General features: G+C 71.7%; 197 protein-coding genes, 4 tRNA genes, 1 other RNA gene and 1 pseudogene (1 of these 203 cut by a window edge). 72 read left to right on the top strand and 131 right to left on the bottom strand.

Going from position 1 to position 230,686, the window contains the following annotated elements; translation table 11 throughout:
- Both QRN30_RS14305 and QRN30_RS14300 read right to left on the bottom strand, forming a co-directional pair.
- Positions 1-307, bottom strand: the beginning of a protein-coding gene (locus QRN30_RS14305) for an FKBP-type peptidyl-prolyl cis-trans isomerase (protein ID WP_194590519.1). 665 nt of this gene lie to the left of the window's left edge; 307 of the gene's 972 nt are visible here — the first part of the coding sequence; its start codon is at positions 305-307; its stop codon lies off the left edge, out of view.
- Between the two features lie 6 nt (positions 308-313).
- A complete protein-coding gene (locus QRN30_RS14300) occupies positions 314-823 on the bottom strand; it encodes an OsmC family protein (protein ID WP_017885731.1) in 510 nt (169 codons plus the stop codon).
- A gap of 34 nt (positions 824-857) precedes the next feature.
- Between QRN30_RS14300 and QRN30_RS14295 the strand changes: the two genes are divergently transcribed.
- Positions 858-1,850, top strand: coding sequence for an asparaginase (locus QRN30_RS14295; protein WP_194590518.1), 993 nt, complete (start codon positions 858-860; stop codon positions 1,848-1,850).
- A gap of 48 nt (positions 1,851-1,898) precedes the next feature.
- Here the strand turns inward: QRN30_RS14295 and QRN30_RS14290 are convergent, their stop codons facing one another.
- The 23 genes and pseudogenes from QRN30_RS14290 to QRN30_RS14185 all read right to left on the bottom strand — a co-directional run bounded on the left by QRN30_RS14290 (position 1,899) and on the right by QRN30_RS14185 (position 29,481).
- Entirely contained in the window at positions 1,899-2,654 is a 756-nt protein-coding gene (locus QRN30_RS14290; RefSeq protein ID WP_056068818.1) for a hypothetical protein, read from the bottom strand.
- 65 nt (positions 2,655-2,719) lie between these two features.
- Positions 2,720-4,447 carry an FHA domain-containing protein gene (locus tag QRN30_RS14285; RefSeq protein WP_284761252.1) on the bottom strand — a complete coding sequence of 576 codons (1,728 nt, stop codon included), beginning with the start codon at positions 4,445-4,447 and terminating at the stop codon, positions 2,720-2,722.
- A 123-nt stretch (positions 4,448-4,570) separates the two neighbouring features.
- A pseudogene (locus QRN30_RS17660) lies at positions 4,571-4,639 on the bottom strand (zinc-ribbon domain-containing protein); the annotation flags it as partial.
- Positions 4,636-7,113, bottom strand: coding sequence for a TgpA N-terminal domain-containing protein (locus QRN30_RS14280; protein ID WP_284761251.1), 2,478 nt, complete (start codon positions 7,111-7,113; stop codon positions 4,636-4,638). The gene QRN30_RS14280 and the pseudogene QRN30_RS17660, both read right to left, overlap by 4 nt.
- A complete protein-coding gene (locus QRN30_RS14275; protein WP_040418733.1) occupies positions 7,110-8,423 on the bottom strand; it encodes a DUF58 domain-containing protein in 1,314 nt (437 codons plus the stop codon). Before QRN30_RS14275 ends, QRN30_RS14280 begins: the two co-directional genes overlap by 4 nt.
- Before the next feature lie 98 nt (positions 8,424-8,521).
- Positions 8,522-9,493, bottom strand: a complete 972-nt coding sequence (locus QRN30_RS14270) for an AAA family ATPase (protein WP_284761250.1) — start codon at positions 9,491-9,493, stop codon at positions 8,522-8,524.
- A gap of 61 nt (positions 9,494-9,554) precedes the next feature.
- Complete coding sequence (locus QRN30_RS14265; protein WP_284761249.1) at positions 9,555-15,416, bottom strand: Ig-like domain-containing protein; 5,862 nt, start codon at positions 15,414-15,416, stop codon at positions 9,555-9,557.
- The gene (locus QRN30_RS14260; protein WP_031259111.1) at positions 15,413-16,825 is read right to left on the bottom strand and encodes a serine/threonine-protein kinase; all 1,413 of its coding nucleotides are present in this window, start codon (positions 16,823-16,825) and stop codon (positions 15,413-15,415) included. Before QRN30_RS14260 ends, QRN30_RS14265 begins: the two co-directional genes overlap by 4 nt.
- A 131-nt stretch (positions 16,826-16,956) precedes the next feature.
- Entirely contained in the window at positions 16,957-17,778 is an 822-nt protein-coding gene (locus tag QRN30_RS14255; RefSeq protein ID WP_017885739.1) for a PP2C family protein-serine/threonine phosphatase, read from the bottom strand.
- Positions 17,779-17,781: 3 nt separating this feature from the next.
- Complete coding sequence (locus QRN30_RS14250) at positions 17,782-18,597, bottom strand: FHA domain-containing protein (protein WP_152427141.1); 816 nt, start codon at positions 18,595-18,597, stop codon at positions 17,782-17,784.
- A 25-nt stretch (positions 18,598-18,622) separates the two neighbouring features.
- Positions 18,623-19,180 (bottom strand): hypothetical protein, encoded by a 558-nt coding sequence (locus QRN30_RS14245; protein WP_017885741.1) that lies wholly within the window; start codon positions 19,178-19,180, stop codon positions 18,623-18,625.
- A gap of 108 nt (positions 19,181-19,288) precedes the next feature.
- Complete coding sequence (locus tag QRN30_RS14240) at positions 19,289-20,041, bottom strand: YaaA family protein (RefSeq protein ID WP_284761277.1); 753 nt, start codon at positions 20,039-20,041, stop codon at positions 19,289-19,291.
- A gap of 14 nt (positions 20,042-20,055) precedes the next feature.
- Complete coding sequence (locus tag QRN30_RS14235; protein WP_017885743.1) at positions 20,056-20,319, bottom strand: F0F1 ATP synthase subunit epsilon; 264 nt, start codon at positions 20,317-20,319, stop codon at positions 20,056-20,058.
- A gap of 1 nt (position 20,320) precedes the next feature.
- Positions 20,321-21,775, bottom strand: a complete 1,455-nt coding sequence (gene atpD / locus QRN30_RS14230) for a F0F1 ATP synthase subunit beta (protein WP_017885744.1) — start codon at positions 21,773-21,775, stop codon at positions 20,321-20,323.
- A gap of 47 nt (positions 21,776-21,822) precedes the next feature.
- A complete protein-coding gene (locus tag QRN30_RS14225; protein ID WP_017885745.1) occupies positions 21,823-22,725 on the bottom strand; it encodes a F0F1 ATP synthase subunit gamma in 903 nt (300 codons plus the stop codon).
- Entirely contained in the window at positions 22,726-24,354 is a 1,629-nt protein-coding gene (gene atpA, locus QRN30_RS14220) for a F0F1 ATP synthase subunit alpha (RefSeq protein WP_017885746.1), read from the bottom strand.
- Between the two features lie 108 nt (positions 24,355-24,462).
- Positions 24,463-25,257, bottom strand: coding sequence for a F0F1 ATP synthase subunit delta (locus tag QRN30_RS14215; protein ID WP_031259114.1), 795 nt, complete (start codon positions 25,255-25,257; stop codon positions 24,463-24,465).
- A gap of 2 nt (positions 25,258-25,259) precedes the next feature.
- A complete protein-coding gene (locus QRN30_RS14210; RefSeq protein ID WP_284761248.1) occupies positions 25,260-25,814 on the bottom strand; it encodes a F0F1 ATP synthase subunit B in 555 nt (184 codons plus the stop codon).
- Between the two features lie 9 nt (positions 25,815-25,823).
- Entirely contained in the window at positions 25,824-26,066 is a 243-nt protein-coding gene (atpE, locus tag QRN30_RS14205) for an ATP synthase F0 subunit C (RefSeq protein ID WP_017885749.1), read from the bottom strand.
- Between the two features lie 61 nt (positions 26,067-26,127).
- Complete coding sequence (atpB, locus tag QRN30_RS14200; RefSeq protein ID WP_017885750.1) at positions 26,128-26,988, bottom strand: F0F1 ATP synthase subunit A; 861 nt, start codon at positions 26,986-26,988, stop codon at positions 26,128-26,130.
- 107 nt (positions 26,989-27,095) lie between these two features.
- Positions 27,096-27,587, bottom strand: coding sequence for a Cg1360 family ATP-synthase-associated protein (locus tag QRN30_RS14195; protein ID WP_017885751.1), 492 nt, complete (start codon positions 27,585-27,587; stop codon positions 27,096-27,098).
- Positions 27,584-28,810 (bottom strand): MraY family glycosyltransferase, encoded by a 1,227-nt coding sequence (locus QRN30_RS14190; protein ID WP_017885752.1) that lies wholly within the window; start codon positions 28,808-28,810, stop codon positions 27,584-27,586. The genes QRN30_RS14195 and QRN30_RS14190 overlap by 4 nt, the downstream gene beginning before the upstream one ends.
- Positions 28,807-29,481, bottom strand: a complete 675-nt coding sequence (locus QRN30_RS14185) for an L-threonylcarbamoyladenylate synthase (RefSeq protein ID WP_017885753.1) — start codon at positions 29,479-29,481, stop codon at positions 28,807-28,809. Before QRN30_RS14185 ends, QRN30_RS14190 begins: the two co-directional genes overlap by 4 nt.
- Before the next feature lie 37 nt (positions 29,482-29,518).
- Here QRN30_RS14185 and QRN30_RS14180 point away from each other — a divergent pair, with 37 nt between their 5' ends.
- Positions 29,519-30,169, top strand: coding sequence for an HAD family hydrolase (locus tag QRN30_RS14180; protein WP_159557995.1), 651 nt, complete (start codon positions 29,519-29,521; stop codon positions 30,167-30,169).
- A 154-nt stretch (positions 30,170-30,323) separates the two neighbouring features.
- Here the strand turns inward: QRN30_RS14180 and prmC are convergent, their stop codons facing one another.
- The 9 genes from prmC to argS form a co-directional block, all read right to left on the bottom strand.
- Positions 30,324-31,199 carry a peptide chain release factor N(5)-glutamine methyltransferase gene (prmC, locus tag QRN30_RS14175; RefSeq protein WP_502869540.1) on the bottom strand — a complete coding sequence of 292 codons (876 nt, stop codon included), beginning with the start codon at positions 31,197-31,199 and terminating at the stop codon, positions 30,324-30,326.
- Positions 31,200-31,224: 25 nt separating this feature from the next.
- Entirely contained in the window at positions 31,225-32,307 is a 1,083-nt protein-coding gene (gene prfA, locus QRN30_RS14170; RefSeq protein ID WP_017885756.1) for a peptide chain release factor 1, read from the bottom strand.
- A gap of 3 nt (positions 32,308-32,310) precedes the next feature.
- Complete coding sequence (gene rho / locus QRN30_RS14165; RefSeq protein WP_284761247.1) at positions 32,311-34,644, bottom strand: transcription termination factor Rho; 2,334 nt, start codon at positions 34,642-34,644, stop codon at positions 32,311-32,313.
- Positions 34,645-34,823: 179 nt separating this feature from the next.
- Entirely contained in the window at positions 34,824-35,762 is a 939-nt protein-coding gene (thrB, locus tag QRN30_RS14160; RefSeq protein ID WP_071251731.1) for a homoserine kinase, read from the bottom strand.
- 77 nt (positions 35,763-35,839) lie between these two features.
- Entirely contained in the window at positions 35,840-36,919 is a 1,080-nt protein-coding gene (gene thrC, locus QRN30_RS14155; RefSeq protein ID WP_017885759.1) for a threonine synthase, read from the bottom strand.
- 87 nt (positions 36,920-37,006) lie between these two features.
- A complete protein-coding gene (locus QRN30_RS14150) occupies positions 37,007-38,314 on the bottom strand; it encodes a homoserine dehydrogenase (RefSeq protein WP_017885760.1) in 1,308 nt (435 codons plus the stop codon).
- Positions 38,311-39,801: a diaminopimelate decarboxylase gene (gene lysA / locus QRN30_RS14145; RefSeq protein ID WP_284761246.1), complete on the bottom strand. Its 1,491-nt coding sequence runs from the start codon at positions 39,799-39,801 to the stop codon at positions 38,311-38,313. The genes QRN30_RS14150 and lysA overlap by 4 nt, the downstream gene beginning before the upstream one ends.
- Before the next feature lie 59 nt (positions 39,802-39,860).
- A complete protein-coding gene (locus tag QRN30_RS14140) occupies positions 39,861-40,616 on the bottom strand; it encodes an LmeA family phospholipid-binding protein (protein WP_017885762.1) in 756 nt (251 codons plus the stop codon).
- Positions 40,617-40,788: 172 nt separating this feature from the next.
- Entirely contained in the window at positions 40,789-42,459 is a 1,671-nt protein-coding gene (gene argS, locus QRN30_RS14135; RefSeq protein WP_017885763.1) for an arginine--tRNA ligase, read from the bottom strand.
- A gap of 59 nt (positions 42,460-42,518) precedes the next feature.
- Between argS and QRN30_RS14130 the strand changes: the two genes are divergently transcribed.
- The 5 genes from QRN30_RS14130 (at position 42,519) to QRN30_RS14110 (ending at position 52,119) form a co-directional block, all read left to right on the top strand.
- On the top strand, positions 42,519-43,094 hold the full coding sequence (locus QRN30_RS14130; RefSeq protein ID WP_284761245.1) for a hypothetical protein: 576 nt from the start codon (positions 42,519-42,521) through the stop codon (positions 43,092-43,094).
- A 243-nt stretch (positions 43,095-43,337) separates the two neighbouring features.
- Positions 43,338-43,409: transfer RNA gene (locus QRN30_RS14125), tRNA-Arg, on the top strand.
- A 262-nt stretch (positions 43,410-43,671) separates the two neighbouring features.
- Positions 43,672-47,568, top strand: a complete 3,897-nt coding sequence (locus QRN30_RS14120) for a Pls/PosA family non-ribosomal peptide synthetase (RefSeq protein WP_284761244.1) — start codon at positions 43,672-43,674, stop codon at positions 47,566-47,568.
- A 14-nt stretch (positions 47,569-47,582) separates the two neighbouring features.
- On the top strand, positions 47,583-48,911 hold the full coding sequence (locus QRN30_RS14115; protein WP_284761243.1) for a M1 family metallopeptidase: 1,329 nt from the start codon (positions 47,583-47,585) through the stop codon (positions 48,909-48,911).
- Between the two features lie 91 nt (positions 48,912-49,002).
- Positions 49,003-52,119, top strand: a complete 3,117-nt coding sequence (locus tag QRN30_RS14110; protein ID WP_284761242.1) for a DEAD/DEAH box helicase — start codon at positions 49,003-49,005, stop codon at positions 52,117-52,119.
- A 4-nt stretch (positions 52,120-52,123) separates the two neighbouring features.
- On the opposite strand, the gene QRN30_RS14105 is transcribed toward QRN30_RS14110, so the two are convergent.
- Positions 52,124-52,390, bottom strand: coding sequence for a helix-turn-helix domain-containing protein (locus QRN30_RS14105; protein WP_284761241.1), 267 nt, complete (start codon positions 52,388-52,390; stop codon positions 52,124-52,126).
- A 32-nt stretch (positions 52,391-52,422) separates the two neighbouring features.
- Between QRN30_RS14105 and map (QRN30_RS14100) the strand changes: the two genes are divergently transcribed.
- Complete coding sequence (map, locus tag QRN30_RS14100; protein WP_031259118.1) at positions 52,423-53,190, top strand: type I methionyl aminopeptidase; 768 nt, start codon at positions 52,423-52,425, stop codon at positions 53,188-53,190.
- Here map (QRN30_RS14100) and QRN30_RS14095 read toward each other — a convergent pair.
- A complete protein-coding gene (locus tag QRN30_RS14095) occupies positions 53,174-53,728 on the bottom strand; it encodes a 4'-phosphopantetheinyl transferase superfamily protein (protein ID WP_052481824.1) in 555 nt (184 codons plus the stop codon). The two genes, map (QRN30_RS14100) and QRN30_RS14095, sit on opposite strands and share 17 nt — an antisense overlap.
- A 72-nt stretch (positions 53,729-53,800) precedes the next feature.
- Positions 53,801-54,004 carry a hypothetical protein gene (locus QRN30_RS14090; RefSeq protein WP_017885770.1) on the bottom strand — a complete coding sequence of 68 codons (204 nt, stop codon included), beginning with the start codon at positions 54,002-54,004 and terminating at the stop codon, positions 53,801-53,803.
- A gap of 284 nt (positions 54,005-54,288) precedes the next feature.
- On the opposite strand from QRN30_RS14090, the gene QRN30_RS14085 reads away from it, so the two are divergent.
- The 5 genes from QRN30_RS14085 (at position 54,289) to QRN30_RS14065 (ending at position 59,709) form a co-directional block, all read left to right on the top strand.
- Positions 54,289-56,214 (top strand): TPM domain-containing protein, encoded by a 1,926-nt coding sequence (locus QRN30_RS14085; protein WP_017885771.1) that lies wholly within the window; start codon positions 54,289-54,291, stop codon positions 56,212-56,214.
- 85 nt (positions 56,215-56,299) lie between these two features.
- Entirely contained in the window at positions 56,300-57,025 is a 726-nt protein-coding gene (locus tag QRN30_RS14080) for a PspA/IM30 family protein (RefSeq protein WP_017885772.1), read from the top strand.
- A gap of 44 nt (positions 57,026-57,069) precedes the next feature.
- Positions 57,070-57,891 (top strand): arginase family protein, encoded by an 822-nt coding sequence (locus QRN30_RS14075; RefSeq protein WP_056068846.1) that lies wholly within the window; start codon positions 57,070-57,072, stop codon positions 57,889-57,891.
- A 55-nt stretch (positions 57,892-57,946) separates the two neighbouring features.
- Positions 57,947-59,350: a dihydrolipoyl dehydrogenase family protein gene (locus QRN30_RS14070; RefSeq protein WP_214584995.1), complete on the top strand. Its 1,404-nt coding sequence runs from the start codon at positions 57,947-57,949 to the stop codon at positions 59,348-59,350.
- 2 nt (positions 59,351-59,352) lie between these two features.
- On the top strand, positions 59,353-59,709 hold the full coding sequence (locus tag QRN30_RS14065) for a Fe-S oxidoreductase (RefSeq protein ID WP_214532562.1): 357 nt from the start codon (positions 59,353-59,355) through the stop codon (positions 59,707-59,709).
- A gap of 673 nt (positions 59,710-60,382) precedes the next feature.
- Here the strand turns inward: QRN30_RS14065 and QRN30_RS14060 are convergent.
- Positions 60,383-61,201, bottom strand: a complete 819-nt coding sequence (locus QRN30_RS14060) for an ABC transporter ATP-binding protein (protein ID WP_140448124.1) — start codon at positions 61,199-61,201, stop codon at positions 60,383-60,385.
- Entirely contained in the window at positions 61,201-62,103 is a 903-nt protein-coding gene (locus QRN30_RS14055; protein ID WP_236559576.1) for a siderophore-interacting protein, read from the bottom strand. The genes QRN30_RS14060 and QRN30_RS14055 overlap by 1 nt, the downstream gene beginning before the upstream one ends.
- A 66-nt stretch (positions 62,104-62,169) precedes the next feature.
- Here QRN30_RS14055 and QRN30_RS14050 point away from each other — a divergent pair, with 66 nt between their 5' ends.
- The 6 genes from QRN30_RS14050 (at position 62,170) to QRN30_RS14025 (ending at position 68,243) form a co-directional block, all read left to right on the top strand.
- Positions 62,170-63,117 (top strand): alpha/beta fold hydrolase, encoded by a 948-nt coding sequence (locus QRN30_RS14050; RefSeq protein WP_017885778.1) that lies wholly within the window; start codon positions 62,170-62,172, stop codon positions 63,115-63,117.
- A 58-nt stretch (positions 63,118-63,175) separates the two neighbouring features.
- Positions 63,176-64,720, top strand: a complete 1,545-nt coding sequence (locus tag QRN30_RS14045) for an ABC transporter substrate-binding protein (RefSeq protein WP_284761240.1) — start codon at positions 63,176-63,178, stop codon at positions 64,718-64,720.
- A 70-nt stretch (positions 64,721-64,790) separates the two neighbouring features.
- Entirely contained in the window at positions 64,791-65,744 is a 954-nt protein-coding gene (locus QRN30_RS14040) for an ABC transporter permease (protein ID WP_042539457.1), read from the top strand.
- Positions 65,741-66,625, top strand: a complete 885-nt coding sequence (locus tag QRN30_RS14035; protein ID WP_284761239.1) for an ABC transporter permease — start codon at positions 65,741-65,743, stop codon at positions 66,623-66,625. Before QRN30_RS14040 ends, QRN30_RS14035 begins: the two co-directional genes overlap by 4 nt.
- Positions 66,622-67,461 carry an ABC transporter ATP-binding protein gene (locus QRN30_RS14030; protein ID WP_214520066.1) on the top strand — a complete coding sequence of 280 codons (840 nt, stop codon included), beginning with the start codon at positions 66,622-66,624 and terminating at the stop codon, positions 67,459-67,461. Before QRN30_RS14035 ends, QRN30_RS14030 begins: the two co-directional genes overlap by 4 nt.
- The gene (locus tag QRN30_RS14025) at positions 67,458-68,243 is read left to right on the top strand and encodes an ABC transporter ATP-binding protein (protein ID WP_284761238.1); all 786 of its coding nucleotides are present in this window, start codon (positions 67,458-67,460) and stop codon (positions 68,241-68,243) included. Before QRN30_RS14030 ends, QRN30_RS14025 begins: the two co-directional genes overlap by 4 nt.
- A gap of 612 nt (positions 68,244-68,855) precedes the next feature.
- Here the strand turns inward: QRN30_RS14025 and QRN30_RS14020 are convergent.
- Positions 68,856-70,301 (bottom strand): amidase, encoded by a 1,446-nt coding sequence (locus QRN30_RS14020; RefSeq protein ID WP_284761237.1) that lies wholly within the window; start codon positions 70,299-70,301, stop codon positions 68,856-68,858.
- A 37-nt stretch (positions 70,302-70,338) separates the two neighbouring features.
- On the opposite strand from QRN30_RS14020, the gene QRN30_RS14015 reads away from it, so the two are divergent.
- The 3 genes from QRN30_RS14015 to QRN30_RS14005 are packed head-to-tail and all read left to right on the top strand — an operon-like array spanning position 70,339 to position 73,316.
- Complete coding sequence (locus QRN30_RS14015) at positions 70,339-70,638, top strand: hypothetical protein (RefSeq protein ID WP_284761236.1); 300 nt, start codon at positions 70,339-70,341, stop codon at positions 70,636-70,638.
- Between the two features lie 43 nt (positions 70,639-70,681).
- Positions 70,682-72,355: an ABC-F family ATP-binding cassette domain-containing protein gene (locus QRN30_RS14010; RefSeq protein WP_284761235.1), complete on the top strand. Its 1,674-nt coding sequence runs from the start codon at positions 70,682-70,684 to the stop codon at positions 72,353-72,355.
- Between the two features lie 43 nt (positions 72,356-72,398).
- Positions 72,399-73,316: a L,D-transpeptidase gene (locus QRN30_RS14005; RefSeq protein WP_017888167.1), complete on the top strand. Its 918-nt coding sequence runs from the start codon at positions 72,399-72,401 to the stop codon at positions 73,314-73,316.
- 17 nt (positions 73,317-73,333) lie between these two features.
- Here QRN30_RS14005 and QRN30_RS14000 read toward each other — a convergent pair whose 3' ends face one another.
- Together QRN30_RS14000 and QRN30_RS13995 are read right to left on the bottom strand one after the other, a co-directional pair.
- Positions 73,334-73,906, bottom strand: coding sequence for a gluconokinase (locus tag QRN30_RS14000; RefSeq protein ID WP_284761234.1), 573 nt, complete (start codon positions 73,904-73,906; stop codon positions 73,334-73,336).
- On the bottom strand, positions 73,903-75,471 hold the full coding sequence (locus QRN30_RS13995; protein WP_159557971.1) for a GntP family permease: 1,569 nt from the start codon (positions 75,469-75,471) through the stop codon (positions 73,903-73,905). Before QRN30_RS13995 ends, QRN30_RS14000 begins: the two co-directional genes overlap by 4 nt.
- 206 nt (positions 75,472-75,677) lie before the next feature.
- Here QRN30_RS13995 and QRN30_RS13990 point away from each other — a divergent pair, with 206 nt between their 5' ends.
- Positions 75,678-76,376 (top strand): FadR/GntR family transcriptional regulator, encoded by a 699-nt coding sequence (locus QRN30_RS13990; protein WP_159557969.1) that lies wholly within the window; start codon positions 75,678-75,680, stop codon positions 76,374-76,376.
- A gap of 133 nt (positions 76,377-76,509) precedes the next feature.
- Here QRN30_RS13990 and QRN30_RS13985 read toward each other — a convergent pair whose 3' ends face one another.
- The 5 genes from QRN30_RS13985 to QRN30_RS13965 form a co-directional block, all read right to left on the bottom strand.
- A complete protein-coding gene (locus QRN30_RS13985) occupies positions 76,510-77,115 on the bottom strand; it encodes a GNAT family N-acetyltransferase (RefSeq protein ID WP_042539612.1) in 606 nt (201 codons plus the stop codon).
- A 9-nt stretch (positions 77,116-77,124) separates the two neighbouring features.
- A complete protein-coding gene (locus tag QRN30_RS13980) occupies positions 77,125-77,808 on the bottom strand; it encodes a uracil-DNA glycosylase (RefSeq protein ID WP_284761233.1) in 684 nt (227 codons plus the stop codon).
- 5 nt (positions 77,809-77,813) lie between these two features.
- The gene (locus tag QRN30_RS13975; RefSeq protein ID WP_284761232.1) at positions 77,814-78,533 is read right to left on the bottom strand and encodes a Type 1 glutamine amidotransferase-like domain-containing protein; all 720 of its coding nucleotides are present in this window, start codon (positions 78,531-78,533) and stop codon (positions 77,814-77,816) included.
- Positions 78,530-79,057, bottom strand: a complete 528-nt coding sequence (locus QRN30_RS13970) for a phosphoribosyltransferase (RefSeq protein ID WP_017888175.1) — start codon at positions 79,055-79,057, stop codon at positions 78,530-78,532. Before QRN30_RS13970 ends, QRN30_RS13975 begins: the two co-directional genes overlap by 4 nt.
- Positions 79,058-79,194: 137 nt before the next feature.
- Positions 79,195-79,968, bottom strand: coding sequence for an SDR family oxidoreductase (locus QRN30_RS13965; RefSeq protein ID WP_284761231.1), 774 nt, complete (start codon positions 79,966-79,968; stop codon positions 79,195-79,197).
- Between the two features lie 123 nt (positions 79,969-80,091).
- Here QRN30_RS13965 and QRN30_RS13960 point away from each other — a divergent pair, with 123 nt between their 5' ends.
- The 6 genes from QRN30_RS13960 (at position 80,092) to QRN30_RS13935 (ending at position 87,742) form a co-directional block, all read left to right on the top strand.
- On the top strand, positions 80,092-81,183 hold the full coding sequence (locus tag QRN30_RS13960) for an acyltransferase family protein (protein ID WP_017888177.1): 1,092 nt from the start codon (positions 80,092-80,094) through the stop codon (positions 81,181-81,183).
- Between the two features lie 390 nt (positions 81,184-81,573).
- On the top strand, positions 81,574-82,905 hold the full coding sequence (locus tag QRN30_RS13955; RefSeq protein WP_017888178.1) for a bifunctional o-acetylhomoserine/o-acetylserine sulfhydrylase: 1,332 nt from the start codon (positions 81,574-81,576) through the stop codon (positions 82,903-82,905).
- A 263-nt stretch (positions 82,906-83,168) separates the two neighbouring features.
- A complete protein-coding gene (metX, locus tag QRN30_RS13950) occupies positions 83,169-84,371 on the top strand; it encodes a homoserine O-acetyltransferase MetX (protein WP_017888179.1) in 1,203 nt (400 codons plus the stop codon).
- 135 nt (positions 84,372-84,506) lie between these two features.
- Positions 84,507-85,664: a sensor histidine kinase gene (locus QRN30_RS13945; protein WP_262117659.1), complete on the top strand. Its 1,158-nt coding sequence runs from the start codon at positions 84,507-84,509 to the stop codon at positions 85,662-85,664.
- Positions 85,661-86,983, top strand: a complete 1,323-nt coding sequence (locus tag QRN30_RS13940) for a hypothetical protein (RefSeq protein ID WP_262117660.1) — start codon at positions 85,661-85,663, stop codon at positions 86,981-86,983. The genes QRN30_RS13945 and QRN30_RS13940 overlap by 4 nt, the downstream gene beginning before the upstream one ends.
- Before the next feature lie 87 nt (positions 86,984-87,070).
- On the top strand, positions 87,071-87,742 hold the full coding sequence (locus tag QRN30_RS13935; RefSeq protein WP_017888182.1) for a response regulator transcription factor: 672 nt from the start codon (positions 87,071-87,073) through the stop codon (positions 87,740-87,742).
- A gap of 169 nt (positions 87,743-87,911) precedes the next feature.
- Here QRN30_RS13935 and QRN30_RS13930 read toward each other — a convergent pair whose 3' ends face one another.
- Entirely contained in the window at positions 87,912-89,174 is a 1,263-nt protein-coding gene (locus QRN30_RS13930) for an MFS transporter (protein ID WP_042539615.1), read from the bottom strand.
- A gap of 411 nt (positions 89,175-89,585) precedes the next feature.
- Between QRN30_RS13930 and QRN30_RS13925 the strand changes: the two genes are divergently transcribed.
- Positions 89,586-90,044: a hypothetical protein gene (locus tag QRN30_RS13925; RefSeq protein ID WP_017888184.1), complete on the top strand. Its 459-nt coding sequence runs from the start codon at positions 89,586-89,588 to the stop codon at positions 90,042-90,044.
- Positions 90,045-90,068: 24 nt separating this feature from the next.
- Here QRN30_RS13925 and QRN30_RS13920 read toward each other — a convergent pair whose 3' ends face one another.
- From QRN30_RS13920 to QRN30_RS13910, 3 genes are all read right to left on the bottom strand, one after another.
- Entirely contained in the window at positions 90,069-90,254 is a 186-nt protein-coding gene (locus tag QRN30_RS13920; RefSeq protein WP_159557959.1) for a hypothetical protein, read from the bottom strand.
- Positions 90,255-90,372: 118 nt separating this feature from the next.
- A complete protein-coding gene (locus QRN30_RS13915) occupies positions 90,373-90,681 on the bottom strand; it encodes a thiamine-binding protein (protein ID WP_017888186.1) in 309 nt (102 codons plus the stop codon).
- Positions 90,678-91,994 carry a glycosyltransferase 87 family protein gene (locus QRN30_RS13910; protein ID WP_194590490.1) on the bottom strand — a complete coding sequence of 439 codons (1,317 nt, stop codon included), beginning with the start codon at positions 91,992-91,994 and terminating at the stop codon, positions 90,678-90,680. Before QRN30_RS13910 ends, QRN30_RS13915 begins: the two co-directional genes overlap by 4 nt.
- An 83-nt stretch (positions 91,995-92,077) precedes the next feature.
- On the opposite strand from QRN30_RS13910, the gene QRN30_RS13905 reads away from it, so the two are divergent.
- Entirely contained in the window at positions 92,078-92,788 is a 711-nt protein-coding gene (locus QRN30_RS13905) for a YceI family protein (protein ID WP_194590489.1), read from the top strand.
- Positions 92,789-92,906: 118 nt separating this feature from the next.
- On the opposite strand, the gene QRN30_RS13900 is transcribed toward QRN30_RS13905, so the two are convergent.
- Complete coding sequence (locus tag QRN30_RS13900; protein WP_017888189.1) at positions 92,907-93,767, bottom strand: ADP-dependent NAD(P)H-hydrate dehydratase; 861 nt, start codon at positions 93,765-93,767, stop codon at positions 92,907-92,909.
- Between the two features lie 24 nt (positions 93,768-93,791).
- On the opposite strand from QRN30_RS13900, the gene QRN30_RS13895 reads away from it, so the two are divergent.
- The 4 genes from QRN30_RS13895 to QRN30_RS13880 all read left to right on the top strand — a co-directional run bounded on the left by QRN30_RS13895 (position 93,792) and on the right by QRN30_RS13880 (position 98,109).
- Positions 93,792-94,424, top strand: a complete 633-nt coding sequence (locus QRN30_RS13895) for an HAD family hydrolase (protein ID WP_284761230.1) — start codon at positions 93,792-93,794, stop codon at positions 94,422-94,424.
- 9 nt (positions 94,425-94,433) lie between these two features.
- On the top strand, positions 94,434-95,516 hold the full coding sequence (locus QRN30_RS13890; RefSeq protein WP_284761229.1) for an NADH:flavin oxidoreductase/NADH oxidase: 1,083 nt from the start codon (positions 94,434-94,436) through the stop codon (positions 95,514-95,516).
- Between the two features lie 158 nt (positions 95,517-95,674).
- Positions 95,675-97,075: a hemolysin family protein gene (locus QRN30_RS13885; protein ID WP_017888192.1), complete on the top strand. Its 1,401-nt coding sequence runs from the start codon at positions 95,675-95,677 to the stop codon at positions 97,073-97,075.
- Complete coding sequence (locus QRN30_RS13880; RefSeq protein ID WP_017888193.1) at positions 97,072-98,109, top strand: hemolysin family protein; 1,038 nt, start codon at positions 97,072-97,074, stop codon at positions 98,107-98,109. The genes QRN30_RS13885 and QRN30_RS13880 overlap by 4 nt, the downstream gene beginning before the upstream one ends.
- A 97-nt stretch (positions 98,110-98,206) precedes the next feature.
- Here the strand turns inward: QRN30_RS13880 and guaB1 are convergent, their stop codons facing one another.
- Positions 98,207-99,646 carry a GMP reductase gene (gene guaB1 / locus QRN30_RS13875; protein WP_031260288.1) on the bottom strand — a complete coding sequence of 480 codons (1,440 nt, stop codon included), beginning with the start codon at positions 99,644-99,646 and terminating at the stop codon, positions 98,207-98,209.
- Positions 99,647-99,823: 177 nt separating this feature from the next.
- On the opposite strand from guaB1, the gene QRN30_RS13870 reads away from it, so the two are divergent.
- On the top strand, positions 99,824-103,570 hold the full coding sequence (locus QRN30_RS13870) for a multifunctional oxoglutarate decarboxylase/oxoglutarate dehydrogenase thiamine pyrophosphate-binding subunit/dihydrolipoyllysine-residue succinyltransferase subunit (protein ID WP_214563623.1): 3,747 nt from the start codon (positions 99,824-99,826) through the stop codon (positions 103,568-103,570).
- A gap of 79 nt (positions 103,571-103,649) precedes the next feature.
- Here the strand turns inward: QRN30_RS13870 and QRN30_RS13865 are convergent, their stop codons facing one another.
- Positions 103,650-104,090 carry a GNAT family N-acetyltransferase gene (locus tag QRN30_RS13865; RefSeq protein ID WP_042539621.1) on the bottom strand — a complete coding sequence of 147 codons (441 nt, stop codon included), beginning with the start codon at positions 104,088-104,090 and terminating at the stop codon, positions 103,650-103,652.
- A 115-nt stretch (positions 104,091-104,205) separates the two neighbouring features.
- Between QRN30_RS13865 and QRN30_RS13860 the strand changes: the two genes are divergently transcribed.
- Together QRN30_RS13860 and QRN30_RS13855 are read left to right on the top strand one after the other, a co-directional pair.
- Positions 104,206-104,787, top strand: a complete 582-nt coding sequence (locus QRN30_RS13860) for a hypothetical protein (protein WP_071250929.1) — start codon at positions 104,206-104,208, stop codon at positions 104,785-104,787.
- A gap of 50 nt (positions 104,788-104,837) precedes the next feature.
- On the top strand, positions 104,838-106,289 hold the full coding sequence (locus tag QRN30_RS13855) for a LamG-like jellyroll fold domain-containing protein (protein WP_284761228.1): 1,452 nt from the start codon (positions 104,838-104,840) through the stop codon (positions 106,287-106,289).
- An 81-nt stretch (positions 106,290-106,370) separates the two neighbouring features.
- On the opposite strand, the gene QRN30_RS13850 is transcribed toward QRN30_RS13855, so the two are convergent.
- Both QRN30_RS13850 and QRN30_RS13845 read right to left on the bottom strand, forming a co-directional pair.
- Complete coding sequence (locus QRN30_RS13850) at positions 106,371-106,613, bottom strand: zf-HC2 domain-containing protein (protein WP_017888199.1); 243 nt, start codon at positions 106,611-106,613, stop codon at positions 106,371-106,373.
- Positions 106,610-107,461 carry a sigma-70 family RNA polymerase sigma factor gene (locus tag QRN30_RS13845; RefSeq protein ID WP_194590660.1) on the bottom strand — a complete coding sequence of 284 codons (852 nt, stop codon included), beginning with the start codon at positions 107,459-107,461 and terminating at the stop codon, positions 106,610-106,612. The genes QRN30_RS13850 and QRN30_RS13845 overlap by 4 nt, the downstream gene beginning before the upstream one ends.
- A gap of 81 nt (positions 107,462-107,542) precedes the next feature.
- Between QRN30_RS13845 and aroA the strand changes: the two genes are divergently transcribed.
- From aroA to hisN, 4 genes are all read left to right on the top strand, one after another.
- Positions 107,543-108,928 carry a 3-phosphoshikimate 1-carboxyvinyltransferase gene (gene aroA, locus QRN30_RS13840; protein WP_284761227.1) on the top strand — a complete coding sequence of 462 codons (1,386 nt, stop codon included), beginning with the start codon at positions 107,543-107,545 and terminating at the stop codon, positions 108,926-108,928.
- A 3-nt stretch (positions 108,929-108,931) separates the two neighbouring features.
- Positions 108,932-109,978 carry a ribosome small subunit-dependent GTPase A gene (rsgA, locus tag QRN30_RS13835; protein WP_194590482.1) on the top strand — a complete coding sequence of 349 codons (1,047 nt, stop codon included), beginning with the start codon at positions 108,932-108,934 and terminating at the stop codon, positions 109,976-109,978.
- 382 nt (positions 109,979-110,360) lie between these two features.
- Positions 110,361-111,533, top strand: coding sequence for a hypothetical protein (locus QRN30_RS13830; protein ID WP_262159692.1), 1,173 nt, complete (start codon positions 110,361-110,363; stop codon positions 111,531-111,533).
- A 19-nt stretch (positions 111,534-111,552) separates the two neighbouring features.
- On the top strand, positions 111,553-112,341 hold the full coding sequence (hisN, locus tag QRN30_RS13825; protein WP_082046957.1) for a histidinol-phosphatase: 789 nt from the start codon (positions 111,553-111,555) through the stop codon (positions 112,339-112,341).
- 74 nt (positions 112,342-112,415) lie between these two features.
- On the opposite strand, the gene QRN30_RS13820 is transcribed toward hisN, so the two are convergent.
- The gene (locus QRN30_RS13820) at positions 112,416-113,954 is read right to left on the bottom strand and encodes an MFS transporter (protein WP_056068910.1); all 1,539 of its coding nucleotides are present in this window, start codon (positions 113,952-113,954) and stop codon (positions 112,416-112,418) included.
- A gap of 536 nt (positions 113,955-114,490) precedes the next feature.
- Here QRN30_RS13820 and QRN30_RS13815 point away from each other — a divergent pair.
- The 5 genes from QRN30_RS13815 (at position 114,491) to QRN30_RS13795 (ending at position 123,146) form a co-directional block, all read left to right on the top strand.
- Positions 114,491-117,190, top strand: a complete 2,700-nt coding sequence (locus QRN30_RS13815; RefSeq protein WP_284761226.1) for a helix-turn-helix transcriptional regulator — start codon at positions 114,491-114,493, stop codon at positions 117,188-117,190.
- Positions 117,191-117,676: 486 nt separating this feature from the next.
- Entirely contained in the window at positions 117,677-119,491 is a 1,815-nt protein-coding gene (glmS, locus tag QRN30_RS13810) for a glutamine--fructose-6-phosphate transaminase (isomerizing) (RefSeq protein ID WP_284761225.1), read from the top strand.
- Between the two features lie 163 nt (positions 119,492-119,654).
- A complete protein-coding gene (locus tag QRN30_RS13805; protein ID WP_017888209.1) occupies positions 119,655-120,368 on the top strand; it encodes a M50 family metallopeptidase in 714 nt (237 codons plus the stop codon).
- 90 nt (positions 120,369-120,458) lie between these two features.
- Complete coding sequence (locus QRN30_RS13800; protein ID WP_284761224.1) at positions 120,459-121,841, top strand: O-acetylhomoserine aminocarboxypropyltransferase/cysteine synthase family protein; 1,383 nt, start codon at positions 120,459-120,461, stop codon at positions 121,839-121,841.
- Entirely contained in the window at positions 121,842-123,146 is a 1,305-nt protein-coding gene (locus QRN30_RS13795; protein WP_284761223.1) for an LLM class flavin-dependent oxidoreductase, read from the top strand.
- A gap of 16 nt (positions 123,147-123,162) precedes the next feature.
- Here the strand turns inward: QRN30_RS13795 and QRN30_RS13790 are convergent, their stop codons facing one another.
- From QRN30_RS13790 to QRN30_RS13755, 8 genes are all read right to left on the bottom strand, one after another.
- Positions 123,163-124,083 carry a hypothetical protein gene (locus tag QRN30_RS13790; RefSeq protein ID WP_284761222.1) on the bottom strand — a complete coding sequence of 307 codons (921 nt, stop codon included), beginning with the start codon at positions 124,081-124,083 and terminating at the stop codon, positions 123,163-123,165.
- A 162-nt stretch (positions 124,084-124,245) separates the two neighbouring features.
- Positions 124,246-124,622: a transfer-messenger RNA gene (ssrA, locus tag QRN30_RS13785) on the bottom strand.
- Between the two features lie 95 nt (positions 124,623-124,717).
- Entirely contained in the window at positions 124,718-125,194 is a 477-nt protein-coding gene (gene smpB / locus QRN30_RS13780; RefSeq protein WP_017888213.1) for an SsrA-binding protein SmpB, read from the bottom strand.
- A gap of 127 nt (positions 125,195-125,321) precedes the next feature.
- Positions 125,322-126,236 (bottom strand): permease-like cell division protein FtsX, encoded by a 915-nt coding sequence (gene ftsX, locus QRN30_RS13775; protein WP_017888214.1) that lies wholly within the window; start codon positions 126,234-126,236, stop codon positions 125,322-125,324.
- Entirely contained in the window at positions 126,233-126,988 is a 756-nt protein-coding gene (gene ftsE, locus QRN30_RS13770; protein ID WP_017888215.1) for a cell division ATP-binding protein FtsE, read from the bottom strand. Before ftsE ends, ftsX begins: the two co-directional genes overlap by 4 nt.
- 61 nt (positions 126,989-127,049) lie before the next feature.
- Positions 127,050-128,159, bottom strand: coding sequence for a peptide chain release factor 2 (gene prfB / locus QRN30_RS13765; RefSeq protein ID WP_017888216.1), 1,110 nt, complete (start codon positions 128,157-128,159; stop codon positions 127,050-127,052).
- A gap of 45 nt (positions 128,160-128,204) precedes the next feature.
- Positions 128,205-129,200 (bottom strand): Gfo/Idh/MocA family oxidoreductase, encoded by a 996-nt coding sequence (locus QRN30_RS13760; protein WP_214563653.1) that lies wholly within the window; start codon positions 129,198-129,200, stop codon positions 128,205-128,207.
- Between the two features lie 2 nt (positions 129,201-129,202).
- Positions 129,203-130,090, bottom strand: a complete 888-nt coding sequence (locus tag QRN30_RS13755; protein WP_284761221.1) for a sugar phosphate isomerase/epimerase family protein — start codon at positions 130,088-130,090, stop codon at positions 129,203-129,205.
- Positions 130,091-130,158: 68 nt separating this feature from the next.
- On the opposite strand from QRN30_RS13755, the gene QRN30_RS13750 reads away from it, so the two are divergent.
- The 6 genes from QRN30_RS13750 (at position 130,159) to QRN30_RS13720 (ending at position 137,070) form a co-directional block, all read left to right on the top strand.
- Positions 130,159-131,181 carry a LacI family DNA-binding transcriptional regulator gene (locus QRN30_RS13750; RefSeq protein WP_284761220.1) on the top strand — a complete coding sequence of 341 codons (1,023 nt, stop codon included), beginning with the start codon at positions 130,159-130,161 and terminating at the stop codon, positions 131,179-131,181.
- Between the two features lie 718 nt (positions 131,182-131,899).
- The gene (locus QRN30_RS13740; protein ID WP_284761218.1) at positions 131,900-132,736 is read left to right on the top strand and encodes a hypothetical protein; all 837 of its coding nucleotides are present in this window, start codon (positions 131,900-131,902) and stop codon (positions 132,734-132,736) included.
- Between the two features lie 87 nt (positions 132,737-132,823).
- A complete protein-coding gene (locus QRN30_RS13735; RefSeq protein ID WP_017888222.1) occupies positions 132,824-133,555 on the top strand; it encodes a GntR family transcriptional regulator in 732 nt (243 codons plus the stop codon).
- The gene (locus QRN30_RS13730) at positions 133,552-134,556 is read left to right on the top strand and encodes an ADP-ribosylglycohydrolase family protein (RefSeq protein WP_056068931.1); all 1,005 of its coding nucleotides are present in this window, start codon (positions 133,552-133,554) and stop codon (positions 134,554-134,556) included. The genes QRN30_RS13735 and QRN30_RS13730 overlap by 4 nt, the downstream gene beginning before the upstream one ends.
- Before the next feature lie 97 nt (positions 134,557-134,653).
- Entirely contained in the window at positions 134,654-136,147 is a 1,494-nt protein-coding gene (locus tag QRN30_RS13725; protein WP_056068933.1) for a purine-cytosine permease family protein, read from the top strand.
- The gene (locus tag QRN30_RS13720; RefSeq protein ID WP_071250905.1) at positions 136,147-137,070 is read left to right on the top strand and encodes a PfkB family carbohydrate kinase; all 924 of its coding nucleotides are present in this window, start codon (positions 136,147-136,149) and stop codon (positions 137,068-137,070) included. The genes QRN30_RS13725 and QRN30_RS13720 overlap by 1 nt, the downstream gene beginning before the upstream one ends.
- A gap of 43 nt (positions 137,071-137,113) precedes the next feature.
- On the opposite strand, the gene QRN30_RS13715 is transcribed toward QRN30_RS13720, so the two are convergent.
- Positions 137,114-137,608: a GNAT family N-acetyltransferase gene (locus QRN30_RS13715; protein WP_259552733.1), complete on the bottom strand. Its 495-nt coding sequence runs from the start codon at positions 137,606-137,608 to the stop codon at positions 137,114-137,116.
- 522 nt (positions 137,609-138,130) lie between these two features.
- Positions 138,131-139,312 (bottom strand): cysteine desulfurase family protein, encoded by a 1,182-nt coding sequence (locus QRN30_RS13710; protein WP_259552734.1) that lies wholly within the window; start codon positions 139,310-139,312, stop codon positions 138,131-138,133.
- A 59-nt stretch (positions 139,313-139,371) separates the two neighbouring features.
- On the opposite strand from QRN30_RS13710, the gene QRN30_RS13705 reads away from it, so the two are divergent.
- The 3 genes from QRN30_RS13705 (at position 139,372) to glgB (ending at position 146,225) form a co-directional block, all read left to right on the top strand.
- Complete coding sequence (locus QRN30_RS13705; protein ID WP_284761217.1) at positions 139,372-141,489, top strand: glycogen debranching protein; 2,118 nt, start codon at positions 139,372-139,374, stop codon at positions 141,487-141,489.
- Between the two features lie 174 nt (positions 141,490-141,663).
- The gene (locus QRN30_RS13700; protein ID WP_284761216.1) at positions 141,664-143,664 is read left to right on the top strand and encodes an alpha-1,4-glucan--maltose-1-phosphate maltosyltransferase; all 2,001 of its coding nucleotides are present in this window, start codon (positions 141,664-141,666) and stop codon (positions 143,662-143,664) included.
- Positions 143,661-146,225 carry a 1,4-alpha-glucan branching protein GlgB gene (gene glgB / locus QRN30_RS13695; protein WP_284761215.1) on the top strand — a complete coding sequence of 855 codons (2,565 nt, stop codon included), beginning with the start codon at positions 143,661-143,663 and terminating at the stop codon, positions 146,223-146,225. Before QRN30_RS13700 ends, glgB begins: the two co-directional genes overlap by 4 nt.
- A 252-nt stretch (positions 146,226-146,477) precedes the next feature.
- On the opposite strand, the gene QRN30_RS13690 is transcribed toward glgB, so the two are convergent.
- Entirely contained in the window at positions 146,478-147,488 is a 1,011-nt protein-coding gene (locus QRN30_RS13690) for a tetratricopeptide repeat protein (RefSeq protein WP_284761214.1), read from the bottom strand.
- Positions 147,485-149,227 carry a DUF8094 domain-containing protein gene (locus QRN30_RS13685; protein WP_031260296.1) on the bottom strand — a complete coding sequence of 581 codons (1,743 nt, stop codon included), beginning with the start codon at positions 149,225-149,227 and terminating at the stop codon, positions 147,485-147,487. Before QRN30_RS13685 ends, QRN30_RS13690 begins: the two co-directional genes overlap by 4 nt.
- Positions 149,228-149,411: 184 nt before the next feature.
- Here QRN30_RS13685 and QRN30_RS13680 point away from each other — a divergent pair, with 184 nt between their 5' ends.
- Positions 149,412-151,253 carry a coiled-coil domain-containing protein gene (locus QRN30_RS13680; protein ID WP_284761213.1) on the top strand — a complete coding sequence of 614 codons (1,842 nt, stop codon included), beginning with the start codon at positions 149,412-149,414 and terminating at the stop codon, positions 151,251-151,253.
- An 88-nt stretch (positions 151,254-151,341) separates the two neighbouring features.
- On the opposite strand, the gene QRN30_RS13675 is transcribed toward QRN30_RS13680, so the two are convergent.
- From QRN30_RS13675 to QRN30_RS13630, 10 genes are all read right to left on the bottom strand, one after another.
- On the bottom strand, positions 151,342-152,091 hold the full coding sequence (locus QRN30_RS13675) for an alpha/beta hydrolase (RefSeq protein WP_017888235.1): 750 nt from the start codon (positions 152,089-152,091) through the stop codon (positions 151,342-151,344).
- Positions 152,088-152,390 (bottom strand): Rv1322 family protein, encoded by a 303-nt coding sequence (locus tag QRN30_RS13670; protein WP_031260297.1) that lies wholly within the window; start codon positions 152,388-152,390, stop codon positions 152,088-152,090. Before QRN30_RS13670 ends, QRN30_RS13675 begins: the two co-directional genes overlap by 4 nt.
- A gap of 12 nt (positions 152,391-152,402) precedes the next feature.
- Positions 152,403-153,296, bottom strand: a complete 894-nt coding sequence (locus tag QRN30_RS13665) for an aggregation-promoting factor C-terminal-like domain-containing protein (RefSeq protein ID WP_017888237.1) — start codon at positions 153,294-153,296, stop codon at positions 152,403-152,405.
- Positions 153,297-153,443: 147 nt separating this feature from the next.
- Complete coding sequence (locus tag QRN30_RS13660) at positions 153,444-153,992, bottom strand: DivIVA domain-containing protein (protein WP_017888238.1); 549 nt, start codon at positions 153,990-153,992, stop codon at positions 153,444-153,446.
- Positions 153,993-154,070: 78 nt separating this feature from the next.
- Positions 154,071-155,015, bottom strand: coding sequence for a phosphatidate cytidylyltransferase (locus QRN30_RS13655; protein ID WP_042539655.1), 945 nt, complete (start codon positions 155,013-155,015; stop codon positions 154,071-154,073).
- Positions 155,016-155,080: 65 nt separating this feature from the next.
- Complete coding sequence (gene frr / locus QRN30_RS13650) at positions 155,081-155,635, bottom strand: ribosome recycling factor (protein ID WP_284761212.1); 555 nt, start codon at positions 155,633-155,635, stop codon at positions 155,081-155,083.
- Positions 155,636-155,682: 47 nt separating this feature from the next.
- Positions 155,683-156,402 carry a UMP kinase gene (pyrH, locus tag QRN30_RS13645; protein ID WP_017888241.1) on the bottom strand — a complete coding sequence of 240 codons (720 nt, stop codon included), beginning with the start codon at positions 156,400-156,402 and terminating at the stop codon, positions 155,683-155,685.
- Positions 156,403-156,529: 127 nt separating this feature from the next.
- A complete protein-coding gene (gene tsf, locus QRN30_RS13640; protein WP_027465873.1) occupies positions 156,530-157,357 on the bottom strand; it encodes a translation elongation factor Ts in 828 nt (275 codons plus the stop codon).
- Positions 157,358-157,444: 87 nt separating this feature from the next.
- A complete protein-coding gene (gene rpsB / locus QRN30_RS13635) occupies positions 157,445-158,371 on the bottom strand; it encodes a 30S ribosomal protein S2 (protein WP_017888243.1) in 927 nt (308 codons plus the stop codon).
- A gap of 321 nt (positions 158,372-158,692) precedes the next feature.
- Positions 158,693-160,135, bottom strand: a complete 1,443-nt coding sequence (locus QRN30_RS13630; protein ID WP_259495454.1) for a sugar porter family MFS transporter — start codon at positions 160,133-160,135, stop codon at positions 158,693-158,695.
- A 317-nt stretch (positions 160,136-160,452) separates the two neighbouring features.
- Between QRN30_RS13630 and QRN30_RS13625 the strand changes: the two genes are divergently transcribed.
- Positions 160,453-161,055, top strand: coding sequence for a M23 family metallopeptidase (locus QRN30_RS13625; protein ID WP_083389265.1), 603 nt, complete (start codon positions 160,453-160,455; stop codon positions 161,053-161,055).
- A 39-nt stretch (positions 161,056-161,094) separates the two neighbouring features.
- Here QRN30_RS13625 and QRN30_RS13620 read toward each other — a convergent pair whose 3' ends face one another.
- The 9 genes from QRN30_RS13620 to rplS all read right to left on the bottom strand — a co-directional run bounded on the left by QRN30_RS13620 (position 161,095) and on the right by rplS (position 168,110).
- Positions 161,095-162,027: a tyrosine recombinase XerC gene (locus tag QRN30_RS13620; RefSeq protein WP_017888246.1), complete on the bottom strand. Its 933-nt coding sequence runs from the start codon at positions 162,025-162,027 to the stop codon at positions 161,095-161,097.
- A 25-nt stretch (positions 162,028-162,052) separates the two neighbouring features.
- Positions 162,053-163,288: a DNA-processing protein DprA gene (dprA, locus tag QRN30_RS13615; protein ID WP_071251649.1), complete on the bottom strand. Its 1,236-nt coding sequence runs from the start codon at positions 163,286-163,288 to the stop codon at positions 162,053-162,055.
- Positions 163,288-164,811: a YifB family Mg chelatase-like AAA ATPase gene (locus QRN30_RS13610; protein WP_017888248.1), complete on the bottom strand. Its 1,524-nt coding sequence runs from the start codon at positions 164,809-164,811 to the stop codon at positions 163,288-163,290. Before QRN30_RS13610 ends, dprA begins: the two co-directional genes overlap by 1 nt.
- Positions 164,808-165,197 carry a YraN family protein gene (locus tag QRN30_RS13605; RefSeq protein ID WP_042539661.1) on the bottom strand — a complete coding sequence of 130 codons (390 nt, stop codon included), beginning with the start codon at positions 165,195-165,197 and terminating at the stop codon, positions 164,808-164,810. Before QRN30_RS13605 ends, QRN30_RS13610 begins: the two co-directional genes overlap by 4 nt.
- A 151-nt stretch (positions 165,198-165,348) precedes the next feature.
- Entirely contained in the window at positions 165,349-165,699 is a 351-nt protein-coding gene (locus tag QRN30_RS13600; RefSeq protein WP_056068961.1) for a histone-like nucleoid-structuring protein Lsr2, read from the bottom strand.
- A gap of 114 nt (positions 165,700-165,813) precedes the next feature.
- Positions 165,814-166,137, bottom strand: coding sequence for a DUF2469 family protein (locus tag QRN30_RS13595; RefSeq protein ID WP_017888251.1), 324 nt, complete (start codon positions 166,135-166,137; stop codon positions 165,814-165,816).
- Between the two features lie 12 nt (positions 166,138-166,149).
- Positions 166,150-166,890: a ribonuclease HII gene (gene rnhB, locus QRN30_RS13590; protein WP_284761211.1), complete on the bottom strand. Its 741-nt coding sequence runs from the start codon at positions 166,888-166,890 to the stop codon at positions 166,150-166,152.
- A complete protein-coding gene (gene lepB, locus QRN30_RS13585; RefSeq protein ID WP_017888253.1) occupies positions 166,887-167,630 on the bottom strand; it encodes a signal peptidase I in 744 nt (247 codons plus the stop codon). The genes rnhB and lepB overlap by 4 nt, the downstream gene beginning before the upstream one ends.
- A gap of 123 nt (positions 167,631-167,753) precedes the next feature.
- Complete coding sequence (rplS, locus tag QRN30_RS13580) at positions 167,754-168,110, bottom strand: 50S ribosomal protein L19 (protein WP_017888254.1); 357 nt, start codon at positions 168,108-168,110, stop codon at positions 167,754-167,756.
- Positions 168,111-168,278: 168 nt separating this feature from the next.
- Here rplS and map (QRN30_RS13575) point away from each other — a divergent pair, with 168 nt between their 5' ends.
- Complete coding sequence (gene map / locus QRN30_RS13575; protein WP_017888255.1) at positions 168,279-169,061, top strand: type I methionyl aminopeptidase; 783 nt, start codon at positions 168,279-168,281, stop codon at positions 169,059-169,061.
- Positions 169,062-169,231: 170 nt separating this feature from the next.
- Here the strand turns inward: map (QRN30_RS13575) and trmD are convergent, their stop codons facing one another.
- From trmD to QRN30_RS13550, 5 genes are all read right to left on the bottom strand, one after another.
- Positions 169,232-169,924, bottom strand: a complete 693-nt coding sequence (trmD, locus tag QRN30_RS13570) for a tRNA (guanosine(37)-N1)-methyltransferase TrmD (RefSeq protein ID WP_017888256.1) — start codon at positions 169,922-169,924, stop codon at positions 169,232-169,234.
- A 5-nt stretch (positions 169,925-169,929) separates the two neighbouring features.
- On the bottom strand, positions 169,930-170,475 hold the full coding sequence (gene rimM / locus QRN30_RS13565; RefSeq protein ID WP_200942672.1) for a ribosome maturation factor RimM: 546 nt from the start codon (positions 170,473-170,475) through the stop codon (positions 169,930-169,932).
- 19 nt (positions 170,476-170,494) lie between these two features.
- The gene (locus QRN30_RS13560; RefSeq protein ID WP_017888258.1) at positions 170,495-170,731 is read right to left on the bottom strand and encodes an RNA-binding protein; all 237 of its coding nucleotides are present in this window, start codon (positions 170,729-170,731) and stop codon (positions 170,495-170,497) included.
- Positions 170,732-170,734: 3 nt separating this feature from the next.
- Positions 170,735-171,148: a 30S ribosomal protein S16 gene (rpsP, locus tag QRN30_RS13555; protein WP_017888259.1), complete on the bottom strand. Its 414-nt coding sequence runs from the start codon at positions 171,146-171,148 to the stop codon at positions 170,735-170,737.
- A 164-nt stretch (positions 171,149-171,312) separates the two neighbouring features.
- The gene (locus tag QRN30_RS13550) at positions 171,313-173,448 is read right to left on the bottom strand and encodes an oxidoreductase (protein ID WP_284761210.1); all 2,136 of its coding nucleotides are present in this window, start codon (positions 173,446-173,448) and stop codon (positions 171,313-171,315) included.
- A gap of 71 nt (positions 173,449-173,519) precedes the next feature.
- Here QRN30_RS13550 and QRN30_RS13545 point away from each other — a divergent pair, with 71 nt between their 5' ends.
- Positions 173,520-174,659, top strand: coding sequence for a glutamate--cysteine ligase (locus QRN30_RS13545; protein ID WP_175470751.1), 1,140 nt, complete (start codon positions 173,520-173,522; stop codon positions 174,657-174,659).
- Positions 174,660-174,873: 214 nt separating this feature from the next.
- Here the strand turns inward: QRN30_RS13545 and ffh are convergent, their stop codons facing one another.
- A complete protein-coding gene (ffh, locus tag QRN30_RS13540) occupies positions 174,874-176,424 on the bottom strand; it encodes a signal recognition particle protein (protein WP_017888263.1) in 1,551 nt (516 codons plus the stop codon).
- A gap of 44 nt (positions 176,425-176,468) precedes the next feature.
- Entirely contained in the window at positions 176,469-177,119 is a 651-nt protein-coding gene (locus QRN30_RS13535; protein WP_159557903.1) for a VOC family protein, read from the bottom strand.
- Positions 177,120-177,203: 84 nt separating this feature from the next.
- On the opposite strand from QRN30_RS13535, the gene lipB reads away from it, so the two are divergent.
- On the top strand, positions 177,204-177,935 hold the full coding sequence (lipB, locus tag QRN30_RS13530; protein WP_140448183.1) for a lipoyl(octanoyl) transferase LipB: 732 nt from the start codon (positions 177,204-177,206) through the stop codon (positions 177,933-177,935).
- Positions 177,932-178,915 carry a lipoyl synthase gene (gene lipA / locus QRN30_RS13525; RefSeq protein ID WP_017888266.1) on the top strand — a complete coding sequence of 328 codons (984 nt, stop codon included), beginning with the start codon at positions 177,932-177,934 and terminating at the stop codon, positions 178,913-178,915. The genes lipB and lipA overlap by 4 nt, the downstream gene beginning before the upstream one ends.
- Before the next feature lie 79 nt (positions 178,916-178,994).
- Here lipA and QRN30_RS13520 read toward each other — a convergent pair whose 3' ends face one another.
- Complete coding sequence (locus tag QRN30_RS13520) at positions 178,995-180,020, bottom strand: TerC family protein (RefSeq protein ID WP_017888267.1); 1,026 nt, start codon at positions 180,018-180,020, stop codon at positions 178,995-178,997.
- 217 nt (positions 180,021-180,237) lie between these two features.
- On the opposite strand from QRN30_RS13520, the gene ftsY reads away from it, so the two are divergent.
- Entirely contained in the window at positions 180,238-181,107 is an 870-nt protein-coding gene (gene ftsY, locus QRN30_RS13515; protein WP_017888268.1) for a signal recognition particle-docking protein FtsY, read from the top strand.
- Positions 181,108-181,214: 107 nt separating this feature from the next.
- Positions 181,215-181,373: a hypothetical protein gene (locus tag QRN30_RS13510; RefSeq protein ID WP_017888269.1), complete on the top strand. Its 159-nt coding sequence runs from the start codon at positions 181,215-181,217 to the stop codon at positions 181,371-181,373.
- Positions 181,374-181,471: 98 nt separating this feature from the next.
- On the opposite strand, the gene QRN30_RS13505 is transcribed toward QRN30_RS13510, so the two are convergent.
- The 7 genes from QRN30_RS13505 to QRN30_RS13475 all read right to left on the bottom strand — a co-directional run bounded on the left by QRN30_RS13505 (position 181,472) and on the right by QRN30_RS13475 (position 190,684).
- Positions 181,472-185,248, bottom strand: coding sequence for an AAA family ATPase (locus QRN30_RS13505; RefSeq protein WP_284761209.1), 3,777 nt, complete (start codon positions 185,246-185,248; stop codon positions 181,472-181,474).
- A 31-nt stretch (positions 185,249-185,279) separates the two neighbouring features.
- Positions 185,280-186,251 carry a bifunctional DNA-formamidopyrimidine glycosylase/DNA-(apurinic or apyrimidinic site) lyase gene (gene mutM, locus QRN30_RS13500; RefSeq protein WP_017888271.1) on the bottom strand — a complete coding sequence of 324 codons (972 nt, stop codon included), beginning with the start codon at positions 186,249-186,251 and terminating at the stop codon, positions 185,280-185,282.
- A 4-nt stretch (positions 186,252-186,255) separates the two neighbouring features.
- Positions 186,256-186,981 (bottom strand): ribonuclease III, encoded by a 726-nt coding sequence (gene rnc, locus QRN30_RS13495; RefSeq protein ID WP_017888272.1) that lies wholly within the window; start codon positions 186,979-186,981, stop codon positions 186,256-186,258.
- Positions 186,982-186,994: 13 nt separating this feature from the next.
- The gene (rpmF, locus tag QRN30_RS13490; protein WP_017888273.1) at positions 186,995-187,198 is read right to left on the bottom strand and encodes a 50S ribosomal protein L32; all 204 of its coding nucleotides are present in this window, start codon (positions 187,196-187,198) and stop codon (positions 186,995-186,997) included.
- Between the two features lie 55 nt (positions 187,199-187,253).
- Complete coding sequence (locus QRN30_RS13485) at positions 187,254-187,838, bottom strand: YceD family protein (RefSeq protein ID WP_017888274.1); 585 nt, start codon at positions 187,836-187,838, stop codon at positions 187,254-187,256.
- A gap of 93 nt (positions 187,839-187,931) precedes the next feature.
- Positions 187,932-188,417: a pantetheine-phosphate adenylyltransferase gene (gene coaD / locus QRN30_RS13480; protein ID WP_017888275.1), complete on the bottom strand. Its 486-nt coding sequence runs from the start codon at positions 188,415-188,417 to the stop codon at positions 187,932-187,934.
- Positions 188,418-188,455: 38 nt separating this feature from the next.
- Complete coding sequence (locus tag QRN30_RS13475; RefSeq protein ID WP_071251635.1) at positions 188,456-190,684, bottom strand: ATP-dependent DNA helicase RecG; 2,229 nt, start codon at positions 190,682-190,684, stop codon at positions 188,456-188,458.
- A gap of 98 nt (positions 190,685-190,782) precedes the next feature.
- On the opposite strand from QRN30_RS13475, the gene QRN30_RS13470 reads away from it, so the two are divergent.
- Positions 190,783-191,343, top strand: coding sequence for an RsmD family RNA methyltransferase (locus tag QRN30_RS13470; protein ID WP_017887148.1), 561 nt, complete (start codon positions 190,783-190,785; stop codon positions 191,341-191,343).
- 102 nt (positions 191,344-191,445) lie between these two features.
- On the opposite strand, the gene thiL is transcribed toward QRN30_RS13470, so the two are convergent.
- Positions 191,446-192,441 (bottom strand): thiamine-phosphate kinase, encoded by a 996-nt coding sequence (gene thiL, locus QRN30_RS13465; RefSeq protein WP_017887147.1) that lies wholly within the window; start codon positions 192,439-192,441, stop codon positions 191,446-191,448.
- A 24-nt stretch (positions 192,442-192,465) separates the two neighbouring features.
- On the opposite strand from thiL, the gene QRN30_RS13460 reads away from it, so the two are divergent.
- Positions 192,466-192,948 carry a DUF3515 family protein gene (locus QRN30_RS13460; RefSeq protein WP_017887146.1) on the top strand — a complete coding sequence of 161 codons (483 nt, stop codon included), beginning with the start codon at positions 192,466-192,468 and terminating at the stop codon, positions 192,946-192,948.
- Between the two features lie 9 nt (positions 192,949-192,957).
- Here the strand turns inward: QRN30_RS13460 and QRN30_RS13455 are convergent, their stop codons facing one another.
- The 6 genes from QRN30_RS13455 to leuC form a co-directional block, all read right to left on the bottom strand.
- A complete protein-coding gene (locus tag QRN30_RS13455; RefSeq protein ID WP_042539679.1) occupies positions 192,958-194,040 on the bottom strand; it encodes a D-alanine--D-alanine ligase family protein in 1,083 nt (360 codons plus the stop codon).
- A gap of 59 nt (positions 194,041-194,099) precedes the next feature.
- Positions 194,100-195,113 carry an NAD(P)H-dependent glycerol-3-phosphate dehydrogenase gene (locus QRN30_RS13450; protein WP_031259730.1) on the bottom strand — a complete coding sequence of 338 codons (1,014 nt, stop codon included), beginning with the start codon at positions 195,111-195,113 and terminating at the stop codon, positions 194,100-194,102.
- A gap of 79 nt (positions 195,114-195,192) precedes the next feature.
- Positions 195,193-196,017, bottom strand: a complete 825-nt coding sequence (locus QRN30_RS13445) for a lysophospholipid acyltransferase family protein (RefSeq protein WP_284761208.1) — start codon at positions 196,015-196,017, stop codon at positions 195,193-195,195.
- A gap of 5 nt (positions 196,018-196,022) precedes the next feature.
- Positions 196,023-197,390 carry a UDP-N-acetylglucosamine 1-carboxyvinyltransferase gene (gene murA, locus QRN30_RS13440; protein WP_031259726.1) on the bottom strand — a complete coding sequence of 456 codons (1,368 nt, stop codon included), beginning with the start codon at positions 197,388-197,390 and terminating at the stop codon, positions 196,023-196,025.
- Positions 197,390-197,986, bottom strand: a complete 597-nt coding sequence (gene leuD, locus QRN30_RS13435; RefSeq protein ID WP_017887141.1) for a 3-isopropylmalate dehydratase small subunit — start codon at positions 197,984-197,986, stop codon at positions 197,390-197,392. Before leuD ends, murA begins: the two co-directional genes overlap by 1 nt.
- Positions 197,986-199,443: a 3-isopropylmalate dehydratase large subunit gene (leuC, locus tag QRN30_RS13430; protein ID WP_017887140.1), complete on the bottom strand. Its 1,458-nt coding sequence runs from the start codon at positions 199,441-199,443 to the stop codon at positions 197,986-197,988. Before leuC ends, leuD begins: the two co-directional genes overlap by 1 nt.
- A gap of 225 nt (positions 199,444-199,668) precedes the next feature.
- Here leuC and QRN30_RS13425 point away from each other — a divergent pair, with 225 nt between their 5' ends.
- Entirely contained in the window at positions 199,669-200,736 is a 1,068-nt protein-coding gene (locus QRN30_RS13425) for an FUSC family protein (protein WP_042539685.1), read from the top strand.
- A gap of 288 nt (positions 200,737-201,024) precedes the next feature.
- Here the strand turns inward: QRN30_RS13425 and QRN30_RS13420 are convergent, their stop codons facing one another.
- The 11 genes from QRN30_RS13420 to QRN30_RS13370 form a co-directional block, all read right to left on the bottom strand.
- Positions 201,025-201,630: a histidine phosphatase family protein gene (locus tag QRN30_RS13420; RefSeq protein ID WP_017887138.1), complete on the bottom strand. Its 606-nt coding sequence runs from the start codon at positions 201,628-201,630 to the stop codon at positions 201,025-201,027.
- Positions 201,627-202,016 carry a fluoride efflux transporter CrcB gene (crcB, locus tag QRN30_RS13415; protein ID WP_042539687.1) on the bottom strand — a complete coding sequence of 130 codons (390 nt, stop codon included), beginning with the start codon at positions 202,014-202,016 and terminating at the stop codon, positions 201,627-201,629. The genes QRN30_RS13420 and crcB overlap by 4 nt, the downstream gene beginning before the upstream one ends.
- Entirely contained in the window at positions 202,013-202,459 is a 447-nt protein-coding gene (locus QRN30_RS13410; RefSeq protein WP_194590454.1) for a fluoride efflux transporter FluC, read from the bottom strand. Before QRN30_RS13410 ends, crcB begins: the two co-directional genes overlap by 4 nt.
- Positions 202,460-202,730: 271 nt before the next feature.
- Positions 202,731-202,806 (bottom strand) — tRNA-Glu (locus QRN30_RS13405).
- Between the two features lie 33 nt (positions 202,807-202,839).
- Positions 202,840-202,915 (bottom strand) — tRNA-Glu (locus QRN30_RS13400).
- Between the two features lie 325 nt (positions 202,916-203,240).
- The gene (locus QRN30_RS13395) at positions 203,241-203,876 is read right to left on the bottom strand and encodes an MBL fold metallo-hydrolase (protein ID WP_042539691.1); all 636 of its coding nucleotides are present in this window, start codon (positions 203,874-203,876) and stop codon (positions 203,241-203,243) included.
- A 147-nt stretch (positions 203,877-204,023) separates the two neighbouring features.
- Positions 204,024-205,031 (bottom strand): LacI family DNA-binding transcriptional regulator, encoded by a 1,008-nt coding sequence (locus QRN30_RS13390; RefSeq protein ID WP_284761207.1) that lies wholly within the window; start codon positions 205,029-205,031, stop codon positions 204,024-204,026.
- A 21-nt stretch (positions 205,032-205,052) separates the two neighbouring features.
- Entirely contained in the window at positions 205,053-205,511 is a 459-nt protein-coding gene (locus QRN30_RS13385) for a hypothetical protein (RefSeq protein WP_017887133.1), read from the bottom strand.
- Between the two features lie 5 nt (positions 205,512-205,516).
- Entirely contained in the window at positions 205,517-206,359 is an 843-nt protein-coding gene (locus QRN30_RS13380; RefSeq protein ID WP_051067388.1) for a carbohydrate ABC transporter permease, read from the bottom strand.
- Positions 206,360-206,424: 65 nt separating this feature from the next.
- A complete protein-coding gene (locus QRN30_RS13375) occupies positions 206,425-207,450 on the bottom strand; it encodes a carbohydrate ABC transporter permease (protein WP_017887131.1) in 1,026 nt (341 codons plus the stop codon).
- A 116-nt stretch (positions 207,451-207,566) separates the two neighbouring features.
- The gene (locus QRN30_RS13370) at positions 207,567-208,850 is read right to left on the bottom strand and encodes an ABC transporter substrate-binding protein (RefSeq protein WP_040419670.1); all 1,284 of its coding nucleotides are present in this window, start codon (positions 208,848-208,850) and stop codon (positions 207,567-207,569) included.
- A 291-nt stretch (positions 208,851-209,141) separates the two neighbouring features.
- On the opposite strand from QRN30_RS13370, the gene QRN30_RS13365 reads away from it, so the two are divergent.
- Positions 209,142-210,461 carry a glycosyltransferase gene (locus QRN30_RS13365; RefSeq protein WP_284761206.1) on the top strand — a complete coding sequence of 440 codons (1,320 nt, stop codon included), beginning with the start codon at positions 209,142-209,144 and terminating at the stop codon, positions 210,459-210,461.
- A 142-nt stretch (positions 210,462-210,603) separates the two neighbouring features.
- Here the strand turns inward: QRN30_RS13365 and QRN30_RS13360 are convergent, their stop codons facing one another.
- Positions 210,604-211,905 (bottom strand): glycosyltransferase, encoded by a 1,302-nt coding sequence (locus QRN30_RS13360; protein ID WP_284761205.1) that lies wholly within the window; start codon positions 211,903-211,905, stop codon positions 210,604-210,606.
- Between the two features lie 182 nt (positions 211,906-212,087).
- On the opposite strand from QRN30_RS13360, the gene QRN30_RS13355 reads away from it, so the two are divergent.
- The 4 genes from QRN30_RS13355 to QRN30_RS13340 all read left to right on the top strand — a co-directional run bounded on the left by QRN30_RS13355 (position 212,088) and on the right by QRN30_RS13340 (position 216,032).
- The gene (locus QRN30_RS13355) at positions 212,088-212,315 is read left to right on the top strand and encodes a hypothetical protein (protein WP_156155357.1); all 228 of its coding nucleotides are present in this window, start codon (positions 212,088-212,090) and stop codon (positions 212,313-212,315) included.
- Positions 212,316-212,428: 113 nt separating this feature from the next.
- On the top strand, positions 212,429-213,349 hold the full coding sequence (locus QRN30_RS13350; protein WP_017887126.1) for a beta-1,6-N-acetylglucosaminyltransferase: 921 nt from the start codon (positions 212,429-212,431) through the stop codon (positions 213,347-213,349).
- A complete protein-coding gene (locus QRN30_RS13345; RefSeq protein ID WP_284761204.1) occupies positions 213,346-214,851 on the top strand; it encodes a lipopolysaccharide biosynthesis protein in 1,506 nt (501 codons plus the stop codon). Before QRN30_RS13350 ends, QRN30_RS13345 begins: the two co-directional genes overlap by 4 nt.
- Positions 214,848-216,032: a glycosyltransferase family 4 protein gene (locus tag QRN30_RS13340; protein WP_071251625.1), complete on the top strand. Its 1,185-nt coding sequence runs from the start codon at positions 214,848-214,850 to the stop codon at positions 216,030-216,032. The genes QRN30_RS13345 and QRN30_RS13340 overlap by 4 nt, the downstream gene beginning before the upstream one ends.
- A gap of 42 nt (positions 216,033-216,074) precedes the next feature.
- Here the strand turns inward: QRN30_RS13340 and QRN30_RS13335 are convergent, their stop codons facing one another.
- From QRN30_RS13335 to gltX, 9 genes are all read right to left on the bottom strand, one after another.
- Positions 216,075-217,067: a glycoside hydrolase family 16 protein gene (locus tag QRN30_RS13335; RefSeq protein WP_214563664.1), complete on the bottom strand. Its 993-nt coding sequence runs from the start codon at positions 217,065-217,067 to the stop codon at positions 216,075-216,077.
- The gene (locus QRN30_RS13330; protein WP_284761203.1) at positions 217,064-218,947 is read right to left on the bottom strand and encodes a DUF7402 domain-containing protein; all 1,884 of its coding nucleotides are present in this window, start codon (positions 218,945-218,947) and stop codon (positions 217,064-217,066) included. The genes QRN30_RS13335 and QRN30_RS13330 overlap by 4 nt, the downstream gene beginning before the upstream one ends.
- Positions 218,934-222,485 (bottom strand): glycosyltransferase, encoded by a 3,552-nt coding sequence (locus tag QRN30_RS13325; protein ID WP_284761202.1) that lies wholly within the window; start codon positions 222,483-222,485, stop codon positions 218,934-218,936. The genes QRN30_RS13330 and QRN30_RS13325 overlap by 14 nt, the downstream gene beginning before the upstream one ends.
- Positions 222,482-223,447: a glycosyltransferase family 2 protein gene (locus tag QRN30_RS13320; protein WP_214519229.1), complete on the bottom strand. Its 966-nt coding sequence runs from the start codon at positions 223,445-223,447 to the stop codon at positions 222,482-222,484. Before QRN30_RS13320 ends, QRN30_RS13325 begins: the two co-directional genes overlap by 4 nt.
- A complete protein-coding gene (locus QRN30_RS13315) occupies positions 223,444-224,361 on the bottom strand; it encodes a glycosyltransferase family 2 protein (protein ID WP_274007225.1) in 918 nt (305 codons plus the stop codon). Before QRN30_RS13315 ends, QRN30_RS13320 begins: the two co-directional genes overlap by 4 nt.
- A gap of 392 nt (positions 224,362-224,753) precedes the next feature.
- Positions 224,754-227,588 carry an alpha/beta fold hydrolase gene (locus tag QRN30_RS13310; protein ID WP_284761201.1) on the bottom strand — a complete coding sequence of 945 codons (2,835 nt, stop codon included), beginning with the start codon at positions 227,586-227,588 and terminating at the stop codon, positions 224,754-224,756.
- 298 nt (positions 227,589-227,886) lie between these two features.
- A tRNA-Gln gene (locus tag QRN30_RS13305) sits at positions 227,887-227,958 on the bottom strand.
- A gap of 45 nt (positions 227,959-228,003) precedes the next feature.
- Entirely contained in the window at positions 228,004-229,068 is a 1,065-nt protein-coding gene (locus QRN30_RS13300) for an NAD(P)/FAD-dependent oxidoreductase (RefSeq protein WP_284761200.1), read from the bottom strand.
- A gap of 6 nt (positions 229,069-229,074) precedes the next feature.
- Positions 229,075-230,562: a glutamate--tRNA ligase gene (gene gltX / locus QRN30_RS13295; protein WP_284761199.1), complete on the bottom strand. Its 1,488-nt coding sequence runs from the start codon at positions 230,560-230,562 to the stop codon at positions 229,075-229,077.
- Positions 230,563-230,686: the final 124 nt, after the last annotated feature.

The following is a 230,686-nucleotide window of genomic DNA, read 5'->3' as shown; positions in this document are numbered from 1 at the left end:
GCGCGTAGTCGCCCTCGTCGAGGGACGCGCCCTTGCCCTGCACGAGCCGGGTGGCCTGCGGGGTCTTGGCGGACAGACCGGACGCGAACTTCACGGTCGGCGCCTGCGCTCCCCCGAACGCCCCGGTCGCCTTGATCGAGTCGGACGACTTGCCGGGGTCGGGGCACGAGGTGATCGCCGAGGCCGTGGCACTGGCCGACGGGGTCGGCGAGGCCGAGGGCCCGCTCGAACCGGAGCCGGAGCAGGCGGCGAGTCCCAGCACGACGGCGGGGACGATGGCGATCGGGAGCAGGCGGAGACGCTTCACGGGAACCTAGTCTGCCCCACCAGCCGAAGAGTCCCCTGCCAATGACGCAGGTCGGACGACCAGCTGCGGCTCGTGGTGCACCGGGAACGCCACCGACCGCGCGATGAAGCAGAGCTCGTTGGCCGTGGTGTGCGCGGCCTCGGCGTCCGCCACCCGGTCGGCCTCGAGGATCGTGACCACCGGGTGCAGGGTCGCCTCGGTCAGCTCGCCCGACCCGTCGCGGTTCAGGCGGAGCGACGCGGTCGCGGTGTCCCGGTAGTCGACGACGGTGAAGCCCTTCGTGACCGCGACGTGCAGGTAGCTGAGCATGTGGCACTGGGCCAGTGCCGCGACCACCATCTCCTCGGGGTTCCAACGGTCACGGTCCCCGCGGAACGTCGGGTCGGCGGAGCCGGGGACGTCGGGCTTGCCGGTGGCCGAGACCACGTGTTCGCGGCCGTAGTCGCGGTACCCGGAGGTGCCGGTCCCGCGGTCGCCGGTCCAGCTGACGGAGACCTCGTAGGAGTGGTCGTGCACGGGTGCGCCCCTTCGCCTTGGCTAGCATGGCGGCATGACGGTGAGCCCCGAAGTCCGCAGTGATCGCCATCCTCTCACCGCCGACGGTTCCGTCGAGTTGGCGGTGCTCGAACGCTCAGGGTTCGACGAGAGCCGACACGTCGGAGCCGGCGTCGTCGTCGACGCGACCGGCACGGTGATCGACTCCGTCGGCGACGTGACCGCGAGCATCTACCCGCGTTCCACCATGAAGCCGTTCCAGGCGCTGGCGGTCCGACGAGCCGGTGCGCTGTTCTCCGACGAGGAGCTCGTCCTCACCACCGCGAGCCACGCCGGCACCGCCGCGCACCAGGCGCTCGCCCTGCACATGCTCGAGTCCTTCGACCACGTCGAGGCCGACCTCGGTTGCCCGCCGGACATGCCCTTCGACCGCAGGACCGCCCGCACGATGGACGGCCCCCGCCGACTGGCCATGAACTGCTCCGGCAAGCACGCCGGCATGCTCGCCGCCTGCCGGGTGAACGGGTGGGACGAAGCCACGTACCTGGACACGGAGCACCCGTTGCAGCAGCGGGTGCGTTCCGTGGTCGAGGAGTACACGCACGAGACCGTCGACCTGGTCGGCACGGACGGCTGCGGCGCTCCCGTGTTCCCGCTGAGCCTGACCGGGCTCGCGCGCGGGTTCGCCGGGGTCGTGGCACGGGCCGACGACGACTCCGCCGCCCTGACCGACGCGGTCCTGGCCCACCCGTGGGCGATCGACGGCGTCGGACGTGCGAACACGGTGACCATCGAGCGGCTGCAGGTGCTGGCGAAGTTCGGTGCCGAGGGCGTCATGGTCATGGGGTTGCCCGGCGGTGCGGCGGTCGCGGTGAAGGTGCTCGACGGCTCGCAACGGGCCGGCACCCTGGCAGCCCTGGCCCTGCTCGAGCGCAACGGGCTCGTCGCGGCCGACGGGGTGGCCGACGTGCTCGAGGCGACCGGTGAGCGGGTCCTCGGTGGCGGCGTGCCCGTCGGGACGGTGCGCGCGGGCGCCGGGCTGCGCTGATGCTCGGTCGTCGCCGATCGATCGGCGGCCCTCGTGCGGCGCGCTTCCTCAGCCGGTGCCGACGGGGTCGAGGTCGAGCAGCGGGAGCGCCGGGGCGACCCGGACGACGTCGTGGTCGTCGGATCGGCGGACGGAACAGCCGTACCGCGTGACCTCGACCGTGACGTCCCGGTGTCGGGGCACCGATCCGAGTCCGGCCACGAGCACCACGGTGCCGAGCGGTCGGCCGCCCTCGTCCATCCACACCGCGACCGAGGTGCCCCGCGGCAGGGTGCGCAGCGAGGGCTCGTCGCTGGTCGGTCCCCCGGCGTCCAGGAGTCCGGGCGCGACGGCCCACCGCAGGTCGTCCCCGTCGTGGACGGCAGCGGCACGGAGCTGCTCGGCGAGCCCGCGGAACACCGCGAGGGCCAGTGCCCCGGTCCCGACGACCGCGACGTGTGACGCCGCATCGACCCGGACCACGTGATCGCCGGGACCGTGTCCGAGGACGAGTGTGGGTGACCCACCATCGGCGTCGGGGACGAGGGCCGCCGGCGGTTGCAGCACGTGGAGGCGTTCCGACGTGTCAGGAGGTGTGCCCGGAGCACCGACCCGGTCGGGGATCGACGGCGCGACCACCACGACCGGACGGTCCGCCGGGAGCGCCGACGCGGAACGGTGGAGCACCACGTCGACCAGGGCGCAGCACGCGCCTGCGCCGAGCAGGACACCGTGCCCGACGCCGCTGAGCGGCGCGAGGACGCCGACCACGACGAGCGCGACCGCGGCCCCCACGACCACGCAGCGAGCGGTGAACCGGGACATGTCCCCATCGCACCAGGAACCGGGTGCCCGACGTTGGCCCGGGAGCGGATCTGTGGAGAAGTGCCCTACTGCACCAGGAAGAACTGCTCACCGATGTCGACGCGCGCGCCCCGCTCGACGCGGTACCGGCGACCGGGCTCGCAGCGGCGGATGGATCCGTCGATGTGCCGGACGACCGTGCCGTTGCCGGAGAACCGGTCCGAGACCCACAGGTCATCGCCGTCCCGGCCGAGCTCGAGGTGGGTCTTCGACACGGACTTGCCCGGATCGTGCACGGTCAGCAGGTCGTCGTAGCGCTCCCCCGGCTGCGGTCGGGGCAGTCGACCGAGGAGCCCGGTGCCGTGCACGCCGAGCCGCTCACCCGTGCTGAAGTGCAGCACGAACGGAGCCCGGGTCGGGGTCTTCGCGACGATGCGGGTCTCGTCGACGTCCTCGTCGAGGTCGTCGACTCCGGCGTTCGAGTCCGGCCGGTCAGCAGGTTGCAGGGGCAGCGCCGGTCCGGTCACGCCCGGGATCGGGGGCAGGGGCGCAGCGAGCGGTGCGCCCGTGGTCGTGGTGGACGGCGCCGAGGACGGCGCGGCGACGGAACCCGGCACGGGTGGGATCGGCGAATCCGCGACGAAAGGCGCCCCGCGCGGTGTCTCCGATTCGGTCTCCGGTGTAGCGTGCGCCCCGCGGGGGCGTCCGCCCGGACTCGACTGCTCCACGTCGGCGGGGACGGACTCGTCGTCCGCCTGGATCTCGTCATCCGGCTCGTCGAGTGCGGCGACGTCGGCGGACCCGTCTGGGTCCGCGGGCTCGTCCGCACTGCTGTCGTGCCCGTCGTCCTGGTTCGTGGCGGTGCTCGCCTCGGACGTCTCGGTGCCGGCGGTGTCGTCCGCTGCCCAGTCGGGCCGGGTCATCGGCAACGGCATGACCGGGCCGGTGAAGGCCGCGGTCACGGCGGGCCGGACCGCCCCGCACTCACCGCAGAAGATGTCGTCCGGCTCGAGCCGGTTGCCGCAGACGTGGCAGATGGTCGTCTCGTGCATGCCCGGTGTGACGAGCGGGGCCGGACGCGGCGGACGGCGGTCGATCAGCGGTTCGACCACGGCGGTGTCCCCGGGCTGCGGGGGCGACACGACGGGCGACTGGTCGTCGTCGGCAGCGGTCTCCGAGGCAGCGACGGTCAGGTGGTCTGGCTCCGGCGCGGAAACGACCGGCGCGTCGGACGCACGCGCGGAAGCCGGAGCGTCCTGCTCGGCGACCGGTTCGGACGGTGCTCCTGGCATGGGCGGGACGACCGGCTCGGCGGGTGACTCGGCGGCGGCAGGTGCGCCCCGGCCCACCCACCAGGACGGACCGGCGGGTGCTGCCGGCGGTGCGGAGTCGGCTGGCGGTGCCCAGACGGGCAGCGAGGGCTCGGGCGCGACAGGCGCGACGGGAGCGACGGGAGCGGCTGGCGGAGACGGCACCGGCTGTTGCACGGTGGGCGCATCGGCGTCGTTCGCCGGCGCCGCGGGTGTCGCGGGTCGACCGGGTGCCGGGGCGATCCGGGTCCGCTCGGGGTCGTCGGCGTCGAGCGGGTCGGACGCGTAGGCGTCGGGGTCCAGGACCGGCTCGGCCGCTGACCGGTCCGCCGCACCCGACCAGTCGTCGAGCCCCGACCCGGCACCGTGCACGTGCGAGGGCGCCTGTCGTGGGGCGAGGTCATCGGGACGCTGCACCGGCACGGGGGCCGGCGGTTCCTCGCCGCGGCGGTCGGCACCGGTGAGCCAGGCACGGGTCGCGGGGTCGAGCGTGGATTCGGGCAACCAGGCGTCGGAGGCGGGGTCGGATCGTCGGCCGTGCGTGTCGGGCTGCTGCAACGGCGGCGGCGGTGCCTGCTCGACGGGGGTCGGCGCGACCGGGCGACGGCTCGCCGCAGCGGTTACCGCGCGGCCGCACTCACCGCAGAAGATCGCCCCGTCCGGGAGCATCGATCCGCAGTGTTCGCATCTGATCACGTGGTGCCTCTGTCCTCACTCGGCCGACCACGACGCTCGTCCGGCCTCTGGACATCGTAGTCGCCGCGCCCCGGTGCACCCTGGCCGCCGGTCCCCCGACGAGCCCGCGCCGTCGGACGCCGCAGCGTTCCCCGCAGGGACCGGAGCGAGACCGCCGTGCGGAACCGCTCCCGGCGGGTGCGGTCGCGGCGCAACGAGCCGATCGCGTCGTCGGTCGCGGACCACATGCGGTCGGCGGTGGTCTGGTCGGGGTCGCTCGGTCCGAACACCGCGCGGTCGGCCAGCGCAGCGAGTCCGGTACCGCCCTCGCCGGGTGCGCCGACGACGGCTTCACGACGAGTGGCGGAACGCCGCACGTCGTGCCCACGGTCGAGCAGCTGGTCACGGTACTCGTCCCAGGCACCGACGATGCGGCCCCGCGGCGAGGCGGCGTTCCGCCGTCGGCGCCGTCGCAGTCGCTTCAGCAGCACGATCACGGCGAACGGCAGGAGCACGAGTGCGACCACGCCGAGGGTCCCGAGTGCCCAGGGCAGCACCGCGAGCAGGATCTGGAGCCAGAGCGGCTGCACCGGCGGCGTGTTCCGGTCGCTCTCCGGAGGCGCCTGCTGGTCCTGGTCCTGCTGGTCCACCGGAGGCGGCGGCACGACGGTCTCCGGCCGGGTCACCGGCTGCGGGGTCTGCTGCTGCTCGTTCGGGATGTCGCGCACCTCGGGGTTCGGGTTGAGCATCACCCATCCCCACTGCGCGGTGTCCACCTCGATGCGGGCCGTCACGTCGGACCCGCGGAAGGTCGTCGTCCCCCCGCGCTGTGCGGTGCCGTTCCGGCCAGAGTCTCCCCCGGCGGTGAAGCCCATCACGACCCGTGCGGGGAACCCGATATCGTCCGCCATGAGTGCGGCCGCCGCGGCGTACTGCTCCTGGTCGCCGATCATCAGGGGTGCGGTCAGGAGTTCCTGGACCCGGTCGGCGCCGTGGCCCGACCGGCTCTTCCGGTCGTCACCGACACCGTGGCTGACGTACCCGTTCCGCTGCAGCGCCTGCAGCGCGGCGAGGAGCTTCGCCCCGGGCGCCGACACGTCCTTCGTGGTCGACTCGACGGTGTCGCGGACGGCGTCGGGGACGTCCCGCGCGGTGGGCACGGCAGCGCTCCCCGGCCGGGCGGTGGCGAGCTGCCGTTCGGTCGGCTGGTCGGGCAGCACCGCGGTGAGGTCGTAGGAGGTGCCGTCGCCGACGCCGCCCACCACCGCGCCGGTGCTGGTCGACCCGTTGTAGAAGAACGCGCCGCGCTCGTCGTCGGCGTCCTTCCCGGTGAACTGCACACGTTCCAGGTCGCCGACGGTGGGCAACCAGACACCGCGGTAGCCGTCGACGGTCACCCCGACGTCGACCGTGGTGCCCCGGACACCCCGGACGTCGACCGCGGTCGGCACCCGTTCGAAGGTGCCCGAGCCGGCCGAACCGTCGGACCCGCCGACGCGGTAGACCACGCCGTCGTACGAGTCGAGCGTCGCGATGCGGACGAACCCGTCCTTCGGCAGTCCGGTCACCCGGAGCTGGGTGGCGTCCGATGCCGTCGACTCCTCGTAGGCACGGAACCCGCTGAGCGGACTGACGTAGTCGCGGGGGTCGAACGGCTTCACGACGTCGGTGCGCGCGACCGTGCGGTCCCCGGACGGCGGAGCGACCAGGCCGAGACCGGTCGCCACGACCGCCGCGGCCACGATGGTCCCCGTGCCGACGAGCGCCGGACGGACGATCGACCGCGCGACCGGCACACGGGAACCGATGGTGGTGGCCACCGCGACCGCGCGACGCGCGTGCCGCACCGTCAGCGCCCAGACGAGCGCGATGCCGACCAGGACGACGGCCGTCACGATCGACGTGTCGAGCCGGCTCGGCCCGACGACCACGCCCACCGCGAAGAGCACGAGTGCCGGGATGCTCGCGAGTTCCTGCCTGGAGGCGCGGGTCGCCACGCTCACGGCGGTCACCGTGGCGACGAGCAGCGTCACGAAGTACGGCACGAGCAACGCTTCGTACGACCCCACGGGCAGGCTGATGGTCACCAGCTGCTTCCAGCCGAGGGCGACGCCCGCGAAGAGGTCGAGGAATCCGCGCCCGGTGGGCAGCAGGCCGTTGGCCTGACTCGGCACGGCGGCGGGGACACCGCTCACCGTGAAGGCGGCGACCGTCGCGATCGCCACGACGGCCGTCGGCAGCCGGAACAGGGTGCCGAGGAGCGCGACGACCGTCCCGATGACGATCGCGGTGACCGCCGCGGTGAGCATCGCTGGGTCGCGGTACACCGGCCACCACGACGTGCTCGCGACGGCCAGCAGCAGCCAGACCGCCAGGGTGCCGCCGGCGAGCCGGAACGGGACGAGCCGTCGGGCATCGCGACGGTCCGACCGTCGCGTGGAACGCCTCGCCCGGTCCGCCGAGGGTGCCGGGGTGGTCACGGGTGCGGCGCTCACGCTGCCGACGCCGATCGGTGCAGGGCGTGCCGGAGGTCGTCCAGGTAGCCGATGGTCATCACGGTCAAGCCGGCGACCCGCAGGAACCGGGGCTGGGCCTCGGGCTCGCAGATCACCGCGACGACCTCCACCCCGACGGGGAACCGGGTTGCGGCGAGCCGCAGGGCGGGCAGGCCGACGGTGGACCCCACCACGAGGAACGCGACGGAGATGCCCTCGGTGTCGCTGCCGACGATCCGCGAGACCTCGGCGATGGGCAGGCAGGCGTCGGCGAGGCCGACCGAGGCGAAGTCGTCGAGCAGGCGCGTGGGCGTCACGGTCGGGAGCGTCCGCACGGCGTAGACGGCGCGCTTGGCGAACTCCGGGGTGCGCTGCGACACCACGACCGAGACCTCACGGCCGTCACGGATCGCCCGGGCACCGAGCGACGCCGCGGCGCTCACCGCGAGCTCGAACTCCTCGTCGTCGGCGAACTCGCCGCGGGCGATGCCGAGCGCGACCACGAGGTGCGAGCGTCGGGTGTCCTCGAACTGCCGGACCATGAGCGCGCCGGACTTGGCGGTCGACTTCCAGTGGATGGTGCGGGGGTCGTCACCGGGCATGTACTCGCGGATCGCGTGGAAGGCGATGTCCGACGGCGACAGGTCGGTCGTCGCCTGCCCCTCGAGGTCGCGCACCAGGCCCGTGCTCGTCGACGGGATCGCGATCGTGCGCGGGTGCACGATGACCTGCTCGCGGGCGGTCCAGACGACCTCGCGGCGGACGAGCCCGACCGGGTCGGCGCGGACCCCGGTCACGGGACCGACGTCGAGCACCCCGCGGCGGAGCGTGGGGACGGGAACCTGCCGCTCGAACGTGCCCTGCGGCCCGATGGCGGGGATCGCCACGTCCACGAGGCCCGATCCGACCGGCACCTCGACGGTCGTCGGCACCGACGGCAACCGTGTGGGGTTCTCGGCCGTGACGATCACACCGGCCTCGTCGCCGACCGCGACGCGGTGCTGCGGCAACCGCATCCGGATCGCGAGCCGCGACCGGCCGATCAGCGCCACCGCGGCGACGACCGCGAGCACCGCACCGGCGAACCCGACGACGACGATCTCACGCAGGCCGAACCGGTAGCCGGCCACGAACGCGACGAGCGTCAGCGCGGCGACCGTCCACCCGAGCCCGGTGACGACGGACGAGACCTCGCCCCAGAGACGCAGGACGAACCTCCAGGCCGTTGCCCAGATCCGGACGATCCCGATCACCGCATCCGCTGCGACGCCGTCGCGGTCACCGACGATGCGCGTCCGGACGTTGGTCATGCCGGTGACGGTCCCCGTGCGCTCGTACGCCGTCGTGCCACGACGCGACCGCGTCGAGGACGGACGGCGCGAGCGCGTGGAGACGGACCGGCGGTCCGTCACGTCGTGACTCGGTCGGCGGGCGGCGGGGTCTCCACCAGCAGCTGTGCGATGACGCTCGGTGCGCTGACGCCGTCGAACTCGGCCTCGGCGTCGAGCACCAGGCGGTGTGCGAGGACGGGGACCGCAAGCGCCTTCACGTCGTCCGGGGTGACGTAGTGCCGACCGCTCAGCGCCGCGAGGACGCGGGACGCACGGATCAGGCCCATCGCACCGCGGACGCTGACGCCGAGTCGGACCTCGCTCGCCGAGCGGGTCGCGTCGACCAGGCGGGCGACGTAGTCGGCGATCACGGCGTCGACGTGCACGGTGCGCGCCAGGGCCGCCATCTCGGTGATGGTCGCGGCGGGCACGACGCTCGCCAGCGGGACCGACGCCGAGGGAGCCGACGAGGTCTCCAGGATCCTCACCGTCGCGGCGTGGTCCGGGTAGCCGATCGACGTCTTCATCAGGAAGCGGTCGAGCTGCGCCTCGGGCAGGCGGTACGTGCCGGCCTGCTCGATCGGGTTCTGGGTCGCGATGACCATGAACGGCGCAGCGAGACGGTGGTTGACGCCGTCCACCGTGATCGCGGACTCCTCCATCGCCTCGAGCAGCGCGGACTGGGTCTTCGGGCTGGCACGGTTGATCTCGTCGGCGAGCACGATGTTCGCGAAGACCGGCCCGCGGTGGAAGTCGAACTCCTGCGTCCGCTGGTCGTAGACGCTGATGCCGGTGATGTCACCCGGCAGCAGGTCGGGGGTGAACTGGATGCGGTTCGTGGTGCCCTGCACGCTCTGCGCCATCGCCCGGGCCAGGCTCGTCTTGCCCGTGCCGGGGACGTCCTCGAGGAGCAGGTGTCCCTCGCTCAGCATCGCCGTGACCGCGAGGCGGATCACGAACGTCTTCCCGAGGAGCACCTGCTCGACGTTGGTCACGATGCGGCCTGCGACGTCGGCGAACCAGGTGGCCTGCTCCGGGGTCATGCTCATGCGGGATGGTCCTTCGGTCGTGGCGGGAGGTGCGGCAGAGGGCTGGTCGGGGCGGCGGGGGTCAGCCGCCGGGGGCGGGTTCCGGGGCCGGTTGCTCTGGCGGAGGTTCCGGGGCGGCTGCGACCGGGAACGGTTCGGTCGCTTCGCCGGCCTGGGTCGAACCGGATCCGTCCGTCGCGCTGACGTACGCGCGGACCTTGACGGACTTGGCGAAGAACGGTGGTTCGGGAGGAGTTTGCCCAGCGTCCCAGCTCGATGTCGTGGGGAATCCGTCACCGTCGTCGCTCGCGTACCAGTACGCGGTGTACCGCACCGTGATCCCACTGCCGCTGGGGCCCGTCACGGCGATCGCCTGTCCTTGCTGTGCGGTCGTGACCGTCAGGTTCGCATCGAACGCGGTGGCGTTCCCCGTCCAGGAGTCAGCATCAGACGTGCAGAAGCTGCTCCCTGGGCCGCCGCATGCGCGGAGGGTCAGGAGTGCTGAGACGTTGCGGGCGCCGGACCCGGGCACGCCCGTCCACGTCTGGCCAGGCTGGAGCGTGATCGGCTGTCCGCCGGTCTCGAGCTGGTAGTGATGTGCAGGCCGCGACGGGGCGGTGACGCTCACGTTCCAGAGGTTGGTGCCAGCCGGCACGACGTCAACCGAGGGTCTGCCGGTTCCCGACGGGCGTTCGTAGGTCACGGCGTCGACGTACTCGACGTTGCAGAAGTAGCCGTTGGTCACGGTCACCGCGTACCGGGTCGACCCACCGCCGACACCCGAGTCCCGCGTCGGACTCGAGCTGCCGAGTGAGTTCGAGGACGGCGCAGCGCAGTTCACGTTGCCGGAACGGAACACGGCGTAGCGGAGCCCCGAGCCGCCCGCGGCATCACCGGCGCTCCAGGTCACGGTGACGGTCGACCGACCAGAGGAGTCTGCCTGGTCTCCGGCGACCGCCTGCAGGTTCGTCGGCTTGCCGGGCGTCCCGACGGCGCTGCCGGTCGCGGACGCGGAGTTCCACTGCACGACGGTGTCGTTGCGGTCGGCGTCGTTGCGGGCCGACACGGTGACCTTGTACTGAGCAGCACTCTGGGCACCGGTGAACGAGGTGTTCGTGGCGGTCCCGGTGTGGCGAGTGGTCGACAGGCCCGGGCCCTCGATCGAGACGATGTAGTCGTCGACCGCGCTGCCGTTGTTCGGCGCGGACACCTTGCCCCACTTGACGTCGAGCTGGTTCGGCGTCGACTTGCTCGGCGTGACGGTGATGCCCTTCGGCGGTGCCGGCACGAAGTCCGCGCTCACCGGGGCCGAGCGGGCCGAGGGCTTCGAGTCGCCGATCGCGTTGGTCGCCACGACCTGGAACCGGTAGGACGCCTTCGGGTCGAGTCCCGTGAGCGTGCACACCGTCGCGGTGCCGCAGTTCTTCAAGACACCGTTGGTCCCGACGACGCGGTAGCCGGTGATGGGCGAGTTGTTGCCCTGCGGCGTCGACCAGGTGAGGGTGGCCTGGCCACCGTCGTAGGAGCCGGTCCGGCTGGGCGCACCGGGGGCATCGGGAACGTCCTGCACCGAGATCGTGACGTCGCCCCAGACGTAGCGGTCGGGATCGTTCGTCGCGTCCGCCACCTGGTACTGCAGGTGGGCGTCGCCGGGCTTCGCGGTGGCTGCGACCGAGACCTGCAGGCGGGTGCGGTCACCGCTCGGGGTGACGGTGACACCGCTCGGCAGCCCGCCGGACAGTCCGCGGATGTTCACCACGCGCAGACGCTCACCCGGGAACGGGTTGGTCGGCTGGTCGTTCGTGAGCACGTCGATGGTGGTGGTCGCCCCGCGTTTGGTCACCGAGCGGTCGGCACCGGGCTGCACCACCGGTCGTGTGGAGGCGACGACACCGACGGTGACCGTCCCGGCACGCCCGGCGTTGGCGTCGTCGGCGACACCGATCCCGACGGACGCCGTCGTGTTCTTCTTCGCGGTGTCGGCGACCGAGATCGTGAGCTGCTGCTTCGCGATCGACGCGGTCGTCCCCGCTGCGGGCCGCCCGACGATCGAGTACCGGAGTTCCGGCAGGTCCTTCGGGTACGGGTAGTCGGTCAGCTTCGTGAGGTCGATCTTGCGGGTCTCCCCCGGCTGCATCTCGACCGAGGAGCCCGTGAACGCCGGCGGCTGGTTCGACCGGGGCGTCACCGTGATCGGCAGCACGAGTGTGGCGACGCGTCCCTTGCCGCCGTTCGCCGACGACCCGTCGGTCACCTCGAACGAGATCGACGCCCTGCCGTAGTAGAGCTTCGCCGACGTGAACTGCAGCGTCGACGAGTCCACCACGAGACTCTGCCCGTTGGCGTGGGTGGCCTTGACCGTGCCGCGGTCGGTGATCTTCGCGGTCTTGCCGTTCGCGGTGACGACGAAGTCCTGCAGCGGGATGCGCACGGTCGCCTCGCTCTTCACCGTGACCGCGCCCGCGCTGCGGTTGATCTGGGGCAGGGCATCGTCGAAGCCCGGCACGTTGATGAAACCGTAGGACACGATGTCCGGATGGTCGATCCGAGCGACCGAGAACGGGATCACCTGCGAGTCGTCGGTCAACCGCACGGTGATGCGGCCGTCGTCGGTGGGCTTCGCCGTGTCGCCGTAGCCGGGGACGACGCCGACCCGCAGGTCGGCCGCGGTGCCCTCGGCGAAGAAGACGTTGTCGAGCACGTCGACGGTCACGCTCTGCCGGTGCAGGATGTCCTGCAGGTCGAGCGTGGTGTCGTCGACCTCGGGCCGGAGCGGCTGGGCGTCCGGGTCGACGGTCACCGTGAGGAAGGCCGTGCTCGATCCCCCGCTGGTGTTCGCGACGGTGTACAGGACCGCGAAGTCACCGCTCTTCGCCGACTTCGGGGGCGTGACGCGGATCTGCTGCTTGCGGAGGATCTTCGCGGTGACGTCCTCTGCCGTGGGCTCCGCCTGTGCGACGGTGAGCTGCCCACCCTCGGGGTCGGAGTCGTTCTGCAGGACGCGCACCGTGACCGAGCCGCCCGGCCGGATGGTGACGTGGTCGGCCTCGGCCACGGGGTTCGACGCCTGCTCGGCGCGCGGCGCGATGCCGACGCGCACGGTGCCGCTCGCACGGGCGCCGAGAGCGTCCACCACGGTGTAGGTGAACTCGTCGGTGCCGGCTGAGTAGTCGCCGGCCTCGTAGGTCAGGGCGTCCGCGGCCACGTCGGTGACCGATCCCTTGTCGGGGTTGGAACCCACGCCGACGAGCTGGACGGAGTCGCCGTCCGGGTCGATCCCGTTCAGGGGCACGCTGACCCGCACCGACGAACCGGCGACGACGCGCGCGGTGACGGTCTGCGGGACCGGCGGGTTGTTCGTGGCGGCGTCGCGCTCGCGCACCGAGATCGACACGGCGGCGTCGGCGTACTGGCCGTCGGGCCCGGCGACCCGGTAGACGGCGGTGTAGTTGCCCGGCGTCTTCGGGGCGAGGTACCGCAGGTGGTCACCGGAGACGAACAGCAGCCCGCCGTCGCCCGGCACGTTCTGCACCAGCTCGGGCTGCAGCGTCAGCGGCTCGCCTTCTGGCTGGGTGTCGTTGTCGAGCACGTCGATGTTCGCGACGTCGCCGACACGCACCGTGGAGCTGTCCGGTTGGGCGACCGGTGGCTGGATGCGGTCGGGCTTCGGGATCTCGACGACGGTGATCGTGCCAGGGGACGACGCCAGGCCGTTGGTCTCGGTGTACCCGAACGAGACCGGTCCGTCGAGCGGTGCCGTGAGGGTGACCCGGACCGTGTGCTGGTCGAGGATGCTCGCCTGCACGCCGCTGCCGCGTCCGGGGCCGTCGAGCGCCGTCACGAGCAGCACGCCGCCCGCCGGGTCGATGTCGGTCGCGGTGACGTCGGTGTCCTTCGAGGACAGGGTGTTGACGAACACCGTCTTCGGCGTGGTGATCGGCGCCGTCGACGCGTCCGGTGGCGCGAGGACGGTCACACGGACGATGCCGCTCGACGTCTTCACGCCGTCGGTCACCGTGTACTCGAGCTGGTGGTCGCCCGCCCGTTCACCCTGCACGCGGAACGTGCCGGCGTCGTAGCTCGGGGTGACGGTGAGGCCGGACGCCGAGGACACACTCGTCAGCGTCACGGTGCCGTTGCCGCCCCGCACGTGGTCGAGCGGCTCGACCGTGAACGCCTTGCCCGCGTAGCCGGACACGGGGAACGGATCGGCACGCAGCGGGACGGTGCCCTGCTTGGCCACCCGGACCGTCACGGCGCCCCGGCCGTCCGCGCGGCCGTCGCTCACGACCAGCTGCACGGACCGTTCGCCGGTCCGACCGCTGTCGTTCCGGAAGTCGAGCAGACCGTCGGGCGTGGTGGACACCCGGTCGCCGTTCGACGCCGTGGCCGACTCCAGGTACACCGGGTCGCCGTCCGGGTCGACCCAGTCGCCGAGGACGTTCGTCACGACGTGCCCGTTCTGGACGACGTCGGCAGAGGTGTCGCGCACCTGCCGCGGTGCTTCGTTCTGGCTGTCGGGACGGACGGTGACCCGGACGGTCGCGGTGTCGGAGCCGCCGTTGCCGTCGGTGATCGTGTACGGGAACGTCACGGTTCCGGTGGCGCGCGACGACAGCGTCACCTGCAGGCGTTGGCCGTCGCCGACGATCGCGACGCGGCCGGCGGACTTCGAGATGGTGCCGACCTTGCTCACGATGATCGGGTCACCGTTCGGGTCGTAGTCGTTGAGCAGGACCGGGAGGCTCGTGGTGCGTCCCGGACGAGCGCCCAGTTCGTCGTCGACCGCGACCGGCGGCTTCTGGTCCTTGTCGACCTCGGGGTCGTCGTCGGAGACCTGCTCCCGTTGCTGCTGGTCGTCCCGCTTGATCAGGTCGGCCCAGTTGTCGATGAGCTGACCGCTCCGGTCGATGGCCCAGGAACGGCCGCTCGTCGGGTCGTTGGCGACGACGGTGTCGCCGTTGTGCAGGATCTGCAGTTCGCTCGTGCCGCCGGTGCTCGCCAGCCGCTGCAGCGCGTTGCCGTCGCAGGTGTCGATCGCCTCTCCGCCCGCCCATGCCGCGTAGGTGCACGATCCGTCGACGTAGGGCCGGGCGGCGCGTCCGGAGACCTGGAGCGCGGTGGCGTCCACGGCACCGGAGGCGCTGACCCGGACCAGGCCCGCTGTGCCGGCGACGGTCACCTGGGCCGTCGTGTCCGACGAACGCTGCAGCGCCGGCGACGAGCCCACCCGGTCACCGAGCTCGACGGTGCGGCCGTCGACCGACAGGGCACCGCTCGTGCGGTCGAGCACGGCGAGGTGCCCGTCGAAGGTCGCGACCTGGAAGTCGTCGCCGCGGTCCATCTTGACCTTCCACCGTTGGTCGACGGTGAGCGTCGTGCCGACGTCGACGAGCGATGCGGTCCCGGTCTTCGCGGAGTAGACCGCGACGTGCCCGTCGGAGGCGTCGAAGACGGTGTCGGCGCCGAGGGTCAGGTCGGCCTTGGCCGACGCGTCGAACTCGGCGAGGTCGCTCGCGGGTGTGGCCCAGAGCTCGCCCGTGTCGGCGTTGCCGATGACCGCGGTGTCACCGGCGAAGAAGACATGTGGCGTCCCCGCCGGCAGGGTGATGGCGTCGCCGACGGTGGCGTCGGCGACGTTGACCTGTGCGACGGTGCCCTTCGTCTCGTCGACGCTGTAGACGGTGGATCCACGCTGCAGCACCGAGAGGTCGTCGCTGGCCGTCTCGACCGCGGTGTTGAGCTGCAGGATGCCGGTGTTCGCCCGTCCGACGGCGCCGTACTCGGCAGAGGGCACCCACACGGTGCCGTCCCCGAGGTCGACGCGCTGCGTGTGGTACCCGGTGGACACGATGGCGGTGGTCGCGACGACGGCGGCGACGAGCACCGAGACGCCCGTCGTCACCGCGGCGGAGCGGTGCTTCGCGAGGAGGGCGCGGATCACCCGGCGCTCCCGATCGTCGCGCACTTCTGCGCACTCGCAGCGCCCGTCTTGCCGTCCCGGTTCACCGCGACGGCGATGCACTCCTCGTCGCCCCGGTCACCGGAGACGACGAAGGTCGTGCCGGTCTGCTGGCTCGAGGAGCCGTTCGACGAGATGACGTAGGTGTCGCCGCTGCGCAGGCCCGGGTCGGTCCAGCTGAACGACACCGACTGCGGGGACGTCTCGGCGCGGAGTTCGGCGACGACGGGGATCGCCCCGGCGCCGAGTCGTCCGACGACGACGACCGTGGCGACGGCGAGGGCGGCGACCACGACGACGGTGAGGGAGGTCGCCCAGACCAGGGTCGAACGGCTCCGGCGGCGGCTCCGCGTCACGGAACCGGTGCGGTGCACCGTGCCGACGCTGTGGCCGCCGCCGGCCACGACACCGCCCTGCACGGCGCGTCGGGTCCGGCGGCGGCCACCGACACGGGTCGGCGGCTGCAGCTCACGGATCATCGTGCGGTCGCCGTGTGGGGTCGGTGTGGAGATCGCCCAGGCCTCGACCGCGACGTCGGCGGACGTCTGCGGGATGCCGAGCTCGGCCTCGACCTGCTGGAACCCGCGCACGAGCTCGATCACCGACGCCGGGCGCCCCTGCGGCTTGCGCGAGAGTGCCGAGGCGAGCAGGCGCTCGAGCGAGGGCGGCACGTCGGTGCGTCCGGTGGGCTTCACCCCGCCCTTGTCGATCCGGTGCATCAGGTCGTTCGCGCCGTTCTTGCCGCCACGGACCTCGAACGGGCTGCGCCCCGCCAGGAGCGAGTAGACGGTGGCAGCGAGCGAGTACACCTCGGACTGGATCGTGCCGCGCGACTCGTCGATCAGGACCTCGGGGGCCGACCACGGGATCGACATGCCGATCGGCTCGTCCGGGTCTGTGCCGCCGATGGTCGCGGCGATGCCGAAGTCGGAGAGCACGGGGTTGCCGTAGGCGGTCAGCAGGATGTTCGACGGCTTGATGTCGCGGTGCAGCACGCCCTCGCGGTGTGCGGTCTCGAGGGCGGATCCGATGCGGATGCCGATCGACAGCACCTCGGAGACCGGGATCGGTTCGCGACGGTACCGCTCGCTGAGCGACGACGAGCAGAGCTCCATCACGAGGTACGGGCGACCGTCCGCCGCGACGCTCGCCTGCAGGACGGTGAGGATCGACGGGTGCGTGCTCAGCCGGGCCATCAGGTTGGCCTCGGCCTGGAACATCTGCCGGACACGGTCGTCGACGACCTCGTCCAGCAGCACCTTGACCGCGACCTGGCGCCGGGGCATGTCCTGCTCGTAGAGGAAGACGTCGGCGAAGCCACCGGACCCGAGGACGTGCACGGGACTGAAACCGCCGATCACGGGCGGGTTGGACGGCAGGCGTCTCGCCATGGTCCTCTCCTCCCCCCGGCCGAGCGGCCAGCTCTCTCGACGTGGCCATGTCATTGTACGAAGCGTGGGTGACCGACATTCCGCACGTCGGTCCCCCACCGGTCGACGTGTTCCCCCAGTTCGGGGGCCAGCTAGTGCCGCGGCAGCGTGTCCTCGAGGTCACCGTCGTCCGGTGCGGCGTCGACCTGCAGCACCACCACGGTGACGTTGTCACGGCCCCCGGCCACGACGGCGTCGCCGACCAGGCGCTCCGCCAGGTCCTGCGCGCCCGGCTCGCGTGCGGCGATCCGGGCGATGCCGGCGTCGCCGAGCTCCTTGGTCAGCCCGTCCGAGCAGACGATGTAGCGGTCACCGGCCCGCAGGGGCAGGGTCCACCAGTCCGGCGCCGGCGGCTCACCGAAGCCGACGGCTCGCGTGATGACGTTGCTGTCGGGGTGCTGTTCGGCGTCCTCGGCCCGCAACAGGCCGGCGTCCACCATCTCCTGCACCACCGAGTGGTCGACGGTGACGCGACGGAGCACGCCGTCCTCGATGCGGTAGGTACGCGAGTCGCCGACGTTGAACACGAGCGCCGCGGGCTGCCCGAGCGACGCCACGAGTGCGATCCCGGTGACCGTGGTACCTGCGCCGATGGCGTTGCCGCCGGCTGCACGCTCGATGTCGGCCGTCGCCAGGAGCAGGGCACGCTGGATGCCCTGCCGCGTGGTGAACGGTTCCGCGGTGACCTGTTCGAGCCGACGCACGACCGCGTCGCTGGCGCGGTCGCCTGCCAGGTGCCCGCCCATGCCGTCGGCGACGACGAAGAACGGCGCACCGACGATGTAGCTGTCCTCGTTGTGGTCACGCCGTCGACCGACGTCGGTCGCGGCTCCCCACGAGAGCGTCAGGGTGGCGCCGTCGGCACCGGGGACGTCGATGGCGTGCGCAGTGGCTGCTCGGCCGAGTTCGGTCACGTGTCAGGATCGCTCTCTGGTGGGTCGGGGCGTGCCGTGTGCTGTCTGATCGGAGGGCAACGGGAGAACCGGAGGCGCCCCATCTGCCGTCGGTGCGACCCGGAGGTACGGCGAGAGGACCTCGATGGCGTTGCCGTCACCGATCTCGACTACCGTACCCGTCAGCGCGACGATCGACGCACCCGACGCCATGCGGTAGGCGGGTGCACCGGCCGGGCGGACGACCGTCCCGTTGGTGGACCGGAGGTCCTGCACGACGACGGCCTCGCCCTCGGCGTGCATCCGCACGTGCGATGAGGACACCTGTCCGTACACCGACCGCACGGTCACGAGTTCGGGCTGCGGACCGCGGGTGACCCGCGGCAGCGACGGCCGTCGGCCGATGACCACCGGGTGGTCGAGCCGGAAGGTGCGGTCGCCGATGCGGATGGACGGCACGCGTGCCGTCGGCGCTGCGGGGACCGACGGCACGGTCGGGAGGCCCGGGGCAGCACCCACGGACGGGCCCGGCCCGGCGCCCGGTCGCGCTGGCAGCCGGACGACGGTGTCCTCCGGATCGGCGTCGTCAGCCGGCGCCGGCACCCGGACGGCGCCGTCGTGTCCGGGCCGGATGACGGTGTCGCCGAGGACCCCGTCGTCGGACTCGGACGCCGGGTCCGCTCCGGTGCCGGAACCGCCCGGTGCTGCGCCACGGATGACCGTGTCGCCGATGGCGTCGGCCGTCCGGTCACCGCCCGGCGATCGTCGGGGTCGCCGGATGACGGTGTCCTCGATGTCGTCGTCGCGCAACCGGAGCCCTCCCAGTGTGGTCTCCCCCACCGTAGACGATCCTGTCGACCCCAGGTCATCGCCGCTCCCACGACGGCCCACTGCCGGCGATGACCGAGCGCAGGACCAGCCCCGCGAGCGGGTCGTCCGCGCGGGTCTCGAGGGCGTAGCGTGCCCGGGTCTCCGCCCGTGCCCACGATCCGAGCGCCCAGGCGCACCACGCCCCGAGCGACAGGGCACCCGCAGCGCCCGACGAGCCGTCGAACGGGCCGTCCTGTGCCCGCCACAGCCGCCAGGCATCAGCACACCGATCCCCTGCGAGCCGGACCCTGGCACGGTCGGGCGCTGGGCCGAACCCGTGGAGCGCCGGCGGCGTCGGATCGGCGAAGGGGTCGAACACGCGGATCGACCGGGGATCCGGTGCGCCCTGTGCCGCGATGAAGGGGACCAGGGCCATCCGGGGCGCGAGCGCGCCGCACGCTGTCACCACGGCCGTCGCAGCGGCCGTCGACAGGTCGGCACGACCGGGCGCGACCAGCGCGGCCGCCGCGGCGGGGAGGGTGACCGCAGCGGCGATCTCGCGAGGGTAACGGACTGCGGAACCGGGGTCGGACTGTGCCGTGAGAGGGATCATGCACGTCATCGAAACGTGCTGCGGGCCTCCAGGCAGGGGCGCCCCGGCCATCTGTGGACCGGAGCGCCGCTGACGACGCGTGTGGAGGACGGACCGGGCGGGTCCGGCTCAGGCCGTGACGGGCTCCAGGCTCTCGGCGACCAGATCCCAGCCGCCCTCGTTCGGTTCGACGACGACACCGTGCGCAGCAGCCCACTCGACCAGGTCGCCCATGCTGCCGATGCTCGCACCGGTGCGGGCGAGCAGCGCCACCAGGCGACCCTTCGCCGTCTTGTTCCAGTGGTTCAGGGCTCGACGACGGCCGGAGCCGTCGACGCTCACCACCCGTGGTGCCACCGCTCCGGGCACGGGGCCGAGCTGCCGGTACCCCTCGGACCGCAGGTCGAGCACCAGGCCGTCCGCACGGGTCAGCAGGGAACGGGTCGACACCGCCGGCCAGTGCGCGGCCAACCGGATCGAACCGAGCCGCGAGTCGTGCGACAGCCGGTACGCCGGGATCGGGTCCCCCGCACCGATCGGCCCGAACATCGCGGACTGCACGATCACGTGCTCCGCCCACCACTCCCGGGTCGCAGCGTCCGCGTCCTGGGCGCCCAACGGGTCGTACAGGACCCCCGTGTACCGCTCGATCGCAGGCATGGTGCCCGAGGTCTCGAGCTCGAGGTTCCGGAGACGCTCGGCGATCGACTTCGGACCGAGCTTGAGTGCCGTCCTGGCCGAGGACTCCTCGGAACTGACGAAGCGGGCCGCGGTGATCACCGCGGCCCGCTCATCGGCCAGTTCCGGGAACGAGAGCGCACGCAGATCGAGCGTGCGACTCGTGTCCCCGCCCTCCCGCTTCGTCTCCGAAGGCGGGAGCAGGACGGTCAGTCCGGTCAGGACGCCAGCGCGGCCTGCCGCGCGACGATCGTCACCGTGTCGTGCTCGACCGACAGGAAGCCGTCCTCGGCGTCGACCGCGACGGTCGACCCATCGGCCCGCGTGATGCGGACCTGACCCTGCGCCAGGATCGCGAGCATCGGCTCGTGTCCGGCGAGGATGCCGATCTGGCCCTCTGTCGTCCGTGCGACGACCATGGTGGTGTCGCCCGACCAGACCTCACGGTCAGCCGAGACGACGCTCACGTTGAGACCCGCCATGTCAGCGGTTCTCCTTCTGGATCTGCGCCCACTTCTCTTCCACGTCGTTGATGCCACCGACGTTGAAGAACGCCTGGGTCGCAACGTGGTCGAACTCGCCGTCGGCGATGGCACGGAAGGACTCGATGGTGTCCTTGAGGGGCACCGTGGAGCCCTCGACACCCGTGAACTTCTTCGCCATGTAGGTGTTCTGCGAGAGGAACTGCTGGATACGACGAGCGCGCTCGACGGTGATCTTGTCCTCTTCGGAGAGCTCGTCGACACCGAGGATGGCGATGATCTCCTGCAGTTCCTTGTTCTTCTGGAGGATCTGCTTGACGCGCGTGGCCGTCTCGTAGTGGTCGGCACCCAGGTAACGCGGGTCCATGATGCGCGACGTCGACGCCAGCGGGTCGATCGCGGGGTACAGACCCTGCGACGCGATCTCACGGGAGAGCTCGGTCGTCGCGTCGAGGTGCGCGAACGTGGTGGCCGGAGCCGGGTCGGTGTAGTCGTCAGCCGGCACGTAGATCGCCTGCAGCGAGGTGATCGAGTGACCACGCGTCGAGGTGATGCGCTCCTGGAGCACACCCATCTCGTCGGCGAGGTTGGGCTGGTAGCCCACGGCGGACGGCATGCGACCGAGCAGCGTCGAGACCTCGGAGCCGGCCTGCGTGAAGCGGAAGATGTTGTCGATGAAGAGGAGCACGTCCTGCTTCTGGACATCGCGGAAGTACTCCGCCATCGTCAGCGCCGACAGGGCCACGCGGAGACGCGTTCCCGGCGGCTCGTCCATCTGGCCGAACACGAGGGCCGTCTTGTCGAAGACACCCGCCTCTTCCATCTCACCGATGAGGTCGTTGCCCTCACGGGTGCGCTCACCGACACCGGCGAACACCGACACACCGCCGTGGTCCTGCGCGACGCGCTGGATCATCTCCTGGATGAGGACGGTCTTGCCGACGCCCGCACCACCGAAGAGGCCGATCTTGCCACCCTGCACGTACGGGGTGAGGAGGTCGATGGACTTGATGCCGGTCTCGAACATCGAGGTCTTCGACTCGAGCTGGTCGAAGGCCGGGGCCTTGCGGTGGATCGGCCAGCGCTCGGTGATCTCGAGCTTCTCGTCCGTGTTGAGCACGTTGCCGAGGACGTCGAAGACCTTGCCCTTGGTGACGTCGCCGACGGGGACCGAGATCGGAGCGCCCGAGTCACGGACCTCCTGGCCACGGACCAGGCCGTCGGTCGGCTTCAGGGAGATGGCACGAACGAGGTCGTCGCCGAGGTGCTGCGCGACCTCGAGGCCGATCTCCTGCGACGAGTCACCGATGGTGATGGTCGTGAACAGGAGGTTGTACATCTCCGGGATTGCGTCGTGGGGGAACTCGATGTCGACGACGGGGCCCGTGACGCGGGCGATCCGGCCGACACCGGGCGCCGACGACGTCTCGACCGCGGTGGTTGCGGTGTCGGTCATGGCTGGTGCCTTCCTGAGGGTGGGTATCTGTCCGCGAACGACGCGGACTACTTCTTCTTCGACGAGAGGGCGTCGGCGCCGCCGACGATCTCGGAGATCTGCTGGGTGATCTCCGCCTGACGCGCGTTGTTCGCGAGTCGGGTGAAGTCACGGATCAGCGAGTCGGCGTTGTCGCTGGCCGCCTTCATCGCCTTCTGCCGTGCGGCGTGCTCGGAAGCAGCCGACTGCAGCATGGCGTTGAAGATGCGGCTCTCGATGTAGACCGGGAGCAGCGAGTCGAGCACCGCGTCGGCGTCCGGCTCGAACTCGTAGAGCGGCAGGGGCTCGTTGCCCTCGGGCTCATCGATGCCCTCGACGACCTCGAGGGGCAGCAGGCGAACGACCTGGGGCTCCTGGGTCGCCAGGCTGATGAACCGGTTGAACACGATGTGGATCTCGTCCACGCCGCCCGCAGCGGTGTCCTGGAGGAACTTCGCCACGACGGCGTCGCCGATCTCCTTGGCCGTCGAGAACTCCGGCTGGTCGGTGTTGCCGACCCACTGCTGCTCGGACGGACGCTCACGGAACGCGAAGTACCCGACGGACTTGCGACCGACCAGGTAGTAGACGACGTCCTTGCCCTCGCTGCGGAGCAGGGAGGCGAGCTCCTCGCCCTGCTTGAGGACGTTCGTGCTGAACGCACCGTTCAGGCCGCGGTCCGAGGTGAAGAGCACGACGGCTGCACGGGTCGACGACTCCGGCTCGGTGGTCAGCACGTGGTCGACGTTCGAGAACGTCGCCACGGCCGACACCGCACGCGTGACGGCCCGCGAGTACGGACCGGACGCAGCCATACGGGCCTGCGCCTTCTGGATCCGCGACGCCGAGATCAGCTCCATCGCGCGGGTGACCTTCTTCGTGGTCTTCGCCGACTTGATCCGCTGGCGGTAGACCCGGACCTGCGCTGCCATCTAGCGACGACCCTTGACGATCTGCTCCTGGTCGACGTCCTCGGCCTCGGCCGCGTCGAACTGCTCGGAGCCGAGGGTCTTGCCGTCGCTCGTCTGGAAGCTCTTCGTGAACTCGTCGATCTGCTTGTCCATCTCGGCGACGGTGTCGTCGCTGAGCTGGTTCGTCTCGCGCAGGGTCGTGAGCACGTCGGAGTTGCGACGCAGGTGGTCGAGCAGCTCGGACTCGAAGCGGAGCACGTCCGGCACCGGGACGGTGTCGAGCTTGCCGTTCGTGCCGGCCCAGATCGAGACGACCTGCTCCTCGACCGGGTACGGCGAGTACTGCGGCTGCTTGAGGAGCTCGGTCAGACGTGCACCGCGCTCCAGCTGACGACGCGACGCCTGGTCGAGGTCGGACGCGAACATCGCGAACGCCTCGAGCGAGCGGTACTGCGCCAGCTCGAGCTTCAGCGTGCCGGAGACCTTCTTGATCGACTTCACCTGGGCGTCACCACCGACGCGGGACACCGAGATGCCCACGTCGACGGCCGGACGCTGGTTCGCGTTGAAGAGGTCCGACTGCAGGAAGATCTGGCCGTCGGTGATGGAGATGACGTTGGTCGGGATGTACGCCGAGACGTCGTTCGCCTTGGTCTCGATGATCGGGAGACCCGTCATCGAGCCCGCGCCGAGCTCGTCGGACAGCTTCGCGCAACGCTCCAGCAGACGGGAGTGCAGGTAGAAGACGTCACCCGGGTAGGCCTCGCGGCCCGGCGGACGACGCAGCAGGAGCGACACCGCACGGTAGGCCTCGGCCTGCTTCGACAGGTCATCGAAGATGATGAGGACGTGCTTGCCCTGGTACATCCAGTGCTGGCCGATGGCCGAACCGGTGTACGGGGCGAGGTACTTGAAGCCGGCCGGGTCGGAGGCCGGGGCGGCGACGATGGTGGTGTACTCCATCGCACCGGCGTCCTCGAGCGCACCCTTGACGGAGGCGATCGTGGAGCCCTTCTGGCCGATGGCGACGTAGATGCAGCGGACCTGCTTGTCCTCGTCGCCGGACTCCCAGTTGGCCTTCTGGTTGATGATCGTGTCGATCGCGATGGCCGTCTTGCCGGTCTGGCGGTCGCCGATGATCAGCTGACGCTGACCACGGCCGACGGGGATCATCGCGTCGATGGCCTTGATGCCGGTCTGCAGCGGCTGGTGGACCGACTTGCGGGCCATGACGCCGGGGGCCTGCAGCTCGAGGGCACGACGGCCTTCGGCTGCGATCTCGCCGAGACCGTCGATCGGGGCGCCGAGCGGGTCGACGACGCGACCGAGGAAGGCGTCGCCGACGGGGGCGGAGAGGACCTCACCCGTGCGGGTGACCTCCATGCCCTCTTCGATGCCGCCGAACTCGCCGAGCACGATGGCGCCGATCGAGTCCTCATCGAGGTTCTGCGCCAGGCCGAGCGTGCCGTCCGCGAAGCGGATGAGCTCGTTCGCCATGACGCCGGGGAGACCCTCGACGTGGGCGATGCCGTCACCGGCGTCGGTGACGTGCCCGACCTCGGCCGTGGAGGCCTTCGTCGGCTCGTAGTTCGAGACGAAGTCCTTCAGGGCATCACGGATCTCATCGGGGCTGATGGTGATGTCTGCCATGGGATTTTCCTTGTGGTTTTCCGGGGCCCTTCGGCTCCGAGAGGGTGACGCTGCCGAACTCGGCAGTTCCCGTTGTGGACTTGGGGAGGAGCGGCTTCGACCGTACGCCTAGCCGGCGAGCTGGAGCCGGAGCTCCGAGAGTCGCGTGGACACGGTGCCGTCGATGACGTCGCCGCCGATCTGCACCCGGACCCCGCCGACGACCGTGGGGTCGACGACCTGGTTGATGCTGATGTCCTTGCCGTACCGCTCGGACAGACCGCGCGTGACGCGGGCCGACTGGGCGGGGGTCAGGTGCGTCGCCGTGACGACCGTCGCGACGAGCTTGCCGGCCTGCTCGGCCACGATGCGCGATGCGTCGCGGACGATCTCACCGATGCGACGACCACGGGGCTGCTGCACCAGGGACGACACGATGATGACCGTCTGCTCCGACGCCTTGGCACCGAGGAGCCGCTCGACGAGCGCGCCCTTCTGCTCGGGGCTGCCGAGCTTGGTGCCGAGCGCCAGCTCGAGTCCGGCGTCCGAACGGACGGCGGTCTCGAAGGCGAACAACTCCGACTCGATCGACGAGTCCGGACCCGCGGTGGCGGCGACGGCGCGGATGCCCGCGTCCTCGATGCCGGCGAGCAGGTCCTGCTGCGAGGACCAGCGCGAGCCGGCCACCGCGGTCAGGACCGCACGCGTCGCGTCCGACTGTCCGGCGAAGACACGGTCGATGAGGACCTTCTTGCCGGCCGCGTCGGCCGTGGGGTCGGACAGCAGCCCGAGCAGCTGCGGCGCACCGGCGATCGCACGCCCGGAGGCGAGGATCTCGGCACCCGCGACCAGGCCGGCGCTCGGACCGAGGTCCGAGAGCACCGCCCTGGTGGACGCGAGTGCTTCTCTGGTAGCGCTGCGCATGCTCAGTGCTCCCCCGTCTTCGTGGCCTGCGAGGCCTCGAGGTCGGCGAGGAAGCGGTCGACCAATGCGGTGGACTTGGCGTCGTCCTTGAGGGACTCACCGATAACGCCGGACGCGAGGTCCAGCGCGAGGGTGCCCACTTCGGACCGGAGTGCCTGGACGGCGCTCTGGCGCTCGGCCTCGATCTGCGCCTGTGCGTTGGCCGTGATGCGTGCTGCATCGGCGGTCGCCTGCTCGCGGACCTCGTTGCCGATCGCCGTGGCGTCGGCGCGGGCCTGCTCACGGATGCGCGATGCCTCGGCACGTGCATCAGCGAGCTGCTTGTTGTACTCCTCGAGCGCAGCAGCGGCCTGCTCCTGAGCGGCCTCGGCCTTCTTGATGCCGCCCTCGATGGCCTCGGTGCGCTCATCGAGCATCTTCGTGATGCGCGGCGTGACGACAAGCCACATCACCAGGAAGATGATGACGAAGGCAAGCGCCGACCAGACGACGTCGTACAACGGCGGGATCAGCGGGTTGTGCGTCTCCTCCGCCGCGATGATGAGTGCGTTGTGCATCGAGGAGCCTTAGTTGGTGCCGGTGAAGATGAAGTACGTGGCGATGCCGATGAAGGCCAGGGCCTCGGTGAAGGCGATACCGATGTACATGAGGGTCGTCAGGCGGCCCTGGAGCTCGGGCTGGCGAGCGACGGACTCGATCGTCTTACCGACGACGATGCCGACGCCGATGGCCGGGCCGATCGCTGCGAGGCCGTAGCCAACCGTCGCGATGTTGCCGTTGATCTCCGCGAGAACGGTCGTTGCGTCCACGTGTTTTCCTTTCGAGGTGCGGGTCCGACGGTCGTCGGTCCCGTAGGGGGTCAGTGAGGAATCAGTGCTCGTCAGCCAGCGCCAGCTGGATGTAGACGGCGGTGAGGAGCATGAAGACGTAGGCCTGCAGCAGCGCGACGAGGACCTCGAAGAAGCTGAACGCGATGCCGAACGCGATGGTCCCGACGCCGAAGGCCTTGAAGCCGAGCGAAGCGTCGAAGAAGAAGAACTGCGTGGCCGAGAAGAACAGCACGAGGAGCAGGTGCCCCACGACCATGTTCATCAGGAGTCGCAGCGTCAGGGTGACGGGACGGAGCACGAAGGTCGAGACCAGCTCGATCGGCGTCACGATGATGTAGAGGAACCACGGCACACCGGGCGGGAAGAGCGAGTTCCGGAGGAACGTGCCCGGGTGCTTGCGGAGACCGGCGTAGATGAACGCGACGTACGCGACGATCGCCAGGATCATCGGCATCGCGATGCGACTGGTCCCGCCGAGGTTCATGAACGGCACCAGACCGGTCAGGTTCATGAACAGCACGCCGAAGAAGATCGTCGCCAGGAGCGGCAGGAAGCGCTTGCCGTCCTTCTCGCCGAGGTTGTCGAAGGTGTTGCGGCGGACGACGTCGAACGCGTACTCGATGAACGCCTGACCGCGGTTCGGCACGAGCTTCAGTGCACGGGTACCCACGAACGCGAACACCAGGAGCACGGCGACGGCGAAGAATCGGATGAGGACGAGCCGATCGATCTCGAACGGCGTCCCTGCCCACAGAAGAGCATCGGGGAAGAACTCGTTGATCGACGGACCATGGAACTCGGCGGCCTTGCTGCTCCCCGCCGCGACGGTGTCAACCGCAGCGGAGAGGGACAGGGGAAGAGCGTGGGATAGCAGCGCTGTCTCCTGTGTCGGCGCGCGCACATCATGGCACGCGATGGTGGACGTTGTGGAGGCTCGCCCGCCCCGAGCGAAAGGCTCCGGTAGCGGACTTCGAGAAGCCTATCAGGTGCGAGAGGCTTCCCGGCTTCTCAGACGCGGGGGGTCGGGTTCCCAGCGTCCGCGGAGTCGTCGAGACCGTCGCCCGGCAGCCGGACGTCGATCGGGGTGCGGGCCTTCGCGACCGCGACGACGTCGATCACCAGGGAGCCGACGACCCCCGCGATGATCACGATCGCCAGCACCGGGAAGTCGACCCAGTCGCGGTCCCTGAGCAGGACCAGCAGCACGATGAAGACGATGAACTTCAGCAGCCAGGTGCCCATCACGATCCCGAAGAACGCACCAGAGATCATCTGGCCCTTCGACACCCGCAGCGCGACGAGGACACTGACCGCGGTGAGGCCGAGGAACACGACGCTCAGCACCGCGCCGAGCAGTCCCCCGACCAGCCCGGGGCCGTCCGCGACGAGGAACCCGATGAGTCCGCCGACGACCGCCAGGGCGACGGCGAGGACCGCTCCCCAGGTGATGATGCGGCGGAACACCGGCCGGACGTGGTCGAGCGCGTTCGGTGCGGTCACGTGATGTCTCCAGGGATCGTGCGGTCGTTGGCGGCCCGGTCGAGCGGGTCGAGGCTGGCGTCCACCACGGCGGCGGAGCGGTTGGCGGTCTGCGCGGCGATCTCGGCGCGCTTCCGGCCGAGCGGCGCGAACGTCGCGACGGCGCAGACGGTGAAGCCGACGGACACGAAGACGACGACCCAGTACCAGTCCACGAAGAGGAACAGCAGGCACCCGAAGGCGACGGTCGCGGTCCAGGCGTAGAAGATCAGCACCGCGTGGAAGTGCGAGTGCCCCATGTCGAGCAGGCGGTGGTGCAGGTGCTTCCGGTCGGCCGAGAACGGCGACTTCCCCGCGCTGAGCCGTCGGGTGACCGCGAGCCCGAAGTCCAGGATCGGGACGATCAGGATCGCGAACGGCAGCAGGATCGGGATGAACGCCGGCAGCAGCGCCTGGCGTGTCTGGACCGCCGCCGGGTCGATGTTGCCCGTGACCGAGACCGCGCTCGTGGCCATCAGGAACCCGACGAGCAGCGCGCCGGCATCCCCCATGAAGAGCTTCGCGGGGTGCCAGTTCAGGATGAGGAAGCCGAAGCAGGCCCCGACGAGGACCGCGGTGAGCAGCGACGGCAGGTTGAAGAAGAACTCGGTCTGCACGACCACGCGGTTGATGAAGAACGTGTAGAGGAAGAACACGCCGCCGGCGATGATCGCGACACCGGCCACCAGCCCGTCGAGCCCGTCGATGAAGTTCACCGCGTTCATCACGAGCACCACCGCCAGCACGGTGAAGATCAGGCTCATGTACGACGAGCCGACGCCCAGCGTGTTGCCGATCGGCAGCGACACGATCGCGACGCCCTGCCAGGCGAGGATGCCCGCCGCGATGATCTGCCCGGCGAGCTTCGTCATCCAGTCGAGGTCCCAGATGTCGTCCGCGACGCCGAGGACCACGATGATCGTCGCTCCCCCGAGCACCGCGAGCACACGGCCCGGCTCGGAGAACACCAACCGGAAGTAGTCGGTCCCCGCGATCGACGGGAACAGGAACCAGGCCGCCAGCAGCGAGACGATGACGCCGATGTACATCGCGATGCCGCCGAGCCGCGGCGTCGGGGTGCGGTGCACGTCCCGCTCGCGGACCTGCGGGTACCACTTGTACTTCAGCCCGAGCTTCCAGACGATCAGGCTCATCACGAAGCTCACGACCGCCGCGATGGCCCCCGCGAGCAGGTAGTACTTCATGTGACGAGGTCGGCTCCGACGACCCGGATGATCTCCTCGTCGGGGATCACCCCGTGCCGGACGATGCGGAGCTTCCCGCCGTCCGACAGCCCGGTGGCGTCGACGATGGTCGACCCCGTGCTGGCCTCGAAGCCGTCGTGCACCTCGATCGGCCCGCCGTCCAGGTAGATCGCGACGCTGTCACCGAGCATGCGTTCGGCGGCGTCGACGTCCATCGCGGCCGGGTCGCCCGTGGAGTTCGCGGACGAGACCGCCAGGGGCCCGACCTCCTGCAACAGCTCGAGGGCGATCCGTGAGTCCGGCATCCGCAGGGCCACCGTGCCCCGCGTCTCGCCGAGGTCCCAGTCGAGCGACGGCTGGGCGTGCAGGATGACGGTCAGCCCGCCGGGCCAGAACTCGGCCACCAGGTCGCGCACCGGCTGCGGGACGTCGCTGGCGAGTGCGTCGAGCGTGGGCGGACCGGGGATGAGCACGGGCGGCGGGGACTGCCGTGTGCGGCCCTTCGCGTCGAGCAGCCGCTGCACGGCGGTCGCGCTGAAGGCGTCCGCGGCGAGGCCGTAGACGGTGTCGGTGGGGACCACGACGAGCTCTCCGCGTCCGAGGGCGGCGCGTGCGAGCCGCATCCCGGTCAGGAGCCCGTCGGAGTCGGTGCAGTCGTATCGGGATGCCATGACTCGACGATGATAGTGCGACACAATGGTGGACATCGTGAACGAGACGCCTGCACCCCCGCTCCTGTTCCTCTTCGACATGGACGACGTCCTGGTCCGGTACGACTGGAAGGTGCGCATGGCCGCACTCTCCGAGTTCACCGGACACGCGTTCCAGGAGCTCCGACGCCGCTGGTGGGACTGCGGTCACGAGATGCGCGCCGAGGCCGGTGGGTTCGCGGACGGCGACGAGTACCTCGCTGCGTTCGAGCGCGCGATGGAGTGCGACGTCCCCGAGGCCGACTGGGCCCGGATCCGCGGCGCCGCGATGACCGAGCTGCCGGAACGCATCGAGGCGGTCCGGATCGCGAGTGAGCACGGGCGTGTCGGGCTGCTCACCAACAACGGTCCGCTCGCCGGCCGGTGGATCCACGAGTGGGCACCGTCCCTGCCCGAGGTCTTCGGCGAGCACCTCGACACGACGAGCAACTTCGGCGCCCGCAAACCCGAGCCCGAGGTCTTCCAGCGCGCGATCGCCCACCACGGGGTCCCCGCGGAGCGCACCTTCTTCGCCGACGACATGCCCGAGAACATCGCCGGTGCGCGGAGCGTCGGCATCCACGCGGTGCTGGTCGAGCACGACACCGACCTTCGCGAGCACGTCCGCGCCTTCGTCGCGGCGCAGCGCGAGACCTCCCCCGTCGCCTGACGAGCGCTCACACCCGCCGACACGCCGTCGTCTTGTCAGGACGCCGCCAGACACCGCGGCGTCTCGCGCACATCGCGGCGTCTCACCGACACGACGGCGTCTCACCGCAGCCGACGGCGGGCGAGGACGGCCTGGAGGCGCGGCTCACCCCCGCCTAGCGCGTCGCGGTGGTCTTGCGGTCGCGACCCGTCAGGTCGACGTGCGTCTCCGGGGTGCGGAACCCCCGGCCCGCCAGGACCTGCCGGACGCCGGCGCCCTGCGGCTCGGCGTGCTCGATGACCAGTGCTCCCCCGGGCACCAGCAACCGCCAGGCCGTCTCGGCGAGGGCGCGCACGGCGTCGAGGCCGTCCGGCCCACCGTAGAGCGCCATCGCCGGGTCGTGGTCGCGGACCTCGGGGTCGACCGGGATCGCGTCGTCCGGCACGTACGGCGGGTTCGACACGACGACGGAGACGGTGCCGTCGAGTTCCGGCAGCGCGTCGGCGAGGTCGCCCTCGACGAGCCGCACGGTCCCGCCGTGGGCGTCGACGTTGCGCCGGGTCCAGGGCAGCGCCTCGGGCGACCGCTCGACGGCGTAGACCACGGCGTTCGGCACCTCGGTGTCCATCGCGATCGCGATCGCACCGCTTCCGGAGCCCAGGTCGACGGCGATCGGCTCGGGCACGGCGGTCGCGCGGAGGGCGTCGATGCCGAACTGCACGACGCCCTCGGTCTCCGGACGGGGCACGAACACGCCCGGTCCGACCGCCAGGGTGAGCGCACGGAAGTACGCCTGCCCGGTGATGTGCTGCAGCGGCTCACGGGTGGCGCGGCGGGCTACGGCGTGCCGGAAGCGCTCGACGTGCTCCGGGGCGATGCCGCCGCCGATCAGCGCCCGGGCCTGGACAGCACCGCGCGAGGTGTCGGTCGCCCACGCGAGCAGCAGCTCGGCGTCGACCCGGGGCGTGCGGACGCCGACGGCGACGAGCGCCGCGGTCGCCTGCTCGAGCAGGCGATCCGCGGCGTACGTGAGGGGCGTGTCGGCGGTGATACGGGCCTCCAGGCTGGGTGTGCGGTTACGCGTCCTGGTCGCCGATGGCGGCCAGCCGCGCCTCTTCGTCCGCCTGGATGGCGGACTGGATGACGGGCTCGAGGGCACCGTTCATCACGCGGTCGAGGTCGTACGCCTTGTAGCCGGTGCGGTGGTCCGCGATCCGGTTCTCCGGGAAGTTGTACGTGCGGATGCGCTCCGAACGGTCCATCCCGCGGATCTGCGACTTGCGCGCGTCCGAGGCGATCGCGTCGAGCTCCTCCTGCTGGCGCGCGAGGATGCGTGCACGGAGCACGCGCATGCCGGCCTCACGGTTCTGCAGCTGCGACTTCTCGTTCTGCATCGCCACCGTGATGCCCGTGGGCAGGTGGGTGATGCGGACCGCGGAGTCCGTCGTGTTGACCGACTGGCCGCCCGGACCGGAGGACCGGTAGACGTCGATCTTCAGGTCGTTCTGGTTGATCTGGACCTCTTCGGGCTCGTCCACCTCGGGGAACACCAGCACGCCGGTGGTCGAGGTGTGGATGCGCCCCTGCGACTCGGTCTGCGGCACACGCTGGACGCGGTGCACACCGCCCTCGTACTTCAGGTGTGCCCAGACGCCCTGGGACGGGTCGGTCGTGTTCGACTTGATCGCGACCTGGACGTCCTTGTAGCCACCCAGGTCGGACTCGGTGCGCTCGAGGAGCTCGACCTTCCAACCCTTGGTCTCGGCGTAGTGCGAGTACATGCGCAGGAGGTCGGCCGCGAACAGCGCCGATTCCTCGCCGCCCTCGCCGCCCTTGATCTCCATGATGACGTCGCGGCCATCGTCCGGGTCGCGCGGGATGAGCAGCCGCCGGAGACGCTCCTGGCGCTCCGACAGCTGCTCCTCGAGCCCGGGGACCTCGTCCGCGAACGCCGCGTCCTCACGCGCGAGTTCCTGGGCGGCGGCGAGGTCGTCCCCCGCCGCCTGCCAGGCCTCGTACGCGGACTTGATCTGGTTGAGCTCGGCGTACCGCCGGTTCACCTTCTTCGCCCGGGCCGCATCGGCGTGGAGCGCGGGGTCCGACAGCTGCTGCGTCAGGTCCTCGTGTTCCGCCAGCAGCCCCGCTACCGACTCGAACACGCGTTACTCCTGGTGGCCGTTGTGGTGGGCGCCGGTCGAGGGGACCGACTTCTGCACCTGCACCAGGAACTCGACGTTCGACTGCGTCTCCTTGAGGTTCCGCAGCACGATCTCGAGGGCCTGCTGCGGGTCGAGCCCGGCGAGGGCCCGGCGCAGACGCCAGGTGATCTTGACCTCGTCCGCGGAGAGCAGCTGCTCCTCGCGACGGGTACCCGAGGCGTTCACGTCGACCGCGGGGAAGATCCGCTTGTCGGCGAGGTGACGGTTCAGGCGGAGCTCCATGTTTCCGGTGCCCTTGAACTCCTCGAAGATGACCTCGTCCATCTTGGAGCCGGTCTCGACGAGCGCGGTCGCGAGGATGGTCAGCGAGCCGCCGTCCTCGATGTTGCGCGCGGCGCCGAAGAACCGCTTCGGCGGGTAGAGCGCCGCCGAGTCGACGCCACCGGAGAGCACGCGGCCCGACGGCGGGGTCGACAGGTTGTACGCACGGCCCAGGCGGGTGATCGAGTCGAGCAGCAGCACGACGTCGTGGCCCAGCTCCACCAGGCGCTTCGCACGCTCGATGGCGAGCTCGGCGACGGTGGTGTGGTCCTCGGCGGGACGGTCGAAGGTCGAGGCGATGACCTCGCCCTTCACCGTGCGCTGCATGTCGGTGACCTCTTCGGGCCGCTCGTCGACGAGGACGACCATCAGGTGCGCCTCGGGGTTGTTCTTGGCGACGGCGTTCGCGATGGCCTGCAGCACGACGGTCTTGCCGGCCTTCGGCGGGGACACGATGAGACCGCGCTGGCCCTTGCCGATCGGCGACACGAGGTCGATGATGCGGGTCGACAGCTTGCCCGGCTCCGTCTCGAGGCGCAGGCGCTCGTTCGGGTACAGCGGGGTGAGGTCGTTGAAGTCGACACGGGCCGCGGCCTCGTCGGCGGACTGGCCGTTGATCGACTCGACCGCCACGAGCGCGTTGTACTTCTGACGGCTCTGCTGCTCGCCGTCACGCGGCTGCTTGATCGAACCGACGACGGCGTCGCCCTTGCGCAGGTGGTACTTCTTCACCTGGCCGAGGGAGACGTAGACGTCGCTCGGGCCCGGCAGGTAGCCGGTGGTGCGGACGAACGCGTAGTTGTCGAGGACGTCGAGGATGCCCGCGATCGGGATCAGGACGTCGTCCTCGGTGACCTCGGGCTCGAAGTCGTCGTTCTGGCCGCCACGGCCGCGCTTGCGGTCACGCTGGCGACGGCTGCGGCCGCTCTCGGCCTCGTCGGCGTGCTGTTGCTGCTGCTGCTTCTGCTGGCCGCTGGTCTGCTGCTTCTGCTGACCGGCGTTCTGCTGCTTCTGGTCGGACTTGTCGTCCTGCTTGGCGTCGGGCTGCTTCGGCTGGTCGTTCTGCTTGCCGTTCTGCTGCTCGCCGCCGTTCTGCTTCTGCTGGTTCTGCTGGCCGCCGTTCTGCTGGCCGCCGTTCTGCTGGCCGTTCTGGTCGGCGCCGTTCTGCTTCTGCTGGCCGCCGTTCTGGCCACCGTTCTGCTGGTCGGCGCCGTTCTGCTGCTCGCCGTTCTCGGCGTTCTGCCCACGGCCACGACCGCGACCACGGCTGCGACGACCGCGGCGCGAGCCGCCCTCGCCCTGCTCGGAGTTCTGGTCGCCCTGGTCGTTCTGGTCGCCGGACTCGTTCTGGTCCTGGTCGGCCTGCACGGCGGACGTCGGGGCCTGCTGGCCCTGCTGGCCCTGCTGCTGGGCAGCCTGGTTCGGCTGCTCGGCCTCGGCCGGTGCCGACGCCTGCTGGCCCTGCTCGGCGCCACGCTGCTCGGTGCGCTGCTCGGCGTTCCGCTGGCCACGGCCGCGGCGCTGCGAGCCGGACTGCGCGGCTTCCTGCGCGTCCTTCTCGGCGCGGACCTGGTCGAGCCCGGCGAGGAGGTCCTCGGTGCCGGTCTGACCGTGGTTGGTGTGCTCGGCGGCCGAGGTCGGTGCGGCGTTCACGGTGCCACCGGACGACGCACGGCGCGAACGACGGGCACGGCTCGGGGCTGCCGACTCGGCGGGTGCCTCGGAGTCGGCGACGGGGGCCTCGGCAGCGGGCTGCGCGGGCGTCTCGGCGGGTTCCGGCAGGGTCGGCTGCTCGGTGGCAGTCGGCTCGGCGGGGGTCTCGGGGACGACGGCGGCCGGGGCGGCCGGCGTCTCGTCGACGGGGCGCTTGTCCTCGATGGAGGCGATCAGGTCGCCCTTGCGGAGCTTGGAGAGCCCGGTGATGCCGAGCGAGGAGGCGATGCGCTGGAGCTCCGGGAGACGGAGGGCACGCAGGTCGCTGGGGATCTCCACCTGGGCGGAGTTGTTGTCGGTCAAGGTCGGTGTTTCCTTTCGAACCGCAGAACGCGGAGAGTTTCCACCGTCCCGGATGCAGTGAGCATCGACCGCCGTTCAGACGACGGATCGGGATTCGGTGATCAGAAAGAGATGCACACTCGCGCACCGGACCCTGCGACGTCGTAGGAGCTGTCCTGGAGGACGAGCGATCCGTACGGTTACGCGGGTTCGGCTTCGAGCGCCGAGTGCGCTGCCACTGTAGCACCACCGAGATCGACGGCCAGCATGAGCGGCCGCCAGTCGGATTCGGCGTGTCGCTGGACCAGGTCGGCGGCGGTCAGCCGCTGTGCCGGGTCGCTGCCGAGGACGAGCAGGCTCGGCCCCGCACCGGAGACCACCGCGGCCAGGCCGTGCTGCCGGAGCAGCCGGATCAGGGCGTCGGTCTCGGGCATGGCGCTGGCGCGGTACGCCTGGTGCAGACGGTCCTCGGTCGCGGCGAGCAACAGCTCGGGGCTCTGGATGAGCGCCGCGACGAGCAGCGCCGAGCGGGAGACGTTGAACGCGGCGTCGGCGTGCGGGACCTGCTCGGGCTGCAGGGAGCGCGCGAGCTTGGTGGAGAGCGTCGAGGTCGGCACGAACACCACCGGGGCGACACCGCGGTGCACCAGGAGCCGTTTGTACGCCGGGCCCTCGGCGGTCATCCACGCGATCGTCAGGCCGCCGAAGAGCGCCGGCGCGACGTTGTCCGGGTGGCCCTCCATCTCGGTGGCCAGGGTCAGGAGCGTCGAGGCGTCGAGGTCGACGATGCCCTCGAGCAGGCCGCGGGCCGCCATCAGCCCCGCGACGATCGCCGCGGCGGACGAGCCGAGACCGCGCCCGTGCGGGATCGCGTTCGTCGCGTGCAGCTCGAGGCCGGGCTGGTCGACACCGGCGTGTTCGAACCCTCGGCGGACGGCACGGACGACCAGGTTCGAGTCGTCGGTGGCGACCTCACCGGCGCCGACGCCCTCGACCGTGACGGTCGCGCCGGGTTCGGGGCGCACGCGCACCACGACCTCGTCGTAGAGCGAGAGCGCGAGGCCGAGCGAGTCGAAGCCGGGGCCGAGGTTCGCCGACGTGGCCGGCACCCGGACGCGGACCGTCGATCCGGCCGGCAGTGTCCGGACCGCCCGTCCGGCCGGTACAGCGCTGCGGGCGGTGACGCCCTCCCCCGGTCCGGACGAGCGGTCGGAGATCACTGCTCGCTGACCAGACCGAGCACGTCGGCGATCGACTTCGTGTCGACCGGCACGCTCGTCGGGGTGACCTCGCCGCCGTCCGGCGTGCGGAGGGCCCACTGCGGGTCCTTCAGGCCGTGACCCGTGACCGTGATGACGACCTTCGCGCCCTTCGGCACGACACCGGCGTCGGCGCGCTCGAGCAGCCCGGCGACACCGATCGCCGACGCGGGCTCGACGAAGACGCCGACCTCGGCCGACAGGATGCGGTGCGCGGCGAGGATGGCCTCGTCGCTGATCGCACCGAAGTAGCCGTCGGTCTCCTGCTGCGCCTCGAGCGCGAACTGCCACGAGGCCGGGTTGCCGATGCGGATGGCCGACGCGATGGTGTCCGGGTGCCGGACGACCTCGCCGTGCACGATCGGGGCGGAACCGGCGGCCTGGAACCCGAACATGCGGGGCAGCTTGGTGCTCCGACCGGCGGCGACGTCCTCGCGGTAGCCGCGCGAGTACGCGGTGTAGTTGCCCGCGTTGCCGACGGGCAGGAAGTGGAAGTCCGGTGCGTCACCGAGGACGTCGACGACCTCGAACGCGGCGGTCTTCTGCCCCTCGATGCGGTCGTTGTTGACGGAGTTGACGAGGTGCACCGGGTAGTTCGCCGCCAGGTCGCGGGCGATGTCGAGGCAGTCGTCGAAGTTACCCTGCACCTGCAGCAGCTGGGCGTCGTGGGCGACGGCCTGGCTGAGCTTGCCCATGGCGATCTTGCCCTCGGGCACGAGCACCGCGGCGGTGATGCCGGCGTGCGTCGCGTACGCGGCGGCCGAGGCGCTGGTGTTGCCGGTCGAGGCGCAGATGACGGCCTTCGCGCCGTGCTCGACGGCCTTCGAGATCGCCATCGTCATGCCGCGGTCCTTGAACGAGCCCGTCGGGTTCATGCCCTCGAACTTCACGTAGACCTCGGCGCCGGTGCGCTCGGAGAGCCGACGAGCCGGGATGAGCGGCGTGCCGCCCTCACCGAGGGTGACGATGGGCGTCGCCTCGGTCACGTCGAGTCGGTCGGCGTACTCGCGCAGGACTCCCTGCCACTGGTGGGCCATCAGGCTTCTCTCTCTGTCCGGTGGGGTGGATCTGGTGGTGGTTCGGCTCGGCGAGCCTGCTGGTCGGCCTGGAGGCCCGTGGTCGCGTCAGCGACCGACGACGCGCAGGACGCTGGTGACGTCCAGGACGACGTCCTCGCCGCGGAGGGCGACGACGGTGTCCGCGAGGTCGGCCTCGCGCGCCAGGTGGGTGCCGATGACGAGCGTCGCGGTCCCCTCGGCTGCGCCGGTGGTGGTCTGCTCGACCGTCTCGACGCTGACGCCGTGCTTGGCGAGCACGCCTGCGACGGTCGACAGCACGCCGGGTGCGTCCGTGACGTGCAGGGTGATCTGGTAGCTCGTGCGGACGGTGCCGATCGGGAACACCGGCAGCTCGGACTGCGTCGACTCGGCGACGCCCGGGCCACCGATGACGTGCCGACGAGCCGCGGAGACCAGGTCGCCGAGGACCGCCGAGGCCGTCTCGACGCCACCGGCACCCGCGCCGTAGAACATCAGGTCACCGGCGGCTTCAGCCTCGACGAACACGGCGTTCTTCGCTCCGTGCACGCTCGCGAGCGGGTGCGACTCGGGCACGAGGGCTGGGTAGACGCGGGCGCTGACGCCCTCGCGGCCGTCCTCGTCCGTCAGCCGCTCCGCGGTCGCCAGGATCTTCACGACGTAGCCGGCCTTGCGGGCGGCGCGGACCTGCTCGATCGTGACGTGGGTGATGCCCTCGCGGTGCACGGCGGCGAGCGGCACCGAGGTGTGGAACGCGAGCGAGGCCAGGATCGCGGCCTTCTGCGCGGCGTCGTAGCCCTCGATGTCGGCGGTCGGGTCGGCCTCGGCGTACCCGAGCTCCGTCGCGGTGGCCAGGGCGTCCTCGAACGTGGAACCCTTGCGGTCCATCAGGTCGAGGATGAAGTTGGTCGTGCCGTTGACGATGCCCATGATCCGGACGATGCGGTCACCGGCGAGCGAGTCGTGCAGCGGACGGATGATCGGGATCGCACCGGCCACGGCGGCCTCGTAGTAGAGCTGTGCACCGACCTGCTCGGCCGCGGCGAAGAGCTCCGGGCCGTGGGTGGCGAGCAGCGCTTTGTTGCCGGTGACGACGTCGGCGCCGGACTGCAGCGCCTGGAGCACGAGGGTGCGCGCCGGCTCGATGCCGCCGATGAGCTCGACGACGATGTCCGCGCCGAGGATGAGCGACGCAGCGTCCGTGGTGAAGAGCTCCGCCGGCAGGTCGACGTCGCGCTCCGCGTCCACGTCGCGCACGGCGATCCCGACGAGCTCCAGCCCGGCTCCGGCGCGCGAGGCCAGCTCGTCGCCGTGCTCGAGGAGCAGTCGCGCGACCTGGGAACCGACCGAGCCGGCCCCGAGCAGCGCGACACGGACGTTGCGGTATTCGATCATCTGGTAGCGGTTCCTGTCGATGGGGGCACGCCCTGCGGGGTGGGCGGACCCGGTCGGGTCGGGGGCCAGCGGCCGGTGCCCTCGGCGGGCACGGCGGCGACCCCGGTGTCACGGGCGAGCAGGTCGTCGATCGTCTCGCCCCGCACGAGGATACGGGCTGTGCCGTCCGCGACGGCGACGACCGGCGGGCGGCCCACGTGGTTGTAGTTGCTCGACAGCGCCCAGCAGTAGGCACCGGTGGCCGCCACGGCCAGCAGGTCGCCGCGCTGCACGTCGCCGGGCAGGTACTCGTCGTTCACCACGACGTCGCCGCTCTCGCAGTGCTTGCCGACGACGCGGCTCAGCACCGCTGGTGCGTCGGAGGTGCGGGCGAGCCGGGCCGTGTAGTCGGCGCCGTACAGGGCCGGACGGATGTTGTCGCTCATCCCGCCGTCGACCGAGACGTACGTGCGGGTCGCGCTGCCGCCGTCGTCGGTCTCGAGCGTGACGGGCTTGATCGTGCCGACGCGGTACAGCGTCACCCCGGGCGGGCCGATGACGTACCGGCCCGGCTCGACGGCGATGTCCGGCACCGGGATGCCGCGTTCGGCGCAGGCCTCGCCGATGATCGCGGCCAGTGCATCGGCGACGTCCTCGGGGGCGAACGCCGAGTCGGCCTCGGTGTAGTCGATGCCCCAGCCGCCGCCGAGGTTCAGCTCGGGCACCGGGCCGGTGGCGACGAGCGTCGCGTGCACGTCCATCAGCCGACGTGCGGCCTCGCGGAAGCCGGCGTCGTCGAAGATCTGCGAACCGATGTGCGAGTGCAGGCCGACGAAGGCGAGCGAGGGCTCGGCACGGACGGCTGCCGCGGCGTCGACGGCCTCGGACAGCGGGATGCCGAACTTCTGGTCCTCGCGAGCGGTCGCCAGGTACTCGTGGGTGGACGCGTGCACGCCGGTGTTGATCCGGATGCGCACACGCTGCACGACCCCGGCGTCGGCGGCGGCGCGGGCGACGCGCTGCACCTCTTCGTGGCTGTCGAGCACGATCGTGCCGACGCCGACCTCGAGGGCACGGGCGATCTCGGCGTCGGACTTGTCGTTGCCGTGGAAGCCGAGCCGACCGGGGTCGATGCCACCGGCCAGGGCGACCGCGAGCTCACCGGCGGTGCAGACGTCGACGCGCAGGTCCGCCTCGGCCATCCACGCGACCACCTGCGTCGTCAGGAACGCCTTGCCGGCGTAGTAGACGTGCGCGTGACTGCCGATGCGTTCGAAGGCCTCGGTGAAGGCGTTCCGCACCCGCACCGCACGGGACTGCACGTCACGCTCGTCGACGACGTACAGCGGCGTGCCGAACAGGGCGACCAGGTCGGTCGCGCTGATGCCACCGATCGCCAGGGTGCCGTCGTCGGTCCGCGTCGCGGACGCGGGCCAGATGCGGTCCACCAGTTCGGAGGCGTCCGTCGGGAACCGCAGCCGCGGCGGTGCAAGGGGGTTCTCGCTCACGGGACCCGATCCTACCGACGCGAGCCACGCCTCCCGGGCCGCGTTACGCACCCGTCCGCTCAGCGGCAGCTGCCGACGGTCCGCAGGCCGTCCTCGGTGAGCGGCAGCGCGTCCGCGGTGATGCGGACCGTCGCGTCCGACTTCGACACGTCGAGTGAGCGCACCCGCAGCGCCTCGGGCAGGAACTGCGCGGTGCAGACCTGCACCGGGACGCCGGTGACGCCCGGGATCGAGTCGACCTTCAGACCGAGGTCGGAGTTCGTGATCCGGACGCTCTCCGGGGTGATCGAGATACCGCGGCCGTCGTCCTGCGCGACGACGGCACCCTTGGCGGCGTAGGTGATGTCGTAGCCGAGCACCGACGACGACCCGGTCAGCTCGACCCCACCGTCGGCCAGGCTGAGGCGGTCGAAGAGCGGGCTGTACTTCGCCAGGTCCTTGACGCTCGACGACGCCAGGGTGACCGTGCCGTCGACGTCGCGGACGTCACCCTTGCCGTCCACCGGGACGTCCTGCGCAGTGACGTCGGCGGCGAGCGGGATGCCGTCGACCGTGAGCTTCTCCGAGGAGATCTCGACGCGATCGAGCGTGCCGCTGATGAGCTGCGGGATGACGATGCCCTCGGCGTGCGCGTCGACCTGGCCGGTCGTGCCGTCGGGCAGCGACTGCTCGACCTGCTGGGCGATGATCCGGTCGACGACGCCGCGCAGCACGAACTCGGCGACGACGACGAGGCCGGCGAGCACCACGACGAGCACGAGCAGGACGACGGGCCAGCGGCGGCGCTTGGTGGGGCGTTCGGTGGCTGCAGGCATGCGTCCTAGCCTGCCAGCCCGGTCTGCGGCGCAGCTGCGGCCGGGCGCGGCCAGGCGCGGCCGGGCTGCGGCCGGGCGCGGCCAGGACGCAAAACACCGGTGTTCACGCTCGACACCCCGGAATGCGGGTGTTCGGTGCGCGAACACCGGTGTCTTTCGGAAGGGGCGACCGCTACATGCGGGACGGAGCCGACACGCCGAGCAGGCCGAGGCCGTTCCGGACGACCTGGCCGGTGGCGTCGTTCAGCCACAGGCGCGTGCGGTGCAGGTCGGTCACGGGCTCGTCGCCGAGGGGCGTGACGCGGCAGGAGTCGTACCAGCGGTGGTACAGGCCGGCCAGCTGCTCGATGTAGCGCGCGATGCGGTGCGGCTCGCGCAGCTCGGCGGCGTGCCGGACGACCCGCGGGTACTCGGCGAGGGCTCCGAGGAGCGCGCTCTCCGACTCGTGGGTCAGCAGCGAGGCGTCGAACACCGACCGGTCGACCCCGGCGGCCGCGGCGTTCCGGGCCACCGACTGGGTGCGGGCGTGGGCGTACTGCACGTAGAAGACGGGGTTGTCGTTCGTGCGCTTCGTGAGCAGGTCGAGGTCGATGTCGATCGCGGTGTCGCTGGCGAAGCGGACCAGGGCGTAGCGGCCGGCGTCGACACCGACGGCGTCGACGAGGTCCTCCATCGTGACGATGGTGCCGTTGCGCTTCGACATGCGCATCGGTTCGCCGTCCTTGAGCAGGTTGACCATCTGCCCGATCAGGATCTCGAGGTTCTTGCCCGGCTCGTCCCCGAACGCGGCACACATCGCCATCAGCCGGCCGACGTAGCCGTGGTGGTCGGCGCCGAGCATGATCAGGTTCCGCTCGAACCCGCGCTCGCGCTTGTCGAGGTAGTACGCCAGGTCGCCGGCGATGTACGCGGGCTCGCCGTCCGACTTGATGACGACGCGGTCGCGGTCGTCGCCGAAGTCGGTCGTGCGGAGCCACTCGGCGCCCTCGGCCTCGTACATCACGCCGGCCGACCGCAGCCGGGCGATCGCACGCTCGACGGCCTTCGACTCGTGCAGGGCGTTCTCGTGGAAGTAGACGTCGAAGTCGACGCCGAAGTCGTGCAGCGACGACTTGATGTCCGCGAACATGAAGTCGACGCCCTCGCGGCGGAAGAGCTCCTGCGCCTCGTCGCGCGGCAGGTCGCGGACGTCGGTGCCCGGCTCGAGGGTCGCGATGACCCGTGCCGCGATCTCGGCGATGTAGGCGCCGCCGTAGCCGTCCTCGGGCGTCGGCTCACCGAGTGCGCTGGCGACGAGGGAGCGGGCGAAGCGGTCGATCTGCGCGCCGTGGTCGTTGAAGTAGTACTCGCGGGTGACGAGCCCACCCTGCGCCTGGAACACGCGGGCCAGGCTGTCGCCGACCGCTGCCCAGCGCACGCCGCCCATGTGGATCGGACCGGTGGGGTTGGCGGAGACGAACTCCAGGTTGATCCGGACGCCGTCGTACAGGTCCCCGGTGCCGAAGGACTCGCCGCCGTCGACGATGGTGCGCGCGATCTCACCCGCGGCGGCGGCTTCGAGCGTGATGTTGATGAAGCCCGGGCCGGCGACGTCGACCGAGTCCACGCCGTCGAGCTCGGTCAGCTCACCGGCGATCTCGGTCGCGAGCTCGCGCGGGTTCGTGCCGAGCCGCTTCGCGAGCTGCATGGCCGCGTTCGAGGCCCAGTCACCGTGGGCGCGGTTCTTCGGACGCTCGAGCACCACGTGGGACTCCTCGATCGTCACGGTGTCGGACGCGCCTCGGCGCTCGACGATCCCGGTCAGGATCGACAGGTACGCGGCGGAGAGTTCGGCTGGAGTCACGAGGACCGATCCTACCGGGACGCCCAGGTCCGCACCGGTCGATGCAGCATCATGTCGGGATGACCCCCCGCAGCCGTGCCCGGGCGCTCACCGTCGCCACCCTCACCACCGCAGCAGCCGTCGTGCTCGCCGGGTGCTCGGGCGGCGGGGCCAGCGCCCCGTCGGCCAGTGCGACCCCCGCGGGCAAGCCGGTGTCGCAGACCTGCGGTGAACTCCTGCCGATGAGCGCCCTGTCCGTGTACGGGCAGACCTTCGAGCTCGACGACTCGTTCACACCGGCGAAGGGTTCCCCCGCCGCGACCATCGCGAAGCAGCAGGGCCGCGTCTGCCGGTTCGTGAGTACCGACGCGGACGCCACGGCGATCACGTTCGCGGTCGCCGACCTGCCTGAGAAGTCGCTCACCAACCTGAAGGACGCCCTGTACGAGCGGGGCGGATCGGTCCCCACCTACCGCGTCGAGGGGTACTTCGCCCTGAACGGTGCCGTCGGCCGGGCGGATGCCTTCGCCGACCCGTACTGGATCACCGCGCAGTCGACGCTGTTCACCGAGCCGGGTGGGGCGCAGCCCGTCGTCGACGCGGTGCGGGCCGCGCTGCAGCCGTCCGCGACGGGGTCGGCGACGCCTGCGGGCTGACGCGCTCGGGCCGGCACGGTGCGCGATCCGCCACCTGGTGCGCGGTTGCGTGCCCGGTGCGCGCTTCCAGCGCCGCACGGAACGCAGAACCCCGCACCGGAACGCAACCCGCGCACCGTGCGGACGGGAGGCCTGTGGCCGGCCCGCACCGCGCCTCCAGACCGGCCGCCCCCCGCGTCCACTGCGCGACACGCGCTGTCCAGGACCACCCACCGGACCTGCTACGGTTGTTCACACCCCTTGGCCCCCATAGCTCAGGGGATAGAGCACTGCCCTCCGGAGGCAGGGGCGGAGGTTCGAATCCTCCTGGGGGCACTGGACACACCCGCGCAAGCAGACGTCTTCGCTGCGCTCTGTAGGCTGCGCACGATGTCGCCTGCGGCGACCTTCCCCCGTTGGGGCTCCTCGTCGAGTGAGCAGAACGCGACGGGTCGAGGCGGGTGACCCGACGTCTTCTGCTCACTCGGCGCGCGACGCCCCGCCCCGCCCCTGCGCTACCCCGTGTTTCCGAGCGGGACACCTCGGTCCCCTAGGATCACGGGCCGGTCGTCCCGCACGCGACCGGGAAGAGGCCTCGATGACCACCGGCACCGGGAACGCGCAGCTCGAACTCGCCCGCGGCGGCGACGCACCCGCCCCACGGACCCTGTTCGACGTCTTTTCGGCGACCGCGGCGACCCATCCGGACGCCACCGCGCTCGAGGACCCCGCCGGCAGCGTCGACTACGCCGCCCTGCTCGACCTGGTGCACGCGCAGGCCGACGACCTCGCACGCCGGGGCGTCCGGCGCGGGGACCGGGTCGGGGTGCGGATCCCCTCCGGCGGGCGCGACCTGTACCTGTCGATCCTCGCCGTGCTGGCCGCCGGAGCCGCCTACGTGCCCGTCGATGCCGACGACCCCGAGGAACGCGCCACCCTGGTGTTCGGCGAAGCCGGTGTCGTCGGGGTGATCGGTGCCGGCGGCGTCCTGCGCGACCGCGACGGCGCCGAACTGCCGGTGACCGACCCTGCGGCGAGCGCCGAGCTCCCCCGCGAGACCGACGACGCGTGGATCATCTTCACGTCCGGGTCGACGGGGGTGCCGAAGGGCGTGGCGGTCACCCACCGCAGTGCTGCGGCGTTCGTGGACGCCGAGGCGCGGATGTTCCTGCAGGCGGCGCCGATCGGTCCGGGTGACCGGGTGCTGGCGGGGCTGAGTGTGGCCTTCGACGCGTCGTGCGAGGAGATGTGGTTGGCGTGGGGGCACGGTGCCGCGTTGGTGCCGGCGCCCCGGTCGCTGGTGCGGACGGGGGTGGACCTGGGGCCGTGGCTCATCGCGCACACGATCACGGTGGTGTCGACGGTGCCGACGCTCGCGGCGTTGTGGCCGGACGATGCGCTGGAGCAGGTGCGGCTGGTGATCTTCGGTGGTGAGGCGTGCCCGCCGGAGCTGGCGGCGCGCATCGCGAGTCGTGACCGTGAGGTGTGGAACACGTACGGGCCGACCGAGGCGACGGTGGTGGCGTGCGGGTCCCTGCTCGACGGGAGCCAGCCGATCCGGATCGGGTTGCCGCTGGACGGGTGGGACCTGGCCGTGGTGGACGGTGCCGGGCAGCGGGTGGAGCCGGGCGATGTCGGTGAGCTGGTGATCGGTGGGGTCGGGCTGGGGCGGTACCTGGACCCGGCGAAGGACGCGGAGAAGTACGCGCCGTTCCCGGAGCTCGGGTGGGAGCGGGCGTACCGGAGCGGGGACCTGGTGCGGTACGAGCCCGAGGGGCTGGTGTTCCAGGGGCGTGCGGACGACCAGGTGAAGCTCGGCGGTCGGCGGATCGAGCTCGGTGAGATCGATGCGGCGCTGCAGGCCCTGGACGACGTGGCGGGTGGTGCTGCGGTGGTGCAGCGGACCCCGGCGGGGAACCAGGTGCTCGTCGGGTACGTGGCGCCGGTGGCGGGGGCGACGGTGGACGTGGCGGCGGCGAACGCACGGTTGCGCCAGGAGTTGCCGGCGGCGCTGGTGCCGTTGGTGGCGGTGGTGGAGTCGCTGCCGACGCGGACGTCGGGCAAGGTCGACCGTGCGGCGCTGCCGTGGCCGTTGCCGGGGGCGACGGACGCGGCGATGCTGCCGGACACGGTGGCGTGGATCGCCGAGCGGTGGTCGGCGATCCTCGGGGTGCCGGTGGCGAGCGTCGACGACGACTTCTTCGCGCACGGCGGTGGGTCGTTGACGGCGGCGCAGCTGGTGTCGGCCATCCGTGAGCGGTTCCCGACGACGACGGTGGCGGACGTGTACGACCACCCGCGGATCGGGGCGTTGGCGGCGGCGCTGGACGAGTCCGGGCCGGTCGAGGCATCGTCGCGCGACGTGGCGCCGGTCCCCCCGGCGACGGGGCTGCTGATGACGCTGCTCGGGCTGCCGGTGCAGGTGCTCCGCGGGCTGCGGGTGCTGACGTGGACGGCCCTGGTGGCTGCGGTGCTGCACGCGACGACGTTGCCGTTCCTGCCGGTGCTGCCCTGGCCGGTGCTGGTGCTGATGCTCCTGGTGTTCGTGACGCCGATCGGCAAGATGGCGCTGACGGTGGTGCTGGCGCGGCTGCTGCTCGCCGGGGTCGGTCCGGGCTCGTACCCCCGTGGGGGTTCGGTGCACCTGCGGGTGTGGTTGGCCGAGCGCATCGCCGAGGCGGTGGACGGCCCGTCGACCGCGGGTGCCCCGTGGATCAGCTACTACGCACGGGCGCTCGGTGCGCGGATCGGGCGGGACGTCGACCTGCACACGCTGCCGCCGGTGACCGGGATGCTGACGATCGGCAAGCGCGCGTCGATCGAACCCGAGGTCGACCTTGCCGGGCACTGGCTCGACGGCGACGTGTTCCACCTGGGGCACGTCCGCATCGACGACGACGCCGTGGTGCGGAGCCGGACGACGCTGCTGCCGGGGGCGCACGTCGGCGCGGGTGCCGAGGTGACGGCGGGTTCCGCCGTCGGCGGTCCGGTGCCGGCGGGCGAACGCTGGGCGGGGGCGCCGGCGGAACGCGTCGGGTCGGCTCGCGGCGACCGGGAGGCCCGCCCTGCGGTCCGTCGCCGCTGGCTGCTCGCGTACGGGGCCGGGTCCCTGGCGGTGGCCGGGTTGCCGGTGGTCGGTGTCGCGGTCGGACTGCTGGTCGCCCTGGCCCTGGTGGGGCGGGCGTCGGCCCTGGGCGACGCGGTGCTCCGCGCGCTGGTGACGGTCCCCCTGGCGACGGTCGTCGCCGGTGCGGTGTACGCGCTGCTGGTGGTGGTCGCGGTGCGGTTGCTCGGCATCGGCCTGCACGAGGGGCGGCACCCGGTGCGCTCCCGGATCGGCTGGCAGGTGTGGTCGACCGAGCGGGTGCTCGACGCGGCGCGGACCCTGCTGTTCCCGCTGTACGCCTCGCTCGTGACGCCGGTGTGGTTGCGCCTGCTCGGCGCCCGGGTCGGTCGGGACACCGAGATCTCCACGGTGCTGCTCATCCCGGCGCTGACGCAGATCGCGTCGGGGGCGTTCCTGGCCGACGACACCATGGTGGCCACCTACGAGCTCGGCGGCGGTCGGGTGCGGATCGGTCGGTCGAAGGTCGGCCGTCGGGCGTTCCTCGGCAACAGCGGGATGACGGGCGCCGGACGCTCGGTGCCGCGCGAGGCCCTGGTGGCGGTGCTGTCCGCCGTGCCGAAGAAGGCCAAGCGCGGGTCGTCGTGGCTCGGGTCGCCCCCGGTGCGGCTGCGGCGTGCGGCGACGGAGTTCGACGAGGCGCGAACGTTCCGTCCGTCCCGTCGGCTGAAGGTCGCCCGCGGCTGCTGGGAACTGCTGCGCCTGGTCGCCCCGATGGTGTCCGCCGCGATCGCGCTCGGCGTGGCCGGCACACTGCTGGCGCTGTGGTCGGCCGTCGGGATCGGGTGGACGGTGCTGCTCGCCGGTCCGGTGCTCATCGCCGCCGGAGCCGTCGCCGCCGTGGTGTCGACGATCGCGAAGTGGGCGTTCGTCGGCCGGATCACCGCCCGGGAGCACCCGCTGTGGTCGTCGTTCGTGTGGCGCAACGAGGTCCAGGACACCTTCGTCGAGACCGTCGCCCGCCCGTGGTTCGCCGAGCAGGCCACCGGCACCCCTGCTCTGGCCGTCTGGTTGCGGAGCCTCGGTGCGACGATCGGGCGCGGGACCTGGCTCGAGACGTACTGGCTGCCCGAGGCCGACCTGGTCACGATCGGGTCCGGGGCGTCGGTGGCGCGGGGCACGGTCGTGCAGACGCACCTGTTCCACGACCGCGTGATGCAGCTCGACATCGTCCGGCTCGACGCTGGCGCCACGCTCGGGCCGCACAGCGTGGTCCTGCCGGCGGCCGGCATCGGTGCCGGGGCGACCGTCGGACCGTCCTCGCTCGTGATGCGCGGTGAGCAGGTGCCGCCGGGGTCCCGCTGGGCCGGCAACCCGATCGCTCCGTGGACAGCGGCACCGCCCTCGGTGACAGCCCCACCGGCACCATGAGGTTGACTGTCCCCGTGCCCACCGATCCCGCTGCAGACCCCTACACCCCGCACAGCGGCGACCGACGGTGGAGTGCGGAGCACTACGAGCTCCGGCTCGACTACCGCGTCGCCACCAACCGCCTGGACGGCACCGCGACGATCACCGCGCGCGCCCTCGAACCGCTCGACAAGGTCGTCATCGACCTGCACGGGCTCACGGTCGACCGCGTCGACGTCGACGGCCGACGCGCCAAGAAGGTGTCGACCGCCACGCACAAGGTGACCGTCACCCCGGCCGAACCGATCGCCGCCGACACCGTGTTCAGCGTGCACCTGCGGTACCGGGGCACCCCGCACCCCGTGCGCAGCGCATGGGGGCAGCTCGGGTGGGAGGAACTCTCCGACGGCGTGATCGTCGCCGCGCAGCCCACCGGGGCGCCGTCGTGGTTCCCGTGCAACGACCGCCCCGACGACAAGGCCACCTACCGCATCGAGATCGCTGCCGAGGCGGCGTACGACGTCCTGGCGAACGGCGAGCTGCTCGCCAAGGAACGTGACCGCGTCGGCACCCGCTGGACCTACGCCACCACCGAGCCGATGGCGACGTACCTGGCGACCGTGCAGATCGGCCGCTACCGCACCACGAAGCTGCGCACGAGCGGCGTCCCCGTGACACTGCACCACCCCGCCGACCTCGCCGCCGCCGCGAAGACCGACTTCGGCCAGGTGCCGGAGATGCTCGCGCTGTTCGGTGACCGGTTCGGCCCCTACCCGTTCGCGGCGTACGCCGTCGTGGTGACCGACGACGACCTCGAGATCCCGCTCGAGGCCCACGGCCTGGCGGTGTTCGGCCGGAACCACGTCGACGGCGAGCACGGCACCGACCGTCTCATCGCCCACGAGCTCGCCCACCAGTGGTTCGGCAACTCCGTGACCGTCACCCGCTGGCAGGACATCTGGCTGCACGAGGGGTTCGCCTGCTACGCCGAGTGGCTGTGGTCCGAGGACCGCGGCGACGACACCGCCGACGTGTTGGCCGAGCGGTACCGGCACGGACTGCTCGAGCAGCCGGAGGACCTGGTGGTCGGTGACCCGGGCGCGAAGGACATGTTCGACGACCGCGTCTACAAGCGCGGCGCCCTCGCCCTGCACGCCGTCCGCCGCACGTTCGGCGACGACGCCTTCTTCACCGGGCTGCGGAGCATCACCGAGCGGCACCGGCACGGATCCGTCACCGTGCAGGACGTGCTCAGCGCCTTCGCGGACGCCGCCGGTCGCTCCGTCGCGGACGTCGGTGCGGTGACCGGGCCCTGGGTCGACGAGGTGTCCGTGCCGGCGCTGCCGGCGCCGCGCGGCGACTAGCGGGCTCCGCCGCGCACGACGACCAGCTCGCCGTGCAATATCGTCGAACGGGGCGGCCGTTGGTGAGCGCCCGGTGAAGGGGGACATGCTCGTGAGGCAGACCAAGGCGGGACGGGCTGACAGCGTCGTCGAGTTCTGGCGGATGTTGGAGCTGTTCAGCCCGCAACCGATACCGAAACGCCGTGACCCGGGTGTCTCGGAGTGGACTCCAGGCAAGCGTCTCCCGTGGGAGTCCCGCCCTGAAGATGATCGGGACCTGGTCCAGCACCACGTCGTCTACCTCGGTCCCTACCCACTCGCAGGCATCTACGACTGGCTGCATCAGGCGTTCTCCGACGCTCAGGATGCCTTCGATTCACGGCCACCCGGGGAGAGCGCTTGCGCCGCACTCGTGGTCGACGAACACGGATCACTGGTACCAGGCTCGCCGACACTGTCGTCAGCGCTCTGGGCCGTCGGACGTATCAGGGCCGGGGATGATCAGCCATCGGAGTGGGTCGAGGCGTTCTCGCCGGCCGCGGAGCAGTTCACGGATCGCGTGACGGATCTCGTCGGCGAGGATGAGGACGACGGAACCACGCCGATCATCGGCGCCACTGCGATGCGCGAACTCCTCGAGGCCGCACACGCGAGTGCCGGCGTCACCGGACTCCCACGGCTCGCAGGGCAGGACGTCCGTATCCGAAGTGTGCCGGTGAGGCGGGCAGCGCCGGACCAAACGGTCGACTCCGACTTCCTCAACAGTTTCTTCCTCGGAGACCTCACCGTCGTCCGGAGTGCGATGGACGCTGGTGACGTCGGGGTAGCGCTCAGGTCGTACCTGACACCAGACGGCGCAGTGGACGAGGAGTCGCGACACGACGTAGCGGCCGATGTCCAGGCCGAGAACGACCTGCTGGGTCCCTCGAAGATCCCACTCGGTCGGTGGCCGGCGTCGGCGACACACCACCTTGCGCGCAGTCAACAGTTCGCGGTCAACCATCTGTTCGACGCTCTCGGGGACACAGGCGGAACCCGCGGTGTGAACGGCCCGCCGGGCACCGGGAAGACCACGATGCTCAGGGACGTCCTGGCGGGCAACGTCGTCGAGCGGGCCCGCGCGCTCTCCCGCTTGCCAGACCCGGGTGCTGCTTTCTCACCGACCACGCACAGGTGGACGGCAGACCAGTACACCATGAGCGTTCCCGCCCTGATCCCGAGTCTCACCGGGTACGAGATGGTCGTGACTTCCGCGAACAACGCCGCCGTCGAGAACGTCTCCGAAGAACTCCCGTCGAGCAATGCCCTCGGCGAAGAGTTCGGAGACGCTGAGTACTTCGCGGACATCGCCACTTCCCTGCTGGAAAAGCGGGAGGCGCCCGACAAAGACCCGCAGGCGTGGGGGCTCGTCGCCGCGAAACTCGGGAACAAGAAGAACCGGGGGCGATTCCACTCTGCATTCTGGTTCGGCGCCCGTGACGGCTCACGTCCCGGGCTCCAGGACATCCTGAAAGCGGTCAAGAACGGTGAGCGTGAACCGGCCGACTGGGCTCAGGCTCGCGAGGAGTTCAGAGCCGCTGAAGGCCTCGTCCAACGGCTCCTCGAGGAACGAGCCGCGGCAGCCCGACGGATCGCCGAGTTCGAGTCCACGACTGCTTCCCTCCGCAGCCTCCGCGACCAGGAAGAGCGATCGCTGCACGAGCTCCGGCGCGCGCGGACAGCCGTTGCGGAACGGCAAGCCGATCTCGAAGCTGCGCAACGACGTCAGTCCGAAGTACAGCAGCGTCTGTATTCGATCATCGCGTTGCGTCCCGGTTGGGTGGAGGCACTCCTGACTTTCGGAAGGGCACCACGCGAGTGGCGAATTCAGGTCACTCCCGTGATGGCGGAGCAGACGTACTGTCGACGGGAAGTGGGGTTCGCCGACGTTGAGTACGCGAATGCACAGCACACCGCCACGGTCTCTGACGAGCAACTCGGGGCAGTCCGCACCGCCATGGCGGATGCGCAGAGGACTGCCGACTCCCTCGCCTCCCTCTGTTCCGAAGATCGCACCCGGTTCGGAGACGCATACCCGCTCGACGACACCTCCGTGGACCGCTTCCACACGCGAGCACCGTGGCTCGACCCTGAGCTCGACCGTGCACGGTCGATGCTCTTCCTCCAGGCTCTGCGGCTGCATCGGGCCTGGTTGGAGAACACGGTCGACAAGACGCTGCCAGGGTTGCGCGCCGCCGTGTCGGTCGTCGCCGGAAGCGCGCCAGCGGGGCTTCCACCAGAAGCCGCGCAGGCTGCCTGGCAGCTCTTCTTCATGGTGGTCCCGATGGTGTCGACCACGTTCGCGTCGATCAGTCGGATGTTCGGTGCACTCGGATCGGAAGCCCTCGGCTGGCTGCTCATCGACGAAGCGGGACAGGCCTGTCCTCAGTACGCGGTCGGGGCCATCTGGCGTGCACGGCGAGTACTCGCAGTGGGTGATCCGTTGCAGCTCACGCCCGTGGTCACGATGCCGGCCAAGGCACAGCGTGACATCGCCACCGCGTTCGGCCTGACCTCCCTGTGGATCCCACCCGCAGCCTCGGTGCAGACGCTCGCAGATCGGGTCTCTCCGTTCGGCACCACCTTGGCCGTCGGCGACGACGACAAATGGGTCGCGGCGCCCCTCCGCGTGCACCGGCGGTGTGACGACCCGATGTTCTCGTTGTGCAATCGGATCGCGTACGGCGGCCTCATGGTGAGTGCGGTCCACCGTTCGCTCAAGGGTCCTAGCGGTCCCGATCGTTTCGACGGCACGGCCGGCCCGATCATCGTGAGCAGCTACTGGGCGGACACGCCCGCAGAGACTCCCGGTTCGCATCTGCAGGAGCGGGAGTTCGAGCGCCTCGGGCTTGCCATGGCGTACCTGCAGACGCACGGCGTCGACGCACACGAAGTCATCGCGGTCTCACCCTTCCGCGCCGTCGCGAATCGTCTCGAGCGCTTTTCGAGGGACTACCCCGGTATGCGCGGTGGGACCGTGCACACCGCCCAGGGCCGCGAAGCTGAGGTCGTGTTCCTCGTGCTCGGAGGCGATCCTGATGCACCCGGCGCGAAGGCGTGGGCATCGGAATCGGTGAACCTCGTGAACGTCGCCGTCAGCAGGGCAAAGCGGCGGCTGTACGTCATCGGTGATCGCACGGAGTGGTCCGAGTTCCCGTTCTTCCGCGACCTCGCCGCCTCGCTCGGCTAGCCCGTCAGGCGATGTCCGCGGAGTCCGCCGCGCAGCTGACCTCGGACCACACCGCGTCGAGCGACAGCCCGACCACACCGGCGACCGACGCGATCGTCGAGAACGCCGGCGTCGCGATGCGCCCGGTCTCGATCTTCCGGAGCGTCTCCGGCGAGATCCCCGCAGCCAGGGCGGTGTCCACGATCGACCGCGGACCCCGGGCACGACGGAGCAGCGCACCGAGGCGACGACCGCGCGCGACCTCGTCCGGGCGGAGTGGGAGACGGACCATGACCACATAGTAATACCGGTATGATCATCCGCGTGATCGAGATCCTGACCCCCGCCGAGGTCGACAAGGGCCGCGCCACCGGAGCCCTCGTCGGCACGATCCTGCAGACCCTGCGCGAACGCACCCGCGTCGGCACGAACCTGCTCGAGATCGATCGGTGGGCGAAGGAGATGATCGAGGCCGCCGGCGCCGACTCCTGCTACGTCGACTACGCCCCCTCGTTCGGCCGCGGCCCCTTCGGCCACCACATCTGCACCGCCGTGAACGACGCCGTCCTGCACGGACTGCCCCACGATCAGGCGCTGCGTGACGGCGACCTGCTGACCCTCGACCTCGCGGTCTCCCTCGACGGCATCGCCGCCGACGCCGCGATCAGCTTCGTCGTCGGCACCGCGCGCCCCGAGGACACCGCACTCATCGACGCCACCGAGCGAGCGCTGGCCGCGGGCATCGCCGCCGCCGGACCCGGGGCACGCATCGGCGACCTGTCGCACGCGATCGGCACCGTGCTCGAAGCCGCGGGCTACCCGGTGAACGTCGAGTTCGGCGGACACGGCATCGGCTCCACCATGCACCAGGACCCGCACGTGTCGAACACCGGCCGCCCGGGCCGCGGCTACACGCTCCGACCGGGGCTCCTGCTCGCGCTCGAACCGTGGGTGATGGCGGACACCGACGTCCTGGTCACCGACCCGGACGGCTGGACCCTGCGGAGCGCCACCGGAGCGCGGACCGCCCACACGGAACACACCATCGCGATCACCGAGGACGGCGCCGAGGTGCTCACGCTCCCCCGCTGACCGTCCCGACCACGTCGACGGGCAGGCCACCCGCTGCGACGACGAGCACCACGTCCGGCGCGGGGAACAGCACGGTGAGCGGTTGTCCGACACCCTCGAAGCGGGCCGTGCCGCCGACCACGTCGACGTCCACCGCGAGCGGGTCGACGCGCAGCCCACGTCCGTCGCGTTTCAGCACGGCCTCCTTGGCCGCCCACGCGGCAGCGAGGAGCGCCGGGTCCCCGTCGGCCCGGAACAGTTCCCCCGGCGTGAAGGCGTCGAGCGGCGCGGCGGCGACCCGGGACACCCGTTCGACGTCGACACCGAGTGCCGCCGGTCCGACCGCGAGGGCGACGACGCCCGGTGCGCGCGACAGGCTCACGCCGACCGGGACGCCCGCGGCACTCGCCCACGGACGGCCGTGGTCGGCCTCCGCGCAGTGCGGGCACACGCGCCCCGCGCGCACCGCGACCGGCTCGGCACCCGTCGCCGACGCGACGGCGGCGACCAGTGCCTCCCGGTCGTCCGCGCGCGCAGCGCCCGGTGTCCGGATGGTCACCGTGACGGCCTGGAGGCGCGGCTCACCGACCCGGGCAGCGCCCGTCGGTCGTGTGGCCCGGCCCAGAGCGGATCAGGCGTGCGTCAGCGCGATGAGCGCGACGTTCATGGTGCTGTACTGACCCTCGGAGCGGGTCGCCTGGCGGACTCGTCCGCGCAGGACCTCGTAGCGGCCGTCGTGCTCGCGCACGAAACCGATCACGCCCGTCGCCGGAGTCGACACCCGGTGGTAGCCGTCCTCGAGCGGGACGACCTCGGTGCTCGTGGTGCGTTCCATCGTTCTTCCCCTTCCGTTCATCCTCGAACAGTGGCGCCAGCATACCCCGGTACGGGGGACAAGACGTCCACAGGAAGCACCCTCCGGAGCGTTCCCCCAGAGTCTGGCGGTGCCCCTGCGTGGCCTGGATAGACTCCGGGCGACAGCGCCCTCGTGGCGCGGTCCGGGGCGGTGCCACGGGGTACCGACCGGCGACGGACGGAGGACGGATGCGAGCGGTCCAGCACGGATCGGACACGGACGGATCGAGCGGGCACAGGGGGACAACGCGGCTGTGGAGCCGTGTGACGGCTGCCCTCGTCGCGATGCTGATCGTCCTGGCTCCGGCAGCGACCGCCCACGCCACGGCGCCCGTCGACCTGGGCGGGACGTACGTCCTCGACGAGGCCGACGCGCTGACCGCACCACAGCAGGCGCGGGTCGAACAGGCCGTGCAAGACCTGTACGCCGAGACGCAGACGCAGCTGTACGTCGTGTTCGTGCCCTCCTTCTCCGATCCAACCGACCACACCGAGTGGGGTCGGGCGGTGCTCGAGAAGAACCAGATCGACAGCGACGGCATCCTGCTCTCGGTCGCGGTCACCGAGCGCAACTACGACGTGCAGCAGACGAACGAGACCGCGATCTCAGAGTCCGACGTGCAGAACGCCGTCGACGATTCGCTGCTGCCCCGGCTCAAGCAGGATGACTGGTCCGGCGCCGCCGTGGCCTTCGCCGACGGGCTGACCCAGTCGCAGGCCCCGGTCGACCTCACCTGGCTGTGGATCCTGCTGCTCGTCGTGGTCGTCGGACTCGTCGTCGTGGTCCTGGTCGTCCGGACCCGCAACAAGCGCCGCACCGCCGCAGCCACCGAGGCACAGGAAGCCTCGCTCGCCGACCTCGAACGCAGCGCCGGCGGCGCCCTGGTCACGATCGACGACGAACTCCGCACCGCCGAGCAAGAGGTCGGGTTCGCGAGCGCGCAGTTCGGCCCCGACGCCGCCAAGCCCTTCGCCGACGCCGTGCAGGCCGCCCAGCGCGAGGTCCGCAAGGCCTTCACGATCCGGCAGCAGCTCGACGACGAGATCCCCGACACCCCCCAGCAGCGCGCCGAGTGGGCGAACCAGATCATCGTCATCTGCGAACGGGCGCACGCCGCGATCGAGGAACAGACCGAGGCGTTCGACCAGCTCCGCTCGCTCGAGGACGGCGTCGAGGACGCCGCCGCGTCGCTCGCCCAGGCCGTGGCCGCCGCACCGGCCTCGGTGGGGTCGGCAGCCGCCGCACTCGACCGCGTCCGCGCCCGCTACACCGGCCGCACCCTCGCAACCGTGGCGAACAACGTCGACCAGGCCCACCAGGTGCTCGCCTTCGCGACCGAACGCTCCAACGCGGCCACCGCCTCGATCGCCGCCGGCGACAAGGGCGAGGCGGTCGTCGCCGTGCGCGACGCCCAGCACGCCCTCGCCCAGGTGCAGCAGCTCACCGACGGCGCACTCGCCGCCGAGCAGTCCTTCGACGAGGCCACCGCCCGCGCCGCGGCGATGCGCATCGACATCCAGGGCGACGTCGCCGCCGCCCGCAGCCTGCGCTCCGGCGGTCCGGACCTCGCCGCAGCGGTCACCCGCGCCGAAGCCGTGCTCCGCCAGGGGCTCGACCCGAAGGACCCGGTCGCCGCCGTCGACGCGCTGACCCGGGCGAACACCGAGATCGACCAGGCCATCGCCGCGGCACGGGGTGCCGAGGAACAGCGCCAGCGCGCCACCCAGGCACTCGACGCCGCCCTGCGCGACGCCCGGAACCGGATCAGCCAGGCCCGCGACTACGTCTCCCTGCACCGCGGCGGCATCGGCCCGACCGCCCGGACGCGACTGTCCGAGGCCCAGCGTGCCTACGACGACGCCGTCGAACTCGCCCCGAGCAACCCCGGCCAGGCGCTGAACGCCGCCCGCGCGGCCGAGCAGTACGCCGCAGCCGCGATGGACGCCGCGAACGACGACCTGGGCGGCTGGGGCGGCGGTCAGGGCGGAGGCGGTGGCGGCGCCCAGCTCGGCGGACTCGTCACCGGACTCGTCCTCGGCGGCCTGCTCGGCGGTCGCGGTGGCAGCTACGGCGGCGGTTCCTTCGGGGGCGGCGGCTTCGGCGGCGGCGGGGGCTTCAGCGGCGGTGGCGGCTTCGGCGGAGGTGGCGGCGGCGGGGGCGGCGGCTTCTCCGGCGGTGGCCGCTTCTGACCCGACGGACTCCCCCGGCACCCAGAACCAGACACGACCCGACCCGACAACACCGTCCACAGGACTTCCACGAAAGGGAACAGCAATGGCCAAGCAGACCATCTTCGGACGCATCTCCACCCTCGTGCGCGCGAACATCAACCAGATCATCGACGACGCCGAGGACCCGCAGAAGATGCTGGACCAGCTCGTCCGCGACTACACGAACAACATCGCCGACGCGAAGACCGCGATCGCGCAGACCATCGGCAACGTCCGCCTGCTCGAGCAGGACCACGAGGAGGACAAGAAGGCCGCGGTCGAGTGGGGCCAGAAGGCCGCCAACGCCTCCACCGCAGCCGACAAGTACCGCTCCGAGGGCAAGTCGGCCGAGGCCGACAAGTTCGACAACCTCGCCAAGATCGCGATCGGCAAGCAGATCGCTGCCGAGCAGGAGGTCAAGGACGCCGAGCCGAACCTGGCGTCGCAGAACGAGGCCGTCGAGAAGCTCAAGACCGGTCTCGCCGGCATGGAGCAGAAGCTCGAGCAGCTCCGCGCGAAGCGGGACAACCTCGTCGCCCGCTCGAAGACCGCCGAGGCCCAGTCCCGCGTCAACGACGCCCTCGGCAACATCGACGTGCTCGACCCGACGAGCGACCTCGGCCGCTTCGAGGAGAAGGTCCGCCGCGAAGAGGCGAAGGTGCTCGGCCAGCAGGAGCTGCAGTCGTCGAGCCTCGACGCCCAGTTCGAGAGCCTCGAGGACGTCGGCAAGGACGCCGAGGTCGAGGCACGGCTCGCCGCGCTGAAGTCCGGCGGATCCTCGAGCATCTGACGAACACCCTGACGACGCCGGACCCCAGCTGACAGACTGAGACGATGCACTTCCTCGTGGTCGGTCAGTGGCAGGGTTCGGCGTCGTCGCGCGCGATGCGCCTGGGGGACGGCGCGTCGGCGATCGCCGCCGACCTCCCCCGGGCGTCCACCACCGTGGTCGACGTCCCCGCCGGCGCCGGAGACCGCCTCGAGACCGCGGTCGCCCGCTACACCTCGGTGCTCGCCGTCGCCGAACGCGTCGCGGAGGAGACCGCCGTCGCCACCGAACCGGTGCTCGTCGTCGGCGGTGACGGAGCCAGTGTCCTCGGCGCGACCGCCGCCCTTCTGCCGGACACCGCGTTCGTCCGGATCTCCGGCTCCAGCGGGTACCGCGCGCTCAACCGTGCCCAGCCCGTCGCCGCCGAGACCGCCGCCCTGCGTCTGCTGGTCGACCGCCCCGACGACCTGTTCCCCGGCCTGCCGGCGGTGCCGGCGTCCTCGGTCGTCGTCGCCGGGGTCCGCGGGGTCGAGGACGCCGAGCGCGCCGCCCTCGACAAGGCCGGGATCGTGCACCTCGACGTCGACGCCGCCACCCCGGACGCCCTCGCCGCAGCGGTCGAGCGCACCGGTGCGTCGTCCGTCTTCGTGCACGTCGACCTCGACGTCCTCGACCCGTCCGAGGTCGACGGACTGCTCGAACCCGTGCCGTTCGGCCTCGACGGCGCAGCGCTCGTCGAGCGCATCCAGGCCGCGACGCGCGGCCGGCGCCTCGTCGGCGCCGCACTCACCGGGTTCGCGCCCGTCGACCCGGGCCGTGCAGTGGACGACCTCGGCGTGATCCTGCGCGTCGTCGGCGCGGTGACCAGCGCCTCCCGGGTGGGTTGACCACGCACCCCGCGCGCCCGGCGCACCCCATGCCGGTCCGCGTACGCTCGGCCGCATGACGGACTACGACCTCATCGTGATCGGCGCCGGCGCAGTCGGCGAGAACGTGGCGGACTACGCCAGGAAGCGCGACCTGTCGGTCGCCATCGTGGAGGCCGAGCTCGTCGGCGGCGAATGCTCGTACTGGGCGTGCATGCCCTCGAAGGCACTCCTGCGCAGCGGACACGCCCTCGCCGCGGCCAAGCGGCTCGACGGTGCGAAGCAGGCCGTGACCGGCACGCTCGACGCCGCCCACGTGCTGGCCCGCCGCAACTCGTTCACCTCGGACTGGAAGGACGACAGCCAGGTCTCGTGGCTCGAGTCCGCCGGCATCGACCTGATCCGCGGGCACGCCCGCATCACCGGACCGAAGACCATCGACGTCGACGGCGAGACGCACACCGCCCGTGCTGCCGTCGCGGTCGTCACCGGCTCCCTGCACACGCTGCCCCCGGTGCCCGGTCTCGCCGACGCGAAGCCGTGGGGCACCCGCGAGGGCACCAGCGCCCAGCAGGTCCCCGAGAGCCTGCTCGTCGTCGGCGGCGGCGTCTCCGGCTCCGAACTCGCCACCGCGTGGGCCTCGCTCGGTGCGAAGGTCACCCTCGTCGCCCGGCACGGCCTGCTCGGCGGCATGGAGCCCTTCGCCGGGGAACTCGTCGCCGACTCCCTGCGCGAACTCGGGGTCGACGTCCGCACCGGCGTCAACCCGGTCCGCGTCGACCGTGACGAGCACGGCCTCGTCACGACGGAACTCGACGACGGCACCACGGTCATCACGAGCGAGGTGCTCGCCGCCACCGGCCGCGCCGCCCACACACGCGACCTCGGGCTCGAGACGGTCGGCCTGACCGCCGGAGACTGGCTCGACGTCGACGACACGATGCTCGTGCACGGCACCGACTGGCTGTACGCCGTCGGCGACGTCAACCACCGCGTCCTGCTCACCCACCAGGGCAAGTACCAGGCCCGTGCCGCCGGCGAGGCGATCGCCGCCCGGTACCAGGGCACGCCGCTGCACACCGAGCCGTGGGGTGCGCACGTCGCCACCGCCGACCACGCCGCCGCGCCGCAGGTCACCTTCACCGACCCCGAGGTCGCGAGCGTCGGCCTGACCGAGGCGAAGGCCCGTGAGCAGGGGCTGAACGTCCGCGCCGTCGAGTACGACCTCGGTGCGATCGCCGGGTCCTCGCTGCAGGCCGACGGTTACACGGGCCGCGCGAAGATGGTCGTCGACGAGGACCGCCGGGTCGTCGTGGGCGTCACGTTCGTCGGCCAGGACGTCGCCGAGATGCTGCACGGCGCCACCGTCGCCGTCGTGGGCGAGGTCCCGATCGACCGCCTGTGGCACGCGGTGCCCGCCTACCCCACCATGAACGAGGTCTGGCTGCGCCTGCTCGAGACCTACGGCCGCCCGGCCTGAGCGTGCGCAACCCGCTGCTCGACTCCCCCGTGTCCCGGGCGGGGTGGGTGTTCGCGACGGCCGTCGGGCTCGCCGTGGGCGTCCCGCTGTCGACCGGCCGGATCCGGGTGGAGGGCGGGCTCGTGGTCTGCACGGGGCTGCCACGCTGGGTGTTCCGTCGAGGCGGCACCTGCGTCGGCTCGGTGTACCTGACCCGCGACAACGACGGCCCGCGGGTGCTCCGGCACGAGCGGGTGCACGTCGAGCAGTGGCGGCGGTACGGCATGCTCATGCCGCTGCTCTACGCCGTCGCCGGCCGGGATCCACTGCGGAACCGCTTCGAGGTCGAGGCCGGCCTGGAGGACGGCGGGTACCGCTGACGGGTGCGGGTGCGCGAACTGTCGTCCCGACGCCGGTCGGGCGGCAGTTCGTGCGGCCTCGCTGAGCCGGTCGGCCGGGGCCCGGTCGGTCACAACACCCCGCAGGGCGCGCGGCGAGCGGTCGCAGACCGTCGCCTGCGGCGCCGCCAGCCGACGGCTCCTGACCACACGACGTGCAGCCCACGACGAGTCGTGACCACTCGGCGGCAGGCGGGCCCCAGGCGACGAAACGCGACCAGCCGAAGGCCTGGAGGCGCGTGGCGGCGCCGCCACGCGCCTCCCGGCCACCGCGCCCCACCCCACTGCACCCGCGCACCGGTCGCAACACCCCGCCAGGCCCGCGCCGAGCGGTCGCAGACCGTCGCCTCCGGCGCCGCCAGCCGACGGTTCCTGACCACTCGCGCGCTGGCCCACGACGTGTCGTGACCACTCGGCGGCGGGCCGGCCAGGCGACGAAACGCGACCAGCCGACGGCCTGGAGGCGCGTGCCGGCGCCGGGACAGGGCCACGGCCGGTCACAACACCCCGCCGGGCCCGCGCCGCGCGGTCGCAGACCGTCGCCTACGGCCCCGCCAGCCGACGGTTCGTGACCACTCGGCGCCCGGCCCACGACGAGTCGTGACCAGCCCCACCCGGCCGCCGGCCCGCCGGCCCGGCCGCCGGCCCAGCCGCGTCAGGCCGCGGGCCGCCGCGGCACCACGAGCGGCGTGCCGGTCTCGGGATCGGGGACGACGACGCACGGCAGGCCGAAGACGTCCTCGACGAGGTCCGCGGTGAGCACCGACGACGGCTCCCCCGAGGCGACGATCGCACCGTCGCGCATCGCGATGACGTGGGTGGCGTAGCGGGCGGCCTGGTTCAGGTCGTGCAGCACCGCGACGACCGTGCGGCCGGCGGCGTGCAGCGTCGAGGCGAGTTCGAGCACGTCGTACTGGTGCGCGATGTCGAGGAACGTCGTCGGCTCGTCGAGCAGCACGATGTCGGTCTGCTGCGCGAGCACCATCGCGATCCACACCCGCTGCCGCTGGCCGCCGGAGAGTTCGTCGACACTGCGGTCGGCGAGTTCCACCGTCGACGTCTGCTCCAGTGCGGCCTGCACGGCCTGCCGGTCGGACCCGGACGACGGGTGCAGCAGGTCCTGGTGCGGGAACCGGCCCCGGGACACGAGGTCGCGCACGGTGATGCCGTCGGGGGCGATCGGGGTCTGCGGGAGCATCCCGACCCGGCGGGCGACGGCCTTCGGGCGGTACGAGTCGATCGGCGCACCGTCGAGGAACACCGTGCCGGCACGGGGCTTCAGGGTACGGGCGAAGGACTTCAGCAGCGTCGACTTGCCGCAGGCGTTCGGGCCGACGATGACCGTCAGCTCACCGTCGGGGATGTCGACGTCGAGCGTGTCCACCACGACCCGGTCGTCGTACGCCAGGGTCAACCCGCGGGCGCCCAGCGCGGTGGTCGGGACCGGGCCGTGCGCGGTGCCCGCGGTCGGCATCAGTGCTCGGCCTTGCCGTGCCGCCAGTAGCCCATGAACGCGACCTGCTTGCGGTCGATGCCGACGCCGCGCACCAGGTGGCGGCGGAGTTCCTTCACGCAGCCGGCCTCGCCCGCGATCCACGCGTACACGGGACGCTCGTCGACCGCGGCGGGGACGTCCCACAGCACCTGCTCGTCGACGTCGACGTCGGTGAGCTCGGCGGCCGGCTCGCACGCGGCGGCACCGGCTGGTGCGACGGTTGAGGCCCAGGCGTGCACCTGGTCGGTCATCCGGACGCCGTGCGTGGCGCCGTTGCGGGCGATCCAGCGGACCTCGACCCCGGCGGGCGCGCTGACGGGCAGCCGGTCGGCGTCGGTGGGCACCTCGATGAAGACGTGGCCGACGGTCGAGACGTCGAGGGCTTCGAGGATGGCGCAGATCGCGGGTGCGGCGGTCTCGTCCCCGGCGAGCAGGATCCGGTTCGCGTGCCCGGGAGCGAACTCGGCGGCACCGGTCGGCAGGTCCTCCGGCGACTCGGGCACGCGCGGCCCGACGATGCGCAGCTCGTCACCGACGCGGCACGCCGAAACCCAGCGCGACGCCGGACCGGTGTCGCCGTGCGCGACGAAGTCGATGTCGAGCTCGCGGGCGTCCGGCCGGAACGAACGGACCGTGTACGTGCGGAGCGGGTTCCGGGTCTCGTCCGGCAGCGCGCGCCAGGCGGCGTACCAGTCCTCGTCCTCGGGCAGTTCGGAGAAGCCGATGCCGGGCAGGGGCAGCACGATCTTGATCCGCTGGTCGAGACCGACCGAGGAGAAGTCGGCGAGCGCGTCGCCCGTCAGCGTCACCCGGACGAAGTTCGGGGTGAGCGACGTCACGGCGGCCACACGGACGGAGAAGACGCGATACCGGGTTGCCACGGAACCGAGTATGGCATGCCTTACCTAACGTCTCCAGGCCCCCGGAACGGTGCGAGGATCGTCCCCGTGTCCGAAGCCCCCGACGACGAATTCGCCGACCTGCCCGCCCTCGCCAGCGCGAGCGGCGTGACCACGCCGCTCCGCGCCTCCAGGCAGGTGGTCCGCACCGCGGACGGTCAGGAGATCTCCGCGATCCGGTGGGGCGACGTCGGCCAGGAGGCCCGGATCACCTACCTGCACGGGCTCGGCATCGACGCCCACAGCTTCGACACCACGGCACTCGCCGTGGGCGAGCCGGCGGTCGCCCTCGACCTGCCCGGCCACGGTCGGTCGTCGTGGCGGGAGGACGCGGACTACGCGGCCGCCGCGACCGCGCCGAGCGTGCTCGCCGCGCTCGACGCACTGGCGGTGCCGCCGGGGGTCGTCGTCGGGCACTCGCTCGGCGCCATCCTGTCGGCTCGGCTCGCGGCCACCGCGCCGGAGCGGGTCACCGGACTCGTGCTCGTCGACATGTCGCCGGACTTCGCGCAGCGTGCGGTCGACCGGATCGCCCGTGCGCTCGAGGCCGAGGAGCCGTTCGAGTCCCTCGAGCAGGTCGTCGACCGGGCGATCGAGGCTCGGGTCGGTGACGACCGGCAGGTACTGCTGCGCGAGGCCCGGCACACGACGGCCCTCGGTGCGGACGGACGGCTCGTGCGCCGGCACCACTTCCCGCACCTGCCCGCCGGCCGGACGTCGTCGGTGGGGCGCTTCGCCGACGCGTGGCCGGACCTCGAGGCCCTGCGCGTGCCGATCCTGCTCGTCCGGGGCGACCGCGGGTACGTCTCCCCGAAGCTGCACGCCGGGTTCGCCGAGCGTCTGCCGGACGCCGAGATCGTGACGGTGACCTCGCGGCACGCGGTGCAGAACCAGGCGCCCCTCGAACTGGCGTCGGCGATCCGGGCATGGGCGGGGCGGCACGGATTGTTGCACCCGATCGAAGAACCGTCGCCGGACGGCCCCGGCCGCCGGTAGCCTCGTGCGAGCGCGAGGCCCGATCCCGCCCTCGCGCCCGGAAGGAACCCACCACCCCATGAGTCCGCTCCTGCTCCGTCGTCCTGAACGCTCCTCGCGCACCGGGCGCGCTGTCGTCGCCGCCACCGCGGTCGCCGTCGTCGCAGCCCTCGCGCTGACCGGCTGCTCCGGCTCGTCCGACACCACCGGCGGCAAGGACGCCACGGTCCGTGTCGGGCTCGTGCTCGAGCCGACGAGTCTCGACATCCGCACCCAGTCCGGGGCGGCGCTCGACCAGGTGCTCATCGACAACGTGTACCAGGGGCTCGTCGGCCGGACCGCCCAGGGCGACGTCCGCGACGTGCTGGCCTCGTCGCACCAGGTGTCCGACGACGGCCTGACGTACACGTTCACGCTGCGGGACGGCACGACGTTCCAGGACGGCAAGCCGGTCACCGCGGCCGACGTCGTGTGGTCGCTCGAGCAGGTCAAGTCGAACGACTCGTACGTCGACTCGGCCAAGCTCGCGGGCGTCACGTCGATCACCTCGCCGTCCGCGGACTCCGTCGTGCTGCAACTCGCCAAGCCCGACTCCGACCTGCTCTGGAACCTGACCGGTCGCGCCGGCCTGGTGCTCGAGAAGGCCGCGGACAACGACCTGTCCGACAGTGCGAACGGCACCGGTCCGTTCGAGGTGGCGGACTGGAAGCAGGGCGACTCGCTCACCTTCGACCGCAACGAGGACTACTGGGGCACGAAGGCGAAGGTCGCGAAGATCGTCTTCCGGTACATCACCGACCCGTCGACCGCCGTCAACGCGATGGCGAACGGTGACCTCGACGTCCTGAACCCGGTCGACGGCACCCTGAAGAGCCAGCTGCAGGGCAACGGCGACATCACGCTGCACAGCGGCAAGACGACCGACAAGTACACGCTGGCGTTCAACGACCGCAAGGAACCCTTCACCGACAAGCGCGTGCGCCAGGCGATCCGGCAGGCGATCGACGCGAAGGCGCTCATCAAGGCGATCGGCGGCACCGGCGTGGAGCAGGGCGGCCCGATCCCGGAGCTCGACCCCGGCTACGAGGACCTGACCGACATCGACGCGTACGACCCCGCGAACGCGAAGAAGCTCCTCGCCGCCGCCGGGCAGCAGGACCTGAAGCTGACGCTCACCTACGCGAACATCTACCCGACCACCATCGGCGACGTGCTGAAGTCCCAGCTCGCCGACGTCGGGATCACCCTGACCGTCAAGCGCGTCGACTTCGCCACCTGGCTGTACTCGGTGTTCCAGGCGCCGAAGTCCGGCGAGCGGGACTTCGACCTGTCGATGGTCGACCACGTCGAGGCGCGTGACTTCGGCAACTGGGCGAACCCGGACTACTACTTCGGCTACGACAACCCGAAGGTGCAGGCGCTCTACGCCCGGTCGATCGCGGCGACCGACGAGGCCACCAAGACCGAGGCACTGCGGAAGGCCGCACGCATCGTCAGCGAGGACGCGGCCGGCGAGTGGCTCTACACGGCGACCGAGATCACCGCGGTGCGCTCCGGCGTGACGGGCTTCCCGGTCGACGGCGGCAACTCGCGCCTCGACCTGTCGAAGCTCGCGGTCAAGTGAGGCGGAGCCACACCACGCCCCGGAGCGGCCGCGTGCCCGGGGCGCACTCCCTCCCCGTAGCATCGGTGTCGTGACCCGGTTCCTCATCGGGCGGGCGCTCCTGCTCGTCGTCGGCCTGCTCGTGGCGAGCGTCATCATCTTCGCCACGCTCCGCGTGCTGCCCGGTGACGTCGCCCAGGTCGTCGCCGGCACGCAGTCGACCCCGGCGCAGGTGGAGCAGCTCCGCCAGCAGCTCGGACTCGACCGGCCCGTCGTGGTGCAGTACCTCGACTGGATCGGCGGGGTGTTCCGCGGTGACCTCGGCCGTTCCCTGGTGACGAACGGTGCCGTCGCTCCGGAGATCGCGCAGAAGCTCGCGATCACCCTGCCGCTCGCCGCGATGTCGCTGGTGACCGCCCTGGTGATCGGCGTGCCGCTCGGGGTCGTCGCCGCGCTGCTCCGTCGCCGCCCGGGAGGTGCCGTCATCGGGTTCGTCGCACAGGCCGTCGCCGCCGTGCCCGTCGTGTGGGCCGGCATGCTCCTGGTCGCGCTGTTCGCCGTGACGCTGCACTGGCTGCCGACGCAGGGCTTCCCGCTCGACGGCTGGTCGGAACCCGGGCGGGCGTTCGCGTCGCTCGTGCTGCCCGCGCTGACCATCGGTGCTGTCGAGGGGGCCGTGATCCTGCGGTTCACCCGCTCCGCCACGCTCTCCGTCCTCGACGCCGACCACCTGCGCACCGCGGCCGCGATCGGCCTCACCCGCACGCAGGCCCTGCTCCGTCACGGGCTGCCGAGCGTCGCCCTGACGGTGCTCGCCGTCCTCGGGGTGCAGATCGCCGGGCTCCTCGTCGGGGCCGTCGTCGTCGAACAGCTGTTCTCGCTGCCCGGGGTCGGTCGGATGCTCGTGACCGACGTCGGCCGCCGTGACATCACCAAGGTGCAGTCCGAACTGCTCGTGCTCACGGGGCTCGTGCTGCTCGTCGGGTTCGCCGTCGACGTCGTGCACCGCACCCTCGACCCCCGACAGCGCGAGGTGCAGGGATGATCCGCCGCCTGGTGTCCCGACCGACCGGGGTCTTCGCCGCCGTCGTGCTCGGCCTGCTGGTCGTGCTCGCCGCCGTGTCGTTCGTCTGGACGCCGCAGGACCCGTTCCGCGCCGATCCGTTCCACCAGTGGGAGGGACCGAGCGCCGCGCACTGGTTCGGCACCGACGCCGCCGGCCGCGACATCGCCAGCTACCTGCTCGCCGGCACCCGCACCACCGTGCTCGTCGCCGTCGGCTCCGGCGTGATCGCGAGCGTCGTCGGCATCGTCCTCACCGCGATCGGTTCGCTCACCGCCCGCTGGGTGCGCGAGGGCACCGCGGTCCTGCTCGACATCCTGGTGGCGTTCCCGACCCTACTCACCGCGATGCTCCTGACCGCGGTGTTCGGCGGGTCGCTCGGCGTGGTGATCGTCAGCGTCGGGCTGTCCTTCGGCGTCACGATCGCCCGCGTGGCCCGCGGCGAGATCCGGCGGATCGCCCGGAGCGACTACGTCACCGCGGCGCGGGCATCGGGCGTCGGCGGTGCCGGGGTGCTGTTCCGCCACCTGGTGCCGAACGCGGCGCCGCTGTTCACCGTGCAGCTGTCGCTCGCGATGGCCACGGCCGTGCTCGCCGAGGCCGGGCTGTCCTACCTGGGCTACGGCGCCGGGTCGGACACCGCGTCGTGGGGCAGCCTGCTGTCCGACCTGCAGACCTACATCGGGGTCCACCCGTGGAGTGCGACCTGGCCGGGCGCCGCCATCGCCCTCGTCGTCGCGGCACTCTCGCTGCTCGGCGACGCGGTGCGCGACGCCTCCGACCCGCGGCTGACGACGAGCGACCGCAGCACCGACGGCCGTCGCAGCGATCCGGCGACGACCACCCCGGGGGTGACCGCATGACCGCCGACGCACGCGACGGATCCGGCGCAGCCGGCCCAGCCGGCACCGACGCGACCACCGCAGCCTCCGGGCTCGAGGTGCGGGGGTTGTCGGTCCGCATCACGGGGCGGACGATCCTGGACGACGTCAGCTTCACCGTGCCTCCCGGCCAGCGCGTCGGCGTGATCGGCGCGAGCGGATCCGGCAAGTCGATGACCTCGCTCGCCCTGATGGGCCTTGCGCCCACCGGCGCCGTCGTGACCGGCAGCGTCCGCCTGGACGGCACCGAACTCGTCGGCCTGCCCGACCGCGAGCGCGCGCGACACCGCGGATCGGGCATCGCGATGGTGTTCCAGGAGCCGGGCACCGCGCTCGACCCGTTGCGACGGGTCGGCGGGCAGATCGCCGAGCCGCTGCGCCTGCACCGCGGGCTCGACCGTCGCGCGGCCCGCGCGGCGGCCGTCGACCTGGCGGCGTCCGTGGGCCTGCCCGACCCGGAATCGCTGCTGCGGCAGTACCCGCACCAGCTGTCCGGCGGGCAGCGGCAGCGGATCTGCATCGCGATGGCGATGGCGGGCGAGCCGTCGTACCTGGTGGCCGACGAACCGACCACGGCGCTCGACGTCACGACCGAGGCACGCATCCTCGACCTGTTCGAGCACCTGCCCGCGGGCATGGTGTTCGTCACCCACGACCTCGCCGTGCTCGCGCGCATCGCCGACACCGCCGTGGTGCTCGACGCCGGCCGGGTGGTCGAGCAGGGCCGGGTCGCGGACCTGCTCGCCGCGCCGCAGCACCCCGCAACGGTCGCGCTCGTCGACGCCGCACGTGCCACCGCCAGGAGGACCGCCCCGTGACCCTCCCCGCCCTGGAGGCCACCGGTCTCCACCGCACCTACCGCCTCCCCCGCCGCGGCCCGTTCGAACCCGGCCCGGTCCGCACCGCCGTCGACGGCGTCGACCTGACGGTCGCCCCCGGCGCACGGCTCGGCATCGTCGGCGAATCGGGGTCCGGCAAGTCCACGCTGGTCCGGCTGCTCGCCGGCCTGGAGGCCCCTTCCGCCGGCACCGTCGCCGCCTCCGGTCGTCCGGTGGTCGCGTCCCGGTCCGCGCGCGCCTTGCGCTGGTTCCGTCGCGAGACCGGCGTGGTGTTCCAGGACCCGTACGCGTCCCTCGACCCGCGGATGCGCGTCGGCGCGATCGTCGCCGAGCCGCTGCGGGCACTGCAGGTCCCGGGGTCGCACGACGAGCTCGTGCGTGCCGTGCTGGAGCGCGTCGACCTGCCCGCGGACACGGTCGACCGGTACCCACACGAGTTCTCCGGCGGGCAGCGGCAGCGGATCGCGATCGCCCGGGCCGTGGTGCACTCGCCCCGGATCCTGTTCGGCGACGAGCCGATGAGCGCCCTCGACGTGGTGGTCCGCGCCCGGGTGATCGAGCTGTTCCGATCGCTCGCCGACGACCTCGGGCTGACGCTCGTGCTGGTGTCGCACGACATCGGCGTCGTGCAGCGGCTGTGCGACACGGTCGCGGTGATGTCCCACGGCAGGGTCGTCGAGCACGGGCCGGTTTCGCTCCTCGATGCGCCGCAGCACCCGGTGACGCGGGCGTTGGTGGCGGCGGCGCCGACGCTGCCGTAGGCGGGCGGGCGGCGGGCGGCGGTCGGCGGGCGGCGGCGCACCGTGCGCGTCCCGCCACTCCGTGCGGGCTTGCCCGCACGGAGCCGCCCTACAAGGCCGCACCGAGCGTGCAACACCGCACCACATGCACGAAACCGCACCGTGCGCCCAGCCAGGAGGCACGGCACCGGCCCGGCCCGCGCCTCCCGACCAGACGCACACGAGCCCACCGCACCGTGCACGCCCCGCCACCCCGTGCGGGCTTGCCCGCACGGAGCTGGCCTACAAGGCCGCACCGAGCGTGCAACGCCGCACCACATGCACGAACCCGCACCGTGCGCGCCCCGCCCCGCGCCTCCCGACCGACGCGCACGAGCCCACCGCACCGTGCACGCTCCGCCACCCCGTGCGAGCTTGCCCGCACGGCGCCGGCCTACAAGGCCGCACCGAACAAGCAACACGCACCACATGCACGAAACCGCACCGTGCGCGCCCCGCCACTCCGTGCGGGCTTGCCCGCACGCGGCCGGCCTACAAGGCCGCACCGAGCGTGCAACGCCGCATCAGCCTGACAACGCCGCACGGTGCGCCGCGCGCCCGCGCCCCGCGCCCCGGAGCCGCCCGGGCCTGGCGTCAGGCGGTCCAGGCGGCCGGGTGCCGCCGCTGCCAACGCAACCGGCGCTCGAGCTGCGCGCCGATCGCGAGCAGGACGCGCTCCCCGCCGGGGCGTCCGATCAGCTGCACGCCCATCGGCAGCCCGCCCCCGTCGGGGTGGTCGTCGTCGGTCACGCCGACCGGCAACGTGATCGCGGGGAGCCCGGAAACGTTCGCCATCGACGTCCACGGCGAGTAGGCGCACTGGCGGCGGAAGTCCTCGTCCGGGTCGTCGCCGTACCAGCCGAGGGGCCGCGGCGTCATCGCAAGGGTCGGCGTGAGCACCGCGTCGAACCGGTCGAACGTGCCGATGAGCGTCGTCGAGAAGGCGTCGAGCGTCGTCATCGCGTCGAGGACCTGCGTGGCGGACAGCGCCTGCCCGCGCGCCACGAGCCAACCCACGAGCGGGGTCAGCGCCGACAGGTCGATGCCGGGCACCTGCGGCAGGCGGGCAGCCGAGCTCTCCCACGCCACCCGGAACGCGTCGGCGTAGGGCACGCGGGGCATCCGGACGTCCTCGACGCCGTGCCCGACCTCGCCGAGCACCCGCACGGCCGTCTCCACGGCGGCACGGGCAGCGGGATCGACGACCACGTCGACGGTGTCGTCCCACGGCGAACCGTCGAGCACCCCGACGACGAACCGGCCCTCGCCGCGGACGGCCGCCGCGGTGAACGGCCCCTCGCCGACGTCGGGGGTGACGAGGGCGTACGGCGACGGCTCCGGCAGCCCGGTCGGCGCGACCAGCGCGTCGAGGAGCATGCCCGCGTCGGCGACGGAGCGGGTGAGCGGTCCGGCGACCGACAGGCCGCCGACGCCGGAGCGGCCGGGCATGGACGGCACACGACCGCGGCTCGGCTTCAGCCCGACGAGTCCGGTCGCCGCCGCGGGGATCCGCACCGACCCGCCGCCGTCCGAACCGATCGCGGCCGGCAGCAGCCCGGCGGCGACGGCGACGGCCGCACCGCTCGACGACCCGCCCGGCGCCCGCGTGGTGTCGTAGGGGTTCCGGGTCACGCCGAGCCGGGTCTCGGACGACGAGGACATACCGAACTCCGGTGACGCCGTCTTGCCGAGGCTGACCGTGCCGGCCGCGTCGAGCGCGGCAACGAGCGGGTGGTCGGCCGCGGCGGACCGTTCCGGCAGGCTCGCGGTGCCGTTCCGCGTGGGGACGCCGGCACGGTCGTACAGGTCCTTGTCGGCGGACGGGAGGCCCCACAACGGTCTCGACGTCGGCACCAGGTGGCCGAGGCGGTCGGCTCGGGCCCGGGCCGCGTCCGCGGTGACCGTCACGAAGGCGCCGAGTCCGGCGTCCAGGCGATCCGCGCGGGCCAGGTAGTGCTCGGTGACCTCGAGGGCGGTCGCCTCCCCTCGACGGATCCAGTCCCAGAGTTCCTGTGCGGAGAGGTGGTGGAGTTCGAACACGGCTCCGAGCCTAGGCGGCGGCCCGTATCCTTCGACGGTGGACACGACTTTCCCCTCCGGCACGACGAAGCGCCGGATCGAACTGCGGCTCGTGAAGCCCCTGTTCGCCTGGTTCGCCCGGCCGACCGTCACCGTCGACGGGGTGGGGCACCCGGCGCAGTGGGGCACCGGCACGTGGGCGGTGCCGGACGACGGCGACACGGTGATCGGCGTGTACCTGTTCAACCGCGCGTGGCGGTTCGGGGCGGCTTCGGTGCCGGTCGGCGGCGCGAGTGCGCTCGAGTACCGGGGCGGGCTGCTGCCGATCGGTGCGGGCCGGTTGACGCCGCGGGGCTGAGGGTCGCGCCGGTGGTGCCGCTCCCGCGTGGGACGATGGGCGCATGACCGCCACGCTCGTCGCCAAGGGCCTGTCCGGCGGGTACGCCGCTCGCACGCTGTTCGACTCCCTCGACCTGACAGTGGCGCCGGGCGACGTGATCGGGGTCGTCGGCGTGAACGGTGCCGGCAAGTCCACGCTGCTCCGGCTGCTGGCCGGGGTCGACGAGCCGCTGGCCGGCACGGTCTCCCTGGCGCCGACGGACGCGTTCGTGGGGTGGCTCCCCCAGGAGCACGAGCGCATCGCGGGCGAGACCGTCGCGGCGTACCTCGGGCGCCGGACCGGCTGCACCGAGGCGACGGCGACGATGGACGCAGCGGCGGCGGCCCTCGGGGACCCCGACGCCGGCGACGCAGCGGCCGACCGGTACTCGGCGGCGCTCGACCGCTGGCTCGCCGCGGGGGCCGCCGACCTGGAGGACCGGATCCCGGCGGTGCTCGCCGACCTCGGCCTCGAGCCCGGTACCGGCGACTCCGCTGCGGACGGCGTCGACCCGGACTCCCTGATGACCGCGCTGTCCGGTGGGCAGGTCGCCCGCGTCGGGCTCGCCGCGCTGCTGCTGTCACGGTTCGACATCGTCCTGCTCGACGAGCCGACCAACGACCTCGACCTGGACGGCCTCGACCGACTCGAGGCGTTCGTGCGCGGGCTGCGCGGCGGGGTGGTGCTCGTCAGCCACGACCGTGAGTTCCTGGCGCGCTCGGTGACCTCGGTGCTCGAGCTCGACCTGGCGCAGTCGTCGAACCGGCTGTTCGGTGGCGGGTACGACTCGTTCCTCGAGGAGCGCGAGATCGCCCGGCAGCACAAGCGGGACGCGTACGACGAGTTCGCGTCGACGAAGGCCGACCTGGTCTCGCGGGCTCGGACGCAGCGTGAGTGGTCGAGCCAGGGTGTCCGGAACGCCATGAAGAAGAGCCCGGACAACGACAAGATCCGCCGTCGTGCCGCCTCGGAGTCGAGCGAGAAGCAGGCGCAGAAGGTCCGGCAGATGGAGTCCCGCATCGCCCGGCTCGACGAGGTCGAGGAGCCGCGCAAGGAGTGGCAGCTCGAGTTCACGATCGGCAGCGCACCCCGGTCGTCGGCCGTCGTGGCGACGCTGTCGAACGCGACGTTCACCCAGGGCGACTTCACCCTCGGCCCGGTCTCACTGCAGGTCGACGGCGGTGACCGGATCGGCATCACCGGTCCGAACGGCGCCGGCAAGTCCACCCTGCTCCGGGCGCTGCTCGGCAAGCAGGCGCCGACGACGGGCTCGGCCTCGCTCGGCTCGAGCGTCGCGGTCGGCGAGGTCGACCAGGCGCGTGCGGCGTTCACCGGCGACCAGCCCCTGGCGGCGGCGTTCGAGGCGATCGTCCCCGAGTACACGACCGCCGACGTCCGGACGCTGCTCGCGAAGTTCGGGCTCAAGGCGGACCACGTCGGCCGACCGGCCTCGGCCCTCTCCCCCGGCGAGCGCACCCGGGCCGGGCTCGCACTGCTGCAGGCCCGCGGGGTGAACGTGCTCGTGCTCGACGAACCGACCAACCACCTGGACCTCACCGCGATCGAGCAGCTCGAGCAGGCACTGGAGTCCTACGACGGGACCCTGCTGCTCGTCACACACGACCGGCGCATGCTGGAGACCGTCCGACTCGACCGGCAGTGGCGGGTCGAGGGCGGCACCGTCACCGAACGCTGACGGATCCACCGAACGCTGACGGATCGACCGAGGGGGACGCACCATGCGACGCAACACCTGGATCGCGACGACCGCCGGGGTGGTGGTGCTCGCCGTCGCCGCCGTCGTGGTGGGGGTGAGCGTCGGGTCGCCCGAGCCCGAGCCGGAGTCGACCCGCGCGGCACGGGCGACGACGACACCGACCCCGAGCGCCACGCGGACGCCGACGCTCGCGGCCGTCCCCGCCGCACCGTCCGACGCGACCCTGGCCGCGCTGCCGCTGGCGTTCCACGACGCGGTCGTCCCGCAGTTGCTCGACGGTTCGGACGTGGAGCCGGAGGACACGTGGCAGATCGCGACCCCGCGCACGTCGCTCGTCGCCCTGTACGCGAGCCCGTCGAGCCGCGCCCGGCCGGTGGCGACCCTGTCCCACCTGGTGTCGACGATCAACCGGCCCGCGGCGACGGCGGTCTGGGGGCGCTCCCCCGGCAAGGACGGCGGGATGCTCCTGGTGTCGACGCCGTCCCGCAACCGCACCCCCGGTGACGGCGGCGACCCGGACGCCCCGAGCGCGACGTTCGCCTGGGCCCGGGCCGCCGACTTCACGGTGGTGCGCACCGACCGGATGATCACCGTCGACGTCGCCGCCAGCACCGTGTCCGTCGTCACCCGGTCGGGCAAGGTCACCGCGACCGAGGCCGCCCGGCTCGGCACGCCGGAGGACCCCACACCGGCCGACACCGCCACCTACGTCGAGGCGGCGTACGTCGACACCCGCGTCGCGTACACGCAGGGCAACCCGATCATCCTGACCGGGGCGCACTCGTCCCGGATCCCGTCCTACGGCGGCAACGCTGCGCTGACCGCACTGCACTACTACCCGGACCCGACCGGCAGCTCGCACGGCTGCGTGCGGATCTCGGCGGAGATGACCCGCACCCTGGCGGCACTGCCCGTCGGGACGCCGATCCGGTTCAGCTGAGCACCGGCACCACCGGATCAGCCTCGCGGGATCCGGACGAGTCCGAGCCGCTCGACGACCTCGGCGCTCTCTTCTTCCGGGGTGCGGTCGGCGGCGATCGTCACGTGGGCCTCGTCGGGCTGCGGCGGCTCGAGCGTGGCGAGCTGCGACTGCAGCAGCGACGTCGGCATGAAGTGCCCGGAGCGCTGCGCCATCCGCTCCTCGATGAGCGCGCCGTCACCGGCGACGTGCACGAACACCACCCCGGGGGCCCGCAGCACGTCGCGGTACGAGCGCTTCAGGGCCGAGCAGGTCACGACGCCGTTCGTCCCGGCGTCCAGGTGCCCGCGGATCCACCCGGCGACGACGTCGAGCCACGGCCAGCGGTCCTCGTCGGTGAGCGGGGTACCGGCGTGCATCTTGTCGACGTTCGCCTGCGGGTGCATCGCGTCGCCCTCGGCGAACTCCCACCCGACCTGCTCCGCCACCATCGCGGCGACGGTCGACTTGCCGGACCCGGAGACCCCCATCATGACCAGGACGCGGGCGTCGAGCCCGGTGTCGGCCGCACCGGCAGCAGCGGTCGCACCGTGGTCTGCTGCGCCGCTCATCGGATGAACACCCCGGCCAGCAGGACCCCGAGCAGACCGAACACCGAGATGAGGCACTCGAGCACCGTCCACGTCTTGAACGTCTGCCCCACGGTGGTGCCGAGGTACCCCTTCACCAGCCAGAACCCGGCGTCGTTGACGTGCGACAGGAACACCGAGCCGGCACCGATCGCGAGCACGAGCAGCGACGTCATCGGCGTCGACAGGTCGGCAGCGATCGGTGCCATGATGCCCGCGGCGGTCACCGTGGCGACCGTGGCGGAACCGGTCGCGACGCGCACCAGGGCCGAGACGATCCAGGCGACGAGCAGCACGGAGACGCCGGAGTCCTTCACGGCGTCGGCGATCACGCCGCCGATGCCGGTGTCGATGAGCACCTGCTTGAAGCCACCGCCTGCGCCGACGATGAGCAGCACCCCGGCGATCGGGGGCAGCGCGCTCTCGAGCGACTTCGACACCGCCGAGCGGTCCATGCCACCGCCGATCGCGAAGAAGACCATGGCGTAGACGGCGGCGATGCCGATGGCGATCATCGGGGAGCCGAGGAAGTCGAGCAGGCTCACCCACGAGCCAGCGGCGTCCGGTGCGGTGGCCTCACGGATCGCCTGGGCGAGCATGAGCACGACCGGCAGCAGGATGCCGATCAGCGCGACGGTGAACGACGGGCTGCGCGGCTCGCTGATGACGCGCGTGAAGTCGCTCTTGCCGTTGGGCAGGGACGCGGTGTCCTGCGTGGCGGGGCCGCGCCGGGCCTCCCGTCCGGGGTGCGCCGGGTCGTCGGCGAAGGCGGCGGACCCGGACCCCGACCCCGAGGCGGAACCCGACCCCGACCCGGCGGTGGCGACCGCCCCACGCGACCCGAACATGTCGGGCACGGGGATGTCGACCCAGCGGGCCGCGAAGCGGGCGAAGAGCGGCCCGGCCAGGATGATCACCGGGATCGCCAGCACGATGCCGAAGGCGAGCGTGGTGCCGAGGTTCGCGCCGACGGTGGAGATCGCGACGAGCGGGCCGGGGTGCGGCGGGACGAACGCGTGCATCGTGGACAGGCCGACCAGGGCGGGGACGGCGATCTTCATGATCGGCACCTCGCTGCGCTTGGCGACGAGCACGATGATCGGGATGAGCAGGACGAGGCCGACCTCGAAGAACATCGGGAGCCCGATGAGCGCCCCGATCAGGGCCATCGTCCACGGCAGCGCCGCCTTCGACGACTTCCGCACCAGGGTGTCCACCACGCGGTCCGCTGCTCCGGAGTCGACGAGCATCTTGCCGAACATCGCCCCGAGTCCGACCAGGATGCCGACGCTCGTCATGGTCGCGCCGAAGCCGTCGCCGAAGCTGGTGACCGCCTTGTCCGGAGCGAGCCCTGCACCGATACCGACGCCGAGCGCACCGATCGTGAGCGCGATGAACGGGTGCACCTTGAGCCAGGTGATGAGCGCGATGATCACCACGATGCCGACGAGTGCCGCGATGATCAGCTGCGGGATCGAACCGGACGGGTCGACCGTCTCGGTGGTGCCACCTGCGGCGAGCAGGTGGTCCGGGAGAGCGTGAGGCATCAGCGCCCCTTCCTGGAGTCGCTGCTGCGCGGCTCCGTCGCCTTCGTGTCGAGGGTGGACTGGCGCGACAAACGCCGACCCTCAATAATCTGATTAATCAGACTATACGACGTCGTCCCGCGCGCCAACCGCCCGTCCCCGGAGTCTGCCGCTTCGATGGGATCGGTGTCACGGCGACCGCGTGACCCGTACTGCACGGAGGAACGATGCCCACGGCACACGGACTGCACGCCCAGGTGCTCGACACGCTCGGCCAGCGGATCGTCGACGGCGACCTGGCCACGGGTTCCGTCGTCCGGCCCGACGTGGTCGCCGACGAGTTCGGGGTGTCCCGCTCCGTCGTCCGCGAGGCCCTGCGCGTGCTGCAGTCGCTCGGCCTGGTCGAGCCCCGGCAGCGCGTCGGCACGCTCGTCCGCGACATCACCGCCTGGGAACTGCTCGCCCCGACCGTCATCCGGTGGCGGGGCACGTCACCGGCGTACTTCGTGCAGCAGCGCGAGCTGGTCGAACTCCGGCTCGGGGTCGAACCGGTCGCGGCGTCCCTGACCGCCGGCACCGACGGCGCCTCCGCCGTGCTCGCCGCCGCCGAGGACATGCTCGACGCCTGCGGGCGCGAGGACAGCCGCGCCTACCTGGAGGCCGACGTCCGTTTCCACCGGGCGCTGCTCACCGGGTCGGGGAACGCCGTGTTCGCGCACTTCGCCGGCACCGTCGAGGCGCTCCTGCGCACGCGGACGTCGGAGTCGCGCGACCCGATCACGCGCTGGACGCGCGAAGCGGCGCTCCGGCACCAGGCGGTCGGTCGCGCAGCGGTCGACGGCGATGCCGACGCCGCTGCGGCAGCGGCGACCGCGCTGCTGCGCGTGACGCGCGACGAGTTCATCACCGAGGCTGCGGCAGGCTGACGCGACCGGGCGACGTCCTGGAGGCGCGTGCCGGGCCCGACACGGGCCTCCCGTCCGCCCTGCAGTCGCGTCTCGAGCGTGACGGACGTCCTTCAGGTCCGTCGCGTCCGTATCGGCGCCGGCGCCGGGGCCGTCAGCGGCGGCGGGCGAACAGCCGTGGCCCGCGCAGGCGGAGCCGCATCGTGACGGTGCCGAGCCAGCGGTCGTACTTGTAGCCGACCTTGCCCATCCGGCCGACCTCCTCGAAGCCGAGCCGCTCGTGCAGCCGGATCGACGCCTCGGCCTGCCGGTCCGCGATGACCGCCACCACCTCGCGCACCCCGGCCGACCGGCACTCGTCGAGCAGCGCTTCCATCAGCGCACGGCCGAGGCCCTTGCCACCGGACGCGGCACCGAGGTAGATCGAGTCCTCGACGACGTGGTTCGAGCGGTCCCGCGGGTTCCACGCGTCGACCAGCGCGTACCCGAGGATCTGTCCCGCGGGGTTCTCCGCGACCAGGAACGGCAGCCGGCGCTTGCGGATGTCGTCGTAGCGCTTCTTCCATGCGGCGTACGTGAACGCCGACGGGTCGAAGGTCACCGACGAGTTCCGGACGTAGTGCGTGTGGATCTCGCGCACGTGGGGCAGGTCCCCCACCTCGGCCGCACGGATGCGGTACTCGAAGGCCGTCTCGGTCGCCGCCGGGGCACGCAGGTGTCGCGGCAGGACCCGCCGTCGCTGGTATTCCTCCTCGAGCACGTGCCGAGCCTACTGAGCGGGCAGCGTCCAGTCGACGGGCGGTGCGCCCTGCGACTCGAGCAGGGCGTTCACCTGCGAGAACGGGCGGCTGCCGAAGAACCCGCGGGACGCGCTGAGCGGACTCGGGTGGGCCGAGGCGACGACCGGGGTGTCGCCGAGGAGCGGCCGCACCGACCCGGCCTGGGCGCCCCAGAGCACGGCCACGAGCGGGGTACCGCGGGCGACGAGCGCTCGGACGGCCTGGTCGGTCACCGCTTCCCAGCCCTTGCCGCGGTGGCTGCCGGCCTCACCTGCCTGCACGGTGAGCACCCGGTTGAGCAGCAGCACGCCCTGGTCGGACCACGCCCGCAGGTCACCGTGCGCGGGCGGTGTCACCCCGAGGTCGTCGGACAGCTCGCGGTAGATGTTCGCCAGGCTCCGCGGCACCGGACGGACCGCGGGGTCGACGGCGAACGACAGGCCGATCGGGTGGCCGGGCGTCGGGTAGGGGTCCTGGCCGACGACCAGCACCTTGACGGCGCCGAACGGGCTCGTGAACGCGCGCAGCACGTCACCGCCGGCGGGCAGCCAGTGCCGACCCGCAGCGGTCTCGTCACGGAGCCACGTACCGATCCGGTGCACGTCGTCCTCGACCGGGGCGAGCGCCGACGCCCAGCCGGGGTCGACCAGGTCGGCGAGCGGCCGCGGTTCCACGTCGGCTACGCGCCCATGGTGGCGACGGACACCGACTCCTCGCCGGCCATCACGCGCCAGACGCTGCCGGTCCCCCGGACCTCGAGCGCACCTTCACCGACGACGAGCGTGGTGTCCTCGTCGATCGCGAGCCCGGCGGTGACGAACTCGGCCTCGGCGCTGGCGATGAGCCGCGCGAGCGTGCCGGCCTGCACCGCGTGGACGTCGATCGTCAGGTCGACCAGCCCGAGGCCCTCGCGGAGCTCGACCTCGTCCAGGCCCTCGGACGCGGCCTCGGGGCAGATCTCGACGCCACCGATGCGCCAGCCGCCCACCAGGGCACGGTCGGCGGCGATCATCGCGCCGGCAGAGTAGCCGAGGTAGGGCAGACCGTCGGAGACGAGCAGGCGGAGCTGGTCCACCAGCGGCGCGATCGCCGCGAGGTAGTCGGGCGTGACACCGCCGCCGATCACCAGGGCGTCGACGTCGCTCAGGACCGTCGTGTCGAAGACCTGGCCGGCAGCGACCTCGGTGACGAGCACCTCGGCTGTTCGCGGACCGCCGAGGACCTCGGCGATGTCGGCGGTCGACGACGGGCTGCCGCCGTCCGGGCCCGCCACGGAGAGCAGGGCGATGCGGGGGACGCTGCGGCCGACCGCCGCCGAACGGGCGGTGGCCTCGGCGAGGAACGGCGCGGCGGCGTCCGAGGCGGCGAACAGCCCGCCGCCGACCAGGTGGATGCTCACGACTCGGCCGTCACGGGCGCCAGGGCGCTCCACGGGAACGTGATCCAGCCGTCGACCCGGCGCCACACGTGGTCGGGCTCCAGGACGGTGCCGGGCTTCGAGTACAGGCAGGCGCTCCGGACGTCGCCGCCGGCGTTCCGGATGATGTCGACCACCAGGCGCAGGGTGCGGCCGGAATCGGACACGTCGTCGACCACCAGGACCCGCTTGCCGGCCAGGCTCGGGGCGTCGAGGGCGGGGGCGAGCACGACCGGCTCCTCCAGCCGCTGCTCGACGTCGGTGTAGAACTCGACGTTGATCGAGCCGCACTCCTTGGTGCCGAGCGCGTACGCCACGGCACCGGCGATGATCAGTCCGCCGCGGGCGACGGCGACGACGACCTCGGGCTCGAAGCCACTGGACAGGACGTCCTTGGCGAGCAGGCGTGCGGCGTCACCGAACTCCAGCCAGCCGAGTACCTCGGGCCCGCTCGTCACGGTCACGGTGGACGGAGCCGCGGGCTCGGGTTCGCTGCTGATCGGCATCCGACCACGGTACCGGCAGGGAGCCCACGCCCGCGACCCGCGCCCGCCGCCCGGGCGCTGCGCGGGTGGCGGCGGTGCACCGCGCGGGTGGCCGCGGTGCGCGGCGCGGGTGGCCGGGTGCGCGGCGTACCGGCTGCTCAGCGCGGCGTCAGCGGGCCGCGCGCCAGCTTGTGCTGTGCCGACTGCGCCACCGGCCGGATCGTCACCAGGTCGAGGTTCACGTGCGGCGGCAGCTCCACCGCGTGCACGATCGCCTCGGCGACGTCGTCGGCCGCCAGCGGCTCCGGCACGTCGTCGTACACCGCGGCGGCCTTCTGCTCGTCGCCGCGGAACCGGGTGAGCGCGAACTCGTCGGTCTTCACCATGCCCGGCGCGATCTCGACGACCCGGATCGGCTCGCCGTTCAGTTCGAGCCGGAGTGCGCCGACCAGGGCGTGCTCTGCGAACTTCGCCGCGTTGTAGCCGCCGCCGTTCTCGTACGCGACGAACCCGGCGGTGCTGGTCACCGTGACGATGTCGGCTCCCCCGGACACCCGAGCCCGGTCACGCAGGTGCGGCAGCAGCGCGGAGACCACTCGCTTCGTGCCGATCACGTTGACCTCGAACATGGCGCGCCAGTCGTCGACGTCGGACTCCTCGACGCTCGCCGAGCCGAACGCCCCGCCGGCGTTGTTCACCAGGACGTCGGCGCCGCCGAGGTCCGCGACCCGCGCGGCGAGCGCCGTCACGTCGTCGGCGTCCGTGATGTCGGCCACCAGGGTGTCCGCCCCGGTCTGGGCGGCGAGCGCTTCGAGCTTCGCGGTGCGGCGGGCCACGGCGAGCACGTCCCAGCCCCGCGACCGGAACAGCCGGACGGTGGCCGCCCCGATGCCCGAGCTCGCTCCGGTGACGACTGCGCGCCGTGCTGCCATGTGATCTGCCTCCTGCGTCGGTGACCGGAGCACGTGGTGGCCCGGTCCGTCCACCGTACCGAGCGGGACGGTTCCGGCACCGCACCAGGCCGTCCAGGTCACGATCCGGTAACGTGACCGGCGATGACGACGGATGCCGCCCCTCCCGCCCCCTCGGCCCCGGCGACGCAGCTCGAGCCCGGTCGAGCCCCGCGCCGGATCCCGATGTGGGACACCGCGCGCTTCGTCGCGGTCACGCTCGTGGTCATCGGCCACGCGATCCAGCGGCAGACGCCGGCGAGCGAGCACGCCCTGGCGCTCTACACGTTCATCTACGCGTTCCACATGCCGGCGTTCGGCGTGATCAGCGGGTACTTCTCGTCGGCGGACACCCCGACGGCGAAGCGGATGCGCCGGACGATCACGGACATCGTCGTGCCGTACATCATCATGCAGACGATCTGGACCGTGGTGCAGGGCATCGTCGAGGGCGGCAAGGACTTCAACCCGACGCAGCCGACGTGGACCCTGTGGTTCCTGCTGGCCCTCGGCATCTTCAAGCTGATCCTGCCGTACCTGGCGCAGCTGCGGTGGCCGCTGTTCTGGGCGGTCGTGTTCAGCATCGGCGTCGGGTACTTCGACAACGTCGACTCGACGCTCTCGCTGTCCCGTGCGATCAGCCTGCTGCCGTTCTTCCTGCTCGGCTGGCAGGTCAAGCAGTGGGGCGTCTTCGACCGCTGGTACGAGGCGTCGCGCCGCACGGTCGTCCGGGTGCGGGTGGCGGCCGCCGTGGTGTTCGCCGCGTGGGCGGTGTCGTGCGCGGTCTGGATCCCGCAGTTCAAGGAGTTCGACCTGCACCACTGGTTCTTCTACGACGACTCCTACTCGGGGCTCGGCGAGGACGCCTGGTGGGCCGGCGCGGTGCGCTTCGGCCTGATGCTGCTCGCGACGCTGCTGACGGCGTCGTTCCTGGTGCTCATCCCCCGCCGGAACGTCTGGATCACCCGGTTCGGCGCCGCGACGATGTACGTCTACCTGCTCCACACGTTCGTGCTCTACCCGATCCGGGAGTCCGGCGTCCTGGCAGGCGAGCACTCGGCCTGGCCGTTCGTGCTGCTGATGGTCGTCATCGCCTGCGTCGTCAGCCTCTTCCTGGCGCAGCCCTTCGTGCGGCGCGGGATGCGCTGGCTGCTCGAGCCGAAGGTCGACTGGCTGTTCCGCCGCGACGCGGCGTAGCGGTGCCACCCCGCACCGTGCGCGTTCCTCCGGCCCGTGCGAGCTTGCCCGTCCCGTGCGGCGCGGCAGCTCCGCACCGGACCACCGACCTCGCACCGTCCGACGGAACCCCGCACCGTGCGCGTTCCTCCGGCCCGTGCGAGCTTGCCCGTCCGGTGCGGCGCGACAGCGCCGCACGGGACCACCGACCTCGCACCGTCCGACGGTGACAGCACGGTGCGGACGGACGGCCGGGAGGCCCGTGGCGCGTCGGGCGCGCGCGTTACGTCCCGAGGCGGGTGCGCTGGTGTGGACCCGGCCACCTGCGTACCGTGACCGGGGACGCAGCGCCGCACGTGCCTCCCGGCCGACGGCGCGACCGCACGAGAACCGCACCCGACAGGAGCACCGATGAGCACGAACGACGCCGCCGCCTGGCAGTTCGAGACCACCCAGGTCCACGCCGGCGCGCAGCCGGACCCGACCACGGGGGCCCGAGCGACGCCGATCTACAAGACGACCTCGTACGTCTTCGCGAACTCGGACGAAGCGCGCGACGTGTTCGCGCTCGCCAAGCCGGGCAACATCTACTCCCGGATCACGAACCCGACGAACGACGTCGTCGAGCAGCGGATCGCGGCGCTCGAAGGCGGTTCGGGGGCCCTGCTCGTCGCGTCCGGCCAGGCTGCCGAGACCTACGCGGTCCTGAACATCGCCGGGGCGGGCGACCACATCGTGTCGTCGTCGTCGATCTACGGCGGCACGTACAACCTGTTCAAGTACACGCTGGCGAAGCTCGGCATCGAGACGACGTTCGTCGAGGACCAGGACGACCTCGAGGAGTGGCGCCGCGCCGTCCGCCCGAACACGAAGCTGTTCTTCGCCGAGACCATCGGCAACCCGAAGATCAACGTCCTCGACATCACCGGCGTCAGCGACGTCGCGCACGAGTCCGGTGTCCCGCTGATCGTCGACAACACCATCGCGACGCCGTACCTGATCCGTCCGTTCGAGCACGGTGCCGACATCGTCGTGCACTCGGCCACGAAGTTCCTCGGCGGACACGGCACCGTCATCGGCGGGCTCATCGTCGACGGCGGGACGTTCGCGTGGTCGCAGCACGCCGACCGGTTCCCGGAGTTCAGCACCCCCGACCCGTCGTACCACGGTGCGGTCTTCACCGAGGCCGTCGGCGACGCACTCGCCTACATCGTCAAGGCCCGGGTGCAGCTGCTCCGTGACCTCGGCGCCTCGAACTCGGCGGACACGGCGTTCGCGCTGCTGCAGGGCATCGAGACCCTGTCGCTCCGCATCGAGCGGCACGTGTCCAATGCCCAGGAGATCGCGGAGTGGCTCGACCAGCACCCCGACGTCGCCACCGTCGCCTACGCGGGCCTGCCGACGTCGCCCTGGTACGCGGCCGCGAACCGGTACGCGCCGAAGGGCGTCGGTGCCGTGCTGTCGTTCGAGCTCAAGGGCGGGGTGCCCGCGGGCAAGGCGTTCGTCGACAACCTGCAGCTGTTCTCGCACCTGGCGAACATCGGTGACGTCCGTTCCCTCGTCATCCACCCGGCGTCGACCACGCACTCGCAGCTCACGCCCGAGCAGCAGCTCACCACCGGGGTCACGCCCGGCCTGGTGCGACTGTCGGTCGGCATCGAGAACATCGCCGACCTGAAGGCAGACCTCGAGGCCGGGCTCGCCGCGGCCCGGGCGGTCGCGCAGGAGAGCCAGCGCGCGTAGGGCTCGCCGCGCCGCCGGCACCACTCGCTCGATGCGTGTGGATGTTGCGACGTCCCACGTGTCGATCGACGCGTGGGACGTCGTTCGTTGCACACGCATCCGGTACGTGTGCATGATGCGACGATCCACGAGTCGAACAACGCGCACGATGTCGGAACATGCGCACACACGGCCGCGGCACCCGGGCCCGGGGCGCGGCCACGCGCCGGACGTGACGTAACACGGCAGCGGCGACCCGCGCCTCCCGGCAGACTGGACGCACCATGGACTGGCAGACGACCCCCGAGGACTCCGTGCCGTCCACCCTGGTGCCCGGCACCGAACTCGGCACCCTGGGCAAGCCGCCCGTGACCGGCGCCTGGCGCCCCGGTGACCACCCGGGTGCACGGCACTTCGCGTCGCTCGGCGAGCAGTGGGTGCGCGGCGGCCGCCTGCCGTCCGTGCGCGTGGCGTACGAGACGTGGGGCACGCTCAACGCGGCTCGCGACAACGCCGTGCTCGTCCTGCACGCGCTCACCGGGGACTCGCACGTCACGGGGCCCGCCGGCCCCGGACACCGCACCGCCGGCTGGTGGGGCGACGTCGTCGGACCCGGCCGGGCGATCGACACCGACCGGTGGTTCGTGATCGCGCCGAACATGCTCGGCGGCTGCCAGGGCACCACCGGACCGTCGTCGGTGTCGCCGACGGGCGCGGAGTGGGGTTCGCGGTTCCCGTTCCTGACGGTGCGGGACCAGGTCGAGGTGCAGGCGCAGCTCGCCGACCGGCTCGGCATCGACACCTTCGCAGCCGTCGTCGGCGGATCGATGGGCGGCATGCACGCCCTCGAGTTCGCGGTCTCGCACCCGGCGCGGGTCGGGCGGCTGGCGGTCCTGGCGTCGACGGCGCAGACCACCGCCGACCAGATCGCGGCGAACTCGCTGCAGCGGGCGGCGATCCAGATGGACCCGGCGTTCGCGGGCGGCGACTACTACGAGGCCGACACCGGCGAGGGGCCGCACCGCGGACTGTCGTTGGCACGGCGGATGGCGCTCATGACCTACCGGGCCTCGGACGAGCTGAACAGCCGCTTTGCGCGGTCCTGGCAGAGCGACGTCTCACCGCTCGGCGACGACGGACGGTTCTCGGTGGAGAGCTACCTCGACTTCCACGGCAACAAGTTCACCCGGCGGTTCGACGCCTCGAGCTACGTGACGCTGACGTACGCGATGGACTCGCACGACGTCGGTGCCGGGCGCGGCGGGGTGGCGGCGGCGCTGGCGCTCGTGACCGCGCGGACCCTGGTCGTGGGCATCTCGAGTGACCGGCTGTTCCCCGTCGAGGACCAGCACCGGATCGCCGCAGGCGTGCCGGACGCGCTCGACGGTGACACCGCGGCGGTGATCGAGAGCGAGTTCGGACACGACGGGTTCCTCATCGAACACGAGCAGGTCGGGGCGCACCTGCGGCGGCTGCTCGAGTCCTGAACCGGTGCCGCAGAGCGCGGGCGGCGCGCCGAAGACCCCCCAACGGGTGGCGCGCGTGGAATGATGGCGTGGAGCTCGGCACTGACCGACGCTCGGTTTCCCGCTCCACCCAGATCGTCACCAACCAGGACATCGATGGACTTCATCGCACAGGAACGCGACCGCTTGCTGCGGTCGGCGACCCGTGTCGTGGGCATCGTCTGCGCGCTCGTCAGCGTCGTGGGCATCGTCTCCGCTGCAGCCGTGCCCGTGCCGGTCCTCATCGGCGCACTCCTGTGCATCGCCGCGATGATCACCGCGCTGGTGTGCTTCGGCCGCGGCGGCGAAGTGTGGTGGACCGCCGCCGTCGTCGTCGCCGGGCTCGCCACCATGGTGCTGCTCTTCACCGGCGTCGACGACACGGCCCGGCCGCTCATCGCCAGCGCCGTGATGCCCCTGGCCGCCGGCGGGCTCTCGGCACCGCTGATGGCGCAGCGCGGGCACCCGGTCGGGCTCGGCATCACCATCGCCGGAGGCGGCGTGGTCGTCGTGCTCATGGTCTGGGGTTCGGGTTCGATCCTGTCGACCCCGGTCAGCGGCGCACTGCTCGGGTGGATCCTGATGGCCGTCGTGGCGATCTGGATCTCGCGCAGCATCCCCCGCGTGGCCCGCCGGATCTACAGCATCGGCACCGCCCACCGCGCCGAACGGCAGGCCAGCGAGACCGAGGCGCAGCGACGCCAGGGTGCCCGCCTGCTGCACGACACCGTGCTCGCGACCCTGACGCTGCTCGCCCACTCCGGCGTCGGCGTCTCCGAGCAGGCGATGCGCGAGCAGGCCGCCGAGGACGCCCGGCTGCTGCGGCACCTGCGCCTCGGCGCGACCCCGCAGCCCTCGCAGTCCGGCGACTACTCGCTCACCCGCGAAGAGGAATCACCGCTCGGGCAGACCCTCGAATCGGTCAAGCAGCGCTTCGGCCGGATGGGCCTCGAGGTCAGCTGGCACGGCACCGGGCAGGTCCTGCTGCCGTCGAACGTGCTCGACGCGTTCCTGCTCGCACTCGGCGAGTGCCTGGAGAACGTCCGTCGGCACGCCGGCGTCGGCGAGGCACACGTCACGATCGTCCACGACAACGAGGTCGTCCGAGCCATGGTCACCGACTCCGGTGTCGGCTTCGACCTGACCACCGTCAGCGCCGAACGCCTCGGGTTCAAGGAGAGCGTCGTGAACCGTCTGCGCGAGGTCGGCGGCGACGCGAAGCTCTTCTCCGCGCCGGGCTCCGGCACCACCGTCGTCCTGGAGGCACCGCGATGAGCCGGATCCCCGAGGACACCATCGGCCGCAGTCTGCCCGGCGAGACCGCTCCGCCGGCGCCCCGCACCCGTCGCGAGGCGCGCGAGCGCTACCGTACGAGCGAGCGCCGCCAGGCCCGAGGACTCCCCTCGACGTCCACCGGCGCCCGGTCCCTGCGCCAGGCCGCCAAACCAGGCGCGTCACTCGGTGCCGGGTACCTGGGCCTCGGCGCCGCGATCCTCACCGCGATCGAGGCCGTCGCCGGCATCGCGTTCTTCCTGGTGCGCTGGCACGAGTACTCCGACCCGTTGCTGCCCACGGTCGCCTGGGTGCTCTACATCGTCGCGGCCGTCGGGGTCGGGCTCAGCGTCCTGACCTACGGCGAACGGCTGACGGGGCCGGCGTTCGCGCTGATCTGCGTCGTGCTGGCCTGCGTGGTCACGCTCGACTTCATCGGCATCTGGCCCGAGCACGACATCGCCCACACCGCGAGCGCCTCGATGGCAGCCGGGTTCGCGCTGCTGCCGATCGCCACGCTCCGACCCGCCCGCGAGGTCGCCGCCGCCATCGGCGTGCTCGGCATCGCGTTCGTGGTGATGGCCGTCGTGTCGACGCCGATCACGCACGACACCCTGCCCGGCATCGTGTCCCTGCTCTCGCTCGTCGTCGTGCCGCCGTCGCTCGCCCTGTACGTCGTGCAGCGGTTCCGCCAGCTCGTGCAGCGTGAGCTCGACCGGGTGCTCGTGCAGAGCAACGTGCAGGCGCCGCAGTTCGCCGTCGGCATGCTCGCCTCGGACGAGCTCGCCCGGCTCGACCTCGCCGCCGAGAAGCTGCTCGACGCCGTCGCGAACGGCACCGACCCGCTGCCGTTGTCCGACGCCTCGAGCTCCGTCGCCGCGTCCCTCGCCACCGAGCTCCGTCTGCACCTGATCGAGGGCCGCCGCGAGACCTGGCTCTACCACGCGATCACCGAGTCCGACCACCTCGGTCGTTCGGTGAGCGTCGCGGACCCGACCGCCCTGGCCGGACACCTCTCCCCCACGCAGCGCGACGGCCTGCTGCAGGCGATCTGGCAGATGGTCGGCGACGGCCGTACCGCGCAGCCCGGCATGCCCGTCGTCTCGGTCACGCTCGGCCCGATCGGCTCCGACGGTCACCCGGTCAGCGACGACACCATGGACGTGCCCGTCGTCATCGAGTCCCGCGGGGTGCCCCGGCGCAGCCTCGGCCCGACGGCCTGGAGTGCCCTGCAGCGCATCGGCCAGTACACCGAGACCGTTCGCGACGGCACGCTGCACATCGTCGCGCACTGCGTCGTGAACCGACATCCGTCGATGTAGCTGTCGGACACCAGCACGCCTCACCCGCTTCCGGCCGGGATCCTCCTAGGATCGGCCGAGCAATCCGCACCGAGAAAGGACGCCAGCATGGCGACTCCAGAGGAACCGATCCGACTCGCACTGGTCGACGACCACAGGATGCTCCTCGGCGCGCTCACGGAGTGGATCCGGAACGCGGCCGACGACATCACCCTGGTCGCCGCCGTCACGACCTGGCCGGAGCTCCTGACGAGCCCCGCGTTCCCGGTCGACGTGGTGCTGCTGGACCTGGACCTCAAGGACTCCATCCCGGTGTCGCTGAAGATCTCGACGCTCAAGACCGCCGGCGTCAAGACCGTCGTGATGAGCACCTACTCGGAGCCGAACGTCGTGCGCGAAGCCCTGGGCGCCGGCGCCCTCGGCTACCTGGTCAAGAGCGAGGACGCCGACATGATCGTCGAGGCGATCCGCTCCGCCCAGCGCGGCGAGCAGTACGTCTCGGCCGAGCTCGACCTCGCCATCAACAGCGGCGACGTCGGCGGCGTCCCGAAGCTCAGCGCGCAGGAGCGTCGTGTGATGGCCCTGTACGGCGGCGGCGAGCCCGTCAAGAGCGTCGCCTACCAGCTCGGCATCTCCGAGGAGACCGCGAAGAGCTACCTCAAGCGCATCCGCGAGAAGTACCGCGTCGCCGGTTTCGACGTCGGCACGAAGGTGGCGCTCCGGAAGCGGGCGATCACCGACGGCATCATCGTGCAGGACGGCAGCCCCCTGGGGCTCTGACGCGCGTCGCGTCGCGCATCGAGTGAGCAGAAGACGTCGGGTCCCGTCACGGAACCCGACGTCTTCTGCTCACTCGGGGCGGTCTTCCGCACCACGTGACGGACGGGAGGCCCGTGGCGGCGTCGCCACGGGCCTCCCGTCCGGTGGGTGCGTACGCGCACCCCGCGTGTCAAGCCGTCGGGACCGGTGCGGTGATCGGACCGGTGGACGGCGACGAGGAACGGACAGCCCCTCGGGTGCTCCGCCGTTCGACGGCGTAGCTCGCCATCGTGACGAGCACACCGAGCAGCGCCAGGCCGATGCCGAGCCAGCCCGGGGCGAGGAACCCGAAGCCGGCCGCGATGACCGCGCCGCCCAGGGCCGCACCGATCGAGTTGCCGATGTTGAACGCCGAGTGGTTCAGCGCCGCGGCGATCGTGCGCGCATCGCCCGCGACGTCCATCAGGCGCGACTGCACCGCCGGCGGGATGGCCGACGAGGTCGCCCCGAGCAGGAACGCGCCGAGCAGCATGCCCCAGAGCCACTGCGCCGTGAGGACCGTGATGAGCAGGGCGCCGATGAGCGAGAACATGCCGACGTAGATGGTGCGCTTCACGCTGTGGTCGGCCAGGTGTCCGCCGAGGACCCCGCCGACGACCATGCCGATGCCCACGACGACGAGCACGATCGGCACGAACGACTCCGACATCCCGGTGACGTTCTGCACGAGCGGCGAGATGTACGAGTAGACGGCGAAGAAGCCACCGAACCCGACGGCGCCGAGGCCCATCACGATCCACACCTGGGGCACGCGGAACGCCCGGAGCTCACGGCCGATCGTGGCGTGCTCGTCGCGGGCGCTCTTCGGCACGAAGGCCGCGACGGCCAGGAACGTCAGGGCGAACAGTGCGGCGACGACGCCGTACGCGACCCGCCAGCCGGCCATCTGGCCGACCCAGGTGATCGCGGGGACACCGACGACGTTCGCGACCGACAGACCGAGCAGCACCATGGCGATGCCCTTGCCGCGCTTGCCCGGACCCATCATGTCGCCGGCGACGATCGAGGCGATGCCGAAGTAGGCGCCGTGCGGCAGCCCGGCCACGAAGCGGGCGACGAGCACCAGGCCGAACGAGGGCAGCAGGGCGCTCGCGATCGTCGCGACGACGAAGCCGACGAGCAGCACGAGGATCAGGCCCTTGCGCGGGAACCGTGCGGACATCGCCGCGATGGTCGGCGCACCGACCACCACCCCGAGGGCGTACGCGCTGACCAGCCAGCCAGCGTGGGCGATCCCGGCGTCGGGGTCGATGCCGTACTGCTCGGGGAGCAGGGCCTGCGCGATGTTCGGCAGCAGACCCATCGCGACGAACTCGGTCGAGCCGATGGCGAAGCCACCGAGGGCGAGCGAGATGAGCGCGAGGGTGCGACGCGCAGGCGTGAGCTGTGACATGGGGCCTGTTCTGTGCGGGAGGGAGATAGAACTGTCCGCAGTGCGGGACCGCGGCGATCGGGAACGCGGCGACGGCTGCAGCCGGTTCGGCAGACCGGTCCGCGCAGTGCGTGCGTGCGACGGTCGATCACGCCGTCACGACCGGAGGTGCCGGTCCGGGTTCAGCGACGAACGGGACGGTCCGGGCGGCGTCGTGGGTGACTGCCGCGACGACCCGGTCTCAGCAGTGTAGACCGCTCCAAAGGGCGAACGGAAGCGCACGCAACTACAGTGGCCGGAACGGGCCGCGCTCCCGGCCGGGCGCTCCTGGCGAGCACCGAGGCGCTGCGGTCGAACGATGCGCACGACACGGACGGGGGCGGTGGACCGGTGAAGCGGAGGAACAGGGCGGGCTTCTCTGGCGTCCTGGCGGTGAGTTCACTGCTGCTCGCAGCCTGCTCCGGGGTGCCCGCCACGCCGAGCCCCGGAGACGTCCAGCAGGGATTCGTCGGAACGTGGGCACAGGACGACCGGGGGCAGTCGGTGCTGGTGCTGGACGAGGACGGCACATTCCGGGCACAGGACTTCCCCGCTGCCCTGGTCTGCGACGGCTCGGGGAACGGCGGGTACCAGCTCGACGCCTGCAGGTCCCGCCCGAGCACCGTGTCGGCCGACGGCACATGGACCGTGGCCGAAGGGCAGTTCGGCGTGGTCCGGCTCGACAGTGGCGAGAAGTCGTTCGCCACCGCGTACCAGCATCACACGAGCTTCTTCGGCCATGACTTCGTGCTCGGGTTCTACACGGGGTCACTCGAACGGCCGGAGCCGGACTACGTGTTCGAGCGGGTGCAGCAGCGCGCGGAAGGCGTGCACGGGGCGCTCGAGCGCTGAGGGCACCGCCCCGACCCGTGGCGGTCAGGCTGCGCGGCGACCCTGCCCGGCGACACCGCTCGACGCACCCTGCAGATCGGGCAGCTCGTCACGGTGCACCCATCCGGTGCCGCACTCCGCGCAGCTCGCCCAGGCGTTCTCGCCCTGTTCGTCCGTGTCGATGACGACCGTTCGCAGGTCGCAGTCGGGGCACCACCCATCGTGCATCATCACGCGCTCCTCATCGTCGTCTCGGAGGCCACCGGAAGTGGCTCGATGCCGACCACGAGACACCCGGCCACCGACATCCGAGGGACCGGTCCGGCGTGTCGGGCGACGGCGCCGCGGGCTACTCGCCGAGCGCGGCCTCGAGCCGTTCGAGCTTGCCGTCGATCTCGCCGGTGTGCCCGGGGCGGATGTCGGCCTTGAGCACGAGCGACACCCGCGTGCCGTACGCACCGACGGCCTCGGTGGCGCGCTTGACGACGTCCATGACCTCGTCCCACTCCCCCTCGATCTCGGTGAACATCGACGAGGTGCGGTTCGGCAGCCCGCTCTCGCGCACCACGCGGACAGCGGCCGCGACGGCATCGTGCACGGACCCGTCGGACGTTGCAGCGGGACCACCGGACGGAGCGACGGAGAAGGCGACGATCATGCGTCCATCCTGCCCGGCTCGGGCTGGTCGTGCACGGACGGCGACGAGCGTCCAAACACCCGTCCGGGCCCCGCAGCCCGCCCCATCCGCACCAGCACGACCACGCTCCACACCAGGATCGCGACCTCGAGTACGTTCCGCACCGTGAGCACCACGAGGATCCACGGCTGCACGCCGAGCAACTGGTCGTAGTAGCCCGGGTAGATCACCTGCGTGAGCAGCGCCATCGGCAGGGCGGTCACCGCGATCGGCACGAACCGGCGCGCACTGGGGGTGCCTGCGGCGAGCCCCCACACCATCGGCACCGCGAACCAGCCGATGTACTGCGGCGACCCCACCTTGTTCGTCGCGATGAGCGCGGCCACGAACAGGAGCGCGAGCACCGGCGCGAGCTCGGCCCGACGGGCACCGCGGCGGGCGGCCCAGAGCGCGAGCACGACCCCGGCCACCACGACGACGGCCATCAACGGCGTCGACACCGCGGCGGCGGCGGACGTGCCGGCACCGGACACCTCGAAGGTCAGGATCTCCTGGTTGTAGAACACCGCTGCCCCCGGAACGCCGGAGGCTGCGGCCCACATGAACGGCGTCGCGAGCGGCGACTCGATCTGCAGCGCGCGACCGGTCTGCTCGCCGATGAACGACAGCAGGAACGGCGCACCACCCCACAGCACGTCGACGAGCACGATCAGCGCGCTCAGCACCAGCGCACCGGCGAGCACGCCACGGCGATGTCCACGACGCACCAGCAGCAGCAGCACCGCGACGAGTGCCGCCGGCCACACCTTCGTCCACGCACCGGCGGTGAACAGCGCGGAAGCGACGGCCGGCCTCGAGGCCACGAACGCCACCCCCACCAGCGCGAACGCCGTCGCGACGGTGTCGATCCGGCCCAGTGCGATCGGCCCGAGCACGAGCAGGAACAGCAGCCACCACCAGGCGACCCGCACGCCGTGCGCGCCGAAGCGGTCCGACGACCCCACTCGCGCCCGGAACCGCCACAGGAACGCGCACGCCGCGGCGTCGAGCAGCACCATCAGCAGCAGCCAGCCGGTGCCGATCGACTCGACGCCCCCGAGCGCCGCTGCGGCCATCGGCACGATCGCCAGGATCGGGTACACCCACGCGCCGTCGATGCCCACCCAGAAGTCCGCGCTCCGCCCGGTCTCGATCCAGCGGCTGTAGGTGATGGTCACGTCACCGAGCGGCAGGTTCGCCGACACGAGGGTCAGCCACCACAGGAAGCCGTGCACGGCGACGAACGCCAGGACGAAGCCGGCGAGTTCGAGCCACCGGGTCGAGGTCCTCTGCACCGGACGAGCGTAGCGGCAGGACCGGAGACGATCCCCGCCACGGACTCAGGGTCTCCCGAGCATGACGTGTCACCGTTCAGCTCGTGACCTCCGACACCCCGCGCAAGCGCCGCAAGGCCGTCATCTGGATCTCCGTCATCGCCGCCGTCGTCGTCCTCGGCGTCATCGGCGCGGTGGTCTTCACGAACGTCTACACGAGCAACGAGAACGCGAAGGCCTCGGCCGCCCCGTCGGTCGCGGCGACGCGCGAGGCCTCCACCCTCGACGACACGGACCTGTCCGGCGAGTGGACGGTCGGCGGCGACTCCGAGGCCGGGTACCGCGTCCACGAGGTCCTGAACGGCTCCGACGTCACCGTCACCGGCCGCACCGACAGCGTCTCGGGCACCGCGACCGTCGACGGCACGAGCATCACCGCCGCGAAGATCACGGTGCAGGTCGGCGACATCACCACCGACTCGGACCAGCGCGACTCGTACTTCCGCGACTCCGCCATGGACACAGCGGCCTTCCCCGAGGCCACGTTCGAGCTCACCGCACCGATCGCCGACGCGGTGCCGAGGGGCTCCGACACGACGACCGTGACGGCTCCGGGGAAGCTCACGCTGCACGGCGTCACGAAGGACGTCACCGCGAAGCTGCAGGTCGGCCTGAACGGCGACGGCGTCGACATCTCCGGCTCGGTCCCGATCACCTTCTCGGACTACGGCGTGCAGGCCCCGAGCCTGGGGTTCGTCAAGGTCGACGACGCCGGTTCCGTCGAGTTCCTGGTGCACGCGACCCCCGCGACCTGACGTCCGCGACGCGCGTCACGCCCGTGACGTGACCGCCGAACCCACTGCGTTCGCATCCGTCGACAGAACACGCGTCGATCACCTCGTGGATCGTCGGAAAGTGCACGCGCACCGACCGCTACCCGCGCGCATCCCCGTCCACGACGAGGTCCCGGACGACCCCGGGCAGCTCGGCGATGAGCGTCGTCATCGGGAACGGCCCGCCGCCGGACGCCCGTCGCGCCGCGAGCCCGTGCACCACCGCGGCCGACGCGGCCAGGTGCGCGAGGTCGGACGGCGTGAGCGACGACCCGGCAGCCTCGACGGCGCCCTGCCGCGCGGCGACGAGTGCCCCGAGGACCCCGCCGAGCACGTCCCCGGCGCCGGCGGCGGCGAGCCACGGCGTCGCCGAGGACGCCACGAGCCGCACCGACCCGTCCGGGGTGACCACGTGGGTCCGCTCCCCCTTGAGCAGCACGACGCTGCCGGACCGCTCGGCCGCACGGAGCGCCGCGGCGGCCGGGTCCTGCTCGATGTCGGCGCGATCCGCCCCCAGGAACGAAGCGAGCTCACCGGCGTGCGGTGTGAGCACGGCGAGCGGCCCGAGGTCGACGAGCGGGATCGCCCCGGCGTCGACGACGACCGGGACGCCGTCGTCAGAGGCGTGCGAGAAGCCCGACGCCGTCGCCTCGTCCAGGTCGCCGAGCGACGACGCCGAGATGCCGGAGCCGACGAGCCAGGCCTGCACGCGGCCGACGCCGGACACGACCTCGGGGCGGCGGGTGAGCACGTGGTCGGTGGCGCGTGCAGGTCCGACGTACCGGACCATGCCGACGCCGGTGTGCACGGCGGCGTCGACCCCGAGCACCGCGGCGCCGGGGTACTGGTCGGACCCGGTCGCGATGCCGAGCACCCCGCGCCGGTACTTGGTGGACTCCCCCGTCGGCGCGGTGACCCACGCGGCGGCATCGGACGGTCGGACGGGCACGAAGTCGTTCACCGGCCCCACGTTACGGTGGAGGCCATGAGCCTGTTCCTGCCTGGTCGCGTGGTGGTCTTCGACTACGGCGAGGTGATCAGCCGGACGCCGCACGCCTCGCGGGACGCCCTGGTGGCCGCCACCGGTGTCCCGGCGGAGGAACTGTTCCCGGTCTACCAGGAGCTCCGGCACGACCTGGACCGCGGCGACCTGTCCGTCGTGGCGTACTGGCGTGCCATCGCGGAACGGACCGGACGGAACTGGAGCATCTCCGAGATCCACCGGTTCTGGGCGATCGACTTCACCGGGTGGTTCGAGGTCGAGCCGGAGACGCTCGACATCGTCGAGGAGCTGCACGACGCCGGCACCCGCGTCGCCCTGCTCTCCAACGCGGGCTTCGACTTCGGCGACCCGTACCGACGGTCCCCGATGGGATCGCTGTTCGAGACCGTCGTGGTGAGCGCCGAGGAGCACGTCCTGAAGCCCGCGGCATCCATCTACCGCGACACCTGTGCGCGCTTGGGAATCGACCCGGGTCAGATGGTGTTCGTGGACAACAGGGCCGAGAACGCCACCGGTGCGGAAGCGATCGGGGCGGTCGGCCACCACTACACGTCGCCGGCGTCGCTGCGGTCGTTCCTGACGGAACTGGCCGAGGCACCGGCATCCGTCCTCTGAGGAGCCCGCGTGACGCACGCCCTGTTCGACCCGATCACCGTCCGTGACCTGACCGTCCGCAACCGCATCTGGGTCTCCCCGATGTGCCAGTACTCGGTGGACCAGCAGGACGGCGTGCCGACCCCGTGGCACCTCGTGCACCTGGGCGGGTTCGCGAAGGGCGGTGCCGGCGCGGTCGTGGTCGAGGCGACGGGCGTCGTGCCCGAGGGACGGATCACCCCGCAGGACCTGGGGCTGTGGAACGACCAGCAGCGCGACGCCTACAAGCCGATCGTCGACTTCCTGCACGAGCAGGGCGCCGCAGCGGGCATCCAGCTGGCGCACGCCGGCCGCAAGGCCTCGACGTACCGCCCCTGGGACGCCACGCGCGGCACCGTCCCCGCCGACCAGGGCGGCTGGACCACCGTCGCCCCGTCAGCCGTGGCGTTCGACGGCTACGACGTGCCCCGCGAGCTCGCGGTCGAGGACATCCGCGTCGTCGCGCTCGCCTTCGCCCAGTCCGCCCGCCGCGCGGTGGAGGCCGGGTTCGACCTGGTCGAGATCCACGCCGCCCACGGGTACCTGCTGCACCAGTTCCTGTCGCCGCTGAGCAACCAGCGCACCGACCAGTACGGCGGCTCGCTCGAGAACCGTGCCCGCGCGCTGCTCGAGGTCGTCGACGCCGTGCGTGCCGAGGTCGGCGAGGGCTTCCCGATCGTCGTCCGCTTCTCGGCCACCGACTGGGTCGACGGCGGGCTCACGCTCGACGAGACCACGGCCGTCGCCCGCTGGGCCGCCGAGCACGGTGCCGACCTGGCCGACGTGTCGACCGGCGGCAACGTCGCGAGCGCGCCGATCCCGGTCGGCCCCGGCTACCAGGTACCGCACGCCGCAGCGATCAAGCGCGACGCCGGCATCCCGACCATCGCGGTGGGGATGATCTCCGAGGCGTTCCAGGCCGAGCAGATCGTCGCGACCGGCCTGGCCGACGTGGTGATGATCGGGCGCGAGATGCTCCGCGACCCGTCGTTCGCGCTCCGCGCCGCGCTGGAACTCCGCGTGGCGGTCGACTACGAGCCGCAGCAGTACCACCGCGCGCGGATCACGGCGTAGACGGCGGACCGGATCTGTACGGTTCCACGGCTCCGAGCCCGCGCAGGCGGTACGATTGGCAGCACTGTGGACGATCCCCCGAATAGTTCTTCGCCTCACTCATCCGCCGCTCACTCGGTGAGCTGCACGTCATCCTTGTGCGCGAACGGGGGTGAATCATGAGTCCGATCGACATCGTCATGCTGATCGGCGGCATCCTGCTGACCCTCGGCACGGGTGTCTTCGTCGCGTCCGAGTTCGCGCTGGTGAACCTCGACCGCGCCGACGTCGAAGCACGGCGTGACCGCGGAGAGGCCGGCCTCGCACCGGTCATCGGCGCGCTGAAGGTCACCTCGACCCACCTGTCCAGCGCGCAGCTCGGCATCACGCTGACCACGCTGCTGACCGGCTACCTGCTCGAGCCCTCGATCGCGAAGCTGCTCGAGGCGCCGTTCCTGGCGATGAACCTGCCGGAGGGCATCGTCGAGACCGTCGGCTCGATCGTGGCGCTCGTCATCGCGACCCTGCTGTCGATGATCCTCGGCGAGCTCGTGCCGAAGAACTTCGCGCTGGCGCTGCCGCTGCAGACCGCACGGCTCGTGGTCCCGCTGCAGATCGCGTTCACGACGGTCTTCAAGCCGGCGGTCGCGCTGCTGAACGGCACCGCGAACGCCGTACTGCGCTCGATGGGCATCGAGCCGCAGGAAGAGCTCTCCGGCGCCCGCAGTGCCGAGGAGCTCACCTCGCTGCTGCGCCGGTCGGCGTCCGAGGGCTCGCTCGAGCAGGACACCGCAACGCTCCTCGAGCGCACCATCTCGTTCTCCGAGCTGAGCGCCAGTGACGTGATGACCCCGCGCCCCCGGCTCTCCACGATCCGGGTGTCCGAGTCCGCCGAGGACGTCATCGCCCTCGCCCGCAAGACCGGCTTCAGCCGCTTCCCCGTCATCGAGGAGGACGCGGACGACGTCGTCGGCATCGTGCACGTCAAGCAGGCCGTCGCCGTGCCGCGCGAGAAGCGTCCGGAGGTCCCCGTCGGGGCGCTCATGACCGACGCCGAGCGTGTGCCGGAGACGATGCCGGGCGACACCCTGCTCGCCGAGGTCCGCGGCCGCGGCTACCAGATGGTCATCGTCGTCGACGAGTACGGCGGCACCGCCGGGGTCGTCACGCTGGAGGACCTGATCGAGGAGATCGTCGGCGAGGTCTCCGACGAGCACGACCGCGCACGCATCGACGTGGTCCGCTCCCGAGACTGGCTGACCTTCCCCGGTCTGCTGCGTCCCGACGAGCTCGAGGACCGCGCCGGCGTGAAGGTGCCCGAGGACGGCCCGTACGAGACCGTCGGTGGGTTCGTCATGTCGACGTTGGGCCGTCTGCCCGTCGTCGGCGACGAGGTCCCGCTGGACGGCGGCGTGTTCCGCGTCGAGCGTCTGGACGGCCGCCGGATCGACCGCATCCGCTGGACCCCGACGCGCGAGCCGACCGACACGGCGGCCACCGCGATCATCATCCCGTCCACCAAGAGCACCCCGACCACCATGAAGGCCGCGGCCACCACGACGAAGGGCAGCACCCGATGAGCTCCGACTGGTGGGGCATCTTCTGGCTCGTCGTCCTGTTGCTGGGCAACGCGTACTTCGTCGCGGCGGAGTTCGCGGTCATCTCCGCACGCCGCTCGCAGATCGAGCCCCGCGCCGAAGAGGGCTCGAAGGCTGCGCAGATGACGCTGTGGGCGATGGAGCACGCCACCCGCATGCTCGCGACGACGCAGCTCGGCATCACGGTCTGCTCGCTGCTCATCCTGAACGTCTCCGAGCCGGCGATCCACCACCTGCTCGAGGTCCCGCTGCACCTGACCGGCTGGAGCGCCGAGGTGATCGGCACCGTGGCCTTCGTGTTCACGCTGCTGCTCGTGTCGTTCCTGCACGTCGTGTTCGGCGAGATGGTGCCGAAGAACATCTCGTTCTCGATGCCGGACCGCGCCGCGCTGCTGCTCGTGCCGACGCTCTGGTACATCGGCCACGGCCTGCACTGGGTCATCGTCGGCCTGAACGAGGTGGCGAACGCCGTGCTGCGACTGTTCCGCGTCGAGCCGAAGGACGAAGCGGTGAGCGCGTTCACGGTGGAAGAGGTGCAGACGATCGTGGAGCAGTCCCGCCGCGAGGGCACCCTGACCGACGACGGCAAGCTCGCCCTGGCGTTCGAGTTCACCGAGAAGAAGGTCCGTGACGTGGCCGTGCCGATGGCCGAGCTCGTCACACTGCCCGACGACGCCACCCCCGGTGACGTCGAGCACGCCGTGGCACAGCGTGGGTTCTCCCGCTACGTGCTCGTCGGCGAGGACGGCTCCCCCACGGGCTACGTGCACGTGAAGGACGTCATCGACCTGCGTCCGGACGAGTTCGACGACCCGGTGCCGCCGAAGCGCATCCGCCAGCTCATCTCGCTGTACACCGAGATGGACCTCGAGGACGCGCTCGCGACCATGCGGGCCGCAGGCCGCCACGTGGCGCGCGCGTTCGACGCGGACGGCCGCACACTCGGCGTGCTGTTCCTCGAGGACATCCTCGAGGAACTCGTCGGCGAGGTCGAGGACGCGACCCGACGCCGGTAGACGCTCCGGCAGGACGGACGGGAGGCGCGGTGCCAGCTGGCACCGCGCCTCCAGTCCGTCCTTGGTCGCGACCAGGGCGACGCGCGCCCCGTCCGCGCTACCAGCTGACGGGCAGGGGTTTGCCCTCTTCGTACCCGGCGGCGGACTGGATGCCGACTAGCGCGCGCTCGGAGAACTCGGCGAGCGACGACGCACCCGCGTAGGTCGCGGAGCTGCGGACGCCGGTGGTGATCATGTCGAGCAGGTCCTCGACGCTCGGGCGCTCCGGGTCGAGGTAGATCGTCGACGACGAGATCCCCTCGGCGAAGAGTTCCTTGCGGGCCCGCTCGTACGGGTCGAGCCGCTCGAAGCGCTCGCGGACGGCCTTGGCCGAGGCCATGCCCCAGCTCTCCTTGTACGCCTTGCCCGCGGCGTCACGGCGCAGGACACCGGGCGCTTCGAGCGTGCCGGCGAACCACGAGCCGATCATGACCGCGGACGCCCCGGCGGCCAGCGCGAGGGCGACGTCGCGCGGGTAGCGCACCCCGCCGTCGGCCCAGACGTGCGCGCCGAGCGACCGAGCGGCGGCGGCCGTCTCGAGCACGGCGGAGAACTGCGGGCGGCCGACGGCGGTCATCATGCGGGTCGTGCACATGGCGCCCGGCCCGACACCGACCTTGATGATGTCCGCCCCGGCGCCGACCAGGTGCGCGACGGCGTCGGCGGTGACGACGTTGCCGGCGACGAGCGGGATGCCGAGCTGCAGGGACGAGACCGTGCGGAGGGCACGGAGCATGCCGTCCTGGTGTCCGTGCGCGGTGTCGAGGACCAGGACGTCCACGCCCGCGGCGGCCAGCGCCTTCGCCTTGGCCGCGACGTCGCCGTTGATGCCGAGCGCGGCGGCGACCCGGAGCCGCCCGGAGGCGTCGACGGCGGGCGTGTAGATGTCGGAGCGGATCGCGCTCGTCTGGCTCGTGGTGCCGACGACCCGACCGTGCCGCATCACCGGCGCGAAGTCGACCTCGGCGGCGGAGAGCACCTGGTGGACGTGGCGGGGCGTCCCGGCGTCCTCGGCGTCGATGGCGGTCGAGGCTCCGTGCAGCAGGTCGCCGAGGACGGCGTCGGGGCCGGCGGTGCCGAGGCGGGTGGCGGGCACGCAGCCGAGGTACTCGCCGTCGGCGTCGCGGACGACCACGCCACGGCCGGCGACGGGCAGGAGCTGCTCCAGGGCCTCGGCGACGGTGGTCTGCGCCCCCATGTCGTAGGCGGTGTCGAAGTCGACCGGCTGGTCCTTCACCCAGCGGATCGCGGCGTCGAGGTCCTGCAGGTGCATGTCCTGCGGCAGCACGCCGAGGCCACCGCGCCGGGCGAGGGTGGCGGCGAGCCGGGGGCCCGTGACCGAGTTCATGTTGGCGCTGACGATCGGGATCGTGGCGCCGCTGCCGTCGTTCGCCGCCAGGTCGACGTCGAAGCGGCTCGTCACACCGGAACGGCTCGGGACGAGGAAGACGTCGGAGTAGGTCAGGTCGTGCGTCGGCCGCGTCTCGTAGAACCTCATGCGCTCCACTGTACGGCTCCGGTCACGGCCCCGACCGGGTGCCCACGGGCCGCCGACTCGCGCCGTGGCTGACACGGAACGGACATGTCGGAGCGGCTAGGCTTGGAACCTGTGCGGCGCAGGGTTGCTCCGCACGACACACACGAGCATCTATCGACGGAGAGTGGGCGATCGGCTGTGTCGAGCCATCTGACCGGAACGGACGAGACCGCGGGCGAATTCGGGGCGAACGAGTGGCTCGTCGACGAGCTCTACGAGCAGTTCGTCGCGGACAAGGAGTCGGTCGACAAGTCCTGGTGGCCGGTCCTCGAGAGCTACCACCGCACGCAGGTCGGTGGCGCTGCGGCCCCGGCCCAGTCCCCCGCGCAGCAGGCACCGGCCCAGCAGCAGTCGTCGACGCAGCAGCCCGCCACCGGTGACGCTCCGGGCGAGGCCAAGTCCGGTCCGATCCAGGCGAAGACCACCTCGCGCCAGCCGGCACCGCAGCCGATCCCGGCCGAGGCGAACGACGCCGCGGACGACCACGAGGAGACCCACGAGGACGTGGCGACCCCGCTCCGGGGCATGGCGAAGACCCTGGCGTCGAACATGGACGCCTCGCTGACGGTCCCGACCGCCACGAGCGTCCGCACCATCCCGGCGAAGCTGATGATCGACAACCGGATCGTCATCAACAACCACCTGCGGCGCGCCCGCGGCGGCAAGATCTCCTTCACGCACCTGATCGGGTGGGCGATGGTGCAGGCGCTCAAGGACTTCCCGAGCCAGAACGTCTTCTACGAGGAGCGCGACGGCAAGCCGTTCGTCGTCGCCCCGGCGCACGTGAACCTCGGCATCGCGATCGACGTCCCGAAGAAGGACGGCACCCGCTCGCTCCTGGTGCCGAGCATCAAGCGGGCCGAGTCCCTGACGTTCGGCCAGTTCCTCTCCGCCTACGAGGACCTCGTCAAGCGCGCCCGTGACAACAAGCTCACCCCGGCGGACTTCCAGGGCACGACGATCTCGCTCACCAACCCGGGCGGCATCGGCACCGTGCACTCGGTCCCCCGTCTGACGAAGGGGCAGGGCTCGATCATCGGCGCCGGTGCCCTGGAGTACCCGGCGCAGTTCCAGGGATCGGCGTCGAAGACCCTGGTCGAGCTCGGCATCGGCAAGACCATCACCCTGACGAGCACCTACGACCACCGTGTCATCCAGGGCGCCGGTTCGGGCGAGTACCTCAAGCACGTGCACGAGCGCCTGATCGGTGAGCACGGGTTCTACGACGGCATCTTCGCCGCGCTCCGGATCCCGTACAAGCCGATCCAGTGGGCGAACGACATCAACGTCGACCTGGCACACCGGGTGAACAAGACCGCGCGCGTGCAGGAGCTCATCAACAGCTTCCGCGTCCGTGGGCACCTGATGGCCGACATCGACCCGCTCGAGTACCGCCAGCGCACCCACCCCGACCTCGAGATCGAGAGCCACGGGCTCACCTTCTGGGACCTCGACCGCGAGTTCGTCACCGGCGGGCTCGCCGGCACCACCTCGGCACCGCTCCGCGACGTCCTCGGGATCCTGCGCGACGCGTACTGCCGCACGGTCGGCATCGAGTACATGCACATCCAGGACCCGGAACAGCGTCGCTGGGTGCAGGAGCGCATCGAGGTGCCGTACTCGAAGCCGTCGAAGGAAGAGCAGCTCCGCGTCCTCGGCAAGCTCAACGAGGCCGAGGCGTTCGAGACCTTCCTGCAGACCAAGTACGTCGGCCAGAAGCGCTTCTCGCTGGAGGGCGGCGAGTCCACCATCGCCTTCCTCGACACCCTGATCCAGCACGCCGCCGGAGCCGGACTGGCCGAGGTCGCGATCGGCATGGCCCACCGTGGCCGCCTGAACGTGCTGACGAACATCGCCGGCAAGACCTACGGACAGATCTTCCGTGAGTTCGAGGGCTCGTCGCTGCCGGGCACGGTGTCCGGTCAGGGCTCCGGCGACGTGAAGTACCACGTCGGCACCGAGGGCGTGTTCCGCACGTCCGACGGCTCGAGCATCCCGGTGACGATCGCCGCGAACCCGTCCCACCTCGAGGCCGTCGACGGCGTGCTCGAGGGCATCGTCCGCGCCAAGCAGGACCGCGAGGCCCCCGGCAGCTTCGGCGTACTCCCCGTGCTCGTGCACGGCGACGCGGCGATGGCGGGCCAGGGCGTGGTCGTCGAGACGCTGCAGATGTCGCAGCTCCGCGGCTACCGCACCGGTGGCACGGTCCACCTCGTCATCAACAACCAGGTCGGGTTCACCACCCCGCCCGAGTCCGCGCGCAGCTCGGTGTACTCCACCGACGTCGCGAAGACGATCCAGGCGCCGATCTTCCACGTGAATGGTGACGACCCCGAGGCCGTCGCCCGCGTCGCCGAGCTCGCCTTCGCGTACCGCGAGGAGTTCCACCGCGACGTCGTGATCGACCTGATCTGCTACCGCCGTCGCGGCCACAACGAGGGCGACGACCCCTCGATGACGCAGCCGCTGATGTACAACCTCATCGAGGCGAAGCGCTCCGTCCGCACGCTGTACACCGAGGCCCTCGTCGGCCGTGGTGACATCACGCAAGAGGAGTACGACGAAGCGCACCGCGACTTCCAGGACCGCCTGGAACGCGCCTTCGCCGAGACGCACGAGGCGCAGACCGGCACCATCCCGGTGATCGAGGTCGACGACGACGGTGCGGTGCAGGGCCTCGAACGCCCGGCAGCGCAGCGCGACGACTCCGAGGTCGAGGTGCACGAGACCGCCGTGTCCGACGAGCTCGTCCGGGCGATCGGCGACGCACACAGCAACCCGCCCGCCGGGTTCTCCATCCACCCGAAGCTGCAGCAGCTGCTGACCAAGCGCACCGAGATGACGCGCAACGGCGGTATCGACTGGGCGATGGCCGAGCTCATGGCGATCGGGTCGATCCTGGTCGAGGGCAAGCCGGTCCGCCTCGCCGGACAGGACGCCCGCCGTGGCACCTTCGTCCAGCGCCAGTCGGTCTTCCACGACCGGGTGAACGGCCAGGAGTGGCTGCCGCTGTCGAACCTCACCGAGGACCAGGCCCGGTTCTACGTGTACGACTCGCTGCTGAGCGAGTACGCGGCGATGGCCTTCGAGTACGGCTACTCGGTGGAACGCCCCGAGTCCCTCGTGCTCTGGGAAGCGCAGTTCGGTGACTTCGCGAACGGCGCCCAGATCGTCATCGACGAGTTCATCTCGTCCGCCGAGCAGAAGTGGGGACAGCGCTCCGGCCTCGTCCTGCTGCTGCCGCACGGGTACGAGGGCCAGGGGCCGGACCACTCGTCAGCACGCATCGAGCGGTACCTGCAGCTGTGCGCCGAGGACAACATGATCGTCGCACGACCGTCGACCCCGGCGTCGTACTTCCACCTGCTCCGCCGACAGGCCTGGGCCCGTCCGCAGAAGCCGCTCATCGTGTTCTCGCCGAAGGCGATGCTCCGGCTCCGTCAGGCGACGAGCGCGGTCGAGGACTTCACGACGGGCACGTTCGAGCCCGTGCTGGACGACCACCGGATCACCGACAAGGGTGCCGTCCGCCGGGTCGTGCTGCACTCCGGCAAGGTGCACCACGACCTGCGCGCCGAGGTCGACAAGCGCGGGATCACCGACGTCGCGCTCGTCCGCCTCGAGCAGCTCGCGCCGCTCCCCCTCGACCGCATCCTCGAGGTGCTGGCCGGCTACCCGGACGCCGACGTCGTGTGGGCACAGGAGGAGCCGGAGAACCAGGGCGCCTGGCCGTTCGTCTGCATGAACCTGTCGCCGCACCTGGGCGGCCGACCGTTGTCCGTCGCGGCCCGCTCGGCGAGTGCAGCACCGGCCACCGGGTCGTCGAAGCGCTCCGCACAAGAGGCCGCGGACGTCATCGACACGGCACTGAGCACGTCGGCGTAACCACGAGGAAGCGCCCCGTGTGGGAGTCCGATGGACTCCCACGCGGGGCGCTTCGCTGTTCCCGAGGAGTGCGACGCCCCTAGGCGAACTTGGTGTACCGGACTCCGGCGTCGTGGTACCCGCGCTTCTGGTAGAACCGGTGCGCGTTGTCCGTCGCTGCCGCACTGACCGCGCTGAGGCGACGCGCGCCCTGCTCGACGGCCCACGCTTCGAACGTGTCGATGAGTGCGGAACCGGTGCCGAGCCTCCGGGCCGTGTCGTCGACGACCAGCAGCAGCAGCTGCGCGGTCGGTTCGTCGCTGGCGTACGCCCACGTGACCTGGGCCCCGGCCACGGCGGCCACACGGCCGTCGTCCCCCCGGACGACCCAGGTGCGGTGCCCGGCCTCGGGCGTGAGCCGTTCGAGGCGGGCGCGCATCGACGCGTCGTCGACGTCGTGACCGAGCAGGCGGACGAGGGCGGCGACGTCGGCGACGTCCGTGTCAGACCAGGCGGTGGTCGACTCGACGGTGAGGGTCATGTCGGCCAACCTACCCGGGCCGCCGGTCGTGTTGCGACGGGCTTCCATAACAACTGATATTCATATACTCTGCTGTCATATCACCCGCCGGGTGATCCCGACCGACAGGACAGCCATGCACATCACCTCCCGCCACGGCCGCACCGCAGCCTGGATCGCGTTCCCGCTCGCCGTCGTCGCCAGCGGTGCCCTCATCGCCACGGCCTCGTACGCCGCCTTCTCGAGCAGCACCGACAACGCCGCGAACAGCTGGCGCACCGGCGCCGTCTCGCTCACCGACGACGACCAGGGCGTCGCGATGTTCGACGCCGACGATCTGGTGCCCGGGTCCAGCGGCTCGAACTGCATCACCGTCACGGCGAACACCACCAACGCCTCGACCGTGAAGCTCTTCACCACCGACCAGGCCGACGACGACGCACTCGCCGAGCACGTGGGACTGACCGTCGAGCGCGGCAGCCTCGGCACCCCCGGAGACTGCAGCACCTTCACCACGGCGACGACAGTTCACGACGGGACGCTCGCCGGCCTGATGGAGTCCGAGTCCTTCGGCACCGGTGTCGACGCGTGGCAGCCCGCGACGGGCACGGCGAGCACGACCTACCGCTTCAGCTACGACCTGGCTGCGGGCGCACCGAACACCGTGCAGTCGTCCGAGGCGGGCACCACGTTCGTGTGGGAAGCGCAGACCGACTGACCCCGTCCCGAACCCGACCCGTCCGACCCGCCCGACCCGAGGAGCAGCCGATGCCGAACGCCACCACCCGCCGTCACGTCCGCTGCGCCGGCGACGTGCCCCGGCTGCTCCTCGCGGTCACGGCACGCACGGTCCTCTGGTCGGCCCTGCTGCTCGCGCTGTGGGCGTCGCTCCCCGCGGCCCTCGGGTGGCACGTGACGACCGTCGTCTCCGACTCGATGGCCCCCGGCATCCGGACCGGGGACGTCGTCGCCGCGATGCCGGCCGGCCTGGACACCGTCGAGGCCGGACGGGTGCTGCTCGTCGAGGACCCGGACCACCGGGACCGACTCCGGCTGCACCGGCTCGAGCGCGTCGAACAGGACGGCGCCCTGCGTCTGCGCGGGGACGCCAACCCGACGGCCGACCGGACTACCGTCGCCCCGGACGCCGTCCTCGGTGTGGGCGTCCTGCGCTTCCCGTGGGTCGGGCTGCCCGGTGTCTGGATCCGTGGGGGCGACTGGACCTCCCTGCTGCTGACCGGTGTCGTCGCCGCTGTGCTCGTCGTCGCCGGGCGGGCCGACCGGGACATCACCGCCGGTCACCCCTGCCGGACCTGCGGCGCGCCGCGCCGGGACGTCCACTCGCCGGTCGTCGCGGAGCCCGGCACCGTCACCATCACCGCCGTGTCGTCGTCCACCGTGCCGGTCGCGGCGTTCACGGCGGCTGCCATCGTCCTCACCCTGCTCGCCGCAGCGGGAGCGGGAACCGGGTTCGGGGCCGGGGCCGGGTTCAGCGGTTCGACCGGCACCGCCTCGGCACTCGGCACCGGCGGGTTCGGGTGCTTCCACCAGCCCGCACCCGGCACGGCACTCGCGTGGGACTTCGCCGAGAAGAGCGGCCCCCGGGTCGTGGACTCGAGCGGGTCCGGGGCCGACGGCACCTTCACGCCCGCCGCTGCCCGGGTCGACGCCGACTGCGCCACGAACCCGTACGCGACGTTCTGGACCGAGGACGGGGCCGAAGGGTGGGCGGTCACCGACACCGCGGTCGACGCTCCGAACGCCTTCACGATCGAGGTCTGGTTCCGCACCCAGGACACCGACGGCGGGCGCGTGTTCGGCTTCGGCTCGGACCGCTCTGCCGCGTCCCAGTACCGCGACCGGCACCTGTACATCGGTGCCGACGGAGTCCTGCGGTTCGGCGTCGAGGGATCAGGGTCGCAGTTCAAGTTCACGCTGGGATCGACGGCGACGGTCACCGACGGCGAATGGCACCACGCGGTCGCGACGTTCCAGTCGCGATCGATGGCGCTCTGGGTCGACGGCCAGCTGCAGGGCAGTCGTTCCGATGCCGTCACCCTGCGGCAGTACGCCGGACACTGGCGCGCCGGACGCCAGACGCTGGCCGGTTGGCCGAACGCCGGCGACTACGTCTACACCGGCGACGTGGACACGGTCCGGGTGCACGAGCGCGTCCTCCACGCAGCGGCGATCACCCGTGCGTTCCAGGCCGGCCGCTGACGCCGGACCGGGCCGAGGCGAACGCCGATGCCTGACCAGTCCGGGCGCCACCCGAGCCGGGCGTGCGCCCGGCCTGTGACGTCAGTGCGTCGACTGTTCCTGCCGGATGCGCTCGAGGATCTCGCTGCGCAGCTGGTCCGGAGCGGTCTCCTTGCACGCACGGCGGACGGTCTCCATGAGCACGACGCCGACGCGGTGCTCGGTCTGGCAGTCCTCGCACCCGTCCATGTGCTCGCGGATGTCCGCAGCGTCCTCGTGGCGGAGCTCGTCGTGCAGGAACTCCTCGAGCTCGGCCTTCGCCTTCGAGCAGTCGCAGCCGCTCATCGTGCGTCCTTCCGTCCGGTGCGACCCGTGGCCGCGGTTGCCTTCGTCGTCGGCGCCGCGCCCCGGCCTCGTCCGCGCATCGTCGCCGTCGACGCTGCATCCGGGACGATGCCGGTCTCGCGGGCGTGGTCCGCCAGGAGCCCACGGAGGAGCCGGCGACCACGGTGGAGGCGGCTCATGACCGTCCCCACGGGGGTCTTCATGATGTCGGCGATCTCCTGGTACGAGAAGCCTTCGACATCGGCGAAGTAGACGGCCATCCGGAAGTCCTCGGGGATGGCCTGCAGGGCGTCCTTCACGGCGGAGGACGGCAGGTGGTCGATCGCGTCGGCCTCGGCGGACCGGGCGGAGATCGACTGGGTGACGCTCTCGGCGCCGCCGAGCTGCCAGTCCTCGAGCTCGTCGATGGTGCCCTGGTACGGGTTCCGCTGGTTCTTGCGGTACGTGTTGATGAACGTGTTCGTGAGGATCCGGTACAACCAGGCCTTCAGGTTCGTGCCCTGCTTGAACTGGCGGAACGCGGCGAACGCCTTGACGAAGGTCTCCTGCACCAGGTCCGACGCGTCGGCCGGGTTGCGGGTCATCCGCATGGCCGCGCCGTAGAGCTGGTCCATGAAGGGCAGGGCCTGGTCCTCGAACAGGGACCGCAGCTCCGCCTCGGAGACGGTCTTCGCGTCCACGGGCTCGTCGGCTGCGTCGTCGAGGGCGGTCTGCTCGTCTTCGACGGCGTCGAGCTGCACCTCGGTCTCGTCGACCAGGTGGTGCGGAGCTGCCTGCGGTTCGTCGGTCGTCATCGCGGCCAAGTCTAGGCCGAGCGTGCCGAGCGTCGTCGGCACCGCGGTCAGCACGGTCGCCGTGCTGGTCCGCTCTCGAGCGAGTGTTGCTGTCGCCACTGATCCTCCCGGTGCGTTCAGTACCCTGGTGAACCGATGGCAGACACGACGCATTCCCAGAGCGGGACCCAGCCCGCCGCACCCTGGATCGCCCCGGTCGCAGGGGGGCCGCTGCGCGGTGACGTCGCGCTGCCCGGGTCGAAGTCGCTGACGAACCGGGAGCTCGTGCTCGCGGCCCTCGCCGACGGCCCCTCGATTATCCGGCTGCCGCTGCACTCGCGCGATTCCGCACTGATGATCGCCGGCCTCCGGGCGCTGGGCGTCGGCATCGAGGAACTCGAGCCCGCAGCCGGCACCGCTCCGAACCCCTACGGCCCGGACCTCCGGATCACGCCCGCCCCGATGCACGGCGACGTCCGCCTGGACTGCGGGCTGGCCGGCACCGTGATGCGCTTCCTGCCGCCGCTCGCCGCCCTCGCCGTCGGGCCCGTCACGGTCGACGGCGACCCCTACGCCCGCAAGCGGCCGATGCACGCCATCGTGCAGGGCCTCGTGGACCTCGGTGTCGACGTCACGGACGACGGCGGGGGCTCGATGCCGTTCTCGTTCACCGGCACCGGCTCGGTCCGCGGGGGCGCCCTGACGATCGACGCGTCGGCGTCCTCGCAGTTCGTCTCCGGGCTGCTGCTGTCGGCGCCCCGCTTCGACGAGGGACTGCACCTGACCCACGTCGGCGAGCGTCTGCCGAGCATGCCGCACATCGAGATGACCGTCGCGGCGCTCCGTGCCCGCGGCGTCCGGGTCGACGAACCGTCGGTCGGCGAGTGGGTCGTGCACCCCGGTCCGATCGGCGCGCGCGACGTCACGATCGAGCCCGACCTGTCGAACGCCGCTCCGTTCGCGGTGGCCGCGCTCGTCGCGGGCGGTACGGTCCGCATCCGCACCTGGCCCACCGAGACGACGCAGGTCGGCGCCGACCTCGAGACGCTCCTGCCCCTGTGGGGGGCGACCGTGGCCCGTGACGGTGACGACCTGCTCGTCGACGGCGGCGTCGGAATCCGCGGCGGGGCCTCCTTGCCGGGTCTCGAACTCGACCTGAGCCGCGGCGGCGAACTCGCACCGGCGCTCGTCGCGCTGGCCGCGCTGGCCGGCGGGCCGAGCGAGATCACCGGCATCGGGCACCTGCGGGGCCACGAGACGGACCGCCTGGCCGCGCTGGCGGCGGACCTCAACCGGTCTGGAGGCGCGGTGCACGAACTCGACGACGGCCTGCGGATCGAGCCGGCGCCGCTCCACGGCAGCGCCTGGGGCGCGTACGACGACCACCGGATGGCGACCGCTGGGGCGATCGTGGGCCTCGTCGTCGACGGCGTCGCCGTCGACGACATCGGGTCGACGGCGAAGACGCTGCCGCAGTTCCCGGAGCTGTGGGCGGCACTCGTGGCGTCCTCGGTGGCCGCTGCACCGGTGAGTGGGGACTGACGCATGAGCTGGTGGGACGACGCCGACGGTGACGACACCGACGCGGACGAGCCGTACGGGCAGTACGACGAGTCGAGCGTCCGGGTGCGTCCGAACCCGAAGGGCAACCGGCCACGCACGAAGACCCGGCCCACCTACGACGACGCCCCCGTCGGGTGGGTGACGAACGTCGACCGCGGGCGGTTCGGGGTGCTGATCGACGACCACGTCATCACGGCCACGAAGGCCCGCGAGCTCGGCAAGAAGTCCGTGGTCACGGGCGACCACGTGTCACTCGTCGGGGACGTCTCCGGGGACCCCGGGTCGCTCGCGCGCATCGTGAAGGTCGCCGAACGCACCACCCTGCTGCGCCGGAGCGCCGACGACTCCGACGAGGTCGAGCGCGTCATCGTGGCGAACGCCGACCAGATGCTCATCGTGGTGGCCGCCGCCGACCCCGAGCCGCGCACCCGCCTGATCGACCGGTACCTGGTGGCGGCGTTCGACGCGGGGCTCGACCCGATCCTCTGCATCACGAAGACCGACCTCGCCGACCCGGCTGCGTTCCTGGCGCACTTCGCCTGCCTGGACCTGCGGATCGTGACGAGCCGTTCGGACGACGTCCCGCTCGAGGCGCTGCACGAGCTGCTCGACGACAAGGTGACCGTGACCGTCGGGCACTCCGGCGTCGGCAAGTCGACCCTGGTGAACGCGTTGACCGGGTCCACGCGGGCGATCGGCGTCGTGAACTCCGTGACCGGCCGGGGGCGGCACACGTCCTCGTCGTCGATCGCGCTGCGGGTCCGTGACGGTGGCTGGATCATCGACACCCCGGGCGTGCGGTCGTTCGGCCTGGGGCACGTCGACCCCGCGAACGTGTTCCGGGCGTTCGCCTCGCACGCGATCCCGGTGCTGCCCGCGCGGGACGGCATCCCGTTGGCGCAGGCGCACGACTGGGAGATCGTCGACCGGGTGCAGGACGGGGAGCTCGGGCCGACCGGTGTCGAGCGGCTCGACTCGTTCCGGGCGCTGCTGACCGGGATGGGCGCGTCGGACCCCGGTTCGGAGTAGCGCGAGGGGCGGTGGCTGCGGGCGCTGGTCGGCGGCCGGTCGGCGCTCGGCGGTTGGTCGGCGCTCGGCGCTGCTCGGCGGCTGGTCACGACACCCCGCGGTGTGTGCGTCGAGCGGTCACGAACTGTCGGCTGGTTGCGCGGCATCCGACAGTTCGTGACCGCCCGAGCGCTGGCGCGCGGTGAGTCGTGACCACTCAGCCCGCGCCCGCCCCGTCGCACCGCGCAGACCTCGCACCGTGCGAGGGGCTCTGAACGGTGCGAGGTCGTGCGCTCCGTGCGGGCTCGCGGCCTCGCACGGAGCGGGCAACCTCGCACCGGACGACGACTCGACTCCGGGCCTGCGTCGACAAGCACGCACCAGCGTTGTACGGTTGGCGATCGTGTCTGAAGTTGCAAAGTACAACTTTGCGCCGACCCCCGCTGTCGACGCCCCGTCCCCGAGCACGACGACGACGTCGCACGCGCACCACTCCCCCACGCACAAGTCCTCGCGAGCCCCGAAGCCGCAGGGCTCCGACAGCGTCCTGCGCCCGGCCGGCCTCGGTCGCGTGCTGCTGACGTTCGCCTCGCACATCCTCGTGCCGCTGTTCCTGGCCGCGGGCATGGGCCTGGCGTACCTCGGCGCCTTCCACGCCCCGGCGCCGCACGAACTCCCCGTCGGCATCGTCGGCCAGGGCGCCGCCACCCAGGTGTTCGCCCAGACCGTGACCGACCAGTCCGACGGCGCCCTCGTGGCCCACGTCGTCGCCTCGACGAAGGCCGCCGAGCAGCAGGTGCGCGACCGCGACCTCGCGGCGGTCTACGCACCCACCGCGACCGGTGCCACGCTCTTCGTCTCGACCGCCGCGTCGGAGACGACCGCGAGCGCCGCACAGAAGGTGTTCCTGCCGATCGCCTACGACCAGCACGTGCCGTTCCGGGTCGTCGACGTCGTGCCCACGGGCAGCCAGGACACCACCGGCCAGGGGCTGTTCTTCCTGCTCGTGGCCCTGAGCGTCGGCGGGTACGCGTCCGCGATCGCCGTGGCCTCGGTCGCGACGAAGCTCCGTACCGTGTGGACCGCGGTCATCGGCCTGGCCACCGCCGGGGTCGTCGCGGGGATCGGTGTGGTCGTCGCCGGCCCGGTCTACGGCGTCATCACCACGCACCACTGGCAGGTGTTCCTGTTCGCCTGGCTCTACGACGCGGTCATCGTCGCGCTCGGCGTCGGGCTGCACCCCGTGCTCGGACGGTGGACCACCCCGATCCTCACGATGCTGTTCGTGATGCTGAACTTCACGTCCTCCGGCGGGATCTTCCAGCCGGCGTTCCAGCCGGGGTTCTTCGCCGCGCTGCACACCTTCTGGAGCGGCGCGGCGTGGTTGCAGGCCGCACAGGACCTACAGTACTTCCCGGATGCGTCGCTCGGCCGACCGTCCCTCGTGCTCGCCCTCTGGCTGGCGGCGGCGCTCCTGCTCTGTGCCGTCGTGCACGGGCTCGTCGCACGCCGGACCCGCATCGCCCGCGAACGCGAGGTCACCCGGCTCGAGGAAGAAGAGGTCGTCGCCGCGTAGCGACGGTAGGTTGGGCGACGTGGACCTCAGCGCCGACCTGGACTTCGCCCGCTCCCTCGCCGACACCGCCGACACGATCAGCCTCGAGCGCTTCCGTGCCGCCGACCTGCACGTGACGAAGAAGGCCGACAGCACGCACGTCACCGACGCCGACCAGGCGGTCGAACGGGCCCTGCGCGAGCGGCTCGCCGCCGAGCGACCGGACGACGCGTTCCTCGGTGAGGAGACCACGGCCGACACCGGAGCCGAGGCCGTCAGCGAAGGGCACCGGCAGTGGGTGGTCGACCCGATCGACGGCACCGCCAACTACCTGCGTGGCGTGCCGGTGTGGGCGACCCTGATCGCGCTCGCGGTCGACGGTCGCCCGGTGCTCGGTGTCGTCAGCGCTCCGGCCCTCGGCAAGCGCTGGTGGGCGGCCGAGGGTTCCGGTGCGTTCTCGTTGGACGGACCGCTCCGGGTGTCCGGGGTCGCCGACCTGGCCGACGCCAGCCTGAGCTACAACAGCATCCAGCAGTGGGACGACGACGACCGCCTCGAGCCGCTCGTCGACCTGTCCCGCCGGGTCTGGCGCACCCGGGCCTACGGCGACATGTGGTCGTACATGATGGTGGCCGAGGGCGTCCTCGACGTCGCCGGCGAACCGGACCTGAAGCCGTGGGACATCGCCGCCCTCGTCCCCATCGTCGAGGAGGCCGGCGGTCGCTTCACCTCGCTCGACGGCGATCCCGGGCCCTGGCACGGCAGCGCCCTCGCCACGAACGGCCTGGTGCACGACGCCGTCGTCGAGGTCATCCGCCGCGAGTCCTAGGCCGGCGGCCGAGCGGATCGGCCGCCCTCGAGCGGATCGGCCGCCCTCGAGCGGATCGGCCGCCGTCGAGCGGATCAGCCGCGGTCGGCGGGCTCCGCAGCCGCGTCGGAGCGCTCGGACTCCCCCTCGGACCGCCGCGCCGCCCGGCGACGCGCCACCAGGTCCGCACCCGCCAGCACCAACGCCAGCGCCATCAGCGACACCGTGAACGTCGTGCCGCTGCGGAACGCGTCGTGGTACGCGTCGAGCCGGCTGCCCGGCCCGGACCCGCCGGACCCCGACTCCGCCGTCTGGCTCCGGACGATGCCGTAGAAGATGCTCGTCGCGACCGCGGTACCGATCGCCGTCCCGACCCGCTGCCCGAGCTGCTGCATCGAGCCCGCGACACCGGACTGCTCGACGGGGATCTCGGCCAGGGTCAGCGTCTGGTTCGGTGACACCACGAACCCACCACCGAGACCACCCACCAGGAACGCTCCGGCCATCGCCCACGGGGTGACCTCCGGCGGAGTGGCGACCGCGGCGAGCATGAGCAGCAGGAAGCCGACGACGACCATCCCGAGCCCGGCGACGACCAGCGCCCGCCCGACCCGGTCGACGATCCGTCCGCCGATGTACGAGCCCACGGCACTCGTCGCCGCGAAGGGGATGCTCACCATGCCGGCGAACAGCGGCGAGAGGCCGAGGCCCTCCTGCAGGTAGAGCGTCACCATGAGGAAGGACGCCGGCAGCGCCGCGAAGTAGACGGCGACGATCGACAGTCCGTTGCGGTACGACGACAGTCGGAAGAGCTCGAAGTGCACCACGGGCGACTTGCCCTGCCGCTTGAACCGCTGTTCCCAGAGCACGAACAGCACGAGGAACACCGCGAAGCCGACCAGCCAGAACCAGCGCGTCGCGGAACCACCACCGCCGCTGGTCAGCACGAAGGGCAGCATCAGGGTGACGATGGCCGCACCGAGCAGCAGGATGCCGACGACGTCCAGTTCGCGGTCCTGCGCCGTCCCCTGAGCCCCCTTCGGCAGCAGGCGGATGGCGAAGACGAGCGCGGCGATGCCGAGGGGCACGTTCATCCAGAACAGCAGCCGCCAGCCGGACTCCTCGCCGCCGATCGCGATGAGGCCACCACCGATGGTCGGGCCGAGTGCGGTGGAGATGCCGATCATCGCGCCGAACAGCCCGAACGCACGGCCCCGCTCCGGCCCCCGGAACAGCTGCTGCACGAGTCCGATGACCTGGGGCATCTGGATGCCGGCGGCGAAGCCCTGCAGGATCCGGGTGACGATCAGGACCTCGATGTTCGGCGCCACGGCGCACAGCAGACTCGATCCGGTGAACGCGCTGAGCCCCACGATGAACATGACCCGTCGGCTCTTCAGGTCGCCGAGCCGGCCGGCGGGCACGAGGGCGAGACCGAAGGCCAGCGCGTACCCCGCCACGATGAGCTGGAGCGACGAACTGGTGGCCCCGAGGGACTGCTCGATCGAGGGCAGCCCGACGTTCACCTTCGACAGGTCGAGGATCGTCAGGGCCGCGACCGCCACGCAGACGGCGAAGGCGCGCCACCGGGTGCGGTCATCGAGGCGGGCGTCGGTCGGTTCGGCGTTGGACATCCCGTCCGTGGTACACCTGCGGCGACGAACACGGTCCGGACAGCCCTGTACCCCGGTTGGCTCCGACGGCCCCGATCGGCCCGTTCGGACACCCCGCAGCGAGCGGACGAGGGGCCCCCTCGTGGCCCCCCGTACTGGGGGCACGGATGTGGACATCCGTCCGCGCGAGTCCGCTCAGCGGGACGAGACCTGAGTTATCGTGCTCCAGACGGCAGGTCACGTGACGCCCTCGGATTCCCTAGATCCGAACGGTGGAACAGACCCGTCGTGTTCGTCCGAAGACCCTAACCCGAGGGGTGATACAGACGATGACATCATCGTTCCCGAGCGGAACCGAGTGCACCCTCACTCGACGACCGCATCCAATCCACGACAGTTCCGGCGCGCGCTCAGTCGCCGCCTCTCGTCCGCGCTCCGCCACGGTCACCCGCCGTGCAGCAGCCCGGTCCGCCGCAGTGCGCCCCGTCGCAGCGACCCCCGTGTTCGCCGACGCCCTCCTCGCAGCATCCGCCTCCGGACCCGGAGGCCGGTGAGTCATGGCACTCACCGGTCGACGTCTCGAGGTCGACCGGATCGCGACCCTCGCAGTGCTCCCACGGGAGTCCGCGATGGTCGTGGTCGGCGACCCTGGTTCCGGACGCAGCAGCGTCCTCGACGCGGTCTCGAACCGCGTTTCCCTGCCCATCGTCCGGGTCGGTGTCAACGGGAGTGAATCCCGCTGGCCACTGGCCGGGGTGACCTCCCTGTTCACCGCGCTGGACGACCCACGAGCCACCGCGCACATCGCCCACCTGCTGCAGGCCGGTGGGACCGCGGCCGCTGTGACGGCCGGACTGGCGGCGGCGCACGACTTCCTCGACGCCGTGCACGCTCTGACCCTGCCGCCGACGCTCGTCCTCATCGACGACCTCGACCGGATGGACACGGAGAGCCAGGAGCTCATCGCGTTCCTCGCCGGACGGCTCGCGGGCACCGCCCTGCGCGTCGTGGCGACGGTCCGCTCGGTGCCGTCGGACGGTCCGCTCGCGGCCCTGCCGACCCTGCGCATCGAACCGCTGCCGTCGGACGAGGCCCTGCTCCTCGCCCGGTCCATGGCACCGGCCGAGGCGAACGACGGCGTCCTCGCCGTCCTCGCCGAGGAGACCGGCGGCAACCCCGGCGCGCTCCGCGAACAGCTCGCGGTGCTCACCCGGGAGCAACTCACCGGTGCCGAGCCGATCGTGCTCCCGCTCCGCCCCACTCCGACCACCGAGGCCATCGCTGCGCTCGCACTCGAGCCGGCCGCAGGACGCGATCTGGACGTCCTCGCGAAGCTCGCCCTGGTGCCCGTCGCGAAGACCACGGCGTGGGACCGGGACGAGCTGGACGACCTGGTCGGGGCCGGTCTCGCGACCGTCCGCGGGCAGAGCGTCACCGTGCGGCATCCGCTGGTCCGTTCCGCGCTCTACTGGCGGATGCCCGCCCGTGACCGCCGCGCGGCACACGCCGAGCTGGCCACGGCGAGCGCCGAGACCGACCCGCGGTCGGCCGCGTGGCACCGGAGCTTCGTCGACGACGTCCCCGACGTGGTCGCGCTGCTGCAGGCCGCACGGTCGTACGTCGTGGACGGCGCCGTGCACGCCGCGATCGCGCTGACCGAGCGTGCCCTGCACATCGGTGGCGGGACCGAGGACGAGCACGTCGCGCTCCTCGGGGTCGCGGAGGCCATGCTCGGCAAGCGTCTGCTCGGTTTCGCCGCGCGGTACCTGGCGGCGCTCCGTCCGTTCCGGACGACGGCGAACGAGGTCCGCCGGCTGCGTCTGCAGTACTCGGCCGAGTACCTCAGCGGTGACGCCGTGCACGCGGACGAGTTGCTCGTCCCCGTCGACGCGACCGACCCCACCGAGGTGGACGCCGTGGCCGGACTGATGGCCATGGTGGCGTGCTTCCGCGCCGAGGCGTGGGAGCTCGACCAGGCGAAGGACCTGCTGCACCGGATCGAACCGCTCGAGGCGTCGGCGTCCGCGCACACCCTCGAGATCACGACGACCGCGCGCGAGCTCATCGCCGCGGTGGACGGCGTGCTGCCGCCCGACACCGAGCTGCACGACGGGCTCGCGACGTCGGCGCTCGTGGCGATGTCCGACCCGGCCCTGCTGCTCCTCGCCCACGCGCTGAGCATCGGCGAGCGCTACCGGAGCGCGCGACGGGTGTTCGCACTCGTGCTCGCCCGTGGGCAGGAGTCCGCGGCGGTGTGGAACGAGGCGGCCCGGTACCTGACGTCCGAGAACGAGGTGCGCTCCGGCAACTTCCGGCAGGCGCTCCGCGCGATCGACGTCTGGGAGTCCGGCTCGTCCGTCGCCGAGCGGCTGCGTGAGCCGTCCCGGGCGATCGCCGTCGCGTGGCGGCACTTCGCTGAGGGCCGGTCGGCCGAGGCGCTCGACGTGGTGGACCGGTGCCTCGAGCACCGTTCGACGAGTCGGCTCTGGGGTGCGACGGCGAAGCTGCACGCGCTCCGCGGCAAGGTCCTGCTGCTCGACGGTCGGCTCGACGAGGCAGCGACCGCGCTCGAGGCCGCCGACGCGATCGGCCGGTCGCTCCGGAACCCGGCGGTGCTCCGGCACCTCGGTGACCTGGTCGAGGCGTACGTGCGCCTCGGTCGGATCGACGATGCCCGGACGATCACGGCCCGTCTTGCTGCGGACCACCACGCCCGCCCGGGTCGGTGGGGTGCCCTGGTGCTGGCGCGGAGCCTGGCGCTCGTCGCCGACGACACCACCCGCGAGTCGGCTCGTCGCCGCGCGCTGGAGCTGTTCCAGCCGCACGACTCGCAGTACGAGCGGGCTCGCACGTTCGCGGCGCTGGCCGCGGTCGGCAACCCCGCGGAGCGTCCGCGCCTGGGTGCGGCGGCCGCAGCGGCCTACGAGGCGGCGGGCCTGCGTCGTCCGCTCGTGACCCCGGCGCCGGCTGCGGCGATGCCGCCGTTCGGCACGGGCTCGTCGTCGGTCCGGTCCGCGCCGGTGCTGTCGCCGGCGTTCCCCGGGACGCCGCGCAGCGCGCCGGACGCGTCGGCGGTGCTCACGTCGCTGACCGCCGAGGAGCGCGCGGTGGTGCAGAAGGTCACCGAGGGGTACCGCAACCGTGAGATCGCGTCGTCGCTGTTCATGTCGCAGCGCACGGTGGAACTGCGGCTCACGCAGATCTACCGCAAGGTCGGCGCGCGGTCGCGATCGCACCTGGTCGCGCTCCTCACGTAGGAGACGCCACCACAGGATGAAGGGGAGGCCCGGTACCAGCTGGTACCGGGCCTCCTGTCCGTCTGCGCTCCACGTCTTCACGCAACCGACCTCGCAGGCTCGGTCGGCGCTGGCGCCGCGCGCCGCTGGCGCGTCGCTCCACGCGAAGCGCGCGCGGTTGCGGGAGTCCGCACGCGCCCGCAGGGCGGTGTGCCCCCGCGCGCGGGGAACCGCAAGAGCGGCCGACCGGTGTTGCCGTGGGGTCGGCGGCGGGTGAGGCTTCTCCTGCACCGACCGCCGTGCCCCTCCCCCGGGGCCAGCCCGCGGTACCCCCGTCCGGTACCCGAGCCCCTCGGCCCAACGACACCGACGTCCGTCCTCGCCTGATCCGAGGACGGGCGCCGGTTCCCCCGCCCAGGGGACCCGGACGCGCGGCAGACCCGACGGCGGTCGGTGCAGCCCCACCGCCCCGTTCCACCCACCCTCGCTCCCCCGAAGGGACAACCGATGTGCGGCATCATCGCGGCCCGCGTGTCTGACGACGCGACCCCCTACCTGCTCGACGGACTCGAACGACTCGAGTACCGCGGGTACGACTCCGCCGGCATCGCCGTCCGGACGGCCGTCGGCGGCGCCGAGACGATCCGCTCGGTCTCCCGCGTCGGCGACCTGCGCACGCTCGTCGCGGCCCGTTCCGGCGACGCGCTCACCGGCATCGGCATCGGCCACACCCGCTGGGCCACGCACGGTGCGGTGCGTGAGGCGAACGCACACCCGCACGCCGACTGCACCGGCCGGATCTCGATCGTGCACAACGGCATCATCGAGAACGCGGAGCGGCTGCGGCAGACGCTCGAGGCGCAGGGGCACCGGTTCCGGTCCGACGTCGACTCCGAGGTCATCGCCCACCTGGTCGAGCGGGCCCTGACGGTCGACCCAGACCTGATGCTCGCGGTGCAGATCGCGACGGCGCAGCTCGAGGGGTCGTGGGCGATCGTGGTGCTGGACGCCCGGGACGGCCGGATGGTCGTGGCGGCGGACTGTTCCCCGCTGGTCGTCGCCCGCTCCGGCCGCGGTGACTTCGTGGCGAGCGACATCGGTGCGATCGCCGAGTGGTGCGAGACGTTCGTGGCGCTCCGCGACGGCGACGTCGTCGAGCTCGGCGAAGCCTGGACCTGGTCGTCCGACGGCATCACGGTGCCCGTGCCGTTCCCCACGGCGTCCCCGTTCGCCGCGGCCGCGCTCGACCTCGGTGACCACACCGACCACATGGCCAAGGAGATCGGCGAGCAGGCCGACGTCGTCGCGACGATCCTGGACCGGGTGGCCCGGCGCACCGCCGACGGCAGCATGTGGGTGGGCCTCGGTCTGGCCGGCTTCCACCGGCTGGCGATCGTCGCCTGCGGCACGTCGTTGAACGCCGGTCAGGTGATCGCGACGGCACTGCGCGGGATCGGCGGGGTGCCGACCGACATCGTCGTCGCGAGCGAGGCCGACCAGGCCGTGCTCGGTCCTGACACCCTGGTCGTCGCGATCAGCCAGTCCGGTGAGACGGCCGACGTGCTCCGCGCCCTGGACCGGTTCGAGGACCGCCACCCGGTGCTCGCGCTGACGAACAACATGCACTCCTCGCTGGCCCGACGAGCGGACGCCGTGCTCGACTGCCACGCCGGTCCGGAGATCGGGGTCGCCGCCACGAAGACGTTCACGGCGCAGGTCGTCGTCGGCGTCGCGGCGATGATCGCCGCGATGGTCGCCTCCGGCCGCATCGAGCCGTCGCACGCCCAGGTGCTCGTCGACGAGCTGCTCGACCTGCCCGTCCGGATCGAGCACGCCGCGCGGGTGTCCGCCGAGCGGATGCCGCTGCTGGCGTCGAGCGTCAAGGAGGCGACCGGATTCCTGTTCCTCGGCCGTGGCACCGGGCTGCCGTACGCCGCCGAGGGCGCCCTGAAGCTCAAGGAGCTCAGCTACCGCTGGGCCGAGGCCTACCCCGCCGGTGAACTCAAGCACGGACCGCTCGCCCTGGTGGACGAGGGCACACCGGTGGTCGTCATCGACCACGGCGAACCGAAGATCCGGTCGGCGATCGCCGAGGTCCGGGCCCGCGGTGGCTTCGTCATCACCATCGGCGGCGAGTCGGCGGACATCCCCGCGCTCGGCCGCCGTGGCACCGGTGGCCTGACCTGGGGCGCGATGACGGCGCCGTGGGGTCCGCTCGAGGCCGTCGTGCCCCTGCAGATGCTCGCCCGTGAACTCGCCCTGCAGCTCGGGTGCGACGTCGACAAACCCCGGAACCTGGCGAAGTCGGTGACGGTCGAGTAGCCGGGCGCCGACGCGTGAACCGCCTGACGGTGTTCCTCGCCGTCCTCACCGCCCTGGCGATCGCCAGCACCGTGGTCCTGGTCACGGTGGTGCTGACGACCGCCGTGCTCCCCTGACGCCGGTCCCGCAGGATCTTCCTGGGCGGGGCTGCGATGCTGGTGGCTTGACCACCGCAGCCCCGCCCCTCGTCTTCGTCGCGCTCCTCGTCGGCGCCGTCCTGCCGTTCGTGCCGTTCGTCGGCCGTGTGGCACGCATCGCCGCCACCATCGCGCACGAGGTCGGGCACGCGATCGTCGTCGTGCCGTTCGGCGGACGCATCCAGCGCATCGAACTGCACCCGGACGGCTCCGGCGAGGCCTGGGTCCAACTCGGACGGGTGCCCGGCGGCATCCGGTGGCTCGTCCGCATCCTCAACCTGTACGCCGGCTACAGCGCGCCCCTGTGGGCGGGTGTGCTCCTGGTCACCGGGGTGCTGCACGGCTCCCGCTGGCTGCCCGTGGTGGTGCTCGCGGTCATCGGCCTCGTGGCGCTCGCCTTCGTCCGGAACTGGTTCGGCCTGCTCGTCGTGCTCGGCTTCGACGCCCTCGCCCTGTGGGTGGCCGTCCGCCCGTCCGAGGTGACCGTGCTGGTGGTCGCCGCCGTCGGGGCCTTCTTCGTCGTCGACGGCCTGCGGTCGGTGGTGCAGGTCGGTCGCTGGCTGCTCACCGGCGCCCGGGTGCAGACCGATTTCCACATCGCCGCAGCCGAGATGCGGGTGCCGGCGTCGCTGTGGTTCGTGCTGTTCGTCCTCGTCAACGCCGTCGCGGTGTGGCTGGCGCGTGAGCCCCTGCTCCAGGTCTGGGACACCGTCGTCGCCGGGGTCCGCGCGCTCGTCTGAGGGGTGGCGGCCACGTAACCGGGGGCCGCAATCGCCTGTCCGCCCCGAGGGGCTGCGAGGCTATCGCCACACGACCCCCGGAGGTGTCCCATGGCGACCGACGACCACGGCTTCGCGACCGAACAGGTGCACGGCGGCTTCGTGCCCGACGCCGGGCACGGCGCCCGGGTGCCCGCGATCCACATGTCCTCCGGGTTCCTGTTCGACGACTTCGACCAGGCCCGTGACCGCTTCGCCGACACCGACGACGGCTACACCTACACGCGACTCGGCAACCCCACGAACGCCGGCGTCGAGCGTCGCGTGGCGCTGCTCGAACGCGGGGTCCAGGCGATCCTGGTCGGCAGCGGCCAGGCGGCGGCGACCGTGGCGTTCCTCGGGCTGCTGCAGGCCGGCGACCACGTCGTCAGCGCCCGGAGCATCTACGAGGGCACCCGCGGACTGCTGCTGCAGAACCTCGGCCGGCTCGGCATCGAGGTCGACTTCGTCACCGACGCCCGCGACCTCGACGTCTGGGCAGCCGCGGTCCGGCCGAACACCAAGGCGTTCTTCGCCGAGACGATCCCCAACCCGAAGAACGACGTCCTCGACATCGCCGGCGTCGCCGAGACCGCGCACCACGCCGGGGTCCCGCTGATCGTCGACAACACCCTCGCCACGCCGTACCTGGTGCGCCCGGTCGAGCACGGTGCGGACATCGTCGTGCACTCGGCGTCGAAGTTCCTGTCCGGGCACGGTGCCGGACTCGGCGGGGTGGTCGTCGACGGCGGCCGCTTCGACTGGTCCGCCGCCCCCGAGCGCTGGACGCACCTGACCAGCCCCGAACGGTCCCTCGGCGGCGAGAGCTACGTCGAGCGGTACGGCAACCGGGCGTTCGCCGTGTTCGCCCGCGACGTCGTCGCCGCACGCATCGGTCCGGCGCCGTCCCCGTTCAACGCGTTCCTGCTCCGCCAGGGCATCGAGACGCTGTCGCTGCGGGTGGAACGCCACTGCGCGAACGCGCTGGCCGTCGCGTCCTGGCTGGACCAGCAGCCGGAGGTGACGAGCGTCGACCACGCGGGCCTGGCCTCCAGTCCGTTCCACGACCTCGCCCAGCGCTACCTGCCCCGTGGGGCCGGATCCGTCTTCGCCTTCACGCTCGCCGGTGGCGGAGCCGCCGCGCGCGCGTTCATCGACGCCGTGCAGCTGTTCAGCCGGATGACCCACCTGGGCGACGTCCGCTCGCTGATCCTGCACCCGGCGACCACCACCCACGCCGGCCGCACGCCGGAAGAACGCGCCGAGCAGGGCATCGACGACGGCCTGATCCGGCTGTCGGTGGGCATCGAGGAAATCGCGGACCTGCTCAGCGACCTGGAACGCGGGTTCGCCGCCGTGCGGTCCGCAGCGACCACCGGCCTGGAGGCACGTGGAGCGTCCGACGCGCACCGCTCGTCGGTCGATGGGCCGGCCCTCGACCGGCAGGAGCGCTGAATGGCCGAGCTGCAGCACTTCGGGTACTTCTTCTCGCGGGGCTTCGGCCCGCAGGCGTGGGGGCGGTCCGACTGGGACTGGGGCCACGACTGGACGAAGCCGGACCTGTACCAGCAGTCCGTCCGGACACTCGAGCAGGCCGGCATGGACCTGGTCATCGCCGAGGACGCCGTCTCGCTCGGGAACCCCGCGACCCTCGACCTGCGCATCCGGCAGGCGTACGGCGGCCCGAAGCACGACCCGCTGCTGCTCGCCCCGTACCTGTTCGCCGCCACCTCGCACATCGGCATCGCGCCGACCGTCAACGCGGGGATCACCCCGCCGTACCTGGCGGCACGGCAGTTCGCGACCCTGGCACACCTGTCCTCGGACCGCCTGGGGATCAACGTCGTCACCGACGTCGGCAGTGCACGGCACGCCGGCCTGCTGCCGCTGCCCCACGACCAGGCGTACGACCGCGCCGAGGAGTGGATCACGCTGCTCCGCCGGCTCTGGCACTCGTGGGGCGACGGGTACGTCGGGGCGCCGGACTCCTGGCACTTCGCGGACGGGGACGCCCTCGACGCGTTCCACCACGAGGGCACCCACTTCACCGCCGACGGGCCGCTCAACGCGTTGCCGCTCGCCTCGGACCCGGTCGTCGTCTCCCCCGGCGGCTCCGGTCGTGGGCTCGCGTTCGCCGGGACCCACTCGGACGTGCAGCTCGCGCTCGCGCCGTTGTCGGCCGCCGCGGTGACGGACTACCGAGCACGGATGATCGCTGCAGCGGAAGCGGCGGGGCGCTCCGCGTCGGACCTGCGGATCCTGTTCGTGCTCAAGCCGGTGATCGTGTCCTCGCCGGAGGAGGCCGACCGCATCGTCGCGGCGTCCGAGCACCCTTCGGACGACGCGCTGCGTGCGGCGGCCATCGCGTGGTCGAGCGACTCCGAGACCGACCTGCTCGCGCTCGACCTGGACGCCCCGGTACCCGACGGGACCTTCGGTGAGCACGTCTCGGCCGGCACGATCCGCGGGCTGCTCGGGGACACCCCGGACGCACCGCTGCGGGAACTGCTCACCCGCAAGGCACGGCAGGGGCGGATCGCGTCACGCTCGGGGTTTGTGGGGACCGCCGACGAGTTCGCGGACTTCATCGAGGAGCTCGGCAGCGACGCCGACAACGACGGGATCATCTTCTCGGGTGACCTGCACCCGGCGCAGATCCACCGGATGTTCGGCGACCTGGTGCCCGTGCTCCGGCGCCGCGGGCTGCTGCGACGGGACTACGGCGCCGGAGGGATCCGGGCGAACCTGTTCGACTTCTAGCGGGAGCGGCGGCGAGCTACTTCTTCTTGGACTTCTTGTCGTCGTCCTTCTTGGACTGCTTCTTGCCGTCGTCCTTCTTCGACTGCTTCTTGCCGTCGTCCTTCTTCGACTGCTTCTTCTTGCCGTCGTCCTGCTTCGACTGCTTCTTCTTGCTGTCGTCCTGCTTCGACTGCTTCTTCTTGTCGCCGTCCTGCTTGGACTTCTTCTTCTTGCCGTCGTCCTGCTTCGACTTCGCCTTGCTCGCACCCGTCGGCAGCGGCAGGACGGCCGACACGGCCTCCCGCTCCGCCTGCGAGGCGTCGGCGTCGCCGGGCGCAGCCTCGGTCTCCGGCGACTCCACCCCGTCGATCGGCGCGACGACCACGGCGGAGCCGGTGTCCAGCTCGACGTCGACCGCGTGCTCCTCGAGCACCGGCGCCAGGGCATCGGCGACCCGTTCGACCGTGAGCACCGCGTCCGCCTCGGCGAGTCGGAGCAGCGCCTGCGCGGTCCGCACGCGGGTCGTGGACCGGCGCGCGAGGACGTCGGACCGTGCCCCCTCGAGGAACGTCCGCAGGGCGCGTTCCACGACGGAGCGGCCGCGCGGGGCAGCGCGGTCGAGCCGGTCGAGTTCCCCGGCGACCCCGGAGACGTCGTCGGCGACGTGCTCGTGCCGGACCGACTCGATGAGCGCGGCGATGGCGGCGGCGGCACGTTCCACCCCGGCGGAGCGCTGGTCGAGCACGACGAGCATCTCGACCACCGACCCGTACGTGACGGTCTCGAGCCGCACCGGTTCGGCACCGCGGCCGCGGACGACCAGTCGGGTGTCGGGGTTCGGCAGCCAGGCGGCGAGGGCGGCGACCGTGGCGACGGAGCCCACGATCCGCTCGTACTCGCTGAGCACCACTCGTTCCTGCTCCCGCAGACGGACACGGATCGCGATCTCCTGCACCACGTGCTGACCTCTCGTTCGGGTTCGACGCGAGCATGTTCTGCGCGCCTGCTCCGCAGCGTAGTCCTCGGACGTGGCGGAACAGGAAACGCCCCGGCACTGTCCAGGGGACGGTGCCGGGGCGTTCAGGTGGCTCAGCGTGACAGCGGTTCGTCGTTCGGCGAATGGTGGAGATGGGGGGAATCGAACCCCCGTCCATCGCTGCAATTCGACGTCTTCTACGGGCGTATCCGGATAGTTCGTTCTGCTCGGCCCCGTCCTTTGCTACCGGCTTCTAGGACGACGGGCCCAGTCTCAGTGCAAGTCCCGCACGGCCCTGAGGCGCAACCGTGCAGCAAGTCCTCTGGATGACGTCGGGATCAGGTTAGGGGACGGTCACCTGGCCGACGGACTTCATGTGCTGGGCTGCTTACGCAGCGAGAGCGAAGTCAGTGCGCTTGGAATTGGCACTTGTTGGTTTCCACGGATCGTTAACGAGATAACCGTGGGTCCTCGGCCCGCTTCCCGTCGGCACACAGGCAATGTCGAAACCGATCATCCCCATGCGGGCCGGACGTGCGAACCGCTGTCACGCTGTTGAGTTGCCAATGCCCCGATCGGAGCAGTCCCTCAGTCTAGCCGAGGACGTGCGTCGGCGCTACTCGCCGACACGGTTCCGCGTGCGCATGGCCCGCTCGGCCTCACGCTTGTCGGTCTTCTCGCGCAGGGCCTGGCGCTTGTCGAACTCGCGCTTGCCCTTCGCGACGGCGATCTCGATCTTGGCCCGACCGTCGTGGAAGTAGATCTGCAACGGCACCAGGGTGTAGCCACCCTGCGCCGTCTTGTGCGAGATCTTCACGATCTGCTGCTTGTGCAGGAGCAGCTTGCGCTTCCGTCGGGGCGAGTGGTTGTTCCACGTGCCCTCGGTGTACTCCGGGATGTGCACGGCGTCGATCCAGGCTTCGCCACCGTCGATGAAGGCGTACCCGTCGACGAGTGACGCACGCCCCATGCGCAGGGACTTCACCTCGGTGCCGGACAGGACCATGCCTGCTTCGTACGTGTCCTCGATGAGGTAGTCGTGTCGGGCGCGACGGTTCGTCGCGACGATCTTCTCACCGCGTTCCTTCGCCATGACGACTCCTCTCGATGGTGACCGGTGCACTGCGCCGGATGGTTCCGCGCAGCCCTACAGACTACTCAACACGAAGCGGGCGGCGCACCTTCCCGGCGCGCCGCCCGCTCGCGGATGCTGTGCTGCGTCAGACCTTCAGGTACCGACGGATGGCGATCGATGCCGATGCCGCTGCGAGGAGCACCCCGATCACGATCACCGCGGGGACCACGATGGCCGCGTCCCCCATGCCGATGAACGCCGTGCCGGTGAAGCGCTCCGCCAGGAAGTTCCGGACGAAGAACCACACCACGGCGGTGATCGCGCCGCCGGCCAGGACGGCTCCGATGGCTGCGGCGATCACCCCCTCGAGCACGAACGGTGTCTGGATGAACCGGTTCGACGCACCCACGAGTCGCATGATGCCGAGCTCTCGCCGTCGACTGAACGCCGACAACCGGATCGTCGTCGCGATGAGCAGCACGGCCGCCACGAGCATGAGCCCCGCGATGCCGATCGCCGTGTACGACGATGCGTTGAGCAGGTTGAAGATCGGTTGCAGGTACCCGCGTTGGTCGACGACGCTCTGCACGCCGGCGACCTTCGACAGGCTCTCGACCAGGACATCGGCCTGCGACGGGTTCTTCAGGTTGACCCAGAAGGTCTCGTTCAGGTACTCCGGCTTGACGAACTCCGTCGCGGCCGAGTCCTTGAACTGCTCCTTGAACCGGGTGAAGGCCTGGTCCTGGTTCTCGTAGTAGGTCTTCTCGATGTAGGGCTTGAGCGTCGACGACTCGAGTTGCGCCTGGACCTGTTCGCGCTGGTCCGCGGTGGCCTTCGCGCCGGTGCAGTTGCCCGTGGTGTCGGTGTCGGTGCACAGGTAGACGGCGACCTGCGCCCGGTCGTACCAGTACCCCTTCATCTGGTTGATCTGCATCTGCAGCAGGATCGCGGTACCGACGAAGGTCAGTGAGATGAAGGTCACGAGGACGACGGAGACGACCATCGACGCGTTGCGCCGCAGGCCCGAGCCGACCTCGGACATGACGAGTCCGAGCCTCATCGGATGAGCCCCGGGATCGTCTGGATGCCGGTGGTGTTGGACACGGTGCCTCGCTGGATCGGGACGGCCTGGGTCTGGTAGCCGCCGGACTGCTCGTCACGCAGGACGGTGCCGTTCGAGAGCTCGATGACCCGCCGCTGCATCTGGTTCACGATGCTGGCGTCGTGCGTCGCCATCAGCACGGTGGTGCCTCCCTGGTTGATGCGTTCGAGGAGCGCCATGATGCCGGCGGACGTGGTGGGGTCCAGGTTTCCGGTGGGCTCGTCGGCCAGCAGGATCGCCGGCTTGTTCACGACGGCGCGGGCGATGGCCACACGCTGCTGCTCACCACCGGAGAGTTCGTGCGGCATGCGGGTGGCCTTGCCGGCGAGTCCGACGAGCTTCAGCACGTCGGTCACGGCTTCACTGATGAAGCCCTTGCTCTTGCCGATGACCTGCAGCGAGAACGCCACGTTGTCGAACACGTTCTTGTTCGGCAGCAGACGGAAGTCCTGGAACACCACGCCGAGGTTGCGTCGGAAGTACGGGACCTTCCGCGACGCCAGGGACCCGAGGCGCTGCCCGAGCACGTGGATCTGCCCGCTGGTGGGCTTCTCCTCCTTGAGCACGAGGCGCAGGAAGCTGGACTTGCCGGAACCGGACGCGCCCACGAGGAACACGAACTCACCCTTGAGGATCTCGAGGGTGAGGTTGTCGAGCGCCGGACTCGGGTTGCCCGAGTAGACCTTGGTGACCTGGTCGAATTTGATCATGACCGGATCAGGGTAGGTCGCCCCGCTTGGAAAGCAAGCGAGGCGCGCGGCTCACGGACCCCTAGTCGGCGACGGATTGCTTGCGCCAGCGGATGCCGGCGTTGATGAAGCCGTCCAGATCGCCGTCGAACACGGCTGAGGGGTTGTTCACCTCGTGCTCCGTCCGGAGGTCCTTGACCATCTGGTACGGCGCCAGGACGTACGAGCGGATCTGGTCGCCCCAGCTCGCCGTGATGTTGCCGGCGAGCTCCTTCTTCTTCGCGTTCTCCTCTTCCTTCTTCAGCAGGAGCAGGCGCGACTGCAGCACGCGCATGGCGGCTGCGCGGTTCTGGATCTGTGACTTCTCGTTCTGCATCGAGACCACGGTGCCGGTCGGGATGTGCGTCAGCCGCACCGCCGAGTCGGTCGTGTTGACGGACTGTCCGCCGGGGCCCGACGAGCGGAACACGTCGACACGGATGTCGTTCTCGGGGATGTCGATGACGGCGGTCTCCGGCATGAGCGGGATGACCTCGACCGCCGCGAAGGACGTCTGGCGCTTGCCGGCGGCGCCGAACGGCGACATCCGGACCAGGCGGTGGGTGCCGGCCTCGACCGACAGCGTGCCGAACGCGTGCGGGGCGTCGATCTCGAACGTCGCGGACTTGATGCCCGCTTCTTCGGCGTAGGAGGTGTCCATCACGGTGGTCTTGAAGTTGTGCTGCTCGGCGTACCGGAGGTACATGCGGAGGAGCATCTCGGCGAAGTCCGCCGCGTCGACACCACCGGCGCCGGCACGGATCGTGATGACGGCCGGACGGTCGTCGTACTCGCCGTCGAGGAGCGTCTGCACCTCGAAGTCGCCGATCATCTTCTGGATCGCCTTGAGCTCGGCGAGGGCTTCGTCGGCCGACTCCTGGTCGTCGCCCTCGTTCGCCATCTCGACCAGCACCTCGAGGTCGTCGATGCGCTGCTCGGTGTCGGTGATCTTCTTCAGCTCCGACTGCCGGTGCGAGAGCGAGCTCGTCACCTGCTGCGCGTGGTCGACGTCGTCCCAGAGGTCCTGGGCCCCGGCCTGCTCGCTGAGGTCGGCGATCTCACGCTGCAGGCGGTCGACGTCGACCACCGAGCGGATGTTGCCGAAGGTCTCGCGAAGGGCGGAGAGCTGCTCGGTGAAGTCCAGTTCGACCATGGTCATCGATCCTACCGGCGCGAGTCCGACTCGGCCGACCGGGGGTCAGTAGTCGATGTGCTCCGTCCGTCCCGACGACAGGGCACGAGTGGCCGCCTCGGCGATGGCCTGGGCCCTGAGCCCGTCCTCCAGGGAGACCGGCGGCTCGGATCCGGACTCGAGCGACGCGACGAAGGCGGCGAGCGTCGCGGCGTAGGTGGGCTGCACACGCTCGAACCAGCCGTCGTGGAGTCCGTCCGCGACGATCTGCCCATCGGTGTAACGAGCGACGTTCCCGCGGTGGTTCCGCCGCGACTCGACGAGTCCGGACGATCCCATGACCTCGATGCGCTCGTCGTAGCCGTAGCCGGTGCGCCGCACGCTGTCGATCTGCACGAGCGCGCCGGAGGGCATCGTGAGAGTCGTGACCGATGTGTCCACGTCGCCGAACTCGCGGATGGCCGGGTCGACGAGCGCGGAACCCGCCACCGCGACCGTCACCGGGTCCTCGCCGGTGATCCACCGCACGAGGTCGAAGAAGTGCACGGTCTGGTCACGAAGCTGTCCGCCCGAGACCCGCAGGTAGTCGAGCGGCGGCAGGGACGGACCGCGGGAACTGAGCTGGACGAGCTCGACCGCCCCGATCTCCCCCGCGGCGACGATGCGCTGCAGCTCGGCGTGGTCGCGGTCCCACCGCCGGTTGAAGTCGAGCATCGCGGGCACGCCGCTGGCACGCACGTGCTCCACCACCGCGACCGCGTCGGCGAACCCGGCAGCGATGGGTTTCTCGCAGAGCACGGCGATCCCGGCGTCTGCGGCAGCGCGCAGGTGCTGCGCGTGGGTGTCGGTGGAGGAAGCGACGAAGACCGCGTCGACCTGCGCCGCGTCGAACGCCTCGTCCTGGGTGAGCGCCCGGGTGCCGTGGCGTGCCGCCAGCGACGCAGCGCGGTCACGATCGACGTCGTGGATCCCCACGAAGTCGACGTCGGTGTGCGCTGCGAGGGACGCGGCGTGCACAGCGCCGATGAACCCGGCGCCGACGAGGGCAAAGCGTTGCGTCATGATCAGCCCACCAGGATCGCGGTCAGGTCGTGCATCGTGCGTGCGACGACGGCGGGATCCTGTTCGTTCGCCCGGTCGGAGAACATCTCGGTGACCCACCATCCGTCGTAGCCGGTGGCCTTGATCGCGTCGACCCACTGCTGCAGCGGGATCGCACCGCCACCGATGACGACGTTGCGGTGGACGGCTTGGTCGGGAACCGTCCGGTCGCGGTCCAGGTCGAACCCGTCCGACAGGTGGACGGCCTTGATGACCGACGCGGGCAGCGCTCGGACCTCGGCCAGCGTGTCCCCGGTCGTCCAGAAGTGCCAGGTGTCGAGTGCGATGCCGACGTTGTCGCGCCCGGCCTCCTCGATGATGTCCAGCGCGTGCCGGCATCGGTTGAGGTGCGCCCACGCGAGGGGCTCCAGGTAGACCTCGAGTCCGTGGTCCGCAGCGATGTCCGCCGCCAGACGGACGTTCGCTCCGGTGATGCGGACCGCTGCGTCCTCGTCGAGTCCGAGCGTCGCCCGGTACCGGGTGTCGTCGTCGGCCAGGCGGCCCGCGCGGTGGTCACGGACGACCGCGGAATCGACCGGCCCGGTGCACAGCTGCACGATGGGCGCCCCGACGGCGGTCGCCACACCGCACATGCGCTCGACCTCCGCCACGAAGTCGTCGCGACCGGCACCCCGACGCTCGATGTCGAGCACCGCACCGAGCCCCGTCACTTCGAGCCCCTCGAGCAGCGGCGGCAGCGTCCGGATGTCGTAGCCGGCGTCGAGGTACCGGTAGAGCTTCGGGCTCTGCAGCTCGATCCCGCCGTACCCGGCTTCCCTCGCCAGTCGGATGTCCTGGACGACGTTGCCGTGGAACGTCGTCGTGACGTTCATGGAGATCTTCGGGGGCATCTGCGCTCGCTTCGTTGGACAGCAATGGAATAAACTGGACCGGTCCAGAATAGGACTAGCCTGCATCCATGTCGAGACCGCACCACGCCCCGACCATCCGGGACGTCGCCGAGCACGCCGGGGTCTCGAAGTCGCTGGTCTCGCTCGCGCTCCGCGGCGACCCAGGGGTCAGTGACGCTCGTCGCGCGGCCGTCGAACGAGCAGTCGCCGAACTCGGCTACCGACCGAACCGCGCAGCCAGGAGCCTCGGTGAGCAGCGGACGGGCACCGTCGGCGTGCTGCTGAACGACCTGCGGAACCCCTGGTTCGTCGACCTGCTCGCCGGCCTGACCGCCACACTCGACACCGTCGGGCTGGCACCCATCCTGGTCGACTCGGCGACCACCCGGCGCGTGGGCGGCTCCCCCGTGGACATGCTCCTGCGACAACAGGTCGACGGGATCGTCGTGGTCGGCACCACCGAGGACGACGCCGCGCTCCGACGGGCCGCCCAGGATATCCCGGTGGTCCTCGCCGGGACCTACGAGCCGGACGACCTGCACACCGACGTGGTCGTGAACGACGACCACGCCGGCGCGTCGATCGCGACCGAGCACCTCCTCGCACTCGGGCACACGCGGATCGGTCACCTCGTCGGCCCCGGGCGCGTCGGGGAGCTCCGCGAGCAGGGTTTCCGCACGACGATGACCCGCCACGGTGCCGACGCCGTCGTGGTACCGGCCGGCATGAGCGAGGAGAGCGGGTACGCGGCGGCCCGACGAGTCCTGGCCACGGCTGACCGTCCGACCGCGCTCGTCGCCTACAACGACCTCGTCGCCATCGGCGCGTTGTCCGCGGCCGACGACCTCGGCCTCGTCGTCCCGGACGACGTGTCGCTCGTCGGCTACGACGACACGTACCTCGGCAGCATCCGGCACATCTCGCTGACCACGGTCGACAACGGGACCTTCGCGATCGGGGCCCAGGCCGCACGCTGGCTCGGGGAACGCGTGCACGGCCGAACGCCGGAGCCGCGCGTGCACCGAGTGCCGGTGTCACTGGTGGTGCGGCGCACGACGAGCAGTCCGAGACCGACGGCCGACGACCGCTGACGACGGACGCGCCGACCGTGCGGTGTCCCAGCGCGCCCGCCTGTCCGGCGCGCTGGGAAACAGCCGACCGGGAGGCCCGGCGCAGGTCCGTCACACCGGTCACGGTGACGTCGACCGGGGGCCTGCCACCCGCGTCCGCCCGCGGCGCGACACGCCGTCGGACGCCGCTGTGTCAGGATCGCGTCGCTGGCGACACTCCTGAGGTGAGAGGGGGCAACCGTGGATGACGGCGCCAACGCCGACGCAGCACTGAGGCGTCGACTCGCGAACGGCGAACGTGCGGCGTTGGCTGACGCGTTCGATCGGTACGCGGCCGCCCTGACCCGCTTCGCATGGGCCCTGGCCTCCAGCAGCGAGGACGCCGAACGGATCGTGCAGGACACCTTCCTCACGCTCTGGTAGCACGGCGGAACGCTCCGCCTGGCGACCGACGCCCTGCTGCCCTGGCTGCTCGTCGCGTGCCGCGACCACGCGCGCCGCCCCGGCACGGGTGACGGCGACACCGCAGGCACCGACGCGGACGATGCCCGCGTCGGACTGCGCTGGGTCCGCGACGAGATCGATGCGCTGGCACCCGTCGACCGCCGCCTCTGCGAAGCCTGCCTCGTCGACGGACGCTCCTACGCGGACGCCGCCGAGGCCCTCGGCCTCACCGTCGACGCTGCTCCCCGCGGTGCAGCCCGATCCCGTGCCCGACTGCAGCAGGCGGTGATGCACGATGAACACTGAGCCTCCCTCCGGCGACGACCTGCAGCGCATGCTCGTCGCGATGAAGCGCACCGTGCTCACCCGCGCGACCGAACAGCGCCCTGCGCCGCGCCGACGTGGTCGCCGCGCCGCGATCGTCATCGGTGTCGTCGCCCTGCTCGGCCTCGGGATCACCGGTGGCGGCGTCGCACTCGGCGTGATCCCGCAGCCGTTCTCCGCCGACCCCGCCCCCGTCTCCACGCCGGGGCCCAGCGAACCGGCCACGACCAGCACCCCGGAGTCCGCTCCGGTCCAGGAGACCCCGGAGCCCACAGCCCCACCGACACGATCCACTGCCCCGACCCCGAGCAAGGGCCCCTTCGCGCTCGACGCCCCGTCCTCGTGGACCATCTCGGGCGACGAGGTCGGTCCGATCGCGCTCGGCGGCGCCACGGAGGCGGAGAGCGACGACCTCGCCCAGGCGTACCGTCTGGTGCCCGCAACGCCGAGCACGTGCACGGCTCCGGGAACGTGGGCGCGCGACGGCAGCCCGACGCTGCGGATCACCGAGGAGGACGACCGCGTGACCGGGGTCCTGATCGGCGCCGAGGGTGACTCTGCCCGGACGACGACGGCGGGGCCGACGACCGCCGCGGGGATCGGTGTGGGGTCGAGCTCCGATGCACTCCGGGCCGCGTACCCGTCACTCACGGAACGGATCTCGACACCGGACGGATCCTGGTCGCGGTGGGACGTCCAGCTGCCCGGCGGCCTCGTCTCGTTCCAACTCGGCGAGGGCGGGGCGAACGTCGAATCGGTGTGGGTCAGCGCCGAGCAGAACCTGCCCACCGCGGTCTGCGACCTCTGAGCGTCGAGGCACCCGGACCGGACCGGCCGGTCATCCACTGAGCGCGGAGACACGACTGAACAGGTCTTGTACATGTACGCTCACGGCATGCCGATCACCTCGAAGCGACGTCTCGTCGCCGACGCGCTCCGCGACGAGATCGCGACGGGGCGGTACCGAGCCGGCGAGCGCCTGCCCGGCGAGCACGACCTGGCCGTGCGCTTCGCCGTCAGTCGTGGCACCGTCCGAGCTGCCCTCGCCGACCTGGCAGACGACGAGTACATCGCCACCCGGGGTGGGATCGGCTCGGTCGTCACGTTCGACGGCGCCTCCCTCGACCCCCGCGGCGGCTGGGCACGGTCCATCGCCGCTTCCGGGACCGAGGTGTCGACCCGCACCCTGCGCATCGAGCGGTTCGAGGACACAGCGCTCCAGACCGAGGTCGATGCCGCCAGCGCGACGTTCGTCGCGGTCGACCGGCTCCGTGTCGTCGTCGGTGGCAGTCCGGTGTCCCTGGAGCGCAGCGTCGTGCCGCACCTGGGGCGCCTGGCGTCCGCGACCACCGACGGACTCGTCGACGGCTCCCTGACGGCAACGATCGCCGAGACCGGTCTAGTGCCGGCGAGCGCCGAGCAGTGGATCGACGTCGTGCCGCTCGACATCGACGACGCGGCCTTGCTCGACCGCACCGCGGGCACGCCGTTCCTGCGCAGCCGACGCATCGCACGCACGGCCGAAGGCGCGTTCGTCGAGCGTGTCGACAGCCTCCTCGACCCCGACCGCTTCCGACTGCACATGCGCTTCGGGACCACGTCACGACCCCACGACAGGACACCGTGAACCAGCACCGCCACCGAGACCACGCCCTCGCTGCCCTGACGGGCCTGGCGATCGGCGACGCCCTCGGCATGCCGACCCAGTCGATGTCCCGCGCGCAGATCCTCGCCGACCACGGGGCCATCGCCGGGTTCGCCGACGCCGGACCGCACCAGCGCATCGCCACCGGCATGCCGGCTGGCACGATCACCGACGACACCGAACAGGCCCTGATGCTCGCCGAGCTGCTGCTCGAGGGCAACGGACGACTGGACCCGGTCCGCTTCGCCGAGGCGCTCATCGCCTGGGAGCGCGGGATGGAGGCGAAGGGCTCGCTCGACCTGCTCGGCCCGAGCACGAAGACCGCGGTGCAGCGGATCCTCGACGGCGTCCCCGCGTCCGAGGCGGGCTCGACCGGCACGACGAACGGGGCCGCGATGCGGATCACACCGGTCGGCGTCGCCGTGCCCTCGAACGACCTGGTCCGCTTGGTCGACGCCGTCCAGGACGCCAGCCGCGTCACGCACGACACCGGACTCGGCATCGCCGGAGCGAGCGCGATCGCCGGGGCCGTGAGCGCCGGCATCGACGGGGCGACGCGGTCCGGAGCGCTCGACGCCGCGGTCGCCGCCGCCACGATCGGCGCGGAGCGCGGCCACTGGGTCGCCGGTGCGGACATCGCTGCGAGGACGACGTGGGCGCGTGAGCACCTGCCGACCGTGCCCGCGTCCGCGCAGATCGACACGATCACGCGGCTCATCGGCACGAGCGTGGCCAGCCAGGAGTCCGTCGTCGCCGCACTCGCCCTCGTCGCCCTCGACCTCGACCCGTGGCAGACCCTCTGCGCAGCGGCTGCACTCGGCGGCGACACCGACACGATCGCCGCGATGGCCGGTGCGGTGCTCGGCGCCGTCCACGGGCCGGATGCCTGGCCCGCCGATGCCGTCGCCACCGTGACCACGGTCAACGACCTCCGGCTCGACCGGGTCGTCGACGGACTCCTCACCCTCCGCGCGGGCAGCTGACCCGCCTCCCCCCTCCCCCCACGCTGTGGCGTCGCCTGGACAGGCCGACGCACGGTTTCGCGCACCACCCTTCCGACGACGTAAGAGGAACCGAACCATGTCCCACACGCCCACCACGCTCAGCAGCGGCACGCTGACGACGATCGAGCAGCGGGGCATCGAGCCCGTGCCCCACGACGAACGGACCGGTACGCCCGGCGCGCTGTTCTGGGTCTGGTTCGCCGCGAACATCTCCATCCTCGGTCTTCCGCTCGGTGCGACCCTGGTCGCGTTCCAGGGCCTGACCATCTGGCAGGCGTTGCTCGTCGCGGTGATCGGCGCCGCAGGGTCCTTCGCGGTCGTCGGCGTGATCTCCGTCGCCGGCCGCCGCGGCGGTGCTCCGGGTCTGACCCTCAGCCGAGCGGTGTTCGGCGTCCGCGGGAACATCGGGCCGACGTTCGTGTCGCTGCTGTCGCGGCTCGGCTGGGAGACGGTGAACACCACGACGGCGGCGTTCGTGCTCCTGTCGCTGTTCACGATCCTGTTCGGGACGGGCGGTGACGCGAAGGCGAACCCGGTGTTGACGATCGTCGCGATCCTGGTGTTCGTCGTCGCCACGGTGCTGGTCTCCGGCCTCGGGCACGCGTTCATCGTCGCCGTCCAGAAGTGGGCGACGTGGGTGTTCGGTGCGCTCAACGTGTTCGTCGCGGTCTTCCTCGTGCTGCGCGTCGACTGGGACGTCGTCGGGTCCCAGCCCGCGGGCCCCGTCGCCGCGATGGTCATCGGCATCGGCACGATCGCAGCCGGTACCGGCATCGGTTGGGCCACGGCCGGAGCGGACATCGCCCGCTACACCCGCACCTCGTCGAAGGCCGGCGCGCTCATCGCGTCGAGTGCCGCCGGTGCGGGCATCCCGCTCGTCGTCCTGGTCGGCCTCGGCGCGCTCGTCTCCGCCGGAGACCCGACGCTGGCGCAGGCCGGTGACCCGGTCGCTGCGATCCGCGACCTGCTGCCGAGCTGGATGGCGATCCCGTACCTCATCGCGGCGTTCGGTGGCCTGCTGCTGTCGAACCACCTGTCCGTGTACTCGGCGAGCCTCACCACGCTGACCCTCGGCATCAAGGTCCCGCGCGTGTGGGCGGTCGCGGTCGACGTGGTCGTCACCACACTCGGCGCGATGTACTTCATGCTCGTCGCCGACGGTTTCTACGCCCCGTTCATCACGTTCATCTCCGTCCTCGCCGTCCCGATCACCGCGTGGCTCGGCGTCTTCACCGCCGACATGGTCCGGCGGCGCTGGTACGACCCGGCGGCGCTCCTCGACCTGCGCGCTGGCGGCCGGTACTGGTACCGCGGTGGTGTCGCCTGGGGTGCCCTTGCCGCTTGGATCGTCGCGATCGTGATCGGCTTCCTGTTCACCGAGGTGCAGGTCGGTGACGCGGACCCCGTCTTCGTCGGTGCGTTCTCCGCGACCTGGATCGGCGCGAACGGACTCGGCTGGGTGATCACGTTCATCGTCGCTGCCGCGGTCTACCTGCTGACCGGCGGAGCACGTGGCCGGCTCACCGAGCACGAGCCGGCCACCACCACGGACGCCGGGGCGCGCGCCTGATGCCCCGCCTCGTCTCGGTCGGCAACGTCATCGTCGACATCGTCATGCGCGTCGACGCGATCCCGGATCCGGGCGGCGACGTCATCGCCTCCGCGTCGGAGATCACCGCGGGCGGCGGCCTGAACACGATGGTCGCCGCCGTCCGGGACGGACTCGACGTCGCGTTCGGGGGGCAGTACGGCAGCGGGCCGTTCGGCGACGTGGTGCGTCGCGCGCTCGCCACGTCCGGCGTGGACGTCCTGCAGCCCGGTCTCGACGACGTCGACAGCGGGTACTGCGTCGCACTCGTGGACGCCTCGACGGAGCGGACCTTCGTCACGAGCGTCGGCGCAGAGGGGCAGCTCGGCCGCGCCGACCTCGACCGGATCGCCCTCGTCGCCGACGACACCGTGTTCGTGTCCGGCTACGGCCTCGCGCACGCCGTCAACGGGCGAGCGATCGCCGACTGGCTCGGGGGTGTCCCCGACTCCGTCCGCGTCGTCCTGGACCCGTCGCCGCTGGTCGACACGCTGCCCCCGGCGGTGCTCGGCCCCGTCATGGCGCGTGCGGACGTGGTCAGCGCCAACGGACGGGAGGCGCGACTCATGGCTCCCACGTCCGCGGGACTCCCCGAGGCGGTCACCACGATCGCCGCGGCCGCCCGCGGGACCGCCCTGGTGCGCGACGGCGCAGCCGGCTGCTGGGTCGTCGAGCCCGGTGCCTCCCCCGTGCTGGTCCCCGGCTTCCGGGTCGTCGCGGTGGACTCCAACGGTGCGGGAGACGCCCACGGCGGAGTGCTCGTCGCTGCGCTGTCCCGTGGTGCGTCGCTCGTCGAGGCCGTCCGCCGGGCGAACGCCGCGGCGGCCCTCGCGGTCACCAGGAACGGTCCGGCGACAGCGCCGACCGCAGCCGAGACGGACGCGCTCCTCGCCCGGCTGGTGTGACGCGTCGACACGGGTTCCCGGGGGCGGCCGTGCGCTCGATCGGCTACCCGGGACGCCGGTGCGACCGGGAGACGGCGTACCGCCGGAGCCGCACTCCCTCACGCCGTTCGATCGACGACAGCACCGCGTCGTAGTGCTCCAGGACCCGGATGGACCCGGCGTTGTCATCGCGGCAGAGCACGATCACGGGGTCGATCCCGACTCGCGAGGCGTGGGCGAGCACCTGGCCCAGCGCCCACGTCGCCACGCCGCGGCCCCGTGCTGACGGGCGGATCCCGTACCCGACGTGGCCGAACCGGTGCACGCCGGCGGTGTCTCCCGGAGCCCGGAGTGCGATCCCGCCCAGGACACGGCCGTCCTCGACGATCCACCAGAGTGCGCCGGGCCTGGCGTGCACTCGGCCGACCCAGGTGCGGAACCCGTCCTCGTCGCTGACGTCGTCGTGCGCGGTGATCCCGAACCCGTCCTCGTGCAGACCCGGCCCCCACTCGGCATGCGCTTCAGCCCACGCCTCGTACAACGCCGTCTGCGGTCGCACCAACTCGAGCATGTCCAAGTATCACAACGATGCGGGTCGGTCGCGAGGCCCTCGTGGAGATCGCGTCGAGGACGGTCCTGTCGGATTACCATCGGGCCGTGGCTGGAACAGGTCTGCTCGCAGCGAGCATCGCGGTCTTGCTGGGCACCGTCGCGATCGTCCTGTGGCGCGTGCGGAACCCGGCCTGGGTGCGTGACGCTCGGCTCGCCCAGAACGCCAGTCCCGTGTCCAGTCTGCTCATGCTCGCCTTCGGTGCAGTCGTGACGACGCTCGTCCTCGTCCTCGGGGTCTTCTGGGTCACGACCGGGCACGGCGTCGTCGGGTGGGCGATGGTCGGTCTCGCAGCGACCGGTCTCTCGCACGTCTGGGTCGGTGTGTGGATCCGACGGCAGCCGCTCCCGCAGCCGCGCGCGACCCGCACCCGCCGTGACCCGGAGAGTCGCGAGGCTCTCGACGTCAGGACCAGAACGATGTCCAGCACCGCAACCGTGCCCCGTGGCATCCAGCCCGACGGAAGAGGCCCTACCGCCCGAGCAGCGGCTCCCGCGACGCCATCCCCGCGGCACCGGCCCGCGCGACCGCATCCGGCAGCGCAGCCAGGAACGCGTCGACGTCGGCGTCGGTCGTCGTGTGCCCGAGTGTGATCCGGAGCGCACCGCGGGCGTCCTGCTCCGACAGCCCCATCGCGAGCAGCACGTGCGACGCCTCGGGCACCCCGGCATGGCACGCCGATCCGGTCGACACCGCGACCCCGGCGGCGTCGAGCAGGAACAGGAGCGAATCGCCCTCGCACCCGGGGAACGTGAAGTGCGCGTTGCCCGGCAGCCGGTCGACGGGGTCCCCCATCAGCACGGCTGACGGGACGGCCGCACGCACCCCGGCGACCAGGCGGTCCCGCAGGGCGGCGAGCGCCGGGTGCGGCATCGGCTCGGCGACCACCGCGCCGGCCGCCACGCCGAAGGCCGCAGCGGCAGGGGCGTCCTGCGTGCCGCTCCGCACCTGCCGCTGCTGCCCACCACCGTGGATGAGGGGTTCGACGGTCGCCTTCCGTCCGAGCACGAGCGCACCGATGCCGACGGGCCCGCCGATCTTGTGGGCGGAGACGCTGAGGGCGTCGAGGCCGGACGCCGCGAACGACACGGGCACCTGGCCGTAGGCGGCGACCGCGTCGCTGTGCACGGGCACGCCGGCGGCGTGCGCGAGTTCGACGATCCGTGACACGGGCTGGATGGTGCCCACCTCGTTGTTCGCCCACAGGAACGTGACCAGGGCGACGTCCGAGGCGTCGGCGAGCCGCGCCTCCAGTCCGGCGAGGTCGACGCGACCCTGCGCGTCCAACGGGACCACGTCGACGACGGCCCCCTCGTGCGTCTCCAACCAGGTCAGGGTGTCGACGGTGGCGTGGTGCTCGCCGCCCGGGACGACGATGCGGGGCCGCTGGCGGTCACGCTGGCGAGCCCAGAACAGGCCCTTCACGGCGAGGTTGATGCTCTCGGTGCCGCCGGAGGTGAACACGACCTCGACCGGGTCCGCGTCGAGCGAGCGGGCGACGGCGGCGCGGCCGTCCTCGAGCAGCATCTTCGCGCGCTGACCGGCGCTGTGGATGGACGACGGGTTGCCGACGGTGCCCAGGGCATCGGTGAAGGCGGCGAGCGCCTCCGGCAGGATCGGCGTCGTCGCGGCGTGGTCGAGGTAGACCGACAAATGCACCCCCTGGATCGAGCAGTGTCCAGGATACGCGCCGGTCCTCGTACCCTTGTCGCGTGCACGAGACAGCGATCGACCTGACGCCGGGGTTCTCCCTGGGCGGGACCGTCCCCCGGTTCACCCTGCGGTCCGCGACGGCGACGGGCGTCGTCCTGGTCGTGACGAGCGCGGGAAGCGCCGACGGCGCGGACGGGACCGACCGCTCCGACGGCTCCGAGGGCCGGCCGACCCGACACCCGCTCGAGCGCGTGCCGGACACGGACGTGTGGACCGGCGAGGTCCCCGGGGTCGTGCCCGGCGACCGGTACCACCTGCTCGTCGACGGCCCGGTCGGCCCGCGGCACGAGTTCGACCCGACGCGTCCGCTGCTCGACCCGTACGCGCGGGGCATCCTGCCGACGGGGAACGACGAAGCAGCCGGCCCGCGCTGGACCAGCGTCGTCGTCGACGACGCCTTCGACTGGGGCGGCGTCGTGAAGCCGCAGGTCCCGCTCGACCGCGCCGTCGTCTACGAGGCGAACGTCCGCACCCTGACGGCAGCGAACCCGCACCTGCCGGAACACCTGCGCGGCACGTACGCCGGGGTCGCACACGAGAGCACGATCGCGCACCTGCACCGCATCGGCGTCACCACGCTCGAGCTGCTGCCCGTGCAGGCCTTCGACACCGAGCGGTGGCTCCGCGACGCCGGCCGGCAGAACGCCTGGGGCTACAACACGCTCGGGTTCTTCGCCCCGCACGCCGCGCACGCCTCGGCACCGGCCCGGCAGCAGGGTGCCGACGCCGTCCTGCGCGAGTTCAAGGGCATGGTCCGGCTGCTGCACGAGGCCGGCATCCAGGTCGTCCTCGACGTCGTCTACAACCACACCGCGGAAGAGGGCCTGGGTGGCCCGACGACGAGCCTGCGCGGCATCGACGGTGCGAACCGGTACCGCTGGGCGCACTCCGCCTCGCCGTACCGGGACGGCTACTACGACACCACCGGGTGCGGGAACACGCTCGACACCTCGGTCGAGGCGACCGCGGACCTCATCGTCGACAGCCTGGTGTACTGGGCGCGCGAGGTGCAGGTCGACGGCTTCCGCTTCGACCTGATGGCCGCCCTGGCCCGCGACGGCGAGCACCGGTTCGACCCGTCGCACCCGCTGCTCGAACGCATCCGGAACCACCCCGACCTGCAGGACACCCTGGTGGTCGCCGAGCCGTGGGACGTCGGCCCCGACGGCTGGAAGACCGGGGCGTTCGGTGCGGCCGGGGACCGCACGAGCGAGTGGAACGACGGCTTCCGGAACACGGTCAGGCAGTTCTGGCTCACCGACATCGCCGAGGAGCGCCGCACCGGCTTGCCGCAGACCGGCATCGGCCGGCTGGCTGAAGCGTTGTCGGGGTCGAGGAGTGTCTTCGGAGCCGACCGCGGCCCGCTGGCGAGCGTGAACTTCGTCACCGCGCACGACGGCTTCACCCTGCTCGACCTGGTGTCGTACGACGGCAAGCACAACGAGGCCAACGGCGAGGACAACCACGACGGCTCGAACGACAACCGCTCGTTCAACCACGGCATCGAGGGCGACACCGCCGACCGGGGGGTCCGCGCCGCGCGTGGCCGGTCGATGCGCAACCTGGTGGCGACGCTCATGCTGTCCGCCGGGGTGCCGATGCTCACCGCCGGCGACGAGCGGAGCCGCACCCAGCACGGCAACAACAACGCCTACGTGGTGTCCGACGACCTGACCCCGGTCGACTGGTCCGACGACGAGGACGCCGAGACGATGACCGAGGCCGTCGCCGCGCTGGCCCGGTTCCGGCAGGCGCACCCGTCACTCCGGCCCACCCGCTTCGGCGTCGAGGGCCAGGAGACACCGGGGGCCTCGCGGATGTCCTGGTACGGACCGGACGGGCACGCGATGACGATCGAGGGCTGGGACCAGCCGGTGCACCGCGCCCTGCAGTACTTCGTCGAGTCGACACCGGAGCACGAGCCCTTCGACCGCGTCCTGGTGGTCGTGCACGGCAGCGGCCGTACCCGCGACCTGACCCTGCCGGTGCGCGAGGACGTCCTCGGGTACCGCCTGGCCTGGTCGAGCGAGAAGCACCGAGACCACGAGCGCCTCCGTCCCGCCGGGCAGGTCTTCACCGCCTACGGCCCCGGCATCCACCTGTTCGAGGTGGCGTAGCGCGAGCAGGCGGGTGCGGCCGGGCACAGCGACCGACAGGCGGACGCAAGGCTCGTGGCGGCCCCGCCACGGGCCTTGCGTCCGGTCCTCCACAGGGTCCACGGCGCGCCCGGCCCCTCCACAGTGGGCGGAATCCGGGGAACGCGGAGCCGCCCGCCGGGTAGCGTCGCTTCCGTGGCCACCGCAGACCGACCCCGACGCCCGAAGATCGGGCGCATCCCGATCACCGAGCTCGCCCCGAGGACGCCGAACGGCTTCCCCGGCAAGGCATTCGACGGCGAGGTGATCACGTTCGGTGCGACCGTCTTCCGAGAAGGACACGGCATCATCGGCGCCGACCTCGTCCTCGAACGCCCAGACGGTGGAACACGCACCGTCCCCATGACCCTCGGTGCCCCCGGCACCGACCGCTACGACGCCACGGTGCAGGTCGACCACGTCGGCGTCTGGACCTGGCACGTCGAGTCGTACTCCGACGACTGGGCGAGCTGGCTGCACGGCGCACGCCTGAAGATCGCAGCCGGCGTCGACACCGAGGCGACGCTGCTCGACGGCGCCGTGCTGCTCGACCGGCTGGCCGACGAGACCGGCTCCCCCGCCGCCACACGCGCCGCCGCACGGGTCCGCGACACCGACCTCGACCCGGCGGAACGCCTGGCCGCCGTCGACGACCCGCGCATCGTCGCCGAGGTCGAGGAAGCCCCCCTCACCTCGCTCCGCACGCACTCCGCCACCCAGCTGCTCGACGTCGAACGCACCCGCGCCGGCGTCGGCGCCTGGTACGAGTTCTTCCCCCGCTCCGAAGGCGCGAAGAAGAACCCCGACGGCTCCTGGAAGAGCGGTGACTTCCGCACCGCGGCCCGCCGCCTGCCCGCCGTCGCCCGGATGGGCTTCGACGTCATCTACCTGCCGCCGATCCACCCCATCGGCACCACCGCCCGCAAGGGGCCGAACAACACGCTCACGCCCGGGCCGAACGACCCCGGCAGCCCCTGGGCGATCGGCTCCCCCGAAGGCGGGCACGACGCGATCCACCCCGACCTCGGCACCGAGGACGACTTCCGCGACTTCGTCGAGACGGCGAAGAACACCGGCATGGAAGTCGCGCTCGACTTCGCGCTCCAGTGCTCCCCCGACCACCCCTGGGTCGCCCAGCACCCGGAGTGGTTCACGCAGCGCGCCGACGGCTCCATCGCGACCGCCGAGAACCCGCCGAAGCGCTACCAGGACATCTACCCGATCCAGTTCGACACCGACCCCGAGGGCCTGGTCACCGAGGTCGAGCGCGTCCTGCGCCACTGGATCGCCTTCGGCATCCGCATCTTCCGCGTCGACAACCCGCACACCAAGCCGCTGTGGTTCTGGGAACGGGTCATCCGTGAGATCCGCGACGAGCACCCCGACACCGTGTTCCTGGCCGAGGCGTTCACCCGCCCGGCGATGATGCGCGCGCTCGCCGAAGCCGGGTTCCAGCAGTCGTACTCGTACTTCACCTGGCGCAACACCAAGGACGAGATCGAGGACTACTTCACCGAGCTCTCGCACGAGACGAGCGACTACCTGCGCCCGAACCTGTTCGTGAACACCCCCGACATCCTCACCGAGTACCTGCAGTTCGGCGGCCGAGCCGGCTACAAGGTGCGTGCGGCGCTCGCCGCCACCGGTGCGCCGACGTGGGGCATGTACGCCGGGTACGAGCTGTTCGAGGACGTCGCACGACCGGGCTCCGAAGAGAACATCGACAACGAGAAGTACGAGTACAAGCCGCGCGACTTCGCGCTGGCCGAGGCCGAGGGCGCATCCCTCGCCCCGTACGTCACGATGCTCAACCGGTTCCGGGCGGCGCACCCCGCGCTGCGACAGCTGCGGAACCTGCACGTGCACGCCGCTGACGACCCGGCGATCGTCGTCTACTCGAAGCACCTGTCGGGTGACTTCATCCGGTCGGGTCGGCCCGACACGGTGATCGTCGTCGCCAACGTCGACCCGCACTCCGCCCGTGAGACCACCGTGCACCTGGACCTCGCCGCACTCGGTCTGCCGACCGAGGGCCTGTTCGACGTCCGTGACGTCGTGACCGGTCAGCGCTGGACCTGGGGCGCGTCGAACTACGTCCGCCTGGACGCGTTCCAGGAGCCCGTGCACCTGCTCGTCGTGGAAGGACCCCACCGATGACCCCCGAACCGACCGACCCCACGAAGCGCGGACCGGCCGTGCCGCCGGTGCCGCCTCCGCCGCCGGCCGTGCCGCGCTACGAGCCGAAGGTGTCCGCTCCCGCCGAGGACCTGCCCGGTGCCCCTCCGGCCGAGCGCGAGGCGCCCGACCGCGGCGTGTCGGAGTCCGCGACGCTCGCCGGACACCCCGCCGACCCGACGCACCCGCGGCAGCCGTCCGTGGCGGCCGCCTCGTCGTCGGACGACCCGCAGGCCCCGACCGGAGGCTCGGCACCGGTCGTCCGTCCGGCGTCCGTCGACGCCCCGGTCGCCCCCGGCGCTGCTGCCGCCTCCCCGGCTCCGGCCGATGCCCCGGCCCCGGCCGTCGGCACTGCCGGTGCCGCCACGGACCCGCGCCCGGCACCGATCGAGGACTGGCTGCGCCTGCAGGTGGCCGAGGGCCGGTGGTCCCAGCCGCACGACGTGCTCGGCCCGCACCCCGTCGACGGCGGCACGAGCGTCCGCGTCGTCCGCCACCTGGCCCGCGCGGTGCGACTCGTCCGCCCCGACGGCGACGACATCGAGCTCACGCACGAGGGCGACGGGCTCTGGGCCGGCGCCACGGCCGACACCCTCGGTCGGTACCGCGTCGAGTCGGAGTACGACTACGACGCGTCAACGGACGAGGACGACGCCACCTGGACCACCGACGACGCGTACCGGTTCGCCCCGACGCTCGGCGAGCTCGACCTGCACCTGTTCGGCGAAGGCCGCGACGAGCAGCTCTGGCAGCACCTCGGTGCACACGCCCGCACGGTCGACGGGGTCGACGGGGTCGCATTCGCCGTCTGGGCACCGCGCGGCACCGCCGTGCGTGTCATCGGGGACTTCGAGGGCTGGGAAGGCCGCACCACCGCGATGCGCCGGCTGAGCGACCTCGGTGTCTGGGAACTCTTCTGGCCCGGTGCCGTCGTCGGCCAGCGCTACAAGTTCCAGATCCTCACCGACTCCGGCTGGGTGGAGCGGGCCGACCCGTTCGCCCGCGAAGCCGAGATCGCGCCGGCGACGGCCTCCGTCATCACCGAGTCCACGTACACGTGGTCCGAGGGCGACGCCGCGTGGATGGAGCGCCGTGCGCAGACCACCACGCACGACGCCCCCATGAGCGTCTACGAGGTGCACCTCGGCTCGTGGCGCCCCGGCCTGTCGTACCGCGAGGTCGCCGACCAGCTCATCGGGCACATGGAGTACACCGGCTTCACGCACGTGGAGTTCCTGCCGCTCTCCGAGCACCCGTTCGGTGGCTCGTGGGGCTACCAGGTCACCGGGTACTACGCCCCGACCGCACGCTTCGGTTCACCGGACGACCTGCGCTACCTGATCGACCGCCTGCATTCCGCGGGCATCGGCGTGATCATGGACTGGGTCCCCGGGCACTTCCCGAAGGACGAGTGGGCGCTCGGCCGCTTCGACGGCTACGCCCTGTTCGAGCACCCCGACCCCCGCCGCGGTGAGCAGCTCGACTGGGGCACCTACGTCTTCGACTTCGGGCAGCCGCAGGTCCGCAACTTCCTGGTCGCGAACGCGCTGTACTGGCTCGAGGAGTTCCACATCGACGGTCTGCGCGTCGACGCGGTGGCGTCGATGCTGTACCTCGACTACTCCCGCACCGACTGGCTGCCGAACATCCACGGTGGGCGCGAGAACCTCGACGCGATCGCCTTCCTGCAGGAGACGAACGCGACGGCGTACAAGCGGTACCCCGGCATCGTGATGATCGCGGAGGAGAGCACCTCGTGGCCGGGGGTGACCCAGCCGACGAGCGCCGGTGGGCTCGGCTTCGGGCAGAAGTGGAACATGGGCTGGATGCACGACTCGCTCGAGTACGTGCAGCGCGACCCCGCCTACCGCAGCTACCACCACGACGAGATCACGTTCTCGTTCGTCTACGCGTTCAGCGAGCAGTTCACCCTGCCGATCAGCCACGACGAGGTCGTGCACGGCAAGGGCTCCCTGTACGGCAAGATGCCCGGCGACGAGTGGCAGAAGCTCGCGAACGTGCGCGCCTACCTGGCGTTCATGTGGGCGCACCCCGGCAAGCAGCTGCTCTTCATGGGCCAGGAGTTCGCGCAGCCCGCGGAGTGGTCCGAGGCGAAGGGCCTCGACTGGTGGCTCCTCGACCAGCCCGGCCACCGCGGCGTGCAGGACCTCGTCGCCGAACTCAACCGCGTCTACAAGGACTCCCCGGCGCTCTGGACCCACGACTCGACGGCCGACGGCTTCGAGTGGCTCGAGGGCGGCGACGCACCGCACTCGACCCTCGGGTTCCTGCGGAAGGACGGCGACGACCGCGTCGCGGTGTTCGTCAACTTCTCCGGCGTCCCGGTGGAGCGTCGCTTCGGGCTGCCGACCGCGGGCGAGTGGCACGAGGTGCTCAACACCGACGCGGCCGAGTACGGCGGCTCCGGAGTCGGCAACCTCGGCGTCGTCACCGCCGAGGACACCCCGTGGGCGGGCCGCCCGGCCTCAGCGCACGTCGTGGTCCCGCCGCTCGGCGCCGTCTGGCTGAAGCTGGCCTGGTAACCCGGCCCGCGTCCAGGACGCGACCGACCGACAGACGGGAGGCCCGGTGCCAGCTGGCACCGGGCCTCCCGTCTGTCGCGTTGCGGGTCCGGGCGGTCCTGCGCGAGACGCCGTCGTGTCCGCGAGACACCGTCGTGTCCGCGAGACACCGTCGTGTCCGCGAGACGCCGCGGAAACGCCGAGACGCCGCCGGATCCGGCGGCGTCTCGGCGTGACGACGGCGTCTGCTGCGCCGCACGGACCCGGCAGCGGCTAGTACAGCGCGTTCGCCAGGCGGCGGCGAGCCGCGACCACGCGCGGGTCCTCGGAACCGATGAGCTCGAAGTACTCGACGAGCCGCACGCGCAGGGCTTCACGGTCATCGCCGAACACGGTCGGGACGAGGTCGAGCAGGCGCCCGAAGGCGTCGTCGACGTGTCCGCCCGAGATGTCGAGGTCGGCGACGGCGAGCTGCGCCTGGACGTCCTGCGGGCCTGCGGCAGCAGCGGCGCGGATCTCGTCGGCCGTCCGACCGTCCAACCGGTCGAGCAGCGACACCTGCGCGAGCCCGGCGACGGCCATCTGGTCGTGCGGGTCCTGCAGGATGGCGGTCTTGTACTCCTCGATCGCGGTGGCGTAGTCGCCCTGCTCGATCGCGTCGTACGCGGCCTGGTGGTGCGGCGGGAGCGGCTCCGGCTCCGGCTCGCCCTGCTCCGCGTCGACGTCGGCCACTGCGCCGTCGACGGACACGCGACCGGACACCCCGTTCTGCTCGGCGGCCTGGAGCACCTGCTCGTAGACGTCGCGGACCTGCGCCTCGGGCAGTGCGCCGACGAAGAGCCCGAGCGGGCGTCCGCCGATCACGGCTGCGACGGTCGGGATCGACTGCGCCTGGAACGCCTGCACGAGCTGCGGGTTCGTGTCGGCGTCCACCTTGGCGAGCACCACGCGGCCGTCGTACTCGGCGGTGAGCTGCTCGAGGATCGGTGAGAGCTGCTTGCACGGCCCGCACCACTCGGCCCAGATGTCCACGATGACCGGGACGACGTTCGACAGCTCCAGGACGTCCTGGAACGTCGCGTCGGTGACGTCGATGACGAGCGACGGGACCGTCGGGCCGGCGCCGCTCGCAGTGCCGACGTCGGAACCGGGCGCGGCACCGCCGGCTTGACCCGCCGGGGCCGGAGCGCCGGACGGCTGGGGCGGCCGCTGTGCGCGGTCGACGAGGGACGACAGGTCCACGGCTCCGCGGAGCCCGGACGGGGTCGGGGGGATGTTGCTCATTGCACCTCACTTGCTGCGGTCAGGCCCTGCGTGAACCCGAGCAGGACCACTTTGCCATCCGAGGCGACCGGCGGCACGTAGAAGAGCAGCTGGACGCTGTAGGTGGCGCTGATGCCCTTCTTGCTCGTGTCGACGCCGGACAGTGCCTTCACGGCACCTTCGGTGTTCACCTCGGCGCCCGACGCGGTCGGGGTCACCTTCTCGATCTCGTCCAGGTCGGCGGAAACCAGGGCGCCGGCGTCGTCCGTCGCGATGGCGACGGCGGAGTCGGCGGGGACCTCGGACGAGTACTCGATCTTCGCCGTGTCCGGCAGCGCCTTGGCCTTCTTGTCCTTGTACGCCTTGCCGATGGTCGTGCGGAGTGCGTCACCCTCGGTGGTGAACAGGTCGGCGTACTCGCTGGCGGTGTCCTTCGACAGGATGTCGCCGTAGGCGGTCGCGACCTGGTCCGGCTGGATGGTCAGGAGCTTCGACTCCGGCGCGAGCAGCGCCGCACCGATCGTCGTCGGGGCGAGGCTCGGGATCTTCGCGTCGGCCTCGAGCGACACGTCGTACGCGACCTTGTAGGGATCACGGGCGCTGTCCTGCACCAGGGTCAGGGCCTGCGGCGCCGACTTGGCGTCACAGTCCTCGGCGACGATCGTGAAGACCGTCCGCGGCCAGGTGTCGGTCTGCTGCGGCAGCGCGACGCACACCTGCGCTGCGGAGATGGCCGGCGGCGCCTTGACGTCCGAGTCCTTGCCGCGGATCGAGTAGTTGGCCAGCCGGAGGTCGAGCGCCGCGCCGGAGAACCGGGTGCGGACCAGGTCGCGGTCGCGCGCCCCGTCGGCCTGCTTCGCGACGGCCGCGGCGCGCTGCACGATGCGGGTGATCTGCTGCTTGGTCGCGGCGGTCGGTTCGGTGGGTTCCGCCGCCCCCGTGGCGGTGGCCGTCGGAGTCGGCGTGGCCAGCGACGGATCGCCGCCCTGCGGCCAGTAGTCCGACGAGCAGCCGGCCAGGGTCAGGGCACCGACGAGCAGCACCGGGACGCCGACGAACGCGCGGGTCCCACGACGACCGGGGCGAGGCACCTGCGCTCCGGCGGCGGCGGCACGGCGCGAGGCACGCACCCGCGGCGGACGGCTGCCACCGCTGCGACGGCGGGGACCGCGTCCACGGCGCTGGTGCAGGAAGGCGAGGACGAGCAGCACGAGGCCTCCGAGGACGAACACGCCGCCGGCCACGAGCAGCGGACCGACCGCCGGCGTCGCGGTGTCCTGCGGCCAGGTGACGGACACGTCGCTCGGTGCGGCGGCCTTGCCGTCGCTCACGACCAGGACCGAGACGTCCTGGGGCAGGCGGACGGTGAACTGTCCGGCACCGTCGTACTCCTGGTACCAGAGGTCGCTGCCCTTCGGCGACGGCACGCTCGTCTCGCTGCCCGAGGTCGACCCGACCAGCGAGCCCTTCTCGGCGTCGAAGCGGAGCGTGGTGTGCTCGGCGTCACCGATCCAGGCGTCGACGTCGGCGGTCTTGCCGTACGCCGCGAACACCTTGCCGGAGCCGGACACGTTGATGCGCTGGTAGCCGGGGTTGGCGTTGAGCGTCGTCCCCGGGATCACCGTCACCGGGGCGGAACTGGTCGTCGAGCTCTCGGCCACGAGCGAGGACGGCGGCGCGAACACGGTCCGCTGCCCCACCGCCAGCACCACGAGCAGCAGGCCGATGACGAAACTGACGATCGCCAGGACGAATCGCACGAACACTCTCCCTACCGCGCCGGGGTGGGGATGTCGGCGCGCGAATCAGCGACTCAGGATAGCGAGCATCGCTGGACAGTGCATCAATCCGCGCTGTCGCCGGACTCAGACGACCCGCTCCGGCCGCCACTACAATCGACCGCGGGCCGATCCGGGCCCTCCGCCGAGCACCCAGGAGCGACACGTGGCGAACGACGAGGCCGAGTTCGGGACCGAGCTGCGCGGGTACCGCCGCGACGAGGTGGAGCGTTCACTGAACGACCTGCGCCGCGAGCTCATCAAGTCGAACAACGACCGCGCCGACGCCGCGAAGGAGATCCGTCTCCTGCAGGCCCGCGTGTCCGAGCTGCAGGGCGAGCTGGACGAAGCCGGCACCCCCACGTACAGCGGTCTGGGCACCCGCCTCGAGTCCACGCTGCGTGTCGCCGAGGAACAGTCGACCCGGCTCATCAGCCAGGCCGACATCGACGCCCAGCGGCTCCGAGCCTCGAGCCGCGCCGAAGCTGAGCGCACCGTCCGCGAAGCGCAGGAAGAAGCGCGCGACGCCCTCGAGGACGCCCGCACCCGCGCCACCAACGAGCTGACCCGTGCCCGCGCCGAAGCCGCCGACACCGTCGAGCGCTCCCGCGCCGAGGCCGGTCTGCTCACGCAGGACGCCCGCAACGAGGCAGCCGCCATCCGCGGTGCCGCGGTGACCGAGGCCGCCGAGGTCCGCTCCGTCGCCATCCGCGAGACGAACGCACTGCGCGCCCAGGTCGAGCACGAGGTCGCGGAGCTGCGTGAGATCGCCCAGCGCGAGTCCGCCGACGCCCGCACCGCCGCAGCCGAGCTCGACCGTGAGACCGAGCACCGCCGTTCGGTCTTCGAAGCCGACCACACCCGCCGCACCGAGGACCTCGACCGTGAGGAGACGACCCGGCGCGCGGCCCTCGAGCGCGAGGTCACCGAGGGCCGCGCCGCCTGGCACCGCGAACGGGACGAGGAGCAGCAGGCACACGCGCTGGCCCTCGAGACCGGTCGCGCCGAACTCGAGTCCGAGGTCGCGCGTCGGCGGGCCGAGCTCGACAGCGAGATCGGTGACCGCCGCCGCGAACTGGACGAGGAGCTCGCGGCCGCCCGCGCCGAGTGGGAGCGCGAACTCGCCGTGGCCCGCACCGACCTCGAACAGGAGATCGAAGCAGCCCGCGCCCAGCTGCGCGTCGACGAGGAACAGACCCGCGTCGAGAACGCGCGCCTGGTGCAGGAGACCGCCGACCGGATCGCCCGCGAACTCGAGCAGCACGACGCCCGGATCGCGCAGGAGCGGGCCGAAGCCGACGCAGCAGCCGAGCGTGCCGTCCGCGAGCACGAGAACGCCATCGCCGCCCGCCGCGAACGCGAGCACGCCGAGGTCGACGCCGAGATCGCCGACCGCCGGACCGCCGAGCTCGGGGTGCTCGAAGCCGAGCGCACCGCCCTGCAGCAGGAGATCGACACCGCCCGCGCCGCCCTCGTGAAGGAACGCGACGAGGTCCGTGCCGAGATCGCCCGGGCACGCGACGAAGCCCGCACGACCCTCGAGTCGGAACTCGCGGCCCGCCGCGACGACGCCGAGCAGGACTACCTGCAGAAGCACCACGAGACCGTGACCGAGACGCAGAAGTACCTGGACGAGGCGAACCTGCAGCTCGCCGAGGCCACGCGCCGCGCCACCGAGGCCCGTGAGCGAGCCGAGCGTCTGCAGCAGGAAGCCGACGACCTCGAGCGCACCAGCACGGCCGAGGCGCAGGAGCACGCACGCACCATCGTCGCCGACGCTCAAGACCGGGTGCACCGGATGGTCGCCGACGCCGAGGAGCGCACCGCCGGTGTCATCGCCGAGGCCGAGGACCGCCTGGCGGCGATCCGCACCGAGCGCGAGGCCGTCGCGGGCTACCTCGAGAACCTCCGCGGGGTCCTCACGAACGCGACCGGCCTGCTCGGCACGGCGCCAACCGCAGCGTCCGCTGCGGACGAGCGCGACGACGTGGAGGCGACCGAGCGCTGACGGTCACCGGCCCGGAGGCCCGACACGCGCCTCCAGGCCATCCCACCTGCAGCAGGTGGCGGGGCGCACGGCGTGCCGTGGGCGTTGCTCAGACCGGCCAGTGGGTCGGCAGCGGTGCGCTGCCCGGGACGACGAGGTCGGCGATCGCGTCGAGCACGATCCGCACGTACCGCTCCCCCACCCACAGGTGCTTCGCGCCCGCGACGGGCACCACCCGGACGTTGGGAGCGAGCGCGAACCGCGCGGCCGCAGCTTCGGGCTGCAGGAAGTCGTCGTGCTCCGGCACGAGCGCCACGACCGGGACGTCGACGGCGGCCCAGCGGGCGAGCTCGGCGTCCGACGTGCGGTGCAGCGGCGGTGACAGCAGGACGACCCCGGCGACGGTGCCGGCCTCGACGTGTTCGAGTGCGTGCTTGAGGATGACCTCGGTGCCGAACGACCACCCCACCAGCCACGGCGTCGGCAGCCCGCGGTCGACGACCTCGGCGACAGCGGCACGCAGGTCGAAGCCCTCGGAGACGCCGTCGCCGAAGCCCCCCTCGGACGTGCCGCGCGGCGACGTGACGGATCGGAAGTTGAACCGCAGCACCGCGATGTCGGCCAGGGCCGGCAACCGGGCAGCGGCCTTCTTGAGCACGTGGGAGTCCATGAAGCCGTGTGCGGTCGGCAGGGGGTGGAGCGTGACGATGGTGCCGCGGGCAGGCGCGTCGGCGGGCTCGGCCAGTTCCCCGACGAGCGTCAGGTGGTCGTCCGTGACCAGCTCGACCTCGGTGCGTCGGGCGGGCAGCTCGGTCGCGGAGCGGATCTCGGTGTCGTGCGTCACGTCGCGCTCGGTCATGCGATGCTCCAGCAGTGGTTGTGCCAGTGCCGACGGGACGCCAGGTCGGCGGCGTCACCCAGGACGCCGTCCGCGCGCCAGACCACCACGTGGGCGGTGCCGGGCGACACGGTGCCACCGCAGCCCGGGCAGATGTACTCCTTCTGCGCCGACGCGGCGGAGATCGGCTGCACCTGGTACTCGCGACCGTGGCGGACCTCGGTGCGCTTCCACGAACTCATCAGCCGATCGAGGGTGGACTCCTCGTCAGGCTCGACGTCGCGACCACGGGGACGCCGCGGCCGATTGCTGCGCGGCACCCGAGCAGCCGATCAGTACCAGTTGTTGGCCTGGCTGTGACCCCACGCACCACAGGGGGTGCCGTACACGCCGGCGATGTAGTTGAGACCCCAGGTGATCTGCGTCGCCGGGTTCGTCTGCCAGTCGGCGCCGGCCGTGGCCATCTTGCTGCCGGGCAGGGCCTGCGGGATGCCGTACGCACCGCTCGGGTTGTAGGCGTTCACCCGCCAGCCGGACTCCTTGTTCCAGAGCGAGACCAGGCAGTTGTACTGGTCAGTGCCCCAGCCGCGGGCCGTGACCTGCTGCAGGGCGATCGCCTGCGCGCTGCCGGGGTCGGGGGTCGCGGCGGTGGCCGCGAGCGTGTTGGCGGCCGAGACCGGCTCGGAATCGGGGGCTGCGGCATCCGCGGCGTCGTCGGTGGCATCGGCGTCGTCGTCTTCGACGACGGGCTTCACGACCTTCGGGGCCGGCACCGTCACGCCGTAGCCGTCGCGGTCGGCAGCGGCCTCGCCGTAGGTGCCGTGTGCGGTGTACTGCTGGGGTGCCGGGGCCTTCACGAGCACCGGGGTGTCGACGGCGGCCTGTGCCACGTCGGCCTGCAGCGGGTTGAACAGCGACCCGCCGACGAACAGGAACACGCCGACGAACGACAGCATCGGGGCCGTCGCGCGCTTGCGGGCCACGGCGTTGACCGACGCGACACGGGCTGGCTCGGCCAGCTTCGGCGTCGTACGGCGCTGGACCGTCGCGGTGCGCTGCTTCGGGGAACGCTGCTCGGCGACGAGCGCGTCGTGGGCGAAGGACGCCACACGCTCGTCCGAGACGCGGTTCGCCGCGACCGACTTCGGCGTGGCCACCGGCCCCGTCGCCGCTGCCTGCGGGGTCACCCCGAACGCCGACGTCTCCGTCGTGCGGGTTCGCTGCATTGCCGCGCGGCGCTCACCGGAAGCCTGGAGGCTGAGGTGCTCGCGGGTATCGCGGTCGGAGCTTGAATCTGCCGTGTGCCTGCCCATGAGTAGGACCAGGGTAACGGAACGATCACGGAAAGCGAAGCACCTGGGGACAGCGCGTCGTCATCGGACAGCGAGCATCACTTCGACGACGGCGTCGAGCACCGCGTCGACCTGCGCCTCGCGGTACCCGCCGTGCTTCGGGCGGAACACGATCGAGCGCACCTCGGTGAGACTGAGCGGCTTGCCTTCGCGGAAGTACCCCGCGAGTCGGGCGGCGAAGGCATCGACGTCCTTCGGGTGGTAGCCGGTGCCGAGGACGCTCACCCGGCTGAACCGCTGGCCGTCGGGCCGCTCGAGGCGTGCCACGACGTCCGACGCCTTCGTCCGCGCCTCGGCGTACCAGGCCTTCTTGCCGACCTCGCTCATCTCCCGCTCACGCTCGCGCGCCGCGAAGGCGTCCTCCAGCCGCTCGAGAGCGGCGTCGACGTGCGAGGTGGAGTAGCCGCCCTTGCGCATCGAGAACGCCGTGGCACGGATCTTCGCAGCCTCGATGCCGGGGGCACTGTCGTCGGCGGAGTACGCGCGCCGGGCGTCCTCGAGGAAACGCTCGACTTCGTCGACGTCGTAACCGAGGGCGGAACGGGCTGCGGTCGGGAAGGTGGTGGCCACGGCGTCATTCTGCCAGTCCCGACCCGTGGCACAACCTGGACGCGCTGAGTGCCACGTACAGCCCGGCCCGGGGGCGGGTCAGTGGTTGACGACCAGGTACAGCACGTAGGCGACCGCGGCCGACGGCAGGATGCTGTCGATGCGGTCGAGCAGTCCACCGTGCCCGGGCAGGAACGACGAGATGTCCTTGATGCCGAGGTCACGCTTGATCATCGACTCGGTCAGGTCGCCGAGCGTGGCCGACCCGGAGATGAGCACACCCAGCACGACACCGGTCCACCAGGGCAGCCCGAGCATGAACACGGCCACCAGGATGCCGACGACGATGCTCGCCGCCACGGACCCGGCGAAACCCTCCCACGTCTTCTTGGGGCTGATGCGGGGTGCCATCGGGTGCTTGCCGAGGTTCAGGCCGGTCGCGTACGCACCGGTGTCGACCGCGACGACCACGAGGATGAAGCCGATCACCCAGAGGTTGCCGTCCCGCTGGGCGGAGAGCAGCACGACGCAGGCACCGAGCAACGAGATGTACGCCTGGACGAACAGCCCGTTCGTCAGGTCACGGACGACGTTGCCGGCCGGGGGCTTCTGCCGGGCGAGGGCGACCTCGACCAGGCGCCAGACGCTGATCAGGACGATGCCGCCGAGCAGCGTGAACAGCGCCGGGGCCTGCCCGTACAGGAACGCCGCCGGCACCACCGCGATCGCGACGGCGACGCTCGGGATCCGCGGGACGTCGCGGCCGGCGAAGCGCATCGCGCTCGTCAGCTCGTAGACGCCGACGCCCAGCAGGAACGCCGCGACCACCATGAAGGACGGCGTGAACAGGAGCAGCGTGCCGAGCATGACGACCGCGAACGCGAGCGCGATGCCGATCGCCGCCGGCAGGTTCCGCCCGGTCCGCGCCGTCAGTGCTTCGTTCCGCGCACCGAAGTCGGCCTTGCGCTGGCGGAGCTGCGCCTCGAAGTCGGTGCGCGCCGCACGTGCGCGCGCATCGAAGTCTTGGCGGAGCCCCTTCTTCACAGGCCCGCTCGTCGCGGGCCCGTGCTCTGCTGTGGGGCGGTCATCGCCCTGGTCGGAGCGACGCATCAGACCTCGAGGAGTTCGGCTTCCTTCTTCTTCAGCGCGTCGTCGATCTGGTCGACGTGCTTCTTCGTCAGGCCCTCGAGGTCCTTGTCGCCACGCGAGATCTCGTCGTCGGAGATCTCACCCTTGAGCGCGTCGAGGTCGTCCTTGGCCTTGCGGCGGATGTTGCGGATGACGACCTTGTGGTCCTCGCCCTTCGTCCGCACGAGCTTGACGAACTCCTTGCGGCGGTCCTTGGTGAGCTCGGGGATCGTCACGCGGACGATGTCGCCGTCGTTCGTCGGGCTGGCACCGAGGTTCGGGAACGTCGCGATGGCGCGCTCGATCTCCTTGAGCGCCGACTTGTCGTACGGCGTGACGATGAGCGTTCGGGCCTCGGGCGTCTGCAGCGACGCGAGCTGCGCGAGCGGCGTCGGGGTGCCGTAGTACTCGACCGGGATCTTCTGGAAGAGCGCCGCGATGATGCGGCCGGTGCGGACGGTCGAGAAGTCGTCCTTGGCGACCTCGACAGCCTTCGCCATCTTCTCGGTGGCTTCGGTCAGGACATCACTGATCACGGTGTTACTCCTTCGGTACTGGCGTCGAGTCTAGTCAGCGCCGGGGGTCAGTTGCTGACGACGGTGCCGATGCGCTCGCCACGGATGGCGGCCTGGACGTTGCCGTCGCCCTCCATGCCGAAGACGTGCATCGGCATGCCGTTGTCCATGCAGAGCGAGAACGCGGTGGCGTCGACGACCTTGAGGCCCTTGAGCAGTGCGTCCTGGTAGGTCACGTGGTGCAGCTTCTCGGCCGAGGCGTCCTTCTTCGGGTCCGCGGTGTACACGCCGTCGACGCCGTTCTTGGCGACGAGGACCTCGTCCGCCTTGATCTCGAGCGCACGCTGCGCCGCCACCGTGTCGGTGGAGAAGTACGGCAGACCGGCGCCGGCACCGAAGATGACGACCCGGCCCTTCTCGAGGTGCCGCTCGGCCCGCCGCGGGATGTACGGCTCGGCGACCTGGGTCATCGCAATGGCGGACTGCACGCGCGTCGCGGCGCCGGCCTGCTCGAGGAAGTCCTGCAGCGCGAGCGCGTTCATCACCGTGCCGAGCATGCCCATGTAGTCGGCGCGTCCGCGGTCCATGCCGCGCTGCGAGAGCTCGGCGCCACGGAAGAAGTTGCCTCCGCCGACGACGATCGCGATCTCGACCTCGCGCGCGGCGACGGCGATCTCCTTGGCGATGGTGCCGATCACGTCGGGGTTCACCCCGAGGGAGCCGGCGCCGAACGCCTCTCCCGACAGCTTCAGCAGAACGCGGCGTCGTCCGGTCTTCTCGTCGGTCATCTGGTCCGCACCCTTCGTCGTGGTCTCGTGGAAATGTACTCGCGGATGTGTCGCGCGCGTGTCGTGTCGGTGCGCGCGAAAAACGGGGCCAGGAACCTCGTTGGTTCCTGACCCCGTCACGGGTTCGTTACGCGCCGACCTTGACGCGGGCGAAGCCCTGGATCGTGATGCCGGCGTTCTCGGCGGCCTTCGCGACGGAGATCTTGTTGTCCTTCGCGTAGTCCTGGTCGAGGAGCGACACCTGCTTGATGTAGGCGTTCACCCGACCCTCGACGATCTTCGGGAGGGCGGCCTCGGGCTTGCCCTCTTCGCGCGTGATCGCCTCGACGGTCGCACGCTCCTTCTCGATGGCCTCGGCCGGGACCTCGTCGCGGGTCAGGTACGTCGGGTTCGCGAACGCGACGTGCTGGGCGATCGAACGCGCCTCGGCGGCGTTGTCACCCTCGTACGCGATGACGACGGCGATCTGCGGCGGCAGGTCCTGGCTGGTCTTGTGCAGGTAGATCTCGAAGGCCGAGCCCTCGACACGGCGGACCGTGCGGACCTCGAGCTTCTCGCCCAGCGCGGCTGCCGACTCGTTGACGACCTCGAGGACGGTCTTGCCGTCCAGCGGTGCAGCGTTGGCGGCGGCGACGTCGGCGGCACCGGCAGCGGCGACCGCACCCAGCACCTTGTCGGCGAGGGTCGTGAACTTCTCGTTCTTGGCGACGAAGTCGGTCTCGCTCGCGAGCTCGACGACCGTGGCGGCGCCGTTCTCGGAGGTCGCGACGACGACGCCTTCGGAGGTGGCTCGGTCGTCGCGCTTGGCGACGGCCTTGGCACCCTTGATGCGGAGCAGCTCGACGGCCTTGTCGTAGTCGCCGTCGGCCTCGACGAGCGCGTTCTTCGCGTCCATCATGCCGGCGCCGAGGTCCTCGCGGAGCTTCTTCACGTCAGCAGCGGTGAAGTTTGCCATTGACTGGAGTCCTTTCTGGACTGTACGTGTGTGGAGAGTGGAGTGCAGTCGGGGCGCCGGACCCGGTGGGTCCGACGCCCCGGCGGCTCACTCGGCGGGGGTGGTCTCCGCGGCTGCCTCGGCCTCGGCCGTCGGCTCCGCGTTCTTCGCCTCGTCGGCGATCGGCTCGCCGATCTCCTTCGCGGCGACCTGCGCGTCAGCGTTGTTCTCCTCGACGGTCGCACCCTCGGGGGCGGCGTCGGCGGACGGGGTTGCCGTCTCGCCACCGAGGAGCTCCTGCTCCCACTCGGCGAGGGGCTCGCTGGCCTCGTCCTCGTCGCCACCGTTGTGGCGGGTCTTCAGGCCCTCGGCCGCGGCGTCGGCGACGATGCGGGTCAGGAGACCGACGGAGCGGATCGCGTCGTCGTTGCCCGGGATCGGGTACGTGATCTCGTCGGGGTCGCAGTTGGTGTCGAGGATGCCGATGATCGGGATACCGAGCTTCTGCGCCTCGTCGACGGCGAGGTGCTCCTTCTTGGTGTCGACGATCCAGAGCGCGCTCGGGGTCCGCGTGAGGTTGCGGATACCACCGAGGGTCTTGTGGAGCTTGTCCAGCTCGCGCTTCTTGATGAGGAGCTCCTTCTTGGTGAAGCCCTTCGTCGTGTCGTCGAAGTCGATCTCCTCGAGCTCCTTCATGCGCGCGAGGCGCTTGGAGACCGTCTGGAAGTTCGTGAGCAGACCGCCGAGCCAACGCTGGTTGACGTACGGCTGGCCGACGCGGGTCGCCTGCTCGGCGATGGAGCCCTGGGCCTGCTTCTTGGTGCCCACGAAGAGGATCGTGCCACCGTGCGCGACCGTCTCCTTGACGAAGTCGTACGCGCGGTCGATGAAGGCCAGCGACTGCTGCAGGTCGATGATGTGGATGCCCGAGCGCTCGGCGAGGATGAAGCGCTTCACCTTCGGGTTCCACCGACGGGTCTGGTGTCCGAAGTGGACGCCGCTGTCGAGCAGCTGGCGGATGGTGACGACGGCCATGTGCCGTCCTCCTTCTGTGTTCTCGGCGCGCAGCCGTGCTCTCGCACGTCGCTGCAGACCTGTTGCGGTTGTGTCGATCGCGACCGTCGGTCGTGATCCCTGGTGTCCTGGCACGCGACCGCCCGCTCGTGAGAACGGGACCGGTGGTCGGGTACCGAGCCGATGAGGGCCTGGTGGACACGCGAAGTCAGCGCGCATCAGCACGCTGCTGGATAGATGCTAACAGAAGGGAGGCCCGGATCACGCGCGCCTCGCGGCTGACGTGATCCGGGCCTCCTGTCCGGTCGATCCGGCGGATCTCCGCGGCTCCGGCCGTCCTGATCAGGCCTTGGCGTCCACCGGGTCGCCGTCGGCGGAGATGCCCATCTCCTCGAGCGAGCGGCCCTTCGTCTCCGGGATCTTCGCGATGACGAAGAAGAGCGACAGCAGCGCGAACAGTGCGTAGATGCCGTACGTGACGGTGAGGTTGAAGCCCGAGAGCACCGGGAACGAGATCGTCACGATGAAGTTCGCGATCCAGTTGGCGGCGGAACCGATCCCCAGCGCCGTGGCACGGATGCGGTTCGGGAACATCTCACCGAGCAGGACCCACATCAGCGGACCCCAAGTAGCGCCGAAGGACACCACGAAGAGGTTCGCGAAGATCAGCGCGATGACGCCCCACGAGCCGGGGAGGCTCGGGCTGCCGTCGACGATCGTCGCCTGCGAGAACGCGATGGCGACCATGGTGAGCGAGACGAACATGCCCGCGGAACCCGCGACCAGCAGCGGCTTGCGGCCGACCTTGTCGACCAGGAAGATCGCGATGAAGGTCACGGCGACGTTGACCACCGAGGTGATCGTGGAGATGAGGAACGAGTCCTCCTCCTTGAAGCCGACCGCCTGCCAGAGCGTCGTCGAGTAGTAGAAGATCACGTTGATGCCGACGAACTGCTGCAGCACCGCCAGGATGATGCCCACCCAGACGATCGGCTGGAGCCCGAAGCGGTTGCCCCGGATGGAGCCCTTCTTCTCGCTGGCTTCCTTCTTGATGCCGTCCTGGATCTCCTCCAGGCTCGTGTTCACGGTGTCGCGCGGCACGATCTTGCCCATCACCACGCGCGCGTCGTCGTCCCGCCCCTTGGTGAGCAGGTACCGCGGGGACTCCGGCAGCGTGATCGCCAGGACGCCGTAGACGACCGAGGGGATCACCCCGACCAGGAACATCCAGCGCCAGGCAGCCAGGCCCCAGACCTCGGCCGACGCGCTGCCCGCGGTCACGGCGAAGAGCTGGTCGGACAGGAGCGCGGCGAAGATACCGAGCGTGATCGCGAGCTGCTGGAACGAGGCCAGCCGCCCGCGGATCGCCTTCGGGGAGACCTCGGAGATGTACGCCGGTGCGATGACCGAGGCGGTACCGATGCCGAGACCGCCGACGAGACGCCAGACCACGAGGTCCCACGTGGCGAACGCGAACGCCGATCCGATCGACGAGACGAAGAACAGCACGGCGGCCCAGAACATGATCCGGGTGCGGCCGTAGCGGTCGGCGAGACGGCCGGCGAAGTAGGCGCCGAACGCGCAGCCGATCAGGGCCGAGGCGACCGCGAAGCCGCTGGCCGCGTCGGAGAGGTTGAACTCACCCTTGATCGCGTCGACGGCGCCGTTGATGACGGACGAGTCGAAGCCGAACAGGAAGCCACCGACCGCCGCCGCGATGGCGAACAGGGTGACCTTCCCCTTGAACGCACGGTCTTCGCCGTGCCCGGTGGTCGTGGTGGACACGATGCTCCTGGGTTCTGCCGCCGTGCCGGTGTGCAGCACGGTGCCCCGGCGGTCGGCTGGTTCGCCGTCCGAGCGGCGTTGCGTGTTCCGGAGCGGCCCCGACTGTACTCCTCGCCCGGGATGTGGTCATAACCGGGTGCGAGATCGGGACGACTGGTCGGCGTGCCGACGCGGATCGACGGTGTCGCTGTCGGACGACGTCGACTCCGTCGCATCGGCCGTCGCGTCGTTCCTCCCCAGGCCTGGAGGCGCGACTCCCCCTCCACGGATCGCCCCGTGTCCGCCACGGGGCCGGTTCCACGGCCGAGGCTGGGGACATGCGATCGAGCTCCCGTCCCGTCCTGCTGTCCGTGGTGTGCGCGGCGGTGCTGTGCGGGACGGCGGCGTTCGGTGCGGGGGTGTTCGGGACGGCGGCGTTCGGGGCGGCGGCGTTCGGTGCTGCGCCGTCGTCGGGAGCCGGGCCGTCGGTGACTCCTGCGGCCGACGCCGACGGAGCCGAGGCCCGCTGGGTCTGGCCGACCGGGTCACGGGTGGTCGAACGTGCGTGGGAGGCGCCGTCCTCCGACTACGCCGCCGGCCACCGCGGCATCGACGTCCCCGCGGCCCTGGGGACGACCGCGTCAGCGGTGGCGGACGGCACCGTGGCGTTCGCCGGCGCGGTCGGCGGCCGCACCGTCGTGACGATCGACCACGGCAGCGGGCTGGTCAGCACGCTCGACTCGGTGACGCCCCTGGTCGCCGCCGGTGACGAGGTCGTGCAGGGCGATGCAGTCGGGCGCGTCTCGGTCGGGCACTGTCCGGCGACGGCACCGTGCCTCCACCTGGGTGCGCGGGTCGACGGTCGCTACGTCGACCCGATGCCGTACCTGCCGCCTGCCGAGTGGCCGGTGCTGCTGCCCGAGTCGGCGTGGCCCGGCTGAGCCCACCGGCGACCGAGCGTCAGGGACGTCGGCGCAGCGTCAGGCGCGCGGGTGCGCCGTCCGGTAGACCTCGCGCAGCCGCGCCGACGACACGTGGGTGTAGATCTGCGTCGTCCCCAGGCTCGCGTGCCCGAGGAGTTCCTGCACCGCGCGCAGGTCCGCTCCCCCGTCGAGCAGGTGCGTCGCCGCGGTGTGGCGGAAGGTGTGCGGGCCGCTCGGGCCCTCGCCCGGCAGATCACTGAGCAACCGCGCCACCACGCGGTACGCACTCCGGACGCCGAGTCGGGCGCCACGGTCGCCGAGGAACAGCGCCGTGCTCGCCGGGCCGACGCTCCGAGCGGCGAGGGCGGGCCGTCCGCGCTCCAGCCATGCCTCGAGCGCATCGCGCGCCGGAACGCCGAACGGCACCACGCGTTCCTTGCCGCCCTTGCCGAGGACCCGCACGGTCAGGCGTCCGCGGTCCAGGTCGGTCACGTCGATCCCGACGAGTTCGCTGACTCGGATCGCCGCCGCGTACAGGAGCTCGACGAGGGCCAGGTCCCGCAGCGCCGTCGGGTCGTCCGTCGCGGCCCGGGCGCCGAGCCCGTCGAGCAGGGTGCGCACCTGGTCGGCGGACACCACTCGGGGCAGGTGCGCTCCACCCTTCGGCGCACGGAGCCGGACCCCGGCATCCGTCGGGGTCACCCCGGTCTCGCTCGCCCACCGGGTGAACGCCCGCACGGACGAGGACCGTCGGGCGATGGTCGACCGGGCCAGCCCCCGCTGGTCGGCGTCCCAGAGCCAGTCACGCAGGAGCTCCAGCTCGACGTCGGCGACGCGGTCGACGCTGCGGCCGCCCGCGAAGGTGACGAGCTGCTCGAGGTCGTTGGCGTACGCGCGGAGGGTCTGCTCGCTGAGGCCCCGCGCGTGCCGCGCGTGTCCGAGGAAGGCGTGCACCGCCGCCTCGAGTCGATCGTCCGTCCGCGAAGCCACGACGTCAGCGTACGGCTGCAGACCGTCATGCCCGCCCCCACCCGCCGCCGCTCGGGACGACGAGCCCCTGCAGCTGCGCCAGCGCGAGCGCGTCGGCGACGTCCGCAGTCGACATCCCGGCTCGGCGGGCGATCTCGGCTTCGGGCAGCGCACGACGGCCGAGCGCGTCGAGGACCCGGACCACCTCGGGGTCCTGCCTGCCGGACAGCAACGGCTCGTCCGGCACCGCTCCCCCACAGGTCCCGGACACCGCACGGATCGCCGCGACCGGATCGCCGGGGTGCACGACGATCTCCGCCCGCCCCTGCGCGATGAGCCGGTGGCACCCGACCGACGCCGAGGACGCGAAGGCTCCGGGCACGGCGAACACCGGCCGGCCGAGCTGCGCGGCGTGGTGAGCGGTGTTGAGCGCCCCCGACCGAGCACCGGCCTCGACCACCACCGTGACGTCGGCCAGCGCGGCGATCAGCCGGTTCCGAGCGAGGAAACGCCACCGCGTCGGTCGTGTCCCCGGTGCCGACTCGGCGAGCAGGGCGCCCTGCCGTGCCACGTTGTGGAGCAGCTGCGCGTTGCCCACCGGGTAGAGCTGGTCGATGCCACCGGCCAGGACCGCGATCGTGGGTGTTCCGGCAGCGACGGCCACGCGGTGCGCCACGGCGTCGATGCCGTAGGCGCCACCGCTGACGACGCGGAATCCGGCGTCCACCGCCGTCGAGGTGATCTCCGCGGTCGCCTCGGCACCGGCCACCGTGTTCGCCCGGGACCCCACGACCCCGAGCACCGGCGTCCCGTCGCCGAGGCGGACGCCGGGGCTGCGCGTCCACAGGACCACCGGGGCGTGCGGCCCGAGGTCGTCCAGCGACGAGGGCCACCCGTCGCTCTCCGGGACGAGCAGACCGGCGCCGACCGCACCGGCGGCCGCGAGGACGTCGCCCACCTCGACGCTGGCCAGCCGGGGCCGCCAGCGCTCCACCGCGGTCCGCAGCACCCCGAGCAGCACCGCGGGGTCCTCGGCTCCGGGGACCTCGGCCTCGACGCAGTCCCCCAGCAGCGCGTCGTGGTCGCCGTCCGCGGCGAGCAACACCCCACCGAGTGCGCGCTCCGGCCCGAGCCCGGCGAGGAGCTCGCCGGCGACGGAGTCCCCGGGTTCGACGATGGCCGACCACGCGACCCGTGCCGCGGCCTGCACCGGGTCGACCGCGGCGCCGCTGCGTCCCAGCAGGCGCGCCACGGTGTCGAGGAGCTCCGTGCCCGCCGGCATCACAGCGCGCTCCGCAGGGCCAGGGCACCCCGGATGTGCTCACCCGTGGGCCGGTCGACGGCATCGAGGTCGGCGAGCGTCCACGCCAGTCGCATCACGCGGTCCCAGCCGCGCATCGTCAGGGTGCCGAGGTCGAGTGCACGGTCGAGGTCCGCGGTCGACCCGGGTTCGATGCGCCCGTCGGCGCGGAGCCAGGTCCCGGTGACCTCGGCGTTGCGGGACCATCCCGTCCCGTGCAGCCGCTCCGCCATGCGGGCCCGCGCTGCCGCGACCGCTGCACGGGCGACCGCCGTGGTCGGCGTGCTGCCGTCCGCGGCGCGCATCCGCCCCGTCGTCACCCGGGGCACGAGCACGCGGATGTCCATGCGGTCGAGCAACGGCCCGGACATCCGCCCGAGGTACCGGCGAACGGTGCTCGGCGAGCACTCACAGGGTTGCCCGTGGGCACCACCGGCGTTCCCGCACGGGCAGGGGTTCGCCGCGAGGACGACCTGGCAGCGTGCGGGGAACTCGGCGGCGCCCGCCGCCCGGTGGACGGTGATCCGACCGGACTCGAGCGGTTGCCGGAGCGCGTCGAGCACGGCCCGGGGGAACTCCGGCGCCTCGTCGAGGAACAGGATGCCCCCGGTGGCGCGCGACACGGCCCCCGGACGCAGCACCCCCGACCCACCGCCGATGAGCGAGACCGCCGAGGCGGAGTGGTGCGGGGCTTCCCACGGTGGCTTCGTGCTCCAGGACGCGGGGCCGAGTCCGGCGACGGACCGGACCGCGGCGACCTCGAGCGCGGTCTCGTCGTCCAGGTCCGGCAGCAGCCCGGGCAGCCGCTCGGCGAGCATCGTCTTGCCGGCACCCGGCGGCCCGAGCAGCAGCGCGTGGTGTCCCCCGGCCGCCGCCGCGATCACGGCACGGACCCCGACCGGGTTCCCCACGACGTCGGACAGCTCGGCCACGGGACGCGGCACCGACGGGATCGGGACCGGCAGCACCGGGTCGACCTCGACCTCCGGCAGGAGCGCCCCGGCGTCGATGGCCGCCGCCCGCAGCGAGTCCACACCCCGGACCCGCACACCGCTGACGACACGGGCCTCGGTCAGGTTGCCGACGGGCAGCACCACGCGGTCGACACCGGCGTCGCGCGCGGCGATGAGCATCGGGATCACCCCGGGGACCGGACGCACCCGACCGTCGAGGCCGAGCTCGCCGATGTACACGACACGCTCCGAGACGTCCGGCGCGAGTCCCGCGCCGGCGAGCACCGCCATCGCGATGGCCAGGTCGAACCCGGAACCGCGCTTCGGGATCGCAGCGGGGGTCAGGTTCACGGTGATCCGACGGGCGGGCAAGGGGCACCCCGCGTTCGCGGCCGCGGATCGCACGCGTTCCCGCGCCTCGCCCAACGAGGTGTCGGGCAGCCCGATGATGCTGAACGCCGGGAGCTGACTGGTGAGGTGGGCTTCGACTTCGATGCAGCGGCCGGTGACCCCCAGCAGCGCGACCGCGGCCGCGCGGCCGATGCCGGTCACAGCACGCCTGCCAGGTGTTCGACGACGATGCGGGGTCCGTCGACGTGGACCGCGACGACGTCCACGCGGACCGCACGTGCCGAGACCTCGGGATGCGCGTCGAACCACTCGGGGACGAGCCGACGCATCCGGGTGAGCTTCGCTGCGGTGATCGCCTCGAACGGGTGCCCGGTCGCCGCACCGGACCGGGTCTTCACCTCGATGAACGCGAGCGTGCAGGAATCCCACGCGACGATGTCGATCTCCCCGCGCGCACATCGCCAGTTCCGTTCGAGGACGCGGAATCCCCGAGCTTCGAGCCAGACCACCGCGCGTTCTTCACCGAATCGCCCGAGTCGGCCGTTCCGGAGCGACCGCCCCGGTGGGCGTTGCACCTGTTGTTCCATGTCGTTGCCTCCACGACAACGATCTCGGGAACGAACAACCACATCAGTGACGATGCAGAATCTGTGGAATCAGTGCGAGCAGATTGCCACTGTGGAGGAAAGAAGAAGGACCCGGGCGATCGAGATCACCCGGGTCCTGCTGCGGCGAGCGTCAGTGCGCTGCTGCGTACGCTTCCTGCACCTGCGTCGAGATACGACCACGGGACGAGACTTCGTACCCGTTCTCCTTGGCCCACTCGCGGATCTTGCCGAGCTCTTCCGAGTTGCCGCGCTTGGGTGCGGACTTCGGGGCGGAACCGCCACCGGTCCGACGACCGGAGACCTTGCGCGCCGCGGCGACGTAATCGGAGATCGCCTCGCGGAACTTGTCGACGTTGTCGTTCGACAGGTCGATCTCGTACGACGAGCCGTCGAACGCGAATTCGACCGTCCGGCCTTCACCGGTGGTGATGGGGGAATCGTCGAGGTCGTCGACGAGCTGGACGGTGACCTTCTGTGCCATGGGGTGCTCCTGTTCGTGGGGCGGTTAAATCCCCATCAGAATAGCGCGAACAATTCCATGGCGCTTCGGATCACCGGCGATTCACCGAGAAAGCAGCAGAATGAAAAGCGACGATCACTCGTCGAGTGCGAGTTCCTTCGGCAGTTCGAGTTCCCGCGTCGTGAGCTCCTCGACATTCACGTCCTTGAACGTGAGCACGCGGACACCCTTGACGAACCGGTCGGAACGGTAGACGTCCCAGACCCAGACGTCGTTCATGGTCAGTTCGAAGTAGAAGTCGTGCTCCGTGTCACGGCGCACGAGTTCGACCTCGTTCGCCAAGTAGAAACGGCGCTCCGTCTCGACCACGTAACGGAACTGCGAGACCACGTCTCGGTACTCGCGGTACAGGGCCAGCTCGACCTCGCGGTCGTAGTCGTCGAATTCGTCCTCATCCATTGCGCCCACAGTCTACGGCGACGGACGCCCGAGCGGAGGACCGGTGAGGGCCGCGGGGGCGTCGAGTTCGTCGAACCCGTCCAGCGCGACGCTCGAGGCCTGGTGCAGCCACGACTTCCGGTGCAGGGTGTGCGCCCCGACCGTCCGGATCGCGTCGTAGTGCGCCGTCGACCCGTACCCCTTGTTCGACACCCAGCCGTAGTGCGGAGCGTCGTCGTGCGCCGTGATCATGACGGCGTCACGCGCGACCTTGGCCACCACGGACGCCGCGGCCACCGAGGCGCAGTCGCGGTCGGCCTTGACCCGCACGACGACCTCGAGCGGTTCCGTCGCCGGCCGGAGGGATTCGGGGATGGCCCTGCTCAACCAGTCGAACGAGCCGTCGAGCACGACCACTGCGCCGTCGAGGGACACCCCGTCTGCGACCAGGGAACCGAGCGCCTGCGCCCCGGCAGCACCGAGGGCGGGGACGATGCCCTGCTGGTCGACGAACTCCGCCGAGGCCATGCCGACCGCTGTCCGCGCCCAACGCTGCACGACGGGCACCAGGTCGGTCCGGCGCGCTTCGGAGAGCAGCTTCGAGTCGGCGAGCCCCTGGGGCACACGTCCGATGTCGAGCGTCACCGCGGCCACTCCGACCCCGACAGGACCGGCGATGGCGCCACGGCCGACCTCGTCCATGCCGATCACGGTCACGCGGCCCTCGGCCAGCAGCCGTTTCTCGACCCGGAGCGACGGACGGACGGCGGTCACTCGTCGCGCTCCTCCACGCCGGCGAACACCTCGGGGTGGTCGTCGAGCCAGGTCCACCGGCTCGCCGGCCAGGAGATGACGAACGCGCGGCCGGTGACGTCGGACATCGGGACGAAGCCCTTCGACGGGGTGTCACCGTTGTACCGGGAGTCCTTCGAATCGTTCCGGTTGTCGCCCATCACCCAGATGGTGCCCTTCGGCACGGTCACCGAGAAATCGGTCGCCGAGGCCGGGGCACCGGCGGGCAGCTTCAGGTACGGCTCCTTGATGGGGACGCCGTTGACGGACATCTGCCCGAGGTCGTTGCAGCACGACACCTTGTCACCCGGCAGCCCGATGACGCGCTTGATGAGGTGGTCGTCGCTGTCCCCCGTGCCGAGCCCGACCTGCGTCAGGGCCCAGTCGATGGCCTTGGCGGGCTGCGTGTCCGGCGTGACGTTCGGCACGTCGGAACCGGTGAGCCATCCGCCCGGGTCCTTGAAGACGACGACGTCCCCCCGCTTCAGCGCCACGGTTCCGGGAACGAGCTCGTTGACGATCACGCGGTCGTTGATCTGCAGCGTGTTCTCCATCGATGCCGACGGGATGTAGAACGACCGGATCAGGAACGTCTTCACCAGGAACGACACGAGGAGTGCCGCGATGAAGATGATGACGAGGTCGCGGAGGAATGTGAGGACACCGTTCCGTTGCTTCTCGGCACGTGGCCTGCGCCCCGAATCGTCTGTCGTGTCCGTCATTTCCGCTCTCGTTCGAACCGCTCGCTCTGCCGCAATGGGAAGAGCCCCCCGTCGATGCACAACCGTACATGGACGAGGGGCTCGCAGCGTCGTCCGGCTCGCGGACGTTCACTGTGAAGGCGATCAGGCGTCGCGCTTCTCCTTGATCTTGCGGCGAGCCGCCTTGCCGCGGAGCTCGCGCAGGTAGTAGAGCTTCGCACGACGGACGTCACCCTTGGTGACGATCTCGATGTGGTCGATGATCGGCGAGTGCACCGGGAACCAGCGCTCGACGCCGACCTGGAAGCTCACCTTGCGGACCTTGAAGGTCTCGCCGATGCCGTGGCCCTGACGGCCGATGACGACACCCTGGAAGACCTGGATACGCGAGCGCGTGCCTTCGATGATGTTGACGTGCACCTTGATGGTGTCGCCGGGACGGAAGTCCGGGACGTCGGTCCGCAGCGATGCTGCGTCGACGTTGTCGAGGAGCTGGCTCATGGTGGGTTTCACTCTCTGCGGACGCACACGGGTCGCCGCGGATAGAAGGTTCGGAAAGTGGTGGTGCGTGCCCGGTGTCGGCGACTCCCCCGTGGCAGAGTCCAGCCAGGGCACAGCGTTCAATACTGCCACAGAGAGCGCGCGAGGCAAAACGACGAGGATGGACCCATGATCGAACTCCGCACCCCCGCCGAGCTGGACGGCCTGCGTGTCGCCGGCCGGTTCGTGGCCGACGTGCTCGACGAACTGCTCGAGACGGTCGACGTCGGCGTGAACCTGCTCGACCTCGACCGCGTCGCCGCCCGGATGATCGCCGAGCGCGGGGCCGAGAGCTGCTACGTCGACTACCACCCGTCGTTCGGGATGTCGCCGTTCGGCAAGAACCTCTGCACGTCGGTCAACGACGCCGCCCTGCACGGCCTGCCGCACGACTACGCGCTGCAGGACGGCGACCTGGTGAGCCTGGACTTCGCCGCGAGCGTCGACGGTTGGGTCGCGGACTCCGCCGTCAGCGTCCAGGTCGGGACGCCGCGTGCCGAGGACCAGGCCCTGATCGCCACCGTCGAGCGGGCGCTGGCGGCCGGCATCGCCCAGGCCGCCCCCGGCAACAAGCTCGGCGACGTCTCTCACGCCATCGGACACGTCGCGCACCAGGCCGGTCACGACGTCAACCTGCAGTTCGGCGGGCACGGCGTCGGCCGCACGATGCACGGGGACCCGCACGTGCCGAACGACGGCCGTCCGGGCCGCGGGCTCAAGCTCCGGCCGGGGCTGGTCGTCGCCATCGAACCGTGGCTCATGCAGACGACCGACGAGCTCTCCCAGGACGACGACGGCTGGACCCTGCGCAGCGTCGACGGCTCGCGCGCTGCGCACGTCGAGCACACCGTGGCGGTCACCGAGGCCGGACCCGAGGTCCTGACCCTGCGTCGCGCCCAGCGCGACCAGTAGCGGGCCTGGAGGCGCGGCACCAGCTGGCACCGCGCCTCCAGTCCGTCACGCGTCGCCCCCACCCCACCGAGGCGACAGATCTCGCAGGCCGCGGACCGTCAGAACAGCGAAAGCGACAGGTGTCCGCGGATGTTCCGCGGACGTCTGTCGCTTTCCCAGGACGGGTCGCGCTACGCGTCGGGCAGCAGGTCCGGACGGACGCGCCGCGTCCGCTCCAGCTGCTGCTCGTGCCGCCAGGCACCGACGCGGGCGTGGTGCCCGCTGAGCAGGACGTCGGGGACGTCCAGGCCGCGCCACGACGCGGGCTTGGTGTACGAGGGGTACTCGAGCAGACCGTCCTCGTGGGACTCCTCGACCAGTGACTCGGGGTTGCCGACCACGCCGGGGACCAGTCGACCGACGGCCTCGATGATCGCCATCGCGGCGACCTCGCCACCGTTCAGCACGTAGTCACCGAGCGAGAGCTCGACGACGGTGGCGCGCGATGACGCCCACTCGAAGACGCGGGCGTCGATGCCCTCGTACCGCCCGCAGGCGAACACGAGGTGGTCGGACGTCGACGCGAGCGAGCGCGCGATCGACTGCGTGAAGGGGGTGCCGGCCGGCGTCGGGACCACCAGGGTCGACGAGCCGTCGGGGCGGAAGAGCGCTTCGAGCGCCTGCGCCCACGGTTCCGGCTTCATCACCATGCCAGCGCCACCGCCGTACGGGGTGTCGTCGACGGTGCGGTGCCGGTCGGTGGTCCACGACCGCAGGTCGTGCACGTGCAGGTCGAGCAGGCCGCCGGAGCGCGCCTTGCCGAGCAGGGACACGTCCAGCACGGAGAAGAACTCCGGGAAGATCGTGACGATGTCGATCCGCACGGCAGCTAGTCCGTGACCGTCTCGGGGCGCGAGGTGTCCTCGGGGTCCTCGAACAGGCCCTGCGGCGGCGTGACCGTGACGGTGCCGGCAGCGATGTCGACCGCGGGCACGATGGCGGAGACGAACGGCACGAGGACCTCGCCGCGGGTCGGCGTGTCGATCGCGAGCAGGTCCTGCGCGGGCATGTGGTCCACACGGGCGACGGTGCCGACCTCGGCGCCGTCGCGCAGGACCTTCAACCCGACGAGCTGGTGGTCGTACCAGGCGTCGTCCTCACCGGTCTCGGCGTCGGCGTCCTGCTCGACCCAGAGGATGATGCGTGCCAGGGACTCGGCGCCGGTGCGGTCGTCGATCCCGGCGAAGAACGCGACGGGGTGACCGTTGTACCAGCGGAGTTCGTCCAGCTCGAGGGTCTTGCCCGACCACGGAGAGTCGTCGGGGACCTGGAGCGTGAAGGTGGCGCCCGGGGTGAACCGACGATCCGGGTCGTCGGTGTAGAGCTCGAGCTTGATGCCGCCCTTGAGCCCGTGCGCCTTCGTGATTCGACCCACCCGGAGCTGGGTCGTCTCCCTAGGAATCGGTGTCCACCACGTCGACCCGCACGCGCTTGCCGTCGGCCAGGGCCGTGACGAGGGTGCGGAGCGCCTTGGCGGTGCGCCCGGCGCGACCGATCACGCGGCCGAGGTCCTCGGGGTGCACACGCACCTCGAGGACCTCGCCGCGTGGGGAGGTGGAGCTGGCGACGCGCACGTCGTCAGGGTGATCGACGATCCCCTTGACGAGGTGCGTCAGCGCGGATTCGAGCAAGGACTACGCCTCGGTCGTCTCGTCGGCGGTCTCGGCGTCGTCGGCCTTGGCGGCGGGAGCCGTCTTCTCCGACTTCGGCTTGAGGACGGCCTTCTTCGAGGAGTCGACCTGGAAGGCCTGCTTCGGCTCGGCGACCTTGACCTTGGACTCGGTGTCCTTCTCGCCCTTGAACTTGGCCCAGTCGCCGGTCAGCTTGAGGAGGGCCGCGACCTGCTCGGTCGGCTGCGCGCCGACGCCGAGCCAGTAGAGCGCACGCTCGGACTCGATCTTGATGACCGAGGGCTCCTCGGTGGGGTGGTACTGACCGATCTCCTCGAGGACACGACCATCGCGCTTGGTGCGCGAGTCGGCGACGACGATGCGGTAGTAGGGCGCACGGATCTTACCGAGACGCTTCAGACGGATCTTGACAGCCACAATTGCTCCTGTTTGCTTTCGTTGTGGTTGAACTGGAACCGCGGGCGTGGGGGCACACACGGCGAAAGCTCGAGAGAGATCGCTCACAGCTGGATAGAGGGTCGAGCTGCGGCGATTCGACCGTTCATTCTTGCAGATTCCCGGCCGTGATGCGAGCCGACTCGCTACGGGGCGAGGCGCCGCACCGCTTCGAGGGCTTCGGACGTCGCCCGGACCGCGTCCACGCTCCGTGCGTCCCGCGCGCCGCCGACGACGGCGTACGGCACGCCGGCGGCCTGGAGGCCCGTGGCGAGTCCGTCGGGAGCGTCACCCTCGGCGTCGCTCGCCCGCTCCTGCCCGGCGCAGACCACGACGGTGTCCGCCGGCACGCCGACCTCGTCCCCGTGCTCGTCGCGGATCCAGAGCACCCCGGGTTCGATGCGCAGGTACTCCTGCACGCCGCCGACCATCCGCACGCCGGCGTCGCGCAGCCGACCGATCGCGACCCACCGCGAGGTGATGCCGATCCCGTGGCCGAACTTGCCCGATCGGCGGAGCACCGTCACGTCCGGCCCCGGTCGGGTGGTGCGCGGTGCCGCGGGGAGCCGCTGCGGGACGTCGCCGACGAGTTCCTCGGACACGTCGAGGTCCCAGCGCGCCGCGAACCCGGCGGCCCGGACGGCCTCGTCGGGCGACTCGGTCAGGAACGCCGCGGTGTCCACCCCGATGCCGCCGCCGCCGATGATCGCGACGGTGCCCTCGGGGACGCCGTCCCGCAGCGCCCGCTCGTAGGACAGCACGTGCGGCAAGTCGCTGCCAGGGACGTCGATGCTCCGCGGGACCACCCCGGCCGCGAGCACGACGGCGTCGCTGTCGACGAGGTCCCGAGCCGTGGCCGGGCGTCCGAGGTGGATGGTCGCGCCCCGCTCCTCGAGCTCCGTGCGGGCGGACCGCACCGTGGCGGCGTAGTCCTCCTTCCCCGGGACGAGTGCGGCGAGGCCGAACTGGCCGCCGAGACGGTCGGACGCCTCCCAGAGGGTGACCTCGTGGCCGCGGCGGGCGGCGTCCACCGCCGCGGCGAGCCCGGCCGGACCGCCGCCGACGACGTCGACGCGCTTCGGGTCGGCCGTCGGGCGTGCGGGGAACGCGACCTCGCGGCCGGCGCGGGGGTTCACCAGGCACGACACCGGTGCGCCGATGATCGACCGGTCGAGGCACGCCTGGTTGCAGCCGATGCAGGTGTTCACGAGGGCGAACCGGCCGGCCAGGGAGCGGTCGACGAGCGCGGGATCGGCCAGGAACGGTCGGGCGAGGGCGACGGCGTCGAGCAGGCCGTCCGCGAGCACCGCCTCGCCGTCCCGCAGGTCCGTCATCCGGTTCGAGGCGATCACGCGGACGTGCGGGTGCGGGGACGCGCGCACCACCCCGGCGATCCGGGACGCGTACGCCAGCCAGGCCCCGTGCGGCACCGCGGCCTGCACCGTCGGGGTGCGGGACTCGTGCCAGCCGATGCCGACCGAGATGCCGTCGAGCCCGAGCGGCAGCAGGTCGTGCACGAGTGCGTCGACCTCGTCGTCGGTCGAGGAGCCGGGCATCAGGTCGGCGCCGGACAGCCGGATCGTCACGGCGAGGTCCGGGACGGCGGTGCGCACCGCCCGGACGACCTCGATCGCGAACCGCCGACGACGTGCTGCGTCGCCGCCCCACTCGTCGTCGCGCAGGTTCGTCAGCGGCGACTGGAACTGGTTGATCAGGTACCCCTCGGACGCCATGATCTCCACGCCGTCGAACCCGATCGCGCGGGCGGTGCGGGCAGCGACGGCGAAGTCCTCGATGGTCCGCTCGACCTCGGCCGACGTCAGCGCGGTCGGCACCACGCCCCGGGCGGCTGCCCACGGCAGGGCCGAGGGCGCCACGACGCGCTGCGGGTCCCCGTGCCGGTCGACCATCCCCGACGCCAGGGCGTACCGACCGGCGTGGAACAGCTGCGCCAGGATCGTCCCGCCCTCGTCGTGCACGGCCTGCACCGCGACCCGGAACCGCTCGTCGGCTCCCCCGACCCCGAACACCGCGAAGTCCGGACCACCGCGGGCCTCGTCGTTGACCGCGATGCCGCCGGTGATGATGCACGCGGCTCCGCCGGCCGCGCGCTCCCGGTAGAACGCGGCCATGCCGGCACCACCGTCGTCCTGCACCTCGAGCCCGGTGTGCATCGACCCCATCACCACCCGGTTCGGCAGGTGCAGGGGCCCGAGGGTCCAGGGTGACGCCACGCTCCGGAGCGACTCCGGGACGACGGGGGCGGAAGCGACGCTGCTCATGCGCCCATTCTGCGGGGTCCGTGCGACCGGCGGACGGATCGTTGTGCGTGTCCGACAACGTTCCGGGCAGGATGGACGGCATGGACATCCGCTTCACCGAGTCCCGCCCGTCGACCATCGGCGTCGAGTGGGAACTCCCGCTGGTCGACCTGTCGACCGGCGACCTCGCGCCACGCGCCCCCGCCGTCATCGCCGCCGTGCACGAGCGGCTCGGTGACCCCGACCGCGTCACCGAGGAGCTGCTGACCAACACGGTCGAAGTCGTGTCGAGCGTCCACGATCGGGTGGGTGCGGCGACGAGCGAGCTGTCCGGCATCATCGGCGAGGTCATCGACGCCGCCGAACCGCTCGACGCCCAGGTGATGTGCTCCGGCACGCACCCGTTCGCCGTCTGGGACCAGCAGGAGATCACCCCGGACAGCGAGCACTACACGACCCTGATCGACCGCACCCGCTGGTGGGGACGCCAGATGCTCATCTGGGGGGTGCACGTGCACGTCGGCATCGACGACCGCGACAAGGCGGTCCCGATCATGAACGCGATGCTCGCCTACGTTCCGCACCTGCAGGCGTTCACGGCGTCGAGCCCGTTCTGGGGCGGGACCGACACCGGGTACGCCTCGAACCGTGCGCTCATGTTCCAGCAGCTCCCGACCGGTGGACTCCCGCCACAGCTCGGTGCCTGGGCGAACTTCGAGGAGGTCGTGGGCGACCTCACGCACACCGGCGTCATCGACAGCGTGAAGGACCTGCGCTGGGACATCCGCCCCTCGCCCGGCTGGGGCACCCTGGAAAACCGCGTGTCCGACGGCATCTCGACCCTGCACGAGGTCGGTGCCGTCACCGCGCTGGTGCAGTGCCTGGTCACCGCGTGCTCGGACCGGCTCGACGCCGGTGAGACCCTGCCGACGATGCAGCCGTGGTTCATCCGCGAGAACAAGTGGCGCGCGGCCCGCTACGGCATGGAGGCCGAGATCATCACGAACGTCGCCGGTGACGAGCGGCTCGTGACCGACGAGGTGCACGACCTGGTGCAGCGGCTCGACCCGATCGCGGAGCGGCTCGGCTGCCAGGACGAACTGCACCACCTCGACACGATGATCGAGCGCGGCGCCTCGTACCAGCGGCAGCTGCAGGTCGCGCGCGAGAACGGCGGCGACCTGCGCGCGGTGGTCCGCCACCTGGTCACGGAGTTCCGCGACGCGCTCTGACGCACCCGCCCGGACCGGGCGTACCCGGTCCAATCGGGCGTACCTGGACGTTCCTTCCGACCAGGTACGCCCGATTCAGGTTTCCAGCGCGCGTGCGATGGGAAGGAACGTCGCGACGCGACCGGACGACGGACGGGCGCGCCCCGCGTGCCGCTGGCGCGTCACGCTGAGCGGAGCGCGCCCGTCCGTCAGGTGGTCGCGATCGCGAGCCGCGTCAGCGACCCAGGAACTTCTGCAGCGACGCGAGCTCTTCCTCGGTCGGCGCCTTGGAACCCTTGGCGCCACCGAGGCCGAGGCCGGAGCCCTGCGGGGCCTGCTGCGGTGCAGCCGCGGCACCGGCCGCGAGGGCCGCGCGCTTGGCCGGGTTGCCGACCTTCGACTTCTTCTTGCCACCCTGCTGCTGCTTCTTGCCACCGTGCATGCCCGGGATCGGACCCATGCCCGGCATCTGCGGCACACCGCCGCGGGCGACGGTCTTCATCATCTTGGCGGCCTGCTCGAACCGGTTCACCAGGGCGTTGACCTCGGTGACGGTCGATCCGGCGCCGCGCGCGATGCGCAGACGACGCGAACCGTTCAGCAGCTTCGGGAGCTCGCGCTCCTGGGGCGTCATCGACTGGATGATCGCCTCGGTGCGGACGATCTCGCGCTCGTCGAAGTTGTCGAGCGCCTCGCGCATGCCCTTGGCGCCCGGGAGCATGCCGAGCATGCCCTTGATGGAGCCGGCCTTGCGGAGCTGCTGCATCTGCTGCAGGAAGTCGTTCAGCGTGAAGTTGTCGGTCGCGATCTTGTCCGCGACCTTGCGCGCCTCTTCCTCGTCGAAGGCACCCTGCGCCTGCTCGATGAGGGACAGGATGTCGCCGAGGTCGAGGATCCGGCTCGCCATGCGGTCCGGGTGGAACGGCTCGAAGTCGTCGAGCGACTCACCCGTCGACGCGAACATGATCGGGCGGCCGGTCACGCTGGCCACCGACAGGGCAGCACCACCGCGGGCGTCACCGTCGAGCTTCGACAGGACGACACCGGTGAAGTCGACGCCTTCCTGGAACGCGCGGGCCGTGTTGACGGCGTCCTGACCGATCATCGCGTCGATGACGAACAGGACCTCGTCCGGGTCGACGGCCTTGCGGATGTTCGCCGCCTGCTTCATCAGCTCGGCGTCGACACCGAGACGACCGGCGGTGTCCACGATGACGGTGTCGTACTGCTGGTCGATCGCGGCCTTGATGGCGTTCTTGGCGACCTTGACCGGGTCACCGACACCGTTGCCGGGCTCGGGCGCGAAGACGTGCACGCCGGCCTGCTCGCCGACCACCTGCAGCTGCTGCACGGCGTTCGGTCGCTGCAGGTCCGCCGCGACGAGCATCGGGGTGTGGCCGTCCTTCTTGAGCCACTTGCCGAGCTTGCCGGCCAGGGTCGTCTTACCGGCACCCTGCAGACCCGCGAGCATGATGACCGTCGGCGGCTTCTTCGCGAACTCGAGCCGTCGCTGCTGCCCGCCGAGGATGCCGACGAGTTCCTCGTTGACGATCTGGACGACCTGCTGCGCCGGGTTGAGCGCGCGGTTGACCTCGTCGGAGAGGGCACGCTCGCGCACCGAGGCGGTGAACGCCTTGACGACCTCGAGCGCGACGTCGGCGTCGAGGAGGGCCCGCCGGATCTCGCGGACGGTGCCGTCGACGTCGGACGGAGTCAGCCGACCCTTGCTCCGCAGATTGCGGAAGGTCTCGGTCAGCCGATCGGAGAGTGAGCCGAATTGCGCCATGATCCATCGATTCTACAAGGCTCGCGCAGGCCGCACCGGTCCGTTCACCGCAGGAGGACACCCTCGGTCAGTTCGAGCGGTGCCCCGAGGCCCAGGTCGACGACCACCGGCGCGATCGACGGACTCCGGTCACCGGTCGGGAACCAGCGCCGGTCGGGCGACACCAGGATCACGAGGCCGTCCACGTCGCCGACCGCGGCGAAGGACTCCCCCGGCGGGTTCGCGTAGGGCTCGAGACCGGCGCGTCGCAGGGCATCGACGGCGCCGAGGACGTCGGGGACGGGGACGCCGACCTCGCTGATGGAGACGAGCGGGACGACCGTGTTCTCGCCCGCGTCTGCGGGCAGGTCCCGCCGCTCGATGAGCTCGAGGAGCTGCTCGTCGGGCCCCTCGAAGTAGACCGACCGCGAGTTCCAGTTCGGCGGCCCCTCGAACTCGTCCTGGTCATCCGTACCGAGCACCGTCGTCAGTCCGGCGATCCAGGCCTTGGCCGCGTCGAACGTCCCAGTGGGGATCGTGATCGCCAGGTGCAGGGCTCCGGTCATCTCGGGCAGTTCACGGAACACGAGGAGCGACGACCCCACGACGACGCGCACCGCGGCGTCGACGATCTCGACCGGACACCCCAGCCGTTCGAAGAACCGGGCGGTGTCGTCGAGCGATCGGGTGGCGAGCTGTACCTGGCGGATGTCCATGTCCCCATCGGAACATCTCAACCATAGTTGAGGTCAAGAGGATGGTTGTTGGACGCCGTCCAGAAACTGTCGTACAGTCGCCGCATGCCGGAACTCGAGATCGTGCACCACCCCGGGCTGCTCGACTACGCCGACGGTCTCGCTCTGCAGCGGGACCTGCACGCCGCCGTCGTCGCAGGCCGTTCCCCCGGAGCCCTCGTGCTGTGCGAGCACCCGTCCGTGTACACCGCCGGACGCCGCACCGAACCCTCCGACCTACCGACGAACGGTGCCCCCGTCGTCGACACCGACCGCGGCGGCCGCATCACCTGGCACGGCCCGGGGCAGCTCGTCGCCTACCCGATCGTCCGACTCGCCGAACCCCTCGACGTCGTCGCCTGGGTGCGCGACCTGGAGCAGGTCATCATCGACGCTGCTGCCGCCGTCGGAGTGCACGCTGAACGGGTCGACGGGCGCAGCGGTGCATGGGTGCCGAGCTCGGACGGCTCCCCCGCCGCCAAGATCGGCGCCATCGGGCTGCACGTCGCCGAGGGCGTGACGAGCCACGGCATCGCGATCAACTGCGACAACGCCCTCGACGCCTACCGAGCGATCGTCCCGTGCGGCATCGCGGACGCCGGGGTCACGACGCTGCGCGCCGCCGCGGCGCACCTGGGGCTCGCTCCCGTGACCGTCGACGACCTCGCACCCCTGGTAGCGCACGGCGTCCAACAGGCCGTCGACGGCATGCACCGCGGCCACCGGATCAGCACGACAGCCCCCAGCACCAGCACGAGCACCAGCAACGCGCCCGCCCGACAGGAGACCCTCGTATGACCCTCGCCCCCGAAGGCCGCCGCATGCTCCGGGTCGAGGCCCGGAACGCCGAGACCCCGATCGAGACGAAACCCGGGTGGATCAAGACCCGCGCCACGCAGGGCCCCGAGTTCCGCGAGCTGTCCGCCCTGGTCAAGGACCAGCAGCTGCACACCGTCTGTCAGGAGGCCGGCTGCCCGAACATCTTCGAGTGCTGGGAGGACCGCGAGGCGACGTTCCTGATCGGCGGATCGCAGTGCACCCGCCGCTGCGACTTCTGCCAGATCGACACCGGCAAGCCGGAACCGCTCGACCGCGACGAGCCCCGCCGGGTCGCGGACTCCGTCGTCTCGATGGGCCTGAAGTACGCCACGGTGACCGGCGTCGCACGGGACGACCTGCCCGACGGCGGCTCCTGGCTCTACGCCGAGACGATCCGGCAGATCCACGAGCACTCCCCCGGCACCGGCGTCGAGATCCTGGTGCCGGACTTCAACGGCCGACCGGACCAGCTCGGCCAGGTGTTCGACGCCCGCCCCGAGGTCTTCGCGCACAACGTCGAGACCGTCCCGAGGATCTTCAAGCGGATCCGACCGGCGTTCACGTTCGAACGCTCCCTGGACGTCATCACCCAGGGCCGCGACGCCGGACTCGTCACGAAGTCGAACCTGATCCTCGGCATGGGCGAGGAGCGCATCGAGATCGAGGACGCCCTGCAGCGCCTGCACGACGCCGGCACGGACATCATCACGCTGACGCAGTACCTCCGCCCGTCACCGCGGCACCTGCCGGTCGCGCGCTGGGTCAGCCCTGCGGAGTTCGTCGAGCTCCGCCAGCTCGCCGAGCAGATGGGCTACGCGGGGGTCCTCGCCGGGCCGCTGGTCCGGTCGTCGTACCGGGCGGGCCGGCTGTGGGCACGGGCGACGGTGGCGCGCGGCGGCTCGGTTCCCGAGCACCTGGCCCACCTGCTCGACGCGACCCCCGGTCGCCAGGCCGTCTGACGCTCCGGGCGACGCTCCGGACAGACGCCAGGCGCGGTGCCAGCTGGCACCGCGCCTGGCGTCCGTCAGGTGGTGACGACTACTTCGCGTCGGCTTCCACCGACTCCTTCGGCTCACCCGACGGGGTGAGCCCGCGCTCCTGGCGGCGCTTCGAGACCACGAGCGAGGCGATCGTCGCGACCGTGATCGTCAGGGCGATGAAGCCCAGCGAGAACCAGATCGGGATCTCCGGCGCCCATTCGATGTGCTCGCCACCGTTGATGAAGGGCAGCTCGTTGACGTGCATGGCGTGGAAGACGAGCTTCACACCGATGAACGCCAGGATGACGGCCAGGCCCTGACCCAGGTAGATGAGGCGCTCGAGCAGACCGGCGATCAGGAAGTACAGCTGCCGGAGCCCGAGGAGCGAGAACGCGTTCGCGGTGAACACGATGAAGGCGTCCTGCGTCAGCCCGAAGATCGCGGGGATGGAGTCGAGCGCGAACAGCACGTCGGTGAGGCCGATGGCGACCATGACGAGCAGCATCGGGGTGAACAGGCGCTTGCCGTCGACGCGGGTGGTCAGGCGGTCACCGTCGTAGTGGTCCGAGGTCGGGATGAAGCGCTTGAGGATCCGGATGAGCCGCGAATCGCCCTCGTTGCCGTGGTCGTTGCCGCTGCGGGCCTGCGACCAGGCGAGCCAGAACAGCAGCGCACCGAACAGGTAGAAGACCCACGAGAAGTTCTCGATGATCGTGACGCCGAGGGCGATGAACACACCGCGGGCGACGAGCGCGATCGCGACGCCGACCAGCAGGACCTTCTGCTGGAACTCCTTCGGCACGGCGAAGCTCGACATGATGATGAGGAAGACGAAGAGGTTGTCGACCGACAACGCCTTCTCGGTCAGCCAGCCGGCGAAGTACTCACCACCGGCCTGTCCGCCGCCGAACACCAGGATCCCGATGCCGAACAGGATGGCCAGGCCGATGTAGAAGGCCGACCAGAACGCGGATTCGCGGATGTGCGGCACGTGCGGCGTGCGCACGTGCGAGTAGAAGTCGAACACGAGCAGCGCGAGGATGCCGGCGATCGTGATGAGCCAGACGAAGAGTGGGACGTCCACGGTTTCCTTCAGGTAGGGCGTGCCACTGGTGTGCGGGTACGCCGAGGCCTGAAGGTCTCTTCCGTCGCCCCGCACCGGAACCGGTGCCGCACGACCGGCGCCCCGGGGCCGGATCGTTCCGGACCGTACTGACGGGGTCACCGAGAGGGAATACTCCCCTTCGTGTCCCCGAGCATACCGGGCACAGCGGACATGTGCCGCGCTCTAAGCTGGGAGCATGGCGAGTTCTTGGTCACTGTCCACACGGCTGCGCGGCCTCTTCCAGCGCAAGACGATCGACGAGACCACGTGGGAGGACCTCGAGACCGCCCTGATCGGCGCCGACTTCGGCCCGGACATCTCCGAGGAGATCATCGAGGACCTGCACGCCCGCGTCGACCGGTACGGCACGACCGACCCCGCCGACCTGCAGCGCATGCTCCGCGAGGTCCTCGAGGAACGGCTCTCGAAGCTCGACACCACCCTGAAGCTCAGCGCGCGGCCCGCCGTGGTGCTCGTCGTCGGGGTGAACGGCGTCGGCAAGACCACGACGATCGGCAAGTTCGCCAAGTTCCTGAAGACCTACGACCGCACGGTGCTCGTCGGGGCGGCGGACACGTTCCGCGCCGCGGCGGTCGAGCAGGTCGCCACCTGGGCCCAGCGCGCCGGGGTCGACGTCGTCCGTCCGTCGCAGCCCGGGCAGGACCCCGCATCGGTGGCGTACCAGACCGTCGAGAAGGCGATCCGCGACCAGACCGAGATCGTCGTCATCGACACCGCCGGGCGCCTGCACACCAAGGCCGGGCTGATGGACGAGCTCACCAAGATCAAGCGCGTCGTCGAGAAGCAGACCGAGATCAGCGAGGTCCTGCTCGTCCTCGACGCGACGACCGGCCAGAACGGACTCGCCCAGGCCCAGGCATTCATCGAGGGCGCCGGCGTGACCGGCCTCGTCATCACGAAGCTCGACGGCTCGGCCAAGGCCGGCTTCGTGCTCAGCGTGCAGGAGAAGACCGGCATCCCGATCAAGCTCATCGGGCAGGGCGAGGGCATCAACGACCTGACGGGCTTCACGCCGCACGTGTTCGTGCAGAACCTCGTCGGCTGAGCGGGCGCGGTCCCGCCGCACGAGCGAACGCGATGCGGCGCCGAGGAGTAGCGTCCCGATCTGGTCCGGGCATCTGCTCGGTCTCGTTCCAGGGATAGGAGACCCTCATGCCCGCACTGCTGATCATCGCGATCATCGTCGGCCTCGTCCTGCTCTTCAGCGGCATCTTCGTCGGCGCCCTGAAGCTCCTGCTCTGGGTGGGCATCGTGCTCATCCTGCTCGGGATCATCGGCTGGCTGCTCCGGACGATCCGCGGTCGCGCGTAGCGACCCGGCGTCCTGTCCGGACGCACCTGACGGAACAGGAGGCGCGGTGCCAGCTGGCACCGCGCCTCCTGTCTGTCGTCGAGTCGCGACCAGGGCGCCTACGCGACCGCGTCCGCCGGCTCGCGCTTCTGCACCCGCTGCCCGACGACGGCGGAGACGCCGTCCTGCCGCATCGACACCCCGTACAGGGCGTCCGCGATCTCCATCGTGCGCTTCTGGTGCGTGATGACGATGAGCTGCGACGACTCGCGCAGGCGCTCGAACACGGTCAGCAGACGGCCGAGGTTGGCGTCGTCGAGCGCCGCCTCGACCTCGTCCATGATGTAGAACGGCGACGGCCTCGCGGTGAAGATCGCGACGAGGAGCGCCACCGCAGCCAGCGACCGCTCGCCGCCGGACAGCAGCGTCAGGCGGTCGATCTTCTTGCCGGCGGGCTTCACCTGCACGTCGATCCCGGTGCCCAGCAGGTCGGACGGATCGGTCAGGTTGATCGACCCCGATCCGCCCGGGAACAGGATCGGGAAGATGACGTCGAACGCTTCCTTCGTGTCGTTGAACGCGGACTCGAAGATCGTCTGCATCTTCGTGTCGAGCTCGTCGATGATCGTCAGCAGGTCCGTCCGGGTCTTCTGCAGGTCCTCGAGCTGCTCGGCGAGGAACGCGTGCCGCTGCTCGAGCGCCTGGAACTCCTCGAGCGCGAGCGGGTTCACCTTGCCGAGCTGCCCGAGGTCGCGCTCGGCGGCCTTGAGCCGGCGCTCCTGCTCGGCGCGGACGTAGGGGACGGTCTCGACGTCGGCGGGGTCGATCTCGTCGGTCGTGTCGAACTCGGGCAGGGCGGGGCCGCCGGGCAGGGTGGACGCAGGCTCGACGAGGGCCAGGTCGTCGGCCGGCTCGTCAGTGCCGTCGTCGGTGCTCATCTCGGCGTCTGCGTCTGCGTCTGCGTCTTCGTGCGCGTCCGCGCGGTCCGGCTCGGGCACGCCCGCGGCGTCGGCGGCGACGGCCGCCGCTGCGCGCTCCGCCTCGCGGTGCTTCCGCGCGAGCACCCGCGGGTCCACGAGCACGTCGACCGGCACCGGCACGTGCGGCCCGTACTCGGCCACCAGTACCGCCTCGGTCAGCCCGAGCTCGCTCTGCGCCCGGTCGAGGACGCCGGAGACGTGCAGCTTCTTCTCGTAGATCTCCATCTCGAGGGAGTGCACGCCGTCGGTGATGGTCTGCAGGCGGTCGCGGAGTTCACGTTCCTCGTTGCGGATCGTCTGCAGCTCGGTGTTGCGCTTCGACCGCTCGGCTTCCTCGGTCGCCAGCTGCACCCGCGCCTCGGCCAGCGAACGGTCGACCGCGCCGAGCACCCCGGGCAGGTCGGCGAGCACGGCTTCGGCGGTGCGGATCTGTCCGCGGCGGATCACCGCGAGCCGCGCGGCTTCCTCAGCGGCGGCACGCTCGGCCTCCAGCTGGCGTTCGAGCTGGTCGGCGCGGTTCCGTTCGGCGCGCACCCGCTCGCGCACGGTCTCGACCTGGATGCGCTGCTCGACCTCGGCGGCGCGCGCGGCCTCGAGCGCGTCCTGCAGCGCGGGGCGCTCGGACGCGTCGACCACGGGGCGGTCCTGCTCGGTGAAGGTCCGGTGGGCCGACTCGGCCTCGGCCAGCGCCGCCTCGGCGGTCTCGACGGCACCGTCGGTCTCCGCCAGCGCGGCGCGCAGGCGCTCGACCTCGGCCGCGGCGTTCTCCGCCTTCGCCCGCGTCGACGCACTCGTGCGGTCGTACTCGGCCTTCGCCCGCGTGTACGCCCGGGATGCCGCGTCGGCCTCGTCCGCACGACGGCGTGCGTCCTCGACGGCGCTGCGCGCGGTCTGGAGGCCCGTGGCGGCGTCCTCGGCGTCGGTCGCGATCGCGTCGCGTCGGGTCACGGCGTCGTCGCGCTCCGCGACGAGCTCGATGCGCGAGGTCACGCGTTCCCCGCCGCCGGTCACGCGGACCGCACGGACGAGGTCGCCGGACCGCGTGACCACCGTGGCCTGCGGGGCGGCGGTGAGCACCGCCTCCAGGTCGAGGTCGTCGGTCTCCGCGACCAGCGTGTCGCGCAGGATCGACGCGAGCGCCGGCGGTCCCTGCACCAGGTCGGTGGCACGGCGGACGCCGGCCGGCAGGGTCGCGGGCAGAGCGGTGGAGACGGGCGCGGCGTCCGCGACGACGACGTCGATCCGGCCGAGGTCAGCGGCACGGGCGTGGTCGACGGCGTCGAGCGCCACACCGCGGCCGTCGGCGAGCACGGCGTCGGCGATGCCCTCGAGCGCGGTGGCGATCGCGGCCTCGAACCCGGGCGACACGGTCAGGCTGTCGGCCAGGCGACCGACGATGCCCGCGCGGCCGGCGTCGATCAGGGCCTGCGAGCCGTCACGGACCTCGATCGACATGCCGAGCGCGGTGACCCGGGCGTCCAGGGCGTCCCGCTCGCGTTCGAGGGCGTGCAGCCGGTCGCGCTGCTCGTCGCGCGCGCTCTGTGCCCGTTCGAGCTCGGCACGCGCCTGCTCGAGGGTCTGCGCGAGTGCGGCCTCGTCGACACCTTCGGACGGGTCGACCCCGAGTTCGGCGAGGGCCGCCGCAGCACGCTCGGCACGCTCCCCGGCCTCGGCGAGAGCCCGCTCCCGCCGTTCACGGTCGGCGACGGCGGAACCGCGCTTCGACCGCGCGACGTCAACGGCACTGGCGAGCCGCTGCGCCTCGAGGTCGTGCTGCGAGACCCGGGCGGCCTGCGCGGCGATCCGCTCGTCGAGGGCGTCGAGGGCGACCCGGGCGTCCTGCACGGCACGGGCCGTCGTCGCCGAGCCGCCCTGCATCTCGTCGGCACGGGCCGCGAGGCGATCGGCCTCGGCGCGGACCCCGTCCACCTGCTCCTGGGTGACGGTCGGGCCCTGCTGCGGGGCGTCGGCCTGCTGCGCCAGGAACATCAGGCGCTGGTTCGCCAGGCTCGACAGGCCGCGGAGGCGCTCCTGCACGCTCTCGAGCCGGTGCACGACGGTGCGGGCGCGGTCGACGTCGTCGCCGACCATGCTCTGCTCGACGTGCTGCTGGCGCACCCGGGTCTGGTCGAGCCGTTCGGTCAGGACGATGCGCTCGGACTTGCGGCCGGCCTCGACCTCCTGGTGGTCGTGCAGCTCGCGGCGCAGGCGCACCACGTCGTCGGCCAGGATGCGGGCCTTGGCGTCGCGGAAGACCGCGGCGACCGACTGGGCCTTGCGCGCGACCTCGGCCTGTCGCCCGAGGGGCTTCAGCTGCCGCCGGATCTCACCGGCCAGGTCGGACAAGCGGGTCAGGTTGGTCTGCATCGCGTCGAGCTTGCGGAGGGTCTTCTCCTTGCGGCGGCGGTGCTTCAGGATCCCCGCGGCCTCCTCGATGAAGCCGCGGCGGTCCTCCGGCGTGGCGTGCAGCACCTTGTCGAGCTGCCCCTGCCCGACGATCACGTGCATCTCACGGCCCAGGCCGGTGTCGCTCAGCAGCTCCTGCACGTCGAGCAGTCGGCAGTTCTCACCGTTGATGGCGTACTCGCTGCCGCCGTTGCGGAACAGTGTGCGCGCGATCGTCACCTCGGAGTACTCGATCGGCAGCAGGCCGTCGCTGTTGTCGATGGTCAGCAGCACCTGGGCGCGACCGAGCGGACCGCGGGTGGAGGTGCCGGCGAAGATGACGTCCTCCATCTTGCCGCCGCGCAGGGTCTTCGCCCCCTGCTCCCCCATCACCCAGGCCAGGGCGTCCACCACGTTCGACTTGCCGGAGCCGTTCGGGCCGACGATGCACGTCACGCCCGGCTCGAACGCGAACGTCGTCGGCTGCGCGAAGGACTTGAACCCCTTGATGGTCAGGCTCTTCAAGTACATGCGGTCTCCGGATGCTCAGGTTGGCGTCAGGCTAACGCGTGCGGGCACGGGGACGCGGTTGGCACACGGGACAGATGTGGCTCGACCGGTTCATGAAGGCCTCGCGGACGATCGTGGTGCCGCAGCGGGGGCACGGCTTGCCCTGCTGGCCGTAGACGTTCAGGCGCTGCGAGAAGTACCCGGACTGCCCGTTCACGTTGACGTACTGGGCGTCGAAGCTCGTGCCTCCGTCCTCGAGCGCCCGGCGCAGGATGGCGCGGACCTCGTCGAGCAGGCGTCGCAGGTCGGCGCGGGTGAGCCGGTCGGCGGCGCGGTCGTAGTGCAGCTTCGCCGCCCACAGCGACTCGTCGGCGTAGATGTTGCCGATGCCGCTCACGACACCCTGGTCGAGCAGCACCCGCTTGATGCCGCTCGAGCGCTTCCGGGCCATCGCGGTGAACCGGTCGTCGTCGAACGCGGGATCGAGTGGGTCACGCGCGATGTGCGACACCTGGCCGGGCACCCAGCGGCGCCACACGGCGTCGGGGTCGGTCGCGTCGACCTGCCCGCCGAACCCGGCGGGAGCACCGTCGATCGTCGGCACCATCGCGTCGATCGCCATCGAACCGAACGTGCGCTGGTCGACGAACTCGAGCTCCACCGGGGGTTCCGGCGCACCCGCACGGTCGGTGCCCGCGGGCTGCACGTCGATGAGGATCCGCCGGTGCTTCGCCGCCTGCCGACCACGGCCCAGCAGGATCTGCCCGCTCATGCCGAGGTGGGCGACGAGTGCCTCGGGGCGGTCCCCGTCGTGCTCGGGCTGCAGCGGCATCCAGAGGAACTTGCCCCGGCGGACGGCGGCGGCGATGGTGCGACCGGTCAGTCGGTCGGCGAAGTCCTCGGCGGGGCCGTCGTGCCGGGTCAGGGCACGGTCGTCGACCACGTCGACGTGCAGGACCCGCGCGCCGCTGACGGCGGGTTCGAGGCCGGCGCGGACGACCTCGACCTCGGGGAGTTCGGGCACGCGGTCAGGCCGCTCGACCGGACAGCCGCGTCCACGCGTCGAGCGCGGCGGCCATCTCGGCTGCCTTCTTGCTCGACCCGGTGCCGGTGGCGATGTCCTCGCCCTGCAGGACGACCGTGGCCGTGAAGGTCTTGTCGTGGTCCGGGCCGGTCTCGGTGACGCGGTACGCCGGGTTGCCGAGCGAGCGGCTCGAGGCGAGCTCCTGCAGGCTCGTCTTCGGGTCCATCGCGGCGCCGAAGCGGTCCGGGTCGATCATGAGCGGCTCGACCAGACGGAGCACGAGCTCGGTGGCCGGGTCGGGGCCGGCCGACAGGTACGTCGCGCCGATCACGGCTTCGACCGTGTCGGCCAGGATCGACGACTTGTCGCGCCCACCGGTCTGTTCCTCGCCCTTGCCGAGGCGCAGGTAGCGGCCGAGCCCGATCATCCGGGCGATCTCGGCCAGCGCCACGGTCGACACCAGGCTCGCTCGACGCTTGGCGAGGTCGCCTTCGTCGAGGTCGGGGAACGACCGGTAGAGCTTCACGGTCACGGCCTGGCCGAGGATCGAGTCCCCGAGGAACTCGAGGCGCTCGTTGTGCTTGATGCCGCCGTGCTCGTAGGCGTAGGAACGGTGCGTCAGGGCGAGCTGGAGCAGCTCGAGGTCGATGTCGACCCCGAGGATGCCCTGCAGACGAACGACGTCCGGCCCCGCGGGGCGAGACCCCGCAGCGCCGGACGTTGTCGTCATGCGTTCGGTCCGATCAGACGTCGGCGACCTTGCGGCCCTTGTACTCCATGTACAGGGGCGTGCCGGCCGAGTCCTCGACGACCTTCGCGCGGTGCGGGAGGCTGTAGGTGACCTGACCGTTCTCGATCGTCTTCACGAGCTGGATCGGCGTGGCCTTCCACTGCGAACGACGGGCGTGCGTGTTCGCACGGGACTGCTTGCGCTTGGGAACGGCCATGGTGAATCTCTTTCGGTTGGTCGGTGGTCGGAACGGGGGCTGGCGGTGTCGGGACCTACTCGGTCTCGGCCCGCTCCTCGCCCTCGGTGGTCTTCGGTGCGGTGGTGTCACCGTCGGTGGATCCTGCAGCACTGTCGTCGAGAGCGATCCCGCTGAGCGCTGCCCACCGGGGGTCGATCACCTGACGAGCGGGCTGCTCGCCGAGGTCGGCCAGACGCTCACCCGTCACCGGGTCGAGTCCTGGGCAGTCCGGTCGGCAGACCGGCTGGAACGGCAGCGACAGCACCACCGCATCTCGAACGACCTGTTCGGTGTCCACGTGGTCATCGCGAACGAAGAAGTCGAAATCCTCCGAGGCATCATACGCGAACAGCTCGGCGAAATCGACCTCGATCGGTTCGCTGATGTCGATGAGGCAGCGCGAGCACTCCCCCGCGGCGTCGGCTGAAGCGTGCCCGGACACGAGGACGCCCTCGTGCAGGCCTTCGAGCTTGACGTCGATCCGCAGTTCCGCACCCTGGCGGACGGCGATCAGACCGGCCCCCATCGCGTCGGGCACCTCGATGTCGAGCGAGTGCTCGCGCATCTCGCCCGGCCGGTGCGCGAGGTCGCGCACGCGCAGGGCGTAGGGGCTGTTCACGGGGGAAGACACGATCGACAAGCCTAGCGCGATCCAGGCCGAGAGTCGAGGTGGCGACAGGCGTGTCCGGACGCGATGCCGCCCCGGGGACGCTCAGCGGGCCGCGAGGGCGTCCGCGACGGTCTTCGGCACGTAGGGCGTGACGTCGCCGCCGAGGGACGACACCTGGCGGATGAGCGAGCTCGACACGTGCGCCCGTGACGCCTCGGGCAGCAGGAACACCGTCTCGACGTCGGCCAGGTGGCGGTTCATGATGGCCATCGGGGTCTCGTACGCGACGTCCTCGCCGGACCGCACGCCCTTCACCAGGACCTTCGCGCCGACCTGTCGGCAGTAGTCGACCAGCAGGCCCGACGTCCATTCGCCGACCGTGACCGTCCCGGGCGCGCCGACCTCGACCAGCGAGTCCCGGATGAGCCGGACCCGGTCGACCGCCTCGAACATCGCCGGCTTCTTGTCGGGGTTGTGCACCACGAGGACGTGCACCTCGTCGAAGAGCCCGGCCGCGCGGCCGATGACGTCGAGGTGCCCGAGGGTGACGGGGTCGAAGGAACCGGGGACCACCGCGATCTGCGCCATGGCAGCGACGATACCGCGCGCGCCGTCGTGCCCCCGGGTCAGTTCTTGCCGAGGAACGCCGCGTCGGACTCGTCGAGGCGCCGGGCGAGCGCGTCACGGAGGGCCGGCGAACCCTCGAGCTCCGGGTCGGGTTCGAGCACCCGCTCGGCTTCTTCGCGCGCGTCGACGATGAGGTCCGCGTGCTCGACCACCCGGAGCAGGTTGAGCGAGGACCGCCCACCGGACTGCCGTTCACCCAGGACGTCGCCTTCGCGTCGGAGCTCGAGGTCGATCCGGGCGAGCTCGAAGCCGTCGTCCGAGGCGGCCACCGCGTCGACGCGCTCACGCGAGGTGGTCTCGAGCTCGGCCGTGGTGACGAGCAGGCAGACACCGGCCCACTGCCCACGGCCGATGCGACCGCGCAGCTGGTGGAGCTGCGAGACACCGAACCGGTCGGCGTCGAGGACCGCCATCATCGCCGCGTTCGGCACGTCGACCCCGACCTCGATCACGGTCGTGGCCACGACGACGTCGAGGTCACCGGCGGCGAAGGACGTCATCACGCGGTCCTTCTCGTCGGCGGTCATCCGGCCGTGCAGGACCGCGATCGAGCGCCCCTCGAGCGCGGGCATGGTGCGCATCCGCTCGGCCGTGGCGAGGACGGTCGCAGGAGCGCGCTTCGGGGCGTCGGCCTCGGCCTCGGCGGGTTCCGGCTCCCCGTCGTCCTCGGTGTGGGCGTCGTCGATGGCCGGACAGACGACGAACGCCTGCCGGCCCTTCGCGAGTTCCTCGGCCATCCGCGACCAGATCCGGGGCTCCCAGCCGGGGTGCTCCGCCAGCGGGACGGTGAAGGTCTCGACGCCGGCACGCCCCGACGGCATGCCCGTGATGGTCGAGACGTCGAGGTCGCCGAACACGGTCATCGCGACGGTGCGCGGGATCGGTGTGGCCGTGAGCACGAGCACGTGCGGCGGGGTCGTGCCCTTGGTGCGGAGGGCCTCGCGCTGCTCGACGCCGAAGCGGTGCTGCTCGTCGACCACCACGAGTCCGAGCTCGGCGAAGTCCACCCGGTCGCCCAGGAGGGCGTGGGTGCCGACGACCAGCCGTGAGCTGCCCGACACCGCGGCGAGCAGGGCACGACGGCGTTCGTCGGTGGACTGCGACCCCGTCAGGATCACCGGTCGGAGTTCGGCCGCCAGGTCCGGACCGAGGAACTTCACGATGGACCGCAGGTGCTGCGCCGCGAGCACCTCGGTCGGGGCGATGAGCGCGGACTGCCCGCCGGACTCGGCCACGGTGAGCATGGCCCGGATCGCCACGAGGGTCTTGCCGGAACCGACCTCACCCTGGATCAGGCGGTGCATGGGCCAGGTACGGGCGAGGTCGTGGTCGATGTCGGCACCGACGGCACGCTGGTCGTCGGTCAGCGTGAAGGGCAGGGTGGCGTCGAAGCGTTCGAGGATGCCACCGGGAGCGGCCACGCGCGGCGTCGCCGCGGTGCGACGGGCCGCGATCCGGCGCTGCACCAGGGCGGTCTGCAGCACGAACGCCTCGCGGTAGCGCAGGGCGTCCTGCGCGCGCTTGAAGTCGGCGACCTTCTCGGGGCGGTGCAGCAGTTCGAGAGCCCGGCGGAACGGCACGAGGTCGAGCCGGGACCGCGCGGACGCGGGCACGGGGTCGGGCAGGTCCGGCAGGGTGTCGAGGACGATGCCGATGGACTTCGCGATCTGCCACGAGGTGAGCGAGGCCGTCGCCGGGTAGATCGGGATCGGCTGGCGCGACCACCGGATCGCTTCGTCGGAACCGGGGTCGGCGGTGGCCCGTGGGTCGTCCGGGTCGAACAGCTCGTAGTCCGGGTGGGCGAGCTGCCGGGCACCGCGGTAGTCGCTGACCTTGCCGGAGAAGATGCCGCGGGCGCCGGGCACGAGGTCCTTCGTGCGCCATCCCTGGTTGAAGAACGTCAGGGTGAGCAGCCCCTTGCCGTCACCGATCTTCGCTTCGAGGATGGAGCCACGACGCGCGCGCATCGTGCGTTCGCGGACGTCGACCACCTCGGCCACGATGGTGACCGGTTCGCCGATCGCGAGCGAGTCGAGGGCCGTCAGCGCACCACGCTCGGCGTACCGACGCGGCGCGTGCTCGAGGAACTCCCCCACCGTGCGGTAGCCGAAGGCCTTCTCGATCGCGGTCGCCGTCCGACCGCCGAGGACGTTCGCGAGCCGCGCGTCGAGCGGCGCCGGACCGAGGTCGGGCGCGGCCGGCGCAGCGGGGGTTCCGGAGGTGACCACGGTCCAACGGTACCGGGCACGACCGACCCCACCCGCGCCTCCCGAACGGGCCTGTGGAGAACGCCGGAACGGACCCGCCGGGCCGATACGGTGGCTGCATGACCCGCATCATCGCCGGCGCCGCCGGCTCCCTGACGCTCCGCGTGCCGAAGTCCGGCACCCGGCCGACGAGCGACCGCGTGCGTGAGGCGCTGTTCTCGTCGCTCGAGGCGCGGGGACTGGTCGAGGACACGTCGGTGGCCGACCTGTACGCGGGCACGGGCGCGCTCGGGCTCGAAGCGGCATCGCGCGGGGCCGTCGAGGTGGTCCTGGTGGACCGGGCGTCCGCAGCGGCGCAGGCGTGCCGGGCGAACGCGAAGGCGGTGCAGCAGCGGATCCCCGGTGTCCGGATCGACGTGCAGCCGCAGCCCGTGCTCGGGTACCTGCGCGGAACCGTCCGCACCTTCGACCTGGTGTTCATCGACCCGCCCTACGACGTCACGGAGCACGAGCTCGCCGAGGTGCTCGAGGCGCTGGCGCCGAAGCTGACTCCCGACGCCGTCGTCGTGGTCGAGCGGAGCAAGCGCTCCCCCGAACCCACCTGGCCGACGGGGCTCGCGCCGTTCAGCAAGCGCAGCTACGGCGAGACCGTCGCGTGGGAGGCCGTCGCCGCCGACTGAGGCGCGGTGCGCCTGTGCACGCGCTCTGCGACAGTGCACGTGTCGAACGACGCGTGTCCTGTCGCAACACGGTCCTGCACCGACCGGATCGGGTCAGCCGGGTCAGCCGGCGGCGCCGTCCCAGTCGGCGTAGGGGTCCCAGCCGGTCGTCGGCACCGGGGAGCCGGCGCGCAACAGGTCTGCGTCGCCACGCTCCCGCACGACGCCGATGCGGCGGAAGCCCCCGGGCAGGACGACGTCGGCCGGGAACGTGGCGAGGAGTCCGTGGTCCTCGCCGCCGTGCAGCGCGGCGTCGTCGAGTTCGGCCTCGGCGTCGATCTCCAGCGTGACGCGGCTCGCGCGTGCCATCCGGCCGGCATCGATCGCCAGGCCGTCCGACAGGTCGAGCATCGCGGTGGCCCCCGTCTGCGCGGCGAGCGGGCCGTCGGCGATCGGCGGTACCGGGCGACGCTGCCGTCCGACGTCGGGGTCCGTGTCGGCGCCGCTCGTCACGGTCGCTGCGCGGTCCGGCTCGCCCCGGTCGTCCACGCCGTCGCGGAACAGCCGGGACAGCCCACGTGCGGCACGACCCGTCTCGCCGGACACCGCGAGCACGTCACCGACCCCGGCGCCCGACCGCAGCACGGGTGCGAGGCCGCGCAGGTCCCCGAAGGCGGTGACGGTGACCGTGAACGTGGCCGAGGTGGAGAGGTCCCCACCGACCACCCCGCACCCCGGCGCGAGCGCGTCGACGGCGAGCCGGAAGCCGTCGGCGATGCCCTCGAGGACCGCGACGGGGGTGTCCTGCGGCGCGGCCAGGGCGATCACGAGGCCACTCGGCACCGCACCCATCGCCGCGACGTCGGAGAGGTTCGTGGCGGCGGCCTTCCACCCGACGTCCGTCGGCGACGACCATGCCCACCGGAAGTCCGGACCGTGGACCATCATGTCGGTCGTGACGACGAACCGACCGTCGGGTGCTGCCACCACCGCGCAGTCGTCACCGGGGCCGAGGATCGGCGTCCCGGTCGGCAGGCGGCTCGTGATCCGGTCGAGGACGACGAGTTCGCCGAGCTCCCCCACCGTCGGTCCGGTCCAGGCGTCGTCCGTCGCGTCCACACGAGAACGGTAGCCTGGACGGCGATGGACACCGCGCGCCGCACCCCTCGGACCCTCGCGATCGTCGGGGTCGTGATCACCCTCGCCGCCGGGCTGACCGGGTGCACGAACGCCGTCTCGATGACCGCAGCGCCGTCGGCCGACGCCGCAGCGTGTGCCGCCGTGCAGGTCCGACTGCCCGCGACCGTGGGCTCCAAGTTCGACCTGCGGAACACGAACGCACAGGCCACGGCGGCCTGGGGCGACCCCGAGGTGGCGATCTACCACTGCGGCGTCGCCGTGCCCACCGTGTCCGACCTGCCGTGCTTCTCGCAGGGCGGCGTCGACTGGATCCGCGACGACCGCGGCGACCAGGTCGTCTTCACCACGTTCGGACGGTCGCCGGCCGTGCAGGTCGTCGTCGACTCGACGAAGACCACGTCGGTCGTGCAGGAGCTGTCCGACGCCGTGTCGTCGCTGCCGAAGGACGGACACGAGTGCCTCGACCCGGCGGACGTGCAGGGCTGACCGACCTGGTCAGCGGACGGCGGCGCGACCCAGTTCGATGAGCTCGGTGACCAGCTCGCCGTAGGACACGCCCGACGCCGCCCAGCAGCGCGGGTACATCGACAGCGGCGTGAAGCCCGGCATCGTGTTGACCTCGTTCACGACGAAGCCGTCGTCGGTCAGGAAGCAGTCGACACGGGCCAGGCCCGAACCGCCGATGGCCTCGAACGCGCGCGCGCCGATCGAGCGGATCTCGTCGGTCTGCGCCTCGGTCAGCGGGGCCGGGCAGAGGAGCGACTCGTCGCCGCCCAGGTACTTCGAGGCGAAGTCGTAGAAGCCGTCCTCGGCCACCACGATCTCGCCGGGCAGGCTCGTCCGCGGCGCACCGTCGCGCCCCTCGAGCACGGCCACCTCGACCTCGCGGCCGATCACCCGCGGCTCGATGATGACCTTGGAGTCGTGCTCGAACGCCAGGTCCATGGCGGCACCCAGCTGCGAGGGGTCGTCGACGCGCGAGACGCCCATGCTCGATCCCGCTCGGGCCGGCTTGACGAACAGCGGCCAGCCGTGTGCCGCGACCGTCTCGGCGACGTCGACCGGGTCGGCCGCCCACTGCCGGCGGAGCACCGTGGTCCACGGGGCGACCCGCAGCCCGGCGTGCTCGAGCACGGCCTTGGCGACGTGCTTGTCCATCGCCAGGGCGCTCGCGAGCACGCCGTCGCCGACGTAGGGCAGCCCGGCGATCTCGAGCAGGCCCTGGATCGTGCCGTCCTCACCGAAGGGGCCGTGCAGGATCGGGAACACCACGTCGACCGGGATCGCGGTGACGGTGCCGTCGGGGTGCGACACGACGAGTTCGTTCGTGGCCGGGGACGTCGGGAACGCGATCCGCGTGCCGTTGTCGGCCACGGTCGGCAGCGCGCCGTCGCGGATCGTCCACTGCGCCGGGTCGTCGGACTGCAGCGTGAAGGCACCGTCCTGGGTGATCCCGATCGGCACCAGGTCGTACTCGGACCGGTCGACGACGTCCATGATGCCGCCTGCGGTCACGCAGCTGATCTCGTGCTCGCTCGATCGACCGCCGAAGAGCACGGCGACGGTGGTCCTGGGCATGGGGGTTCCCTCGGGGATCGTGGGCACGGGAGTCCCTTCGTGACTCGGTGCGGGACCGGTCACTCGCCCTGCGGCTCGTCGGTCTCGGTGAGGTGCGGCGCGATGTTGCGCGGATCGAGCCTACCGGCGAGGACCTCGCCGACCTGGCTGACGATGGGCATGTCGACACCGTTCGCCGCGGCCAGCTCGAGGATCGGGGCGACCGAGGCCAGCCCCTCCGCCGTCTGGTTCATCTGGCGGACGACCTCGTCGAACCGGTAGCCCTGACCGAGCAGCCGCCCGGCGGTGTTGTTCCGCGACAGCGGCGACTGGCACGTGGCGATGAGGTCGCCGAGGCCCGCGAGCCCGGACAGCGTGGACGACTGCGCACCGAGCGACACCGCGAAGTCGGTCATCTCGGCCAGGCCGCGGGTGATGATCGAGGCCTTGGTGTTCTCGCCGTAGCCGACCCCGTCGACGATGCCGATCGCCACGGCGATGAGGTTCTTCAGCACGCCGCCGAACTCGGTGCCGATGACGTCGGTGTTGATGAACGACCGGAAGTACGGGTTCGTCGCGACGGCGGCGACGTCGGTGGCGGTCTCCAGCGAGGACGACGACACCACGGCGGCGGTCGGCTGCCGGCGGGCGATCTCGAGCGCCAGGTTCGGCCCGCTGGCCACGGCGATGCGGTCCTGGTCGATGCCGAGGCCCTGCAGCAGGACCTCGCTCATCCGCAGCCCCGTGCTCTTCTCGACGCCCTTCATCAGGCTGACGACCGGCACGTCGGCGGGCAGCAGCTCGCGGATCGCGGCGAGGTTCGATCGCAGGGTCTGCGAGGGCACCGAGACGTACACCTGCGAGGCACCGTCGAGCACGCGCTCGAGGGACGTCGAGGCGGTCAGCGTGCGCGGCAGGTTGATGCCGGGCAGGTAGTCCGAGTTGCGCTTGGTCTCGGTGATCTCGCGGGCGACCTCGGGGCGCCTTGCCCACACCACGGTGGACGCACCGCCCTCGGCCAGCACCTTCGCGAACGTGGTGCCCCAGCTGCCGGCACCGATGACGGCCACCCGGGGCTTGTCGGTCGACTGCATGACCACCCGGATCGCAGCGGTGTCGAAGGCCCCGGGAGCCGCCGCAGCGGGGTCGGGTCGGTCGTCGTGGGGGCGGAGGTCACTCAAACCGGCCGGTCTCCTTCTGGTTGTTCGCCGCCGGGTCCCAGCGGGTCGCGGGTGCCCGTTCACCACGGAGCACCTCGAGCAGCGCGGTGATCTCGCGCATGACGAGTTCGGTGGCCTCGCCGAGCATCTGCTGGTCGATCGGCCGACCGCGGTACGCCGACAGGTCGACCGGGTCGCCGATGATCACGTCGACGCGCGACGGCGGGAACAGCCGGAGCTTCTTGCCGTACCGCGCCATGATGTTCTGCGTGCCCCAGTGGGCCATCGGGATGATCGGGACGTCGTTCTCGAGCGCGATCCGGACCGCGCCCGTCTTGCCGCGCATCGGCCACAGGTCCGGGTCGCGCGTGAGCGTGCCCTCGGGGTAGACGATGATCGCCCCGCCCTGCTCGACGAGCGACCGGCCGCCGCCGAGCGGGTCGCTCAGACGCGTCCGGCCGGAGCGTTCGACCGGGATCTGCCCCATGCCGGACATGAGCTTGCCGACCACGGGGACCGTGAACAGCGACGCCTTCGCCAGGAACCGCGGCGCCCGCTTCGAGATGTACACGGCGGTGCCCACGACCAGCGGGTCGATGTTCGTGAAGTGGTTCGGCGCGAGCACGAACGCGCCCTCCGCCGGCAGGCGGTTCGGGCCGTGCCAGTGGTAGCGCGCCGAGAACCGGAACGTCGGGATGACGATGGAGGCGACGATGCGGAACGCGGTGTTCAGCTCGCCGCGGCGCCACCGGCGCCCACGCACTGGGACGCCGGTCGCTACCTGCGCGTCGGAGCCGCCACGGGCCTCCAGACCGTCACCCTTTCCTTCAGCCCGCACGGTGCCTACCCAGCGAAGTCGAAGTCGGCGCCGAGCTTGCGCAGCTTCGGGATGAAGTGCTCGTAGCCGCGGCTGATGATGCCGACGTTGGTGATGTGCGACTCGCCCTCGGCGGTCAGCGCCGCGATGAGGTGGCTGAAGCCACCGCGCAGGTCGGGGACGCGGACGTTCGCGGCGTGCAGCTTCGTGGGCCCGGTGACGACGGCGGCCTGCTCGAACGGTCGGCGGGCGACACGGCGGTCGTGGCCGGGGAGCCCCTCCTTGTGCACGACGATGTCGGCACCCATCTCGTTCAGGGCGTCGGTGAAGCCGAAGCGGTTCTCGTAGACGGTCTCGTGCACGATGCTCTGGCCGTCGGCCTGCGTCAGCGCGACGACGAGCGGCTGCTGCCAGTCCGTCATGAAGCCGGGGTGCACGTCGGTCTCGATGACGACGGGCTTCAGGGTGTCCAGCTCGCGGTAGAACCGGATGCCGTCCTCCTGGATGTCGAACCCGCCGCCGACCTTGCGGAAGACGTTGAGGAACGTCATGAGCTCCTGCTGGTTCGCACCCTCGACGAAGATGTCGCCGTTGGTGGCGAGCGCTGCGGAGGCCCAGCTCGCGGCCTCGTTGCGGTCGTTGATCGCACGGTGCGTGTAGCCGCGGAGCGACTCGACACCCTCGATGAAGATGACGCGGTTCGGCTCGACCGAGACGATGGCGCCCATCTTCTGCAGGATCGCGATGAGGTCCATGATCTCGGGCTCGATCGCGGCGTTCCGCAGCTCCGTGACGCCCTTGGCGAGGGTCGCCGAGAGCAGGACCTGCTCGGTGGCGCCGACGCTCGGGTACGGCAGCTCGATGGAGGCGCCGGTCAGGCCGTCCGGGGCCGTCAGGTGGATGCCGTTGACCTGCTTGTCGACGACCGCGCCCATGGCGCGGAGCGCGTCGAGGTGGAAGTCGATCGGGCGGTCGCCGATGCGGCAGCCGCCGAGGTCGGGGATGAACGCCTCGCCGAGCTTGTGCAGCAGCGGGCCGCAGAACAGGATCGGGATGCGGCTCGAGCCGGCGTGGGCGTCGATCTCGGCGAAGTGCGCCGACTCGACGCGCGACGGGTCGAGGATGAGCTCGCCTCGTGCCGGATCGGTGATGCGCACGCCGTGCACCTCGAGCAGCCCGCGGACCACCTTGACGTCGGAGATGTCCGGCACGTCACGGAGGATCGACGGGGTGTCACCGAGCAGCGACGCCACCATGGCCTTGGTCGCGAGGTTCTTCGCCCCACGGACCTCGATGCGCCCCACGAGGGGCTTGCCCCCGCGGATGACGATCTCGTCCGACGTGAGGCCCACGCGCGCCCCTGCGGCCGCTGCGTCCTGTACGAGAGAGTTCACTACTTCACCGGCAATGTCTTCGGCCGCCAACTGGAGCGGCGGGATTCGAACTCCGTGATCGAGGTCTCGTCACGGAGGGTGAGCCCGATGTCGTCGAGCCCTTCCATCAACCGCCAACGAGTGTAAGCGTCGATCTCGAAGGGGACGTCCACATCCCCCAGCGACACGCGCTGCGTCACGAGGTCGACCGTCGCCTCGACGCCCGGGTTCGCCTCGATGACGGCCCACAGCCGCTCGACTTCCGGTTCGGTCACGATCGCGGTGACCAGGCCCTGCTTGCCGGCGTTGCCCCGGAAGATGTCCGCGAACCGGGGCGAGATCACGACCGAGAAGCCGAAGTCACGGAGCGCCCAGACGGCGTGCTCGCGGGACGACCCGGTGCCGAAGTCGGGGCCGGCGATCAGGACGCGGGCGCCCTGGTAGCGCTCCTGGTTGAGGACGAAGTCGGGGTCCTGGCGCCACCCGGAGAACAGGGCGTCCTCGAAGCCGGTCTTCGTGACGCGCTTCAGGTAGACCGCGGGGATGATCTGGTCGGTGTCGACGTTGGACCGCTTGAGCGGGGCCGCGATGCCGGTGACGGTGGTGATCTTGTCCATCAGAAGGTCCCCTCGGTGGCGGTGGCGGACGTCGCCGCCGCGATCTCGTCGTCGGTCTCCAGGTCCCACGGGCTCGACAGCGTGCCGCGCACCGCGGTGGCCGCGGCGACGAGCGGCGAGACCAGGTGCGTACGGCCGCCCTTGCCCTGGCGCCCCTCGAAGTTGCGGTTCGAGGTGCTCGCGCAGCGCTCCCCCGGTGCCAGCTGGTCCGGGTTCATGCCGAGGCACATCGAGCAGCCGGCGAACCGCCACTCGGCGCCGAACTCGGTGAACACCTTGTCGAGCCCCTCGGCCTCGGCCTCGAGCCGGACGCGGGCGGAGCCGGGCACGACCATCACCCGGACGCCGTCGGCCTTGGTGCGGCCCTTGATGATCGACGCGAAGGCCCGCAGGTCCTCGATGCGCGAGTTCGTGCAGGACCCCATGAACACCGCGTCGACGGCGATGTCCTTCATCGGGGTGCCGGCGGTGATGTCCATGTACCCCAGGGCTCGGCGTGCTGCGGCCTGGTCGTTGGGGTCGCTGTAGCTCGACGGGTCCGGCACGTTCTCGGACAGCGAGACGCCCTGGCCGGGGTTCGTGCCCCAGGTGACGAAGGGCTCGAGGTCGTCGGCGTCGATGAACACCTCGGCGTCGAACACGGCGTCGTCGTCGGTGGCGAGGGTCTCCCAGTAGGCGACGGCGTCGTCCCAGTCCGCACCGGTCGGGGCGTGGTCGCGGCCCTGCACGTAGTCGTAGGTCGTCTGGTCGGGGGCGACCATGCCGGCGCGGGCACCGGCCTCGATCGACATGTTGCAGATCGTCATGCGCCCCTCCATCGAGAGCGCGCGGATCGCGGAGCCGCGGTACTCGAGCACGTAGCCCTGGCCGCCGCCGGTGCCGATCTTCGCGATGACGGCCAGGATGATGTCCTTCGCCGTCACCCCGGGGCGCAGCGTGCCCTCGACCGTGATCGCCATCGTCTTGAACGGCTTGAGCGGCAGGGTCTGCGTGGCGAGGACGTGCTCGACCTCGGACGTGCCGATGCCGAAGGCCATCGCGCCGAAGGCCCCGTGGGTGCTGGTGTGCGAGTCGCCGCAGACCACGGTGATGCCGGGCATGGTGAGGCCGAGCTGCGGGCCGACCACGTGGACGATGCCCTGCTCCTTGTCACCCAGGGAGTGCAGGCGGACGCCGAACTCCTCGCAGTTGCGACGGAGGGTCTCGATCTGGATCCGGCTCGTCGGGTCCGCGATGGGGCGGTCGATGGCGAGCGTGGGGGTGTTGTGGTCCTCGGTCGCGATCGTCAGGTCGAGGCGACGGACCGGCCGACCGGCCTGCCGCAGGCCGTCGAACGCCTGCGGACTCGTCACCTCGTGCACGAGGTGGAGGTCGATGTAGAGGAGGTCGGGGTTGCCGTCCTCACCCTTGACCACGACGTGGTCGTCCCACACCTTCTCGGCGAGCGTCTTTCCCATGAGCCCGGCCCTCCTCGTCCTCGTCGTTGCGCCGCGACCGCGGCACGATCAGGCGACTCTACCATTGGTATACCAACGCGCGGCACCCCGCCCGTCGCACATGCGGCACCCCGTCCGTCGCGGGCCCGTCACCCCGCCGTCGCACGCCCGTCACCCCGTGACGGCGCGGCCTGGAGGCCCGGGGCGACTCCCCGACACCTGTCGCGGTGGGAAGATGGGGACGACATGACGACACCTGCGCACTCGACCCGGACCATCAACCTCGAGGGCGCGGCCCGCGCCGCGATCGCCGGTGGCGCACCGCTCGCGCTGCTCATCGCCCTCGGGATGCCCGGGTACGCCGCCTTCGCCATGTTCGCCGGGTTCACCGCCATCTTCGGTGCGACCGAGCCCTACCGGCAGCGTGCCGTCACCACCGGCGTCGCGGGTGCACTGCAGACGCTCTGCATGTTCGCCGGCGTCGGGGTCGGGCTCGTCGGGTCGCCGCTCTGGCTGCAGGCCGTGGGTCTCGTCGTCGTCCTGGTGGTCGCGGTCTGCACCCTCTCCGCGCTCCGGGCGATCCCCGCTCAGCCGATCTTCCCGGTGTTCGCGTTCGTCGTGTCCGCACTCGTCCCGATGCGTCCGGCGGACGTCCCGCTCGTCGCGACGATCATCGTGTGCTCGGTGGTCTGGGCCTGGCTCGTCGCGATGTCCGGTTCGGTGCTCCGCCGGGTGCTCCACCCGCACGCCCCGCACCGGTTCCGCCCGCTGGCCGACCGCAAGCACCGCTCGCTCGCGGTCCTCGGGACCCCGGCGCTGTGGGAGACCGTCGGGCTCAACGTCGTCGGGTCACTCGTCGCCGGTGCGGTCGCGGAGTCGATCCCCGGACTCGGCCACCCGTACTGGGCCGTCATCGCGGTGGTTTCTACGCTGCCGGCGATCCGGCAGCGGCACACCGTCGTCCGCGCCGGGCAGCGTGTGGTCGGCACGATCGGGGGCACCGTGGTCGCGGTCGGCGTCCTGCTGCTCGAACCGTCGGCGTGGTGGATCGTCGTGCTGGCCGTCGTCGGGCAGTTCTTCGCCGAGATCTTCGTCGCCCGGAACTACGCCGTGTGCCTGCTGTTCCTCACCCCGCTTGCGTTGGCGGTCTCGTGGCTGAGCCTGCCCGAGGCGCCCCAGCTGCTCGCGCTCGACCGGATCGCGCAGACCGTGCTCGGTGCCGTGGTCAGCGTGGGGCTGCTGCTCGTCGGGCGTGCGATCGAGCGCCGGCGCGGCCGTGCCCTCGGTGCGACGAGCGCGATCCGCACGGTCTGACGCACCCGGTCGTTCCGGGCGTTCCTGGTCATTCCTTCCGACCAGGGATGCCCGATTCCGCCTGCCATCGCGCGTGACAGGGGAAGGAACGGGCGCGGACGACGGACGGGAGGCCCGTGGCGGGGCCGCCACGGGCCTCCCGTCCGTCCGTGGTCACGACCACCGCGCCCTGCGAAAGCGACAGATCGCTGCGGAACAACCGCGGAGGTCTGTCGCCCTCGCGGACGGGACCGCACCGGGTGCCGCGGGTCTGTCGCTTTCGTGAGCACCGGACGCCCCACCAGCGCGTCAGTCGCGCGGCTGGATGTTCCAGGCGTCGATGACGGGGCGGCCGTGCTCGTAGCCCAGGACGCTGACCGAAGCGGTGCCGAGCTTCAGCACGGCACCGTCCTGCGGTGCGAGCCGGATCCACGCGGCGCCGAGCGCCCGCAGCACGTGGCCGTGCGCGATGAACACGGCGTCGTGGCCCTCGGCGAGCACCGGACGGGCACGGTTCAGGATGCGCTCGACGCGGACCCGGACCTCGGCAGCGTTCTCACCGGGAGTGTCGCCGGCGGGGACGCCGTCGGTCCACAGGTCCCACGGTCCGTGGCGCAGCACCTTGATCTGCGGGGTGGTGAGGCCCTCGTACGCGCCGTAGTCCCACTCGTACAGGTCCTCGTCGAGCTCCGGCTCGACGCCGATCAGGTGTGCGGTGTCGCGGGCGCGCTGCAGCGGGCTCGACAGCGCCAGCGCGAACGACCGGTCCCCGAGGTACCGGCCTGCGCGCTTCGCCTGCTCGACGCCGTTGTCGGTGAGCGGGATGTCGGTGCGGCCGGTGTGTTGCCCGCTCTTCGACCACTCCGTCTCTCCGTGACGGACGAGGACGAGTTCGCCGGGGCGTTCCGAGGTCATGAGTTCCTTCCGATCCAGAGGCCGAGCGCAGCTGCGCCGACCGAGACGACGAGCATCCCGAGGCCGTTCAGGACGGCGAGCCGGGTCTTGCCGGATCGGAGGAGCTGTACGGTCTCGACGCTCGCCGTCGAGAACGTCGTGTACCCACCCATCATGCCCGTCCCGAGCACCGCGACCGTCGAGGCGGGGATGGTGCCGGCCTGTCCGAGGCCCGTCAGCACGCCGAGCAGGAGCGACCCGGACACGTTGATGAGCAGCGTGCCGACCGGGAACCCGGCGAACCGCGAACGGGCCACGCGGCCCTTGACGAGGCCGTCGAGCACGAAGCGCAGCGCGGCGCCTGCTCCCCCGCCGACCGCGACGAGGAGCAGTTCGACGGGGCTCATCGGGCATCCTGCAGCGGTTCCGGGCGGGTGCGGGGCCGGGTGGCCGCGGCGACCCAGAGACCGAGGACGACCGCGGCGAGTCCGAGCACGACCGACAGCAGGGCGTACCCGCTGCCGGCCGTCCACCGGCCGAGGTCGAGCAGCTGCGCGGTGTCGTCCGCGAGCGTGCTGTAGGTCGTGAAGCCGCCCAGGACGCCGGTGCCGACGAACAGGCGGGCCGCGCGACGACGACCGACGTCGGCGCCGCGGCGTGCGAGCGCGTCGAGCAGGAACCCGAGGCAGAACGCCCCGACGACGTTGATCGCCAGGATGGTCCAGCTGATGCCGTCGTGTGCGGGGAACGCCGCAGCGAGCAGTGCGCGGACGGTGGTCCCGATCGCGCCGCCGAGGGCGACCAGGGTGATGAAGCCCCATCGCAGGTGTGGTGGGCGCTCATCGGTCATCGGTACTCCTATCGCCGAGCACGCCGGATCGGCTCCGCGCGTGCGGTGTTCGGGATAGGGACCGTTGGCGGCTGGTGCGCGGTTGGGTCCGGCAGGCCCCACTGCCGGGTCTGGCGACGTCGACAGCGTACCGCCCCACCCGCGGCGCCCGCGATCGCCCGCACCTGGACGGTCTGTGGATGCGCACATATGCCGAGCCGGGTCGACACCGCCTGTCGGAGGGGACGACGAAACCCCCGCAGAGCAGGAGCTCGGCGGGGGTTTCGTGTGCTGGTGACCCCAGCGGGATTCGAACCCGCGTTACCGCCGTGAGAGGGCAGCGTACTAGGCCGCTATACGATGGGGCCGCGGCTGTTGTCGGACTCGGAGCATGTCACCTGTGGTGACCCCAGCGGGATTCGAACCCGCGTTACCGCCGTGAGAGGGCAGCGTACTAGGCCGCTATACGATGGGGCCGTTCCGACAACTCGACAAGTATTGCACAAGCCCTGCATCCGTACCAAAACGGGGCGTGTCGCCCGGGTGCGCCGTCGTGCTGCGCCCGGCATACGGCGCTCGCTGCGCGTGCAGATTCCGACGGAACACCGGTCGAACGACGCGCGTTCTGTCGCAACCTGCACACGCATCCGTTGCGTGCGCATCGAGCGACGAAACACCCGTCGAACGACGCGCAGTCTGTCGCAACATGCGCACGCATCGGTCGCGCGGCCGTGGACGCGACCGCCCCTCGGAAGGGAGGCGCGGGGCGGGCCCGCCACGGGCCTCCCGTCCGCCCGCGCGGTCAGATCGTGAGCGACTCCCCCGGCCGCAGCACGACGAGCGACCCCGCGGGTTCGACGGCCTCGCGCAGCCGCCCCGTGTGCATGTTGTAGCCGATGTCGGAGAGCGTGGCCTCGTGGATCGGGTACGCGCGGGACGGCGCGATCGCGGCGACGGCGTCCATCATCTCGCCGACCTTGAGCCACGGTGCCCCGACGGGCGCTGCGAGGACCTCGACGGGGACGCCCGGGTCCGTGTATGAGTCCCCCGGGTGGAACAGCCGGCCGTTCACGAGCACGCCGGTGTTGTCGACGATCGGCACCGAGGAGTGGATGAGCTGGTGTCGGGTGCCGTGGAAGGAGAGCTCGAACGGGCCGACGGTGCGGTGGTCGCCGTCGGTCACGACCTCGACCGCGATGCCGGAGTCGGCGAGCGCCGCGCGGACGCCTTCGGGGCCGAACACCACGGCGTCGGGGTCGGCGGCGAGGATCCGGTGCAGCTGTTCGGGCGTGACGTGGTCCGGGTGCTCGTGGGTCACGACGACGGCGACGACACCCGTGACGTCGACCGGGCGGGTGAAGTTGCCCGGGTCGAGCACCAAGCGGGTGTTGCCCTCGGTGATGATCTGGCAGGCGTGTTCGAGTTTCGTGACCTCCATGCGGGCGAGGCTACGCCGAGCCGAGCGAGGGAGGGCCGCTGGGGCTGCGTCGACTCGGATCGACACCGCCGTTGTCGCACGACATCCGGAACGTCGTTCCGAGTCGACCACGCCCACGCCACCCACGCCACCTACGCGCCGCCGACCTCACCCCGGCGGCGGCCCCGTCGACGCGCGGGCGACCAGGTGCGCCGGTGCCGCCGCGATCGGGCCGGCCACACCGCCGTCGACCTCGGCGAGCACCGCCCGCGCCGCGGTCCGCCCCTGGGCGACCGGGTCCTGCGCGACGGTGGTGAGTCCGACGGTGGCACCGAACTCGTGGCCGTCGATCCCCATCACGGACACGGCCTCGGGTACTGCGAGGCCGGCTCGGTGCGCGGCCAGCAGGACGCCGAGGGCCATCTCGTCCGAGGCGCAGAGCACCGCCGTCGGTCGCGCGGTCGCCGGCTCGGCGAACAGCACGGCCCCGGCGGCGGTCCCACCGGCGAACGAGAACCGGCCGTCCAGGGACCACCGTTCCGGCACCGCGGACCCCGCCGACCGCACCGCGTCGAGGAACCCGTCCCGACGCAGGTGCGGCACGGCGACGTTCAGGCCGGCCTCGTCCTGGCCGCCCACGTAGGCGATCCGCCGGTGCCCGAGTCCGTGCAGGTGCTCGACGGCGACCCGGGTGACCTCGCGGTCGTCGACGCCCACGTTCCGCAGGCCCGGTGCCGGGCCGCCGATGACGACCATCGGGTGCCGACTGAGTTCGAGCTCGGCCCGTTCGGTGGCGTCGAGCACCAGGGAGAGCAGGACGAGGCCGTCGACGCGGTGCCGCAGCATCGAGCGTCGGAACGCCCGGTCGCGGTCGCCGCCCGGGCCGCCGAGGTTGTAGAGGACCAGGTCGTACCCGGCCTGGCGGAGCTCCGCGTCGACACCGCCGAGCGCCTTCACGGAGAACCAGCGGTCGATGACGGGCACGACCACCCCGACGGCGCGCTGACGACCGGTGGCGAGACCGGCCGCCGCCGAGCTCGGGACGTACCCGAGTTCGTCGGCGACCCGGCGCACCTCGTCGATCGTGGTGTCGGCCACGTTCGACATGCCGCGGAGCGCCCGCGACACCGTCGACTTCGACAGCCCCGTGACGGTCGCGATCTCCTGGATCCCCATCGGTGCGACCCGGGAGGCCCGTCAGCCGTCCGTCCCGTGCGTCACGTCCGCCGGTCGGTCGGCCGCAGTGCCGGGGGTTGCGTGCGCGACGGCCGCTGCGGCCCGGCGGGCGCCGTGCGGCGCTCGACGACCGGCTGGTGCGAGCTCGTCCCACCCGCTGTGCCGGTGCACCCGCCCGTCCGCGGAGGGTCGTGGCCGGCGCCGGTGGTCGTCGCCGCGCGCGGTGCGGAACCCAGCGATGGCGGGAGTGGCACCGACACCGTCGACCTCGGCGTGCCGGCGGAGCACCCGCACCCGCCAGCGGTCGAGGGCGACGACGCCGAGCACGCACACCAGCAGGGTGAGCGCCCAGCCGAGTGCCGGTCGCCCGGTGAGCTCGCAGAACACCGTGACGCCGAGGAACAGCACGCCGAACATGCCGACGAAGCCGATCGATTCCTCGATGTGGGCGGTGGGACGGGTGGGTCCGCGCTGGGCCATGGCCGTCAGCCCTTCACGCCGCCGGCGGTGAGCCCCGCCACGATGCGCCGCTGGAAGATCAACACGAGGACCACGAGCGGTATCGTGACGATCGTGCCGGCGGCCATCACCGCCGTGTAGGGCTCCTGGTGCGGCTGCGACCCGGCGAACGAGGCGATCGCCACGGTCACCGGCTGTGTCGCGTCGCTCGAGAGCTGCGACGAGATGAGGTACTCGTTCCAGCTCGAGATGAACGCCAGGATCGCCGTGGTGAACACCGCGGGCGCCGCGAGCGGCAGGATGATCCGCCGGAACGCCTGCACCCGGGTGCACCCGTCGATGCGGGCGGCCTCTTCGAGGTCCCACGGCATCTCGCGGAAGAACGACGCGAGCGTGTACACGGTCAAGGGCAGCACGAACGAGATGCTCGGCAGGATGAGTGCCTGGTACGACCCCATCCAGCCGATGTCGGTGAACAGCTGGAACAGCGGCGAGATGAGGGCGACACCGGGGAACATCGACGCGGCCAGGATCGCACCGGCGATGAACGACTTGCCGCGGAACTCGAGCCGGGCCAGCGCGTACGCCGCCGTGGTGCCGACGAGCAGGGCGATGACGGTCACGGCGACGCCGATGAACACGCTGTTCAGGAGGGCTCGGCCGAGGTGGTTGCCCAGTGCCGTCGAGAACGCGGTCGCGTAGTTGTCGAGGGTCACGTGGGTGAACCACGGGGTGGCGTCGAACGTGTACCCGACCTCGCGGAAGCTCGTGACCACCATCCAGTAGAACGGCAGGAGGCACCAGACGGCGATGACGACGGCCTGCACGGCGGTCCGGAGCTTCGGGCCCGTCTCGCGTCGGACCCGCACGTCGGGACGGTCCGTCGCCCGGTCGCGGGTCGCGGTGGTGCGGCGGGGACGATCTGCTGCGAGGGTCACTTGAGTTCACCCTTCTGCTGGGCTGCCTGCGTCTGCACGACGTTCGCGCCGAGGAACCGGACGAAGACGAACGCGACGATGAAGACGATGAGGAACGTGATGGTGGACAGGGCGGATGCGGCGTTGAACCCCTGCCGGATCTGGTCGACGACCAGCACCGACAGCGACACGGTCGCGTTCCCGGAACCACCACCACCGCCGGTCATGATCGCGATGAGGTCGTAGATGCGCAGGGCATCGAGGACACGGAACAGGATGGCGACCATCAGGGCCGGCCGGACGAGCGGCAGCGTGATGAGGAAGAAGCGTTGGAGCGTCGAAGCGCCGTCCATCTTCCCCGCCTCGTAGACGTCCTCGGGGATGAGCTGCAGGCCCGCGAGGATCAGCAACGCCATGAACGGCGTCGTCTTCCAGGTGTCGGCGATGACGATCGCGAACCGAGACGCCCACTCGTCGGAGAACCAGAGGACCTGGTGCCCGATCACGTGGTTGAGCACGCCGTTCGCGTCGAAGATGAAGTACCAGAGCTTCGCGGTGACGGCGGTCGGGATCGCCCACGGCACCAGGATGGCGGCGCGGACGAGGGCGCGGCCCCTGAAGTTGCGGTTCATGATGATCGCCATCCACAGACCGATGACGGTCTCGAGGACCACGGTCACGATCGTGAAGAAGAACGTGTTCCCGAAGGCGACCCAGAACTGGGAGCCGAGGTTGCCGGGTGGGCACGCGACGTCCCCGCACCGCTGGCCGAGCCAGTGCACGTAGTTCGTGACGCCGGCGAAGCCGCCCTCGACGAACAGACCGGTCGCCTTGTCGAGGCCCTGGTCGAGCTGGAACGACTGGATGACCGCGCTGACCACGGGGTACCCGATGACGACCGCCAGGAGCACGATCGTCGGGCCGATGAGGTACACGGCCCACCGGCCGTGCTCGGCGTTGAGCCCGCCCTTGCGCCGCTGGGGCTTCGGTTCCGTGCCCGTCGGGTTCGGGACGGCTGCGGGGATCTCGGTTGCTGCTGACACGTGTCGGCCTCCTTGCCGGGGGTGTCGGAACGCAAGTGGGGACGGAGGGGAGGCCCGTGGCGGACCCGCCACGGGCCTCCTGTCCGGAAGGTGCGGCGGAAGCCGCGGTGCGGCCGCTAGCTCCCGCTGTCGGTCGCGGCCTTGAGGGCGTCCTGCATGTCCTTCATGGCTTCGTCGACCGACTTCGACCCCTTGAGCGCCGCGTAGGTGTTGTCCTGGATCGCCTTCGTGACGGCCGGGTAGAACGGCGTGACCGGGCGCGGCTCCGCCGACTCGATCGACTTGAGCAGCGTCGGCAGGTAGGGCAGCTGCTTCGTCAGCTCGGGGTCCGTGTAGAGGTCACCGACGACCGGTGCGAGCGAGCCCTGGGTCGCGAAGAACTTCTGCGTCTCGTCCGAGGTCAGGAACTCGAGGAAGTCGTGCGCCGTCGCCTTGTGCTTCGAGTACACGCTGATGGCCGCGTTGTGCCCACCGAGCGTCGAGGCTCCGACGCCGTCGGCACCGGGGATCGGCGCGATGCCGAAGGTGTCCTTGACCTTCGACGAGCCGTCGGTCTTGGCGAGGCTGTAGACGTAGGGCCAGTTGCGCAGGAACAGCAGCTTGCCGTCCTCGAACGCGGTGCGGCCCTGCTCCTCCTGGTAGGTGATCGCCTCGGCCGGGATGTTCCCGTCCTGGAACGCGTCGACCAGGTTCTGCAGACCGGCCTTCGCCTTGTCGGTGTCGACGTCGGGAGCACCGTCGCTGCCGAGCACCGAACCGCCGGAGCCGTTGATCGCCTCGGACGCGTTGACGGTGAGGCCCTCGTACTTCGCGAACTGCCCCGCGTAGCAACCGATGCCGGCAGCCTTCGCGATCGTGCAGTCGTCCATCATCTCCTTCCACGTGGTGGGGGGCGTCTTGACGAGGTCCTTGCGGTAGTAGAGCAGCGCGCCGTCCGAGGTCTGCGGCGCGGCGTAGAGGGTGTCGTTGTAGGTCGCGGTCTTCACCGTCGACGGCAGGAGCTTCGAGGTGTCGAGCTTCATCTCGCCGGTGAGCGGCGTGAGCCACTTCTTCGCGGCGAACTCGGCGGTCCAGACGACGTCCACGTCGACGACGTCGTAGTTCTCGTCCTTGGCCTGGAAGTGCTGCACCAGGTCGTCGTGCTGCTGGTCGGCCTGGTCGGACTGTTCCTTGAAGGTGACCTTCTCGTCCGGGTGGGCCTTGTTCCACTTCGCGATCAGCGGGCGGACGACGTTCGAGTTGTCCTTGCCCTGCACGTAGGTGATGGGTCCGCGGCTGTCCTGGCCGCTCTTGGCGTCGTCGTCCGCCGAGCTGCCGCTCGAGCATCCGGTGAGCACGAGCCCGATGACCGCGACCCCCGCAACGGACGCGAACCGCACCCTGGCGCGTGTTGTCTTCACAGCGTTGTCTCCTCGTTGAGATCACCAGGACGGCTCGGTCGGAGCACGACACCGCCGCCCTGGAGCAGGCGACACTGCCTGCTGGAGGAGGAAGCTACGCCCGGTCCGACCGGAGCGCAACCGGTTGCATCGGATCCGTGACCTGAGCGTGACCCATGAGCTTCCCGTGTCTTCCTGGGTGAGCGCTCACCCTCGTCCGGGGCACACGCGCCGTGCGGAACCCCGCACGAACCCCGCCACTGCGCCGATCTCCCGTTGTCGGCCGCTCCGGGCCGTCGTAGCGTCCCGCACATGGCCATCCCCTCCACCGCCGCCACCGTGCCCGCACCGCGCCGGGTGATCGGCGTCGACCTCGACGCCCCGCTCCCCCGGCTCGTCGCCGACGAGACCGGCGCGTCCGCCATGGTGATCGGCTACCGCGGCGGCCACCCCACCGGCACGCTCGACGTGCTGCTCACCGACGACCCCGCCGACGCGGCCCGCGCGCTCGAGGCCCTGCAGGAGACCGTGCTGGCTGACGTCCCCGTCGTGGCCGACGAGGACCTGCCGACCATCTCGGTCGTGGTGTCCACCGTCGTCGACCGCGTCGAGGACCTCGGCAAGCTGCTCGACGTCCTCGAGCACCTGGACTACCCGCGGCACGAGGTCATCCTCGTCGACAACCGGGTGCGCGTCCCCGCCGGTGACGCGCTGCCCGCGATGCTGGCCGGGCGGGACGTCCGTCTGGTCGAGGAACGTCGCCCGGGCCTGTCCGCCGGTCGCAACGCCGGTGTCGCCGCCGCGACCGGCGACGTGATCGCCTTCACCGACGACGACGTCCGCGTCGACCCGCAGTGGCTCCGCGCGATCGGTTCGCGGTTCGTCAGCGAGCCGGACCTGCAGGCCGTCACCGGCGTGATCCTGCCGAGCGAGCTCACCACCCCCGCGCAGATCTGGTACGAGGCGTACTACGGCGGGTTCAGCGCCGAGCGCACCTTCTCGCCCGTCACGATCGTCCCCGAGGACGTCGCCGGCACCATGCGGCACGCCCGCGTCCGTGCCCTCACCCCGTCGGGCCAGGTGCTCAAGCGCTTCGCGGTCTACGGCATCGGGGCGTACGGCGCCGGCGCGAACATGGCCTACCGACGCACCCTGATCGACACCGTCGGTGGCTTCGACCCCACGCTCGGCGCCGGCTCCCCCGCCCGCGGCGGTGAGGACCTGGCGATGTTCGTCGAGACGCTCTGGCGCGGCGGGAGGATCGGCTTCGAACCCCGCGCGGTCGTGCACCACCGGCACCGTCAGACCATCGAGGACCTGCACAAGCAGCTGCACGGCAACGGCGTCGGGTTCACCGCGCTGATGTTCGCGCTCGCCGCGAAGGACAAGCGGCACGTCGCCGTCCTCGCCCGCCTGATGCCGCTCGCCGCGAAGGTCAAGTCGAAGCAGATGGTGTCCCGTCTCGCCGGGCGCCGCGACGCCGCCACCGAGGTCACGAACGAGGCCTCGACCACACGCATCCCGAAGACCCTGGCGTACCACGAGCTGCGCGGCTTCCCTGCGGGTCCGGCCGCCTGGTTCCGGAGCCGTCGTCGCTGGCGCGACGTCGAGGCGGGACGGTTCCGGCCCTAGCCGGTCCCCCGCGCGGAACGGGAGGCCCGTGGCAGCGTCGCCACGGGCCTCCCGTCCGTTCTGCCGCGCACGCGGAGCGCGACAGAGCACGCGTCGATCGACGCGTGCTCTGTCGCAAAGCCGGTGCCGGCGTGCCCGCGCCTCAGCGCGCAGTCAGCCGCCCGGCCAGGTACCGCCACGGCCCGCCCAGCGCGGCCACGAGTTCAGCGCGCTTCAGCCCGCGCGTCGCCTCGGTGAACTCGGCGTCCACGGGCCAGCCGCCGATCGCGTCGACCGGGCGATCGTCCGCTCCCTGCCCCAGGGCACCGAGCCGCCGCACCGCCCCGGCCGCCCGCCGCAGCACCGCGAACGCGGTCGACGGCCGCAGGACGAGCTTCGTCACCCACGCGCCGAGGCCCGTGCCGTAACCGATGGCCTGCGACCGCAGAGCGGCACGGTCCTTCCGGTGTTCGTGCCACACGACGGCCGAGGGCTCCACGGCGAGCGCCCCACCGGCGAGCAGGACCCGGGTGAACAGGTCGGGGTCCTCGCCGGCCCGGGCCCGGGTGCCGGGGCCGAGGGCGACGTCGAAGCCGCCGAGCTGGCGGACCGCGTCGCGGCGCACGGACATGTTGGCCCCCGTGCCGAAGGCCCCGACGGTGAACGGGAACAGGGGTTCGTCGACCGGAGGGCTCGCCGTGCGGAGGACCCGGCGCTCGAGGTTCCGGGCCCAGGTGACCCGCTCGTCGAAGTAGCGCTGCGTGGGGGTGCGGAGCTCGCCGCTCGGTACCAGTCCGGTGACGCACCAGACGTCGCTGTCCCGCTCGTAGGCGGCGGCGATGGCGGCCATCCAGCGCGGGTCGGCGACGACGTCGTCGTCGATGAAGGCGACGACCGTGCCGGACGCGAGCGCGAGGCCGGCGTTGCGGGCACGCGAGACTCCGGCGCGGGGCTCGAGGACGTAGTGCACCCGCGGGTCGCCGAGCGCGGCGACGACGTCGCGCGTCCCGGTCGTGACCGGCGCGTTGTCGACGACGAACACCTCGAAGTCGTCGTACGCCGACGCCAGGACGGACCGGACGGCGCGGTCGAGTGACGCGGCGCGTTCGCGCGTGCCGATGACGACCGAGACGCGTGCGCCGGATGCGGGCGCGTCGACCGCGGGGCCCGGTGCCGGCAGTCGGCGCAGGACGGGTCCGAGCTCGGCCGGGTCCACCGCCCCGCCCTCGTCGACGCGCACGTCCACGAACCCGGCGACGTCGTCGCCGTCGCGGACCATCAGGCGTGCCCGGCGGAAGCCGGTGGCGCCGGCCAGCTGGACGGTGTCCGCGGCGAGCGCGGCGGACCGGTCGACGGCACCGACCCAGGCGGCTCCGGCCCAGGTGGGGGCGTGGGTCGAGGGCATCGCGGGCATCGCGGGCTCGAGTGTCAGGGCTCGGGCCGCGGTGGTGGTGTGGTCGGTCATGCTCGTCCCGTCGGGCCGGTCTCATCGGGTGGACCTGGCCATGGTCACCGGCCGACGACAGGGGGTCAACGGCGTTGCTCGGAGGATGCGGGGAGCCTGCGGTTTGCCGCCAGTAGAGTGGCGAACACGCCGGGCGACCACCCCGGTGCGCACCGGTTGCTCGCCGAGCACGAGGAGGACGAATGCCCCAGGCTCGCACGACGGCCCGGCCCGGCCCGACCAGGCGTCCGCGGACGCAGTTGCACCTGGTGCCCGAGACCTCGGGGGGTCTCCTCACGCTCGTGGCCGACGACGACGCGACCGGGTCCGGCTGCTCGAGCTGCGGGCACGCCGAAGGGGCGCACGAGCACTACCGTCCCGGCACCGACTGCGCCCTCTGCGACTGCCCGAAGTTCCGCCGCAGCCGCTGACCGGCCCCGCGTCCGATCGGTCCGAGCGGCCGGTCTGCGGGAAACCGCCGTTCCCCCGCACCCGCCCCTGACCGGCCTTGTCGGGGTTCCCGGGCCCGCTTAGCGTCGCGGACATGGCCATCTCCCCCACGCCGCTCGCGTGCATCGTCCTCGCCCACGAGGACCCGACGCACGTCCGTCGTCTCGTGGCGGCGCTCGACCCGTTCCCGGTGTTCCTGCACTGCGACGCGAGCACCGACGACGACGCGTTCGCAGCGATGACGGCCGACCTGCCCGAGCGGGTCCGTGTGCTGCCCCGGATGCGCACCGGCTGGGCGAAGTGGGAGAACGTCGCGGCCGAGGTCGCTGGCTACCGTGCTGCCCTCGCGGAGACCGACGCGACGCACGTGGCCGTGCTGACCGGCAGCGACTACCCGTTGGCCGGTGCCGCGGAGATCGCCGCGGTCATGACGGCGAACCCCGGTCGGTCGTTCGTCGACGTGCAGCCGCTCCCGCACCCCGCGTGGGGTCGTGACGGTGGCCGTTCCCGCGTGCGTTTCCGGCACTGGGCGTGGCGGAAGCACATGCTGCGCCTGCCGATCCCCCGCAGGGCGCCGCGCGGCGTCGTGTTCGGCGGTGGCTCGCAGCTCAAGGTCCTGGCGCGGCACCATGCGCAGGGCGTCGTCGACGTGGTCGACGGCCGGCCGGACCTGGTGACCTTCTGGGAGCGTGTGTGGATCGGTGACGAGACCTTCGTGCCGTCGGTGTTGCTGACCCCGGCGTTCACCCCCGACTTCGCCGACGCCCACGTCGCGCACCCGCTGTGGTGGATCGGGTGGGACGGCACGAAGCAGAAGAGCCCGCCGTGGCTCGGGATCGAGGACGCCGGACGGGTGCTGGAACGCCGTGCCTCGGCCGACCAGTCCGCCCCGTTCCTGTTCGCCCGCAAGTTCTCGACGGAACGCAGCGGCGACCTGCTCGACGTCGTCGACGCCGCGTTCGGGCTGCGCACCGGTGCCCGACGCGACGACGAACCGGCGGTGGTGTCGCGGTGACCGTCCCCCAGACCCGACGCGAGGCCCGTGCAGCCGAGGCCGCCGTCGAGCAGCCCGCCTCGCCCGGAGCGCTCTCCACGGACACCGGTTCGACGGCGGTGGCCCGCGGCTCGTCGGTGCTGTTCGGACGCGGCCTGCTCTACGTCGTGGTGTGGTCGATGCAGCTCGTCGTGAGTTCGCTCATCTCGCCCGTGCTGGCGCACCTGATGCCACCGGCCGAGTTCGGTGTGCTGGCCTCGGCGATCGCGCTCTACCAGGCGCTCGTGGTCGTCGCGGTGTGCGGCATCGACCAGGCGGCGGTGCTGCAGCGGGCCGAGGACGGCGACGACCGACGGGCGCGCGGCCTGCTGTTCGTCGGCATGGTCACCGCCGTCACCGTCACGGTGTTCGCACTCGTCTCGATCCCGCTGTGGGGGGACGCCGCGGGCTTCGTCGACCAGCACCCGCTGCTCCTGGTGGCCGTCCTGTGGACCGGGCCCGCCGCGATCGTGCAGCTCTCCCTCGCCCTGCTGGTGGCACAGGACCGCATCCGGGTCTTCGCGGTGACGAGCCTGCTGTCGTCGGTCGGCGGGTCGGTCATCGGCCTCGGGCTGCTGGCCGCCGTGCACGCCGACGCCACCACCTACGCCTGGGGCGGCGTCGTCGCCCAGGGCGTCGCGATGGTCATCGGCATCGTCGCGACCAGGCCCCGGTTCCGTGGCCTGTTCGACCACCGCACCACCGCTCGCGCCTTCCGGCTGGGCGTCCCGATCGCGCTCGGCAGCCTGTCGTACTTCGTCCTGAACGCCGGCGACCGGCTCGTCGTGCAGCGCCTGCTCGGTGCCGACGCGGTCGCCCGCTACCAGATCGCCTACGTCGTCGGGTCCGCGGTCATCCTGCTGCTGACCTTCACGAACCAGGCGTGGGCGCCGCACTTCGCCGCCCTCCGCGACGCCGTCGCCCGTCGTCGGCTCGCGATGCACGCCCGCGACGAGCTCTACGTGCTCCTCGCCCCCGTGCTCCTCGCCGTGACGCTCGTGTCGCCCGTGGCCCTGCCGATCCTCGCGCCGGCCTCGTACCGCGTCGAGTCGCTCACCGTCGTCGTGTTCGTGGTCGCCCTGACCGCGTTCCCCGTGGTCGCGAGCGGCGCCACCGGCCGACTGCTGCTGGTGGAGCGCCGCGGCGTGACCGTGGGAGTGATCGGTGCGGTCGCCGGTGTCGTCAACATCGCCGCAAACCTGGTGCTCGTGCCGCTGACCGGCATCGTCGGCGCCGGCATCGCGACCGTGATCGCCTACGGGATCCTCGCCGTCCTGCAGCAGGCGGCGCTCCCGGACCGCCGCGAGTGGCGGGGGCCCGGACGCCGGGTGCTGCTGGCCGTCGGCATCGCCCTGGTGCTCGCCGCGGCGTCGCTGCTGGCACCGCAGGACCTCACCTGGAACATCGTCAGGGTCGTCGGTGTCGTCGCCTGCATGCCCTGGTTCTTCCGTCGACTGCAACTCGCCCGCGGAGGCTCGGCATGACCAGTCCCACCGCCCACCGCACACTCCGTGTCGTCGTCGCCACGAACGGGCTCACCATCACCGGCGGCGTCGAGCGCTGCGTCCTCGAGGACGTCGGCGAGCTCGTGTCCGCTGGGCACGACGTCGAGGTCTGGCACCGCCCTGCGCCGACCGGTCGCCCGGACGACGGCCGTGCGCCCTTCGACCGTCTCGGTGTCCGGCTCCGCCCAGCACGGGACTACTCCTTCTCGGTGCGGACCGCACCGCGGGACCTGCTGCGCTTCGTCGGCGAGGGCCTCCGCCTCCGCCGGTCCCGCCCCGACGTCCTCTGGCTGAACCGGCCGGAGTTCCTGCCGTGGGGCCGCGTCGTGTCGTTCGTGTCCGGCGTCCCCCTCGCGGTGCACCTGCACCACGCCCCGAACTACCGCCGCCTCGGGCCGTTCGCGGGGGGCCGGACGCGGTTCTTCGCGGTCTCCACCGCGATGGCGCGGGCCTGGACGGCAGCCGGGGCACCGGCCGACCGCATCGACGCGGTGCCGAACGGCGTCGACACCTCGGCCTTCCCGCTGGCCACGCCCGCCAGCACCCGCCGCGCCCGTGCGGCGCTCGGCATCGACGACGACCGCCCCGTGGTGCTCCACTACGGTCGCCTCACGCGTTCGAAGGGCGTGCTCGCCCTCCTGGAGGCCTGGGGGCGCGTCCACGCGTCGACCCGCGTCCTCGTCGGGCACGGCACACCGCCCGCCCCGGCCCCGGTGCTCGTCCTCGCCGGAGCGCTCTCCGCCGCCGACGCCCCCGCGGTGCGCCGCGCGATCGCGGCGCTGCCACCGGGGTCCGTCATCGTGGTGCCGGAGCGCGACGACGTCGTCCCCGTGCTGCACGCCGCCGACGTCGTGGTGGCGCCCTCCATCGAACCGGAGGGCTACGGCCGCGTCGTCGTCGAGGCGATGTCGACCGGCCGCCCCGTCGTCGCGGCCGCATCGGGCGGCACCGCCGAGATCCTGCGCGGCGAGTGGGCCCGGTTCACCGTCGAACCGACCGACACCGACGCGCTCGCCGACACGCTGATCGAGGCACTGCACGCGAGCGGCACCGAGCCAGGCCTGGCGGACCGCTGCCGAGCCTGGGTGCGGGACCACCACGGCCGTGACCGTCACGTCGCGGCGCTGCTGCAGGCACTCCGCGACCACGCGGAGCACTGAGCGTCGACCACGCCCCGGTCTCGGTGCGGGGTCCGGAGCAGCTCAGTCGGTCGGGGCGTCGGACGGCAGCGTCGCCGCGGGCGCGGCCCCGGCAGACGGCACGTCGATGGTCAGCCAGTCGATGAGCAGCGAGCCCTCGGCGTCGGCGGGCGGGTCCCCACCGTTCGAGCCCGCCTGGACGACCAGGTGCATCGGTGCCGTCGGGATGTTCTCCGTCGTGGTGCCGACGACCTCGTCGTCGACCAGGAACGACATCCGCTCGGGCGTCCACTCGATCGTGTAGGTGTGCCAGTCGGCCAGCGAGGCCGAGGTCTGCTCGTGGACGCACTTCTCGGCCGGATCGGACAGGCAGTGCACGTTGAGCCAGGCCGGCGCACCGAGTGCCCCCTCCGGGAAGTCGATCTCACCGTCCGACCACAGGTTCTGATCGCTCCACAGCAGGACGGCGACGCCGTACCCGTCGACCTCGTCGCTCTTCATCCGGATGCTGTAGCGGCCGGAGGTCTGTCCGCCCCAGTGCCCGTCGACGAGCGGCACCACACCGCCGGCGAGCGGGACACCGGCGCTGGTGGTCCGGAGTCGCACGTCGAGCAGGCCGTCGTGCGTGGACAGCGTCGACGCCTGGTACCGCCCGGTCCCCGCGGTGTCCGCGAAGCCGTGGTACGCGACGAAGCGCTCGGCGTACCGCGACTCGAAGGTGCGGTTCGTGGCGGTGTCGGCGAAGTCCTCGCCGAACACCCGGGTCCACCCGGCCGGCTGGTCGGAGGGCATCGAGACGCCACTGGGATCGTCGAGGGTCACGTCGTCCCCGTTCGCGGTGGTGGTGGCGGTCGCGGTGCCGGCGGCGATGCCGGCGGCGGCCAGGAGCGCCCCGGCGGCGAAGGCGGCGCGTCGTGCGCGGCGGCGCGGCGGGCGGTGCCGGGACAGGCCGCGTCCGTGTGCCGGTGCCGCGCCGTTGGCCGACGCCGCGTCGTCGGCGACGTGTTCCGACCACGTGGGGCGGGCCTCCTGGCGGTCCCCCTGGTCGTCGGTCATCCGGTCGTCCAGGCGCGGAGCTCGGAGAGTCCGACGTTGCCGGTGCTGGCCGAGACGCCCGTCACCGTGAAGCGCACCCACGAGACGCTGCGCGGGGTGAAGTCGACGGTCAGGGCGTCGCCGCCGTCCGGCAGGGAACCGACCGCGACCTGACTGCCGTCCGAGAACGTCAGGATCCCGCTGGTGACCTGGTCGGCGCTGTTCGGACGGTCGTGCAGCACGATCCGGCTGAGGCGCTGCGAGGCGGCCCAGTCGAGCTGGATCCAGACGCCGGTCCGCCCCCACGGGGCGACCCACTCGGCGGTGGTGTCGGCGGGGTAGCCCGAGACGACCCCGTCGACCGCCTTGTCGACCGTCTGCCCGGTGGACGCGTCGTCCCACGCGGCCGTCGGCACGGCCGAGGCGGTGACGTCGGATGCGGTCGGCGTCGGCGTCGGCGTCGGCGGCTCCGGGGCGAACGCCCGGATCTCGGCCAGACCGACGTTCCGTGTCGTCCGGCTCACCGAGCCGACGGTGAACCGGACCCACGTGACGTGGCGCGCAGCGAACGCCACGCGCTGCACGGCACCGCCGTCGTCGAGCGCCGGGACGGCCACGCTCGAGCCGTCCGAGAAGGTCAGCGTGCCGCCGGTGACCCGGTCGTCCCCGTTCGGCCGGTCGGCGAGGTCGACCTCGTGCAACGTGGTACCCGCGGCCCAGTCGAGCTGGATCCACGTCCCGACGCCGCCCCACGGGGCAGCCCACTCGGCCGTCGGGGCGTCCGGGTAGCCACTGACGACGCCGTCGACGGCCTTGGCGGCGGTCTGGCCGTCGGCCGGGTTCTCGGCGCTCGCCGTGACCGATGCGCCGGAGGTGACGTCGGTGCCGTGCTCGGGCAGCGGGTCCGTCGGCGGTTCGGTGGACGACCCGACGGTGTACTGCCGGCTCAGCCAGGAGCCCTCGGGGCGGGACGCGCACGCCGAGGTCGACGCGCAGGTCTCCCCGTCGTGCGCCGCGTAGGCGAAGAACGCCGCCGACTTGGCCGCGGTCTGCGCCGCCGTCAGGTTCGAGGGTCGGTCCGCGATCGGGTAGCCGAGGTACCCCGTGAAGGTGTGGGACGTCGCCGACGCGGCCTGGGCCTCGGCAGCCAGGTAGGCGACGGTGTGGTGGTCACTGTGGTCGCCGTCACCGTAGGACCCGCCGTGGTCGAGGGTGTGGACCTCGGTGGGCGCGTAGTCCGCGAACAGTCCGCCGACGGTCGCGCGCAGGTCGGCGAGGGAGTACGACGCCGGCTGCGACGCGTCAGCGACGGTGTGGATCGTCGGGATGTGGCCCTGGTACAGCTTCTCGAGGCTCTCGTCGTCGTCGGCCGCGAAGCCCGAACCGTCGACGTCGCCGTCCGGCAGCTGGAGGAACACCAGGCTGAGCGCCGGGTCGGTGGCCAGGGTCTCGGTGTGCAGTGTGCGTCCCGCGACGGTGGCCTGTCCGGTCGTCCAGACCGGGTCGACGCCGGCGATCTCGGCGTAGGACGCCATCAGCCCGTCCTGACGCGCCTGCCAGTACCAGGCGGGCTTGCCGGCGTCGCCGGCGGTGACGACCACGGAGCGGACGCACTTGCCCGCGTCGACGTCCGCACGGAGTTCGGTGCCGGAGAACAGCAGGTCGTCGTCGGCGTGCGCCACCAGGGTGAGGACACGACCGGCGCTGCAGTCGACACCGGCCGGGCCGGGCACCGCCGGACCACTGCCCTCGGAACGGCTGGTCGGCGTCGATGCCGAGGCCGCAGCACCCGTCGCGTCGAGGGCCGGGGCGGCGAGCGCCACCAGCGCGAGGACCGCCGCGGCGGACGCGGCACCGATGCGCCACGCCCGCCCGGTCCGCCGACGGTCAGTCCGCGGCATGCGCGAGGCCCGCCTGGGTGATCCGGTAGACCGTCGTGGTGCCGGAGCCCCACACACGCTTCCAGTACGGCGAGTCGGCCATGGCTGCCCGGAGCCGCTGGTAGTCGGCCTCGGTCTGGTACCCGTAGCGCTCGTCGTAGGCGCCGAACGGCTCCGCGACCATGGCGTAGTACTGCGTGGCCGGCCACTCGAGCACCAGCGAACGGGTCATCTCGGAGACGTCGTCGACGGCGTCGTAGCCCCGGGGTCCCGGGTAGTCGCCGAGCACCTCGCGGGACAACCAGCCCACGTCGAAGTAGCGCGACCCGGTGTTGCTGGGGACGGCGTTCGCCGAACCGGTCAGCAGCATGACGGAACCCTTCGGGGCGGTGGCGTCGTAGAACTGCGTCGCGGCGGACTGGCTGCGCGGGGGCACGCGGTTCCAGTCGAGGGCGGTCTGGCCGAAGGCGCCGACGGCGACCATCGCGGCCACGGCGGCGGCGGCGAAGACGGCTGTGACCGCCGCCGGTCGGAAGGTGCGCTCGAGCAGGGCACCGGCCCACGCGAAGCGGCCGCTCGGCCTGGGCAGGCCGGCCGCAAGGATCGCGATCCACGGTGTCGCGAACAGCACGACCCGGAAGATGCCCTCCTGGCCGTAGTTCGTCGCGACGAGCAACGAGATCGGGCTCGCGGCGGCGGCGAGCAGGCCCCAGTGCACGCGGTCACGACGCATGAGCACGGTGAGCACCGCCACGAGGCCGAGCACGATGAGTGCCACGGCCGGCACGTCGAACGCGAGCCGGGTGACGAGCGGTTTCGGCAGCACCGTCATGTCGTGCGACGGCGGCTGCACGTTGTCGAGCACCTTGCCGACCGCCGCCAGGGACAGGAACTTGCCGAGCACGTCGCCGTTCAGCATCGCGAACCCGATCGCCGGCACGAGCACGACGACGGGCAGCCACCAGGGGCGGAGCAACCGGAACACGACGAGGGTCACGAGCGCCGCGACCGTCAGGTAGGGCGAGATCTGGTGGGTCACGACGAGCACGATGCCGATCGCCGTGATCGCGATGATCCGGGACAGGCCGACACGGCGTGGACGGAGCACGGTGGTCCGCAGGCCGTCGTCGGTGGTCACGGCGGTCCGGCGCAGCGGGCCGACGGCGAGCACCAGGATCACCAGGGACATCAGGATGCCGACGGACTGGGGCGAGAAGTACGTCGTGTTGAGCGAACCGGTCATCGCCGTCAGGAACGCGGCGATCCACGGACGACGGTTGCCCGGCAGCCAGTTGGCGGCCAGGACACCGACCGCGATCGTCGTGCTGAAGGCGAGCAGGACGGGGACCCACGCGGCGATGGTCATGGCGTTGTCGATGCCGCCGACGTCCGCGACCCAGGCGCCACCAGCGAACAGGCCGGACCACGTCTGGAAGATGTCGGCCGTGGGGTTCGTCCCGCCCCAGCGTCGGATGTACTCCAGGACTCCGATGTGCCGGGCGGCCGCCATCACGGTCGGCATGCCGTAGGTGATCGCCTGGGCGAGCTGGATGCTCCCACCGAGCACCACGACGGGGACCGCGAGTCCGCGGCCGCGCACCACGGCGACGACGGCGGCCGCGACGACGATCGCGAGGCCGATCACCAGGCCGGGGCCCAGCGATCCGAACAGGCCGTCGGGCACCGGATCGCCGACGTGGGTCAGCGCGGCGACGACGATGACGAGCAGACCGGCCACCGAAGCGGCGGTCACGGTGTGCGTCGGTGACCACCGGCGCGCCGGTGCGGCACCGTCGGTGGGCAGCAGGCGGGCGCGCCGGAGTTCGGCGAGGTCCCGCGGCACCGCGATCGCCAGGGCGAGGGCGGTGAGCACGACGACCCCGACGAACGGCACCGTCGGTTCCCAGATGCGGAACGTCGCCATCGTGTAGCCGATCGCGATCGTGCCGACCAGCGACGCCGTGACGGCGAAGACGCTGAACCGGGCGAGCGGCATCGGACGGACGAGCAGGAGCGGTGCGACACCGAGCAGCGCGAACAGGAAGACGCCGATCGCGCTCCCACGCAGCACCGGCAGGTCACCGACGGCGCCGACGACCGCGACGAGCAGCGTCGCGGTGACGAGCCCCGCGGCGCTCAGCCGGGTGAGCGGCCCCATGGCGTCCGCCACCACCGGGCGGCCCGAGCGGGTACCGGCCAGGCCGTGCCGGAGCTCGTGACGACCGCGTGCGGTGCGGTCGATGGTGCCGCCACCCCGCAGGCGTTCGACGAGCGCCAGGACGGGTGCGGTGAGCACCGACCGTCGTTCGACGCCCCGCAGCCGCCGTTCGGTCGCGGCGAACTCCGCGTCGACCGGGTCCGTCGCGCGGGCCCGGTCCGTGCCGGTGTCCCCGGCGACGTCCGACGCACGGTCGCCCTGTTCGAGACCGAGCCGGGCGAAGGCGTTGATCGCCTCGGGGGCCGCGTCCACCGAAGCGGTGAAGGTGTCGCGGTCGAAGGCGTTCTTGGTCATCCAGGCTCCGAGTCCGTGGCCGTGGGCAGCGGCGGCCGCGCGGAGCGACGCGACGTCGTCCGCCGATCGCTGCCACGCGATGGCGGCCGGTTCGACGGCGATCGCGGATCCGGCGAACAGCAGTCGTGTGAAGAGGTCGAGGTCGTCGCCGCCACCGACGCTGGTGCCGGGACCGAAGGCGGTGTCGAACCCACCGATCCGGAGCGCGGCCGCACGGCGGACGGCGAGGTTCGCGCCGGTGCCGTACGCGGCGGCGGCGAAGGGGTGCAGCGGCAGGTCGTCCACCGCGTCGTCGAGCCGGAACACCCGACGACGGACGGTGCGCGCCCCCGGGGTGTGGGCGTCGTGCCAGCGCTGTGCCGGGGTGCGGAGTTCCGCACTCGGCACGAGACCGGTGACGCAGTCCACGTCGTCAGCGGCCGCGAAGGCACGGGCGACGGCGTCGACCCAGTCACCGTCGACGACGGCGCCTTCGTCGACGAACGCGACGACCTCGCCCGAGGCGGCGAGCAGACCGGCGTTCCGCGCGGCAGCGAGCCCCTCACCCGGCGCAGCGATGGTGGTGACCCGGCGTCCGCCGATGTCGACCGTCGCCACGCCCTCGTCGTCGGCACCGCGGGAGACGACCACGACGTCGAAGTCGGGGTACCGGTTCGCCAGCACCGAGCGCATGGTCGTGCCGGCGGCGCCGTCCGTGCAGAGCACCACGGTGACGGACGGCAGCACCAGACCTGCTGCCGGCCGACGCTCGGGGGCCGGCATGGGCCGGATCGCGCGCTGCAGCGCACGGACGTCGATCGTGCCGCCGATGCGGCGGCGTTCGGTGATCTCGGTCTCGACGAAGCCGAGCGGCTCACCGCGGTCGCGGACGAGCAGCCGGGCACGCCCGTACCCGGCCGATCCCTGCAGGGCGATGACGTCCCGGTGACTCGACGCGTGCACGTCGGCCCGGTCCACCTCGCCGATCCAGAGCGCGCCGTCCCACGTGGGGACGAGCGGTCCGCTCACGATCGGCGAGAGGACCATCGCCAGGGTCGCGCGGGTCACGGCGTCCCCACCGTCTGCGGGAGCGGGGCGGGTGCCGGCGGGGTCCGCACGACGAGGGTGCCGAGGACCCGGCCGACGGCGTAGCCCGCGACCGTCGAGACGACGGAGAGCGCGATGGCGTACGCCCGCAGGCCTCCGCCACGACCGACGTGGCGGAGTTCCCGCAGCACGGCGCCCGGGATCACACGGGTCAGGTAGGTCGACTCGCTGGCGAGCGAGTCCCCCGTGCCGACCCGGCGGCTCAGGACGGCCTTCGAGATGCCCTCGTAGTAGCTGCGACGACGCAGGTACCGCATGGTGACACGGTCCGGTGAGACCCGGTGCGACACGTTCGACCGCGGTTCGTGGCGGATCCGCGCACCCGGACGGGCCTGGGCGATGCGGATGCAGAGCTCGGTCTCCTCGCACCCGAGCGGCTGGTTGCCGACCCGACCGATGCCGGAGCGGAACCCGCCCGCGAGCAGGATCGCGTCGCGGCGGAAGGCCATGCTCGAGCCGATCACGTTGCGGACGTCGCCGGGGGTCTCCGGCAGGCCGCGGTACGAGCAGCCGACGATCCAGAGCAGCTCGTCGGCGTACGGGCCGGCGCCGGTGGCGGTCGGCCAGGTCGGGGTGGCGCGGCCCCCGACGCCGACGACCTCGGGGTCCTCGAGCGCGGTGAGCATGTGCCCGAGCCAGTCCGGGTCCGCCGTGGCGTCGTCGTCCAGGAACGCGACGACGTCGGCGTCCGTCAGGGCGACGCCCGTGTTCCGGGCACCGGACAGCCCGCGGTCCTCGGTGTTCGGGACGACGCGGAGTCCGGGCCAGCGGGCCGCGGCGCGCAGCAGGAGCTCGGGCTCGTGGTCGATCACGACGACGACCTCGGGCGCCTCGGGCTGACGCCTGGCCGACTCGACGCTGTCCTGCAGGTCGCCCCAGCGCTGCTGGGTGTAGGCGCAGATGACGACCGCGACGCTCGTCACGCGACGTCCTCTTCGAGGATGCCGGCGGTCGCGGCGACGGGGGTGCCGACCGGAGCGTGCCCGGCGGCGTGCACCGGAGCGTGCCCGGCGGCGTGCACCGGAGCGTGCCCGGCAACGAGCTGCTGGGCCGGCGGCACGACGCTCATCGCCGCCCGGCGGACCTCGGCACGGCCGATGGCGGCGCGACGGCGCTCGTGCATGATCGACTTCAGCACGCGGATGCCGTCGGTCACGGCGTTCAGGTTGCTGGAACCGTGCACGCGGAGCTTCTCGTGGCTCGGCACCTCGGTGATCGCGAGTTCGGCGGCCGACCAGCGGCAGGTGAGGACGGTCTCGATCTCGAACCCGTCGCCCCACAACATCGAGCCGTCGGCCGGCTTCGGCAGCTCGGACGACAGCAGACCGATCTCCGGCAGCACGTCGGCCCAGAAGGCGTTGTAGCCGTAGCAGAGGTCGCTGTAGCGGGTGCCGAGGATGACGTTGCAGAGCAGGTTCAGGCCGCGGTTGCCCATGTTGCGGACGATCGTGATGTCGTCGCTGCCACCGCCGAGCGAGTACCGGGTGCCCTTCGCGACGTCGGCGCCCTCGACGAGTGCCTGGACGAACCGTGGGATCTCGTCGGGGTCCGCGGAGCAGTCGGCATCGAACATCACGACGACGTCGCCGGTGACGGCCTCGAACCCGCACGCCAGGGCGTTGCCCTTGCCCTTGCGCGTCTGGTGCACGACGCGGATGCCGGGCATGACCCGCTGGGCCGTGGCGATCGTGTCGTCGACGGAGTTGCCGTCGACCAGGATCACCTCGTACACGGGCGGGAGCTTCGGGAGGATGATCTCGAGGTTGCGGGCCTCGTTCCGCGCCGGGATGACGACGGAGACCCTCGGGTCTGCAGGGCGGACGGTACGTACGGGCATGGCGCGGTCCTGTCGGGTCAGGGTTGCTGTCGGGTGGTGGCTCGTCGAGACGAGCGGTGCGTCCTCGGATGACGCCTCGACGACGGTGATCGTCGTCGGTCGAGCAGCGGGACGCGGGTACGACGCCGCCGGCTTGCCGCGGGTGAGTGGGTACTCTCCCCCGCGGTTCCAACCATCGCCGTGGCCGGCGGGAGGGTCAATGCACGCTGCGGTCGCTTGCGGACACCCGGGTGCGGATACGGAAACCCGCAACGCTCGCGCAGGTGGGCCGCCGGGCGCGGCGGCCGACGGGTGGTGGACGAGCCACGAGCGGACGGGAGGCGCGGTGCCGGCCGGCCCCGCGCCTCCCGTCCGCTTCCTGGTCGCGACCACCGCACCCGGTGCGCGGCCGCTCAGCTCCGGGGTGCGTGCTCCGTCGCGAACGCGGCCCGCAGCGCCGTCGCGAGGTCGGCGACGTGCGGTTCCCGCAGCAGCGAGCTGTGCTCGGCGGCGATCCGTACCGTCTCGGTCTCCCCGCGCAGCAGCGCGGACCAGCCGGCGGCGTCGGGGTTCGCGTCGGCGAGCACGTAGGTGGCGCGCCCGTGGAACGGCGTCGGGTGGTGCCGTCTGGTCACGAGCTCGGCCTGGTCGAAGAACGCGTCGAAGTGTCGCTGGCCGCCGTGACGCAGGACGCCGGCCGTGTAGGCCCGGAGGCGCTTGGCGACGTGGTCGCCCCACGACGTCCCGGACGGCAGCACGTGCCGGAGTGCCCCGTCCACCCGCTGCCGCACGGCCCGCACGGTGGGGTTGCGGTGCTCGCGCGGCCCGAGCCGACCGAAGTGCAGCCGAGCGGTGTCGGACCCGGTCCGCGGCAGGTACGTGTCGAGGAGCGCGAGGTGCTCGACCTGCTCGCCGCTCTCGGTGAGCAGCCGGGCGATCTCCAGCGCGACCAGTCCGCCGAGCGAGTGCCCGACGAGCACGTACGGTCCCCGGGGCTGGACGATGCGCATCAGGGCGACCCAGCGGCGGGCGCTCCGCTCGATGGTCCAGTCCGGCACCCCGCGGCGTTCGAGCCCGTGCTGCTGGAACGCGTACACGTCGTGCTCGGGCAGGTGGCGCGACAGCGGCAGGAACGTCAGCGCCAGGGCACCGCCACCCGCGAAGCAGAACACCGGCGGACGGCCGCCCTCGCGCGCCTCGGACACCTTCACGACGTCGGGGTGGCTCGGCAGCGCGCTCGTCCCGCTCCGCACACGGCGGGCGAAGGCGCGGAGCGTCGGGTGCTCGAGCACGTCGGACGAGCGCAGGTCGACCCCGAGCCGGTCCTGCACGACGGCGAGCATCTCCTCGGCGGACAGCGAGTCGCCGCCGAGCGCGGAGAAGTCCTCGTCCAGGTGCACGCCCCGCAGACCGAGCACCTCAGCCCAGATCTGCCCGACGACGAGCTCCCACTGGTCGTACTCACCCTCGACCATCTCGGTCTCGACGCTCGGCGCCCCGGGGAGTCCGGCCCGGTCGACCTTGCCCCGCTCGTTCCGCGGCAGTTCGGTCATCGGCACGATCGACGCCGGCACCATGTACTCGGGCAGCCGGTCGCGGAGTGCCCGTCGGAGCGCACCCGGTGCCGGGGTGCGGTGCCCCGGGCGACCGACCACGTAGGCGACGAGCCGGGTGACGGAACCGGGATCGACCTGTGCCGTCACGACCGCGTCGTGCACCTCGGGGACCGCGCGGAGCGCCGCCTCGACCTCGCTCGGTTCGACCAGGTAGCCGCGGACCTTCACGGCGTCGTCGGACCGGCCGAGCAGCACGAGCCGGCCGTCGGGGTCGACGCGTGCCAGGTCGCCCTGCCGCCAGCTCGGGGTCCCGACGGGGATGCCGACGGCGGACTCGGCCTCGCCGGTGCGACCGGCCCGTTCGGCGGTCTTCTCCGGCGCGCCCCAGTAGCCCGCGGTCAGGGCGTCGGAGACGACGACGAGCTCGCCGGTCTCCCCCGGGTCGGCCCGGCTGCCGTCCTCACGGAGCACGAGCACGGTCTTGCCGGGCAGTGGCCACCCGGCGGGCACCACGCCCTCGGGCACCGGCTCGCCCGGGGCCACCGGGCAGTACGCGACGCATGCCGTCTCGCTCGAACCGAAGGCGTTCAGGAGCAGCGTGTCCGGGTCCAGGTGCGGTCGGGCTGCGGCGAGGTCGGCGCCGGTGACGGGTTCGCCCGTGGTCATCAGGAAGCGCAGGCCGCCGAGCACCGGTGCGGTCCCGGCTGCGGTCCCGTGCGCTCCGGGGGCGTTCTGCGACCCGACGATCGAGCGCAGCAGGTGCGGGGTGCAGACGAGCACGTTCACGCCGTCGTCCCGGAACCGTCCGAGCAGCCGTTCGACACCGAGGTCACGCGGCTCGAGCAGCACGATCGTGCCGCCGCACAGCAGTGTGTCGAACGAGAACAGCAGCCCGGCCGCGAACGACAGCGGCAGGACCACACCGAGGCGGTCGCCGGGGCCGAGGCCCAGGGCGAGGGCGTCCTGCTCGGCGTTGGCGATCTGCTGCCGGTGCGTCAGGACGACGCCCTTCGGCATGCCGGTCGAGCCGGAGGTGAAGACGATCGCGAAGGGGTCCCGCCCGCCGGGGGCGCCTGCGGTGTCCGTCGTGGGGGCACCACCGGGTGCGGTTGCGGTGTCCGTCGCAGGGGCACCACCGGGTGCGGTTGCGGTGTCCGTCGCAGGGGCATCGCCGGGTGCGCCCACGTCCAGCAGCTCGCCGAGTGCGTGCACCCGGCCGTCCCGCTCCGCGACGACACCGGCGGCCGGTGCCGCTCGTTCGGTGTCGGCCACGATCTCGTCGACTCCGGCGAGCCGGGCCACGTGCGCCAGCCGTGCGGCGGGCAGGTGGTCGTCGAGCACCACCACGGTCCGTCCGGCACGCACCAGCGCCAGGATCCCGATCACGGCCTCGGTCGACTGTCCCGCCATCAGCCCGACCGGCTTCGACGCCCCGCCGGGGGTCTCGTCCACGCCGGCGCCGCTGTGGTCGTCGGGCCGGAGCGTCACGGTCAGGGCTGCGGCCAGCGCGCGGGACGCCCGGTCCGCCTGGGCGTACGTGTACGGACGGCCGTTCCCCGCGAGCGCGGCGGCGTCGCCCCGGAGCGCCACCACGCGGTCCCAGCGGTCCAGCACGGAGTGGTCGGCCGCCGCGGGGACGGCGGTCGGGTGGTGCCAGGGATCGATGGTCGTCAGCGGGTCGGCGGAGGTCACGATGACACCTCGGGTGCTCGGCAGCGGACCGCCACGACTCCCGCGACGGTCTTCCGACCGTAGGACCGCGCTCCCCGCGCACGCGAGCAGGTGCCGGGTGGGTGCGGGGAACCGCAACCCGGCCTGGAGGCGCGGCCCGCGCCCGCCACGGAGGCTGCGGATCCGGATCGATCGGTCCACCGCCCTGGGCAGTTCTCGCGCAGCGGTGGCTCACCGCTCGGGGATCGTGCGGTTCCGCGCAACCGCCCCGCGGAACGAGAACAGCCCCCGGGAGATCCCGGGGGCTGTTCATCGAGTGCTGGGGTACCTGGACTCGAACCAAGAACGACGGTACCAGAAACCGCTGTGTTGCCAATTACACCATACCCCAAAAGGCCTGTCGGCCTTCTGGCCCGGTCACCCGGGGCACGATCAACTACTGTACAGCATCCCGGAGGTCCGTGAGACCACCAACCAGGTCTCGGTGCACGGCAGCAGCGGTCGCGGCTCCGTGCCCGGCGGCGACGATGAGCTGTTCCGGGCCGGGCGGCGTGACGTCTCCCACGGCGTAGAGCCCCGGGACCGATGTCCGGCCGACCCGGTCGACCACCAGGAGTCCCTGCGGGTCGCGCAGCAGGCCTCCGAGCGACCCGGGCGTGTCGGCGTCCGCGGTCGTCGTCGTGCTCCCACCGACGTTGGCGCTGGTGCCCGTACTGGCGCTGGTGCTGGCACTGGTGCCCGTGCTGGTGTGCAGCCAGTCGAGGTCCGCGTGCCACACCGGGCGGACGAACCCGCCGGTGCGTGGCTCGACGTGGCCGTCGGCGAGCCGGACGCCGGTCATCCCGGTGCGGTCCCCCTCCAGGTCCTCGACGGCTCGCTCGTCCACGACGACGCCGGCCGTGGCCAAGCGTGCGCGACCCGCATCGTCGATCGGCGCGATGCCGTTCGTGTAGACGATCAGGTCGTCCGTCCACGACGCGATGAGCAGCGCGCGGTCGACCACGTCGTCGGTCTCGCAGATGAACGCGAGCGGCTGCCCGGCCTTGTCGTACGCATCGCACTCGACGCAGCTGTGCACCGCCGTGCCGTAGAACGCGCGGAGCATCGGCAGTGCCGGGAACTCCTCACGCAGCCCGGTGGCGACGACGACCGTCCGGGCGCGGGCGTCGAGTTCGGTGCCGCGCCACGAACCGTGGACCCGCCAGGCGTCCGTGTCGGGGTCCGGAGCCACCAGGTCGACGACGGACTGCACGACCGTCGCTTCCGGGTAGCCCTCGACCTCGGTCCGGCCGAGCTTCCGGAGCTCGAGCGGCGAAATGCCGTCCCGCGTCAGGAAACCGTGCGACCGCAGGGTGGCGGCGTTCCGGGGCCGATTCGCGTCGACGAGCAGCACGGTCCGCTTCGCCCGGACCAGGTTGAGCGCCGCGCTCAGGCCGGCCGGCCCGGCGCCGATGACCGCCACGTCGTGCACGAACGGCCCGGCCTGCTCGGTGCTGCTCACGGTCGGTCAGCGCGCCGCGAGGGCGCGGAGCCGGGTCAGGGTGGACTCCTTGCCCAGGATCTCCATCGACTCGAACAGCGGCGGGCTGATCCGACGCCCGGACACGGCGACGCGCAACGGGCCGAAGGCCACTCGGGGCTTCAGTCCGAGCTCGTCGATGAGGGTCGCACGGAGCGCACCCTCGATCGACTCGGTGGTCCAGTCCTGCACCCCCTCGAGCGCCGCGATGCCCGCCGTCAGGACGGTCGCCGTGTCGCCCTTGAGCGATGCCAGCGCGTCGTCCTCGACCACCAGATCGGCGTCGGCCGTGAACAGGAACCCGAGCATCGCCGGTGCCTCACCGAGCAGCTGCATGCGCTCCTGGACGAGCGGGGCGGCCTTCGTCAGGACCTCGAGCTGCTCCGGGGTCGCCGGGTCGCTGACGAACTCCGTCAGGTACGGCAGCAGGCGCGACCGGAAGTCGTCCGGTGCGAGCAGCCGGATGTGGTCCCCGTTGATCGCCTCGGCCTTCTTGTGGTCGAAGCGGGCCGGGTTCGGGTTGACGTCGGTGACGTCGAACGCCGCGACCATCTCGTCGATCGAGAACACGTCGCGGTCGGGGCCGATCGACCACCCGAGCAGTGCCAGGTAGTTGACGAGCCCCTCGGGGATCATGCCGGCGGCGCGGTGGTGGAACAGGTTCGACTCGGGGTCACGCTTCGAGAGCTTCTTGTTCCCCTCCCCCATCACGTACGGCAGGTGTCCGAACACCGGGATGGACGGCGCGAGGCCGATCTCGTACAGCGCCTCGTACAGGGCGATCTGTCGCGGGGTCGACGACAGCAGGTCTTCACCACGGAGCACGTGGGTGATCCCCATCAGGGCGTCGTCGACCGGGTTGGTGAACGTGTAGAGCGGCTTGCCGTTCGGGCGGACCACCACGAAGTCCGGGAAGGTGCCCTGCTTGAACGTGATCTCGCCGCGCACCAGGTCGTCGAAGCTCAGGTCGCGGTCCGGCACACGCAGACGGAGCGCCGGCTCGCGGCCCTCGTCACGGAAGGCCTGGCGCTCGGCGTCGGTCAGGTCACGCTCGTGGTTGTCGTAGCCCTGCTTGGGATCACGACCGGCTGCCTTGTTGCGGGCTTCCATCTCGTCCGGCGTGACGAAGGACTCGTAGATGTGTCCGGACGCCTTGAGCTCCGCGATCACGTCGTCGTAGATCGCGGTGCGCTCGGACTGCCGGTACGGTCCGTGCTCGCCACCGGCGTCGACGCCTTCGTCCCAGTCGAGCCGGAGCCAACGGAGCGCGTCGAGGATCTGCGCGTACGACTCCTCGCTGTCGCGGGCGGCGTCGGTGTCCTCGATGCGGAACACGAGCTTGCCGCCGGTGTGGCGGGCGTAGGCCCAGTTGAAGAGGGCGGTGCGGATGAGCCCCACGTGCGGGGTCCCCGTCGGGCTCGGGCAGAAGCGGACGCGGATGTCGGAGCCGGAGGTGGTGGTGAATGGCGCAGTCATGACCCGCCAACCCTACCGCGGCACCTGCCCGTCCTTCCTGCGCTGTGGATGACGCAGAACAACCCCGTGAACGCAGAAAACCCCTGACCATGAATGGTCAGGGGTTCCCTGTTGTTGCTACGTT

The sequence above is a fragment of the Curtobacterium sp. MEB011 genome (assembly GCF_030209655.1).
GTDB lineage: Bacteria > Actinomycetota > Actinomycetes > Actinomycetales > Microbacteriaceae > Curtobacterium > Curtobacterium poinsettiae.
This window is presented reverse-complemented; position numbering and strand designations above follow the sequence as displayed.

What these genes read in the sequence shown, in the direction of transcription:
- QRN30_RS13510 (WP_017888269.1), top strand. Translation starts at nt 181,215, where the DNA reads ATGCCCGCACTGCTGATCATCGCGATCATCGTCGGCCTCGTCCTGCTC.
- rplS (WP_017888254.1), bottom strand. Translation starts at nt 168,110, where the DNA reads ATGAGCCAGCTCCTCGACAACGTCGACGCAGCATCGCTGCGGACCGAC.
- QRN30_RS13330 (WP_284761203.1), bottom strand. Translation starts at nt 218,947, where the DNA reads ATGCCGCGGACTGACCGTCGGCGGACCGGGCGGGCGTGGCGCATCGGT.
- QRN30_RS14090 (WP_017885770.1), bottom strand. Translation starts at nt 54,004, where the DNA reads ATGGAACGCACCACGAGCACCGAGGTCGTCCCGCTCGAGGACGGCTAC.
- guaB1 (WP_031260288.1), bottom strand. Translation starts at nt 99,646, where the DNA reads ATGAGGTTCTACGAGACGCGGCCGACGCACGACCTGACCTACTCCGAC.
- lipA (WP_017888266.1), top strand. Translation starts at nt 177,932, where the DNA reads ATGACCCTCGCCCCCGAAGGCCGCCGCATGCTCCGGGTCGAGGCCCGG.
- QRN30_RS13470 (WP_017887148.1), top strand. Translation starts at nt 190,783, where the DNA reads ATGACCCGCATCATCGCCGGCGCCGCCGGCTCCCTGACGCTCCGCGTG.
- QRN30_RS13815 (WP_284761226.1), top strand. Translation starts at nt 114,491, where the DNA reads ATGGCACTCACCGGTCGACGTCTCGAGGTCGACCGGATCGCGACCCTC.
- QRN30_RS13605 (WP_042539661.1), bottom strand. Translation starts at nt 165,197, where the DNA reads ATGGAACAACAGGTGCAACGCCCACCGGGGCGGTCGCTCCGGAACGGC.
- QRN30_RS14035 (WP_284761239.1), top strand. Translation starts at nt 65,741, where the DNA reads ATGATCCGCCGCCTGGTGTCCCGACCGACCGGGGTCTTCGCCGCCGTC.
- QRN30_RS13920 (WP_159557959.1), bottom strand. Translation starts at nt 90,254, where the DNA reads ATGATGCACGATGGGTGGTGCCCCGACTGCGACCTGCGAACGGTCGTC.
- QRN30_RS13355 (WP_156155357.1), top strand. Translation starts at nt 212,088, where the DNA reads ATGCCCCAGGCTCGCACGACGGCCCGGCCCGGCCCGACCAGGCGTCCG.
- ftsY (WP_017888268.1), top strand. Translation starts at nt 180,238, where the DNA reads ATGGCGAGTTCTTGGTCACTGTCCACACGGCTGCGCGGCCTCTTCCAG.
- QRN30_RS14150 (WP_017885760.1), bottom strand. Translation starts at nt 38,314, where the DNA reads ATGATCGAATACCGCAACGTCCGTGTCGCGCTGCTCGGGGCCGGCTCG.
- map (WP_017888255.1), top strand. Translation starts at nt 168,279, where the DNA reads ATGATCGAACTCCGCACCCCCGCCGAGCTGGACGGCCTGCGTGTCGCC.
- QRN30_RS13945 (WP_262117659.1), top strand. Translation starts at nt 84,507, where the DNA reads ATGGACTTCATCGCACAGGAACGCGACCGCTTGCTGCGGTCGGCGACC.
- QRN30_RS13960 (WP_017888177.1), top strand. Translation starts at nt 80,092, where the DNA reads ATGACGACGGATGCCGCCCCTCCCGCCCCCTCGGCCCCGGCGACGCAG.
- QRN30_RS13550 (WP_284761210.1), bottom strand. Translation starts at nt 173,448, where the DNA reads ATGAGCAGCGTCGCTTCCGCCCCCGTCGTCCCGGAGTCGCTCCGGAGC.
- QRN30_RS14045 (WP_284761240.1), top strand. Translation starts at nt 63,176, where the DNA reads ATGAGTCCGCTCCTGCTCCGTCGTCCTGAACGCTCCTCGCGCACCGGG.
- QRN30_RS14290 (WP_056068818.1), bottom strand. Translation starts at nt 2,654, where the DNA reads ATGTCCCGGTTCACCGCTCGCTGCGTGGTCGTGGGGGCCGCGGTCGCG.
- gltX (WP_284761199.1), bottom strand. Translation starts at nt 230,562, where the DNA reads ATGACTGCGCCATTCACCACCACCTCCGGCTCCGACATCCGCGTCCGC.
- QRN30_RS13895 (WP_284761230.1), top strand. Translation starts at nt 93,792, where the DNA reads ATGAGCCTGTTCCTGCCTGGTCGCGTGGTGGTCTTCGACTACGGCGAG.
- QRN30_RS14270 (WP_284761250.1), bottom strand. Translation starts at nt 9,493, where the DNA reads ATGAGCATGACCCCGGAGCAGGCCACCTGGTTCGCCGACGTCGCAGGC.
- QRN30_RS13990 (WP_159557969.1), top strand. Translation starts at nt 75,678, where the DNA reads ATGCCCACGGCACACGGACTGCACGCCCAGGTGCTCGACACGCTCGGC.
- QRN30_RS13935 (WP_017888182.1), top strand. Translation starts at nt 87,071, where the DNA reads ATGGCGACTCCAGAGGAACCGATCCGACTCGCACTGGTCGACGACCAC.
- QRN30_RS13505 (WP_284761209.1), bottom strand. Translation starts at nt 185,248, where the DNA reads ATGTACTTGAAGAGCCTGACCATCAAGGGGTTCAAGTCCTTCGCGCAG.
- ffh (WP_017888263.1), bottom strand. Translation starts at nt 176,424, where the DNA reads ATGGCGCAATTCGGCTCACTCTCCGATCGGCTGACCGAGACCTTCCGC.
- QRN30_RS14140 (WP_017885762.1), bottom strand. Translation starts at nt 40,616, where the DNA reads ATGCCTGCAGCCACCGAACGCCCCACCAAGCGCCGCCGCTGGCCCGTC.
- QRN30_RS13970 (WP_017888175.1), bottom strand. Translation starts at nt 79,057, where the DNA reads ATGCCGATCAGCAGCGAACCCGAGCCCGCGGCTCCGTCCACCGTGACC.
- lepB (WP_017888253.1), bottom strand. Translation starts at nt 167,630, where the DNA reads ATGACGGACACGACAGACGATTCGGGGCGCAGGCCACGTGCCGAGAAG.
- QRN30_RS13965 (WP_284761231.1), bottom strand. Translation starts at nt 79,968, where the DNA reads ATGGCAGCACGGCGCGCAGTCGTCACCGGAGCGAGCTCGGGCATCGGG.
- QRN30_RS14275 (WP_040418733.1), bottom strand. Translation starts at nt 8,423, where the DNA reads ATGACCAACGTCCGGACGCGCATCGTCGGTGACCGCGACGGCGTCGCA.
- QRN30_RS13535 (WP_159557903.1), bottom strand. Translation starts at nt 177,119, where the DNA reads ATGGACATCCGCCAGGTACAGCTCGCCACCCGATCGCTCGACGACACC.
- leuD (WP_017887141.1), bottom strand. Translation starts at nt 197,986, where the DNA reads ATGGACAAGATCACCACCGTCACCGGCATCGCGGCCCCGCTCAAGCGG.
- dprA (WP_071251649.1), bottom strand. Translation starts at nt 163,288, where the DNA reads ATGCCGGCGGGCACGGAGCTCCTCGACACCGTGGCGCGCCTGCTGGGA.
- QRN30_RS13995 (WP_159557971.1), bottom strand. Translation starts at nt 75,471, where the DNA reads ATGCCTCACGCTCTCCCGGACCACCTGCTCGCCGCAGGTGGCACCACC.
- QRN30_RS13800 (WP_284761224.1), top strand. Translation starts at nt 120,459, where the DNA reads ATGGCGACCGACGACCACGGCTTCGCGACCGAACAGGTGCACGGCGGC.
- QRN30_RS14070 (WP_214584995.1), top strand. Translation starts at nt 57,947, where the DNA reads ATGACGGACTACGACCTCATCGTGATCGGCGCCGGCGCAGTCGGCGAG.
- QRN30_RS14075 (WP_056068846.1), top strand. Translation starts at nt 57,070, where the DNA reads ATGCACTTCCTCGTGGTCGGTCAGTGGCAGGGTTCGGCGTCGTCGCGC.
- QRN30_RS14105 (WP_284761241.1), bottom strand. Translation starts at nt 52,390, where the DNA reads ATGGTCCGTCTCCCACTCCGCCCGGACGAGGTCGCGCGCGGTCGTCGC.
- QRN30_RS13390 (WP_284761207.1), bottom strand. Translation starts at nt 205,031, where the DNA reads ATGGGGATCCAGGAGATCGCGACCGTCACGGGGCTGTCGAAGTCGACG.
- QRN30_RS13725 (WP_056068933.1), top strand. Translation starts at nt 134,654, where the DNA reads ATGTCCCACACGCCCACCACGCTCAGCAGCGGCACGCTGACGACGATC.
- QRN30_RS13420 (WP_017887138.1), bottom strand. Translation starts at nt 201,630, where the DNA reads ATGACCTCGGAACGCCCCGGCGAACTCGTCCTCGTCCGTCACGGAGAG.
- QRN30_RS13595 (WP_017888251.1), bottom strand. Translation starts at nt 166,137, where the DNA reads ATGGATGAGGACGAATTCGACGACTACGACCGCGAGGTCGAGCTGGCC.
- thrC (WP_017885759.1), bottom strand. Translation starts at nt 36,919, where the DNA reads ATGGCCCACCAGTGGCAGGGAGTCCTGCGCGAGTACGCCGACCGACTC.
- QRN30_RS14060 (WP_140448124.1), bottom strand. Translation starts at nt 61,201, where the DNA reads ATGCCGACCGCGGGCACCGCGCACGGCCCGGTCCCGACCACCGCGCTG.
- QRN30_RS13720 (WP_071250905.1), top strand. Translation starts at nt 136,147, where the DNA reads ATGCCCCGCCTCGTCTCGGTCGGCAACGTCATCGTCGACATCGTCATG.
- QRN30_RS13395 (WP_042539691.1), bottom strand. Translation starts at nt 203,876, where the DNA reads ATGGAGGTCACGAAACTCGAACACGCCTGCCAGATCATCACCGAGGGC.
- QRN30_RS13455 (WP_042539679.1), bottom strand. Translation starts at nt 194,040, where the DNA reads ATGCCCAGGACCACCGTCGCCGTGCTCTTCGGCGGTCGATCGAGCGAG.
- QRN30_RS14190 (WP_017885752.1), bottom strand. Translation starts at nt 28,810, where the DNA reads ATGAAGTACTACCTGCTCGCGGGGGCCATCGCGGCGGTCGTGAGCTTC.
- QRN30_RS13315 (WP_274007225.1), bottom strand. Translation starts at nt 224,361, where the DNA reads ATGCCCGTACGTACCGTCCGCCCTGCAGACCCGAGGGTCTCCGTCGTC.
- rpmF (WP_017888273.1), bottom strand. Translation starts at nt 187,198, where the DNA reads ATGGCCGTTCCCAAGCGCAAGCAGTCCCGTGCGAACACGCACGCCCGT.
- QRN30_RS13930 (WP_042539615.1), bottom strand. Translation starts at nt 89,174, where the DNA reads ATGTCACAGCTCACGCCTGCGCGTCGCACCCTCGCGCTCATCTCGCTC.
- QRN30_RS13335 (WP_214563664.1), bottom strand. Translation starts at nt 217,067, where the DNA reads ATGACCGACGACCAGGGGGACCGCCAGGAGGCCCGCCCCACGTGGTCG.
- atpD (WP_017885744.1), bottom strand. Translation starts at nt 21,775, where the DNA reads ATGACCGACACCGCAACCACCGCGGTCGAGACGTCGTCGGCGCCCGGT.
- QRN30_RS13360 (WP_284761205.1), bottom strand. Translation starts at nt 211,905, where the DNA reads ATGACCGACCACACCACCACCGCGGCCCGAGCCCTGACACTCGAGCCC.
- QRN30_RS13955 (WP_017888178.1), top strand. Translation starts at nt 81,574, where the DNA reads ATGAGCACGAACGACGCCGCCGCCTGGCAGTTCGAGACCACCCAGGTC.
- rsgA (WP_194590482.1), top strand. Translation starts at nt 108,932, where the DNA reads ATGAGCTGGTGGGACGACGCCGACGGTGACGACACCGACGCGGACGAG.
- QRN30_RS13460 (WP_017887146.1), top strand. Translation starts at nt 192,466, where the DNA reads ATGGACACCGCGCGCCGCACCCCTCGGACCCTCGCGATCGTCGGGGTC.
- QRN30_RS13865 (WP_042539621.1), bottom strand. Translation starts at nt 104,090, where the DNA reads ATGACCCTCACCGTCGAGTCGACCACCGCCTGGTCTGACACGGACGTC.
- crcB (WP_042539687.1), bottom strand. Translation starts at nt 202,016, where the DNA reads ATGAGCCCCGTCGAACTGCTCCTCGTCGCGGTCGGCGGGGGAGCAGGC.
- pyrH (WP_017888241.1), bottom strand. Translation starts at nt 156,402, where the DNA reads ATGACCGACGAGAAGACCGGACGACGCCGCGTTCTGCTGAAGCTGTCG.
- QRN30_RS14185 (WP_017885753.1), bottom strand. Translation starts at nt 29,481, where the DNA reads ATGGCATCCCGATACGACTGCACCGACTCCGACGGGCTCCTGACCGGG.
- QRN30_RS13850 (WP_017888199.1), bottom strand. Translation starts at nt 106,613, where the DNA reads ATGAGCGGCTGCGACTGCTCGAAGGCGAAGGCCGAGCTCGAGGAGTTC.
- QRN30_RS13385 (WP_017887133.1), bottom strand. Translation starts at nt 205,511, where the DNA reads ATGGCCCAGCGCGGACCCACCCGTCCCACCGCCCACATCGAGGAATCG.
- QRN30_RS14010 (WP_284761235.1), top strand. Translation starts at nt 70,682, where the DNA reads ATGACCGCCACGCTCGTCGCCAAGGGCCTGTCCGGCGGGTACGCCGCT.
- QRN30_RS14130 (WP_284761245.1), top strand. Translation starts at nt 42,519, where the DNA reads ATGACCCCCCGCAGCCGTGCCCGGGCGCTCACCGTCGCCACCCTCACC.
- ftsX (WP_017888214.1), bottom strand. Translation starts at nt 126,236, where the DNA reads ATGAGGCTCGGACTCGTCATGTCCGAGGTCGGCTCGGGCCTGCGGCGC.
- QRN30_RS13625 (WP_083389265.1), top strand. Translation starts at nt 160,453, where the DNA reads ATGCGATCGAGCTCCCGTCCCGTCCTGCTGTCCGTGGTGTGCGCGGCG.
- QRN30_RS13915 (WP_017888186.1), bottom strand. Translation starts at nt 90,681, where the DNA reads ATGATCGTCGCCTTCTCCGTCGCTCCGTCCGGTGGTCCCGCTGCAACG.
- atpA (WP_017885746.1), bottom strand. Translation starts at nt 24,354, where the DNA reads ATGGCAGACATCACCATCAGCCCCGATGAGATCCGTGATGCCCTGAAG.
- QRN30_RS13600 (WP_056068961.1), bottom strand. Translation starts at nt 165,699, where the DNA reads ATGGCACAGAAGGTCACCGTCCAGCTCGTCGACGACCTCGACGATTCC.
- leuC (WP_017887140.1), bottom strand. Translation starts at nt 199,443, where the DNA reads ATGGGAAAGACGCTCGCCGAGAAGGTGTGGGACGACCACGTCGTGGTC.
- QRN30_RS13365 (WP_284761206.1), top strand. Translation starts at nt 209,142, where the DNA reads ATGGCCATCCCCTCCACCGCCGCCACCGTGCCCGCACCGCGCCGGGTG.
- QRN30_RS13940 (WP_262117660.1), top strand. Translation starts at nt 85,661, where the DNA reads ATGAGCCGGATCCCCGAGGACACCATCGGCCGCAGTCTGCCCGGCGAG.
- rnc (WP_017888272.1), bottom strand. Translation starts at nt 186,981, where the DNA reads ATGACGACAACGTCCGGCGCTGCGGGGTCTCGCCCCGCGGGGCCGGAC.
- metX (WP_017888179.1), top strand. Translation starts at nt 83,169, where the DNA reads ATGGACTGGCAGACGACCCCCGAGGACTCCGTGCCGTCCACCCTGGTG.
- lipB (WP_140448183.1), top strand. Translation starts at nt 177,204, where the DNA reads ATGCCGGAACTCGAGATCGTGCACCACCCCGGGCTGCTCGACTACGCC.
- QRN30_RS13755 (WP_284761221.1), bottom strand. Translation starts at nt 130,090, where the DNA reads ATGCCCCCGAAGATCTCCATGAACGTCACGACGACGTTCCACGGCAAC.
- QRN30_RS13750 (WP_284761220.1), top strand. Translation starts at nt 130,159, where the DNA reads ATGTCGAGACCGCACCACGCCCCGACCATCCGGGACGTCGCCGAGCAC.
- QRN30_RS13795 (WP_284761223.1), top strand. Translation starts at nt 121,842, where the DNA reads ATGGCCGAGCTGCAGCACTTCGGGTACTTCTTCTCGCGGGGCTTCGGC.
- QRN30_RS13410 (WP_194590454.1), bottom strand. Translation starts at nt 202,459, where the DNA reads ATGACCGATGAGCGCCCACCACACCTGCGATGGGGCTTCATCACCCTG.
- ftsE (WP_017888215.1), bottom strand. Translation starts at nt 126,988, where the DNA reads ATGATCAAATTCGACCAGGTCACCAAGGTCTACTCGGGCAACCCGAGT.
- QRN30_RS14120 (WP_284761244.1), top strand. Translation starts at nt 43,672, where the DNA reads ATGACCACCGGCACCGGGAACGCGCAGCTCGAACTCGCCCGCGGCGGC.
- tsf (WP_027465873.1), bottom strand. Translation starts at nt 157,357, where the DNA reads ATGGCAAACTTCACCGCTGCTGACGTGAAGAAGCTCCGCGAGGACCTC.
- QRN30_RS13350 (WP_017887126.1), top strand. Translation starts at nt 212,429, where the DNA reads ATGGCCATCTCCCCCACGCCGCTCGCGTGCATCGTCCTCGCCCACGAG.
- QRN30_RS13425 (WP_042539685.1), top strand. Translation starts at nt 199,669, where the DNA reads ATGACGACACCTGCGCACTCGACCCGGACCATCAACCTCGAGGGCGCG.
- QRN30_RS14295 (WP_194590518.1), top strand. Translation starts at nt 858, where the DNA reads ATGACGGTGAGCCCCGAAGTCCGCAGTGATCGCCATCCTCTCACCGCC.
- QRN30_RS14000 (WP_284761234.1), bottom strand. Translation starts at nt 73,906, where the DNA reads ATGAGCGGCGCAGCAGACCACGGTGCGACCGCTGCTGCCGGTGCGGCC.
- QRN30_RS14245 (WP_017885741.1), bottom strand. Translation starts at nt 19,180, where the DNA reads ATGATCCCTCTCACGGCACAGTCCGACCCCGGTTCCGCAGTCCGTTAC.
- prfB (WP_017888216.1), bottom strand. Translation starts at nt 128,159, where the DNA reads ATGGTCGAACTGGACTTCACCGAGCAGCTCTCCGCCCTTCGCGAGACC.
- QRN30_RS13820 (WP_056068910.1), bottom strand. Translation starts at nt 113,954, where the DNA reads ATGTCCAACGCCGAACCGACCGACGCCCGCCTCGATGACCGCACCCGG.
- glgB (WP_284761215.1), top strand. Translation starts at nt 143,661, where the DNA reads ATGACCCCCGAACCGACCGACCCCACGAAGCGCGGACCGGCCGTGCCG.
- smpB (WP_017888213.1), bottom strand. Translation starts at nt 125,194, where the DNA reads ATGGCGAAGGAACGCGGTGAGAAGATCGTCGCGACGAACCGTCGCGCC.
- QRN30_RS14030 (WP_214520066.1), top strand. Translation starts at nt 66,622, where the DNA reads ATGACCGCCGACGCACGCGACGGATCCGGCGCAGCCGGCCCAGCCGGC.
- QRN30_RS14080 (WP_017885772.1), top strand. Translation starts at nt 56,300, where the DNA reads ATGGCCAAGCAGACCATCTTCGGACGCATCTCCACCCTCGTGCGCGCG.
- QRN30_RS14225 (WP_017885745.1), bottom strand. Translation starts at nt 22,725, where the DNA reads ATGGCAGCGCAGGTCCGGGTCTACCGCCAGCGGATCAAGTCGGCGAAG.
- glmS (WP_284761225.1), top strand. Translation starts at nt 117,677, where the DNA reads ATGTGCGGCATCATCGCGGCCCGCGTGTCTGACGACGCGACCCCCTAC.
- QRN30_RS13880 (WP_017888193.1), top strand. Translation starts at nt 97,072, where the DNA reads ATGAGCTCCGACTGGTGGGGCATCTTCTGGCTCGTCGTCCTGTTGCTG.
- QRN30_RS14235 (WP_017885743.1), bottom strand. Translation starts at nt 20,319, where the DNA reads ATGGCGGGTCTCAACGTGAGCGTCGTCTCGGCTGACCGTGAGGTCTGG.
- QRN30_RS13885 (WP_017888192.1), top strand. Translation starts at nt 95,675, where the DNA reads ATGAGTCCGATCGACATCGTCATGCTGATCGGCGGCATCCTGCTGACC.
- rpsB (WP_017888243.1), bottom strand. Translation starts at nt 158,371, where the DNA reads ATGGCCGTCGTCACCATCCGCCAGCTGCTCGACAGCGGCGTCCACTTC.
- aroA (WP_284761227.1), top strand. Translation starts at nt 107,543, where the DNA reads ATGGCAGACACGACGCATTCCCAGAGCGGGACCCAGCCCGCCGCACCC.
- QRN30_RS13690 (WP_284761214.1), bottom strand. Translation starts at nt 147,488, where the DNA reads ATGAGCAACATCCCCCCGACCCCGTCCGGGCTCCGCGGAGCCGTGGAC.
- QRN30_RS14215 (WP_031259114.1), bottom strand. Translation starts at nt 25,257, where the DNA reads ATGCGCAGCGCTACCAGAGAAGCACTCGCGTCCACCAGGGCGGTGCTC.
- QRN30_RS13860 (WP_071250929.1), top strand. Translation starts at nt 104,206, where the DNA reads ATGCACATCACCTCCCGCCACGGCCGCACCGCAGCCTGGATCGCGTTC.
- QRN30_RS13855 (WP_284761228.1), top strand. Translation starts at nt 104,838, where the DNA reads ATGCCGAACGCCACCACCCGCCGTCACGTCCGCTGCGCCGGCGACGTG.
- coaD (WP_017888275.1), bottom strand. Translation starts at nt 188,417, where the DNA reads ATGGCGCAGATCGCGGTGGTCCCCGGTTCCTTCGACCCCGTCACCCTC.
- QRN30_RS13665 (WP_017888237.1), bottom strand. Translation starts at nt 153,296, where the DNA reads ATGCAGCGAACCCGCACGACGGAGACGTCGGCGTTCGGGGTGACCCCG.
- QRN30_RS14005 (WP_017888167.1), top strand. Translation starts at nt 72,399, where the DNA reads ATGCGACGCAACACCTGGATCGCGACGACCGCCGGGGTGGTGGTGCTC.
- QRN30_RS13735 (WP_017888222.1), top strand. Translation starts at nt 132,824, where the DNA reads ATGCCGATCACCTCGAAGCGACGTCTCGTCGCCGACGCGCTCCGCGAC.
- QRN30_RS13740 (WP_284761218.1), top strand. Translation starts at nt 131,900, where the DNA reads ATGAACACTGAGCCTCCCTCCGGCGACGACCTGCAGCGCATGCTCGTC.
- QRN30_RS13545 (WP_175470751.1), top strand. Translation starts at nt 173,520, where the DNA reads ATGGACGGCATGGACATCCGCTTCACCGAGTCCCGCCCGTCGACCATC.
- QRN30_RS13760 (WP_214563653.1), bottom strand. Translation starts at nt 129,200, where the DNA reads ATGACGCAACGCTTTGCCCTCGTCGGCGCCGGGTTCATCGGCGCTGTG.
- QRN30_RS14210 (WP_284761248.1), bottom strand. Translation starts at nt 25,814, where the DNA reads ATGCACAACGCACTCATCATCGCGGCGGAGGAGACGCACAACCCGCTG.
- QRN30_RS14260 (WP_031259111.1), bottom strand. Translation starts at nt 16,825, where the DNA reads ATGGCGAGACGCCTGCCGTCCAACCCGCCCGTGATCGGCGGTTTCAGT.
- QRN30_RS13450 (WP_031259730.1), bottom strand. Translation starts at nt 195,113, where the DNA reads ATGCAGTCGACCGACAAGCCCCGGGTGGCCGTCATCGGTGCCGGCAGC.
- QRN30_RS13340 (WP_071251625.1), top strand. Translation starts at nt 214,848, where the DNA reads ATGACCAGTCCCACCGCCCACCGCACACTCCGTGTCGTCGTCGCCACG.
- QRN30_RS13675 (WP_017888235.1), bottom strand. Translation starts at nt 152,091, where the DNA reads ATGACCGAGCGCGACGTGACGCACGACACCGAGATCCGCTCCGCGACC.